This is a genomic window from Streptomyces sp. NPDC001927, from assembly GCF_053594455.1.
In genome coordinates this window covers 1-230,686 of sequence record NZ_JBSFEN010000015.1, presented here as the reverse complement: position 1 = coordinate 230,686, position 230,686 = coordinate 1, and the positions used below count along the sequence as shown (strand labels likewise).

Sequence of the window (230,686 nt, the reverse complement as noted above, 5' to 3'; positions counted from 1 at the left end):
GCTGGGCCTGGAGGGCGGCGTTCTCGGCGAGGGCCTGCTCCAGGCGGGCGTTGGTACGGGCGAGTTCGGTGATGGTGGCGGCCCGCTCGACGGCCTTCTCGGCCTCCTTCGTACCGAGGTGGGAGAAGACCACGGCGAGGAAGGCGTTGAGCGCGAACAGCCCGCCGAAGGCGACCCAGACGACGAGCGAGGTCGGCGGGAGTCCGCCGGCCTGGGCCCCGGCCATGATGACGGCGGTGACGAGGAGCCCGGCCCGGACGAGCCTGCGGGGCAGCAGGTGGGGGCCGTCGAAGTAGCCGATGGAGGCGTGGACGGCGAAGAAGGGGTTGAGCCAGGTGAGCGCGAAGGCGAGGGCGGTACGGACGGTGAAGTAGGCGGTGGACGCCGGTCCCGGGGCGTCCAGGACGATGGGCGGTCCGTCCGCCGGATCCGCCTCCGACTCGGGGCGCGCGGGGGCGGCGCGGCGGTGGAGGTCCCAGCCGATCTGGAGGACGAGCGCGGCGGCGGCCAGGGCCGCGGCGGCGAACGCCTCCGTACGGCTCATGTCGATCGCGTCGGCCGCCGTCGCGGCGAGGACCACCGCGATGGCGAGCAGACCGTACGGACCCCAGCGGAAGAACTGGCGCCACCGTTCCTCGACCGTCGTGGCCATCACCCTCGCGTCCCCTCCGTCATTCCCAGCGGAACCAGCGCGCCGCCGTCGCGGTGAGGACGACCGTCCACAGCGCCATCACCCCGAGCGCGACCCACGCGGTCCCACCGCCCGTCGTCGCGGTGTCGAGGGCCTGCGAGGCGGCGCCGGACGGCGTGAACTGCACGACGGTCCGGAGCATATCGGGCAGCACCTGCACCGGAACCCAGACGCCGGCCGTGAACATCGTCGGGAAGAACACGGCCGAACCGACGGCGTAGGCGATGTTCTGCGTACGGGAGACGGCACAGATCGCGGCTCCGAGGGCCAGGCCGCCGGCGACGGCGAGCACGAGCGCGAGGGCGTACGGGGCGAGGTCCTGCGGCAGCCGGACTGCGAAGGCGAGGCGGCCGACGACGATGACGAGGACGGCGGAGACGAGCGACGCGACCCCGTGCACCACGATCTGGGCGGTCAGGAGCGCTGCCGGGCGGACGGGGGTGGTCGACATCCGGCGCAGGATGCCGCGTTCGCGGTGTCCTGTGAGGACGGGCGGCATGGCCTGGATGCCGGCCATGATCACGGCGAAGAGGACACAGACGGGGACGTAGAGGTCGATGACGCGGCGGCCGCCGAGGTCGGCGGAGACCTCGCGGAAGGACGGGATCAGACCGAGGATCACGAGGAGGACGGTCGGCGAGGCCATCACCCAGAACAGGGCGCCGGGTTCCCGGGTGAAGAGACGGACCTCGGTCTTCAGGACCATGGTGGTGGCGGTGCTCATCGCTGGTCGGCTCCCGTCAGGTCGAGGTAGGCGTCGTCGAGGGTGGCGTCGACGACCCGGAGTTGGCGGGCGGTGACGCCCCGCCGGGCGAGGAGGGCGACGAAGGCGTCGACGGTCGCGTCGGTGCCCTCGACGACGGTCCGTCCGTCCCGGGTCTCCACGGCGGCCGCCGCCGGCAGGGCGCGCAGTTCGGCGGGGTCCAGCGGGGTGCCGGCCGCGAAGGAGATGACCTTGGCGGCGGTGGAGCGGCCGATCAGCCCGTCGGGGGTGTCGAGCGCGGCGAGCCGGCCCTTGTCGATGACGGCGATCCGGTCGCAGAGGCGCTGGGCCTCCTCCATGAAGTGGGTGACGAGCAGGACGGTCACGCCGGAGGCCCGGACATCCTCGATGAGCGCCCAGGTGTCGCGCCGGGCGCGCGGGTCGAGCCCGGTGGTGAGCTCGTCGAGGACGACGGCGCGCGGGTCGCCGATCAGGGCGAGCGCGATGAAGAGCCGCTGCTTCTGCCCGCCGGACAGCTTCCCGAACCGGTTGCCCAGCTGCCCTTCGAGCCCCAGGCGCTCGACGAGCCCGCGCCAGTCGGCGGGCCGTTCGTAGAAGGAGGCGTACAGCTCCAGGGCCTCGCGGACGGTGATCTTCGCCTGGAGTTCGCTCTCCTGGAGCTGGACGCCGAGTATGCGGGTGACGTCGGCGTGGTGGGCGACGGGGTCGAGCCCGCCGACCCGCACGGTCCCGGCGTCCGGGGTCCGCAGCCCCTCGACGCACTCCACGGTCGTGGTCTTGCCGGCGCCGTTGGGGCCGAGGATCCCGAAGATCTCCCCCTCCTCGACCGCGAAGGAGACTCCGTCGACGACGACCTTGTCGCCGTAGGCCTTGCGCAGGCCCTGCACTTCGATCATTGGCATGGCTCAAGGCTGGCGCGAGCGGCCTCGCGGCGACATCGGCCATCGCGCTCGACCCGCGATCAACCGATCGGTTGACCGGCGGTACGACCAGCGGGCGTCCGGTGCGACCGCCGGGTGGCCGGAAAACCACATGAGCGGTGTCAGTGGTGAACCGTAGGCTCGCTCGTGATGCCCGGAGAAGATGCAGTCACCAAGAAGTCCGCCGTACGGAACCTGCTGCGCCTGTGGCCGTACGTGCGCCCGGTCCAGGGGCGGTTGGTCACGGCCGCCGTGGTCGCGATCGTCGCCTCGTGTCTGTCGCTCGTCTTTCCGCTCGTCCTGAAGTGGATGGTGGACGGGCCCGTCGCCGCGGGGGACCCCGGCGGGGTGTGGCTCGGCGCGCTGTATCTGCTGCTGCTCGGAATCCTGGAGGCCGTGCTCTTCGGGTTCCGGCGGTGGCTGGTGGCGCGGCCGCTCGCCGGGGTCGAGGCGCGGATGCGGGAGGATCTGTACGGACGGCTGCAGCGGCTGCCGATCGCCTTCCACGACCGGTGGGCCTCGGGCCAGCTGCTCTCGCGCGGCACGACCGATCTGATGCTGCTCCGGATGTTCCTGGCCTTCCCGCTGACCTTCCTCGTCGTCAACGGCGTGACGATCCTGGCCGGTTTCGTGCTGCTGCTCGCCCAGGACTGGTCGCTCGGGCTCCTGCTGCTGACCCCCGTGATCCCGCTGGTGGTCCTCTGCTCGCTCTTCGAGACGAAGTACTCGCTCGTCGCGCGCCGCGCCCAGGACCAGGTCGGCGACCTGACGACGGTGGTCGAGGAGAGCGTCCTCGGCATCCGGATCGTCAAGGGCTTCGGGCGCCACCGCAGCCAGGCCCAGGCTTTCGGCGCGCTCGCCGAGCGGCTGCGCGGCACGGAGCTGGTCAAGGCGCGGCTGCTCGCCGGGATCTGGGCGCTCATCACGATCATCCCCGAGCTGGCGATCGGCGCCGCGCTGGTGCTCGGCACCGTCCAGGTGGCCGACGGGCAGCTGTCGGCGGGCACGCTCGTCGCCTTCCTGTCGACCGCGCTCGCGCTGCGCTGGCCGGTGGAGTCGATCGGCTTCCTGCTCGCGATGAGCCAGGAGGCGGCGACGGCGACGGAACGGTACTTCGAGGTGATGGACGCGCCGGAGGAGACGCCGGGGCCGGGCACCGCCGTGCCGGGGGCCCTGGACGGGGTCCGGTTCGAGAACGTCACCTTCCGCTACCCGGACGCGCCGCCGGACGCCCCTCCCGTGCTCGACCGCGTCGACCTCCACATCCGGCCGGGCGAGACCCTCGCGCTCGTCGGCGCGACCGGTTCCGGCAAGACGACGCTCACCGCGCTCGTGCCGCGCCTGCACGAGGCGACCGGCGGGCGGATCCTGCTGGACGGCGAGGACATCGCGCTCATGGAGCGCGAACGGCTGCGCGGGCTCGTCGCGGTGGCCTTCGAGGAGCCGACCCTCTTCTCGGCGAGCGTCGGCGCGAACGTGCTGATGGGCGGGACGGCTTCCGGTACGGACTCCGGTGAGGCCTCCGATACGGGAGAGGCCGGCGAACCAGAGCTGTGGCGGGCGCTCGCCGTGGCCCAGGCGGACGGCTTCGTCGCCGCGCTGCCCGAGGGCGCGGACACCCAGGTCGGCGAGCAGGGGCTGAGCCTCTCCGGCGGCCAGCGCCAGCGACTCGCCCTGGCCCGCGCGGTCGTCGGCCGGCCCCGCTTCCTCGTCCTCGACGACCCGCTCTCCGCGCTCGACGTCCACACGGAGGCCCTGGTGGAGGCCGCCCTCCGCGAGGTCCTGCGCGACACGACGGCCCTGGTCGTGGCCCACCGGCCGTCGACGGTCCTGCTCGCGGACCGGGTGGCGCTCCTGTCGGAGGGCCGGGTCGCGGCGGTGGGCACCCACCACGAACTGCTCCGGAGCAACGCCGAGTACGCCTGGCTGATGTCGGGCGAGGGGGCTGAGACACGATGACGGACGCGAAGAAGGCGCCGGGCACGGACGCGCCCGCCGCCGGCGGCGACCCCTTCGACCGGGACGACCTGCCGACCGCTCCCGGCGCCACCGGGGCCCTGCTGCGGTCGCTGCTCTCCGCGCACCGGGCGCGGGTGACGGTCGCCGCGCTCCTGCTGCTGCTCCAGCAGGCGGCCCTGCAGGCGGGGCCGTTGCTCGTCGCGTACGCCATCGACCGGGGCGTGCCGGCCTTCCGGGACGGGGACTACGGGCCGGTCGTGGCCGTCGCCGTCGGGTACGTGATCTGTGCCCTGGCCGGCGGGCTCCTCCAATACGCCTTCCTGCGCCGCGCCGCGCGCGTCAACCAGGACGTGCTGCTCGATCTGCGCGGGCGGATCTTCCGGCACGCGCAGGTGCTGAGCGTCGACTTCCACGAGCGGTACACCTCGGGCCGGCTCATCTCCCGGTCCACCACCGACGTGGAGTCGCTGCGCGAGCTGCTCGCCGAGGGGCTCCAGGAGCTGATCGGGGTCGTCCTCGCGTTCGTGTACATCTCGGTGATGCTGCTCTGGCTGGACCTGGGCATCGGCGCGGTCGCGGTCGCCTCCTTCGTACCGCTGTATCTGCTGGTACGGCTCTACCAGCGGCGGGCGGCCGTCGTCTTCGCCGAGCGGTCGACCGCCATCGCGGGCGTCATCGTGAAGTTCGCGGAGACGATGAACGGGATCCGTCCGGTGCGGGCGTTCCGCCGGGAGCGGGCCAACGACGCCGAGTTCGCCGGGCTCAACCAGCGGCACGAGCGCTCCAACGGCGACGCGCTCCTGGAGATGGCCCGCTATGTCGTCGGCTCCCGGCTCATCGCGAACACGGCCGTGGCGGGCATGTGCCTGTGGGGCGCGTACCGGGTCGCGGGCGGCACGCTGGAGCTGGGTGTGCTCGCGGCGGCGGTGCTGTTCATGCGGCGCCTCTACGACCCGATCGACCGCCTCGGCATGTTCCTCAACTCGTACCAGTCGGCGGCCGCTTCCCTCGGCAAGATCGCGGGGCTGCTCGCGCAGGAGCCCGGTGTCCCGGAGGCCGTCGCGCCGAAGGAGCTGCCGGCGAGCGGGGGCGGGCGCCCCGGCCGCGAGGTCGTCTTCGACGGGGTGAGCTTCGCGTACCGGACCGGTGGCGAGGTGCTCCCCCGCTTCGACCTGACGATCCCGGCGGGGCAGACGGTCGCGGTGGTGGGCTCCACGGGCGCGGGCAAGTCGACGCTCGCCAAGCTGCTCGCCCGGTTCTACGACCCGACGCAAGGCCGGGTGCTGCTCGACGGCGTCGATGTCCGCGAGCTGTCGACGCCCGAACTGCGGCGGGGCGTGGTGATGGTGACCCAGGAGGCGTTCCTGTTCTCCGGGACGGTCGCCGAGAACATCGCGATCGGGCGGCCGGACGCGAGCCGCGAGGAGATCGAGCGGGCGGCGAAGGCGATCGGCGCGCACGACTTCATCGCGGGCCTCCCGGACGGCTACGACACGGACGTACGGAAGCGGGGCGGCCGGATCTCGGCGGGCCAGCGGCAGTTGGTGGCCTTCGCCCGCGCCCTGCTCGCGGACCCGGCGGTGCTGATCCTGGACGAGGCGACCAGCTCGCTCGACGTGCCGGGGGAACGGGCGGTGCAGCGAGCCATGGACACGGTGCTCGCGGGCCGCACGGCCGTCGTGATCGCCCACCGCCTCTCGACGGTCGAGATCGCGGACCGCGTCCTGGTGATGGAGGCGGGCCGGATCGTGGAGGACGGCACACCCGACGAACTCAGCGACGGCGAGGGTCGGTTCGCGGGGCTGCACCGGGCATGGCGGGACAGCCTGGTGGGGTGAGACGCCCCGGACGACTGACGGACCGTCACCCCGACCCGCCGGGGCAAGGGGGCGGAACGAGCCACGCCGCTACGGGATCTCCGGGCGTGGCGCGAATCGTCCGTCGGGCGGTCCGGGCGAGGGTGCGGGTCCGTTCTCAACCCGTGGACGCCTTACGAATTCGGGCCGCGGCGAACACCGCACGACCACGCCCCCATGATCGATGAAACGTCCGGTTAACGAACGTCGGGTTTCGGGCTCCGGACGATTTCCGGCCAAGTTGTTGACGCGCTCCTGACAGATTGCCGTCACGGCTGCCACTCTCTCCCCGACTCGTATGAGAGTTCGCGCTCCACAGCTCTGTTTGCACCGCCCGGACGACCCACCCAGCCGTCCGGTACCCCCCTCGCAAAAGGAGTCTGCGTGAGATCCACGCCCAGCCGTCGCGCCACCGCGACCGGCGCTCTGATCGCCGCCGCCGCCATGATCGCGGTCGGCGTCCAGTCCGGTTCCGCCACCGCCGACGACCCCGGCTTCCCTGTCGGCCCCAAGGCGCAGGCCGCGGGCCAGGCCAACCCCGGCAAGCTGCCGGCCGACCTGTCCCCCGCCCAGCGCACCGCGCTGATACGCGCGGCCGACGCGGACAAGGCGGCCACCGCCAAGTCCCTCGGGCTCGGCGCCCAGGAGAAGCTCGTCGTCCGTGACGTGGTCCAGGACCGCGACGGCACGACCCACACGCGCTACGAGCGCACGTACGCCGGACTCCCGGTCCTCGGTGGCGACCTGGTCGTCCAGGAGACCAAGGCCGGCGTCACGCAGGGCGTCACCAAGGCTTCCCGCGCCGAGCTGAAGAACGTCGACACGACCGCCGACGTCGCCCCGGCCGCCGCCGAGAAGCAGGCCGTCGCCGAGGCCAAGGCGGAGGGCTCCAAGGAGACCGCCGCCGACCGCGCCCCGCGCAAGGTCGTCTGGATGGCGCAGGGTTCGCCCGTCCTCGCGTACGAGACCGTCGTCGGCGGCCTCCAGCACGACGGCACGCCGAACGAGCTGCACGTCGTCACCGACGCCACCACCGGCAAGAAGCTGTACGAGTGGCAGGCCGTCCACACCGGCACCGGCAACACCCAGTACAGCGGCCAGGTGACCCTCGGCACCGCGCCGTCGTACACGCTGACCGACACCGGGCGCGGCAACCACAAGACGTACAACCTCAACCGCGGCACGTCCGGCACCGGGACGCTCTTCTCGGGCGCCGACGACATCTGGGGCGACGGCACCCCGCAGAACGCGGAGACCGCGGGCGCGGACGCGCACTTCGGCGCCGGGGTCACGTGGGACTACTTCAAGAACGTGCACGGCCGCTCCGGCATCCGCGGTGACGGCGTCGGCGCGTACTCCCGCGTCCACTACGGCAACGCGTACGTCAACGCCTTCTGGCAGGACTCCTGCTTCTGCATGACGTACGGCGACGGCGCGGGCAACACCAAGCCGCTCACCTCGATCGACGTGGCCGCGCACGAGATGTCGCACGGTGTCACCTCCAACACCGCCGGCCTGGTCTACAGCGGTGAGTCCGGCGGTCTGAACGAGGCCACCTCCGACATCTTCGCGGCGGCGGTCGAGTTCTACGCCAACAACGCCTCGGACAAGGGCGACTACCTCGTCGGCGAGAAGATCGACATCCGCGGCAACGGCACCCCGCTGCGGTACATGGACAAGCCGAGCAAGGACGGCTCGTCCAAGGACGCCTGGTACTCGGGCATCGGCGGCATCGACGTCCACTACTCCTCGGGCCCTGCGAACCACTGGTACTACCTGCTCTCCGAGGGCAGCGGCGCGAAGACCATCAACGGCGTCAACTACGACTCGCCGACCTCGGACGGCCTGCCCGTCACCGGCATCGGCCGGGACAAGGCCTCGCTGATCTGGTTCAAGGCCCTCACCACGAAGTTCAGCTCCAACACGAACTACGCGGGTGCCCGTACGGGTACGGTCGCGGTCGCCACCGAGCTGTACGGCGCCGGCAGCCCCGAGGTCCTGGCCGTCGAGCACGCCTGGGCCGGCATCAACGTGGGCTCGCGCCCCGGCGGCGGCAACCCCGGCGGCAAGGTCTTCGAGAACGCGGCCGACGTGTCCATCCCGGACAACGGCGCCGCGGTGACCTCCACGGTCAACGTCACGGGCGTCACCGGCAACGCGCCGGCCGCGCTCAAGGTGGACGTGGACATCGTCCACACCTACCGCGGTGACCTGATCGTGGACCTCGTCGCCCCCGACGGCTCGGTCTACAACCTGCACAACCGGACCGGCGGCAGCGCCGACAACATCGTGCAGGCCTACACCGTGAACGCCTCCTCGGAGGTCGCCAACGGCGCCTGGAAGCTCCGCGTCCAGGACCGGGCCGCGATCGACACCGGCTACATCAACAGCGTCAAGCTCACCTTCCCGTAACGGCCGCCGCAGCGGCTCGCGCAGCGCGAAGTGAGTGACGGAAGCCCCGGGGGCCGTGCCTCCGGGGCTTCCCCGCGTCTGCGTAGGGTGGCACACATGATCAGGGTGCTGCTCGCGGACGACGAGACGATGATCCGGGCCGGGGTGAAGGCGATCCTCGCCGCCGACCCGGGGATCGAGGTGGTCGCGGAGGCGGGTGACGGCCGGGAGGCCGTCGAGCTCGCGCGGCGCCATCTGCCGGACGTGGTCCTGCTCGACATCCGGATGCCCCGGCTCGACGGGCTCGGGGCGGCGGAGGAGCTGCGCAGGACGGTGCCGGACGCGGCGGTCGTGATGCTCACGACGTTCTCGGAGGACGAGTACATCGCCCGGGCCCTCGGCTCGGGCGCCGCCGGCTTCCTGCTCAAGTCCGGTGACCCGAGGGAGCTGCTCGCGGGGGTACGGGCGGTGGCCGCCGGGGCCGCGTTCCTCTCCCCCGAGGTCACCCGGCGGGTCATCGCCCACCTACCGACCGGCCGGCTCTCCCGGGCGGCGGAGGCGCGCGAGCGCCTCGACCCGCTGACGGCCCGGGAGCGCGAGGTGGTGGCCCTGGTCGGCGCGGGCCTCTCGAACGCCGAGATCGCGGCCCGCCTGTACGTCGTCGAGGGCACCGTGAAGGCCCACGTGAGCGCGGTCCTGTCCCGCCTCGGCCTGAAGAACCGGGTCCAGCTGGCGATCCTGGCGTACGAGGCGGGGCTTGTGGAGGCGGGCGGCTCGGGGGGCTGAGGGGCGCCCTCACTTTCGTCGGGGGCGCCCGGGCCTCGCCGTCCGGCAAGCTGGGCCGATGCGCCGTGAACGACTCCGGGACCTGTTGCTCGATCTGGGCCTCTGGGGGCTGCTCGCCACCCCCGTGCTGCTGCGGCTCGACCCGAACGACGGCGGCTCCTGGGGGCAGGTCGTCGTGGGGATCGTCGTGCTCGGCGTGGCCGTGGCGTGCTGCCGGGCGCTGCCGCTGGTCTCGCTGGGCCTCGCGGTCGGGCTGAGCCTGGCCACGTCACCGGAGCTGTTCACCCCGGCGTACGCGCTCGCGCTCGTCGTCTTCGGCTACCTCGCGGGCCGACGCCAGCAGCGGCCCACCTGGGCCGCGCCGGCCCTGTTCGCGACGGTCGCCGCGCTCGGCTTCGCGCTCGTGCCGCTCTCGGACGGGAACGTCTCCCAGGGCTTCACCGTCGTTCTCGTCCTGGCGCTCGCGATCGTCGCGCCCTGGCTGACGGGCCGGTACGTGCGCCAGTACGCCCGGCTCGTCCGGGCCGGCTGGGAGCTGGCCGCCCGCATGGAGCGCGAGCAGGAGGCCGTCGCGGACCGGGAGCGGCTGCGCGAACGGTCGCGGATCGCGGGCGACATGCACGACTCGCTCGGTCACGACCTCGCCCTGATCGCCCTGCGCGCCGCCGCGCTCGAGGTCGATCCGGCGCTCGGCGCGCGGCAGCAGGCGGCGGCCGGGGAGTTGCGGGTGGCCGCCGCCGACGCTACGGCCCGGCTGCGGGACATCATCGGGGTGCTGCGCGAGCCGGGGGCGCCGACCACCCCCGTCGGGGAGACGGTCGAGGAGGTCGTGGAGCGGGCCCGCGCGTCCGGTCTCGGGGTGGAGCTGACGCGGCGCGGTCCGGACGGCGCGACCCCGCCGATGGTCGACCGCGCGGTCCACCGCCTGGTGGTGGAGTCCCTCACGAACGCGGCCAAGCACGCCCCCGGAGCCCCGGTCCGGGTCGTCCTGGAGCGCACGGCGGACACCGTCACGGTCGCCGTCTCGAACGGGGCGGCCGACGGCGGCCCCGCCGCCTCGGGCGGCACCGGGCTCGTCGGGCTCGACGAGCGGGTGCGGCTCGCCGGTGGGCGGTTGAGCCATGGGGCGCGGGCGGACGGCGGGTTCGTCGTACGGGCGGTGCTGCCCCTGGAGCCGGGGAAGGCCACGCCCGTACCCGTCGCCGCGCCCACGTCCGTACGGGAACGGGAACAGGCGCGGCGGGAGGTGCGGCGCGGGCTGGCGCGGGCGATCTGGATCCCGCTCGCGCTTGTCGCCGCGCTCGGTGTCGTCATGCTGGCCTTCGGCCTGTGGACGCAGTCCCGGTCCTTCCTGGACCGGGACGACTACGCCGGCCTCCGCGTCGGCGCACCGCTCGCCGCCGACTCCGAGGAACTCCCGCCGCATCCCCTGGACGGGCCGCCCGCCGGCGCCCCGCCCGAGCCGCCCGGCATGGACGCCTGCCTGTACTACCGGGCGACGATGACGGCCTCGGTGCCCGTCTACCGGCTCTGTCTGGTCGACGGGCGCCTCGCCGACAAGGCGATCGTGGGGTGAGCCCGCGTCAGCTCGGGTTCCCCGCGTGGGTGAGGGTCTCCCAGGAGACGAAGTAGTTGTCGGTGCCGGAGGGCCGGTGGGACTCGGTGTAGGTCTTGGTGTTGGTCATCCCGATCCCCATGCGGCCGTTCAGCGCGTTGTACCCCATCTCCGTCACCCGTCCGAGGCCCGGCTTCACCGTGCCGCCGCAGAGCCAGGACGGGACGGCCGTGCCGTTCTCGTACTTGGTGTGGAAGCCCAGCGCGTGCCGCAGCCGCTCGGAGACCTGGGGGTAGAGGTCGGCGCCCTGGATCCGGCTGGTCTCGGCGGTGTGGACGGCGGCGGCGAGGCCCCAGCCGGTGTGGCCGAAGTCCCGGCAGGTCTCCTGGGAGATGCCGTCGGCGAAGGTGGACTGGCCCTGCCAGTACTTCACGATCTCGTCGCGGGTGTCGATGGAGCTCTTCGGCGGCGGCTTCGGCGTGGAGCCGTCCGAGGCCAGGTAGATGTAGGCGGGGACCCGGCCGAGGTAGGTCTTGACGGCCTTGTCGTAGGCCGCGCGGTCCTCCAGGTGGACCGCGATGCCGATCGCGGCCTCGGTCATGATGAGTTCCCAGTTGCCGTTCTTGGTCGCGGCGCCGTTGATGACCTCGGGCAGGTAGACGTTCCGCAGCATCGTCGCGAAGCGGCCCGAGTTGGCCCAGCTGCCGGTGTACGTGTGCTTGATGATCTCGGCGGCCCGGGGCCAGGAGGAGCCCGCCCAGCCGGTCTGGAGCGGGGCGTTGGAGTTGGTGTGGTCGGTGATCACGGCCGACCAGGCGTCCATGATCGCGATCGCCTTTTGGGCGTGCCGGTCGTCCCGGGTGATGTACCAGGCCAGCGCCTGCGTGTACGCGGCGACCGCGTCCTGCCGCTCGTCCGTGCAGCCGTTGTTCGGGTTCGAGGACGAGCCGCACTCGACGATCGCGCGGGGCTTGGGCGCCCGGCTGAGGGAGGCGTACGGGCTCGCCATCATCTGGTCGTACGCGGCCTTCCAGGGCTGCGCGCCCGCCTGCACCTTCGCGCGGACGAAGTCGAGTTGGGGGCGGGAGACGACGACGCCGGGGTGGGTGAAGGCCGCCGGGGCGGCGGCCTTCACCGGAGCGGGCGCGGGCACGGCTTCCGCCTGGGGCGGGCCGGCGACGGCCGTCGACGTGACCGTGACGGCGACGGCCGCCGTGAGGGCGAGGACCAGGGCTCTGAGGCGCATGTGGGGGGTGCCTTTCGTTCCTGTATGTGAACGCCGGGCGGAGGATTGAACTCCGCGTCGAGCGTGGAACTTAAGGGCACCCCATGAACACGTCAAGACCTTGGTTCAGACCACAGGCCGACAGCTCACCTCAGGAGCACACCCGCCCCCTCCCCCGTGCACTCCGTCGGCAGGGTCACCAGGCCCAGCTCCGCCGCCGACGCGAGCAGCGGGTGGGCCGGAAGCACCCGGACCGTGCAGCCGAAACAGCCCGTACGGTCCAGGACCAGCGAGCCCTCGTAGAGCTGCCTGCCCTCCAGGTCGGGGCCGCCCACCGGCTTCAGGACGCAGATCCGGGTCTCCACCAGCGCGTCGTCCGGGGTGACCCGGCCGGCCACCGCCTGCACCTCGACGTCCTCCGGGCCCAGTTCACCGAGCGCCACCCGGACCCGTACCGCCGTCGTCGCGCCCAGCTCCGCGTCGGCCAGGTCCTCGTCGAGCTCGCCGACCTCGATGTGGTCGAGGGCGACCTTCGGCCAGCCGCCCCGCGCCCGGGACTTCCACGCCGCGAGCTCCCGCGCGGCCGCCGGGGCGAGCGCGCGGTGGGCCAGGGCCGCCGGGGCGTACAGCTTCTCGACGTACTCGCGCACCATGCGGTCGGCGAGCACCTTCGGGCCGAGGTCCCGCAGCGTCCTGCGGACCATCTCCGTCCAGCGGACCGGCACCCCGTCCGGGCCCCGGTCGTAGAAGCGGGGCGCGACCCGGCGCTCGATCAGCTCGTAGAGCGCGGCCGCCTCCAGGTCGTCGCGGCGCTCCTCGTCGGTCGCCGCCGCCCCGTCGGCCGTGGGGATCGCCCAGCCGAAGTCGGGCTCGAACCACTCGTCCCACCAGCCGTCCAGGACCGAGAGGTTGAGGCAGCCGTTGAGGGCGGCCTTCATCCCGCTGGTGCCGCAGGCCTCCAGCGGGCGCAGCGGGTTGTTGAGCCAGACGTCGCAGCCGGGGTAGAGCTTGCGGGCCATGGCCATGCCGTAGTCGGGCAGGAAGACGATCCGGTGCCGCACCCGGGGGTCGTCGGCGAACCGCACCAGCTCCTGCACGAGCCGCTTCCCGCCGTGGTCGGCCGGGTGCGCCTTGCCCGCCACCACGAGCTGCACGGGCCGCTCGGGGTGGAGCAGCAGCGCCCGCAGCCGGTCGGGGTCGCGCAGCATCAGCGTGAGCCGCTTGTACGAGGGGACCCGGCGGGCGAATCCGATGGTGAGCACGTCCGGGTCGAGGACGGAGTCGGTCCAGCCCAGTTCGGCGGCGCCGGCCCCGCGCTGCCGCCAGGAGCCGCGGACCCGTTCCCGTACCTCGGTCACGAGCTGTTCGCGCAGGGTCCTGCGCAGCTCCCACAGCTCCCGGTCGTCCGCCCCCTCGGCGCGCCGGCCGACCTCGGGCGCGGTCCAGGTCGGGGCGTGGACGCCGTTGGTGATGGAGCCGATCGGCACCTCCTCCGGGTCGAAGCCCGGCCACAGGCCGCCGAACATCGCCCGGCTGACGGAGCCGTGGAGGGTGGAGACACCGTTGGCCCGCTGGGCGAGCCGCAGGCCCATGGCGGCCATGTTGAAGAGCCCGGGTTCGCCGCCGAGCGGGGTCTCGTCGCCGAGCGCGAGGATCCGCCCGACGTCGACACCCGGCAGCTCGCCGTCCTCGCCGAGGTGGCGGGCGACGAGGCTCCGCTCGAAGCGGTCGATGCCGGCGGGGACGGGGGTGTGGGTGGTGAACACCGTCCCGGCGCGGACGGTCTCCAGGGCCGCGTCGAAGTCCAGGCCGGCCCCGGCGAGTTCGCGGATGCGTTCGAGGCCGAGGAAGCCCGCGTGGCCCTCGTTGGAGTGGAAGACCTCGGGCGCCGGGGTGCCGGTGAGCCGGCAGTAGGTGCGGACGGCGCGGACGCCGCCGATGCCGAGCAGCATCTCCTGGAGCAGCCGGTGCTCGCTGCCGCCGCCGTACAGCCGGTCGGTGACCTCGCGTTCGGCGGGCGCGTTCCCCTCGACGTCGGAGTCGAGCATGAGCAGCGGTACGCGGCCGACCTGCGCGGTCCAGATGTGGGCGTGCAGGCCCCGGCCGCCGGGCAGCGCGAGGGTGACCCGGGCGGGGGTGCCGTCGCTCTCGCGGAGCAGGGTGACGGGCAGCTCGCCGGGGTCGAGGACGGGGTAGTGCTCCTGCTGCCAGCCCTCGCGGGAGAGCGACTGGCGGAAGTAGCCGTGCCGGTAGAGCAGACCGACGCCGACGAGCGGGACGCCGAGGTCGCTGGCGGCCTTGAGGTGGTCGCCGGCGAGGATGCCGAGGCCGCCGGAGTACTGGGGCAGGGCGGCCGCGACCCCGAACTCGGGCGAGAAGTACGCGACGCTCGCGGGCAGCCGCGCACCCTGCCCCTGCTGCTCCTGGTACCAGCGGGGGGCGCGCAGATAGTGGTCGAGGTCCTCGGCCGCGGCGCGCAGCCGGGCCAGGAACTCCTGGTCGTCGGCGAGCGCGGCGAGCCGGGCGGCGGAGACGGAGCCGAGCAGCCGGACCGGGTCGAGGTCGTCGGCGCTGCGTTCGCCCGCGCGGCCGGCCTGGTCGGCGTGGTCGGGGTCGACGGAGCGGAAGAGTTCCCTGGTGGAGTCGTGCCACGACCAGCGCAGGTTCCGCGCCAGGTCGGTGAGGGGTCGAAGGGAGTCGGGGAGGACGGGACGCACGGTGAATCGACGGATTGCCTTCACGCGTTCCACCTTCGCAGGCGAGTACGGAGCGGAGCCGACGCACCACGCTGTGCAGCCGGTCTGTGCATCCACCGAAGGTAGGCCAACCCGGCCTCCCGGGCCACGGCGCGCGGGGGTGGTGCCGTGGCCCGGGAGGGGCGTCAGCGCGGCGCGCCCACCGGAAGGACCGGTCCGCCGGGCTTCACCTCGTAGGGCGAGCCCAGGTTGACGGTGGTCGGCTCGGCGGCGCCGGTGGCGGCGTAGCGCTCGGCGATGTCGGCCAGTTCGGCGGCGGGGATCACCTGGTGGATGTCGGTGAAGCCGTGCGGGGCCCGCTGGTGCGCCAGGTCGATGACGACCTCGGGGCCGAGCCGCCGGCCCGCGCGCTGGAGCTCGGTCGTGACGGGCCTGCGGGCCGCCTCGTAGGCGGCGAGGGCCTCGGCGGGGTCGCGGTGGAGCGCGAGGGCGTGCGCGAGGGCGCGCGCGTCGAGGATGGACTGCGAGGCGCCGTTGGAGCCGATCGGGTACATGGCGTGGGCCGCGTCGCCGATGAGGGTGGTCCGACCGTGGGTCCACCGGGCCAGCGGCTCGCGGTCGACCATGGGGTACTCGTGGGCGGCGGTGGCGGCCCGGAGCACCTCGGGGACGCTGACGCCGCCGAACTCCCAGCCCTCGTAATGGTGCAGGAACGTTTCGACAGGGACCGGTCGGTTCCAGTCGCCGAGGTACCGGTCGTCCGCCTGGTCCGCGGGCCGGGCGAGCGCCCAGTTGACGAGGACCTCGCGGAAGGGGCCCGAGGGCCCGCTCATCGGGTAGACGACGGCCTTCTGCCGGTCGTCGCCCGCGATGAGCATGAAGGTGCCGACGGACCGGGCGGGCATCCGCGAGACGCCCCGCCAGATCAGCGTCCCGTTCCACGGCGGGGCGCCCTCGGCGGGGTTGAGCGCCGCCCGGACCGCGGAGCGGATGCCGTCGGCGCCGACGAGGACGTCCGGTTCGAGGGAGGCCCGGCCCCGGACGGCGCCGTCGCGGTGGACCAGCTGGATGCGGGGGCGGCCGTCGGGCAGCGGCTCCACGCCGGTCACCCGGACGCCGGTCACCAGGGCGGCGGCGCCGAGCCGTTCCCGCACCGCGTCGGCCAGGACCTGCTGGAGGTGGGCGCGGTGGACGGAGAGCTGGGGCCAGCGGTAGCCGGCGCCGAGGCCGCGGGGCTCGCGGGAGATCAGGCCGCCCGAGCGGTGGTAGTAGCGCAGTTCGCGGGTGCGCAGCGCGCCTGCTTCGAGGCGGGGCAGCAGACCGAGGGCGTCCAGCTCGCGGACGGCGGGCGGCATCAGGTTGAGGCCCGCGCCGACGGGACGGCTCTCGCGGACGGACTCAACGACGGTGACGCGGTCGAATCCGGCGGCGTGCAGGGCGAGGGCCGCGGTGAGCCCGGCGATGCCGCCTCCCGCGACGACGACGTGGAGCAGCGGGGGTGGGAGGGTCATCGGATTCCCCCTCGCTGCGCGGCGGCATGGGCGCCGTGTCCTGGCGTCCCCAACGCGCCCTGCGCCGCGCGCCGTACCAGCGTGTCGTTGTCCCGGGTCAGGTCGAGTATCGAGCGCAGCAGGGCGACGGGCGCGCCGCCGCTGCCCTCCTCGTACAGCCGGACGTCCTCCGCGTAGGCCTTGCGGGCGATGCCGATGTGGCGGGCGCGGAAGGTCTTGAGGATCTTCAGGACCCGGCCGAGCGCGAGGGCGGAGGCGGCCAGGTGCGGGGGCAGCCGGTGGCCGCTCTCCCAGCTGACGGCGGCCGAGAGCTTGCTGACGGCGGACACCCCGCCGGCGTGCCGGGCGTGGAAGGCGCGCCAGGACGGCAGGCTGTACTGGACGGACTCGGCGAGGAACGCGTCGTAGGCCGGGTCGGAGCGGTCGCACTGCCAGAGCGTCAGGTCGACCAGCCAGAGCGGGACCTGGGCCGCGGCGGGGCCGAGGTAGGCACGCCCGTCGATCTCGACCTCCTCGAAGTACGGCCGCAGGGTCAGCGCGAAGTACTCGGGGCTGACGTGGGCGACGGTGAAGTCGATGGCGTCGACGATCGACTGGACGTGGTGGGCGGTGCGGTCGAGCGCGACCGCGAAGCCGGGGTCGTACGGTTCGAGCTCGGCGAGCCGCGCGCAGCTGTCGAGGGCGGAGACGAGGCCGGGAAACGCCATCCGGACCGCGTCCTGGAGCCGGGCCTCCATGGGGTCGCCGGTGTACATGCGCTGGCGCGGGCCGAGCGGGTTCCACGTCGTGTAGTGGTGGACGGTGTCGCGCGGCACCATGTCCGTGCGCCGGCCGAGGAGTTCGAGGATCGGAAGAACCTCGGGCACGGCGTCCACGGGCTGTATGCCGTGGCGTTTCAGGGAGCCGAGCAGGAGGCCGAGGTCGCGCATGGCCGCGAGGGCGTCGATCACGCTCCACTGGGCGGCCAGTTCGCGCTCCGGGACGAGGGCCCGCAGGGCGACGGTCAGCGCGGCCGCGTCGCCGCGCTCGTTCATCCCCGGCACCGCCGCCAGCAGTGCGTCGGCGCCCAGCGGGTCGGCGGCGCGTATGTCGGCTATGCGGTAACGCGGATCGCCGCGTTCCTCGAGCCGTGGCGCGACAAGGTCGTACAGGGCCAACGGAATGCCCCCTCTGTTTCGGGGCTCGTTCGCCTCCGGGCGCCTCGCGCGGACGTCGTCGGTCGCTCGCGCGCGGGCCCCTCGTTCCTCGGGACCTGCGCGCGGTCTTCCGGTGCGACGACCGCGGCGCCCTTCGGCTCACTCGCCGGGTCTACGTGGTCACCGTGCTCACCGTGGTTCGGTCACGCGTCCCTGGCGTGGCGGCGCCGGGGTCGGCGTGGGCAGGCGCAAGCGTAGGGAGATCACCGCGGCGACGGCGGCGAAGGCCCCGCCGACGAGCAGAGCGGCCCGGAAGCCGTCGGTCTGGGCGGCCGCGGTGGCCGAATCGGTACGGGTGGTGGCGACGGCCACGAGGACGGCGAGGCCGAGCACCGAACCGAACTGCTGGGCGGTGTTGACGAGTCCGGAGGCGAGCCCGGTCTCCTCGGGGGCCGCGTCGGCGGTGGCGGCCACGTTGGTGGTCACCATGACCAGCGGCAGGGCCGCGCCGAGGAGCAGGCTGGGCGCGAGGACGGTGGTGAGGAACGTGCCGTCGGAGCGGAGCGCGAGGGCGAGCCACCCGGTTCCGGCGCTGAGCAGCACGAATCCGAGGGTCATGGTCCGGGTCAGGCCGAGCCGGAAGATGAGCCGGCCGGCCTGCGGGGCGACCGCGACGACGACCAGGGAGAGCGGCAGCAGACCGAGGCCGCCGCCGAGGGGCGCGTACCCGAGGACGCTCTGCAGATAGAGGCTCACCAGGAAGAACATCGGGAAGAGCGTCATCTGGGCGAGGGCGCTGAGGACGTTGGCGAGCCGGAGCGCGGGGCGGGCGAGGACCGCGGGCGGCACGAGGGGCCGGCGGGTCCGGGTCTCGACGACCGCGAACACGGCGAGGAGCAGCAGTCCGGCGCCGCCCGAGCCGAGGGTCTGCGCGGAGACCCAGCCCTGCCCGGCGGCGCCGACGAGGGCGTACGCGACGAGGGCGAGCCCGGCGGTGACGGTGAGCGCGCCGGCGAGGTCGAAGCGGTCGCCGTCCTCGGGCGGTGTCGTACGGCCTTCCAGGAGCCGCAGCACGAGGGCGCCGAGGAGCAGCGCGGCGAGAACGTTGAGCCAGAGGGTGGAGCGCCAGCCGAGGAGGTCGGTGAGGACACCGCCGAGCACGGTGCCGAGGACACCGCCCAGGCCGCCCATCGCGGCGAAGGCGGCGAGCGCCTTGTGCCGCGCGGGCCCGTCGGGGAAGAGGACGAGCAGCAGGGCGAAGGCGGCGGCCGCGGCGAACGCGGCCCCGACGCCCTGCGCGGCCCGGGCGGCGACCAGGACACCCGCGTGCGGCGCGAGGCCGCCGAGCGCCGAGGCGGCGGCGAGCATGCCGAGCCCGGCGAGGAAGACCCTGCGGTGGCCGAGCAGGTCGGCGGCGCGGCCGCCGAGCAGCAACAGGCCGCCGAAGGCGATCAGATACGCGTTGGCCACCCAGGACAGGTCGGCGGAGCCCGCCCCGAGGTCCTCACCTATGGAGGGCAGCGCGACGTTGACGATCGCGGTGTCGAGGATCAGCAGGAGCTGGGTGGCGGCGAGCAGCGGGAGGGCGCCCCGGGGGACGCGGTCGGCGAGGTCGAGAGGGGCGCCCTTCACCGGGGTCACTTCTTCGTGCCCAGGTCGTACCCGTCCAGGCAGGTGCGTGCCAGGCTCTCGCAGGCGTCGGCGGCGCCCGCCCAGGTCTGCATGGTGAGGTAGACGTGCGGGGCGCCCTGGTAGAAGCGCTCGTACTGCTCGTGGCGGCCCGCGAACTCCGAACCGAGCGCGTCCCAGGCCAGCTTGAGGAGCTTGAGCCGGTCCTCGGCCGGGTCGCCGGGGGTACGGACGTACCGCTGGATCAGCGGCCCGAGCTCGGGATGGAGCAACTCGCGCCCACTGGCCGGGGTCTGCAGCAGGGCACCACCGGCGAGCAGCTTGATGTCGGCAACGGCCCGCGGATAGATCTCCCCGGCCATGATCCGCTGCGCGAAGGAGATCTCCTGCCCCGGCCGCACCCCGCCGCGCCCACCGGAGACCGGCTCCCAGGACGCCTCCGCGCCGAGGACGAACGCCTTGGCCTGGGCGACCATGCCGAGCAGCCGCCCGATGGCCTGCGTGACCTGCGGAATGCCTTCGGTCCCATTCGACCGGGCGAGGAGGATGGCGAGACCGGTGAGGAACTCCAGCTTGGTCCAGAAGCGGGTCGAGGACTGGTGCGTGAAGTGCAGATAGGCGGGCGTCTGCCACCAGATGGCTCCGGTCGCGGCCACGTCCCGGTAGGTCAGCACGCGCTCCCATGGCACGAACACGTCCTCGCAGATGAGCAGCGCGTCGTTCTCGTCGTACCGCGAGGAGAGCGGCGCGTCGAAGACGGACCGGGCGTTGCCTTCGTACGAGGTACGGGAGACGAGCTTGAGACCGGGTGTGTCGACGGCCACGGAGAAGGTCACGGCCCGTTCGACGGCCTCGGCCGGAAGCGGCTCGATGGTCCCCACGAGGATCTCGTCGGCGAAGACGGCCCCGGTGCCGATGGTCTTGGCCCCCCGCACCACGATCCCGCCGTCGCGCTCCTCGACGACCCGCACGCCCTCGCTGGCGGGGTCGGTGATGGTGAAGGCGCCGTACAACCCGCCCTCGGCGAGCCGCCGATGATAGGCGAGCGCGTGCTCGGAGCCGTCGAAGCCCTCGGTGGTGAAGACCTCGGGCGCGGCGGCGAACCCGGCGGCACCGGAGGCCATGTAGTCGGGGGTCCGGCCGAGGAAGCCGTAACTCGCCTCCGCCCACACCTTGTACGCGAGACGCCGGGCGACGAGATCCTCGTAGGAGCGGGGCACGGCGTACGCGCGGTGCACCCCACCGGAGAGGAGCGTCTCACCGTGCGCCGAGTCGTGGGCGAGGTCGAAGAGCCCGGCGAAGGAGGCCGCGGTGGCCCGGAAGGCGGGGTGCGCGGTGACGTCCTTGATCCGCTCCCCGTCGAGCCAGATCTCGCGCCCGTCGCGCAGCGCCTCCAGATACTCCTGCCCGGACCTCGTCACGGTGGTATCGCCTCTCCTCGTACGTCACGGCTGACTGCCGGTCCCGAGCCTTCACGGCCCGGCACGCACGAGGCAATGAACGTCCGTCCAGCGGTCCTTAAGAACCGGCCAGCCTCCGTGCGTTCACGCGGCATTTGTACGGATCAGGCGGCGTGGCACATGCCCGCCCGATACTCCCCCGGTGTCATCCCGAACCATTTCCTGAACGCCAAGTGGAATCCGACCGCGCTCTGGTAGCCGACCCGGGAGGGGACGGCGGACTGCGGGAGGGAGGTCTCGGAGAGCAGGCGGGCGGCCTCCTGCATGCGGCGCGAGGTGAGGTGGCGGGCCGGTGACTCGCCGACGAGTTCGCGGAAGGCGGCCGTGAACGCCGAGCGGGACATGCCGACCTCGCGGGCGAGCGAGTCGATGGTCCACGGCTGGGCGAACCGGGTGGCGATCATCACCACCGCCTGGCTGATCCCGGGATGCCGGAGCAGCGGCAGCGAGGTCGGGTTGTCGGCGAGGTCGCGCAGGAGCGGGCGGAGCGCGAGGACGAGGGCCATCTCGAAGGCACGCAGCGTGATGAGCCGGTCCCCGGGGCCGACCGGGCGGTCCGGGGCGGCGAGCAGCCGCAGGGTGTCCCGGAGCAGCGGCTCGCGGTCGACCTGGGCGCCGTCCAGGACGAGCGCCCAAGGCAGCGAGGTGTAGAGCCCGCTGGCCGCGCTGGCGTCGTAGTGGAGTCCGGCGCACAGCAGCCGGCTCACCGGTCCTGTGCCGTCGATGCGGATCTCGCCCGAGGTGCCCGGCTTGCGTTCGGGCAGGACGGCCCTGAGCGGCACGCCCTGCCGGTCGGGCCGGTCGGAGAGCCGGTGGGCGCTGCCGGTGGGGAAGACGATCAGGTCGCCCGCGTTCAGCTCCAGCGGCGGGTGGCCGTCGCCGGTGATCCAGCAGCCCCCCTCGACGATGTAGTGGAGCACGGCACAGCTCTGCTCGGCGTCCCCCTCGATGGCCCAGGGTGCGCGGACGTGCCAGCGGCTGTCGAAGACGCCGGTCAGCCGCAGCGGTTTGAGCAGTTCGCTCAGGAGGTCCTCGGCCTCGTCTTCCTCACGCCGGTCGTCACGGTCGGTTGCCACGGTGTCCATGGACGATCCTTCAACTTCCGCCCCGGTTTGTTAATTGAACGGTGTGAGCCGCCGCCGCCAGCCTGAGAGAAGACGTCACGGCAGCCACCACACCCTACCGAAGGGCCTCTACGACACATGTCCAGTCAGATACCGATGCGGGTAGCGGTCGTGGGAGCGACCGGTTTCCAGGGCGGCGCGATCGCGCGGCTGCTCGTCGAGCGGCACCACCGGGTGCGGACGCTCACCCGGCGCCCCTCGGGCGACCGGCCGCCGCTGCCGGGCGCCCTGTTCGTGCCGGGCGACCTGGCCAGACCCGCGGACGTGCGGCGGCTGTTCGAGGGGACGACGCACGGGGTGGTGACGCTGCCGCTGGTGTACGAGCCCGAGCGGATCCGCGCCTACGCCCGGAACGTGGCCCACGCGGCCCTCGCGGCCGGCACCGTGCGTCTGGTCCTGAACGCCAACACCCGGGTCCCGCAGGGCCCGACGTCGGTGGCCGCGTTCGAGACGCGGCGGATCGCCGAGGAGGAGCTGCGCGCCAGCGGCGTCCCGCTGGTCGTCGTACGGCCGCCGGTCTATCTGGACAACCTGTTCTCGCCGTGGAACGGACCGGCCCTGGTGGACGAGGGCGTCCTCGCCTACCCGCTGCCCGCGTCCACGCCGACGGCCTGGCTCTCCCACCGGGACCTGGCGGAGGCGGTGCACGCGGCGCTGACCGGCGAGGGACTGGAGGGCCGTACGTTCGACATCGGCGGGGACCGGTCGCTGACGGGCGACGAGCTGGCGGCCGCGTTCAGCCGCGGCCTCGGCCGCACGGTGCGGTACACGCAGCTGGCGCCGGAGGTGTTCGAGCGCGGGCTCGGCCGGCTGCTCGGCCCGGAGACCGCGGCGGGCGTCGCGGGGATCTACCACTACATGGCGACGGGCGCCGACCCGCTGCTGCTCGCCGCCGACGACGGGGTCTCGGCGGAGGTGCTCGGGGTGCGGGCGGCCCCGGTGGAGGAGTGGGTGACGCGTCAGCCGTGGCAGGTGTGGTCCGGCGACGCGGAGGAGCAGTCGCCCTCGGCCCAGGGCTGAAGATCAGGAACACGCTCCACGACCGGCCTCGTCCCTCAGGGACGGGGCCGGTTTCCCGTGTCGGGGCGCTTGCCCGCGCGACTACGCCCGAGTAGTTAACAAAGCGCCGGATTGCCCACCCGAAGTGGGTGGAAGGCTCCCCCGGTACAACCCCGTGTCACCCGTGCACGAACCCTCGCACGAAGCCCCGCACGAACCCCTGGACAAAGCCCGTACGTACACCCCGTGTCACCCCGTAGAAACCCCCGTACGTACACCCCGTAGACCCGCCATCCGAGTGAACGCGGACAGGAGCGGCCATGCCCGCAACCCGCCAGCCGTCGACGGAGCTACAAAGAGCGCACCACCACCCGCACCCCCGTACCCCCTCAGGTGATGCTGTGAATCCGCTCATGGGACGCATTCCCGTACTCGACGTCCGCCCCCTGGTCGACTGCGGCCGCCGGCCCGCGAAGGCGGTGGCCGGGGAGACCTTCGAGGTCACCGCCACCGTCTTCCGCGAGGGCCACGACGCCGTCGCCGCCAATGTCGTGCTGCGCGGCCCCTCCGGCCGTCCCGGCCCCTGGCTCCCGATGCGTGAACTGGCCCCCGGCACCGACCGGTGGGGCGCCGAGGTCACGCCGGACGCCGAGGGGCTCTGGACGTACACGGTCGAGGCGTGGAGCGACCCGCTGGCGACCTGGCGACACGCCGCGAAGATCAAGATCCCGGCCGGGATCGACTCCGAGCTCGTCCTCGCCGAGGGCGCGGAGCTGCACGAGCGCGCCGCGAAGGGCGTCCCGAAGAAGGGCGGCGGCCGGGAGGCCGTGCTCGCGGCCGCCGACGCGCTCCGCGACGGCGCCCGGCCCGCCGCCGCCCGGCTCGCGGCGGCGCTCGCCCCGCAGGTCACCGGGGCGCTCGACCGGCACCCGCTGCGCGAACTGGTCAGCTCCTCGCCCGCGTTGCCGCTCCGCGTGGAGCGCGAGCGGGCGCTGTACGGCTCCTGGTACGAGTTCTTCCCGCGCTCGGAGGGCGTGAAGAAGGTACGGGGCAGGACGGTGGCCGGGACGTTCCGTACCGCGGCCGAGCGGCTGCCGGCGATCGCCGCGATGGGCTTCGACGTCGTCTACCTCCCGCCGATCCACCCCATCGGCACCACGCACCGCAAGGGCCCCAACAACGCCCTCGCGGCGAGCCCGAGCGATGTCGGCGTGCCGTGGGCGATCGGCTCCCCGGAGGGCGGGCACGACGCCGTCCACCCGGATCTGGGCACGATCGAGGACTTCGACGCCTTCGTGGCGCGCGCCCGCGAACTGCGCCTGGAGATCGCGCTCGACTTCGCGCTCCAGTGCTCGCCCGACCACCCGTGGGTGGAGAAGCACCCGGAGTGGTTCCACCACCGCGCGGACGGCTCGATCGCGTACGCGGAGAACCCGCCGAAGAAGTACCAGGACATCTACCCCATCGCCTTCGACCAGGACATGAAGGGGATCGTCGCCGAGACCGTCCGGGTACTGCGGCACTGGATGGACCACGGCGTACGGATTTTCCGGGTGGACAACCCGCACACCAAGCCGGTGGTGTTCTGGGAGCGCGTGATCGGCGAGATCAACGGCACCGACCCGGACGTGATCTTCCTGGCGGAGGCGTTCACCCGGCCCGCGATGATGCGCACGCTCGGCGCGATCGGCTTCCAGCAGTCGTACACGTACTTCACCTGGCGCAACACCAAGGCCGAGCTGACCGAGTACGCGACCGAGCTGTCCGGCGAAGCGGCCGCGTCCATGCGGCCGAACTTCTTCGTGAACACCCCGGACATCCTGCACGCCTACCTCCAGGAGGGCGGCCGGCCGGCCTTCGAGGTGCGGGCGGTGCTCGCCGCCACCCTCTCGCCGACCTGGGGCGTGTACGCCGGCTACGAGCTGTGCGAGGGCACCGCGCTGCGCACCGGCAGCGAGGAGTACCTGGATTCGGAGAAGTACCAACTCCGGCCCCGAGACTGGGAGTCGGCGGAGCGTGCGGGCGCCTCGATCGCGCCCCTGATCACCACGCTCAACCGGGTGAGGCGTCGCCACCCGGCCCTGCGCCGGCTGCGGAACGTGCACTTCCACACGACCGACAACGAGGCGGTGATCGCGTACAGCAAGCGCTCGGGGTCGAACACCGTTCTGGTGGTCGCCAACCTCGATCCGCACCACACCCAGGAGGCCACGGTCTCGTTGGACATGCCGGAACTCGGCCTCGACTGGCACGAGACCGTACCGGTGCGCGACGAGCTCACCGGTGAGACCTATCACTGGGGCAGGGCCAACTATGTGCGCCTCGAGCCGGGCGTCACGCCCGCGCACGTCTTCGCTCTGCGACCGTCCCCGTCGACCGGAGGGTCACCCACACCATGACTGTCAACGAACCCGTCCCCGACACCTTCGAGGACACGCCCGCCAAGGACCGTGACCCGGACTGGTTCAAGAGGGCCGTCTTCTACGAAGTACTCGTGCGGTCCTTCCAGGACAGCAACGGGGACGGCGTAGGCGACCTCAAGGGCATCACCTCCCGCCTGGACTACCTGCAGTGGCTGGGCGTCGACTGCCTCTGGCTGCCGCCGTTCTTCAAGTCCCCGCTGCGGGACGGTGGCTACGACGTCGCCGACTACACGTCCGTGCTGCCGGAGTTCGGCGATCTCGCCGACTTCGTGGAGTTCGTCGACGCGGCGCACCAGCGCGGCATGCGCGTGATCATCGACTTCGTCATGAACCACACGAGCGACGCGCATCCGTGGTTCCAGGAGTCGCGCGCCCATCCCGACGGGCCGTACGGCGACTACTACGTCTGGGCCGACGACGACAAGCAGTTCCAGGACGCCCGGATCATCTTCGTCGACACGGAGACCTCGAACTGGACCTTCGATCCGGTGCGCAAGCAGTACTACTGGCACCGGTTCTTCTCGCACCAGCCGGACCTCAACTACGAGAACCCGGCGGTGCAGGAGGAGATCCTCTCGGCGCTGAAGTTCTGGCTGGACCTCGGCATCGACGGCTTCCGGCTCGACGCGGTGCCGTACCTGTACCAGCAGGAGGGGACCAACTGCGAGAACCTCCCGGCCACCCACACCTTCCTGAAGCGGGTCCGCAAGGAGATCGACGACCACTACCCGGACACGGTGCTGCTCGCCGAGGCGAACCAGTGGCCCGAGGACGTGGTCGACTACTTCGGGGACTTCCCCTCGGGCGGCGACGAGTGCCACATGGCGTTCCACTTCCCGGTGATGCCGCGCATCTTCATGGCGGTACGGCGGGAGTCGCGCACCCCGGTCTCGGAGATCCTGGCGAAGACCCCGGCGATCCCGGACGGCTGCCAGTGGGGCATCTTCCTGCGCAACCACGACGAGCTGACGCTCGAGATGGTCACGGACGAAGAGCGCGACTACATGTACGCGGAGTACGCCAAGGATCCCCGGATGCGGGCGAACATCGGCATCCGGCGGCGGCTCGCCCCGCTGCTCGACAACGACCGCAAGCAGATGGAGCTGTTCACCGCGCTGCTCTTCTCGCTGCCCGGTTCGCCGGTGCTGTACTACGGCGACGAGATCGGGATGGGCGACAACATCTGGCTCGGCGACCGTGACGGGGTGCGGACCCCGATGCAGTGGACGCCGGACCGGAACGCGGGCTTCTCGTCCTGCGATCCGGGGCGGCTGACGCTGCCGGCCATCATGGACCCGGTCCACGGCTTCCAGGTGACCAACGTGGAGTCGGGGATGGCCTCGCCGTCCTCGCTGCTGCACTGGACGAAGCGGATGATCGAGATCCGTAAGCAGAACGTGGCCTTCGGGCTCGGCTCGTACACGGAACTGCCGTCCTCCAACCCGGCGGTGCTCGCCTTCCTCCGGGAGTCCGGCGACGACCTGGTGCTCTGCGTGAACAACTTCTCGCGGTTCGCGCAGCCGACGGAGCTGGATCTGCGGCAGTTCGACGGGATGAGCCCGGTGGAGCTGATCGGGCAGGTGCGGTTCCCGGCGATCGGGCAGTGGCCGTACCTGCTGACCCTGGCCGGTCACGGCTTCTACTGGTTCCGCCTGAAGAAGAGCCGGTTGGCGACTTCCTGACACATCGTCAGCCAACTGCCCGGGGTGGAGCGGGTTTCCCCCGCGCCACCCTGGGCACTGTGTCCCACACACAGTCGATTCAGGTCCATACGGGCCTTCTTGTCGGGCCCATACGGATCTTCCCCATCCGACACGTCCCGCACATCCGGACAGCCGAAGCCGCCATCCGGGACACTCTGCGCATTTGAACTCGATTCACGCGAACTCGAATCTGCGCCCCCCGGGGAAAGGACGCGATGCCATGCCGGAGACCGCATCCACCACCCGGGCCCCGGCCGCCCTCCTTCCGTCACTCGCTCCCCTGCTCCATGAATGGCTGCCCCGGCAGCGCTGGTTCGCGGGCAAGGGCCGCCGGGTCACCGGATTCACCCTGGAGGCGGCCACGGAGCTGCTGCCGCTGGACGGCACGGGACCCGGACTGCTGCATCTCCTCGTCCGGGTGGAGCAACCCGGCCGACCGACCGGCACACCGGCGGACTGCTACCAACTCCTCCTGGGCGTACGCACCCAACTGCCACCGCGCCTGGCCCCCGCCCTGATCGGGCGGATCCGGCAGGGCCCGCTGGCGGGCCGGGCGGTCTACGAAGGGCTGCGGGACCCGCGGCTCGCCGGGCTGCTCTACGAACGGCTGCGTACGCCCGGCCGGATCGGCCCGCTCACGTTCCAGGGCACGGCCGAACTGCCCGCGTCGCTCGCGCCCCGGGTCCTGGACGCGGAGCAGTCCAACTCCTCGCTCGTGTACGGCGATACGTACATCCTGAAGATCTTCCGCCGGGTCAGCCCCGGGGTGAACCCGGACCTGGAGCTGCCGCTCGCGCTCGCCCGCGCGGGGTGCGCGCGGGTACCGGCGCCGGTGGCCTGGTTCGAGTCGGGCGCGAGCACGCTCGGCGTCCTCCAGCCGTACCTGCGGGACTCGCGCGACGGCTGGCGGCTCGCGCTCGACGCCCTGGCGGAGGGCCGCGAATTCACCACGGAGGCGCACGCGCTGGGCCGTGCGACAGCGGAGGTGCACCTGGCCCTGGCGACGGCACTTCCCACGGAGGCGCTGCTCCGCCCCCAGACGGAACACCTGGCCGCCGAGATGGACCAACGCCTCCACGCGGCCGCGCAGGCGGTGCCGGCGCTGCTGCCGCACGTACCGGGGCTCCGGTCGGTCTTCGCGGCGGCGGGCGAGGGCTCCGGGCACCTCCAGCGGATCCACGGAGACCTCCACCTGGGCCAGACGCTCCGGGCGGCGGACGGCGGCTGGTCGGTGATCGACTTCGAGGGCGAGCCGGCGAAGCCGCTCGCCGAGCGCTGCCGCCCGCAGCCGGCGGTCCGCGACGTCGCGGGCATGCTCCGCTCCTTCGACTACGCGGCCCGCACGCACCGCCCCTGGTCGCCCGAGTGGGCGGCGCGCTGCCGCGCGGCGTACTGCACGGGCTACGCCGAGACCTCGGGCACGGACCCCCGCGAGGACCCGGCACTGCTGCGCGCCTACGAGACGGACAAGGCGGTCTACGAGGTCCTCTACGAAGCCCGCCACCGCCCGGACTGGCTCCCGGTCCCGATGGCCGCGATCGAACGCCTGGCGGGCGGGGAGTGAGCACCGCCCCCTACGCGACGGAACGGCGCCCTCGCGGGCGCCTCCGCCCCGTACCCCCGCCCGCCCGGCGCCGCCCACCCGGCGCGCACGCGTGCGCGGAGCCCGTTCGGCGGAGTGTCCTGTGCGGGACTCGCGCCGTTGCGGTTGCGTGGGAACCGGCGCGATTTTCCTCAGCCCCACACCTACCGATCCCCTTGCAGGAGGCATCCCCGTGACCGCCCGATCCGCTCGCAAGACGGCAGCGCCCCCGGCCAAGACGCCCGCTCCCCGGGCCGCCCAGGAGGCGGTACGGAAGGCGCCGCCGCTCGACCCCGGGGACCGCGCGCGACTGCTCGCCGGGGAGCACCACGATCCGCACGCCCACCTCGGCGCGCACGCCGTCCGCGGTGGCGTCGCGATCCGGGTCCTGCGCCCGTACGCCCGTGAGGTCGCCGTTCTCGCCAAGGGCAAGCGCGTCACCCTGCACGACGACGGCGACGGCTTCTTCTCCGGGCTGCTGCCCCTGCTGCGCAAGATCCCGCCGTACGAGCTCCGGGTCCGCTACGACGGCGACGAGCAGCCCGTGGAGGACCCGTACCGCTTCCTGCCCGCCCTCGGCGACCTCGACCTCCACCTCATCGGCGAGGGCCGGCACGAGGAGCTGTGGAAGGCGCTCGGCGCCCGCCCGATGGTCCACCAGGGTGTCTCCGGCACCCGGTTCACGGTCTGGGCCCCCAACGCCCGGGGCGTCCGCGTCACCGGCGACTTCACGCACTGGGACGGCACGGCCCTGCCGATGCGCTCGCTGGGCGCCACCGGCGTCTGGGAGCTGTTCGTGCCCGGGATCGGCGAGGGCGCGGTCTACAAGTTCGACATCGCCCGCCCCGACGGCTCCCACACGCTGCGCGCCGACCCGATGGCCCGCCGCGCCGAGTGCCCCCCGAACACCGCGTCCGTCGTCACGGACTCGTACCACGAGTGGGACGACGCCGCGTGGATGGCGAGCCGTGGAGACCGCCCCCACCACGAGGCACCGCTCTCCGTCTACGAGCTGCATCTCCCGTCCTGGCGGCCGGGCCTGACGTACCGGCAGCTCGCCGAGCAGCTCCCCGCCTACGTCTGCGATCTCGGCTTCACGCACGTGGAGTTCATGGCCGTCGCCGAGCACCCCTTCAGCGGCTCCTGGGGCTACCAGGTCACCGGCTACTACGCGCCGACCTCCCGCCTCGGCACCCCCGACGACTTCAAGTACCTCGTCGACGCCCTGCACGGCGCCGGGATCGGGGTCCTGATGGACTGGGTGCCCGCGCACTTCCCGCGCGACGACTGGGCGCTCGCCGAGTTCGACGGCCGGCCGCTGTACGAGCACGAGGACCCGCGCCGCTCGGCCCACCCGGACTGGGGCACGCTGGAGTTCGACTACGGCCGCAAGGAGGTACGGAACTTCCTCGTCGCCAACGCGGTGTACTGGTGCGAGGAGTTCCACATCGACGGCCTGCGCGTGGACGCCGTCGCCTCGATGCTCTACCTCGACTACTCGCGCGAGCACGGCGAGTGGCTGCCGAACGAGTTCGGCGGCCGGGAGAACCTGGACGCGGTCGCCTTCCTCCAGGAGATGAACGCGACGGTCTACCGCCGCTGCCCCGGCGTCGTCACCTTCGCCGAGGAGTCGACGGCCTGGGACGGCGTGACCCGGGCGACCGACCAGGTCGGCCCCGGCGGCTTCGGCGGGCTCGGCTTCGGCATGAAGTGGAACATGGGCTGGATGCACGACTCCCTCGGCTACGTCTCGAAGGAGCCGGTGCACCGCAAGTACCACCACAACGAGATGACGTTCTCGATGGTGTACGCGTACAGCGAGAACTACATCCTGCCGATCTCCCACGACGAGGTCGTGCACGGCAAGCAGGCGCTGGTCTCGAAGATGCCCGGCGACTGGTGGCAGCGGCGCGCCAACCACCGCGCCTACCTCGGCTTCATGTGGTCCCACCCGGGCAAGCAACTCCTCTTCATGGGACAGGAGTTCGCCCAGGGCGCGGAGTGGTCGGCCGAGCACGGTCCCGAGTGGTGGCTGATGGACGAGACGTACCACTCGGCCGGTGACCACCGGGGCGTACGGGACCTGGTGCGCGACCTGAACACGGTGTACGGAGCGACCCCGGCGCTCTGGGAGCGGGACACCGCCCCCGAGGGCTTCCAGTGGGTGGTCGGCGACGCGGCCGAGGACAACGTCTTCGCCTTCCTCCGCTACGACGCCGAGGGTTCCCCGCTGCTCGCGGTCTGCAACTTCTCGCCGGTCGTACGGCACGACTTCCGGCTCGGCGTCCCGGACGCGTTCGCGGCCTGGGCGGAGGTCCTGAACACGGACGACGCGCGGTACGGCGGCGGTGGCGTGGCGAACACCGACCCGGTGAAGACCGAGTCGGTGCCCTCCCACGGCCGTGCGGCGAGCGTACGGATGACACTGCCGCCGCTGGCGACGGTGTGGCTGAGGCCCGCGTGACGCCCGGGCCGGGTGACGCTCAGGCCTGGTTGATGATCCCCAGGCGCTGAGTCGCCCGGGTCAGCGCCACGTACAGGTCGTTGATGCCGTGCGTGGCGCCGGCCCGGATGCCGTCCGGGTCGACGACCAGGACCGTGTCGAACTCCAGGCCCTTGGCCTGCCGCGGGTCGAGGACGACCACCGGCCGGGTCAGGTCCGGGTCGGGCCCGTGGGAGGCCTCCGGGAGCGCGGCGGTGAGCGCCGGGTGGAGGTCCGCCGGGGCGATCACGGCGAGGCGGGCGTCGTCGCGCGCCTCGGCGGCGACCGCGTCGGCGGCCTCCTTCACCGGGTCCTCGACGACGCGCCGCCAGGGCTCGACGCCCGTGGAGCGGACCGAGCGGGGCGGCTCGAAGCCCGGGTCGGCCTCGCGCCGGACGTCGGCGGCGACCGCCATGATCTCGGCGGGGGTGCGGTAGTTGACGCCGAGCCGTACGAGTTCCCAGCGGTCCTGCACGTACGGCGCGAGGATCTCCTCCCAGGAGCCGACGCCCGCCGCGTCACCGGTCTGCGCCGGGTCACCGACGAGGGTCATGGAGCGGGTCGGGCTGCGGCGCATGAGCAGCCGCCAGGTCATCGCGGAGAGTTCCTGCGCCTCGTCGACGATGATGTGACCGAAGGCCCAGGTGCGGTCGGCGGCGGCGCGTTCGGCGGCGCTGCGGTGGTCGGCCTCCTCGTGCCGCTCGGCGAACCGCTCGGCGTCGATGATGTCGTGCGCCGAGAGGACCTCGGCGGCGTCCTTGTCCAGCTCCTCCTTGTCCTCGAACTCGTAGGTCCGCGAGGCGTAACTGACGTCGAGGACGCCCTGCGCGTACTGGATCCGCTTGTCCCGCTCGGCCTCCTCGGCGGCGCGGGCGGCGGAGTCGTCCACGCCGAGCAGCTCGGCGGCCTCGTCGAGGAGCGGAACGTCGGAGGGGGTCCAGGGGCCGTCCTCCCGCCGGATCGCGTCCGCGTCCTCGTCGCCGGCGAGGTGGGTCGGCTCGGCGAGGTAGTCGGCGAGGAAGCCCTCGGGGGTGAGGGCGGGCCAGAGGGTCTCGATGGCGGCGTGGACCTCGGGGTTGGCGGCGATGCCCTTGGCGAGCAGGGCGATGTCGTCGGGGCCGAGGAAGTTGGGGCCGCCGTAGGGGTCGGCACCGATGCGGTCGGCGAGCTGGGCGGCGAGCGCGTCGAGGATGTTGAAGACGAAGTAGGGCCGGGCCAGGTTGTGCGGGAGGGCGGTCTCGCGGGCCTTGTGGCGCGCCTCCAGGGCCATGTCCCAGTCGATGACGAGGTCGCCGTCGTCGTGCCGGACGATCAGCGGCGCACCGCGCTCGGGGACCTGCTGCCGGTCCCGTACGGCGGCGGCGAGCGCGTCGGCCATCGTGGCGGCGCCCTTGACGGCGGCGGCGCGCGGGGTGTCCGTACCGGTGGCGCGGACGCCGGGGAACAGCTCGGCGGGAGTGGCGAGCAGAACGCCGGTCTCGCCGAGGGAGGGCAGGACGTTGCCGATGTAGCCGAGGAAGGCGGGGTTGGGGCCGACGATGAGGACGGCGCGCTTGGCGAGCTGCTCGCGGTGGGCGTAGAGGAGGTACGCGGCGCGGTGCAGGGCCACGGCGGTCTTGCCGGTGCCGGGGCCGCCCTCGACGACGAGGACGCCGCGGTGCGGGGAGCGGATGATGCGGTCCTGCTCGGCCTGGATGGTCTGCACGATGTCGTGCATGCGTCCGGTGCGGGCGGCGTCGAGCGCGGCGAGGAGGACCTCGTCGGCATCCCGGTTCTCGTGCCCGGTGCGGGTCGCGTCGGCGAGGTCGAGGACCTCGTCGTGGAGGGCGGTCACCTCGCGGCCGTGGGTGGTGATGTGCCGGCGGCGGCTGAGGCCCATCGGCTCGTACCCGGTGGCGAGGTAGAAGGGCCGCGCGACCTCGGCGCGCCAGTCGACGACGAGGGGCGTGCGGTTCGGGTCGTCCTCGCGGATACCGATGCGCCCGATGTGATGGTCGCGCCCGTCCCGGAACACGAGCCGCCCGAAGCAGAGCCCGGTCTCCCCCGCGTCGAGCGCGGCGAGCACCCCGGTCTGCTCGGCCACCAGCACGTCCCGCTCCAGACGCCCCTGGTTGCCGACCCAGGGCGCCTTCAGCGCGCTGCCGACGGCGGCCTCGGCGCGGTCCCTCAGAGCGTCGAGTCGTGCGTAGAGCTGTGTGATGAATTGCTGCTCTTTCCGAAATTCCTCGGTTGACAATTCGACTCCCGGCGCGATACAGTGCTTTTAGTGAACTTCTCCGTGCTTTCCCTGTGCGTGAACACGGAACTTCAAAATATACGCGATACATAACCCCGACTGTCAATTCTAGTCGGGGTATTTTTGTGCGCCATGGCGAGCGAAATTGCCGTGCGGCGGGGGAACGGTTCGGCTACCGTCGACGGTATGAAGCGTGGAGCGGTCATGACGACGACGCCGGAGAGTGTCCCGGCGCGCTGACCGCTGTTCTCACGTCACGAAGCCCCGGGGCCGAGCGCCCCGGGGCTTCGTCGTTCCTCCCTCGGTGGCAGCTCGCCCCACCCCACCGGAGGAGAAGCGAGATGGAGCACGATCACCGCAGGCTGGGCCGCGAGCTGGAGCTGTTCGGGACCGACCCGCTGATCGGGGCGGGCCTGCCGTACTGGCTGCCCGACGGGGCGGCCGTACGGCACGCGTTGGAGGAGTACGTCCGCGAGGTCGAGCGGCGCGCCGGGTACCGGCACGTGTACTCGCCCGTCCTCGGCAAGCGCGAGCTGTACGAGATCTCCGGGCACTGGGCGCACTACAGCGACGACATGTTCCCGCCCATGGAGCTCGGCGGCGAGCAGGTCGTCCTGCGGCCCAGCCTCTGCCCGCACCACGCGGTCATCTACCGCTCCCGCGCCCACAGCTACCGCGAACTCCCGCTGCGCATGGCCGAACTCGGCCCCATGTACCGCTCCGAACTCTCGGGCGTCCTGGGCGGGTTGACCCGGGTCCGGGCCATCCAGCTCAACGACGCGCACATCTTCTGCACCCTGGACCAGGTCCGGGACGAGACCGCCGGCGCGCTCGAGCTGATCCGGCGGGCGTACGAGGCGATGGGCATCGAGCCCGCGCGGTACCGGCTCTCGCTGCCCGGGCCCGGCGGCAAGTACGTGGACGCGCCGGAGCTGTGGCGGCGGTCGGTCGCCCTCCTGTCGGAGGTCCTCGACGCGTCGGGGCTGCCGTACGAGTCCGCCGAGGGCGAGGCCGCGTTCTACGGCCCGAAGATCGACGTCCAGGTCGCGGACGGCGCGGGGCGGGAGTCGACCCTGTCGACCGTACAGATCGACTTCCACCAGCCGGAACGCTTCGACCTGAGCTACATCGGCGCCGACGGCGCGAAGCACCGGCCGGTCATGGTCCACCGGAGCGTCGTCGGCAGCGTCGAGCGGGCCGTCGCCCACCTCCTCGAAGCGCACGGCGGCGCGTTCCCCGGCTGGCTGGCCCCCGTCCAGCTCGTGGTCCTCCCGGTCGCGGAGTCCGAACGCCCCGCCGCCGAGGCCCTGGCCGCCCGATGCGTCGAGCGCGGGCTGCGGGCGGAGGTGGCGGGCCCGGACCGCGGCACCCTGGGCGCCCGCATCCGGGAGTCCCGCCTCGTCCCGTACCAGGCGGTCATCGGCGCGCGGGAGGCCGTGGGCGGGCAGGTGGCCCTGCGACTGCGCGACGGGCGCAGGCTCGACCCGCTGGCGGCCGACGAGGTCCTGCGACGGATCGAGGCCCTCGTCGGCGCGTACGGCACCGCGCTGTGGGACGACCAGGGGTGATCGGTCAACGATCGATGCCCGTGCCGCGCGTCGGTCCTGGCGCGGGCGGTGGCGGTGTCGTCGGGGTCGCGGGGCCTCGGGGGGCAGGGGGCCGGGTCGGGGTCAGTGTCACGCCGGGCATGAACGCGGCGCCCGGGTTCACCCGTACCGTCGTGTCGCCTTGCTGGAAGGCCTGTGCGGGGGCGGCTCCGGGGACCGGCGGGGCGGCCGGCTTCACGCCGAAGTCGCCCCGGTCGGTGGTGATCAGCCCCGTGGCAAGACCGCGTTCGGCGAGCTTTTCGGCGTTCTCGCGGCCGATGGAGTAGCCGCGGCCCGTGCTGGTGTCCGCGTACAGACTCCTGATGAAGCCCTCGGGCGCCATACGGCCGCCGTACCAGTCGTTCCCGGCGTCGAACTCCTTGCGACCCGTCAGCCAGCGGTCGGCGTTCTGCTCAAGGCACAGCTGCTCGGGGACCTCGACGGACAGCACCACGCGCTTGTCGTAGCCCTCCTGCTGAAGGTCGTTGAGGAGGGTCGCGGTCCAGTCGAAGGCCCGCAGGGACTGGTCGTAGAGCAGGTTGTAGCCCTCGGCGCGAGCCCACTTCTCGATGAGGTTCTGGACATGGCCCGACTCCCTGTGGACCAGGGAGGCCTTCTCCGACGGGGCGAGCGGGCGGCCGTCGGACAACCGGTCGAGAGAGGCGGGCAGTTCCGGGGCGCCGCCGAGCTCGAAGAGCGCCACCTTGAACTCGTCCGGGTCGAGCACGACGTAGTCGTCGAGGTCCACGCCGTGCACACGGCGCAGCTCGTCACCGAGTTCGGAGTCCTGCCTCTCCCACTGCGCCACGTTGCGCTGCGCCCTGCCCTTGCCGGAACCAGGCGCTCCGCCGGTGAAGAGCACGGCATGACCGTCGCGGGGCTTGTCCCTGCACTGCTCCTTGAACCGCTCCATGAGCGCGACATGCAGACCTTTGCGTTGACGAGTCCACGCTCCCGCCTCCATATGGCGGTTCGTCGTGTCGTACTCGCCCGCCATCGTGAGGTCCCCACCAGCGCCCATCCGCTGCTGCAGCTCCTTGTAAAGCTGAGCGTATTCCCCCGTCACGCGCCCATCTCATTTCTATCGATGCCCGAGACCGGACTTCTGAGGACTGGTCAGAACCCACGCCGCTTGAGAACCGGCCGGATGACCTCGATGTCCTCATCTGTCAGTTGGCCGAACGCCCAGGCCTGATTGACCACGCCCAGGTGGTTGTCCTGGTGCGTCGGCGCCATGTGCGTCGGGTCGAACCACTCCTCCTCGAAGTCCCAGGCGCCGATGGTCGCCAGGGCCTCGTCGCGGGGGATCTCGCCCGCCGCGTAACGCTCGATGTACGCACGCAGCGACGGCCTCCTGTCGGTGGGGCCACCCCTCCGCCGGGCCACCTTCGCGAGGATCTCCCCCAAGTCGTCGTTCGACAGCTTGCCGAGCGACCGCGCCTGATTGATCACGGCCATGCTGTTGTCCTGGATCGGCTGCTCGGCGGTGTAGTACCACACCACGTCGAAGTCCCACGCGGCGATGGCCGCCAGGGCCTCGTCGCGGGGGATCTCGCCCGCCGCGTAACGCTCGATGTACGCACGCAGCGACGGCTTCTCGTCGGTCATGACTCCCACCCCGGCCTCTCTGTCCGTCCTCGCCTCGGGCGATCCTGCCAGACCTAGGGCCTGGCCGACGGCAGTACGTCGTCCAGTTCCTGGAGGAGGCGGCGCTTCGGGCGGGCGCCCACCAACGACTTCACGGGTTCGCCGGCGCGGAACACCATCAACGTCGGTGTGGCGAGGACGCCGTAGCGGACCGTCGTCTCCGGGTTGTGGTCCACGTCGATCTGGACGATCTTCAGGCGGTCCCGCTCCTCCGCCGCGATCGTCTGGAGCACCGGCCCCAGCTGGCGGCACGGGCCGCACCAGTCCGCGGTGAACTTCACCAGGACCGGCAGCTCCGCGCCGAGGACCTCGGTGTCGAAGTCCGTGTCGCTCACGTCCGTCACGTGGGTCATTCCGTCAGCCTCCGAGTTCGCATGTGGGTTCCGGGCCGCCCGGCAGTTCCGCCTCGGCCCGCAGCAACTGCGCCGCGACCTGCGCGCGCACCGTCTGGAGCTGGTCCACGAGGGCGTCCAGCTCCGCCAGTTTGCGGCGGTAGACGTCGAGCGAGGCGGGACACGCGTCCCCCGCCGGGTGGCCGGCGCGCAGGCACTCCACGAACGGCCTCGTCTCCTCCAGTTCGAACCCGAAGTCCTGCAGGGTCCTGATCTGGCGGAGGAGGCGCAGGTCGTCCTCGTCGTACGTGCGGTAGCCGTTCTCCGTGCGCCGGGCGGCCAGGAGGCCACGGGACTCGTAGTAGCGCAGAGTCCGCGTGGTCGTTCCGGCCCGCTCGGCCAGCTCGCCGATTCGCATGGGCCCGAACGTACGCCTTGACGTCGGCGTCAAGGCAAGGGCGACGGTTCCCGCGCCCCCGTCAGGCGCGGCGGCTCTTGCGCCAGTCGCCGGCCAGGACCGCCCAGCCCTGCGTGTCGTGGCGGACGCCTTCCCACGGCCACGACTCCCGCTCCACGCCCTCGAGGACCATGCCGAGGCGTTCCGCCACCGCCGCGCTGCGCGCGTTGTCGGCCCGGCAGTGCCACGCGGCGCGGTGCAGGCCCCGGGTGAGGAAGGCCCAGTCGAGCAGGGCGGCGCACGCGGGGGTGATGAGGCCCTGGCCCTCGGCCGCCGGCTCCAGCCAGCAGCCGACCTCGCAGGCGCCGGAGGCCGCGTCGAAGGACGTGAACATGACGCCGCCGACGAGCGTGCCGTCGAGCCAGATGCCGTAGAGGCGGGCGCCGTCGGCGGCCTGCCGCTCGGCGTAGCGGAGGAGGGTCGCCCGGGCGCCGTCGAGGCTGTCGGTGACGAAGGACGCCCCGACCCACGGCCGGATGTGCTCGCGCGCCCGGTCCATGTGGGCGGCGAACTCCTCGGCGTGCCATGTCTCCAGCGGGCGCAGGAGGGCGTTGTCCCGGAGGGGGAGGGAGAACATGGCGGCGACCCCATTCGCATAACAAGTGTTACGGCTATGTACAGTAGCAGCATGCCACGCGCCAAGGGGGACCACGAGGCCCGCCGACTCGAAGTCTCGGAGGCGGTCTGGCGCGTACTCGCCACCCGTGGGTTCGGCGGGCTGACCCTGCGGGCCGTCGCCACCGAGCTGGGCGCGACGACCGGTCTACTGACCCACTACTTCCCCGCCAAGAGCGATCTGGTCGCGCACGCCCTCGACCTGCTCGAACAGCGCACCGACAGCCGCGCCCGGCGCGCCTCGGGGACGGGCCTCGCGGCGGTACGGAACGCCCTGCTCGACATCCTGCCGCTGACCCCCGAGGCGACCGACTCCAACCGGATCTGGGTCTCCTCCTGGGACACCGCGCTCGCCGACGAGGCTCTGCGCGCCGACTACGCCGGCAAGTACGCGCGCGGCCGCGACCGGCTCCGGGACGCCGTCGCCGCGGCCCAGGAGCTCGGCGAGCTGTCCCCCGGCGACCCGGCGCGCATCGCCGCCGGCGCCCTGTCCTTCGCCCTCGGCCTGGTCGTCCAAGCGCTGCTCGACCCGGCGGCCTTCCCGCCCGACCGCCAGGTCGAGCTGCTCGACGACTACGTGGCCGCGCTCGCTCCCTGACCGGCCGGCGGCAGCAGGGGCTTCCGCTCGACCGGGGACGACAGGACGATCGAGGTCGTCGTGCGGCCGAGGGCCGAGGTCTGTTCCAGGATCTCTTCGAGGTGGATGGTGTCGGTGACGGCGACCTTGAGGAACCAGCAGTCCTCGCCGACCACGTGGTGGACCTCGACGATCTCCGGACGGGCGGTCAGCTCCAGCGTCCTGGGGTGTTTGAGGGTGTAGCCGCCGTGCGGGTTCACGCGGATGAAGGCCTGGATGCCGTAGCCGAGCCGGGCCGGGGAGACATGGGCTCCGTAACCGGTGATCGCCCCGCACGCCTCCAGCCTCCGCACCCGCTCGGTGACGGCCGCCGGGCTCAGCCGGACGCGACGGCCCAGCTCGCTGAGCTTGATCCGGCCGTCCTCCTGGACGAGCTCCAGGATCTGCCGGTCGATGGGGTCGAAGGCCGCTACCGAGGTTTCGTTGGCGGCGGGACGCAGATGCCGTGGTTCCTTCGGTGCGGCGGCCGTGACTCCCATGCTTCCCCCTTCATCTGACGAGCGCCCAACGTAACACTTGTCGTATGGACATTCTGATCATCGGCGGGAACCGCTATTTCGGAAAGCGGCTGACAGCCCGTCTGCTGAATTCCGGGCATTCCGTCAGCATCCTCAATCGGGGGTCTTCCGGTGCGGTGGAGGGGGTTTCTCATATCGTCGCCGACCGGAATGACGAAGGCGCCCTGGAACGCGCGCTCGGCGCGCGGACCTTCGATGTCGTCGTCGACCAGGTCTGCTACACCCCGCGCCAGGCCGCCCTCGCCCGGCGGGTTTTCGGGCCGCGCACACGGCGCTATGTGATGACGTCGACGGTCGAGGTGTACGAGTACGAGGACTCCACCGCGCCCGTACGGGAGGAGGCCGTCGACCCGCGGACCGTCACCGTCGATCCCGACCTCTCCTGGGAGGACCCGGAGTTCCTCGACGCGCACTACGGAGAGGGGAAGCGGCAGGCGGAGGCGGTCTTCGCGGCCGAGCCCCCCTTCCCGTACACGGCGGTCCGGGTCGCCCATGTGCTCGGCGGCGCGGACGACTTCACGGGGCGGGTCGGCCACTACGCGGACCGGATCCGGGCGGGCGAGCCGATCGCCGTACCGCCGGTGAACCAGCCGGCCACCTATGTGTATGTCGAGGAGATCGCGGAATTCCTGGCGTGGGTGGTGGAGCAGGATTTCACCGGGGCCGTCAACGCCCATTCCCACGGCCCGCTCACCACCGCCGAGATCTGTGCGGAGATCGAGCGGCAGGTGGGCGGACGGACCGTGTTCCGGGAGATCGAGGTCGGCGAGGTGTCGCCGTTCTCCTTCGCCCGCTCGTACGGAATGGACAACTCCCGCGCGACCGCTCTCGGATTCTCGTTCCGGAATTCCGCGGAGTGGCTCGGCCGGGCGCTCTCCGAGACGCTGGGGGCGCGCTGATGCGGTACCGCATGCTCGGAGACGTACGGGTCGGGGCGATCGGACTCGGCGCCATGCCGCTCTCCATCGAGGGGCACCCGGACGAGGCCCGCGCCCTGGCCACCGTCCACGCGGCGCTCGACGCGGGCGTGACGCTGCTCGACACGGCGGACTCCTACCACCCGCCCGGCGGCGAGCCGGGCGCCGGCGAGCTGCTGGTGGCGCGGGCACTGGCCACGTACGGGGGTCGTGGCCGGACCGAGGGCGCCCTGGTGGCGACGAAGGGCGGGCGGGGGCGGACCGCCGACGGCGGCTGGACCGTGGACGGGCGGCCGGAGCACCTGCGGCGGGCGGCCGAGGCGTCGGCGCGGCGGCTCGGCGTCGAGACGATCGGGCTCTACCAGCTCCACAAGCCGGACCCGGCCGTTCCGTACGCGGAATCGCTGGGCGCGCTACGGGAGTTGCTGGACGCGGGCACGATCCGGCTGGCCGGGATCTCGAACGTGGACGGGGAACAGATCCTGCTCGCGCGGGAGATGCTCGGCGAGCGGCTCGTCTCCGTGCAGAACCGGTACTCCCCCGCCGTACGGACCGCCGAGGCCGAGCTGCGGCTCTGCGCGGAGCTGGGGCTCGCGTTCCTGCCGTGGAGCCCGCTGGGCGGGATCTCGCGGAGTTCGCTCGACGGGGCGTCGGACCTGGCGGAGGACCCGGAGTTCGGGGGGTTCCACCGGGTGGCGCGGGCGCGCGGGGTGAGCCCGCAGCGGGTGGCGCTCGCGTGGCTGCTCGCGCGGTCGGAGACGGTGCTTCCGATCCCGGGCGCCAGTCGCCCGGAGACCGTACGGGATTCGGCGGCGGCGGGCGAACTGGTGCTGGATGCACGGGAGTTGGCCGAGCTGGACGCCGACTAGGCGTTCGGTCGGGCTTCAGCGGTTGGACACACCGCACCCATTGACGGGTGGGGTGTGTCCAACTACAAAAGCTTGCTGAGAGCGCTCTCAGGCGCTCGTCCCCCCAGCGGAGGTGTTCTCCCTTGAGCTCCTTGAGCCGCGTCAGACGCACCCCACTCCTCGCCTCGCTCCTCGCCGCCGCCCTCGCCGCGGGCGCCCTCATCGGCCTCGGCGGCGCCGGTACCGCCAACGGCGCCGTACCCCCGGCGCCCGGCTGGTCGCTCCAGTGGAGCGACGACTTCAACGGCCCCGACCGCGCCCTCCCGAACGGCGCCGAGTGGCAGATAGACACCGGTCACGGCTACCCGGGCGGCCCCGGCAACTGGGGCACCGGAGAGATCCAGAACTACACGTCGAGCCCCGACAACGTGCGCCTCGACGGCACCGGGAACCTCCGTATCACCCCGCTCAAGGACGGCGCCGGCAACTGGACCTCGGCCCGCGTCGAGACGAAGCGCGCCGACTTCAAGGCCCCCGCGGGCGGCACCCTGCGCATCGAGGGCCGGATTCAGATGCCGAACGTGACCGGGGCCGAGGCCGCCGGCTACTGGCCCGCCTTCTGGGCGCTCGGCGCGCCCTACCGGGGCAACTACTGGAACTGGCCCGCCATCGGCGAGTTCGACATCATGGAGAACGTCAACGGCATCAACTCGGTCTGGGGCGTGCTGCACTGCGGCGTGAACCCGGGCGGCCCGTGCGGCGAGACCACCGGCATCGGCGCCAGCCGCGTCTGCCCGGGCGCGAGCTGCCAGTCGGCCTTCCACACGTACCGCTTCGAGTGGGACCGCTCGACCTCCCCCAACGCGCTGCGCTGGTACGTGGACGACCAGCTCTTCCACAGCGTCGACGAGAACCGGGTCGGCGCGCAGGCCTGGGCCGACATGACCAGCCACGCGGGCTACTTCCTGCTCCTCAACGTGGCGATGGGCGGCGCCTTCCCGGACGCCCTGGGCGGCCCGACCCCGACCGCCGCGACGGTCTCGGGACGGCCGATGCTCGTCGACTACGTGGCCGTGTGGACGAAGGGCGGCGGTACGACCCCGCCGACGACTCCCCCGACCACCCCGCCGCCCTCGGGCTCCTCGCAGCTGTACCTGCGGACCGGCGCGGGCGCGGGTGACGCCCAGGCGTCCGCCGCGACGGTGACCCTCGCCTCGGCGGGCGGCGCCAACCACGACGGCACCCCGGCCGACCCGCAGGTCTTCACCTCGGGCCCGATCACCCGGACGTACAACGGCGGCGCGACCCAGTTCGACCTGTTCGTGGACGCCGGCTCGGTTGTCGCCAATGGGCAACAGGTGCGCGTGAGTTACGACCGTACGGGCGACGGGAGCTGGGAGCGCGTGGAGACGTACGCGTACTTCGCGACCGATCCGGTACCGGGGTACGAGCACTACACCCAGGCGAGCGGTCTGAAGTCGGCGACCGGCAGCCACGGGAACCTGACGAACGGACGGGTCCGCGTCGAGGTCTGGAACGCGATCGGCAACGGGCCGAGCACCGTCGGCGTGGGCAACCAGTCGGTGGTCCGGATCCCGTTCTCCTGACGGAGCGCGAACGGGAGCACGAAGGGGCACCCCCGGCCGCGTGTGCGGCCGGGGGCGCCCCGTACCCCGGAGCCCGGATCCGGCTCAAGGCCCGGGAGCCGGGGCGGTCTTCGGATCCGATGTCTTGGATCCAATATCCATGATCCTGGATCCAATGCACCGTATCCAAGGCTCTGGACGCGATGCGTCGGATCCGGGATATCGGCCGGAGGGATCGGATCCAATATCCGATATCCAATGGCCGATGCCCGGTGTCCGATCCGGCTCAGACCGTCGCGCGGGTCTTCTGGTCCGGTACCGGTGTGTCCTCGTCCGGCTCGGACGACGCCGGGCCGTGGTCGTCGACCAGGGTCTTCTCGTCGAAGGGGACCCGCCCGGCGAGGACCTCCGCGACGCGCTCCTTGTCGATCTCCTTGGTCCACGTGCCGACGAGGACGGTGGCGACGGCGTTGCCCGCGAAGTTGGTGAGGGCGCGGGCCTCGCTCATGAAGCGGTCGATGCCGACGATCAGGCCGACGCCGTCGACCAGTTCGGGGCGGTGGGACTGCAGGCCGCCCGCGAGGGTCGCCAGGCCGGCGCCGGTGACACCGGCCGCGCCCTTCGACGCGATGATCATGAAGACGAGGAGCGAGATCTGCTCGCCGACCGAGAGCGGGTTGCCCATGGCCTCGGCGACGAAGAGGGAGGCCATCGTCAGGTAGATCGCCGTGCCGTCGAGGTTGAAGGAGTAGCCGGTCGGGACGGTGATGCCGACGACGGGCTTGCTGACGCCCAGGTGCTCCATCTTCGCGATCAGCCGGGGCAGCGCGGACTCGGAGGACGAGGTGGAGAGGATCAGCAGGAACTCGCGGCCCAGGTACTTCAGGAGCGTGAGGATGTTGACGCCGGCGACGATCCGCAGCAGCGCGCCCAGGACCACGAAGACGAACAGGGCACAGGTCACGTAGAAGCCGATCATGATGACCGCGAGCGACTTCAGGGCGTCGATGCCGGTCGCGCCGACGACCGCCGCCATGGCGCCGAACGCGCCGATCGGGGCGACCCACATGATCATGGCAAGGATCCGGAAGACGAGGCGCTGGATGTGCCCGATCCCGCGCAGCACGGGCTCCCCGGCCCGCCCCATGGCCTGCAGCGCGAAGCCCGCGAGGAGGGCGACGAGCAGGGTCTGCAGCACCTCGCCCTCGGTGAAGGCGGAGACGAGGGTGTGCGGGATGATCCCGAGCAGGAAGTCCGCCGTGGACTCGCTCGTCCCGTCGGCCTGCTTGGCGCCCGCCTCGGCCAGCTCCTTGGTGAGGTGGAGGCTGGAGCCGGGCTCCAGGATGTTGCCGACGAGCAGACCGATCGCGAGGGCGACGGTCGACATGACGAGGAAGTACCCGAGCGCGAGCCCGCCGACGGCACCGACCTTCGCGGCCTTGCGGACCGAGCCGACGCCGAGGACGATCGTGCAGAAGATGATCGGGGAGATCATCATCTTGATCAGGTTCACGAAGCCGGTGCCGAGTGGCTTGAGTTCGACGGCGAAGTCCGGCGCCACGAAGCCGACCGTGACGCCCAGGAGCACGGCTCCGATGACGGCGATGTACAGATAATGGGTCCGGTCCCGCTGTGCGGCCACGGGGTCCTCCTCGTGCTGATGGGGGTGTCCACGTCCCGGTGGATCCCCGCGACTATCCATCAGCCTGTGACCCGGGTCACGCTTGCGTTCGTTTCGTTCATGGCCGAACTGTCACACTGGCCCGCATGCGCATACCCCTCCCCCGGCCGCGCAGCCTCGCCGGCCAGCTCTTCGCGATGCAGGTCGTGCTGGTGGCGGCGATCGTGGCCGGCTGCGCGGTCTTCGCGTACGTCACCGATCGCGGCCAGGCCGAGGAGACCGCGCGCCGCCAGTCCACCGCGACCGCGACGGCCGTCGCCGCCTCCCCCACCGTGCCGCAGGCCCTGCGCTCCCCGAACCCCACGGCCGTGCTCCAGCCGTACGCCGAGTCGGTACGGAAGCGGACCGGCGTCGCCTTCGTGGTGATCATGTCCCCGGACGGCACGCGCTGGTCCCACCCGGAGGCGGGCGAGATCGGGCGCGCGTACCTGGGCCACATCGAGCCGGCGCTCCAGGGGCGGACCTTCTCCGAGACGCACATGGGGGTGCTCGGGCGTTCGGTGCGGACGATCACGCCGGTGTACGAGGACGGCAAGGTCGTCGCCCTCGTCAGTTCGGGCATCACCATCGAGAAGATCAGCGAGCAGGTACGGGAGCAGGTCACGGCCCTGCTGGGGATGGCGGGGGCGGCCCTGGCCATCGGCGGAGCCGGTACGTACGTCATCAACGCCCGGCTGCGGCGGCACACGCACGGGATGAACGCGACCGAGCTGAGCCGGATGCACGACTACCACGAGGCGGCGCTGCACGCGGTGAGCGAGGGCCTGGTGATGCTGGACGGGCAGCGCCGGATCGCGCTCATCAACGACGGCGCTCGGGAGCTGCTCGGTCTGGACTCGGAGGTCGTGGGCCGGTCGGCGGCCGATCTCGGGCTTCCGGTTTCGCTCACCAGCGCGCTGCTCGCCTCGGAGCCGCGGGTGGACGAGCTGCACCTGACGGCGGAGCGGGTGCTCGTGGTCAACACCCGGCCGGTGGTCGGCGGGGAGCGCCGGGGTACGGTCGCGACGCTCCGGGACCGTACCGAACTCCAGGCGCTGTCGGGCGAGTTGACCTCCGAGCGGGGGTTCACGCAGGCGCTGCGCTCGCAGGCGCACGAGGCGGCGAACCGGTTGCACACGGTCGTCTCGCTGATCGAGCTCGGCCGGGTGGAGGAGGCCGTCGGCTTCGCGACGGCGGAGCTGGAGCTGGCGCAGGCGCTCACCGACCGGGTCGTGGACGCGGTCGGCGAGCCGGTGCTCGCGGCGCTGCTCCTCGGCAAGGCGGCGCAGGCCAACGAGCGGGGTGTGGAGCTGACCCTCAGCGAGGACAGCCGCATCGACGACGGGCTCCTGCCGCCGGAGATCCCCTCGCGGGACCTGGTGACGATCCTCGGCAACCTGATCGACAACGCGGTGGAGGCGACGAGCGGGACCCCGCACGCGCGGGTCGCGGTCACCGCCCGCACGTACGACGGCGAACTCCTCCTGCGGGTCCGCGACACCGGGCCCGGGATCGAGGAGGGCGACCGGGACGCGGTCTTCGACCGGGGCTGGTCCACCCACGGCCCCGCCCGGGGCCTCGGCCTGGCCCTGGTCCGCCAGGCGGCCACCCGCGCCTCGGGCACGGTGACCCTGACGGACACCCCGGAGGGCGGCGCGGAGTTCACCGTACGGCTGCCCCTGACACCGACCACGGACGCCGGTGCGGGTGCCGGTCCCGCCGCCCGGCCGCCGGCGCCCCGCACCGAACCCGTGCCCGTACCCAAGCCCGCGCTCGAGCCGCAGTCCGCGGAAACCGACCCGGAGGTGTCCACATGACCACGAGCAGCCACGGCGGCCAGGGCATCCGGGTCCTCGTCGTCGAGGACGACCCGGTCGCCGCGGACGCGCACGCGCTGTACGCCGGGCGGGTCGCCGGGTTCACCGTCGTCGGGGTGGCGCACTCCCGGGCCGCCGCCGTGCGGGTCCTCGACCGGACGCCGGTCGACCTCATCCTCCTCGACCTGTACCTCCCCGACGGGCACGGCCTCCACCTGCTCCGCGCGCTGCGCGCGGGCGGGCACTCGGCCGACGTCATCGCGGTGACCTCGGCCCGGGACCTGGCGATCGTGCGCGAGGGGGTGTCCCTCGGGGTCGTCCAGTACGTGCTGAAGCCGTTCACGTTCGCGACCCTGCGGGACCGGCTCTCCCGGTACGCCGAGTTCCGCGCCGCCGCGGGCGAGGCGTCCGGCCAGGACGACGTGGACCGCGCGCTCGCCGCGCTGCGCGCCCCGCAGCCGGTCTCGCTCCCCAAGGGGCTGAGCGCGCCGACCCTGGAGGCCGTGACCCGTACGCTGCGGGACGCGGCCGACGGTCTGACCGCGGCCGAGGCCGCCGCGGCCGTCGGCATCTCCCGGATCACCGCGCGCCGCTACCTGGAACATCTGGTCACGGACGGGCGCGCGGCACGGGCGCCGCAGTACGGTCAGATCGGCCGGCCGGAGCTTCAGTACCGCTGGATCTCGACGATCGTCCGCTGACCGGACTCCTCTCGCCGACTACCGAACCGGTGCGTGATCACTACGGATGGTTACCACCGGGTTCCCATGTTTCTACGACATCCGGCCTTGGGCGAACGCACCGTAGCCAGTGCTCACGTTACGCATCTACCGTGACGGCGTGCACCACACCCCTCCCCCTCCTCCCCCTCCTTTCAACGCGCTCGCCGCGCGCCGCCTCCGTGAGGGTCTCGGCATGGCTCCCGGACATGTCGCCTACGGTCTGCGCGCGCAGTACGGTCTCGCCGTCGTCCCCGAGACGGTCATCGCCTGGGAACGCGGGCGGCTCGCCCCCTCCGCCCAGGAACTCACCGCCCTCGCGGGCGTCCTCTGGTGCGCCCCCGGCGAGCTGATAGCCGACGCCACCACCCTGCGCGAGCACCGGATGGCCCGCGGCCTCTCGACCGACGAACTCGCCCGGCGGGTGGGCCTCGACGGCCCCGGCTACCTCAAGATGGAGGAGTCCGGCCGCTGGCGCGGCAACGAGCGCCAGACCGCCGCCCTCGCCGAGACCCTCGGCCTCGGGCCCCGCGAACTGGTTCAGGTGACCGGCCGGTCCGACGAGCTGGCGACGCTGCTGCGGGACGCGGCGACGACGCGCTGGCAGGCGTACGTCCGGCCGGTCGTGAAGCTGCTGCCGCTGCCCAAGCGCGTCCTGGAGGCCGCGCTCCAGCGACTGCACACCGACTACCACGCCAAGATGGTGGCCACCAGCAGCTGGGGCGCCTCGGGCGCCAGCGGCGACGCGGGCCGCGAGTACCTGGACGGCATCGTGGCCCACTTCTGGGACGCCGTCGGCCCCTGATCCCTAGGGTGGTGGCGTGAGACGACACATACCCTTCGAGAATCTCCACAACGTCCGTGATCTGGGCGGCTATCGGACCGCCGACGGCTCCACCGTCCGCTGGCAGGTCCTCTACCGTGCCGACTCCCTCGCCAAGCTGCGCGGCCCCGACCTGGGCCGCTTCCGCGCCCTGGGCGTGAAGACCGTGATCGACCTGCGCTACCCGTGGGAGATCGAGGCCAAGGGCCGGCTCCCGGAGACCCCGGAGACCGACGGCATCGCCTGGCACAACCTGAGCATCGAGCACCGCCCGTACGACCAGGCGGAGATCGACCCCGACCTCGACCCGTGGCGGTACCTCGCCGACCGGTTCGCCGAAGTCGCGGCCGACGGCGCCGCCGAACTGCGCGAGGCCCTGGAGGTCGTCGCGGCGGCGGACGGTCCGCTCGTCTTCCACTGCGCCTCGGGCAAGGACCGCACGGGTCTGCTCGCCGCGCTGCTGCTCACGCTGCTCGACGTCTCCGACGCGCAGATCCTCGACGACTTCGCCCTCACCGAGCTCGCCACCGCGCGCCTGGTCGCCGACTGGCACGCCGCCCACCCGGGGCGCGAGCTGCGCTGGCCGGGGTACGGGCGCGCACCGGCGGAGATCATGCGGCTCGTCCTCGCGGACCTGCGCGCCACCCACGGGTCGGTGTACGGGTACGTCACCGGGCACGTCGGTCTCGACCCGGCCGTGGTCGAGGCGCTGCGCGCCCGGCTCGTGGAGCCCGCGCCGGTCAGGCCCTAGCGGCGGTCGAAGCTGAAGAGCTGGCCGGCGGCGTCCGCGCGGCAGGGTGCCTGGGCCAGCTTCGCCCACTCGGCGGCCCGGTCGCCGACGACGGTCACGCAGGAGTCGGGGGTCGCCGAGCGGGCGGGGACGATGCGGTAGCCGGTGACGGGGCTGCCGAAGGGGGCCAGGCGGAACGTTTCGACCCGGCTCGTGTCCCCGCACTCGGAGTCCTCGAAGGCGGCGTCCGCGATCTTGCCGCCGGAGGGGATGCCGGAGCAGCCGGGGCCGTAGTCCGGGTGGTCGGAAACGATTCGCCACTCGCCCGAGCCGAGGTCCTTGAGGGAGTAGCGCGGGACGTCGGCGCCCTCGCACGCGCGCTGGTGGATCTGGCCGCTGCGACCGCCGCGCCGCTCGTTCAGGCAGAGGTCCGAGCCGATCACCCGGATCTGGACATCCCCGGCGGCGGGCGCGGTGACGGTCATCGGCCGGTCGCCGCGCCCGCCGTGCTGCCCCGCGCTCCCGCCGTGCCCGTCGTTCCCGTCCCGGACGAGGGCGCCGACCACACTGACGGTGGCGAGGACGAGCCCGGCGACGGCGACGAGGGCGACGAACGTGCGCCGGAGGCGGGACTGCGGGTCGGCGGACTGGTCCTCGGCCTCCGGCTCGATTCCGGGTTCGGGATCGGCTTCCGCCACCTGCGGCCAGGAAGCACCCGCGGCATCCTCCGCCCCACCGTCGGAACCCGCGTACACCCCCCGTACCGCCAGCTCCTTGCGGACGGTCTGCCAGCTCTCCAGCTCTCCGGGCTCCACCCCGCAGGCGCGTACGAAGGTGGTGAGCAGCTCCTCGCGGGGCACGGTCGAGCGGGCCAGCATGTTCGCCACCGTCGAGCGGGGCAGGACCTCGCCGAGCGCCTCCGCGTGGGCCGACAGCTCTCGGTAGGTCAGGCCCGACCAGTCCTTGAGCCGCTGCAGCAGTGCGATGAACGAGGCGGCGTCGGTGGCCTCGCGCGGGTCGGGTGCGCCGCCCGCGCCGGCGGTTCGGCCGGCCGTTCCCTCGGTCATGCGCGCTCCCCGCCCCTCCCCCGGACAGGGTTGGGACATGTCCGGGACAGCCCCAAGCCTTGTTGATCCGGCTGTTCAACTCAAGAGTGGAAATCGGCAATTCCGGTCAGGGGCCGGAATCGCCACGGGGGAATCACGGGGGAACACGGGGGAACGGAAAAGGCCCCGATCGTCCACGGGGGGACGATCGGGGCCCACACATACTCAGGACTTCTTCGGGACCTACGTCCCGGACGGCCGGGTCAGAAGACCGACTCGGCCTCGGACATCCGGGCCGCCGGTACGGTCTTCAGCTGCGTCACGGCCTCGGCCAGCGGCACCATCACGACGTCCGTGCCCCGCAGCGCCGTCATCCGGCCGAACTCGCCCCGGTGGGCGGCCTCCACCGCGTGCCAGCCGAAGCGGGTCGCGAGCACCCGGTCGTACGCCGTCGGCGTCCCGCCGCGCTGGACGTGACCGAGGATGACGGGCCGGGCCTCCTTGCCGAGGCGCTGCTCCAGCTCGACCGCGAGCCGGTTGCCGATGCCCTGGAAGCGCTCGTGGCCGTACTGGTCGATCTCGCCCTTCTGGTACTCCATGGAGCCCTCGGCGGGGTGCGCGCCCTCGGCGACGCAGATGACCGCGAACTTCTTGCCGCGCGCGAACCGCTCCTCGACCATCTTGACCAGGTCGTCGACCTGGAAGGGCCGCTCGGGCAGGCAGATGCCGTGGGCGCCGCCCGCCATGCCGGACTCCAGGGCGATCCAGCCGGCGTGCCGGCCCATCACCTCGACGACCATCACGCGCTGGTGGGACTCGGCGGTGGTCTTGAGGCGGTCTATGGCCTCCGTCGCGACGCCCACGGCGGTGTCGAAGCCGAAGGTGCGGTCGGTGGAGGAGATGTCGTTGTCGATGGTCTTCGGTACGCCGACGACGGGCATTCCGGCGTCGGAGAGCATCCGGGCGGCGGTCAGGGTGCCTTCGCCGCCGATCGGGATGAGGACGTCGATGCCGTACTTCTTCGCCAACTCCGGGGCGGACTCGGCGGCTTCGGCGAGGCGGTTGCGCTCCAGGCGGGCGGAGCCGAGGATGGTGCCGCCGCGGGCGAGGATGCCGCTGACCGCGTTGAGGTCGAGCGGGCGGACATGTCCGTCGAGGAGACCCTTGAACCCGTCCTCGAAGCCGATGACTTCGTCGTCGTGGCCGGTGAGCGCCCGGTGCACGACCGACCGGATCACTGCGTTCAGGCCAGGACAGTCGCCGCCTGCGGTGAGAACTCCGATGCGCATCGTGCTGTGTCTCCTGCTCGGTAGTGGTACATGTGAGCTCTGTCGATTCTCCCACGCCCGGTGTGGCGCCCGCGCTCCCGGCTACTCCGCGTGCCGGTGTTCTGGGGCCTTTCGTCCCCCTTTTCCAGGCCGTTCGTCCGGCCTGCGTCCTATCCACCCCCAGAGGTATTGTCAAGGGGGTATCGCCACCCTATCGGGGTTTTTTGAACACACTCGGTTGACGAGACCGGGCGGACAGGACTGGACAGGAGCCACGGCGTGACGCGCAGCGTGTACGTGACCGGGATCGACCGCGGAGACGGCCGGCAGGTGGTCGAGCTGGGAGTCATGGAACTCCTGACCCGCCAGGTGGACCGGGTGGGGGTGTTCCGGCCCCTGGTCCACGACGGCCCCGACCGTCTGTTCGATCTCCTGCGAGCGCGTTACCGGCTCTCCCAGGACGCCTCGACGGTCTACGGCATGGACTACCACGAGGCCTCGGCGCTCCAGGCCGAGCGGGGCACCGACGAGCTGGTCTCCCGGCTCGTCGACCGCTTCCACGCGGTGGCCCGCGACTACGAGGTCGTCCTCGTCCTCGGTACGGACTTCGCCGCCACCCAGCTCCCCGACGAGCTGGCGCTCAACGCGCGCCTGGCCAACGAGTTCGGCGCCTCGGTGATACCGGTGGTCGGCGGCAAGAACCAGACCGCCGAGTCCGTGCGCGCCGAGGCCCGCAACGCCTTCCGGGCGTACGACGGGCTCGGCTGCGACGTCCTCGCGATGGTCGTCAACCGTGCGGCGAGCGAGGACCGGGAGGCCATCGCCGAGCGGCTCGCCGCCCGGGTCCCCGTGCCCTGCTACGTGCTCCCCGACGAGCCGGCGCTTGCGGCCCCCACGGTCGCCCAGATCACCCACCACCTGGGGGCCTCGGTCGTGCTCGGCGACGACGCGGGCCTGGCGCGCGACGCGCTCGACTTCGTCTTCGGCGGCGCGATGCTGCCGAACTTCCTGAACGCGCTGACCCCGGGCTGCCTCGTGGTCACCCCCGGGGACCGCGCCGACCTGGTCGTGGGCGCGCTCGCGGCGCACTCGGCCGGCACCCCGCCGATCGCCGGTGTGGTGCTCACCCTGAACGAGCGCCCCAGCGAGGAGATCCTGACCCTGGCGGCCCGGCTCGCGCCCGGCACCCCGGTCATCTCCGTCCCGGGCAACAGCTTCCCGACGGCCGCCGAACTCTTCTCCCTCGAAGGGAAGTTGAACGCGGCCACGCCCCGCAAGGCGGAGACGGCGCTCGGTCTCTTCGAGCGGCACGTGGACACCGCCGATCTACTGAAGCGGATCTCGCTGGCCCGCAGCGGCCGGGTGACGCCGATGATGTTCGAGCACGAACTCCTGGAGCAGGCCCGTGCCGACCGCCGCCGCGTGGTCCTCCCCGAGGGCACCGAGGAGCGGGTGCTGCGCGCCGCCGACGTGCTGCTGCGCCGCGACGTCTGCGACCTGACCCTGCTCGGTGACGTCGAGGTCATCCGCAAGAAGGCGGCGGACCTCGGCATCGACCTTTCCTCGCCGGCCACCCAGCTGATCGACCCGCAGACCTCCGAGCTGCGCGACGGCTTCGCCACGAAGTACGCCGAGCTGCGCGCCCACAAGGGCGTGACGGTGGAGCTGGCGTACGACGTCGTCTCGGACGTCAACTACTTCGGCACGCTGATGGTCCAGGAGGGCCTCGCCGACGGCATGGTGTCCGGCTCGGTGCACTCCACGGCCGCGACGATCCGCCCCGCCTTCGAGATCATCAAGACCAAGCCGGACGCCTCGATCGTCTCGTCCGTCTTCTTCATGTGCCTCGCCGACAAGGTGCTCGTGTACGGCGACTGCGCGGTGAACCCGGACCCGGACGCGGTGCAGCTCGCGGACATCGCCGTGCAGTCGGCGGCCACCGCGGCCCGCTTCGGCGTCGAGCCGCGGATCGCGATGCTCTCGTACTCCACCGGCACCTCGGGCTCGGGCGCGGACGTCGACAAGGTCCGTGAGGCGACGAAGCTGGTACGGGAGTCCCACCCGGAGCTGCGGATCGAGGGGCCCATCCAGTACGACGCGGCCGTCGAACCGTCGGTCGCCGCGACCAAGCTGCCGGGCTCCGAGGTGGCCGGTCAGGCGACCGTGCTGATCTTCCCCGACCTCAACACCGGCAACAACACCTACAAGGCCGTGCAGCGCTCGGCGGGCGCCGTGGCGGTCGGCCCGGTCCTGCAGGGTCTGCGCAAGCCGGTGAACGACCTCTCGCGCGGCGCGCTCGTCAGCGACATCGTCAACACGGTCGCCATCACGGCGATCCAGTCCCAGGTCCCCCAGGAGCCCACGGCATGACCTCCCCCACGCGTGTTCTCGTCCTCAACTCCGGTTCCTCGTCGGTGAAGTACCAGCTCCTCGACATGAGCGACAGCTCTCGTCTCGCCCTCGGCCTGGTCGAGCGGATCGGCGAGGAGACCTCCCGGCTCGTCCACACCCCGCTCCAGGGCGACGGGGGCGAGAAGCGCGAGCGGACCGGGCCGATCCCCGACCACGCGGCGGCCCTGAAGGCGGTGGCCGAGGAGCTCGCGGCGGACGGCCTCGGCCTCGACTCCCCCGAACTGGCCGCGATCGGCCACCGGGTGGTCCACGGCGGGCTGCGGTTCTCCGCGCCGACCGTGATCGACGAGGAGGTGCTCGCCGAGATCGAGCGGCTCGTGCCGGTCGCGCCGCTGCACAACCCGGCGAACCTCACCGGCATCCGTACGGCGATGGCGCTCCGCCCGGACCTGCCGCAGGTCGCGGTCTTCGACACCGCGTTCCACACGACGATGCCGGAGTCGGCGGCCCGGTACGCGATCGACGTGGAGACGGCGGACGCGCACCGCATCCGGCGGTACGGCTTCCACGGCACCTCGCACGCCTATGTGTCGCGCGAGACGGCGAAGCTGCTCGGCAAGGAGCCCGAGGAGGTGAACGTGATCGTGCTGCACCTGGGCAACGGGGCCTCCGCCTCGGCCGTCAGGGGCGGGCGGTGCGTGGACACCTCGATGGGCCTCACCCCGCTGGAGGGCCTGGTCATGGGCACCCGCTCGGGCGACGTCGACCCGGCGGTCACCTTCCACCTGAAGCGGGTGGCGGGGATGTCGGCGGACGAGATCGACACGCTCCTCAACAAGAAGTCCGGGCTCGTCGGGCTCTGCGGCGACAACGACATGCGGGAGATCCGGCGCCGGATCGACGAGGGCGACGAGCGGGCGGCGCTCGCCTTCGACATCTACATCCACCGGCTGAAGAAGTACATCGGGGCGTACTACGCGGTGCTCGGCCGGGTGGACGCGGTCGCGTTCACGGCGGGTGTCGGCGAGAACGCGGCCCCGGTGCGGGAAGCTGCGATCGCGGGCCTGGAGGAGCTGGGCCTGGCGGTGGACGCCGACCTCAACGCCGTACGGTCCGACGAGGCCCGGATCATCTCGCCGGCGTACGCGCGGGTGGCGGTCGCCGTGGTGCCGACGGACGAGGAGCTGGAGATCGCGCGCCAGAGCTATGAACTGGTGGCCCCCGAGACGGCTCCGTAGGGGCTCTTCAGGAGACTCCGGAAGTGAACGCCTGAGCGACCCCGCGCCCATTTGTACTTTCCACCAGACGGAATATTCCGCAGTGAAACAAACCGATAGGATCCGCCTCATGCGCCGTTCCAAAATCGTCTGCACGCTGGGCCCCGCCGTCGACTCGTACGAGCAGCTGAAAGCGCTCATCGAGGCCGGTATGAACGTGGCCCGATTCAACATGAGCCACGGGACCCAGGCAGAGCACCAGGAGCGGTACGACCGTCTCCGCAGGGCGGTGGCGGACACCGGCCGCGCCGTGGGTGTGCTCGCCGACCTCCAGGGCCCCAAGATCCGTCTGGAGACCTTCGCGGAGGGTCCCGTCGAGCTGGTGCGCGGTGACGAGTTCACCATCACCACCGACGACGTCCCGGGCGACAAGTCCATCTGCGGCACCACGTACAAGGGCCTGCCGGGTGACGTCTCCAAGGGCGACCAGGTCCTGATCAACGACGGCAACGTCGAGCTGCGGGTCGTCGAGGTCGAGGGCCCGCGGGTGAAGACCGTGGTCATCGAGGGCGGTGTCATCTCCGACCACAAGGGCATCAACCTGCCCGGTGCGGCGGTCAACGTCCCGGCCCTGTCCGAGAAGGACGTCGAGGACCTGCGGTTCGCCCTCCGGATGGGCTGCGACATGGTCGCCCTCTCCTTCGTCCGCAACGCCGACGACGTCAAGGACGTCCACAAGGTGATGGACGAGGAGGGCCGCCGGGTCCCCGTCATCGCCAAGGTGGAGAAGCCGCAGGCGGTCGAGAACATGGCCGACGTCGTCGCCGCGTTCGACGCCGTCATGGTGGCCCGTGGCGACCTCGCGGTGGAGTACCCGCTGGAGAAGGTCCCGATGGTGCAGAAGCGCCTCGTGGAGATGTGCCGCCGCAACGCCAAGCCGGTCATCGTCGCCACCCAGATGATGGAGTCGATGATCACCAACTCGCGCCCCACGCGCGCCGAGGCCTCCGACGTGGCCAACGCGATCCTGGACGGCGCGGACGCGGTCATGCTCTCCGCGGAGTCCTCCGTGGGCGCCTACCCGATCGAGACCGTCAAGACGATGTCGAAGATCGTCGCGGCGGCCGAGGAGGAGCTGCTCGCCAAGGGCCTGCAGCCGCTCGTACCCGGCAAGAAGCCGCGTACGCAGGGCGGTTCGGTGGCCCGCGCGGCCTGCGAGATCGCGGACTTCCTGGGCGGCAAGGCGCTCATCGCCTTCACCCAGTCCGGCGACACCGCGCGCCGGCTCTCCCGCTACCGGACGATCCAGCCGATCCTCGCCTTCACCACGGACGAGTCGACCCGCAACCAGCTCACCCTGAGCTGGGGCGTGGAGTCCTTCCTCGTCCCGTTCGTGGAGACCACGGACGCGATGGTCGACATCGTCGACGCGGAGCTGCTGAAGCTCCAGCGCTACGGTTCGGGCGACACCATGGTCATCACGGCCGGCTCGCCCCCCGGCGTCCCCGGCACCACGAACATGGTCCGGGTGCACCACCTCGGCGGCGCGAAGGCCTGACGCCCACGCGGCACACGGCATGACGAAGGCCCCCGTCCGATCCGGACGGGGGCCTTCGTCATGTGCGGCTCCCGGAGGGTTCTCGCTCGGTCAGCTGGGCTCGACCGTGTTGCGCAGGCCGGGGACCTTGAGGGTGCCGCCGAACTGGCCCGCCTGGATGACCTCCACGTTCGTGAAGAAGGCGAACGGGACGTCGAGCGGCGGCGGGGTCTGCGGGTTGAAGGTGATCGGGATCAGGCCGAAGAGGTTGCCCTTCAGCTGCTCCGTGTACATGGTCACCGTGCCGTTGCGGATGGTCGACGTCGAGCCCTTGTCGGAGCGGACGTGACCCGTGTAGCCCGGCTCGTGCACCGTGAGCTGGTGCAGGTCCTTGATGTCGACCTCGCTCGCGGTGAACTTCAGCGCCTTCTTGATCTTGCCGCTGCCGGTCTTGACCTCGACGATGCCGTGGTACTTCAGCCCCTTCAGCGTGAGCAGGGTGCTCTGCAGCTTCCACGGCTCGTCCGGCAGGAGCGGGATCCCCGGCTCCAGTTCGGCCGCCGCGAGCGCCTTGGGGTCGGGCTCCGGGCACGGGAAGCGCGGCTTGGCGCCGTCGGGTATCGCCTCGTCCTTCTTGGCGTCGAGGCCCTTGGCGTCCTCCGGCAGCTCCTCGACCTTCAGGCCGGCCTCGTCGGCGGCCTTCTCGATGGCGGCCTTGGTCTTGTCGACCGGGCCGTCGGCGGAGTCCGCCCTGCCCGCCGCGGGCGCGGTGGTCGAAGGCTTGGCCGAGGGGGTCGTCGACGGCGTCTCGGGCGCGGGCTTCGCCGGCTTGGTGGCCGTGGCGGAGGGCGTCGGGGTGGCCGACGGCGTGGTGTTCGGCCCGTCGAAGAGGTCCTTGATCTTGTCACCGAGGCCCAGCGGGTCGAGCGGGTTGACGCTCTTCGTCGCCGTCGGGGTGGGCGTCGGGGCAGGGGACTTCTGCTGGGTGGCCTGCTGCTCGGCCGCGGCCGTCGCCGAGGGAGTGGCGGTCGGCTTCGGCGACGCGCTCCCCTCGGAGGTCTCCGGCTTCGGCGACTCGGTCGCACCCGTGCTCGCGCTCGCGCTGGCCGTGGGCTTGGGCGTCTCGGCGGGCTTCGTCGTCTCCTCGGTCACCGGCTCGTCGGAGCGGGTGACGCACGGGCCGGGCGCGAAGGGGATGTCCTTCTCGTCGGCGACGGCGAGCCTGGGCGCCATACCCATGCCCATCAGGACCGCGGTCGGCATGGCGGCAAGGGCCATGGCCTTGCCCGCGGGTCCCTGGATCTTGTTCAGCAGCGACTTGCGCGGTGCCGCGTGCCGCGGACCCCCGCGAGCCAGAGTGGCGCCGTCCGCAGCCGTCGCCGACTGCGCCGACTGTGTTTCGTCACCCCGCACTGTTCCTCCCGCCGTTGGCGTCGATCGTCGATTCGGTCGCCTGCGCACCGGGACCCGCCTGCGGGTCCGGCTCCTCACCGGCGCGCTGCTCCGGGACCGGGGCCTTGCCGAAGTCGACCGTTCCGGTCGGCTCCGTCGCCTCGGTGCCGTGCTGCTGACCGTCGTACTCGTGCTCGCCCGCTACGGCCTCCGTACGCTCGCCGGCCGGCTCGGCCGACGGGCGCTCGCCCTCCTCCACCGGCTTGCCCGGGGCCCACGCCACGGAGAGCCCGCCGCCGACGAGGGCGAGCAGGAAGCCCATGAAGAAGCCACCGAGGTTGGAGACCGGGATGGAGACGAGTGCCAGGACGATCGCCGCGACGCCCGCGAACACCCGGACGATGGGCTGGAACCACATCGTCAGACCGAGCGTCACCAGAAGGACACCGATGATGAGGGCTCCGGCGCCGCCCGTGGTCGCCATCGCGATCGTCATGTTGCCGAGTCGCAGGTCGGCGTACGGGAAGTAGGCGATCGGTACGCCGCCGATCATGGTGAACAGTCCGGCCCAGAAGGGACGGCTGCCCCGCCATTCGCGGAAGCGGCGCACGCTCTGGTTCGGGACTCCGCGGGAAGCAGTGGACTCGGCGCTCATGGAAAACAGCTCCCTGGAAGCGGTGTTGCGTGGAGAAGTGGAGACATGGAGAAGGCGAGAAGGCGGCACTGGGGCCGGGAACGGGCGGGGCCGTACGGAACGGATCGACGGCCCACGCCCGCCGGGCGTCACTGCCGGGTGCGCACCGAGTGACTACTCGGTGAAGCACTCCTTGGTGCCCTTGTGCAGCTTCAGGCTCAGGTTGCTGAGCTTGAAGGTTCCGGCGGTGGTCGCCCACGCCTTCTGCTCCACGTTGGTCAGCGTCGCCGTCTCGGCGCGCTGCGAGAAGCCGTACGGGTTGGCCTTCGTACCCGGCTGGATACCCGGCTTGCCCTCGGACTTCGGGAGCGAACCCGCGGCCACACCGATGTCGATGTTGCCGAACTCGGCGTCGGCCTTCAGCGAGGAGACATCCAGGTAGATGTCCTTCGCGTAGACCGGCTTGTTCTTCTCCGTACCGGCGCGCAGCTCCAGCGAGACGTTGCCGATGAACGGCACGTCCGGCGTCACCACGGACTGGCACATGTTGGTGATCCAGGCCTCGGAGAAGCCCGAGACACCGACGGGCTCCGCGAACGGCTTGCCGTGCAGGTCCTTACCGGACGCCACGCTGCCGTACTGGACGAAGTCCTTGCCGACAAGGCTGTCGGCCTTCACCTTGAACTCCTGGCCGGAGATGCTGAAGGACGCGGCGAGCGCGCCCTGAGCCAGGCCGACACCGATCGCGGCCGTCGCGGCCACACTCGGCACCATGACGACGGCGAACCGCTTCCATCTGGTCCCGCCACGAACCTGGGACTTCATGAGAATCCTCCTTCTCGGACGTACATCTCCGGATGGGCCCAGGGCCCGTCCTGGGATGGGAGAAGTGCTACGTCCTCGGGAAGGAGCGCCGAACACCGGGCGCGCGGAGCGTCCGACTTCACCGGCGATCACCCCCGAGCGACAACCACTGGCCACGCCTTGCGCGCAACCTCTTGGACAGGCCCTGCCCGTGAAAGCAGGAACCCCCCTGTCCGCTCGGTGGGGACCCTCCGCCGCGGACACCCGGATGGTTGCCGGGGTGGTGCGGTATCGGACCGAGCGTCGCCGATCGTGGTCCATTCCGGGCGCCCGCACAAGGGGGTTCGTTACTCGCTAGTAACGGACGGATAACCTCGCCACGACAGCGCGATGCCGCGTGGCCACACAGGGTGCAGCCCGCGGCATCGGCAAAGCGGTAGGAGTATGAGGAAACCCGGACACAATCGCGGGTTCGATTTACTGCAAGTAACAGCGGCCGCGATTACCAAGTTTTGGTAAAGCGCGGCCGCGTCTTGTCGCTGTGTCGCCAAATCGGCGCCCTCCCGCAGGGGAGGGAAAGGGTCAGAACAGCACCCGCGCGAGGGCCTGCCGGGCCGCCGTGACCCGGGGGTCCTCGGGACCGATCACCTCGAAGAGCTCCAGGAGCCGCAGCCGCGCCGCGTCCCGCTCCTCGCCGGCCGTACGCCGCACGGCGTCCACGAGCCGGCCGAAGGCGTCCTCGACATGACCGCCCACCAGATCGAGGTCGGCGGCCGCGATCTGCGCGGCGGAGTCGGCCGGGTTGTCGGCCGCGGTCTTCCGCACCTGCTGCGGGTCCATGTCCTGCACGCGGGCGAGCAGCTCGGCCTGGGCCAGGCCCAGCTTCGCCTCCGGGTGGCCGGGGTCGTCGGCGAGCACGTTCTTGTACGCCTGGACGGCACCGGCCAGGTCACCGGCGTCGAGCGCCGACATGGCCGCTTCGAGCAGCGCGTCGTACGGTCCGGCCGGCACCGGGGCCGGGGCGGCGGCATCGTCGGACTCGGCGTTCGGGTCCACGGCGATACCGGTGAGGCCGAAGCGCTCCTCGCCGACCTGGATCAGCTGGTCCAGGGTCTGGCGGATCTGGGCCTCGGGCGCCGCGCCCTGGAAGAGCGGCAGCGCCTGGCCGGCGACCACCGCGAAAACGGCCGGAATTCCCTGGATGCCGAACTGCTGCATCAGCATCTGGTTGGCGTCGACGTCGATCTTGGCCAGCAGGAAGCGGCCGTTGTACTCGGCGGCGAGCCGCTCCAGGAGGGGGCTGAGCTGCTTGCAGGGCTCGCACCACTCGGCCCAGAAGTCGATGACGACCGGGACCTCGGCCGAGCGCTGCAGGACATCGCGCTCGAAGCCGGCCTCGTCGACATCGATCACCAGGGCAGAGGGGGCGACGGCTGCCGCGCCACCCTGCCGGGCGGCCTCGGCACGCGCCTGCTCCGCCTTCGCCTTGGCCTCACCGGCCGCCTTCACCGCGGCGAGGTCGACGACGCCGCTCATGGACATGTTTCTGGGCTGCATGAGTACATCCTCCCCCTTCCGCGCGCGTAACCGGTACGTCATGGCTGAACCGCGCACCACGCGGTGCACGGCTCTCGTTCTTTCACGTACTGTGCGCGCCGGGTCCCCACCCGGCGCAGGTGGTTGTCGCTCAGGCCGGTCTCAGCCTTTCGCTACGGGTCGTAGCGTAACTGCCCCGGTCGGCCGAGGGGAAGGGCTCCTCGGTGAACTGGCTCACATCGCGGGCCTCTGGCGCAAGACCTACCGGCGGGTATGGTCGACCTCCATGTGCAGCCGTACCAGCCCCCGAACCCGTACCGGACGCCCGCGCAGTGCCGAGGCCGATACGGCGATCCTCGACGCGACCCGGGCCGCGCTGGTCGAACTGGGCTGGTCCAAGCTGACGATGGGCGATGTGGCGAGCCGCGCGGGGGTCGCCAAGACCACCCTCTACCGGCGCTGGGCGAGCAAGAACGAGCTCGTCGTGGACGCCGTCGCCGTCCTCTTCGACGAACTCGAACTCCCCGACCTCGGCTCCCTCCAGGCCGACATCGAGAACGTGGTCCTCCAGTTCGCCGCGCTGCTCCAGCGCCCCGAGACCAAGACCGCGCTGATGGCGGTCGTGGCGGAGTCCACCCGGGACGAGCCGCTGCGCGAGCGCATCCGCACCTCGATCGTCGACCGGCAGAAGCGGCTCGTCCTCGAAGGCCGCCAGCGCGCCCAGGAGCGCGGCGAACTCCCCACCGACCGCGACCCCCGCTCGGTCGACAGCACCGACGACCTGATCTTCGACGTCATCGCCGGCGCGGTGGTCCACCGCGCCCTGGTGAGCGCGGAACCGGTCGACGAGGCCTGGGTCCAGCGCTTCACGGCCCTGCTGATCGGCGGATTGGGCGCGGCGGCGACCACTCCCTTGGAGTGAAGGCCACCCCCTAGGGTGACGGGCGTGACGATCTCACTGAACAGCGCCGTGCGCGCGCTCCTGGACGGCACCAACCCCGCGATCCTGGCCACCGTCCACCCCGACGGTTCCCCGCAGACCTCGGTGGTCTGGGTGGGCAGGGACGGCGACGACCTCCTGATCTCCTCCCAGGCGGGCCGCCGCAAGGTACGGAACATCGAGGCCGACCCCCGGGTCAGCCTGACCCTGTACGACAGCGAGGACCCGCAGCTGTACGCCGAGATACGCGGCACGGCCACGGTCACGGAGGACGCGGGGCGGGCGCTCGCGGTCGCGCTCGACGAGCACTACGAGGGCCCGGGCGCGGGCGACGTCTTCCTCGAACTGCCGCCGGAGGTGGTGCGGGTGGTGATCCGCGTGACGCCGACGAAGGTGGTGGGCACGGCGACGGAGTAGCACGTACGGGCTTACGGGCTTACGGGCTTACGAGAAGGGCCGGTACGGAAGCCCGTACCGGCCCTTCTCCCTGCTCCCGCACGTACGGCTAGAAGCCCGGGGGCTCCGTGTAGATGCCCCACTCGTCGCGGAGGACGTTGCAGATCTCGCCGAGGGTGGCCTCCGCGCGGACCGCGTCGAGCATCGGGGCGATCATGTTCGAGCCGTCCCTGGCCGCCGCCAGCATCGCGTCGAGCGCGGCGCGCACCCGGGCGTCGTCACGGCGGCCCTTGCGCTCGCCGAGGACCCGGACCTGCTCCCACTCGACCTCGTGGCTGACCCGCAGGATCTCCAGGTCGCCGGTGACCGAGCCGTGGTGGACGTTGACGCCGACGACCCGCTTGTCACCCTTCTCCAGGGACTGCTGGTACTGGAAGGCGGACTCGGCGATCTCGCCGGTGAACCAGCCGTCCTCGATGCCGCGCAGGATGCCGGAGGTGATCGGCCCGATCGGGTGCTGACCGTCCGGGTGGGCCCGGCGGCCGCGCTCCTTGATCTGGTCGAAGATCTTCTCGGCGTCGGCCTCGATGCGGTCGGTGAGCTGCTCGATGAACCAGGAGCCGCCGAGCGGGTCGGCCACGTTGGCCACGCCCGTCTCCTCCATCAGCACCTGCTGGGTGCGGAGCGCGATCTCGGCGGCCTGCTCGCTGGGGAGCGCGAGGGTCTCGTCGAGGGCGTTGGTGTGCAGCGAGTTCGTCCCGCCGAGGACGGCGGCTAGCGCCTCGACGGCGGTCCGTACGACGTTGTTGTACGGCTGCTGGGCGGTGAGCGAGACACCGGCGGTCTGGGTGTGGAAGCGGAGCCACTGCGCCTTGTCGGTCTTGGCGCCGTAGACCTCCTTCATCCAGCGGGCCCAGATCCGGCGGGCGGCGCGGAACTTGGCGATCTCCTCGAAGAAGTCGAGGTGCGCGTCGAAGAAGAAGGAGAGACCGGGGGCGAAGACGTCGACGTCCAGGCCGCGGGAGAGGCCGAGCTCCACATAGCCGAAGCCGTCGGCGAGGGTGTACGCGAGCTCCTGCGCGGCCGTCGCTCCGGCCTCGCGGATGTGGTAGCCGGAGACGGAGAGCGGCTTGTAGGCGGGGATGCCCTGGGCGCAGTGCTCCATCAGGTCGCCGATGAGGCGCAGGTGCGGCTCGGGCTGGAAGAGCCACTCCTTCTGGGCGATGTACTCCTTGAAGATGTCGGTCTGGAGCGTCCCGTTGAGGACGGCCGGGTCGACACCCTGGCGCTCGGCGGCGACCAGGTACATGCAGAAGACGGGCACGGCGGGCCCGGAGATGGTCATCGAGGTGGTGACGTCGCCGAGCGGGATGTCCTTGAAGAGGACCTCCATGTCGGCGGCGGAGTCGATGGCGACACCGCAGTGGCCGACCTCGCCGAGCGCCTTCGGGTCGTCGGAGTCGCGGCCCATGAGGGTGGGCATGTCGAAGGCGACCGAGAGCCCGCCGCCGCCGGCGGCCAGGATCATCTTGTACCGCTCGTTGGTCTGCTCGGCGTTGCCGAAGCCGGCGAACTGCCGGATGGTCCAGGTCCGGCCGCGGTAGCCGGTGGCGTGCAGGCCGCGGGTGAAGGGGTACTCGCCGGGCCAGCCGATGCGCTCGAAGCCCTCGTAGGTGTCGCCGGGCCGGGGCCCGTAGACGGGCTCCACGGTGTCGCCGGAGAGCGTGGTGAAGTCGGCGTCGCGCTTGCGGGCCTTGTCGTAGCGGGCCTGCCAGCGTCGGCGGCCTTCCTCGATCGCGTCAGCGTCCATGCTTCGAATTTACTAGGACGTCCTAGTAAATGTCGATGGGAAACCCCCCGCACATCTGTGCGGGGGTGCGGTCCCGGGCTGCGTCAGGCCTTGACGGGCGCCGGCTGCGCGCCGCTGACCAGCGGAAGCGTCTCGCGGACGACCTTGCGCTCGACGAAGAACGCGGCGAAGGGAATCGTCCCGGACAGCAGCACCCACAGGAGCTTGCCGAACGGCCACTTCGCCTTGGAGCCGAGGTCGAAGGCGAAGATCAGGTAGATGATGTAGAGGACGCCGTGGGTCTGGGAGACCGCGAAGGTCACGTCCTCGCCCATGTCGAACCCGTACTTGAAGACCATGCACGTGCAGAGCACGAGCAGCATGACGGCGGTGATGTACGCCATGACGCGGTAACGGGTCAGCACGCTGGATTTCATGCCGTCGAGCGTAACGGCACGTTCCGGGCGATCTTCGGGCGGGGCCGGGTCCTGCCGCGGGGCTCAGACCTCGTCGAAGTCCTCGGCGGAGACGCGCAGCGGGCGGAGCATCGCGAAGATCTCGGCGCACTCCTCGGCGTCATAGACCCCGAGCCCGAAGTCCATGGCCATCAGGTCGCGGGTGGCCGCTTCGACGACCTCGCGCCCCTTCTCGGTGATGGAGGCGAGGGTGCCGCGCCCGTCGTTGGGGTTGGGCCGCTTGTCGACGAGTCCGGACTTCACCAGCCGGTCGACGGTGTTGGTGACCGAGGTCGGGTGGACCATCAGCCGCTCGCCGATCTTGGACATCGGCAGCTCACCGGCCTTGGAGAAGGTGAGCAGGACCAGGGCCTCGTAGCGCGCGAAGGTCAGTCCGTACGGCTTGACGACGGCGTCGACCTCCGCGAGGAGGATCTGGTGGGCGCGCATGATCGAGGTGATCGCGGCCATCGAGGGGACCGGCCCCCAGCGCTTCTGCCAGAGTTCGTCGGCGCGGGCGATGGGATCGAAGGGGAGACTGAGCGGCTTCGGCACGCGTCGACCTTACCCACTGGTCACATGCCGGTCAGCCCCGTCTCGCACTTCGGTCGCCCGCACTTCGAGGACGACGGCGACGAGACAGAGGGTGCCGAGGACACCGGTGGCGGCGACCACGAGGTGGACGGGGAGGAACTCGGCGGCGAGCCCGGCGCCGGCCATGCCGACGCCCTGGGCGGTCATCATCCCGGCGGTCATCAGGGTCATCGCCCTCCCCCGCCGTTCCTCGGGCACGGCGGCGACGAACCAGGCGTCGAGCCCCAGGGTGTACGCGCCGGTGAGCCCGGCGACCGCGAGGGCGAGCCCGGCGAGGGCGGCGCCGGGCTGAACGAGATAGAGCAGATAGGGCAGGACCCCGAAGAGCACGAGCGGGTGGACGAGCCGGGACCGGGTGGCGGGGCCGAGCGCGGACCCGGCGAACAGCTCGCCCGCGATGGTGCCGACGGGCAGGGCGCACATCAGCAGCCCGAGCGCGGCGGTGGAGACACCGGCCTGGTCGGCGTAGGGGGCGGCGAGGGCCTCGGGGACGACCGCGAACAGGGGCGGGACCCAGAACATGAGCATGAGGGCACGGATGCGCCGGTCGCGCAGGAGTGCGAGATTCCCCCCTCCCGCCGCGGTCTTCACGGCCCCCCGGGCGGGCCGCTTGCGCGTCCCGAGCCACAGGAGGAGGGCGGAGGCGAGGAAGGTGGCGGCGGTGATGGCGATCGCTCCGCGCGGGGCGACGACGGTGAGGAGCAGTCCGCCGACGGCGAAGCCGGTGAGCAGCGCGCTCTGGGAGACGATCCGGAGGAGGGAGCGGCCGAGGACGAAGAGGTCGCCCTCGCCGAGGATGTCGGCGAGGGTCGCCATCCGGGTCCCGTTGAAGACCGGCGCGACGGCGGCGACGACGCACCGCAGGACCAGCAGCCCGGCGACGGGGGTGGCGGGCAGAACCATGAGCGCGACGCACGCGGCACAGACGAGATCGCAGACGACGAGGACCCGGCGGGGCGGGTGGCGGTCGGCGACGCCTGCGAGGAGGGTGCCGCCGACGAGGTACGGCAGGAAGCCGAGGGCGAAGGTGAGCGCAGAGAGGAGCGGCGAGCGGGTGAGCTCGTAGACGAGCACGGTGAGCGCGATCTCGCTGACGACGACACCGAGCAGCGAGAGCAGATGCGCGCCGAAGACGACCCGGAACTCGCGTACGGCGAAGACGGCCCGGTAGCCGGGGGTGGGGGCGGATCGCGGTGCCGTCGCAGCCGGGGCGGGCTCACCGCGGGACGCCGAAGGCGTCCGCTCGTCGGGGGCGGTTCTCGTGTCCTCGTTCGACATGAGCGCAGCCTGTCGTGGCCGACCGTCGCCACCTAGACTTTCGGCTCCACCCGAATCTTCTTCCCCCTCTTCCGCCCCCGGAGCGAGCCCCGCCCATGCCGTACCACCTCCACTTCGGCGAGGCCGACCCCCTGCGGATCCGGTTCGCGCTGTCGCCGCTCTGGGAGACGCACTCCGCCGTGCGCGTGCTCGCGCGGCCCCGGCAGCAGGGGTACCACCTGCCGTGGCTGCGGCGGATCCGGGGCGCGGCGGAGGGGCTCGAGCTCGGGCCGCTGCACCTGCTGATGCCCCAGCGCGGGCACAGTCCCGACTTCCTCTACCCGCCGCCGCTGGGCCCCGCCGCCTCCTTCGAGGAGGAGATCACGGCCGTACGGGAGACCGACCCGGCCCTCGCCCGGGCCGACTTCGCGCGGGCGCTCGCCGAGACCCCCGGCGCCGCCGCGAGCGACGAGGGGCGGCGGATGCTGGCCGATCCGGCGGGAGCCGTCGAGCGGCTCGCGGACCTGCTCCAGGCGGCCTGGGAGGCCCTGGTCGCGCCGGACTGGCCCCGGCTGCGGGCGCTCCTGGAGGCGGACGTGGCGTACCACTCGCGCAGGCTCGCGGAGGGCGGGCTGGAACGCCTCCTGGGCGAGCTCCATCCCGGCTTCGACTGGACGTCGGACACGGCCACGCTCACCGTGGCGTACCGGGGCGAACACATCCGCGCCCTCGACGGCCAGGGCCTCGTCCTCGTGCCCTCCGTCTTCACCTGGCCCGACGTGGTGAGCGGCTTCGACCCGCCCTGGCAGCCGACCGTCGCGTACCCCGCGCGTGGGATCGGCGGCCTGTGGACCGAGCCCGCGGGCGACCGGACCCCCGAGGCGCTCGCCCGGCTGCTCGGCCGGGCCCGCGCGGACGTGCTGTGCGCGCTGGACGAGCCGGCCGGCACGACGGCGCTCGCGCACCGCCTGGGCCTGGCCCCGTCCTCCGTGTCGGCGCACCTGTCGGTCCTCCGGGAGGCGGGCCTGCTGACGTCCCGCCGCTACGGCCACCAGGTGCTGTACGAACGCACCCCGATCGGGATGGCCCTGACGGGGTCTCCGGTGTCGCACCCACCCGCCGACTGACCGGGATGTCACGATAAGCCCGTGTTGCCCCGATCCCGCTCCCGTATCCGCCCCACCGCACTCACCGCTCTGGCCGCCGCCCTGCTCCTGACCGGCCTGACCGGTCTCACAGGCTGCAGCGACGGCGACCCGTCCTCCCCCGTCGGCACGCCGTCCGGGCGTGCCGAGTCCGTCGCCCCGGCCGGCGGCTCCCCGTTCTGGGTGGACCCGGACAGCGACGCGGCCCGGCAGGTGCGGCAGTACGAGGAGGAGGGCCGCGCCGAGGACGCGCGGCTGCTCAAGCGGATCGCGGAACGGCCGGTCGCGGAGTGGCCGGCGGGCGACGATCCCGTACCGGACATCGCCAAGGCGGTGCGCGGGGCCGCCGCCGACAGGCGGACCGTGGTGTTCGTCGCGTACAACATCCCGCACCGGGACTGCGGGATGTACTCGGCGGGCGGCTCGCACGACGGCGGGGCGTACCGCACCTGGGTCGACTCCTTCGCCTCCGCGATCGGGGACGCGCCCGCGATCGTCGTCCTGGAGCCGGACGCGGTGCCGCACGTGGTGGACGGCTGCACGCCCGCCCAGTACCACGACGAGCGCTACCAGTTGCTCTCCGAGGCGATCGACCGGCTGAAGCGGCAGCCGAACACCCGGGTCTACCTGGACGCGGGCAACCCGGCGTGGATCGACGACCCGGGCAAGCTGGTGGAGCCCCTGCGCCGCGCCGGGATCGACCGGGCCGACGGGTTCTCCCTCAACGTCTCCAACTTCCAGACCGACGACACCGTGAAGGGCTTCGGCGCCGAGCTCTCCGGCCTGCTCGGCGGTACGCACTTCACCGTCGACACGAGCCGCAACGGCGACGGTCCCCTGCCGGGCAACCGGGAGCAGGCCTGGTGCAACCCGCCGGGCCGTTCCCTCGGCGTTCCCCCGACCGACCGCACGGGCGACGAACTGGTCGACGCCTACCTCTGGGTCAAGCGCCCGGGCGAATCCGACGGCCCCTGCCGCGGCGGCCCTTCGGCCGGCACCTGGTGGCCCGACTACGCCCTGGGCCTGGCCCGCCGCGCGAAGGCCTGATCGACGAGACACCCCCTAGACTCGCCGCCCATGGACGATCTTGTGCGGGGCGGTTTCGATGTGGACGGGCGCAGACTCTCCTACCTCGACTTCGGCGGGCCGGGCCCGGTGCTGATCGCCCTGCACGGGCACTTCAACGAGGGCGCGGACTTCGCTCCGCTGGCCGAGCGCCTTGGCTCCTCGTGGCGCGTGATCGCGCTCGACCAGCGGGGGCACGGCGAGTCCGACCGGGCCGGCGACTACGAGCGCGCCGGCTACGTCGCCGACGTCAGGGCCCTCCTCGACCACCTCGGCCTCGCGCAGGTCGCGCTGCTCGGCCATTCCCTGGGCGGCGCGAACGCCTACCAGTTCGCCGCCCGGCACCCCGACCGTGTCACCGCGCTCGTCGTCGAGGACATCGGAGCGGTCTGCGACATCGACCTGACCTTCACGAGGAAGCTGCCCGAGCGCGCCGCGACCCGCGACGGCCTCGTCGAGGCCCTGGGCGCTGCCGCGCCGTACCTGGAGCGGACCTTCAGGCAGCGACCGGACGGCTGGGGCTTCTCCTTCGACCCGGCCGACACCATCCGGTCCCAGCAGGCACTCACCGGCGACCACTGGCACGACTGGCTGAGCGTCCGCTGCCCGACCCTCCTGATCCGAGGCACCCGCAGCGACGAACTGTCGGCCGCCCACGCCCGCGACATGGCGACGAAGCGATCGATCCCCCTCGTCGAACTCCCCGCGGGCCACGTCGTCCACCACGACCAGCCCGACGCCTTCGCCGACTACGTCCGGCAGTTCCTGGCCTCCCCGGAAGACCGAGCGCGGGCCTGACCCTCACCCCACCTGGATCCACTTCGCCTCGGACGAGATGCCGTCCTGGTCCGTGACGAAGAGCATGTACCAGCCGGGTGGGACCAGGGTGCGGTCGAGGGGGACCTCGACCGTGATCGTGTCCTTCGTCTTCTTCAGGGCCAGCTCCACCGAGCGTTGTTCGACGTCCGTGGTGTGGGTGACCGCGCTCGGGCGCATCAGGCGGGCCTTGGTGATCGTCGCCGCGTCCTTGGTGCGGATCGTCACGCGGCCGTTCTGGTCGAGTTCCTGGGGGCCCTCGCCCAGGACCGGGCGGGCGGTGCCGGCGCGGTGCAGGGAGGGTGGGGTGAAGATCTCGATGCGCTGTTCGAAGCTGCCGAGCTTGGTGTTGGCCTGGTTGCCGTAGAGCGGGTCGGAGCCGAAAGTGGCGACGCGGCCGTCGGGCAGCAGAAGCGCCTCGGAGTGGTAGTTGCGGCCGACCGTCGGCTCGGCGGCGGCCGAGAAGGTGTTGGCGCGGGGGTGGTAGAACTGCGCCTTCAGGATGTCGCTGCCGCCGGCGCCCCGGTATTTCTCCGAGCCGCCGGTGGTGAAGACGGTGTCGTCGGGCATGAGGACGCTGCTGAGGTAGCGGGTGCCCTGGGGGAGCGCCGGTCCGTCCGCGAACGACGGGTTCTCCTTCGAGAGGTCGATGATCGACGTACGGGCCGTGGACTTCGGGGACTCGCCGACCCCGCCGCCGCCGAGCACCATCAGCTTCTGGTCCTGGACGGGCGGCAGCATCAGGGAGGCGGAGGTCTCCAGCTGGTCGGGGTCGGTCAGGCCGCCCAGCTTGGTGAAGGAGTTCTTCTTCAGGTCCCAGAGCCCCGGCTCGCGCCCCTTCTCCGCGGGGCCGTACCCCGCGTTGGAGCCGGTGTAGAGCAGCTTGCCGCCCTTGGTGAGGAAGAGGGCGGGGTAGGTGGGGAAGTAGCGGAAGGGGCCCTTGGTCCACTTCTTGGTCTTGGGGTCGTAGATCTCGTTGTCGCCGGGCACGACGTCGCCGACGTCGTTGAGCCCGGAGACCGCGAGGACCTTGCCGTCCTGGAGGGTGACGAGCGTCGGGTACCAGCGGGCGTCCTTCATCGGGGCGACCGGGATGTACTTCTCCGCCTTCGGGTCGAACTCGTACGCGCCTCTGATGCCCTGGAAGTCCTGCTTCTCCGTCGTGAGCCGCTGCGCCAGACCGTAGACGTTGTCGGCGTCCTCGCCCTTGAGGCCGACGATCTCGTACTGCGCGGCCTGCGTGGTGAGCGCCTGCGCGCCCTCCTTCCTCGCCTCGACGAAGACCCGCGCCTCGGCGGCGGTGACCTTGGTCTTCCAGGGCTTCATCTGGCCGCTCGCGAAGTACGAGACCTCGAAGTCGCGCTTGGCCTTGGGGACCGTGACGTCGAACTTCGACACGTACTCGACCCCCGACGGGGAGCGGAAGACCGTGCCCTTCTTGAGGGTGACCGCCTTGTCGGGGCTCTCGTTCTTGACCCGCATCCCGCCGCCGGCCCGCTTGACCTCGCCCTCGAGGATCTCGTAGCGGGCGGTGCCGCCGGCCACCAGGAGGCGGCCGTCGGCGAGCTGGGTGTGGCCGGAGCAGAAGAAGTCCTCGGGGGTGGGGATCTTCTTGAAGGTGTTCTTCTTCGGGTCCCACAGGATGGTGTCGAAGGTGCCCGAGTCGAAGTTCTTCTGGTCGTTGCCCGAGCCGGCGATGAGCAGCACCTTGCCGGTGTGCAGCAGCGCCGCGTGGATGGCGTTGACGCTGTATCCGGCGGGGACGGAGACGGGCGCCCAGGAGCCGAACCGCTTCTTGTAGCCGGGCTGGGCGATCTTGTACGCGTGGTACTTCTCGCCGACGAACGAGACCGCGGCCGGCGCGTTCAGGGCCGCGAGGACCACGACGGCGCCGCCGCCGAACAGCGTCTTCCTGAATTTCTTCGACGGCCGGTAGGCCATGGCTCAGTTCCCTCCGGTCGTGGTGGGCGCGGGCGCGGTGGCCGTGGGCGGGTGCGGGTGCGCGGTGGCGGCGGCGCGGACCTCGACGGCCTCGTGCTCGGGGGCGAGACGGCGGGCGCGGGTGCGGGCACGGGCTCGGTCCCTGACCCGCCGGCTGCGCCGGTCGCGCAGGACGGTCCACGTCCAGACGGCCACCGGGGCGAGGGAGATGATCAGGGCGAGCACGGCCCAGGTGCGCATGGCCGCGTGGGTGTGCCCGAAGTGGACGGAGGCGAGCAGCGAGGCGACCAGGACCGCCGCCCAGTACAGGTGGACCCGGAAGGTCAGGATCCGGTCGGGGCTGGCCTCGCCGCCCTTGGGAGTGACGACGAAACGGCCCCGGGTGCGCAGCACCGCCGAGCCGAGGGACTTGAGGTAGATCGGCGCGGAGAGCGCGGACATCGCCATGCCGGCCAGGCCGCCGGAGCCCTCGGGCTCGTGGGGCGAGACGTTGTGGCGCCGGTTCCAGAGGTAGAGGCCGATCTGCAGGGCGACCGCGTCGCTCCAGATCATCAGCCAGACCGAGGTGGAGACCTGGGTCCCGGACGCGCCCAGCCAGAGGAAGAGGACGCAGCTGAGGATGCCGAGGAACCAGTTGATCGCCGTCATCGGGTAGTAGACGAGCATGAGCGTGTAGTTGAGGAAGCGGCCCGGCGGCACCCGGAAGGGGGTCTTCCAGTACTGCTTGATCAGCGTCTCGTACGTGCCCCGGGACCAGCGCAGCTGCTGCGTGAAGAAGTCGGTCCAGGAGGCCGGGCCCTCGCCGACGGCGAGCACGTCGGGGGTGTAGACGGAGCGCCAGAAGTGGCCGGTGCCGGGGTTCTTCCTGCGGTGCAGCTCGAAGCCGGTGGCCATGTCCTCGGTGACGGAGTCGTAGAGGCCGCCGACCTGCTTGACGGCGGAGATCCGTACGACGTTGTTGGTGCCGACGAACATGGGCGCCCGGTAGCGGTTGCCGGCCCGCTGGATCAGCGCGTGGAAGAGGAACTGCTGGGACTCGGCGGCCTTGGTGACGGGCGAGGTGTAGTTGCCGTAGACCTGCGGTCCGACGACGAAGGCGATGTCCGGGTCGCGGAAGAAGCCGAGCATCCGCTCCAGGAAGTTGGGGAGCGGTACGTGGTCGGTGTCGACGGAGGCGAAGAAGTCGTACGCGTCCCCGTGCATCGCGAGCCAGGCGTTGTAGTTGCCGTGCTTGGTGCGGGCCTTGTGGACGCCCTTCCTGCGGTTCCACTCGGGTATCCCGGCCCGGGTGAAGTGCTTGACGCCCAGTTCGGCGCAGAGCGCCTTGGCGCGTGCGTCGTCGCCCTCGTCCAGGAGCCAGACGTCGAGCGTGCCCTCGTGCCGGAGGCGTACGGCCCCTTCGAGGGTGCGGCGGACCATGACGAGCGGTTCCTTGCCGGGGACGTACGTGGTGAGGAAGGCGACCCGGGTGCCCTTCTCCGGGTACACGGGTATGGGGTCGCGCGCGACCATCGTGGCGTGCGCGATCGAGGTGACGTTCACCAGCATGAAGAAGCAGATCAGCCCGATCGACACGAGCATCACGGCGTCGAACCTGACGAGCCATCGGTCGCCGCCCTCCCGGACGGTCCAGTGGCTGGGCCAGACGAGGTAGACGAGCAGCAGCGCGGAGAGGACCGGCGCGAGGCCCATGAGGAGGACGGCGCGTATGCGGTGCGGCTCCTTCGAGAGCAGACTCCGGTACCGCACCGTGTAGGCCGCCGTGCCCGGTTCCGTGAGCGGACCGGCGAGTCGGCTGTAGGTGTCGTAGTCGTAGCCTGTCGGCCGCACGGTGCCTCCAGCTGTCGTCGGACAGGTCGATACCCCCACAAAAAGGGAGAAGCATCGGCGTGTCGACTGGAGTAGTCCGAGCGAGTTGTTCTCGCCGCGCGTACGGGTGAGCCCCCGGCCCAAAGGGGTCGGGGGCTCGGCTACGCGGTAGGGCCGGGCAGCTGCCGCTCAGCCGTTCAAGTGACGTTCGACGGTGGCGACTTTGCTGGTCATGCCGTCGGTGACGCCGGGCCGGATGTCGGCCTTCAGGACCAGCGACACCCGGGGAGCGCGCGCCTCGACGGCGGCGACGGCGCGCTTGACGACGTCCATGACCTCGTCCCACTCGCCCTCGATCGAGGTGAACATCGCGTCGGTACGGTTCGGCAGCCCCGACTCCCGTACGACCCGGACGGCGTCGGCCACGTACTCGCCGACCTCCTCGCCGACTCCGAGCGGCGTGACCGAGAACGCGACGATCACGCGGCGTTCACCGTGCCGTCGCGGCGGGCGCGGGAGGCGATGACGGCGTCCGCGGCCTCGCGCTTGAGCTTGCGCTCGGCGAAGAAGCCGCCGAGGGGCAGGACGGAGAGCACGAAGTAGAGGGCGGCGGTCTTGAACTGCCACTTGGTGCGGTTCCAGGCGTCCAGCCAGAACAGCACGTACAGGATGAAGAGGATGCCGTGGATCGCGCCCATCACGGGCACGGCGTTGAACTCGGTGGTGCGCTTGAGCACCGAGCAGACCAGCAGCAGCAGGAAGGAGACGGCCTCCGGAGCGGAGACGAGTCGGAGGCGGTGGAGGGAGGAGGCGGTCTTGATGTCCACGGGAGGGGGTCACCTTCGTTCGATCTTGTGTACGCGATCTTGTGAACGGATGCACAAGGGTGGGCGGGCTCCATTGTGCACGCCGACTTTGCTGACTCTTTATCCGGGGGGCCCGTAATCTCCCTCCGTGGCTACGTTCCGACTCCAAGGCAGCAAAGTGCTCGCCGTCTCCATGACCGGCGACGCCGTCAAGGCGAAAAACGGCTCCATGGTCGCCTACGACGGCCAGATGGCCTTCAAGAAGATGTCCGGCGGCGGTGAGGGCCTGCGCGGCATGGTCACCCGCAGGCTGACCGGCGAACAGATGGAGGTGATGGAGGTGAAGGGCCAGGGGACCTGCTGGTTCGCCGACCGCGCCTCCGAGATCAACCTCGTCTCCCTGCACGGCGACAAGCTCTACGTCGAGGCGAGCAACCTGCTCTGCACCGACGCGGGGCTGCGCACCGGCACGAGCTTCACCGGCATGCGCGGCGGCGCGACCGGCAACGGCCTCTTCACGACCACGGTCGAGGGCACGGGCCAGGCGGCGATCATGTCCGACGGCCCGGCGGTGGTGCTGCGCGTGACCCCGCAGTACCCGCTCTCCGTCGACCCCGGCGCGTACGTCGCCCACCAGGGCAATCTCCAGCAGAGCTTCCAGTCCGGTGTGACGTTCCGCACGCTCCTCGGCGAGGGCGGCGGCGAGGCGTTCCAGATCCGCTTCGAGGGCGACGGGCTCGTGTACGTCCAGCCGAGCGAGCGGAACACGATCGGGGGCGACGTCTGATGCCGTTCCGCGAGATCAATTCCAAGATGGTCGAGGCCCAGGTGATCCCCGGGCAGCGCATGTTCAGCCAACGCGGCGCGATGCTGGCCTACCGCGGCGACGTCACTTTCACGCCGAACATCGCCGGCGGCCAGGGCGGCGTGATGTCGATGCTCGGCCGCCGGGTGGCCGGCGAGGCGACGCCGCTGATGACCGTCGAGGGCAACGGCACGGTGATGTTCGGGCACGGCGGCCACCACATCCAGGTGATCCAGCTGACCGGCGACACCCTGTACGTCGAGGCCGACCGGCTCCTCGCCTTCGACGGCACCCTGCAGCAGGGCACCATGTTCATGGGCTCCCAGGGCGGGGTCATGGGCATGGTGCGCGGCCAGGTGACCGGCCAGGGGCTCTTCACCACCACGCTCAAGGGCCACGGCGCGGTCGCCGTGATGGCGCACGGCGGTGTGATCGAGCTGCCGATCACGCCGGGGCGTGCGGTCCACGTGGACCCGCAGGCGTACGTCGCGCACCACGGCGACGTACGGAACAAGCTCTCGACCGCGCTCGGCTGGCGCGACATGGTCGGGCGCGGCTCGGGCGAGGCGTTCCAGCTGGAGCTGAGCGGCAGTGGCGTGGTGTACGTGCAGGCCTCGGAGGAGAAGCTGTGACCGGTCCCGTCGTGCTCGACCCGCACTCGCTCCCGTCCGACGACAACGTCAATCCGTACACCTTCTGCGTGGAGCTCAAGGGCTCCCAGTGGTTCCTGCAGAAGGGCAAGATGATCGCCTACTACGGGCGGATCGACTTCAACGGCATTGGCCACGGGCGCCTGGACCGGCTGGTCCGTACGTCCTTCCACTCGCCGCTGCACGCGAGCGACTGGGTGGTGGCGGAGGGCAGCGGCAAGATGCTGCTGGCCGACCGGGCCTTCGACGTGAACTCGTTCGACCTGGACGAGGGCAATCTGACGATCCGCTCGGGCAACCTGCTGGCGTACCAGCCGACGCTGGCGCTGAAGCAGTCGATCGTGCCGGGGTTCGTGACGCTGATCGGCACGGGCAAGTTCGTGGCGGCGTCGAACGGCCCGGTGGTCTTCATGGAGCCGCCGATGCGGGTGGACCCGCAGGCGCTGGTCGGCTGGGCGGACTGCCCGTCCCCGTGCCACCACTACGACCACGGCTACATGACGGGCGTGATGGGCGGCGTCCGTGCCCTGACGGGGATCGGCGGCACCTCGGGCGAGGAGCATCAGTTCGAGTTCGTCGGAGCGGGTACGGTACTGCTCCAGTCGACCGAGCTGCTGATGGCCGACCGGGCGATCGGTGAGGTCGGCGGGCAGCCCGGTGTGCCCGGGGCGCACGGTTCCGGCCACGGCGCGCAGGGGCAGGCACCGCGCCTTCCCGGACAGCTCGGGGACCTCCAGCGGCGCTTCGGGCTGTAGCCGGTAGTCTGCGGAGTGTGACGCCCTCGAACATCTGCACCCAGTTCGTCGGGCCCGGGTGCCTGGTGTCACACTCCGTACGCTCACCGACTTCGTCCAGAATTCAACTTCTTAGGTAGAATCCATACATGGAGACCGAGACGGCCACCCCCTGGCTCACCGATGCCGAACAGTGCGCGTGGCGCACGTACCTGGACGTCTTCCGGATGCTGACGTACCAGTTGGAGAAGGACCTCCAGCCCTTCGGCCTGACCATGAACGACTACGAGATCCTGGTGAACCTCTCGGAGTCGGCGGAACGGCGGCTGCGCATGAGCGATCTCGCCACGGCGACGCTGCAGTCCAAGAGCCGGCTCTCGCACCAGATCACCCGCATGGAGAACGCGGGGCTCGTGCGCCGCGTCAACTGCGAGTCCGACCGGCGCGGGCTCTACGCGGTCCTGACCGACGAGGGCATGGAGACCATGCGCAAGGTGGCGCCCCACCACGTGGAGTCCGTGCGCAAGCACTTCATCGACCAGCTCACCCCGGACGCCCTCGGCGACCTCCACGAGTCCCTGAAGCCGGTGGCGGACCAACTCCGAGGCCGCCGCGGCAAGCCGTAGGACCCTGAGAGCCCAGCAACGAGGGGCCCCGGTGCGCGCTGCGCACCGGGGCCCCTCGTTCCTGCTCTGCCTCAGTTGCCGGTGAGGTCGGCCACGAGCTGGTCCGCCGCCGCGTACGGGTCCAGTTCCCCCGCCACGATGCGTTCCGCCAGCGCGTCCAGGCGGCGGTCGCCGTGGAGGTCGCCGATGCGTTCGCGCAGGGCCGTGACCGCGATCGTCTCGACCTCGCGCGCCGAGCGCGCCCGGCGGCGCTCCGCGAGCACGCCGTGCTCCTCCATCCACGCGCGGTGCTTCTCCAGCGCCTCGACGACCTCGTCGATGCCCTCGCCGCGCGCCGCGACCGTCTTGACGATCGGCGGCCGCCAGTCGCCCGGACCGCGCGCCTCGCCCAGACCCAGCATGTGGTTCAGCTCGCGGGCCGTCGCGTCCGCGCCGTCCCGGTCCGCCTTGTTCACCACGTACACGTCGCCGATCTCCAGGATGCCCGCCTTCGCGGCCTGGATCCCGTCGCCCATGCCCGGCGCGAGCAGCACCACCGACGTGTCGGCCTGGGAGGCGATCTCCACCTCCGACTGACCGACACCGACGGTCTCCACGAGGATCACCTCGCAGCCCGCCGCGTCCAGGACGCGGATCGCCTGCGGCGCCGACCAGGCGAGCCCGCCCAGGTGCCCGCGGGTCGCCATCGAGCGGATGTAGACGCCCGGGTCCGAGGCGTGCTCCGACATCCGGACCCGGTCACCGAGCAGCGCTCCCCCACTGAAGGGGGACGAGGGGTCGACCGCCAGCACGCCGACCCGCTTGCCCGCCCGCCGGTACGCGGCGACCAGCGCCGACGTCGAGGTGGACTTGCCCACGCCGGGCGAACCCGTCAGGCCCACCACGTACGCGCCTCCGGTCAGCGGCGCGAGCGCCGCCATCACCTCGCGCAGCTGCGGGGACGCCCCCTCCACGAGCGAGATCAGCCGGGCCACCGCACGCGGCCGGCCCTCCCGTGCCTGGGCTACCAGTTCGGGGACGTCCACCATGTGCCGTAACTCCTTGCTCGACGGGAACTACTTGCCCGGGACGCTGATGATCAGAGCGTCGCCCTGACCACCGCCGCCGCACAGCGCCGCCACGCCGGTACCGCCGCCGCGCCGCTTCAGCTCCAGGGCCAGGTGCAGCACCACACGGGCGCCGGACATGCCGATGGGGTGGCCGAGCGCGATCGCGCCGCCGTTGACGTTCACCTTTTCCGGGGTCACGCCGAGGTCCTTCATTGACTGCACGGCGACCGCCGCGAAGGCCTCGTTGATCTCGATCAGGTCGAGGTCCTCGACGCCCAGGCCCGCCTTGTTCAGGGCGTGCTTGATCGCGTTGGACGGCTGCGACTGCAGCGAGTTGTCCGGGCCCGCCACGTTGCCGTGGGCGCCGATCTCGGCGATCCACTCCAGGCCCAGCTCCTCAGCCTTCGCCTTGCTCATCACGACGACGGCGGCGGCGCCGTCCGAGATCTGCGAGGCGGTGCCGGCCGTGATCGTGCCGTCCTTGGCGAAGGCCGGACGCAGCTTGCCGAGCGACTCGACCGTCGTCTCGGGGCGGATGCCCTCGTCCTTCGAGAAGACGACCGGGTCGCCCTTGCGCTGCGGGATCTCGACCGGGGTGATCTCGGCCTCGAAGATGCCGTTCTTCTGCGCGGCGGCGGCGCGCTGGTGCGACAGCGCGCCGATCTCGTCCTGCTCGGTGCGCTGGAGGCCCAGGCGGGTGTTGTGCTTCTCGGTCGACTCGCCCATGGCGATCTTCTCGAAGGGGTCGGTCAGACCGTCGTACGCCATCGCGTCGAGCATCTCGATCGCACCGTACTTGTAGCCCTCGCGGGACTTCGGGAGGAGGTGCGGGGCGTTGGTCATCGACTCCTGGCCGCCGGCGACGACGATGTCGAACTCGCCCGCGCGGATCAGCTGGTCGGCGAGCGCGATGGCGTCCAGGCCGGACAGGCAGACCTTGTTGATGGTCAGCGCCGGGACGTTCATGGGGATGCCGGCCTTGACGGCGGCTTGGCGCGCGGGGATCTGGCCGGCGCCCGCCTGGAGCACCTGCCCCATGATCACGTACTGCACCTGGTCGCCGCCGATGCCGGCCCGGTCGAGCGCCGCCTTGATGGCGAAGCCGCCCAGATCGGCACCGGAGAAGGAGGAGAGGGAGCCGAGCAGTCGGCCCATGGGCGTGCGGGCGCCCGCGACGATCACTGAGGTGGTACCGGTCGTTCCAGACATGAGGCACGGCCCCTTGGGATGAGGAGTGAACGAGGGTTTACCTTCAATGTACTGAGCCGTCACGCACACGGTCACCGGCCAGTCGGTGTGACGGCGCGCACGTTGCGTAACCACCTCCGTGGCGCTGCACTGGAGGAATGCTGACGCGAATCGACCACATCGGGATCGCCTGCTTCGACCTCGACAAGACCGTCGAGTTCTACCGTGCGACCTACGGTTTCGAGGTGTTCCACTCCGAGGTCAACGAGGAGCAGGGCGTCCGCGAGGCCATGCTCAAGATCAACGACACCTCCGACGGCGGCGCCTCGTACCTCCAGCTCCTGGAGCCCACCCGGGAGGACTCCGCGGTGGGCAAATGGCTGGCCAAGAACGGCGAGGGCGTGCACCACATCGCCTTCGGCACCGCCGATGTCGACGGGGACGCCGAGGACATCCGCTCCAAGGGCGTCCGGGTCCTCTACGACCAGCCCAGGATCGGCTCCATGGGCTCCCGCATCACCTTCCTCCACCCCAAGGACTGCCACGGCGTACTGACCGAACTGGTCACGTCCGCCGACCCCTCCTCGGCCGAGCACTGACCTCCGGATTCCTGGGCCGGTAGAGTGGGCGACTCCGGGCCGGGGCCGGTCGGGGCCGCATGCCATGCGGCGTCGAAGTCGGGGTATCCGATCTGCCACGATTCCCGGGGGCCCGTTCTCCGGGGAACGGTGCTCGTTGGAGTGTGCGACCAGGGTTGGGGTCTCCCCTGCTCGAACGCGTTGAGAGCTCGGGGAAGGATGGGACCGCGCAGTGCGGGGCTACGAACGCCAGGAGAGCCACCGAGCTGAAGACGACCATCTCTCGCGGTTCGAAGCCGAGATGGACCGGCTGAAGACCGAGCGGGAGAAGGCCGTCCAGCACGCCGAGGACCTCGGTTACCAGGTCGAGGTGTTGCGCGCCAAGCTCCACGAGGCGCGCCGCACCATCGCGTCCCGGCCCGCGTACGACAGCGCGGACATCGGCTACCAGGCCGAACAGATGCTGCGCAACGCGCAGATCCAGGCCGAGCAGCTGCGCCAGGACGCCGAGCGCGAGCTGCGCGACGCCCGCGCCCAGACCCAGCGCATCCTGCAGGAGCACGCCGAGCACCAGGCCCGGCTCCAGGCCGAGCTGCACGCCGAGGCCGTCCAGCGCCGGCAGCGCCTCGACCAGGAGCTCGCCGAGCGCCGCCAGACCGTCGAGGCGCACGTCAACGAGAACGTCGCCTGGGCCGAACAACTGCGCGCCCGTACGGAGTCGCAGGCCCGCCGCCTCATGGAGGAGTCCCGCGCCGAGGCCGAGCAGTCGCTCGCCGGCGCCCGCGCCGAGGCCACCCGGCTCGCCGAGGAGACCCGCCACCGGGTGGGCAGCGAGGCCGAGGCGGCCCGTGCCGAGGCCGAAGCGATTCTGCTGCGCGCCCGCAAGGACGCCGAGCGGCTCCTCAACGCCGCGTCCACGCAGGCCCACGAGGCCACCAGCCACGCCGAGCAGCTGCGCTCCTCCACCTCGGCCGAGACCGAGCAGGCCCGTCAGCAGGCCACCGAGCTGTCCCGCGCCGCCGAGCAGCGGATGCACGAGGCCGAGGACCGGCTCCGCGAGGCCCGCGCCGAGGCCGAGAAGGCGCTCACCGAGGCCAAGGAGGCGGCGGCCAAGCAGCTGTCGTCCGCGGAGTCCGTCAACGAGCAGCGCACGCGTACGGCGAAGGCCGAGATCGCCCGGCTCGTCTCCGAGGCGACCAAGGAGGCCGAGACCCTCAAGGGGGCGGCCGAGGAGAAGCTCCGCGAGGCCACCGCCGAGGCGGAGAAGCTGCTCTCGGAGGCCTCCGACAAGGCCCGTACGGTCGCGGCCGAGGACTCCGCCGCCGCGCTCGCCAAGGCCGCGCGGACCGCCGAGGAGGTCCTGACCAAGGCGTCCGAGGACGCCCAGGAGACCACCCGCAAGGCCTCCGAAGAGGCTGAGCGGATCCGCCGCGAGGCCGAGACCGAGGCCGACCGGACCCGGACGCAGGCCGAGGAGCAGGCCGACGAGCTGCTCGGGTCCGCCAAGGACGACACCAAGGAGTACCGCGCCAAGACCGTCGAGCTCCAGGAGGAGGCGCGCCGGCTGCGCGGCGAGGCCGAGGGGCTGCGCGCCGAGGCGATCGCCGAGGGCGAGAAGATCCGCGGCGAGGCCCGCCGCGAGGCCGTCGGCCAGATCGAGGAGTCGGCCGGCGCCGCCGAGGAGCTGCTGACCAAGGCCCGTACGGACGCCGAGGAGTTGCGCGCGAGCGCGGGCGCCGAGGGCGAGCGGGTCCGCGCCGAGGCCATGGAGCGCGCGCAGACGCTGCGTACGCAGGCCGAGGAGACCCTCGAGCGCACGCGCGCCGAGGCCGAGCGGATGCGGACGGAGGCCGAGGAGCAGGCCGAGGGCGTCAAGGAGGCGGCCGAGCGGGCCGCCGCCGAGCTCCGCGAGGAGGCCGAGCGGGCCGCCGTCGCCCGCCGCGAGGAGGCCGCCGAGGAGCTCACGCGGCTGCACACCGAGGCCGAGACCCGGGTGGAGAGCGCCGAGCAGGCGCTGACCGACGCCCGCGCCGAGAGCGAGCGGCTGCGTCGCGAGGCCGCCGAGGAGACCGAGCGGCTGCGCACCGAGGCCGCCGAGCGGATCCGTACGCTCCAGGCGCAGGCCGAGCAGGAGGCCGAGCGGCTGCGCACCGAGGCGGCGCAGGACGCGTCGACCTCGCGCGCCGAGGCCGAGACCGCCGCCGTAAGGCTGCGGACGGAGGCGTCGACGGAGGCCGAGCGGCTGAAGTCGGAGGCCCAGGAGACCGCCGACCGGGTACGCGCCGAGGCCGCGGCCGCCGCCGAGCGGGTCGCCGCCGAGGCCGCCGAAGCGCTGGCCGCCGCGCAGGAGGAGGCCAACCGGCGGCGCCGGGAGGCCGAGGAGACGCTGGAGTCGGCCCGTTCCGAGGCCGACCGCGAGCGCGAGCACGCCCGCGAGCAGTCCGAGGAGCTTCTGGCCTCCGCCCGCAGGCGGGTGGAGGAGGCGCAGACCGAGGCGCAGCGTCTGGTCGAGGAGGCGGACCGGCGGGCCACGGAGATGGTCTCCGCCGCCGAGCAGACCGCCAAGGAGGTGCGCGACGCCGTCGCCGGCCTGCACGAGCAGGCCGAGGAGGAGATCGCCGGACTGCGCAGCGCGTCCGAGCACGCGGCGGACCGTACCCGTACCGAGGCGCAGGAGGAGGCGGACCGGGTCCGCGCCGACGCGTACGAGGAGCGGGAGCGGGCGACCGAGGACGCCAACCGGGTCCGGGCGCGCGCCCAGGAGGAGACCGAGGCCGCGAAGTCGCTGGCCGAGCGGACGGTCGCGGACGCGCTCGCCGAGTCGGAGAAGCTGCGCGCGGACACCGCCGAGTACGCCCAGCGGGTACGGACGGAGGCGTCGGACGCGCTCGGTTCGGCCGAGCAGGACGCGTCCCGCACCCGTGCCGACGCCCGCGAGGACGCCAACCGGATCCGTTCCGAGGCGGCCGCCGAGTCCGAGCGGCTCACCGCCGAGGCGGAGGAGCTCGTCACGCTCGCCCGCACCGAGGGCGAGCAGATCCTGGACGAGGCCCGCAAGTCGGCCGACAAGCGCCGCGCGGACGCCGCCGAGCAGGCGGACACCCTCATCACGGAGGCCTCGGGCGAGGCCGAGCGGCTCACGATCGAGGCGGAGGCGCTGCGCGCCGAGGCCGAGCAGCTGAAGACGGACGGCGAGGCGCACGCCCAGGCGCTGCGGGTCGCCGCGCTCGCCGACGGCGAGCAGGTCCTCGACGAGGCGCGCAAGGCGGCCGACAAGCGGCGTTCGGACGCCGCCGAGCAGGCCGACGCGATCACCGCCGAGGCGGTGGCGCTGCTGGAGTCGACCGAGCAGGACGCGCAGCGGCTGCGCGCCGAGGCCGTGCAGGTCAAGGAGGCGGGCGAGGCCGAGGCGGAGGCCCTGCGGGCCGCCGCGCGCGCCGACGGCGAGCAGGTCCTCGACGAGGCGCGCAAGGCCGCCGACAAGCGGCGCGCGGACGCCGCCGAGCAGGCGGACTCGCTCATCACGGAGGCCACCAACGAGGCCGAGCGGATCACCGGCGAGGCCGGCGAGGAGGCGGAGCGGCTGCGCGCCGAGGGCGCGGAGAACGTGGGCCAGGCCCAGCAGGCCGCCGAGCGGATCCGGGTGGAGGCCGAGCGGGTCAAGGCGGACGCCGAGGCGGCGGCGGAGCAGATGCGCTCCGAGGCCCGCGACGAGGCCGACCGTACGCTCGACGAGGCGCGCGAGGCCGGTGCCAAGCGCCGCTCGGACGCGGCCGAGCAGGCCGACCAGCTGATGGCGAAGGCCCAGGAGGAGGCGCTGCGCGCCACCACCGAGGCCGAGTCGCAGGCCGACACGATGGTCGGCGCGGCCCGCCAGGAGGCCGACCGGATCGTGGCCGAGGCGACGGTCGAGGGCAACTCCCTGGTGGAGAAGGCCCGTACGGACGCGGACGAGCTCCTGGTGGGCGCGCGCAGCGACGCGACGGCCATAAGGGAGCGGGCGGAGGAGCTGCGGGCCCGTATCGAGGGCGAGATCGAGGAGCTGCACGAGCGGGCGCGGCGCGAGACGGCCGAGCAGATGAAGACGGCCGGCGAGCGGGTCGACAAGCTGGTGAAGGCCGCCGAGGAGCAGCGCGCCGAGGCCGCGGCGAAGGCCAAGGAGCTGGTCTCCGACGCGAGTTCGGAGGCGAGCAAGGTCAGGATCGCCGCGGTGAAGAAGGCCGAGGCGCTCCTGAAGGAGGCCGAGCAGAAGAAGGCCTCGCTGGTCGCGGAGGCGGAGAAGGTGAAGTCGGAGGCCGAGCACGAGGCCGAGACGATGATCTCCGAGGGCAAGCGCGATCTCGATGTACTGGTGCGCCGTCGCGAGGACATCAATGCCGAGATCTCCCGTGTCCAGGACGTCCTCGAAGCGTTGGAGTCTTTCGAGGCGCCGACTGCGGGGGGCAAGTCCGCCGGGGCAAACGGTGAGAAGGCGGGTGTTCCGGCGGGGGCTACACGTTCGAGTGGCAAGTCCTCCGACGGCTAGCCACTCAAAAGGCTGGACATTCTCCAGATCAAACGGGCATCCGCTCGATGACACGCCGCTTCGGCCCCTAGGATTCCCCCTAACACCTCACCGGTCTCATTCGACAGGAACCCCATGAGCGACACTTCCTCCCCCTTCGGCTTCGAGCTCGTGCGGCGTGGTTACGACCGCGGTCAGGTGGATGACCGCATTACCAAGCTCGTCGCCGACCGAGACAGTGCTCTAGGACGCATCACCTCTCTGGAAAAGCGCATCGAGGAGCTCCACCTCGAGACGCAGAACGCCCAGGCCCAGGTCACCGACGCCGAGCCGTCGTACGCCGGGCTCGGCGCGCGTGTCGAGAAGATCCTCCGCCTCGCCGAGGAGGAGGCGAAGGACCTGCGCGAGGAGGCCCGTCGCGCCGCCGAGCAGCACCGCGAGCTTGCCGAGTCGGCCGCCCAGCAGGTGCGCAACGACGCCGAGTCGTTCGCGGCGGAGCGCAAGGCGAAGGCCGAGGACGAGGGCGTTCGGATCGTCGAGAAGGCGCAGGGCGAGGCCAACTCGCTGCGCGGCGAGGCGCAGAAGGACGCGCAGTCCAAGCGCGAGGAGGCGGACGCCCTCTTCGAGGAGACCCGCGCCAAGGCCGCCCAGGCCGCCGCGGACTTCGAGACCAACCTGGCCAAGCGCCGGGAGCAGTCGGAGCGCGACCTGGCCTCGCGTCAGGCGAAGGCCGAGAAGCGTCTCGCCGAGATCGAGCACCGCGCCGAGCAGCTCCGCCTGGAGGCCGAGAAGCTGCGTACGGACGCGGAGCGCCGGGCCCGTCAGACGGTGGAGACCGCGCAGCGCCAGGCCGAGGACATCGTGGCCGACGCGAACGCCAAGGCCGACCGGATCCGCTCGGAATCCGAGCGCGAGCTGGCGGCGCTGACGAACCGCCGCGACTCGATCAACGCCCAGCTGACCAACGTCCGCGAGATGCTGGCCACGCTGACCGGTGCCGCCGTGGCGGCCGCCGGCTCGCCGATCGACGACGAGCCCGCCCCCCGTGGCGTCCCGGCCCAGCAGACCCGCTGAGTCCCGTGAGCGCCCGCTGAGCGCGCGGCGCGCACCCGGTGAAGTGCCCGCTCGGTGACGAGTGGGCGACGCACCTGAAAACCCTCCGTCATTCCGGTGGCGGAGGGTTTTTCGCGCCCGTAGGTTGTACGCATGATCGAGCTCGAGGCCCTGACGAAACGGTTCGGATCGAAGACCGCGGTCGACCATCTCTCCTTCCAGGTGCGTCCCGGCGTGGTGACCGGCTTCCTCGGGCCCAACGGCGCGGGCAAGTCGACGACGATGCGGATGATGCTCGATCTGGACAACCCGACCAGCGGGACCGTCCGGATCGACGGCAAGCACTACCGGGAGCTCCAGGAGCCGCTGAAGTACATCGGGGCGCTGCTCGACGCGAAGGCGATGCACGGTGGCCGGTCGGCGTACAACAATCTGCTCTGCCTCGCGCAGTCGAACCGCATTCCGTCGAGCCGGGTCGGCGAGGTGCTCGACCTGGTCGGTCTGACCTCGGTCGCGAAGAAGAAGTCGAAGGGCTTCTCCCTCGGCATGGGCCAGCGGCTCGGAATCGCCTCTGCGCTGCTCGGTGATCCCGAGATCCTGATGTTCGACGAACCCGTCAATGGTCTGGACCCCGAGGGAATTCACTGGATCCGCAATCTGATGAAGGCGCTCGCGGCCGAGGGCCGGACGATCTTCGTTTCCAGTCATCTGATGAGCGAAATGGCCCTGACGGCCGATCATCTCATCGTGATCGGGCAGGGAAAGCTGCTGGCGGACACGTCGATGGCGGATTTCATCCACCAGAATTCGCGGAGCTACGTACGGCTGCGCTCGCCGCAGCAGGAGCGGCTGCGGGACGTCCTGCACGAGAGCGGCTTCACGCCCGTCGAGGCGGGCAACGGCACGCTGGAGGTGGACAACGCCACCACCGAGAAGCTCGGTGAACTGGCGGCCGAGCACCGGCTCGTCCTGCACGAGCTGAGCGCGCAGCGCGCCTCGCTCGAGGAAGCGTTCATGCAGATGACCGCCGGCGCGGTGGAGTACCACGCGCACGGCACGAACGTACACGCGGCGGACGCGCCGGGCCCCCGCTGGGGCGAGACCACCAAGGGAGCCTGAACGATGGCAGCGGTATCGGCGGTCCTCCAGTCGGAGTGGACCAAGATCCGGACGGTCTCGTCGACGGTCTGGACCCTGGCGAGCGCGCTCCTGGTGACGGTGGCGATGGGCGCGGCCATCTCCGCGGTGGTGAAGGCGACCTACAGCGATCTGAACGAGGCGGAGCAGGCGACCTTCGACCCGACCTTCGTCAGCTTCTCCGGGATGGTGCTCGGGCAGCTGGCGATGGTGGTCTTCGGCGTGCTCGTGGTCGGCACCGAGTACAGCTCGGGGATGATCCGTACCTCGCTCGCGGCCGTCCCGCAGCGGGCGACCTTCCTCTTCTCCAAGATCGCGGTGGCCGGGGCGCTCGCCTTCGGCATCGGCCTGGTGACCAGCTTCCTGTCGTTCTTCCTCGGGCAGGGCCTCCTCGGTGAGTACCGGACGACCCTCGGCGCGGACAACGTGCTGCGCGCCGTGGTCGGCGGCGGGCTCTACATGGGTCTGATCGCGCTCTTCTCGATGGGCGTGGCGACGATGCTGCGCTCCTCGATGCTCTCGCTCGGCATCCTGATGCCCTTCTTCTTCCTGGTCTCGCAGATCCTCGCGGCGGTCCCGAAGGCGAAGGAGGTCGCGCGCTACTTCCCCGACCAGGCCGGCTCCAAGATCATGCAGGTCGTCCCCGACGCCCTGAACACGGAGAAGGCGCCGTACGGACCCTGGGGCGGGCTCGGGATCATGGTGCTCTGGGTGGCGGCCGCGTTGCTGGGCGGCTACCTGGTCATGAAGAAGCGCGACGCCTAGGCCGTCGGGGGGCCTTTGGTCACGATTTCCACTTGGCCGGAACCGTCAACCCCTGGATAAGCTCCTAGCTCATACGGGGGCCCCGGCCGTCGGCCACGGCCCCGACGAGACCTGACCTTTTCGATGGGGCTGGAGAATGATCGAGGCAGTCGGCCTGACGAAGCGCTACGGCGCCAAGACGGCCGTGTACAACCTTTCCTTCCAGGTGAGGCCGGGTACCGTCACCGGCTTCCTCGGCCCCAACGGTTCCGGCAAGTCGACCACGATGCGCATGATCCTGGGGCTCGACCGCCCCACATCGGGTCATGTCACGATCGGCGGCCACCCGTTCCGGCAGCTGCCGAACGCGCCGCGCCAGGTGGGCGCGCTGCTCGACGCGAAGGCCGTGCACGGTGGGCGGAGCGCCCGCAGCCACCTCCTCTCGCTCGCCCAGCTCGCCGGCATCCCGGCGCAGCGGGTCGACGAGGTCCTCGGGGTCGTCGGCCTCCAGGACGTCGCCAAGCGCCGCTCCAAGGGCTTCTCGCTGGGCATGGGGCAGCGCCTCGGCATCGCCGCCGCGCTCCTCGGCGACCCGCAGGTGCTGCTCTTCGACGAGCCGGTCAACGGTCTCGACCCCGAGGGCATCCTCTGGGTCCGTAATCTCATGAAGAAGCTCGCGGCCGAGGGCCGGACCGTCTTCGTCTCCAGCCACCTCATGAGCGAGATGGCGCTGACCGCCGACCACCTGATCGTGATCGGCCGGGGCCAGCTGATGGCCGACATGAGCGTCAAGGACTTCATCTCGGCGAACTCGGCCGACTTCGCCCGGGTCCGCACCCCGCAGGCGGAGCCGCAGCAGCGGGAGAAGCTGACGGCGACGCTGATCGAGGCCGGCGGGCGCGTGATGTCCGAGCCGGACGGCGCGCTGCGGGTGACCGGTCTGGCGCTGCCCCGGATCAGCGACCTGGCGCACGACGCGGACGTCCGGCTCTGGGAGCTCTCCCCGCACCAGGCCTCGCTGGAGGAGGCGTACATGCGGATGACGCAGGGCGCCGTGGACTACCGCTCCACCGACGACCAGCTGGCGCACCTCCAGCAGCCGCAGCCGCACCAGCACGTCCCGCAGCCGCCGGCCCAGCCGGTGGTGCAGGACGTGCCGCAGCAGGGCTGGTACGCGCCGCCACCGCCCGGACAGAACCCGTACGCGACGCAGAGCGAGCCCGCCAAGAACGCCGAGGACGCCCGATGACCGCCCCCGCCCCGCACTCGTACGTCTCCCCCATCCCGGTGCGCCGGGCGCACCTCGGGGACGCGCTCGCCTCGGAGTGGACGAAGATCCGTTCCCTGCGCTCCACGATGTGGACGCTGGGCGTGATGGTGCTGCTGATGCTGGGCATCGGTCTCGCCGTCGCGGCGGTCGTGGCCACCACGGAAGGACCCGACGGGCCGGCGTCGAGCGAGTCGGCGCTCACGCTCGGCTTCTTCGGCGTGCTCCTCGGTTCGATCTGTGTGATCACGCTCGGGGTGCTCACCATCGCCTCCGAGTACGGCACCGGCATGATCCGTACGACCCTGACGGCCTGCCCGACCCGCGGCCGGGTCCTGACGGCCAAGGCGATCGTCTTCTTCCTGCTCGTCTTCACGATCACCACGGTCACGGCGACGGTGGTGGCCGTGGCGCAGGTGGCGATGGTGGAATCCGTGGCCGCGGAGCCCACCTCCGCCGAGTGGCTGCGGGCGACGGTCGGCGTCGGCCTGTTCCTCGCGCTGCTCGGCCTGCTGTCGCTGGCCATCGGCGCGATCATCCGGCACTCGGCGGGCGCGATCACGATCATGATCGGCGTCCTGCTGCTGCCGCTGGTGGCGGCCATGTTCATGTTCTCGGAGTCGCTCGCCAAGGTGCAGCAGTTCCTGCTCGACTACGCGATCCCGAGCCAGCTCATCGCGCTGTACGCCGGCAAGTCGACGACCGGCCAGTCCGGCCCCGCGGGCTGGGACCCGGTCTGGATCATGGCGGTCCTCGTGGCGGCCGTGATGGGCGGCGCGTACGCCCTGCTGAACAGCCGGGACGTCTGAGCCGACAGCCGCTAGTACTTCGGCGCGTTTCGGGACCGCTGCACCCTGGAGGTGCGGCGGTCCTTCGCGTTCCAGCAGGCCTTGTGCCAGTGGCGGCGGTCGTCGACCCCGCCGTACTCCGGCCAGGCCACCACGTGCGGGGCGCCGCCCGGGATCTCCTGGTCGCAGCCGGGGCAGCGGTAGCGCTTGCCAGGGGCGCTGGCGCCGGCCACGTGCCGGACGAACCACTCCTCGCCCTGCCAGGACTCGCTGCGCTGCGCTCCTCCGTACCGGTCGCCGGACTCGGCCTGAGGATCGGGCCTATCGCCGCCCTGGGGGCGGTTGCGACGCGGGGACACCTGATCACCTCACGGGTCCGGGGACACAGAACGTTCTCTCCAGCCTACGGGCCGCGACGGAGTGACCTTCCCACCCGACGGGCCCAGTTAGCGGAAAATCGCAACAACTTCATCAGAGGCCGTGCCTTTGGCACGTGTCAGACGTTGTTGCCAGTGGAGGGGGAGAACCGCGTCGGCCGCAAGGAGGCAGAAGGCGATGCGCGTGGGTACGTTTGTTCTGGCCGCCCAGTTCCCGGGCCAGGGCCAGGGCGAGGCACTGCACCGGGCGGTGCGGACCGCCGAGGTCGCCGAGGAATCGGGGCTCGATTCCGTCTGGCTGGCCGAGCACCACTTCGTCCCGTACGGAGTCTGTCCGTCCGCCGTGACGCTGGCGGCGGTGCTCCTGGGCCGGACCCGCCGGCTCCGGGTCGGTACGGCGGTGAGCGTGCTGCCGACGGTCCATCCGGTCGCCCTGGGCGAGCAGGCCGCCCTGCTCCATCTGACCTCCGGCGGCCGCTTCACGCTCGGTGTGGGCAGGGGCGGGCCGTGGGTCGACCTGGAGGTGTTCGGCGCGGGCCTGAAGGCGTACGAAAAGGGGTTCCCCGAATCCCTCGACCTGCTGCTGCGCTGGCTGACCGAACCCCGGGTCTCCGCCGAGGGAGAACGATTCGCCTTCCGCGAGGTGGCCGTCATCCCCCGCCCCGGCGAGCTGATCGGCGGGGACGCCTCACCCGAGGTGGTGGTCGCCTGCACCTCCCCCAAGAGCGTCGAACTGGCCGCGCGGCGCGGGCTGCCGATGCTGCTCGGGATGCACTGCGGCGACGCGGAGAAGGCCGAGATGGTGGCCGCGTGGGAACGTTTCTCCCGGGACGCGGGCCGCACTCCGGACGAGATCGCGAGGATCGGCGCGAACCATGTCTCGGCGGGCGTCGCCCAGCTCGCCGACGGGACGCGCGAGGCGACCGAGGCGCTGGTGAAGGCGATGCCCGGCTGGCTGAAGCAGGGCCTGGACGCGCATGTGACCGTGGACGGCCGGCACCGCGCGATGCGGGACCCCGTCGCGTACACCGAGTTGCTGTGCGGGCTGCACCCCGTGGGCACGCCACGGCGCGCGGCGGACCGGCTCGCGGCGACCTCGGAGCGCACGGGCATCACGCGCTTCGCGCTGCTCGCCGAGGGCACGGGCGATCTCGCGGCCACCGAGGAGAACGTACGACGGCTCGGCGCCGAGGTGCTCCCCCTGCTGGTCTGAGTCCGTGGGACCGGGTTCATGGTGGTGGGCGGACGGGCTGGGGCTCGTGGCGATGCCGCCGCTCCGCATCTCCCGCATCGTTCGCGTCTCCCGCGATGCGGAGCGGCGGCACCCGCCGTGCCTCAGCAGTCGCGCAGTTCCGGCGACTGGTTGAGCAGCTGACCCCGTACGGAGGTGAAGCGGGCGAGCCGCTCGTCGACCGCGGGGTCGAGCGGGAACACCGCGACGCGGTGGCAGTTCTGGAAGGCGAGGCGTACCCCGAAGTGCCGCTGCAGCGCACCGCGGATGGCATCACTCGCGAGTGCACGCAGCAGCTGACCACGTGCCTGCTCGTTCGGCGGCGGCGTCTGGTTGTCGGCGAACTCGCCGCCGTCGACCTTCAGCTGGGCCACCAGAGAGCTGATCATCTCCCATGCGTAGGGCAGGGAGGTCCGGACGCAGTCGACGAAGTCGGCTTCGTCGACCTCGCCTCGCTCGGCCTGTTCCAACAGCGCCGGTGAGACGTCGAGCGACATGGGTTCTCCTCTCGCGACCCCGACGGGCGGGGTCTTACGGGCAGGGATGAAGGACCCCCGTGCGACACGCTGCGTGCACGGACGGCGACCTCCTGCTTCCACGGTAAGCGCGTCCTTCGGAGCGCACCAGGAGATTGGGAACACAACCGGCCAATAAGTGACCCTCGTCCAGCGGGCGTTAAGAGCCGAATCGCGCGGTAGAGCGTGTGTCTTGTAGCGTTGCCGACCATGCGTCTCGTCATCGCCCGCTGTTCCGTGGACTACGCGGGCCGGCTCACGGCCCACCTGCCCTCCGCTCCCCGTCTGATCCTGGTCAAGGCAGACGGCAGCGTCTCCATCCACGCGGACGACCGGGCGTACAAACCGCTCAACTGGATGTCGCCGCCCTGCACCCTCAAGGAAGGGGTCGACGGGGAGGCCGGCACCTGGACCGTGGTGAACAAAGCGGGCGAGAAACTGATCATCACGATGGAGGAGATCCTCCACGACTCCTCGCACGAACTGGGCGTGGACCCGGGCCTCATCAAGGACGGCGTGGAAGCGCACCTCCAGGAGCTGCTCGCGGACCGCATCGAGACCCTCGGCGACGGCCACACGCTGATCCGCCGCGAGTACCCGACCGCGATCGGCCCGGTGGACATCCTGTGCCGGGACGCCGACGGGGCGACGGTCGCGGTGGAGATCAAGCGGCGCGGCGAGATCGACGGCGTGGAGCAGCTGACCCGCTATCTGGAGCTGCTCAACCGCGACCCGCACCTCGCGCCCGTGAAGGGCGTGTTCGCGGCCCAGGAGATCAAGCCGCAGGCACGGGTGCTGGCGACGGACCGCGGCATCGACTGCGTGGTGCTCGACTACGACGCGCTGCGCGGAATCGAGGACGACAAGCTGCGGCTGTTCTGACCCTTCGTACGGTCATACGCGTACGGCCCCGGGTGCGGTGATCGCACTCGGGGCCGTTCTGTGTTCCGCGGGGCCTTGCCGTCAGGCGGGGTTGCCGGTCGGAGTGGTGTCGCCGGAGGCGGAGTTGCTGGCGGGCGGCTCGGGGTCCGTCGGCTCCGTCGTCGGCGGCGTGGTGGGCGGGGTCGTCGGCGGAGTGGTCGGCGGGGTCGTGGGAGGTGTCGTCGGCGGCTTCGTCGTCCGCGTCGGGCTCGTCGTCGGGCGCGGAGGCGTCGTCGTCGGGACCGGGGAGCCCGTCGGGGGCGCCGTCGTGGTCGGGGCGCCGGACGGCGCGGTGGACGGGCTGCCGGACGTGGTGGGCGTGCCCGGGCTCGTCGAGCCGGACGGGGTGGGCGAGGCGCTGCCCGAGGCGGGGTTCGTCGCGCCGTCGGTCGGCTCGTCGGCGTCCAGGACGGTGTCGCCGGTCTCCTCGTCGGCCGTGCGGTCGGAGGTGACGCGGCCGGTGCCCGGGTCCTCGGGGTCGCCGGAGGTGGCCCCGATGGTCACGACGGTGCCGAGCACGGCGGCCAGGAGCGCTCCCGTGCTGACGGCGACCACGTTGCGCCGGGCCCCGGCGAGGATGCCGGCGCGGCGGCCGCGCTTCTTGCCGTCGTCGCTCGTGAGGGTGTCCGGGCGCGTGATGAGGGTCGGGCCCTCGTCGGCGAAGTCCGGGAAGGACGGGACGGCAGCGGGGGCCTTGGCCATCGGGGAGACCGGGGACGCCTTGGCGGCGGCCGGTCGGGAGGCCGGGAGGGCCGCCCTCGGGATGCCGCGCGGCGGGGAGACGGGCCCCTCGGGGCGCGTGGCGGCCGGCTCGTCGCCGTGCGGCGGGACTCCGGCGCGGTCGGCGACCAGGGCGAGCGCCCGGCGGCCCGCGACCGTGCCGCGCTTGTCGGCGAGGACGCCGCGCATGCCGATCGAGGCCTCCAGCTCGGCGCGGGCCCGCTCCAGGTTCCCGGCGCAGAGCGCGAGGACGCCCAACTCGTGGTGGAAGTACGCCTCTTCGGCGACCTCGCCGGCCAGCCGGGCGGCCTCCTGGCCGCCGCGCAGGACCCGCTCCCAGGCGCCCCAGTGGAGGCCTGCGGCGAAGGCGGGCGCCGCGCTGCGGGCGAGCAGGACGGCGGTGGCGGGGTGTTCGGCGTCCGAGCCGGGGACGAGCGCGGCCAGGGCCGCGAGGACGGCGTCGGCCTCGGCGACGGCGCGGGCGGGCGTGACGGAGGGGTGTCCGGCCCACCAGGCGTAGTGCTGGGCGACGGTGTGGGCGCGGGCGGTGGCGTCCTCGTCGTAGCCGCGGGCGAGGAGCTGGGTGAGGACGCCGGCGGCGAGGCGGTAGCGGGTGCCGACCGGGGAGAGCAGTCCGCAGGCCATGAGCTCGCCGAGGGCGGCGTCCGCGTGGGTGTCGCCGACGAGCGCGGGCAGGTGGGCCTGGTGCGGGACCTCGCCGCCGAGGGCGACGGCGAACCGCAGGGTGTCCTGGGCGGAGCGGCTGAGCCGGGAGGCGAGCAGGGCGGCGGGGGCTGCGCCCTCGCCGAGGCTCGGCAGCGGTATCTCGCGCAGCTCGATGTCGGCGGGGTCCGGCTGGGGCGCGGGGGTCTCGGCGACCGGCCCGAAGGCGTCGTCGAGGGCGCCGAAGGCGTCGAACTCGGAGGGGACGGGCTCCTCCTGGGCGGCCGCCCCGAAGGCGTCGAACTCGGCCGGGGTGACCCGGAGCCGGTCGCGCTGCCGGAGCAGGGCGCCCGCCTGGACGAAGCGCAGCGGCAGGCCCTCGGACTCGAACCAGAGGTCGCCCGCCCAGTTGGCCTCGTCGTCGGTGAGCGGCCGGTCGACGGCGCGCTCCAGGAGTTCGAGGGAGGCGGCGCGGCCGAGGCCTGCGAGCACGACCTCGTCGAGGTGGGCGTCGGCGGAGGGGGCCTGGACGTCGGGGGTCGCGGCGAGCAGGAAGGCGCACTCGGGCGCGGCGGAGAGGAGCTCGTCCAGGGTCGCGCCGCCGAACTCCAGGTCGTCGACGAGGACGACGGCGCCGATGTCGCGGACCAGGTCGAGCAGGCCCGGCCGGTCGGGGCGGTGGTCGGGGGCGTGCTGGACGGTGCCGAGGAGTTCGTACAGCAGCTCGGTCGGGGTCCGGTGGTGGCCGGAGAGGCGGACGACGCCGTCGGGCGCGAGGTCGGCGCAGTCGGCGGCGACCTGGTCGAGGAGGGCGGTGCGGCCGGAGCCGGCGGGGCCGGTGACGCGGACGGAGCGGCCGCGGGCGAGGAGCTGGACGAGGCGCTCGTGCTCCTCCTGCCGTTCGACCAGGGCCAGCCGGGGGGCTGCGGGTCCGGCCGGTACGGGCGGGGTGGCCGCGCGGGCGGCCTCGGCGCGCTCCTGGGCGGTGCGCCGGCGCGAGGGCGCGGGCTGCTCGCCGGGCGGGCAGGCCTCGATCTCGCTGCCGTCGACGGGGTTGACGGTGAGCAGCAGGTCGCCGGAGACGAGGCGGGCGGTGCGGGCGCGGGTGGCCGCGGCGGCCGGTCCACGTTCGCCCGCGGGGCCGCCGCGTCCGTCGCGGACGTCGTCGCCGTCGGTGTCGTGGCCGTAGTCTTCCGGCCCCCGGTTCATCGGGTCCATGGTCAAAGCCCCCAAAAGCGGTGCGTGCGGAAGCCCCTCCGGCCGATCTGCACGCTCGCTGTCGCTTCTGGTCCGGTGCCCGCCGGGTGGGTTCGTCAAATGGGCGGGCGACCGAACCCTAGACCTTCTTCGGGATTCCCGGAACAGCCGGGGTGCTGCCCCGACCAAGACGTCACGGTCCGTCGAGATTGGGGCGGGTCGCCGGTTTCGCACACCAGCTTCACAACCGTGCCCGCCGCCGGATGCTCAGACGCGCGGCAGCGACTCCGCGGCAAGCCCGCCCTCGATGGCGAGGATCCGGTGCAGCCGGGTCGCCACGAGGAGGCGCTGCATCTGGGGTGGCACCCCGCGCAGCACGAGCCGCCGTCCGCAGCGGCCCGCACGCCGGTGTGCGCCCATGATGACCCCGAGTCCGGTGGCGTCCCAGGAGTCGAGACCGGTCAGGTCGAGCACGAGGTCGCCGACTCCGTCGTCGACGGCCGAGTGCAGGACCGTACGGGCGTCCGCCGCGCTACGGACGTCGAGGCGGCCCCCGACGACCAGCTCGACATGGTCGCCCCTGATGTGCATATGCGCTCCCCGGGAGTGCTCCGTCTTTGCAACAACTGACTGCCGTTGGCGCAGAAGCGTTGCGCCTTGTAAGCGAACTGATACCGAATTCACCCGATGGGGTGTGGGCCGAACACCCGTCGGTGATCAGTGCGCGTAGAAGCCCTGCCCGCTCTTGCGGCCGATGTCACCGGCGTCCACCATCCGGCGCATCAGCTCCGGGGGCGCGAACTTCTCGTCCTGCGTCTCCGTGTAGATGTTGGAGGTGGCGTTGACGAGGATGTCGATGCCGGTGAGGTCCGCGGTGGCGAGCGGCCCCATCGCGTGACCGAAGCCCAGCTTGCAGGCGATGTCGATGTCCTCGGCGGAGGCGACGCCCGACTCGTGGAGCTTGGCGGCCTCGACGACGAGCGCGGAAATGAGGCGGGTGGTGACGAAGCCGGCGACGTCGCGGTTGACGACGATGCAGGTCTTGCCGACCGACTCGGCGAACTCCCGCGCGGCGGCGAGGGTGGCGTCGCTGGTCTTGTAGCCGCGGACGAGCTCGCAGAGCTGCATCATCGGGACCGGCGAGAAGAAGTGGGTGCCGACGACGGCCTCCGGCCGCTCCGTGACCGCGGCGATCTTGGTGATCGGGATCGCGGAGGTGTTGGAGGCGAGGACCGCGCCGTCCTTGGCGACCTTGTCGAGGGAGCGGAAGATCTCGTGCTTGACCTCGAGCTTCTCGAAGACGGCCTCCACGACGACATCGGCGTCGGCCACCGCCTCAAGTTCGGTGGTGGCGGTGATCCGGCCGAGGGCGGCCTCGGCGTCCTCCGCGGTCAGCTTGCCCTTGGCGACGAAGCGGTCGTACGACGCCTTGATGCCGTCGGTGCCGCGGGTCAGCGCGGCGTCGGTGACGTCACGCAGCACGACGTCCCAGCCCGCCTGGGCCGAGACCTGCGCGATTCCCGACCCCATGAGACCGGCTCCGATGACAGCGAGCTTCCTGGCCACGTCTTCCACCCCTCAACGCCTGTTCCTGTCTGGCTCTCCCGGCGGAGATTAGCGGTCGGGGAGCGCGAAGTGACCGTGAAGTAACGCGCGTCACGCCCGGTTTGACGGACGTCACACTCACGACAGGCCGGCTACCCCCGTACGGCGTACGTGAGGACGCGTTCGCTCAGCAGCTCCTCGATCTCGTCGAGGAGCACGAGGGCCTCGCGGGAGACCTTCGTCGCCTTGCCGCCGGCGGACATCTCGCGGGTGATGTAGCCGACGACGGTGTTCTCGATCCAGGCGAGCTGGCCGCCGACGAGCAGGGGCAGCGGGTCGTCGTCGGCAGCGCCGGTCTCCTCGCGCAGGGTGGCGACGACGGCGTCGTGGACCTGCTGCTGGAGGTAGAAGAGCCGGGCCTTGAGGGTGGGGGCGTGGTCGATGACGTTCATGAAGGCGTCGAAGCCGTCCATGAGTCCGTACGCGGGTGAGACGGCGCCGATCTGCTGGCGCATCTCGCGCAGGACGGCGTCGGCGGCGGACTCGCCCTTGTCGCGGCCGCGGATCATCCGGGCGACGCGGAGGGTGACGCCTTCCATGCGGTCGAGGAAGAGGTCCTCCTTGGCGGGGAAGTAGTTGTACACCGTGTTGACGGAGACGTCCGCGGCCTCCGCGATCTCCGCGATGGTCACGGTCACGAAGCCGTGCTCCAGGAAGAGCCCGGTCGCGATGTCGGAGATCCGCTGCTTCGTCTGGCGCTTCTTGCGCTCCCTCAGCCCCTCAGCCATGGCGTCATTCTAGGTCGGCCTGAAATTTTGGAGGCGTTGCAAAATTTCAGGGACTCTGTTTTTGTAGTCACCATGCCCATCATCAGTACGGCCGGGCTCGCCCGGACCTTCGAGACCAAGAACGGCCCCGTGGAGGCGGTCCGCGGGATCGACCTCACCGTCCGGCGCGGCGAGATCCTCGGCCTCCTCGGCCCCAACGGCGCGGGCAAGACCACGACCCTGCGCATGCTCACCACGCTGCTCCCGCCCACCGGCGGCGCCGCCACCATCGCCGGCCACGACCTGCTCACCGACCCGGCGTCCGTACGGAGCCGGATCGGGTACGTCGCCCAGTCCGGCGGGGTCGACCCGCAGGAGACCGTGCGCTCCGAACTCGTCATGCAGGGCCGCCTCTACCGGCTCTCCAAGGCGGACGCCGTCGCCCGCGCCGCGGAGCTGGCGGAGGAGCTCGGCCTCACCGAGGTCCTCGACCGCTCCCCCGCCGCGCTCTCGGGTGGTCAGCGCCGCCGCCTCGACATCGCACTCGGCCTCGCCCACCGCCCCGACGTGCTCTTCCTCGACGAGCCGACGACCGGGCTCGACCCCGGCAGCCGCGCCGACCTGTGGGCCCTGGTGCGCCGACTGCGCGACGAGCACGGCACGACCGTCGTGCTCACCACGCACTACCTCGACGAGGCCGACGCCCTCTCCGACCGGCTGGTCGTCGTCGACAAGGGCGTCGTCATCGCCGAGGGCACCCCCGCCGGCCTCAAGGCCGAGCACGGGGTGTCCACCCTCCAGGACGCCTTCCTCGCCCTCACCGGGCGCGGCCCGGCCCCCGTCGACCCGGCCCCCGTGGCCGTCTAGGACCCAGGACTCCCCTTGCTGCTCCACGACACCGCGCTCGTCTTCGGGCGCTACGCCCGCCAGACCCTGCGCTCGAAGTTCCAGATCTTCTTCGGCGCCCTGATGCCGCTGCTGTACCTGCTCTTCTTCGGACCGCTGCTCAGCGATCTGCCGCTCGGCCGCGAGGGCGACTCCTGGCAGATCCTCGTCCCCGGCCTGCTGCTCCAACTCGGCCTGTTCGGCGCCTCGTTCGCCGGGTTCTCGCTCATCATGGAGAAGAACTGGGGCGTGGTGGAGCGGATGCGCGTCACCCCGGTCAGCCGCCTCGCGCTGCTCCTCGGCCGGCTCCTGCGCGACGCCTCGCTCTTCGTCTTCCAGGCCGTGCTGCTGGTCCTCACCGCGCTGGTGATGGGGCTGCGCGCCCCGCTCTTCGGGGTCCTCGTCGGCTTCGTCTTCGTCGCCCTGCTGACCTTCTCCCTCGCCTCGCTCTCGTACGCGCTGGCGATGAAGGTGAACACGCCGACGGAGTTCGGCCCGACGGTCAACGCGCTCACGCTGCCGGCGATGCTGCTGTCCGGGCTCATGCTGCCGATGGCGCTCGCGCCGACCTGGCTGAACGTGCTCTCGCACCTCATGCCGTTCCGCTATCTGGTGGACGCGGTACGGGACGTGTACGTAGGGCAGTACGCGACGGCGACCGTGCTGTACGGCGTCCTGGTGGCCGTCGGGTTCACGCTGGTGTCCGTGACGGTGGGCACACGGACCTTCCTGCGGGCCGGAGCGTAACTACGCTGGACCCATGGTCAATCTGACGCGCATCTACACCCGTACCGGCGACCAGGGCACCACCGCCCTGGGCGACATGAGCCGGACCGCCAAGACCGATCTGCGGATCTCGGCGTACGCCGACGCCAACGAGGCCAATGCCGTCGTCGGTACGGCCATCGCCCTCGGGCAGCTGGACGAGGAGGTCGTGACGGTCCTCGTCCGGGTCCAGAACGACCTGTTCGACGTGGGCGCGGACCTCTCGACGCCGGTGGTCGAGGACCCGAAGTACCCGCCGCTGCGGGTCGAGCAGTCCTACGTCGACAAGCTGGAGGCGGACTGCGACCGCTTCCTGGAGCGACTCGACAAGCTGCGCTCCTTCATCCTGCCGGGCGGCACTCCCGGTGCCGCCCTGCTCCACCAGGCGTGCACGGTGGTCCGCCGCGCGGAGCGCTCCACCTGGGCGGCCATCGAGGTCCACGGCGAGACCATGAACCCCCTGACGGCGACCTACCTCAACCGCCTGTCGGACCTGCTCTTCATCCTGGCCCGGACGGCGAACAAGGACGTCGGCGACGTGCTCTGGGTCCCCGGCGGGGACCGCTAGACACGATCCCGACCACGCCCCTGCCGGGGGTCCGGGGGTTGTCCCCCGGGGAATGCAGCATCCTGGCCCGGACGGCGAACAAGGACGTCGGCGACGTGCTCTGGGTCCCGGGCGGGGACCGCTAGACGCGGTCCCGGTCCCGGCTGGGCAGGGAGGTCTCCGGCTCCTCCTTCGGAGCCTTCCTCGGCCAGATCGCGTAGCTGAGCGCGATCAGACCGTGGATGCCGGCCGCCCGCCAGGCGACGCCGATCCAGCCCTTCAGCGACTGCGTGTCGCCCGCGTCGCCGACGTACCAGATCGCGAGCAGGAGCAGTCCGGACGCGACCGCCGCCGCCGTCACCGAGCCCAGCCAGACCTTGCCCTCGTGGCGGGCGCGCGCCATGCCGTACTGGGGCGGCTTCACCGGCGGCGGCCCGCCGCCGAGGCGGTGGGCGGCGTGGCCGTCGAGCCACTTCACGGTGCGGTGGCCGTGGCCGACGGTGTAGCCGATGTAGACGGCGGCGAGCCCATGGCGCCAGCTCGGCTCGGCCCCGTTCTTGAGGTCGATCGCGGTGACGACGAGCAGCAGGACTTCCAGGAGCGGCTCGCACAGCAGCAGCGCGAGACCCGCCCGAGGCATCTTGAGCAGGTAGCGGGTGGCGAGACCGGCGGCGAGCAGGACCCAGAACCCGACCTCGCAGATCACGATCAGCGTGACGATCACGGCGGTTCTCCTTTTCGTACGTCCCTCTCAGCGTCGCCCGGCTCCGGGCGCGGATCGTCGTCGCCAGTGACGAAGTGCGACTACATCCTTCGACGGAGGGGCGGATCGGCCCGGACGCCGAGGCCCGGGGTCCACCCGCCGTGTTGGATGGGAACGTGAGATTCCCCCGACCGAACCGCATCGATCTGCTCATCGCCTTCGGCGGCCTCGCCATCGGCCTGTTGATGTGGTCCTTCGGACTGCACACCCAGACGGACCGGCTGATCACCGCGCGGTGGGCGACCCTGATCCCGCTCGTCGTCATGGCCTCGATGGCGACCCTGCGCCGCTCGCTGCCGCAGACCGCGCTGATCGTCGGCACGGTCGCGCTCGTGGCGGACCAGTTCACCTACGGCACCCTCGTCACCGCGCTGATGTTCACGGACCTGGTCTACGCGGCCGTCGTGTACGGGCCGCCCTCCGCGGCCCGGCGCGTCCCGTACACGACCGGGCTGATCACGATCGGGGTGACGATCGGCTTCCTCGTCTGGTGGCAGAACGCGGCCGCCCTGGCGGTCGGCCTGATCACCGGCATGGTGTCGTTCCTGCCGGCCGTCACCGGAGCCGTCGTCCGCAACCACCGCCAGGCCGCCGAGGCCGCCCGCCTCCGGGCGGAACAGACCGCGCTGCTCGCCGAGATGGACCGCAGTCAGGCCGTGGTGGCCGAGCGGGCCCGGATGGCGCGGGAGCTGCACGACATGGTGGCCAACCATCTCTCGGCGATCGCGATCCACTCCACGGCCGCGTTGTCGCTCGACGATCCGGGGACCACCCGGCAGGCGCTGACCGTGATCCGGGAGAACAGCGTGGAGGGCCTCGCGGAGATGCGCCGGCTGATCGGGCTGCTCCGGGACAGCAGCGGGGACGTGGAGCCCGCGGCCGCGCCCACCCTGGGCGGCCTGGACGCACTGGTGGCCCAGGCGGCGGTGAACGGGCGGAGCAGCGGGCTGACGTTCACGATCGACGACTCCCGGCCCCAGGACGACGAGGCGCCGCCGGCCCCGGTCGGGCTCGCCGCGTACCGGATCGTGCAGGAGTCGCTGACGAACGCCCTCAAGCACGCGGCGCCGGGCGAGGTACGGGTGGAGCTCGGCCGCCGCCCGGACGGCGCCCTCACGGTGGCCGTGACCAGTGCGCTCGGCGGGCAGCCGGGGCCGCGCGCGCCCGGCTCGGGGGCGGGTCTGGTGGGGATGAAGGAGCGGGTGGCGCTGCTCGACGGGGAGTTCGAGGCCGGGCCGGTGACGGCCGGCACCGGCCGGAAAGAATGGCGGGTGCGGGCAGTCCTGCCCGTCGGGACGAACGACAAGGAGCCGACGGCATGGTACGGGTGATCGTGGCCGAGGATCAGAGCGCGGTCCGGGCAGGACTCGTCCTGATCCTGGGCAGCGCGCCGGACATCGAGGTCGTCGGGGAGGCGGCGGACGGCGAGCGCGCGGTGGAACTGGCGCGCGAGCTGCGGCCCGACCTGGTTCTGATGGACGTGCAGATGCCCCGGATGGACGGGGTGACGGCGACCCGGCACGTGGTCTCCGAGGGGCTCGCCGATGTGCTCGTGCTGACCACCTTCGATCTGGACGAGTACGTCTTCGGGGCGCTGCGGGCCGGGGCCGCGGGCTTCCTGCTGAAGAACACCGAGGCGAAGGACCTGATCGAGGCGGTACGGACGGTGGCGCGCGGCGAGGGCCTGATCGCCCCCGCGGTGACCCGGCGGCTGATCGCCGAGTTCGCGTCCCCGCGCGGCCCGGAGCGTACCCGGGGCGGTGCGGACCCCTCCGTACTGGACGCGCTGACGCCCCGCGAGCGGGAGGTGCTCGGGGCGCTGGCGCAGGGCCTGTCGAACGCGGAGATCGCGACGCGCCTCGACATGGCGGAGGCGACGGTCAAGACCCACGTCTCCAAGGTGCTGGGGAAACTGGAGGTACGGAGCAGGGCTCAAGCGGCTGTTCTTGCACGGGAGTTGGGTGTCTGAACCACCCATTGCCAACGTTGGTCTGGACCTCTTGACGATTGGTCCAGACCTTCCTACGCTCGCGGAGCGCGCGCACCTTCACGGACCACCCCCATCTCTCGTTCGTCCGTCCGCAACTTGAGGAGCACCGTTGAGCACTCAAGCACCGACGCGCAGAACAGGGTTCAGACACCGGGCCGCCGCCGGACTGACCGCCCTGATCCTGCCCCTGGCCGCCATGGTCGGCCTCGCAGCACCCGCAGAGGCCGCGGCCGCGGCCACCGCCACGTACACCAAGGTCCAGGACTGGGGCACCGGCTTCGAGGGCAAGTGGACGGTGAAGAACACCGGAGACACCACGCTCTCCTCCTGGCAGGTCGAGTGGGACTACCCCGCCGGCACCGCCGTCACCTCCGCCTGGGACGCCACCGTCACCAGCTCCGGCACCCACTGGACCGCCAAGAACGTCGGCTGGAACGGCACCCTCGCCCCCGGCGCCTCCATCTCCTTCGGCTTCAACGGCACGGGCTCCGGCGCCCCGAGCGGCTGCAAGGTCAACGGCGGCTCCTGCGACGGGACCACCCAGCCCGGCGACAACGCGCCCTCCGCCCCCGGCACCCCGGTCGCCTCGGACATCACCAACACCTCGGTCAAGCTGACCTGGACCGCCGCGACCGACGACAAGGGCATCAAGAACTACGACGTCAAGCGCGACGGCACCACCGTCGCCACGGTCACCGGACTCACGTACACCAACACCGGTCTGACCGCGGGCACCAACTACAGCTACACGGTCGTCGCCCGCGACACCATCGACCAGACCGGCCCGGCCAGCGCCGCGGCGAGCGTCCGCACCACGGGCGGCGGCGACCCGCCGGTCGGCAACACGGTGAAGCTCGGCTACTTCACCAACTGGGGCGTCTACGGCCGGAACTACCACGTCAAGAACATCGCGACGTCGGGCTCCGCGTCCAAGATCACCCACATCAACTACGCCTTCGGCAACGTCCAGGGCGGCCGGTGCACCATCGGTGACGCCTACGCCGACTACGACAAGGCCTACACCGCCGACCAGTCCGTCGACGGCAAGGCCGACACCTGGGACCAGCCGCTGCGCGGCAACTTCAACCAGCTGCGCAAGCTGAAGGCCCAGTACCCGCACATCAAGGTGCTGTGGTCGTTCGGCGGCTGGACCTGGTCCGGCGGCTTCGGCCAGGCCGTGCAGAACCCGACCGCCTTCGCGCAGTCCTGCTACGACCTGGTGGAGGACCCGCGCTGGGCCGATGTCTTCGACGGCATCGACCTGGACTGGGAGTACCCGAACGCCTGCGGTCTCAGCTGCGACACCAGCGGCCCGGCCTCCTTCAAGAACATGATGCAGGCCATGCGCGCCAAGTTCGGCACCGGCAACCTGGTCACGGCGGCCGTCACGGCCGACGCCTCCTCCGGCGGCAAGATCGACGCCGCCGACTACGCGGGCGCCGCGCAGTACATGAACTGGTTCAACGTGATGACGTACGACTTCTTCGGCGCCTGGGCAGCGCAGGGCCCGACGGCCCCGCACTCCCCGCTCACCTCGTACGCCGGCATCCCGCAGGCGGGCTTCAACTCCGCCGAGGCGATCGCCAAGTTCAAGGCGAAGGGCGTCCCGGCCAACAAGCTGCTGCTCGGCATCGGCTTCTACGGCCGCGGTTGGACCGGCGTCACCCAGTCCGCCCCGGGCGGCTCGGCGACGGGTGCGGCACCCGGCACGTACGAGGCGGGCATCGAGGACTACAAGGTCCTGAAGAACTCCTGCCCGGCCAACGGCACGGTCGCGGGTACGGCGTACGCGCACTGCGGCAACAACTGGTGGAGCTACGACACCCCGGCCACGGTGACGTCCAAGATGAGCTGGGCGAAGAACCAGGGTCTGGGCGGCGCGTTCTTCTGGGAGTTCAGCGGCGACACCAGCAACGGCGAGCTGGTCGGCGCCATCAACAACGGGCTGAACTAGCGGTCTGAGTCGGCCCACGAAAAACGCGGCGGGGACGGTGCAGCACACCGTCCCCGCCGTCGTACGTCCAGGTCACGCCACATTTACTCGCTGGCCGGGAGGCGCCGCCTCCAGCCAGGCGAGGAAGCCGGTGAGAGCGTCCTCGCTCATCGCCAGCTCCAGTCGGACCCCCCGGTGCATACAGCCCTGGATCACGGCGTCGGAGAGGAGCGCGAGCTCCTCCTCGCCCTCCGGCATCCGGCGCTCGAGGACCTCGATGGCCGAGCGCTCCAGGACGCGGCGGGGGCGGGGAGCGTACGAGAAGACCCGGAACCAGGCGATCTCGTCACCGCTGTAGCGGGCGACGCCGTACACCCAGCCCTTGCCGGACGCATCCGGCTCCTCGGGCACGTTCCAGCGCAGGGAGCAGTCGAAGGTGCCGCCGGCACGCTGGATCAGCCTGCGCCGCAAGCCGAAGACGAAGAGCCCGATCACCACCAGTGCGACGACCAGGCCGCTCAGGAGCAGAGCGAGGAACATCTTCACCGACCTCCTCGCTGCGTCCCGTGACCGGCTTCGCCGGCGTAACCGAATACAACCTGCATCTGCATCGCCTCAGCCGCGACACGGTCTGGATAATTCCAGCCGTGCCGCGGCTGAGGGCACAACTCTCGGCGCGGTCCGCTAGCGAACCGCTACCGCGCGCAACCGGACGTCGGCGCGACGCTCGGCGCCGGCGTCCGAATCCGACTTGGCGCGCTCCAGCGCACGCTCGGCGCGCTGGGCGTCGATCTCGTCCGCCAGCTCGGCGATCTCCGCGAGCAGAGACAGCTTGTCGTCGGCGAACGAGATGAATCCACCGTGGACGGCGGCGACGACGGTCGCGCCCTCACTGGTACGGATGGTCACCGGGCCCGACTCCAGCACACCGAGCAGCGGCTGGTGGCCGGGCATGACGCCGATGTCGCCGGAGGTGGTACGCGCGATGACCAGGGTGGCCTCGCCGGACCAGACACTCCGGTCCGCGGCGACCAGCTCGACGTGCAGCTCAGCAGCCAAGGGTGGCTCCTCGGGTCACCACCCGGCGGTACTGCCGGGTGTTGGGGTCAATTCTAATGGGCGTGATGAGAGGGGCGGGACCGGCCCGCCCCTCTCATGAGCACGGGGCTCAGGAGACGCCGAGCTCCTTGGCGTTCTTCTTGAGGTCCTCGAGACCACCACACATGAAGAAGGCCTGCTCCGGGAAGTGGTCGTACTCACCGTCGCAGATCGCGTTGAACGCGGCGATCGACTCGTCGAGCGGAACGTCCGAACCGTCCACACCGGTGAACTGCTTCGCCGCGTGGGTGTTCTGGGACAGGAAGCGCTCGACACGGCGGGCGCGGTGGACAACGAGCTTGTCCTCCTCGCTCAGCTCGTCGATACCGAGAATCGCGATGATGTCCTGGAGGTCCTTGTACTTCTGCAGGATTCCCTTGACGCGCGTGGCGGCGTCGTAGTGGTCCTGCGCGATGTAGCGCGGGTCCAGGATCCGGGACGTGGAGTCCAGCGGGTCCACGGCCGGGTAGATGCCCTTCTCGGAGATCGGACGGGAGAGAACCGTCGTCGCGTCGAGGTGGGCGAAGGTGGTGGCCGGGGCCGGGTCGGTCAGGTCGTCCGCGGGGACGTAGATCGCCTGCATCGAGGTGATCGAGTGACCACGGGTCGACGTGATGCGCTCCTGGAGGAGACCCATCTCGTCGGCCAGGTTCGGCTGGTAACCCACCGCGGAGGGCATACGGCCGAGCAGCGTGGAGACCTCGGAACCGGCCTGGGTGAAGCGGAAGATGTTGTCGATGAAGAACAGCACGTCCTGCTTCTGCACATCGCGGAAGTACTCCGCCATGGTCAGACCGGCCAGCGCGACACGGAGACGCGTGCCCGGGGGCTCGTCCATCTGGCCGAAGACCAGCGCGGTCTTGTCCAGAACGCCGGCCTCTTCCATCTCGACCATGAGGTCGTTGCCCTCACGGGTGCGCTCGCCGACGCCCGCGAAGACCGAAACACCGTCGTGCAGCTTGGCCACACGGACGATCATTTCCTGGATAAGAACGGTCTTGCCGACACCGGCGCCACCGAACAGACCGATCTTTCCACCCTTGACGTACGGGGTGAGAAGGTCGACGACCTTCAGGCCGGTCTCGAACATCTCGGTCTTCGACTCGAGCTGGTCGAACGCCGGGGCCTTGCGGTGGATGGTCCACCGCGGGGCGTCGGCGACGGTGGAGGCGTCGTCGTTCAGCACCTGACCCAGCGTGTTGAACACGCGGCCCTTGGTGACGTCACCGACGGGCACCGTGATGCCGGAGCCGGTGTCCACCACGGGGGCCTGGCGGACCAGGCCGTCGGTGGGCTGCATGGAGATGGTGCGGACGAGGCCGTCACCGAGGTGCTGGGCGACCTCGAGGGTCAGCGTCTTGGTCGCGCCCTCCTCGGCCGGGTCCGGAACCTCGACGTTCAGCGCGTTGTAGATCTCCGGCATCGCGTCGACGGGGAACTCCACGTCGACGACCGGGCCGATGACCCGGGCGACGCGGCCCGTGGCGGCGGCCGTCTCAACAGTGGTCGTCATTACTTGTCACTCCCCGCGGTCGCGTCGGCCAGGGCTGCGGTGCCACCGACGATCTCGCTGATTTCCTGGGTGATTTCGGCCTGGCGGGCCGCGTTGGCAAGTCGGGAGAGGTTGTTGATCAAGTCTCCCGCGTTGTCGGTCGCCGACTTCATCGCGCGGCGCGTGGCGGCGTGCTTGGAGGCAGCCGACTGGAGCAGCGCGTTGTAGATACGGCTCTCGACGTAGCGCGGCAGAAGGGCGTCGAGGACGTCCTCCGCCGACGGCTCGAAGTCGTACAGCGGACGGAGCGTGTCCTGCTCGCCCGCCTCCTTCGCCACCTCGTCGAGGCTGAGGGGCAGCAGCCGGGCCTCGACCGCCGTCTGCGTCATCATCGAGACGAACTCGGTGTAGACGATGTGGAGCTCGTCCACACCACCCTCGGCCGTGTCCTTCTCGATCGCCTCGATCAGCGGAGCCGCGATCTTCTTGGCGTCCGCGTACTCCGGCTGATCCGTGAAACCGGTCCACGAGTCGGCCAGCTTGCGCTCACGGAAGTTGTAGTGCGCGATGCCACGACGGCCGACGACATAGATGTCGACCTCGCGTCCCTCGCTCTCCAGCTTCTTCGTGAGCCGCTCCGCCGCCTTGATCGCGTTGGAGTTGAAGGCGCCGGCCAGACCGCGGTCGCTCGACAGGAGCAGGACCGCGGCGCGGGTCGGGTTCTCCACCTCGGTGGTCAGCGAGTGCTTGTCGTTCGCACCCGTGGCGACCGCGGTGACCGCGCGGGTCAGCTCGATCGCGTACGGGGTCGACGCCTGCACCTTGCGCTGCGCCTTGACGACGCGCGAGGCGGCGATCATCTCCATCGCCTTGGTGATCTTCTTCGTCGCGGTGACGGATTTGATGCGACGCTTGTAGACCCGGAGCTGCGCTCCCATGAGTCAGGTCCCTTCCGTCGTCACTTCGAGACGTTGACGGCAGCGGAAGCGTCGTCGCCCAGCAGCTTCCCGTCAGAGGTCTCGAACTGCTTCTTGAACTCCGAGATGGCGTCGGCCACGGACTGCAGGGTGTCGTCCGACATCTTGCCGCCCTCACGGATGGAGCTCATGAGACCGGAGTGGCTCTGGCGCAGGTACGCCAGCATCTCGGCCTCGAAGCGGCGGATGTCGGCCACCGGGACGTCGTCCATCTTGCCGGTGGTACCGGCCCAGACCGAGACGACCTGGTTCTCCGTGGGCATCGGCTGGTACTGAGCCTGCTTGAGCAGCTCGACCATCCGCTGACCACGCTCCAGCTGCGCCTTCGACGCGGCGTCCAGGTCGGAACCGAAGGCGGCGAACGCCTCCAGCTCACGGAACTGGGCCAGGTCCACACGGAGGCGACCGGAGATCTGCTTCATCGCCTTGTGCTGGGCGGAGCCACCGACACGCGAGACCGAGATACCGACGTTCAGGGCCGGACGCTGGCCGGCGTTGAACAGGTCGGACTCCAGGAAGCACTGGCCGTCGGTGATGGAGATGACGTTGGTCGGGATGAACGCCGAGACGTCGTTGGCCTTCGTCTCGACGATCGGCAGACCGGTCATCGAGCCCGCGCCCATCTCGTCCGAGAGCTTCGCGCAGCGCTCGAGGAGGCGGGAGTGCAGGTAGAAGACGTCACCCGGGTAGGCCTCACGGCCCGGCGGGCGGCGCAGCAGCAGCGACACGGCGCGGTAGGCGTCGGCCTGCTTCGACAGGTCGTCGAAGACGATCAGGACGTGCTTGCCCTGGTACATCCAGTGCTGACCGATGGCGGAGCCGGTGTACGGCGCCAGGTACTTGAAGCCGGCCGGGTCGGACGCCGGGGCGGCGACGATCGTCGTGTACTCGAGCGCACCGGCCTCCTCCAGCGCGCCGCGCACGGACGCGATGGTGGAGCCCTTCTGGCCGACGGCGACGTAGATGCAGCGGACCTGCTTGTTCACGTCGCCCGAGCGCCAGTTGTCACGCTGGTTGATGATCGTGTCGACGCACAGCGCGGTCTTGCCGGTCTGACGGTCGCCGATGATCAGCTGACGCTGGCCGCGGCCGACCGGGGTCATCGCGTCGACGGCCTTGTAGCCGGTCTCCATCGGCTCGTGGACCGACTTGCGCTGCATGACGCCGGGCGCCTGCAGCTCGAGGGCGCGGCGGCCCTCCGTCGCGATCTCGCCGAGGCCGTCGATCGGGTTGCCGAGCGGGTCGACAACGCGGCCGAGGTAGCCCTCGCCGACACCGACCGAGAGAACCTCACCGGTGCGCTGCACCGGCTGGCCCTCCTCGATGCCGCTGAACTCGCCGAGGACGATCGCACCGATCTCGCGCTCCTCGAGGTTGAGGGCGAGACCGAGGGTGCCGTCCTCGAACTTCAGCAGCTCGTTCGCCATGGCCGAGGGAAGACCCTCCACCTTGGCGATGCCGTCGCCGGCCAGGCTGACCGTTCCGACCTCCTCGCGCGAGGCCGCGTCCGGCTGGTACGACTGGACGAAGTTCTCCAGCGCGTCCCGGATCTCCTCCGGCCGGATCGTGAGCTCCGCCATCTGGGTTCCCTGCTCTCCTTGTTGGGCCCGAAGTTTTCTTGGGGGTCTGGGGGCCGACCCCCAGGAATCTTCTGCTAAGTGCACGGCCCAACCGGGCCGCTGATCATGCTTTTTGTGTGGTGGCAGCTGTCGTCAGCCGGCCAGTCGCCGGGACGCCTCGTCGAGGCGCTCCGCGATGGTCCCGTTGATGACCTCGTCGCCGACCTGCACCGAGATCCCGCCGAGGACCGAGGGGTCCACGTCCAGGTTCAGGTGCATCTGGCGGCCGTACAGCTTGGCCAGAACGGCACCGAGGCGCTGCTTCTGCTGGTCGGACAGCGGCACGGCCGTGGTGACGACGGCGACCATCCGGTCCCGGCGCGCCGCGGCGAGCTTGGAGAGGGACTCCAGTCCCGATTCCAGGCTACGTCCCCGGGGCTGGGTGACGAGACGGATGATCAGGCGCTCGGTGACCACGTTGGCCTTGCCGCCGAGCAGGCTGCGCAGCAGCTCGCTCTTGGCGGCCGTCGTGGCGGCCTTGTCCGTCAGCGCCGAGCGGAGCTCGGTGCTGGAGGAGACGATCCGGCCGAACCGGAACAGCTCGTCCTCGACGTCGTCCAGTGCGCCGGCCTGCTGCGCCGCGGTGAGGTCGGCGGTGTTCGCCAGCTCCTCGGCGGAGTCGACCAGGTCGCGCGACTGCGACCAGCGGGACCGCACCATGCCCGAGACCAGGTCGACGGTCTCGCCGCCCACCTGACCGCCGAGCAGTCGCCCGGCGAGCTCGGCCTTGGCCTCGCCCGCCTGCGCCGGGTCGGTCAGGACCCGACGCAGCGAGACCTCGCGGTCGAGCAGCGCGGTGACGGAGGCCAGCTCGCCCGCGAGCTTCGCCGCGTCGACCGAGGTGTTGTCGGTCAGCGCGTCGAGGGACTCACGTGCGGCGGCCAGTGCCTCACGGCTCGCTCCGTTCATCGGACGGCCTCGGCCTTCTCCTCGAGCTCATCGAGGAAGCGGTCGATCGTGCGGCTCTGGCGGGCGTGGTCCTCGAGGGACTCGCCGACCAGCTTTCCGGCCAGGTCGGTGGCGAGCTTGCCCACGTCCTGGCGCAGCGAGGTCGCCGCGGCCTTGCGGTCGGCCTCGATCTGCGTGTGACCGGCCGCGATGATCTCCTCGCGCTGGCGCTGGCCTTCCGCCTTCATCTCCTGGATGATCGCGGTGCCCTGCTCCGTCGCCTCCTGGCGAAGACGCGCGGCCTCGTGGCGGGCCTCGGCGAGCTGGGCCTTGTACTGCTCCAGCACACTCTGGGCCTCGATCTGGGCCGCATCGGCCGCCTCGATGCCACCTTCGATGGCCGCCCGACGCTCGTCCAGAACCTTGTTGATGTTCGGGAGGAGCTTCTTGGCGAGAAAACCGAAGACGATGACGAAAGCGATCAGGCCGATGACGAGCTCGTCAAGATGCGGGATCAGAGGAGGCTGGGGCTCCTCCGCCGCCGCAAGAAGCAGAGCGTTCACATCAGTGCCTTCCGTAAAAAGGTGTGGGCTGTCGGTCCGGCTTACTGGTAGACGAAGCCCATGACGATGCCGATGAGGGCGAGCGCCTCACAGAAGGCGAAGCCCATGATCTGGTTGGTGCGGATCAGACCGGCGGCCTCGGGCTGGCGGGCGAGGGCCTGCGTACCGTTACCGAAGATGATGCCGACGCCGACGCCGGGGCCGATCGCGGCGAGGCCGTAACCGATCGAGGCGACGTTGCCGACGACGTTGGTCTTGGCGCTGCCACCTTCGGCGGCGAGGTTGATCATGTCGAGAGCAGCGGACATGCCGTTACTTCCTTCTCTTTCAATGACCCGATGGGGGTTGGCCACCGGACGACTGATGGATTGGGGGGTGCAGCTGAGCCCCTTGCGGGACGGGTGTCACTCAGTGGTGCTCGGCGAGCGCGCCCTGGATGTAGCTGCAGGCCAGGAGGACGAAGACGTACGCCTGGACGGCCTGGATGAAGAGCTCGAAGGCCGTCATCACGAGGACCATCACGAACGAGGCGCCGGCGTAGACGAAGCCCAGGCCGTTCATGAGGTACCAGGTGGCCAGCGAGAACATCACGATCAGCAGGTGACCGGCGAACATGTTCGCGAACAGTCGGACCGCGTGCGTGAAGGGCCGGATGATCAGGTTCGAGAAGAACTCGAGGACGACGACCATCGGGAGGATCGCACCGAGGGACTTGTCGTAGCCGACGATGTTCTTCCAGCCGCCGACGAAGCCGTGCTTCTTGAACGTCAGCGAGATCCACATGACGTACACGATCAGCGCGAGACCGGCCGGGAAGGCGATCAGCGAGGTGACCGGGAACTGGGCGAGCGGAATGATCGACCAGAGGTTCATGATCCAGACGAAGAAGAACAACGACACCATGAAGGGGACGTACTTCTCGCCGTCCTTCTTGCCGATGATCTCGTAGACGATGCCGCGGCGGACGAAGTCGTAACCGGCCTCGCCGACCATCTGCATCTTGCCGGGGATCAGCTTGGGCTTGTTGAAGGCGGCCCAGAAGAACCCGACGACCACGATGGAGCCGAGGACGGCGAGCAGCATCGGCTTGGTGATCTCGATGCCGCCCACCGTGGCGATGGGCTCGTACATGAACGTGTGCAGGCCCGGCGCCGGGAAGCCGCATCCACTGAAGATGTGGCAATCCGGGTCGAAGGCAAGCGTCTGGTCAGCACTCACCGCGGGCTCCTTCAGCGTGGCGCATAGGTACGGCAACCTCGTTGTGTCGGCGCGGCACGCAGCCGCGGGTCGGCACTGGACTGGTCTTACGGATAAGGGGGCGGCGGTTCGGCGTCGAGCCTCGCGCTGGGACAGGCGTCAGCTCGGATGCCCGCGCCCGCAGTGCCGCAGTTGGCACCGGACGATAGCAGGAAGCCGAACGCGCCTTTATCCCGGCCCTACCCCTCACTGCGACGACCCCTGCTTCTTGGGGTCGTCGATGTACATGATCTTGGCCTTCATGTACGCACGTGCCTGCGCGGCGATCCAGACGAGGGTCGACGCGAGCAGCGTGAAGGCGAAGGCCTTGAAGTCGAAGAACGTCGTGTTCTTGAGCATCAGCATCAGCACGAAGAGCAGCAGCAGCTGGGTCGTGTAGAGCAGGAGACCCATCGCCTGGAACAGGTGCGGGTACGACTTGGCCGTCCGCTGGAGCACGACGAGACCGATCCCCATGAAGGCGATCACGACCGCGCAGCCGATCACGGCGCCGATCGCGCCCTTTCCGCCGGCGACCACGCCGCTGATGACCGCGGCGATAACGCCGGTGGCTGCAGCGGGAATGGCAGCTGACAGAAGGATGCGTGCGTCGCTGGACGGCATGGCGGTGTCTCCGCTGTTACTGGTGGGGGCGATGGTGTCGTCAGGGACGAGCGTAAGCCCGGTCCGAGGTGTGTCTCGGGGCCAACGGACCGTCGCACTACGGTCTTTCGGCGCTGTCGCCGGGTCTCGTGAACCGTATCACAAACTATTTGAATAGGTCTTTACCCTCAAGGTGTGCTGACTGTCACACATGAGAGTTACTGCGCGCGTGTGTGCAGGACACGAGGTGGTCTTGTCTGGTATTGCGAGCCGATGCGGCTTTCGTCAACTCGGCGTTCCGGCCTTCCGCCGGTCGGTGAAGCGCGAACGGTGGCCGATGGCGGTGGCTCCGTTGACCCCCGCCGGCACGGGGACGCGCTCCTCGACCGGCTCGGCGGGATCGGAGGGTCCGTCCACCGAGGTGGCGGCAGAGGCGGAGGTCCCCGGCAGGAGGGTCTTCCGGCGGCGGTAGCGCGGCGGGACGAAGGACTCCGCCCAGCGGGGCGCTCGCGGCGTGAAGCGCGGCAGCAGGAGCAGCACCAGACCGATCGCGCTGAGGAAGACCACGACGAGCACGATCCACATCGACGTCGAGTGCACCGAGTACGCCAGCGTCCCGAACGCGATCAGCGCCGACCAGAAGTACATGATCAGGACGGCCCGGCTGTGCGAGTGCCCGATCTCCAGGAGCCGGTGGTGCAGGTGCCCGCGGTCCGCCGCGAACGGCGACTGGCCGTTCCAGGTGCGGCGCAGGATCGCCAGGACCAGGTCCGCCATCGGGATCGCGATGATCGTCAGCGGCAGCAGCAGCGGGATGAAGACCGGCAGCGCGGCGTGGGTGGCCTCACGCCCCGAGCCCTCGAAGATCTTCAGCACGTCCGCGTCGACCTGGCCGGTGATCGAGATGGCCGAGGCGGCCAGGATCAGACCGATCAGCATCGAGCCGGAGTCGCCCATGAAGATTCTCGCCGGATGCATGTTGTGCGGCAGGAACCCCAGGCACATGCCCATGAGGATGGCGGCGAACAGCGTCGCGGGGGAAGCGGCCTCGATGCCGTAGCCGTACCAGAGCCGGTACGCGTACAGGAAGAACGCGGCGGCCGCGATGCAGACCATGCCGGCGGCGAGGCCGTCCAGGCCGTCGACGAAGTTGACCGCGTTGATGGTGAGGACCACGAGCGCCACGGTCAGCAGCGTGCCCTGGCCCTTGGTGAGCGCGACCACGCCGACACCGGGGATCGGCAGCCACAGGATCGTCAGACCCTGGATCACCATCACACCGGCCGAGATCATCTGCGCGCCCAGCTTGATCAGCGCGTCCAGCTCGAACTTGTCGTCCAGGACACCGATCAGCCAGATCAGCGCGGCGCCCGAGAGCAGCGCGCGGGGCTCGTTGGAGAGCTCGAAGACGCTGTTGAGGTTCTGCAGATGGTCCGCGACCAGGAGGCCCGTGCACAGGCCGAAGAACATGGCGATGCCACCGAGCCGCGGAGTCGGTTCTCGGTGTACGTCGCGGGCACGGATCTCCGGCATCGCCCCGGTCGCGATGGCGAACTTCCGCACCGGACCGGTCAGCAGATAGGTCACCGCGGCCGTGACACAGAGCGTCAGCAGGTAATCACGCACGGGCTGCCCCACAGGAATCGCTGGCCATCTCAGCCCCACACCCTAGCCGTGCTGTCCATGTGCTTGAGGACATACGGGCCGCCCGGATGGTTGCGGTCCGGCTTCTTCAGCGGCCGTACGGGGGAAATCGCCCGGCAAGATCACGTACTTCCGCGCGTACCCGGGCCGTCTCCTCGACGTCATCCCGTAGCGCGATCGTGAAGAGCGCGGCGATCCGCGCCATCTGCGCGGGACCCATTCCCTGGGTGGTCACGGCGGCGGTGCCGAGCCGGATGCCGCGCCCGTCCCCGTACGGCAGGGCGCAGGTGTCCAGGACCATCCCGGCGGCCGCGAGCCGGGTCCGCGCGGTGCGGCCGTCGATGCCGAGAGGAGCCGGATCGGCGGTGATCAGGTGGGTGTCGGTGCCGCCCGTGGTGACCGCGAAGCCCTCGGCGGCGAGCGCGTCGGCGAGGACGCGGGCGTGCGCGACCACCCGATGGGCGTACGTGCTGAAGGCCGGCGTCGCCGCCTCGCCGAACGCGACGGCCTTGGCGGCGATGGTGTGCATCTGGGCGCCGCCCTGGGTGAACGGGAAGACCGCCCGGTCGACGCGGCCCGCGAGGTCCGCGCCGCAGAGGATCATCCCGCCGCGCGGTCCGCGCAGCACCTTGTGCGTGGTGGCGCAGACCACATCGGCGTACGGGACGGGGTTCGGGGCCGCTCCCCCGGCGACGAGGCCGATGGGGTGCGCGGCGTCGGCGATCAGATAGGCGCCCACCTCGTCGGCGATCTCGCGGAAGACCGCGTAGTCGAGGTGGCGGGGGTAGGAGATCGAGCCGCACACGATCGCCTTCGGGCGGTGGTGCCGGGCGAGGGCGGCGACCTGCTCGTAGTCGACGAGTCCGGTCTCGGCGTCGACGCCGTACGGCACGAAGTCGAACCAGCGGCCGGAGAAGTTGGCGGGCGAGCCGTGCGTGAGGTGGCCGCCGTGGGCGAGGCCCATGGCCAGGACGGTGTCCCCGGGCCGCAGGAGCGCCGCGTACGCGGCCAGGACGGCCGAGGAACCGGAATGGGCCTGCACGTTCGCGTGCTCGGCTCCGAAGAGCGCGGTGGCCCGCTCCACGGCGATCCGCTCGGCGGCGTCGGCGAACTCGCAGCCGCCGTGGTGGCGGGCGCCGGGATAGCCCTCGGCGTACTTGTTGGCGAGCGGGGAGCCGAGCGCGGCCAGGACGGCGGACGAGGTGAAGTTCTCGGCGGCGATCAGCTGCAGGCTGTCGCTCTGCCGGCGCGCCTCGCCGAGCAGCACGTCGGCGATCTCCGGGTCCTGCCGGCGCAGGACGTCGAGTTCCGATTCGGGTGGAGCGGTGACCGGCATCTGTGGCTCCCGGCGCGAGGGGCGGGCCTTCAGCTCCAATGTAGGCGCGCGGGAAGCGGTTTGCCTGATGTTCATCCGCGCCCTGAGCCGTCTGGCCGTAGGGCGCTCCGCCCTCAACGGCGCGCGGGGACTCCCGTCAGGGCCGTCACGACGGGGTCGAGGGCGGTGTTGATCTCCTCGCCGATCGAGCGGAAGAACGTGATGGGGGCGCCGTACGGGTCGTTGACCTCGTCGGCCTCCGCGTTGGGGGCCAGGAGCCACCCGCGTAGAGCCGCCGCGGCGCGGACCAGCGCACGCGCGCGTTCCACCATGCCCTCGCCCAGCGGGTCCGGAAGCGTCGCGGGGTCTATGGCCCGCACGAGCCGGGTGAACTCCTTCAGGGTGAAGGTGCGCAGGCCCGCCGAGTGGCCCATCGAGATGACCTGCGCCCGGTGGTCGCGGGTCGCCGTCAGGACCAGGTCCGCGCGGATGACGTGCTCGTCGAGGAGCTCGCGGCCGACGAAGCCGCTGTAGTCCGCGCCGAAGTCGGCGAGGACCAGCTCCGCGTTGGCCTCCATCGGGGCGCCCTCGTGCCCCCAGGTGCCCGCGCTCTCCACGATCAGGCCGCCGCCCCGGGGGTCGCCCAGGCGGTCGCTCAGGGCATGGCGAGTCAGCCGCTCGGTGATCGGCGAGCGGCAGACGTTGCCGGTGCTGACGTGGAGGATGCGGAAGGAACTGCTCTCGTGCCCCGCTATGCCACGCCCCTCAGGGGCGGTCAATTGGCCACCTCGAGGTCGGGTACGACCTTCCGGAGCTCCTCCGGGGAGAGCGCGCCCTCACGCAGCAGGACCGGCACCTTGCCGGTGACGTCCACGATCGAGGACGGCACGATGCCGGGCGTCGGGCCGCCGTCGAGGTACACGGAGACGGAGTCGCCGAGCATGCCCTGGGCCGCGTCGCAGTCCTCCGGCGACGGGTGACCGGTCAGGTTGGCGGAGGAGACCGCCATCGGGCCGACCTCGGTCAGCAGCTCGATCGCGACCGGGTGCAGCGGCATCCGGATCGCCACCGTGCCCCGGGTGTCGCCGAGGTCCCACTGGAGCGAGGGCTGGTGCTTGGCGACCAGCGTGAGCGCGCCCGGCCAGAACGCGTCGACGAGCTCCCAGGCCTGCTCGGAGAAGTCCGTGACGAGCCCGTGCAGCGTGTTCGGGGAGCCGATGAGGACGGGCGTGGGCATGTTGCGGCCCCGGCCCTTGGCGTCGAGCAGGTCCGCGACCGCCTCCGCGCTGAAGGCGTCCGCACCGATCCCGTAGACGGTGTCGGTGGGCAGCACGACCAGCTCGCCGCGGCGCACGGCGGACGCGGCCTCGCGCAGACCGGTCACACGGTCGGTCGCCTCGTTGCAGTCGTATCGCCGAGCCATCAGCGGGCCTCCTCGTACACAGGGTTGGTCAGGGCAGCGGCGCGGATCACGGCATCGCCTTGCGGGCGGTCGCGAAGCGCGGTCGTTTGTTCAGGTCCGGGTGGTCGGCGGCGTCCGACCAGCCGGCCTCCTCGTTGAAGATCCACGGCACCTGACCGCCCTGGGTGTCCGCGTGCTCGATCACGACGAGGCCGCCCGGGCGCAGGAGGCGGTGCGCGGTGCGCTCGATGCCACGGATGGTGTCGAGGCCGTCCTCGCCGGAGAAGAGCGCCATCTCCGGGTCGTGGTCGCGTGCCTCGGGCGCGACGTACTCCCACTCGGTGAGCGGGATGTACGGCGGGTTGGAGATGACCAGGTCGACCTGGCCGTCGAGCTCCGGGAGCGCGCTCAGCGCGTCGCCCTGGTGGACGGTGACCCGCGAGCCCTCCGCGTTCTTGCGGGTCCACACCAGCGCGTCGTCGGAGAGCTCGACCGCGTGCACGCGCGAGCGCGGCACCTCCTGCGCCATGGCGAGCGCGATCGCGCCCGAGCCGGTGCACAGGTCGACGATCAGCGGCTCGACGACGTCCATGGCCCGTACGGCGTCTATGGCCCAGCCGACCACGGACTCCGTCTCGGGCCGGGGCACGAAGACGCCCGGACCGACCTGGAGCTCCAGGTAGCGGAAGAACGCCCGCCCGGTGATGTGCTGGAGCGGCTCGCGGGCCTCGCGGCGGGCCACCGCCTCCCAGTAGCGGGCGTCGAAGTCCGCGTCCTTGACGTTGTGCAGCTCCCCCCGCTTGACGCCGTGCACGAACGCGGCGAGCTCCTCCGCGTCGAAACGCGGCGAGGGAACGCCGGCGTCGGCCAGCCGCTGGGTGGCCTGGGCCACCTCGGCAAGCAGCAGGTTCACGCTGGTCCTCCGTGGTACGGGGTGGGGCTACGGGGAACTTACGCCGCGGCGAGCTTGGCCGCCGAGTCGGCGTCGACACAGGCCTGGATCATCGCGTCCAGGTCGCCGTCGAGCACCTGGTCCAAGTTGTACGCCTTGAATCCGACGCGGTGGTCCGAGATCCGGTTTTCCGGGAAGTTGTACGTCCGGATCTTCTCGGACCGGTCGACGGTACGGACCTGGCTGCGACGGGCGTCGGCGGCCTTGGACTCGGCCTCCTCCTGCGCGGCGGCGAGCAGCCTGGACCGCAGGATACGCATCGCCTGCTCCTTGTTCTGGAGCTGGCTCTTCTCGTTCTGGCAGGAGGCGACGATGCCGGTCGGCAGGTGCGTGATGCGGACCGCGGAGTCGGTCGTGTTGACGGACTGGCCGCCGGGGCCCGAGGACCGGTACACGTCGATACGGAGGTCGTTGGCGTGGATCTCGACGTCGATCTCCTCGGCCTCGGGCGTCACGAGGACACCGGCGGCGGAGGTGTGGATCCGGCCGGCCGACTCGGTGGCGGGCACGCGCTGCACGCGGTGCACCCCGCCCTCGTACTTCAGCCGCGCCCAGACGCCCTGACCGGGCTCGGTCGCGCCGTTGCCGCCCTTGGTCTTCACGGCGACCTGGACGTCCTTGTAGCCGCCGAGCTCGGACTCGGTGGAGTCGATGATCTCGGTCTTCCAGCCGACCCGCTCGGCGTAGCGCAGGTACATCCGGAGCAGGTCGCCGGCGAACAGGGCGGACTCGTCGCCGCCCGCGCCGGCCTTGATCTCCAGGATGACGTCCTTGTCGTCGCTGGGGTCGCGCGGGACGAGCAGCAGCCGCAGCTTGTCGGTCAGCTCCTCGCGCTGCTTCTCCAGCTCCTTGACCTCGGCCGCGAAGTCGGGGTCGTCGTGCATCAGCTCGCGGGCGGTCTCGATGTCGTCACCGTTCTGCTTCCACGAACGGTAGACGGCGACGATCGGGGTCAGCTCGGCGTAACGCTTGTTCAGCTTGCGCGCGTTGGCCTGGTCCGAGTGGACCGAAGGGTCAGCGAGCTTCTTCTCGAGATCGGCGTGCTCGCCGATCAGTTCCTCGACCGCCTCGAACATCGATGGCTCCTGGTTTTCGTACGAAAGGACTGCGGGGACGGCAAAGCGCCGGTCCGGTGCTCCCGGCGGGAGCGACCAAGGACCGGCGCAGTGACGTGCTACTTCTTGGCCGCAGCCTTGCCGAAGCGGGCCTCGAAGCGGGCGACGCGGCCGCCGGTGTCGAGGATCTTCTGCTTGCCCGTGTAGAACGGGTGGCACTCGGAGCAGACCTCGGCACGGATGGTGCCCTCGGTCAGGGTGCTACGGGTGGTGAACGACGCGCCACAGGTGCAGCTGACCTGGGTCTCGACGTACTCGGGGTGGATCTCGCGCTTCAAGGTGTCTCCTAGTTTCGGGAGGGCGCCCGGGTCGCTGTGCGGGATGCACCTGCGTGAACCGGGGCCGACGTACCAGTCTGCCAGGACCGGCCGTATCTCCCAAAACCGGGTCCTTGGTGAAACTATTCCGGAACTGTTCCGGGCTGTTTCACCAGGCCGTCGGCCTTGCCCGTGGCGGTGTCCTTCGTCGCCGACGCGGGGATGGGCTTGTCGGCCTTGAGCGCCTGCCAGACCTGCCGGGACTGGGCTTCCAGGGGGATGACCCGGTTCAGGTCGGCGGGGTCGTACTCGACCGGCATGGTGACCATGTGGACGTCGTCGGCGCCGAGCCCGGCGAGCCCCTGGGCGAAGCCCATCAGCTCGTTGACCGAGTCGAGCTCGGAGTCGGGGGTGATGGCCTTGGTGGCGGTGTCGGCGATGTCGAGGAGCTTCTTCGGGTTCGAGAAGACACCGACGTCCTTGACCTGGTCGATGAAGGCCTTCATGAAGGCCTGCTGGAGCTGGATGCGGCCGAGGTCGCTGCCGTCGCCGACGCTCTTGCGGGTACGGACCAGGCCGAGGGACTGCTCGCCGTTCAGGGTGTGCGTGCCCGGGGCGAGGTTCAGATGGCTCTTGGAGTCCTTGATGGCCTCGGTGGTGGTGATCTCGACGCCGCCGAGCTTGTCGACCAGCTTCTTGAAGCCGGTGAAGTCGACCTCGATGTAGTGGTCCATGCGGATGCCGGACATCGACTCGACGGTCTTCACGGCGCAGGCCGGCCCGCCGACCTCGTACGCGGTGTTGAACATGGCCCGCTTGGAGCCGGCGACGCGGGTGCCCCGCTCGTCGACGCACGCGGGGCGGTCGATCAGGGTGTCGCGGGGGATGGAGACGACGCTGGCCTTCTTGTGGCCCTCGTAGACGTGCACGACCATCGCCGTGTCGGAGCGGGCGCCGCCCTCGTCCTTGCCGTACGCGCCGTTGTCGCCGGAGCGGGAGTCGGAGCCGAGGACCAGGATGTCCATGGAGCCGTTGTCGACGTTCTTGGGGCGGTCGGTGCCGAGCTTGGCGTTGATGTCGACGCCCTGGAGGTTGCCGTCGAGCTTGAAGTACACGTAACCGAGTCCGGAGCCGCCGACCACGACGATCGCGGCGGCGCTCCAGGCGGCGACGGTCAGCGCGCGGCGGCCCTTGGCGGGCTGCTTGCGACGCCGGCCGTTGGGCCGTATTCGTCCGCTCTTGCTCTGCTCGGTCATTTCCTACCTCAGGTCCTAGTTTCACCTTCTGTGACGGACATGCGCCCGGAAGGGTCGCACGGGAACCTGTGAGGTTTCGCAGAGCGACGGCCCGCAACGCACCGCGCCCACCGTGCGGGGCACGGTGGGCGCGGTCGTCGATCCAGGTCACGGCGGGGTTACGGCCCTCGGGCCGGTCCCCCGTCGTGTGACGGAGGTCATGCCTCAGTCGTTGTTCCCGCCAGGCGTCGTCTTCTGGATCTGGAGCAGGAACTCGCCGTTCGACTTCGTCTGCTTGAGCTTGTCGAGCAGCAGCTCGATCGCCTGCTGCTGGTCGAGCGCGTGCAGCACGCGACGCAGCTTCCAGGTGACGGCCAGCTCGTCGCTGCCGAGCAGGATCTCTTCCTTACGCGTACCCGAGGCGTCGACGTCGACGGCCGGGAAGATGCGCTTGTCGGCGAGCTTCCGGTCGAGCTTGAGCTCCATGTTGCCGGTGCCCTTGAACTCCTCGAAGATCACCTCGTCCATGCGCGAGCCGGTGTCGACCAGCGCGGTGGCCAGGATGGTCAGCGAGCCGCCGTCCTCGATGTTGCGCGCGGCACCGAAGAAGCGCTTCGGCGGGTAGAGCGCGGTCGAGTCGACACCACCGGACAGGATGCGGCCGGAGGCCGGGGCGGCGAGGTTGTACGCACGTCCCAGACGGGTGATCGAGTCGAGCAGGACGACCACGTCGTGACCCAGCTCCACGAGGCGCTTGGCGCGCTCGATGGCCAGCTCGGCGACCGTGGTGTGGTCCTCGGCCGGGCGGTCGAAGGTCGAGGAGATGACCTCGCCCTTGACCGACCGCTGCATGTCGGTGACCTCTTCCGGACGCTCGTCGACCAGGACGACCATCAGGTGGCACTCGGGGTTGTTGTGGGTGATCGCGTTGGCGATCGCCTGCATGATCATGGTCTTGCCGGTCTTCGGCGGGGCCACGATCAGGCCTCGCTGGCCCTTGCCGATCGGCGACACGAGGTCGATGATCCGCGTGGTCAGCACGCCCGGGTCGGTCTCCAGACGGAGCCGGTCCTGCGGGTAGAGCGGGGTCAGCTTGTTGAACTCGGGGCGGCCCCGGCCGGAGTCGGCGGCCATGCCGTTCGAGGAGTCCAGGCGCACCAGCGCGTTGAACTTCTCGCGGCGCTCGCCCTCCTTCGGCTGACGCACGGCGCCGGTGACGTGGTCACCCTTGCGCAGGCCGTTCTTGCGGACCTGGGCGAGGGAGACGTACACGTCGTTCGGGCCGGGCAGGTAGCCGGAGGTCCGGATGAACGCGTAGTTGTCGAGGATGTCCAGGATGCCCGCGACGGGGATCAGGACGTCGTCGTCGGAGACCTGCGGCTCGCCGGTCTGGAACTCGTCACGGCCACGACGGCCACGACGGTCGCGGTAGCGGCCGCGACGGCCACGACGGCCGCCCTCGTCGTCGAAGTCGTCCTGCGGGCCGCTCTGCTGACCCTGCTGGCCGCCCTGACGCTGCTGGCGCTGGCCGCCCTGGCCACCGCCCTGCTGCTCGTCGGCCTTGCCCCCGCGGTCACGGCGGTCGCGCTGGCGGTCGCCGCGCTCGCCACGGTCACGGCGCTCGCCACGCTCGCCGCGGTCGCGGCGGCCGCGGCCCTCGGCGGTGTCGGCGGCGGTCTCGGCCTTGGCCTCGGCGGACGCGTCCGTACGGGACTCGGTTCGGGAGTCCGTCCGGGTGTCGACCTTGGTCTCGGTCTTGACGGCCTGCGCGGACTCGGCCCTGGCCTCGCCCTCGGGGCTGCCGGCGGGCGCGGTGGCCCGACGACGGCGGCGCTCGCCGGCCGGCTGGTCCTCGGAGGCAGGCTGGCCCGGGATGTCGATCTGCTGCTGGGCGACGGCCTTCTCGGCCTTCTCCGCCTTGGGGGCAGCGGTCTCGTCGGCGCTCTCGGCCGTACGGGCCTTGGAGGTGGCGCGGCGCTTCGGCTTGGTCTCAGCCGTGTCGGCGGCGGCCTTGGCGGGGGCGGAAGAACCGCCACCGGCCTGCGCCTCCTTGATGACCTCGATCAGCTGGCTCTTGCGCATCCGCGCGGTGCCCCTGATGCCGAGGCCGGACGCGACCTGCTGCAGCTCGGCCAGGACCATGCCCTCAAGGCCGGTGCCGGAGCGGCGGCGCCGTGCGGTGGTGCCAGTGGCAGCACCTGCGGCGGGCGCGGAATTGTCGACCGTGTTGTCGGCAGTCACGCCCATCAGATCGGTGGTGTCGCTCACGAAGGGTCCTTCCCTGGAGCGGACGTCGGCCATCTGGCTCGGCGACCGGTTGTGCTGTCCGACAACGGTCCTGGCTTGTGGACCGTGTCGGGGCGGTGGTCCCGCCGGGTACGGCGGAAGAGAAAAAACGTGCTGGGTCCGGCCCGAGGTCCCCTAGCTCGGCCCTCACACAGGTTGAGCGAGGGGTGTCGTGCCGGTTCCGGAGCGTGCTCGAAACTGCTCAGGCGGGCTGCTCAGGCAGTTGGGGAGGCTCCCGGAAGAATCGGTGGTCCCTGACAGGGACACTCAGCACCGCGCCACAAAGGCGCCGGGTGCTGACTTGAGGTTAACACTACCGGCTCCAACAAACATTCCCCCTCTCCATCACCGGCAACCACGTGTCCCTAGGGAGCGAGCGGCAGGACACTCGCTCCGGACACATCGAGGTCGAGCCGGTTCGCGGCCCATCCCTCGCCCGCCAGCCGGGCGACCTTGTCGGCCGACCCGTGTTCGGCCAGCGCGAGCACCGTGGGGCCCGCGCCGGAGATGACCGCGGGGACTCCGTCCGCCCGCAGCCGGTTCACAAGGGCGATGCTCTCCGGCATCGCGGGGGCCCGGTACTCCTGGTGCAGCCGGTCCTCGGTGGCCGAGAGCAGCAGCTCGGGGCGGCGGGTGAGCGCCTCGACGAGGAGCGCGGCGCGGCCGGCGTTGGCCGCGGCGTCGACGTGCGGGACGGTGCGCGGCAGCAGGCCACGCGCGGTCTCGGTCAGTACGGGCTTTCCGGGGACGAAAACCACCGGAACGATGGAATCCGAGGGATCCATCCTGATCGCCCGCGCGGCACCGGACTCGGTCCAGGCGAGCGTGAAGCCGCCGAGCAGACAGGCGGCGACGTTGTCGGGGTGTCCCTCGATCTCGGTGGCGAGTTCGAGGAGGGCCGCCTCGTCGAGGCGGCTGTCGCCGCCTATGGTCACGGCGCGGGCGGCGACGATGCCGGCGCAGATGGCGGCGGAGGAGGAGCCGAGGCCGCGGCCGTGCGGGATGCGGTTGGCACAGACGACCTCGAGGCCGCGCGGCTGTCCGCCGAGCAGGTCGAAGGCGGTACGCAGGGAGCGTACGAGCAGGTGGCTCTCGTCGCGCGGGAGCGTGTCGGCGCCTTCGCCGGCGATGTCGATGTGCAGCCCGGAGTCGGCGACCCGGACGACGACGTCGTCGTAGAGACCCAGCGACAGGCCGAAGGCGTCGAAGCCGGGGCCGAGGTTGGCGCTGGTGGCGGGAACGCGCACCCGTACGGCGGCGGCGCGGAAGGCGGGACCGGCCATCGCTCGATGACTCTCCTTGACTTGCGACAACGGGTTTTCAAGAGAAGTACACGGAAACCCGGGGGCCGCTTCTGCCTCGGGGGGCGACAACGGCAACGACACCGCGCATATGCAACGGGGCGGGTTCGGTACAGCCTATCGAAGGAAGGTTCTGTGGCGACATAGGGCGCACAGGAGGCGCACGATGCGTGTCGCAAGCCTTCCTGTGCGCCTATGTACGTTCCTGATCGGGTTTGCCTCTCCGGGACTCCCGGAGAGGCGTTTCCCGCCAGACTTCAGGGACTTACAGCGTTCTTACGCGAGGCCCGCGCGCGGTGCGCGCAGGGTTACGCGAGGCCGAGGCGCTCGGCTGCCGCGGCGGCGTCGACCGGGACGGTGACCGGCTGGGGCGCGCCGGCGACGGCCCAGTCGGGGTCCTTCAGGCCGTTGCCGGTCACGGTGCAGACGATCCGCTGGCCCGGGTCGACCTTGCCCTGCTCGGCGGCCTTCAGCAGACCGGCGACGGACGCGGCGGAGGCGGGCTCGACGAAGACGCCCTCCTGCGAGGCCAACAGCCGGTAGGCGCGCAGGATCTCACGGTCCGTCACCTCGTCGATGAAGCCGCCGGACTCGTCGCGCGCGGCGATCGCGTACTCCCACGAGGCGGGGTTGCCGATCCGGATCGCGGTGGCGATCGTCGACGGGTCCTTGACGACCTCACCGCGCACGAGCGGCGCGGAGCCGGAGGCCTGGAAGCCCCACATGCGCGGGCGGTGGGTGGCGAGGCCGTCGGTGGCGTACTCGCGGTACCCCTTCCAGTACGCCGTGATGTTGCCGGCGTTGCCCACGGGCAGGACGTGGATGTCGGGGGCGTCGCCCAGCATGTCCACGATCTCGAAGGCGGCGGTCTTCTGCCCCTCGATACGGACCGGGTTGACGGAATTGACCAGCGCGACCGGGTAGTTGTCCGACAGCGCGCGGGCCAGGTCGAGGCAGTCGTCGAAGTTGCCGTCGACCTGGAGGATCTTCGCGCCGTGCACGAGGGCCTGGCCCATCTTGCCGAGCGCGATCTTGCCCTGCGGCACGAGGACGGCGGACACCATGCCGGCGCGTACCGCGTAAGCCGCCGCGGACGCCGAGGTGTTGCCGGTGGAGGCGCAGATGACGGCCTGCGCGCCCTCCTCCTTGGCCTTCGAGATGGCCATGGTCATGCCGCGGTCCTTGAAGGAACCGGTGGGGTTGGCGCCCTCGACCTTGAGGTGCACCTCGCAGCCCGTGCGCTCGGAGAGGACCTGAGCGGGAACGAGCGGCGTACCGCCCTCACGGAGCGTGACGACCGGCGTCGTGTCCGTGACCGGAAGACGGTCCCGGTACTCCTCGATGATGCCGCGCCACTGGTGGGTGCCCTTGCTGGTCATGGGTCCTTACTCCCCTTCAACACGCATGATGCTGGCGACACCGCGCACGGTGTCGAGCTTGCGCAGCGCCTCGACCGTCCCCGAGAGGGCGGCGTCGGCGGCGCGATGGGTGACGACGACGAGGGAGGCCTCGCCGTCCTTGCCCTGCTGACGGACGGTGTCGATGGACACGCCGTGCTCGGCGAAGACCGTCGCGACCTGGGCGAGGACACCCGGCTTGTCGGCCACGTCGAGGCTGATGTGGTACCGCGTCACCACGTCGCCCATGGGGCTCACGGGCAGCTGGGTGTACGCGGACTCCCCGGGGCCGGTGGCCCCGTCGAGCTTGTTGCGGCACACGGCGACCAGGTCGCCGAGGACGGCCGAGGCGGTCGGAGCGCCGCCGGCGCCGGGGCCGTAGAACATGAGCCGCCCGGCGGCCTCGGCCTCGACGAAGACCGCGTTGTAGGCCTCGCGGACCGAGGCGAGCGGGTGGCTCAGCGGGATCATCGCCGGGTGCACGCGCGCGGTGACGGACTCGCCGTCGGCGGCCCGCTCGCAGATCGCGAGCAGCTTGATGGTGCAGCCCATCTGCTTGGCGGAGGCGAAGTCGGCGGCGGTGACCTCGGTCATGCCCTCGCGGTAGACGTCGTCGAGCCGCACGCGCGTGTGGAAGGCGATTCCGGCGAGGATGGCGGCCTTGGCGGCGGCGTCGAAGCCCTCGACGTCGGCGGTGGGGTCGGCCTCGGCGTACCCGAGGGCGGTGGCCTCGTCGAGCGCCTCGCTGTAGCCGGCCCCCGACGTGTCCATCTTGTCGAGGATGAAGTTGGTCGTGCCGTTGACGATGCCCATGACGCGGTTGATCTTGTCGCCGGCGAGGGACTCTCGCAGCGGCCGGATCAGCGGGATGGCGCCGGCGACGGCGGCCTCGTAGTACAGGTCCTCGCCGTGCTCCTCGGCGGAGGCGTACAGGCTCGCGCCGTCCTGGGCGAGGAGCGCCTTGTTGGCCGAGACGACGGAGGCGCCGTGCTCGAAGGCGGTGGTGATCAGCGTGCGGGCGGGCTCGACACCGCCGATGACCTCGACGACGACGTCGATGTCGCCCCGTTTGACCAGGGCGGTGGCGTCGGTGGTGATCAGCTCGGCGGGGATGCCGGCCCGGACCTTGTCGGGGCGGCGGACCGCGACGCCGGCGAGCTCGACCGGGGCGCCGATGCGCGCGGCGAGGTCGTCGGCGTGCGTCGTCATGATGCGCGCCACCTCTGAGCCGACCACTCCACAGCCCAGCAGCGCCACCTTCAGCGGACGCGTACGCATCATCCGACCTCGTTTCCTTCGTACTACTTCGTATCTCTACGGTTGGACCAGTCTCACTCACCGGACGAGGGTTTCTGCCCCTCGTCCGGATCCTGAGACAGTTATTTCATCATCCGACGTCGAGGCGCAGGAGATCTTCCTCCGTCTCACGCCGAACGATCACGCGCGCCTCGCCGTCGCGGACGGCGACGACGGGCGGGCGGAGTGCGTGGTTGTAGTTGCTGGCCATGGACCGGCAGTAGGCGCCGGTGGCCGGCACGGCGAGGAGATCGCCGGGCGCGACGTCGGCGGGCAGGAAGGCGTCCCGTACGAGGATGTCGCCGCTCTCGCAGTGCTTGCCGACGACACGGACGAGCATGGGCTCGGCGTCACTCGTCCGCGAGACGAGGGCGACGCTGTATTCGGCGTCGTACAGCGCGGTACGGATATTGTCCGACATCCCGCCGTCGACGCTCACATACGTCCGCAGCCCCTCGAGCGGCTTGACGGTCCCGACCTCGTACAGCGTGAAGGCGGTGGGCCCGACGATGGCGCGCCCGGGCTCGACGGAGATGCGGGGCGTGGCGAGCCTGGCGGCCTCGCACTCCCTCGTGACGATCTCCTTGAGGGCCTTGGCGATGTCGTGCGGCTCGCGGGGGTCGTCGTCGGAGGTGTAGGCGATGCCGAGGCCGCCGCCGAGGTCGATCTCGGGGAGTTCGACGCCGTGCTCGTCGCGTACCGCGGCGAGGAGCTGGACGACGCGGCGGGCGGAGACCTCGAAGCCGGCCATGTCGAAGATCTGGGACCCGATGTGGGAGTGGATCCCGATGAGCTCGAGCCCGTCGAGGGAGAGCGCACGCCGGACGGCTTCGGCGGCCTGTCCCCCGGCGAGGGCGATGCCGAACTTCTGGTCCTCGTGGGCGGTGGCGATGAACTCGTGGGTGTGCGCCTCGACGCCGACGGTCACCCGGATCTGGACGCGCTGCCGCTTGCCGAGGGCCTGGGCGATGTGGGCGACGCGCACGATCTCCTGGAAGGAGTCGAGCACGATCCGCCCGACACCGACGGAGACGGCACGCTCGATCTCTTCTTCGCTCTTGTTGTTGCCGTGGAAGGCGATGCGCTCGGCGGGCATACCGGCGGAGAGGGCGGTGGACAGCTCACCACCGGAGCACACATCAAGGTTGAGCCCCTCCTCGGTGAGCCACCGGACGACGGCACGGGAGAGGAAGGCCTTGCCGGCGTAGAAGACGTCGGCGTCGGGCCCGAAGGCGTCGGCCCAGGCGCGGCAGCGGGCGCGGAAGTCGGCCTCGTCGAGGAAGTAGGCGGGCGTCCCGAACTCCTCGGCGAGTTCGGTGACGGAGAGCCCGGCCACGGTGACCTGCCCTCGCTCGTCACGACTGACGGTCCGCGCCCACACCTTGGGGTCGAGGACGTTGAGGTCGGCTGCCGGGGCGCTGTAGTGCCCTTCGGGGAGGACGTCGGCGTGGCGGGGCCCGGCGGGGTGGGCGGAACGGCTCATGTCTGCATCTTTCAAATCTGGTCGGGTGCGCTGATGCCGAGCAGGGAGAGGCCACCGGCGAGCACCACCCCGGCGGCTTCGGCGAGCGCGAGCCGGGAGCGGTGGGCGGCCGAGGGTTTCTCGTCGCCGAGGGGCAGGACGGTGTGCTGGAAGTCGAGCAGCGCGTCGGCGACGACTTCGAGATGCCGGGCGACCCGATCGGGGGCGCGATGGCGGGCAGCGGCCGCGAGAACGGCGGGGTGGTCGCCGAGAACGCGGGGGAGGCTGCCGTCGATGCTGCTGTGCCCGGCCTCACTGTGAAACCCGAGCTGCTCGGCGTTCCTGGTCAGGGCGCGGGCACGGGAGTGGGCGTACTGGACGCGGAAGAGGGGGTTGTCCTCGTGCTGCCGGAGCAGCTCGTGACCGACCCGGGCGTGGTCATGCGCGGCGACGGAAAGAAGCCCCCACCGGGCGGCGTCGACACCGAGGGTGTGGACGAGCTCGCGGGGGCTTCGTCGGTGCACGGGAAGGGGAGCGATGTCGGTGGGCAGATGCCCCCGGGCTCCTTGGGCTTCAGGCGCTACCCCGAGGAGGGCCCAGTCGGGATCGACGTCGTCCTCGCAGGCGATACGGACGAGGTACCCCTGGGAGAGGAGGATCCGCCGTACGGCGTCGGCGGTGACGGCGGCCCGGACGTCGGCACGGTGGACGGGCTGTGCGACCTGCCCGCTGGGCGCGAGGTGCCCGTACCGGGAACGGCGACTGAGGATCTCCCGTACAAGGTCCTGCTGGGCGTTGGCGTCGAGGCTGAAGTTGAGGAAGCCGGGCCCGGTGATCTCGACGGCGGCGATGCCGGGGCTCCGGTGGAGCCGGTCGCGGAGGATCGCGGCGACATCGAGGGGCGGGCGCTGGGCGGCGCGGGCGAGGGTGAGCGCGACGTTGCTGGCGTAGTCGCCACGCCCCCCGGGCCGGGGCCGCTCGACGGTGACGCGCTGGGGGACCTCCACGTGGAGCACACCGTCGTCGACCGCACGGCGCACGGCGTGCAGCACGGTGAGGGAGAGGTCCGCGGGGGTCACGGGACAAGCGTATGGGAGAAGGGGGGTCGGAACGCGAACCGGTTTCGCGATGCGGTCACCGGCACCGCCGGGGAGCGCTGCGACCGGCCGACTACAGGCGACGCACACCGCCCCACTAGGGACAGCTACTACCGGCCCGCCCGACGCCATGACGGCCACCGTCGGGGTGGTGGTCGGGACGGTTGTCACGACGATCGTCGTCATGGGCGTCGCCGGGGGGTCTTCCGTCGCCGCACCTGCTGTCACCGTGCAGGCCGCCGCTGAGCCGGGCGTCGCCGTGCCGACCGTCGCCGAGTCTCCCGTCGACGTGTCGACCGTCGCCCGGTCTACCCTCGCCCGGTCTGCCTTCCCCGTGCCTGCCCTCGACCGGTCTTCCCTCTCCCGGTCTGCCCTCGCCGTGTCTTCCCTCGACCCCCGACGGCCCCTCCTGTCCGCCACGCCGCTGTCCGGGCTCCCGCCCGTCGCGGTGCATGAGCTTGCGTACGACGCGTACGAGCTCGGCGGGTTCGAAGGGCTTGGCGAGGAAGGCGTCGACGCCGACGGCGACACCGCTGTCCATCTCGTACTGGGTGCAGGCGCTGACGATGGCGACCGGCAGATGACTGGTACGCGGATCGGACCGCAGTCTCTCGGCGGTGCGCAACCCGTCCAACCGGGGCATGACGACGTCGAGGGTGACGACATCAGGCTGCACCTGATGCACGACATCCAGACACTCGGCACCATCGGCCGCGGTCACGACCTCGAAGCCCTCAAGCTCGAGATTGACCCTGATCAACTGCCGGATCACCCGGTTGTCATCGACAACGAGCACCCGACCGGACATGCCTGACACACGACGAGAGTAGGTCGCCGCGAGTGGCTGCGTCCGGGTTTTGCCCACTTCCGACCCGTGAGGGGGAACGGGGGGTCGGTGACTCGACGGAAATACCTGTTCACAGGCACGGCTCGGATGCTGGTAGGGTTCTACCCGTCGCCGCCGAACGCGGCGGACGCCCCCGTAGCTCAGGGGATAGAGCAACGGCCTCCGGAGCCGTGTGCGCAGGTTCGAATCCTGCCGGGGGCACAGAAGCCGGACCAGCGTGATCAACCCGCTGACCAGCACATGTGCCAGCAGAAGAGGGCGGGAGTCAGTCTCACTGACTCCCGCCCTCTCTCGTTGCCTCTCACTGCCCGCGACACGCCCCCGACACACCCTGCGCAGCCATCAGGGTCCTCGGCCTCACGGGAGGACCGTTTGTGTACGGCAGCACGTGTCGCGCGTCAAAGCAGAAGCTGTGCTCAAGACAGGCATGCCCGGGCAACGAGCAGCTAGCGCTTCGACCTCTCTCTCTTACTCGCTGAGTTCTCCTCTGAGATCGACTCCCTAGCAGACGCTGCCCTGCCGGCCGAAGCCTTCTTTGCGGCTGTCTTGCCTTCTGCAACCTTCTTTGCAGCCTTCTTGCTGGCCGCAGCCTTCTTGCCCGTCGTCGCCTTCTTGCTGGCCGCAGCCTTCTTGCCCGTCGCAGCCTTCTTCGCGGAAGCCCCTCTGCGGCTAGCGAGACGTTCGGACCACTCGGGTTCAGCCTGCTTCACAGTGCGTACTTCGTCGGCGACCTCATCGCCAGCGATAACAGCAAGAACTGCGTCGAGGGCTTCTTCTGCAGATCGACGGCCGCCGAGGCGTTCAGAGACAGCTACCACCAACTCCGAACGCCACGAATTTAGATCAGCCACCGAGAAGACGTTGACTGTCTTCCACGGGGGTACGTCGTCATCGTCTTCTGATTCCTTCTCAGGACCAACCACCTGTCAGCTCCCCGATCGTGGGCGAACAGTCAATGCGGCCACTGCGATCAGGAGCACTTCGGCCCCGAGAGCAATCAAGCCCCACGACCTGTTCCGAGAGGCTAGCGCTGCGGCCACGACCAACAGAACTTCGACACCTAGTACAACTACACCCCAACGGAAGTACCTGGACTTACGCCGGATCGCTTCGTCGTTACTAACCAGCAATGGCTGCAGTTGACCGAGCACAATTCCGCGATACAGCTTTCGAGAGTCAGTTTCTTCTTCTCGTGCCATGAGCACGCCAGCGGGGTCGGGGCCAACGGTCCAATCCTTAACTGGCCAGAGAACCGCAAGGGCCAGAGCCAACACAATCGTCAGCGTAACCATCAACGCGATCAAGTACCCGACCGGCGGGGACTTCTCCTTCACAATGAAGCCGATATTGGACACAAAAGCGCCAATGAGCGCTGCCACGGTGAAAATTCCCGTCGCGCGGGTGCGATAATTACCGAGCGTCGCATCTTGCTGCGACGCCAGCTTGATCGCGACGTCGTAGGCAGTCTTCAACTTCAACTCGGAGGCAGTCTTGGCGGCTTCACGCGCAGCCGCGATTCTCGCCTCAATGCTGCCGTCTGGTTGATTGGGGGTTGCCCCGACTACCATCTCCGCCCCCTTGTGCACAGAATCTGAGGTTCACTCAACTCACGCTTAAGGGGATGGAACCAAGGCGCCCCCTCCTATCGACGAACCGACATCCGCCCATGGGCTGAATGACAGTCACCTTCACGACTACGAGTGAACTCTTACGGGGCGAGGAAGGTGGCCCTGGCCGCGACGCCGTTCTCTCATGACTCGATCCAAGAACGAGGGCGGTCCAGGATCACCTGAACCGCCCTCGCAACCGGATGTCGACGCTATACCCCGTCGCCCCCTCCCTCCAGCAAGCTCGCGATTTTCACGTTGGCGACCTCCTCATGACCGTCGATACAACCGTGGTAACGGCGGTGAATCACCTCGGGGGAATTCCCGACCCGGCGGGCCACCTCAGCAATGGGCACCCCCGCGTTCAGCCAGCGCGTTATACAGGCGTGCCGCAGGTCGTATGGACGCCCGGCGAGCGGCGAGTCGACCCGTTCGGGCGGCAAGGCATACCACCGCGCATCCTCCCAGACTCGCCAGTACGTGGATGAGCCGACCACTGCCCCACGCTCGTTTCCGAAGACGCGGCCCTCCTTCGCCGCCCCGAACTCTCCCAGGTGAGCTCGGAGGATCGTGACTAGCACAGGCGTTGGAAGCCGGGGCACTTCCGGCGGATCCGCAGAAGCGGGTTCTCCGGGAGATCCCCAATCGCAACGGCATGTTCGAGAGCCGCATTCAGCGCCCGTCGGCGGCGTTTGTACGTGTCGCCCGCCGCTGGTGTGCCGTCCAGCTTGTAGCTGACGCGGTACACAACGCCCTCGAGCACCTCGGCAATCGCCATGTCGCCGAGCGGGCGGTCGGCCGTGGTGATCCAGTCATACGCGGCCTTGAGTTCGGCCGGCGGCTCCTCCCCCTCGTTCGCCGACACGACTCCCCACCGGAAGGCCAGCCGAAGGGACTCACCATCAGGCACTCCGTCCCCACGCTTGACCATGGCGAGCGTCACAGCCGCCAGTCCGTCCGCCATACCCTCACGAGACTTGGCAGCGCTCGTGCGCCATCGCCCGGCTACGTACTTCCGGCAGAACTCGAACCACCGCAAGGGTGGTTCGACGTCCGCTGTCTCGGCGTCGGCCGCGGCTCGCACCTCGGACTCAGGGAGCCCCGATTCGACCTCGAACGCCTCTCCGCGCCGGTTCATGGCTTGCCACAGTTCGGACCGTCGGCTCTCTGCGAGAGCCGACGTGGTGAACGTGTCGCCGTGGACCCGCCCTACGACCACCACCGGAGGCGCCACGGACGGGACTTACGCCCGGTCTTGGACACCTTCCACAGCTTGACGTCGAAGGAGTAGCCCGGCCGGGCCGACCCGCGAGGGCGCCCGGCCTGGGTGTCGTTCTCCGTGCTCACGCAACGTCCTCCCGCTCCGCAAGCCAACGCTCGTACTCCGACCGCCGGATCCGCACGTCACCGTTCGGCAGCTTGATCGAGCGGGGCCCCTTCCCGAGCTGACGCCATCGGTAGAACGTGGCCGGGGCGACCCTCAGATCAGCGATGACCTCCTTGATGGTCATCTTCTCGTCTCGTGTGCGGGCGCTCATGTGGCCATCCCTTCAGCTTCGTCCTGTTCCGGACAGCCCGGACAGGTCGAATTTCGACTGTCCGGGGTGTTCGGGCTGGTCAGAGGGGTCAACCGGACAGTCGGACAGCTCGGACACGTCTGGGGTGCCCTGTGTTCGGCTCTGGGTGTCCGGGTAGTACCGGCCGCCGGCGTCCTTAGTGATGGACGCGTCGGCGATCTGCTCGCCGAGCGTCTCCAAGCCGCAGGGCCGGGGGCAGTCGATGTGCTGGTAGCGAGAAAGCGGGCGACCCCCCACGCGGCCAATCCGGCGCCGCTCTCCTGGTGGGCGAGGACCCGGGTGAGACCGCGCTGCAGGCCGGTCCGGACGTAGCTCTCTGTGCGGCGGCAGCCGGTGGCCACGCTCCGGTCCCAACGATGCGCGCCAGAGATGAAGAGTCCAACACGTGTCCGGGGTGGGTGGCCTCTTCCCTCACGGTGAGCGCGAGGACGGCTGGCGGCAGCTCCGCCATCCTGCCAGTGCCGGGCCCGAACCAGCAGGCGTAGGCCATGCGGGACTTGATGTCGAAGCCCGGCCGTACGTGGACGGTCATTCACTCAGGTGTCCGGGGTGCAGAGGGTAGAACCCAAGATCCTCGTGATCGCGGGCTTCCCGGATGCTTGCCAGAACACCGTGTTCGTCTCGCGTGAGCGCCGTGTGCGCGCCCGGGATCCGCGTCGCTATCACTGCGGCCCAGGGGCTCCGGCACGTGCGGCGTCAGGCTGCTAACCAGCGATCAGGCCCTAAACCTGCCCCTATGATGTGACGCAGGACACGCGACCTGGAGGGGATCCCCGTGCCAGCGGACGAGAAGCAGCAGGACGAGTCGGCGTTCGAGGCCGAGGTCCTGCGTATATCCCGGGCGCTCTTCGCTCCGGAGAACGAGTTTCAGGGTTCCACTTACATCGGCACCGCCGAACGTGACGGCGTCTTCGTAGGGCCGGACTCGGTCACGATTGTCGAGTGCACGGTCTCCCGCCGAAAGGACAAGGCAGAGAAGGACGGTAAGAAGCTCCGGGAGGCATGTCTGGCCATGGCTCGCCAGCACCCGTTCAAGTCCGTCAAAGGCTTCTTTGTCACCAGCGACGAACCCACCGCCGATCAACGCACGGTCATCAAGGGGTTTGGCCCGCCCCTCATCGCGTGCAGCTTCGCCCAGCTTCGAAGCCAGCTCGTCGACTCTTTGCGGTACCTGGAGCTGCGTGCGCCCTACCCCTTCGGCAGCGCGCGTGAGCCGAGCAGCGGCGACTACAGCGACCTCAAGCCTTACGTGGCGGTCGACCCTGTTGAAAGCGGGACCAGCGAACCGTTCTCGGTCGATCGCGTGGCCCAGCAGGTGGCGGACGGCAGGTCCGTCCTCCTGTATGGCGACTACGGCGCCGGCAAAAGCATGTTTCTCCGCGAGCTGTATCAGCGTTTGGCCAAGACCCACCGCAAGAACGCGTTTCGGCCCTTCCCAATCCTTCTCAACCTGCGCGATCACCAGGGCCAGGTCCTGCCCGTTGAGGCTCTGGAGCGCCACGCCCGCGCTATTGGATTCCCCACGCCATCCCAGTTGGTCCGCGCATGGCGCTCGGGCGACGTGACGCTCATCCTGGACGGCTTCGACGAGATCGCGACGCCCGGGTGGATCGGAAAAACGTCCACGATGCGCGACATCCGCCGCCGGTCTGTGGAACTTGTACGCCGGTTCTGCGACGAGTCGCGCTCCTCAACGTCGGTCGTCCTTGCGGGGCGAGCCCATTTCTTCGACAGCGAGCGCGAGATGCGCATCGCGCTGGGCGCCCGTGACAGCTCCCTCTTCCTTATGGCAGGGGAACCGACGGAGGAGCAGGCGAAGAAGATCCTTAACGCCTACGGATGGCACGACGCGCTCCCGGACTGGCTGCCCTCGCGTCCCCTCCTCCTGAGCTACCTGGGCTCGTCGAGCGCGCTCCACGGATCCATCGAGGGGACGTTTGGCCGCTCGGCTGGTGAAGGCTGGCACATGATGCTGGACCGCATCGCCGAGCGCGAGGCCAGCATGGAGGTGGGGGTTGATGGGTTCACCGTCCGGAAGGTACTGGAACGGCTCGCTACCCAGGCGCGGCGCACCAGCGACGGCATGGGGCCCATCTCACAAGACGAGCTAACGTCCGTCTTCCAGTCGGTGTGCGGTTACGCCCCAGATGAGGGCTCCTACCAACTTTTGCAACGGCTTCCCGGCCTCGGGGCTATGGACAGCGTCGACGGTTCACGGCGCTTCGTTGACGTCTCCCTCGCAGACGCTGCTCGAGCAGGCGATGTTGTGGCCTGCGTCCTCGACCCAAACACGGAAAGCCCGCTGTTGGAGCTAACCGGCAGCGTCGCCTGCCTGGACGAGGTCGGCATCGACGTTGCCGCCGTGCGGCTTGAGGGGCAAGGCGCCGCGAGTTCGGGGGGCTCCTACTCGTCCGCCACCGCTTTCCAACGTCGTGGAGTCTCGGACGCCGTCATCGCGGACATTATCCGGGTTGCCACGCGGCTCTGGCCCGAGGATGTGTCCCACACGTCGATCTCCCTGCATGAGATCGAGCTTCGCAGCTTTTCGCTGACCGCAGATGCCAAGAGCTATGACTGGCTGAGCTTTCAGGATTGTGTGATCCAGGAATTGGACCTCACCGACCATAGCGGATACGCGCTCCCGCACTTTCAGAACTGCCTCATCGGACAGATGACAGGAGTAGCCGGGTGGTCGGCACTCCAGGAAGATCGCTTCGTCGACTGCGAAGTGGCACAGTTCGACGCTCAGATGTCGACGGCCAAGGGCATTCTCGCCCTGAAGACGACACCCATGAACAAGGTCCTACTCACGATATTGAAGAAGATCTACGCTCAACGCGGCACGGGGCGAAAAGAGTCCGCACTCCCTCGTGGCCTGGATACCAAGCACCGGGAGCTCGTCCCGGAGGCAATTCAAAGGCTCACCGGGGCGGGGCTCATCACGTCCGCCCGGTCCAACGGCACTCGGATTTACCTCCCGGTTCGAGGCATGGCGAGCCGGGTCCGGCGGATCCTCCAGGCCCCTCAGTCGAGCACAGACAGCGTCCTGGACTAGGCGGCAGGAGGAGCCTCCTCTTACTGAGGCGCTGCGACTCTCGGATGTTGCAGCGCCTCAGCAAGGATGCCAACCAATCGGCGGGAAGGTGAGCGGTGCGTGTCCAACTGCGCGACATCGCAGGCAAACACTCACGGACGTCCACGGACTTCCATCGCAGGTCAGCCGCGCATCGCGACCGGATCGCACTGACGTCCGAATACTTCGGAATGAACAGGTCCAACGCGAATAGCCAGTGATGCCCCGGCACTTCAGGGGTGCCCAATGGCGGCGAGGCTGGATGACACCACCGCCAGGTGGTGCGAGGTCGCCCAGGCTCGCCACTGCGTTCCTCCACCAGCCTTGGACCTCTGACGATTCGCGCATTCCTTCAGCCGGGCGTCCCCCCAGGACGTTCGTGCGCCTGTGGCCGGCCAATGAGGGGAGTCGACCAGGTCGGCGCTCAGAACGAAGAAGTCGTCGTTGCCGGAACGGACTCGCGGATAGACGAACACTTGCCAGGCATCCGGAGTCGTGTAGCGCATGTTGGGGTCCGGCGTCCCCCTGGACCTCACAGGCATCCGGGGATGCGTCACGCCGAAGTCTCCGAAGTCCGGGGGCTTCCCGCGGTATCCGTGGAGGACGCGTCGCCACAGCTGCGCGTCTCGCCGGGCCACCGGCGTTGCCTGGCCTCTGGGGAAGCCGGTCAGGTTGACCGGAAAGGCGCCGGCAGCAACGCACTCGTGGCGCCAGCGCCATCGGGCGAGGGCTTTCAAGGCGTCGAGTGCGCAGTCGGCGAGCCGATCCCTTGCCGCCTCCGAATCCACAGGACCGGCATCGATCAGGAGGTCGACCTCTTCCGGTTCAAGGCGTAACGCCTTGAGGAGCCTGCGGATTTGGGCGTGATCGGGAAGCCACTGAGGCGAGTCGACGGCGACAGAGACCCGCAAACAGGCGCCACGCTGATGCTCCACCGTCGCCCGCGCCGCCTCAGCCAGAACGCCTCTTTCGTCTGTGTGCCGAACGACCGGACACATGGCCACGCCACGGAGGTGGAGGGACTCGCTGAGGCGGGCCAAGGGGCCACCGACATCGCCCTCGAAGACTCGTGCTGTTGGTAAAGATCCGCTGTCAACGGTTAGGACCATGCCCTGAGGCACCGCATCCATCGCACGGTCGCAGAAGGTCTCGAGAACGTCCCGAACGTCTGGGTCGGGGACCAGCTCCATGACAGGGCGGATGCATGAGCGGACCGCTGGCGTGACGTGCCCGAGTGCCGAGAACTCCCCCGCTTTGCCCTTGAGTATCGGAACGTAAGCCAACGGCTTCCCCCAGCGCACTCAGCACCAAGCCAATGGATGTGCTCACTCAAACCCGAGTGTGACGAGAACCTCTAATCTCGGATAGGGGCACAAACCAGCCGCAAGTCTCATTCTTGACCCTCTGGGCCAGCTCAAGCCACGTACCTGGAATACGGACTGAAGCGACAGAACGTGTGAGCAGCCTGCGAGCAGCGCGGCGATCAAGGGATCCGTTGGCGTTTACGCAGGTAGACAGCACAATCGGACGCGCCTCGGTCATGCCCTCCCGGAGCCGTGTGCGCAGGTTCGAATCCTGCCGGGGGCACTTCGCAGGAATTGCCTGAAGACCCCGCCACCAGCGCTGACGCTGAGGACGGGGTCATTTGCGTTGCGCAAAGGTGTGGCCTCGAAGCGGCCGGATGGCGGGGTCCGTGGACTATTCGTGGACAGGATCTCGGGGCACCGATGCGGGTCAGTCCCGGGGAAGACGAAGGCCGTGGGAAAGGTCCAGGGGCCATGGATGCGTTGGTTGTTCACCCTCGGATCTCGCGTACAAGGACGTTGTCCTCGTCGTTGAGATCTTGCTCGAACGGGAGCCCGAAGGAGTTCAGGAGGCGAGCCAACTCGTCGAGCCGCGTTGGGTCGACGACACCGTTGAGCAAGACCTTCGAACCGTCGATCGGATCGATCTCCACCTGGCACCAGCTGGTCTCCAGCTCGTAGCCGTTCCAGGACGACGAGTGGGAGCTCCAGCCGGCTCCGACGAAGCGGGCGGCCACAGCCGAGGCGTCGCGGCAGCCATGCAGGACGCCGCACACGTTGTTGCCCACCTCTACCCACTCGCGATCAAGCGTTGAGCCTTCATCGGACATGTCCACGTCGGGAGTATTCACCAACTCGCCAACGACGATCACTCGTACCCCCGCTATACGTCCTCGATGCGGCGATTCGCCACTTCCTGGCGACCGTCGAGGCACTCGGCATACCGACTGAGCAGCACCTCCACGCTGTTGCCGACTCCCACGCAGGAAGGCGTTCCGCACGCTAGAGACCTCGCGGCCGCTTTGAGGCGTGGAGGGCGCCGAGGCGGCGCCGGCCGGCGTTGGGGGCCCTGCCTGCCAAGCGCGCTGACGCTCCAGCCATGAGCACCCCTACAAGCGCCCCGGCCGTGTTGAAGGGGACGTCGTCGACGTCAACGACGCGGCCGGCGTTCATGGCGAGTTGGACCAGTTCGATGCCCACGCTCAGAGAGCAGCAGCCGATCAGGACTCGCAGTCCGGAGGTCCTCTCCGCGGCTGTGTACCAGAACACGGCGAGCGGCACGAACATCGCCTTTCCGTTGCTTGCGGGCACAGGTGGGGCCACGTGGCCGCGTCCTTCCCGGGCGGCCACAAGCAGGGCGGCGCCTGCATCGACAGGGGGCGGACGCGGTCGAGGTGTCGTGGCTGGCGGGGCGTTCTGTGGTTCGAGTTGATCCCAACAAGTTGGGGAGTTGGGATGAATTTGTCGCGGTGGCCGAGGGCGTTCGCCACCATGTGTGTATGGATGATGACTGGAAGCGACGGCGGCTCGAGCGGGTTCGCGAGGAGCTGGTTCGTGGTGGGGATCCTGTTGCTTGGGTGCGGGAGGCCGATGGGGTGGAGGCTTCGTTGCGGTTTCCGCATCTTGCGTTGCGGGGGCCGCTGTTCGGGGTGGCGGTCGAGCGGGAGCACGGGTGGGAGGTGGTCCGGGAAGTGGGGGCCGGGATGCCGCAGGAGGCGCGGGACAGTCTGAACTCGTTGCTGTGGTTCCGGGCCAAGGACGACACCGACGACCGGGACGTGCGGCGGGATCTCCTCGCGGCCGTGGCGATCCTGGAGCAGGAGCCCGTCGACGAGATCGTGGTCCTCGGGGAGCGGTACCGGATCGTGCGTGCCGACGAGTTCGCCCGGAGCGGGGAGACCGGGCTCGAGCCGCCCCGCGCGACCGATCCCGACGCCGCCGAGCCCGTGTGGGACCACCGGAGCGCTCCACCCTCGCCCGACCTGGGGTTCCTGCTCGCCCCCGAGCGCGCGGACGGGCTCACCCAGGAAGCCCTCAAGCTGGGGTTGCGTGACTTCTCGTACGCCGGCAAGCGGTTCCCCGACGACGTACGGGACGAGTCGCTGCGGGCCGTGGACACCCATCCCGACATCGTCCTGCTGCCCGTCGGGTTCGGCGTCGCCGAGCGGCGCGGTGCCGGGTGGCGGCCCGTCGGCGTCCTGCAGGCGACTCCGCATGAAGCACGGCGCACGCTCTACTCGGGCCTGACCGAACTCTGGGCCATGATCTACGAGTTCGGCGAACGGAAGGCCGAGCGCTACCGGCTGGTCGGAGAAGAGTTCCGCGCCGCCGGGCGCGCCAACGAGGCGCGCATCGACGACCGGCTCTTCCGGATCTGCCGCATCGAGCGGCTCGTACGGTGCGGAGAGGACGGGCCCGAGCCTCCCCGCCCCTCCGACATCGACCAGTACGGGCCCATGAAGATGCATCCGACCATGGATCTGGATGGGGTTCTTCATCCTGAGAGGTGAGAGTCCCCTCTCAGCTGCGCTTGAAGAACTCGACCTCCGCCACTGCTATGTGGCGGCCCTCCGACACGCCCGCCGCTTCCCTGATCACCAGCTGGACCGCCACCACATCGCTGTAGCCCGTCTGGAACGTCTGCGGGCCCGGTTTGTCCGCGAGAGTGATCGTCTTTGTTTTCGTCGTTCCGTCCGCGGCCGTTACCACCAGATCCGCGCGGATCGGGCGAGCCTGGTTGCGGTGCGCTTCCGCCTTCTTCGAGACACCCGTGTGGACCACCACGTCCACCATCCGGAACGGGGTGCGGAACTCGAACGACAGCGCGTCGTCGACCTTCGGTGCGCCCCAGTACGTGTTGCTCAGGCCGTCCGTCGCCAGCGTCGCCCCGTGCTTCGGGACCGACGCCGTCGCCTCGGTCGACGCGGGCGTGATCGGGACCGCCTTGCCCAGCTTGTCCCGTACGTCCTCGTACAGCCAACGGCCCGCCGGGATCAGGAAGTAGCCACCCACGACGACGCCGACCAGGACCAGTGCCATCACCGAGCGGCGTACCCACACGCCCGATCCCGAACGTGCCCTGCGGCGGAACGGCCACACCGTCCGCCACCACGGCAGCGGCACCACCCGCGCCGTCGGACGCAGCGGCGCCGCGCAGCGGCGGCAGAAGCGGCGGTCCGTCGCGTTCGGTGTGCCGCACTGCGGGCAGGGCGGGCCCTGCTGTGTCTCCGACGCCGACTGTCGTACCTTCGGGCGTTGCGCTATCGGCTTCGCCGGTTTTACCGCCCCCACCGCGCCCGCCGGGGGTTCCTCCCGCAGTGCGGGGACGGGCCTGCGCGCCGGGATGGGAGGGGGCGTGGGGCTGGGGGTGGCAGCGGGGGTGGGGGTGGAGGTGGGGAGCGTGGGGCTGTGCGTGGGGCGGGGTGGGATCGGTGGGCGCTGGGGCGTCGGCCTTCTCGGGCGGCGCTCCTCCTCCTGCTCCTCCTCCGCCTGATCCTGTCCTGCGGAGTCCGACTGAATGTCCACCGGGAGCCCCGGCATCTGCGTCGGGATCTCCACCGGGAGTTCCGACTGAAAACTCCTCAGGAGGCCTCGGAAGAAGCCTGCCTGAGGTTCCGCCGGGATGTCCGCCGGGAGGCCTGCCGGTAGACCCGTCGGGAGGCCTCCCGGGAGGTCCGGGAGCGCGGCTGCCAGCGGTGAGGACTCTGACTGCTCGTCCTCCTCCTCCCTCGTCCTCCGGCGGTCCCGGTCCCGTCCCCGATCCCGGTACTCGTTTCGATCCCGGTACTCGTTTCGGTCCCGGTACTCGTTTCGGTCCTCGTCTCTGTCCTCGTCCCGGTCCCGGTCCCGATCCCGGTACTCGTCCCGGTCCCGATCCCCGTCCCCGTCCCCGTCCTCCTCCTCGTCCCAGTCCTGGTACCGGTCCCGTTCCCTGTCACCCTGGTCGCGGGCCTGTTTCCGTTCCCTCTCCTCATCCCTCGACCAGCCCACATAACCCCCGCAGTTCCCGCAGAAGTCGTCCGTGTCGCCGTTCGCCGTGCCGCAGTCCGGGCAGACGCGCATGTCAGTTGCCTCCCTCGGCCGGCTCGCCCGACTCGGCCGTCACGATCTCCACTCGGCACGTGAGGTGGACCGGGCAGGACGCCTGGACCACGTCCAGGACCTGGCGGGGGTCCACCGGGCCCCTGACGCGGACCAGGAGTTCGCCCGTGGGGGCCGGGGGCAGGGGGGTGTTCGGGGTCGTCGACCACGTCGCTCCGCCGCCGTCGACGATCTCGGCCTCCACGCCCAGGCAGAGGCGCAGGCGCTCCTCCAGGCCGCGGCGGGTGCCGCGGCGGCGGTGGAGCTCCATCGCCCGGGCCACGACTGTTCTGCTCAGTTCCTCCGGCCGGTTCTCGTCCAGGTCCACGCCCAGCCAGGTCGCCAGCCACTGGAGGAAGTCCGGGGGCGTGAGCGCCGGGTCGAAGTACGCCGGGAGGTTGTCCAGGGTGGAGAAGACCGGGGCCAGGACCGTGTCCAGGCCCGCCGTGAAGCGCTGCGCCAGGTCGTCGTCCGCATACAGGGCCGGGAGCAGGGTGCCGATCGGGTGCGGGCTCGGCAGGCCGGGGATCGCGGCTCTGGTCATGCTCCGCCGCCCAGGTCCCCGGGGGTCACGACCACCTGGTGCTGGTACGAGAAGACCAGGGCGTTGCGGGCGACGTCGATGCGCTCCACCGGGGAGCCCCTGCGTCCCGTCACCGGGTCCGCCGGGAACAGGCGGACCTCCTCCACCAGGGCGTTCTGGGCCGCCCGTTGGAGGACCGCGAAGACCTCGCCGTACTGGACCGGGCGGCCGAACGGCCAGCCCCTGCCGTCCGCTCCGCCGTGCAGCGGGTTCAGGTGCCGGAAGAGTGCGTCGAGCGCGGCCTCCCGTACGCGGTCCACGTCCTGGGGCTCGGCGACGAGGCGCGCGACGACGGTGACGCCCTGGTACGCGGGCGGTTCCACCACCAGGCGCGTACCGACCAGGCGGCGCTCGTCCAGGCGGGTCGTGATCGCCGACATGACCTGGTCCGAGGGGATCAGCTGCTCGAAGCGGAGGCGGTCGTCGCCCTCGTCCGCCACCGCGTCCGGCACGACCAGCACCCGTACCGCGCCGCCCTCCCCCGCCACGGCCGGCAGGCAGCGGACCCGCTTCACCGAGGGGGCTGCCTCGCGGGCGATGAACTCGTAGTCCTGGGCGGTGACCGCACGGTCCCGTATCCGCAGCACCTGCGGGGCGCGCACCTTGGCGTTGTCGACGCTCTCGCCGTCCACCCCGCCGCGTGCCGCCTCCCGGTTCTCGACCCGGTCGATGTACGGGACGGAGCTGCGCAGCACCGAGATCGCGCCGCGCGCCACGTTGCCGGCGGCGCCGCCGCCCGTGCGGTAGCGCGGGACCCGTACCTGGGCGCCCTGGTCGGGGACCGCGCCGTAGGTGCGCAGCGTGCCGTCGGGCTCCCGCAGCGCGGGCGGGAAGGCGAACTCGCCGGTCGTGGCGTCCACGACCACGTGGTGGTCGGTGGGGGTCGAGTCGCCGAAGTGGTCGACCGGGGTCCAGGTCTGCCAGCCGTCCGCCGAGGAAACCTCCACGACCGGCGGCTCGCCGTCCAGGAGCAACGGCGTGCGGGGCAGCCGGAACCGCTGTCCCGCCACGCCCTCGGAGGTGCCCAGCATCGTGTCGTGCACGACCTCCGCGTGCTCGACCGTCATCGTGCCGCCGACGGTGAACACCTCCGCCTCACGGACGGTCGGCGACTCGGAGTAGAACGGCTGACCCTCCTCGGGCGCGACCACCCGACAGCGCAGCCAGCCGGCGCGGGTGCCCGCGAGCACCGACGCCGTGTGGCTCGCCGGTACGAACACGATGATCTCGCCCGGCCGGTTGAGGCCGCCCGTGGTGTCCGAGTCGGTCTCGCACAGCACCCATCGCGCGCCGTCCCAGGCCTCCCACACCAGGGGCGGCTGCCTCGGGTCGACACCGACGCCCTCGACACGGCTGTCCAGCTGGACGGTGACGATGCAGCGCGGGACCGCGGTCGGCAGGCCGAACAGCATGGCGTCCCCCGGGGCCGGAGCGGCCTGGAAGCAGCGGATGTCCCGGCCCTCGGCGAGGGCGTTCGTACGGTCGGTCTGCTCGCCGCCCGCGGGGGCGGTGACCAGGCGGATCAGGGAGCTGGGCAGGATCGGCAGGTCCGCGGTGGTGCCGAAGACCACCTCGTCCTCCTCCGTCCCGCCGTCTTCGGTCGTCACCTCGGTGCCCGCCGGCAACGTCACGGTGTCGGGCTGGGGCGCGGACAGCCAGAAGTCGACCTCCGCGGTGGCCGCCGTCGGCGGGAAGAGCTTCATGCCCAACAGGTCCAGGAAGGCGAGGTAGTTCTTGTCCGGGACCCTGTTCAGCCGGTAGAGCAGCTGGTCGACCATGTACGCGAAGGTCTCGATCAGCGTGACTCCGGGGTCCGACACGTTGTGGTCGGTCCACTCCGGCGTCCGCTGCTGGACGTACCGCTTCGCCTCGTCGACCAGCTGCTGGAACCGCCGGTCGTCCAGGTGGGGTGAGGGCAGCGCCATCAGCGCACTCCCGTCTCGTCGGAGCCCTCGGTGGAGGGGATGGAGTAGAACGGGAAGACCAGGTTCCGCAGGTCGTTGGTGGACCGGATCGTGTACCGGACGTCGATGTAGAAGACGCCCTCGTCCACGGCGTCGAACGCGACGACCACGTCGTCGACCTCGATCCGCGGCTCCCACCGCTCCAGCGCCGTCCGCACCTCGTGAGCGATCTGGCCGGCCGTCTCGTCGTCGCCCGGCTCGAACACGTAGTCGTGGACCCCGCAGCCGAACTCGGGGCGCATCGGTCGCTCGCCCGGAGCCGTACCGAGGACGAGGCGGATGGCCTCCTCGATCTCCCGGTCGCGCTCCACCATCCCGATACCGCCGGTGGGGCTCACCCTGAGGGGGAAGCCCCAACCGCGGCCTATGAAGCGGTCGCTCACAGCGGCCCCCCGATGATGACGTTCGGCGCGCCCGCCATGATCTGCGCTCCGCACGTCGTCTGGTCCATCGCGCAGGCGGCGGGCAGTCCACCGATCAGTACGCGGCGGGTGGCGGCCCGCGGGCTCGGCATGACCAGGTTGGTGAGGGCCAGGTACGCATGCGGCCCGCAGGCGTTCACGCTTCCGGTCACCGCGGCCGGCTTGCCACCGATCAACACGGTGGCGAGCCTGGCGGCGAGGGGCGCGGCCGGCGGGACGGCGACGACACCACCGTGGGCCGTCGGGTCTCCTACGCGCGCTGCGGGAGGCATTCGGTTACTCCTTGCTGACGAGGCAGTCGAGGCGGTTCAGGGGGGTGGGGAGCCCGGTGGGCGGATCAGTTGATGTTGATCATCCCCGCCTTGAACGTGGCAGTGGTCCCGCCGCTGACCAAGAGCCCGGTCTTGGCGTCGATCTTCATCGCGGCCTTGGAGTCGATGTTCACCGCGGTGTTTGCGCTGATGTTCATCACGGTCTTGGCGTTGATGTTCACCGTGCCGCCGGTCAGGTCGAGCGTGCCCGTCGGCCCCGCGTCCACCGTGATCCCCCTCGGGGTCAGCGTCATCGACGTCAGCGGCCTTCTGCCGGTCGGGTCGTAGACGGTGACGCCGATCTCGCTACGGCGTTCGTCGAGCTGCACCTCCAGCCGCCCGCGGCCGGTGGCGAAGCGCAGCCCGGACACGCCGGTCCTGGTGTCGAGCAGTTCGAGGCGGTGGCCCGAGCGGGACACCAGGGAGCGGCGCTGGACCTTGCCGGTCGCCTTCTCGATGAGCGGTACGTCGTGCTTCGACGGGATGTCGACGCCGTTGTAGAGGCCGCCGATCACGTACGGGCTGTCCAGCAGCCCCTGTTCGAACCCGACGAGGACCTCGTCGTTGACCTCGGGGCTGAAGACCCCGCCGCCGCCCTTGCCGCCCCACTGGACGGTCCGTACCCAGTCCGTCTCGTACTTTTCGTCGAGCCAGGGAAACTTCAGCTTCACCCAGCCACGCTGCTGACGGCCCACCTCACGCACGTTGGTGACCACGCCGATGGCGAGACCCGGCATCCTCCCGGAGCGTGCGGGCGCTGGGGCGCCCGAGGCGAGGCCGAGGAGGGAGCGGTCGGGCGAGGCGCTGACCACGACCGTCGTACGGTATCCGCCCGACGGCTCCAGGACGTGGTGGACGGCGGTGGCCGTGTACCTGCCGGAGAAGTCCTTGCCCACGTTGCCGAGGGTGACCGGAGTGCCCGCGCGGAGCTTGGGGTTCCCCTCGACGACCGCCTCGAACTCGCCGAACCCGGCGCTCACCGACTCTGCCAGGGCCGCGGACACGGCCTTCGCGGTACCCATCGCACGGTACGGGGTGTCAGCGACGTTGATCAGCGCCTTCTTGCCGAACACGGCCGCCTTCGACGGGGCGAGCCCCGGGACGACGGTCTTGCTCTTGACGGCGGCCGTGACCCCCACCAGCGGCTTCTTGGTGTTGACGTTCCAGCCCCGCACCTTCACATTGCTCGCCCCGTCGGCGGCCGTCAGGACGGCACGGAGGGCGTACAGGTTGTCGCCGTACTCCAGGACCAGCGGGTTCACACTCGCCCGCGTGGACACGGCCGGCGCGGACGAGGCGGGCTTCGGCTTCACGAACTGGAGCGTGTCCTTCTCGTCGACCCGCACCTGGGCACCGCTCTCCGCCGCCAGGTACTGGAGGAACTCCCAGTCGGAGATGTTGGGTTGGGAGATCAGCTTGTGCACGCCCGGTGCGGCCTGGACCTTGCCGACGAGCAGTCCGGCGCCCTGGGCGACCTGCTTGACGATTCTCGCAATCGTCATGTTGCGGAACGCGACGACTTTGCGGCCCCGCTGGAGGCGGTGCGCCTTGGAGTGCGCGCGGATCACCGTGAACGAGCCCGTGTCGTCGGTGTCCAGCTCCAGCGCCGTCACCTCGCCCGTGAAGAGCCGCACATTGGTCTGCCCGGCCAGGGAGGTCGCGACCGAGACCGTCAGCTTCGTGCCGATGGTGATCCCGGTCTCGGCGAGCATTTTGTGGTCCGGGTCGCGGTACGTCACCAGGGCGGTGTCCGGCAGTCCGACGTTCTCGTCGACCACGCAGCTGACCAACTGCTTGATCCAGGGGTCCGGCAGCTTCTTCGGGGCCATGACGATCGGGTCGGCCGCGAACGACCGGGCGCCTCGCTCCGCGCTCATTCTCCCTCCTCAGGGGTCTCGTCCTCGTTGCTGGGCACGACGAGTTCCGTGCCGGGCACGAGCACCATGGGGTCGTCGACGTCGTTGGCCTCGGCGATGACCCGCCAGGCGGTGGCGTCGCCGTACTCGCGCCAGGCGAGCAGCGGCAGGCTGTCACCGGCGACGACACGGTGCGTACGGCGCGCGTCCCGCGAGCCCGACGTCGGGTTCTGGCCCGCCGGATCGACGCTCGCCTCCTCGATGGAGAGCGAGCAGGTGGCGCGCAGCGGCTTCCCGTCGACGTCGAAGAGGCTGTAGCTGACGGAGAAGTTGGAGAGGACGCCGTCGAAGGAGGTCGTCTTCGACTTGCCCCACTCGAACCGCACCCAGGGGCTGGCCGGCGTCTTGCGGGCCAGGCTCGCCTTCGTGGGCACGAGGGCGATCATGATCTGCTGCACGGCCTTCTCGACGGAGTTGTCGTGCTTGGCGGTCCCGTCGAGGAAGACCTCCAGGGAGAGCGAGCGCGGGCCGCTGCCGACGAACTCGGGCAGGGCCGACTGCCCGGCCATCCGGGAGGGCGTACGCCGCCACTCGGTGGTCTTGCTCATCGACAGGGTCGACGGGTTGAACTGCAGCTTGACGCGGGCGAGGGTGGCGCCCGGCTTGGCGCCGACCTTCGCGGGCGGCTCTTTGATCGTCAGTTGGGCTTGGGTGCGGTTGGCGCGGCCACGTGCCATCGGGTACGTACCTCCTCTCGTCGGGTGGGGTCGCCGGGGTCAGGACGGGCGCAGGCCCTCGTGGGCGATCTCCAGGGTCTCGGTCGCCACCTGGGAGTTGGCCGGATCGAAGGACGGGCCCTGCCAGCGGACCGGGACGATGCCCATCACCTGCCAGCCCACGATGGGGGTGAGATCGGGCTTGAGCGCGACGATCTCGCCGTCCTTGGGCTCGACCCGCTGGATGATCTCGTCGAGCCAGCGCGCGATCTTGGCGCTGTCGGCGGTCACCGGGCGGGTCAGGGTGATGTTGGACCAGGTGATGCGGCCGGGGAGCTGCCAGGTGAACCCGTTGTTGCCGCCCTCCGCGTACTGCTCCATCTCCACCTGGGCCCCGAGACCGGAGCAGGTGTGGAAGGCGCCCAGGTCGTTGCCGCCGATCGCGAGCCGGAAGAACACGCTCGTGGCGACGATGCTGTCCGTCATCTTTCCTTCTCCTTGCCCGGTGGGCGCGTTCTGTGTTCGTTCGGGGTGGCGGGTCCGGCTGGTCCGGCTGGTCTGTCGGGGGTGCTGCTCGTGCCTGGTGCGGGCTCGGGTCAGCGGCGGTTGTCGTGGGGGCGGCCGGTACGTTCCCGGCCGCGGCGCATCTCGTTCCGGAGCAGCCGGGACACCGGGTCGATCAGCGCCCTCGCGAGCTCGTCGAGCTCCTTGCCGCGGGGGACGCTCGGGCCGGTCTGCGTGCCGGTGGAGGTCGACGTGGACTTCGAGGTGGACGTCGAAGTGGACGACGAGGTCGAGGTGGACGTGGAGGAAGTCGAGGTGCCGGTCGACGTGCCGGTCGAGGTGGACTTGGGCGAAACGTCGCGGGCGACCGGGATCACGGGGACGCCGCTCAGCCCCGCCTCGGCCATCCGCTGAACGGCCTTGGCCTGGAGCTGCCGGCTCGCCGCCGGTGCCCGCACGACGGGCGTCGCGGGCGGCTCGGCCACGGCCCCGGCACCCCTCGTGTACGTCAATGGCTGGGCGGCCTGGCGCTGTACGGGGGCGGGGCGGGGCGACGACGGGGTGGCCGGGTCGAGGCGTACGACGGGTCGGGCGGGGGTGGTGGTCGGGGTGGGCTTCGGTGCCGGTTCCCGGTGGGGCGCGGGGTGGGCCGGGTGGGCCGCTCGTTGGACCGGGTGGGCCGTCGGGGCGGTCGGCGAGCCGGCGTGCCCGCGCGGGCGGGCGGCGGCGCGCTGGACGGACGGCTCCCGCGCGGGAGCCGGCTCCGTCGGCGGCTCGGGTGCGGGGTCCCTGCGCCACGTGGCCGCGACCACGGGGCGGGAGGGGGCCGCGGCCGCCGAGGGAGCGGGCGCCGACGTGGAGAAGCCCTCGGCGGCGCGCGTACTGATGACCAGTGGCCGGTCGGGGAGCAGTCGGCGGGAGCGCTGAACGAAGGGGGCGACGGGGGTGGACCGGTTCGCCTTCGCGCGGTCGGCGGTCCGCTCGGCGGGGGCCGCCTTTCGTGCGACGGTCGGTCCGGACGGCGGGCTGCCGACCTGACCGGTCGTCGGCCGGGCCTCCGCGCCGGACGGCTTCTCCACCGCACGGGACACGGTCAGCGGCTCCGGTCGGGGTTGCGACGGGTCGGCGAGCGGGACTGCCGGCGAATTCGGCGCGGTGGACGCGTCCGAACGGCCCTCCGACGCCCCGAGGATGGGGGCGCTGTCCGAGCTGCTCGGCTTCTCGACCGCACGCGACACCGGGACCAGCGGCTCGGGCCGCGGCGCCGACGGGTCGGCGAGCGGGACCGCCGGGGTGGGCGCCGGGGTGGACGCGCCGGAACGGCCTTCCGGCGCCCCGAGGAGCGGGGCACTGTCCGGGCTGCTCGTCTTCTCGACCGCTCGGGACACGATCAGCGATTCAGGCCGGGGCTCCGCCGGGTCGGCGAGCGGGACGACCGGAGTGGACGCAGACGAAGCGGCGTCCGATGCGGGCGCCCTCTGCACCGCGGGGGCAGCCGAAGTCGGCCCGCTCGAGGGGGTCTTCGGCGCTCCGGGGGTCGGGCCGGTCGTCGCCGGTCGTACGAGAGCGTCCGGGCGCGAGGCCGGCTCGCTCGGGGGCGTGACGGCCGCCGGGCCTGACGGGCCTTCCACAGCACGGGACACCGGAACCACCGGAGGCACGGCCGGACCACCCGAGGGCGTGACGGCAGGGCCTTCCGCCGTGCGGGGCACCCGGACCACCGGGGTGTCGGCCGCCCCGGGCCGGGGCGATGTCGGGGTGTTCGTGCGGGTGGTCTCAGGGTTCGGGAGCGTGCGGCGCTGGATCGGTGACCCGCCGCCCAGCAGGGAGGCCGTCGGGGGGAGTTCGCGGAGCGGCGCCCCAAGGCCGGAGCGGGCCGGGCGGGGCGACGGCGTCGAAGTCGGGGGCGGCGTAGGGGCCGAGGTCGGCGTCGGGGTCGGGGTCGACGGGGCTTCGGGTTCGGCCATGCGGCGCATGACCGGCAACGCCGGGGAGTCGCTCGGCGCAGTGGGCATCGGCACGCTCGGAGTCGGGGGCGTCGTGCCACCGTCGATCCTCCGTGCCGTGGCGGGCAGTTCACCGATCGGTGCGCCCAGGCCTGGGCGGGTCGCGGTGCGCGGGGACAGGTCCGCCGGGGCGGACGGGGCCGGCTCCTGCCGTACGTCGTTGGTCGCCCGGTCGGCGGCCGTGGCCGGTGCGCGCGGCGGAACCGCGGCGAGCACACGCGGTGCCATCGCCGGGCGCCTGGCCACGACCAACGGGGCGCCGACCGGGCGCGGCCGGACAGGGGAACCCGGCCGGGTCCGCCGGGGGGCGGCGGACGTCTCGGGGGTCCGGGGTGCCGGACCGGTGGTGCTCGGGTCGTTCGTACCGGAGGGCTGAGGCGCCCTGCCCACAACGGGCAGCGCGGCAGAGCCGCTCGCGTCGGGGCCGCTCGCTGCGGAGCCGTGAGCTTCGGGGCCGTGAGCTTCGGGGCGCGGGGTCTCCCCCGGCGTACCGGAATCCGCGATCCGGCGGGACAGCACCGGGGCCTCGCCCAGTACGGGTGCGGTCGTCACCGGGCCGGTCCCGTCCGCCGGCGCCGACGGTGCGGCCGCGCGCTGGATCGGGTGCTCCGACCCAGCGTCCGTCCCCTGGGCGGCCGACGTCGTACGCCGGGACACCACGAGCGGGTCCGAAGCCTCGGGCCCCGAGGCCGCCCCAGGTACCGCCGCCCTCTGAATCGGGTGCTCCAGAACCGGGTTGGCCCCTTCGGGGGCCGACGTCGTACGCCGGGACACCACCAGCGGGTCCGAGGCCACCGGCCCCGAGCCACCCTCAGGTACCGCCGCGCGCTGGATCGAGTGCCCCGACCCCGCCCCCGACCCCGCCCCCGCTACCGCCGCCCTCTGGATCGGGCGCTCCGGACCCAGGCCGGCCCCCAGTTCCTGGCCCTCCGGCTCCGGCTCGCCGCCCACCGCGCGGAGCAGCAGCGGGCCGCCGCCCGCGTACGGGGTCGGGCGCGAGGGTGTGGTCGGGCGGGCGACGCCGTGGATCAGGCCCGCGGGCGCGGACGGCAGGAGGCCGTGGCCCAGGTCCTTCGTGAGCGTGGGGTTCTGCCAGGAGGCGAGGCCCGAGCGGAACCGGAGGCCGTCGCTCACGCCCACGGTCGAGCGCGCGATGGTGAGCGGCGCCGGGGCCACCTCGCGCCAGCCGCCGTCCCAGTCCGGCAGTCCTGCCGGGACCTCGGGCGAGGCCGAGGCGGAGGCGGAGGCGGGCTCCCGTACGGAGCCGTCCGTCGGAGTCGACGCCGAAGCCGACGCGCTGCCGCCGCCCCTCCGCAACCTGTCCCAGAAGCCCATGCCCTCACCTCACCCGCCTTCGTTCACCCGTGTGTTGATCCGCGCTATCTCCCGCACCCACTGCTGCCGTTCGGCGTGGGTGAGGTCGAGGATGTCCTCGCGCTGCCAGTGGAAGTGGTAGGCGACGTACGCGATCTCCTCCCGCAACCGGGGAAGGGCGTACGTCACGATTCCCCCAGGCGCCCGCCGGAGAGGTCCACCTCGAAGGGGTTGTGGCAGTGCGGGCAGGTCACCGCCGCGTGCGTGTGCCCCTCGCTGTTGATCCGCCGGTAGAAGTCCTGGAGGAAGGCGACGTCCGTCGCGTACATGCGCTCCACGACGCCGGCGTGGATGTCGGTGATCGTGCCCAGGCTGGTGATCACCTGGCTGAGCAGGACCACGCTCAGGTACGCGGGGTTCTCCTTCACCCGCAGGTCGATCTGCGGGCGCAGCTCGTCCCGGGCGGTGGCGAGGCGCATGGAGCCCGTGCGGTGGACCGTGCCCTCGTCGTCGACGTAACCGCGCGGCAGCTCGAAGGTGAACTCGTTCTGGAGCTGCTCGCGTTGCCGCGCCGCCGGCGGGGCCGCCGGGGCCGGGGCGGCCGCCTGTTCGGCGGCCGCCGCGCGCTCGGCGGACGCGGCGGCTTCGAGGAGATCCTCGATGCCGCCGGAGGTGACCGTCCTGCGCCTCATTCGATCACGATCTCCTCGAAGGTGATGGTCACCGTCTCGGTGGCGGCGCTGGACTCGCCGGCCTTGAGCGAGGGGCCTTCCCACTTGCTCGCCCAGCCCTGCATGAGCTGGATGCGGCGCACGGTCTCGCCCGCGGCGTCCTTGACCTCGATCGTGAGGTTCTGCCGGGCCGAGTCGACCTGGCCGTTCTCCAGCGTCTCCTTGACCCACTTGGTGAACTCGGTGCTCTTGTCCATGCCGCGGGTGATGGTCACCTCGCCGGCCTGGCGTGCGCCCGGCTGCTTCTTGATGAGCAGCTTGCCGTCGGGGGTCACCTGACGGACCTCGACCACGTCCTCCTCGTAGGACAGGCCGCTGATCTCCTGGATCGACTCGACCATGTAGCCGCCCAGCTGGACCCCGAAGATATGGGTGGAAAGAGCGTCGCCCTCTGCCATTGCTGTCTTCACCTTTTCCTGTTACCCGTTGACGAGTTACTCGTGGACTTACTCGTTGACGAGGCTGGTGCTGTCGGAGTACTGCGAGAGCCGGAAGATCACGAACTCGGCGGGCTTGACCGGCGCGACACCGATCTCGCAGATCACCTGGCCGAGGTCGACCGACTCCGGCGGGTTGTTGTCGCGGTCGCACTTGACGTAGAACGCCTCCGCCGGGGTGCTCCCGAAGAGCGAGCCGCGACGCCATTCCTCGCTGAGGAAGGCGGTGACGTTCCGTCGGATGCTCGACCAGAGCCGCTCGTCGTTCGGCTCGAAGACCACCCACTGGGTGCCCAGGAGGATGGACTCCTCCAGGTAGTTGAAGAGCCGGCGGACGTTGAGGTAGCGCCAGGCCGGGTCCGAGGAGAGGGTGCGCGCACCCCAGATGCGGATGCCGCGGCCGGGGAAGGCGCGTACGCAGTTGACGCCGATCGGGTTGAGCAGGTCCTGCTCCCCCTTGCTGAGGCGGATCTCCAGGTCGACCGCGCCGCGGATGACCTCGTTGGCCGGGGCCTTGTGCACCCCGCGCTCGCCGTCGCTGCGCGCCCAGACGCCCGCGACGTGGCCGCTGGGCGGGACGGTGGTGTTGCGGCCCGTGGCCGGGTCGAAGACCGAGATCCAGGGGTAGTACAGGGTGGCGTAGCGGGAGTCGTAGCCCGCCTCGTCCTGGCGCCAGGTACGGATGGCCTGCGCGTTCATGTTCGGCGGGGAGTCCAGGACCGCGACCCGGTCGCCCATCTGCTCGCAGTGCGAGATGACGGCGAGCTGGACGGTACGCAGGCCCTCGGCGTCGATCTCGCCGCGCTGGTGGGCGCTCATCAGGTCCGGTACGGCGACCATGGTGATCTCGTCGATGGCCTCGAGGCCGCCGAAGCCGGTGCGGGCGGCGGAGTCTCCGACGTACTCGTTCGGGTCGAGCCGCGCGACGCCGCCGGGGGCGGCGGTGGTGGCCGGGGTCGCGACGGGGGCGGCCGGCAGGGCGACGGTCTGCGCCTCGGGGCGGGTCTGGGTGGCGCCGGGCTGCTCGGCGACCTCGATGAGCTTCGAGCCGCGCACCTGGTTGAGCAGGTAGCCCTTGACGTTCTTGCGGACGGAGGCGTCGTACGTCTCCACCACCTTGTCGCCCTGGCGGACCAGCAGCTTGAAGCGGTCCTCCGGCGGGTTCTCGCCGTCGGCGGCGGCGATCTCGACGGAGACGTCCGGGCCGGAGCCGGTGCGGGCCGAGATCAGGAAGCCGCCGAGCGCGGTGGGCGCGGGGGCCTGGATCGCGGCGGGCTTGCCGCCGTCGGCCTGGTCGGCCGCCGGGCCGCCGACGCGGACGACGTACGCCGTGCCGCCGCCGTTGGCGAAGTAGCCGTAGACGGAGTGGGCGAGGTAGGTGCCCTCCGTGAAGCCACCGAACGTCTGGACGTACTGGTCCCAGTTGGTGACCAGCGTCGGACGGTGGAAGGGCCCCTGCTCCGCGAACCCGACGAAGGCGGCAACCGCGGTGCCCACGCCTTCGATCGGCCGTGCACCGGACTGCACCTCCTCCACGTACACGCCCGGGGTCAGGTACGACGGCATACTCGCTCCTTCAAGTGGCCACTGGGGTCACCACCGAGTCTCGCTGCCGCGATGTGCCTGGTCATAGGCCCTGGAGTCCCGCCGAAGGGGCAATGGTGCTGCCTGAACGGGCAGCTGGGGCGGGGCAACCCGGCACTTCGGATTCGCGTCGGCGGGGCACCGGAGCGCCGCCGACCGGAGGCGTCCCCGGAGGCGTCCCCGGAGCGCCGCCCGCCGCCTACCGTCTCGGCTGACCCGCGGCGGCCGTCCGCTCGTTCTTCATCCACGGGCCGAACTCGCTCTCCAGGACCAGGCGTCCGAGCTTGCGGTACTCCTGGAGGACCGCGGAGACGAGCTGTCCCATCCCGAGCGGGCCGCCCGCTTCGGCCGCGAGGTAGGCCGCGGTGACCGCGCAGGCGCGGATCGAGCCGCCCGCGAGCTCGAAGCGGTCGGCGCAGAACCGCAGGTCGAGGTCTTCGTCCCGGGGCAGTGCGGGGCCGAGGCAGCGGTCCCACAGGGCGAGGCGCTGGCGCGCGTCGGGCATGGGGAAGTCGGCGATCACGTCGATGCGGCGGGTGAACGCCTCGTCCAGGTTGGCCCGGAGGTTGGTGGTGAGGACCGCGATCCCGTCGAAGGACTCCATCCGCTGGAGGAGGTACGCCGATTCGAGGTTGGCGTTTTTGTCGTGCGCGTCCTTCACCTCGGAGCGCTTGCCGAAGATCGCGTCCGCCTCGTCGAAGAGCAGGACGCCGTTGACCTCCGACGCCTCGGCGAAGATGCGCTCCAGGTTCTTCTCCGTCTCGCCGATGTACTTGTCGACGACGGTGGAGAGGTCCACCACGTAGAGCTCCATGCCGAGTTCGGCGGCGACGACCTCCGCCGACATCGTCTTGCCCGTGCCGGACTCGCCCGCGAAGAGGGCGATCACGCCGCGGCCGCGGCCGCCGCCGGGGCGCATCCGCCACTGGCCGAGGACCTGGTCGCGGTGGTGGGCGCGCAGGGCGAGTTCGCCGAGCTGGCGGCGGGTGGGCGGGGGCAGCACGAGGTCGTCCCAGCCGACGGCGGGTTCGATGCGGCGGGCCAGGCGTTCGAGCCCCGCGCCGTTCTGTCCGCGTACGGCGGCCCGCAGGTCCCCCGTGTCGAGGGGGCGGCGTTCGGCCGCCGCCGCGCGGACGGCGACCGTGGCGGCCTTGCGCACCTGCTCGGCGTCGAGGCGGTACGAGACGACGGCCGGGCCCAGTTCGTCGTCGCCGGGCACGGTGACGGGCGCGTCGACCGTCTCGACCGCCGCGTCGAGCGCCTGGCGCCACCGGGTGACCGTGCGGCCGGTGGTGGGCGGGCCGACGGTGAAGGGGACGGGGCTCTGGCGGGACCACAGGGGGTCCCAGTTCTTCGTCCCGTAGGTGATCAGCGGGACGCCGCTGGTCGTGGCGCACAGTTCGCGCAACCACCGGGCCCGCTCCGGGCGTTCGGGTTCGAGCGCCTCGATCGGGCCGACGACGATGCCGCCGCCGCACAGCCGGGCCTCGGTCGCGAGGAGGTGCGGCACCCGGGCGATCTCGGCGTCGGTGGTGAGTGCCGCGACGTCGAGGACCAGGGCCCGGCGGCCTGCGGCCGTGAGCGCCTCGACGGCGACCCGGCCGGCGTCGCCGCCCCTGGCCCGCACGTGGACCGGGCCGCCGCCGGTGAGGGCGGCCTCCGCGACGCGCGGCACGGGCTGCTCGTACGGCCCGGGGCCGCCGTGGTCCGTGGAGACGAGACCGGCGAGCCGGGCGTCGGGCTCGTCGTCGCCGAGCAGATGGGCGGCGACCCGGTCGGGGACCCGGAGGGTCCGGGAGAGGAACGGGCGGTCGGGCTCGGTGATGTCCAGGAGCCCGCCCCTGACGAGGGGCGCGGTGGCGGAGAACCGGAACCGTGCCGGGCCCGCGACGGGCTGACCGCACAGGTCGAGGGCGAGGCCGATCGTCGGGCGCCGCCGGGTGAGGTCGTCGTTGAGGTACCCGTACAGCGCCTCGAAGCGGGCGTCGATGTCGGGCGCGAGGGCGACGAGCAGCAACTCCTCGTCCAGCGGGAGGAGTCCGAAGGCCTCGGCGAGCCGCCGCAGCCGCGAGCCGTCGGGGCCCTCCGGCGCGTCCGGGAGACCTCCGGCGGGTCCCGGGTGGAAGGCGGCCGGGGCGCGCAGGATGCGCTCGGCCCCTTCCGGGGTGAGGTACTGGCCCCGGTAGGGGTCGTCGGGGGTGGGGTCGGTCGCGTGGCGCGCCGCGACCGCGTCGCGCACCCGCAGCTCGACCCGGGCCAGCCGCTCCCAGAGGTGGGCGAGCCCGGCCGGGTCCTCCTGCGCCTCGGGGGACATGTCCACGTACGTCCGTACGTCGTCCTTGATCACCGCACCGGCCCCCGGTGGCGGCGGGTCGGCGCCGGCATCTCGCGCGCGGCGGCGAAGCCCCGCTCGCCCGGGTCGCCCGCGCCGTCGTAGCGCAGGCGGCGGCCCGTGCCGGAGTCCTCCGGGGCGTCGTCGCCCGCGGCCGGGCCGACCCGTACCTCCAGGCCCTCGGTGACCGGCGGCGCGGCGTCGATGCGCTCGCCCGCCAGCGGGGCGAGGACCCTGAGGTCGATCGCGGCCTTCAGCTCGCCGCCGAGGGCCGACCACACGTCTCCGGCCGAGCGGCCCTGCTGGGCGCCGCCCGCCACCTCCAGGGGGACGGCGAGGCCCAGTTCGGCCAGGGTGCCGGTGCGCAGCCGGCCGGGCAGGACGTCCAGCCGTGCCATGCAGCGCAGCACCTCGGAGAGCAGCCGGTGTTCGTCCTGCGGCCGGTTGGTCCAGGCCGTGACCAGGTAGGTCAGATCGAACCATCGGGGCGGGGTGCGGTAGGCGACGATCCGGCCGTTGTCGTCGTACTCCTCCAGCCTGCCGGTCCGCCGCCGTTCGATGTCCTCCTTGATGTCGTAGAGGAAGACGCTGATGGTCGGGGCGTTGCGGCGGGCCGCCCATTCCCGGGTGGGCGGGTCGAAGACCAGGTCGACGCCGCTGTCGGTCAGGCCGGACTCGGTGAGGAGCATGCGCAGCCCCTCGTCGACTTCGTGGATCACCGGCGGGCCACCTCGTCGGGCGGGGCGACGTTGCCGGTGACGACCAGGAAGTCGGTGGTGACCGGGGAGAATCCGGCGCCCTTGGCGGTGATGACGCGCGGCCCGGTCTGGTCCTTGGCGAGGATCAGGAGCTGGGCGATGAACGTGCCGTCGGCCTTCGGGACGGTGGGGACGGCGGCGGCGGTGATGCCGGGCTTCCAGGTCAGCGTGACGGGGGTGCCGGGCGGGAAGTCCTTGCCGCGGACGGAGGTCACGAAGCCGGGCTTGCCGATGGCGGGGACGGCCACGATCTTCGGCTGGAGGATCCTGATCCGCTGCCGGTCGGTGTTGTCGCGCGGGTCGGCGTCGGTGCCGGAGGTGGTGAGCCGGCCGGTGGCGGTGGACGTCAGCGCCTTGTTCGGGGACAGCACGATCGTGACGACGGTGGACGCGCCGGGGGCGAGGTCACCGAGGGCGCACACGTTCTTCACGCACCCGGCCGGGGCCTTTCCGGCGGGGATGCCGGGCGGCAGGCCGAGGCGCAGGGTCAGTCCGGTGGCGAGGGCCTCGCGGCCGTTGCGGACGGTGTACGTGAGGACCACCTTGCCGCCGACGTACCCCGGTTCGGGCTGGGCGGTGATGGTGAGCGCGGGGCCGGCCTTCGGCGCGGGCGGCGGCGGGGTGGGCTTCGGCGGGGTCGGGGTGGGTGTCGTCGGCGTCGGGGTCGGCGTCGGCGGCTCGGGGGCCTGCTCCACGGGGACGAGGGTCGAGCTGGTGTTGTCGGTCGGGCTGCGGTCGATGACCGCTCCGGTGACGGACCAGTCGACGACCCGGTCGCCGGGGGTCACGCCGGTCAGCCGCACGGTGACGGTGACGCTCTCGCCGGGGGTGAGGACGCCGAGTTCGCACTGCGGGGACCCGGGCTCGCACCGTCCCTTCGACGGGGTCAGCTCGTCGATACGGACGCCCGGGGGCGCGACGGCCGTGAAGACGGTGCCGGGCGAGGCGGACGGGCCCTGGTTGGTGACGGTCACGGTGACCGTGCCGGTCTCGCCCTCGGTCACCGGGTCGGCGGTGGGCGGCGCGGTCACGGTCAGGTCGACGGACTGCTGGTACGCGGGCTCCTTCTGGCGGCCCGCGAGGGCGCCGGTCAGGGACGTGACGGCGCCGGTGGCGATCTCGACGGTGGACAGGGCCTCCGGCGAGTTGGCCGCGAGCTCCCGGCGGGAGCTGAACACGAGCCGGCTCGCGTCCGGCGACCAGGCCACGTCACGCGCCTGGAAGGGGCCGGTGGCGGAGGTGTCGGGGACGTCCCGGCGGCAGCCGTCCGGGTCGCCGGAGCGGCCGGTCGGCAGGAGGACCTGGCAGCCGCCCGAGGTCAGGTCGGTCATCAGGACGCTGTTGCGCTGGTTGACCCGACCGCCGCCGTCCTTGCGGTTGAAGGCGAGGCGCTTGCCGTCGGGCGAGAACGCGGGGCTGTCGTCGATGACCTGGCAGGTGCCCGGGCAGAGTTCGGTGCTCAGGTTCCGCTGCCGGTCGAGGGCGTCCGCGGGCACGGTCCAGATGTGCTTGTTGCCGCCCGCGCCGTCGACGACGGCGTTACGGGTGAAGGCGAGGGTCTTGCCGTCCGAGGACCAGGTCGGCTGGGCGTCTCCGCCGGTCTGGCCGGCGGGCGGGCGCACCTGGCCGACGAGCGCGCCGGTCCTGGCGTCGGCGACGAGGATGCGGCTGGGGCCCGAGGCCGAGCCGACGCCGCCGGGCGAGGTGCGGGCGAAGGCGAGGAACCTGCCGTCGGGCGAGAGGGCCGGGTCGGTGTCCCAGTCCTTGTCGCCGCGGCCGGCGAGCGGCACGACGGTGGGGTTCTTCCCGTCGGCGTCGGTCAGCCAGATCTGCTCGATCCGGCCGGTCTCGGGGTCGCCCGAGAAGCGGGAGACGATGATCCGCCGACCGTCCGGGGTGTAGCTCTGCCGCTCGGTCCACGGGTCGTACTTGCCGGGCGGGTTGAAGAGCGGGTCGACGGCCGGGTCGGTGTTGGTCCTGGCGGTGGGATCCTCCCGGAGGATCTTGACGCCGAGGTCGCGGGGGTCGGAGCCGTCGGGCCGTACGTCCTGGAGGTACGCGTGGATGCGGGCCTCGGCGGTGGTGCGGGTGACGAGGACGGTGCCGCCGTTCTGCGGGCCGAGCCAGGTCGGCGAGTCGACGACCCGGTCCTCGTAGAGGAGGCTCTGGGCGGTCTCCGTGGAGTGGGCGACGGCCCGGTAGACGGTCTCGTACGGGTTGGTGCAGCCGCAGGGCCCGTTGATGCTGAGGAAGAGGATGGTGTCGCCGTCGGGCTGCCAGGCGGCCTGGCGGGTGTTCCAGCCGGCCTGTTCGCCGGAGAGCAGCGGGCCGTCGGCGCCCGGTCCCGAGGTGACCCGCAGGCGGGGGCCGCTCGGGTCGGTGCCGGGCGCGGCGGTGTGCGTGTAGGCGACGAGGTCGCGGTTGACGGTGTCGTCGACGGGGTTCCAGGCGGGGTCGTCGGCGGTCCCGGCGGGCGCGTCGCTGATCCTCTCGTACGCGCCGCCGTCCAGGGCCCGGCGGTAGATCTGCTTGCCGCGCAGGGGGTCGGCGTCGCTGACGTACGCGATCCTGGCGCCCTCGGGCGAGACGGTGGGCGCGGTCTCGTTCCTGCGGGGCGAGTCGGTGAGGCGGCGCTCGCCGGTTCCGTCCGTCGCCACGATCCACAGGTCGCGCTGGGTACCGCCGATGCCGGGTTCGGCGGAGTCGAACACCACGAACCGGCCGTCCGGGGTGAGTTCGGGGTTGGCCGCGTCGCGCTCCGAGGTCAGCTTGCGGATGCCCCCGCCGGCGGCCCGCAGGTACACCTGGGGGCGCGTGCCGTCGCGCAGGCTGGTGAAGACGACCTGGTCGCCGCGGGCGTAGGCCTCGGTGTCGTAGTGCGCCGGGCCGGGGCCGAGCAGCGGGTCGGCGGTGGCCGGGTTGCCCGTCACGCGCCCGATGGAGCGGTGCTCGGTGCCCGCGTAGACGATGCGGCCGGTGTCGGCCGCGGCCGCCGCCGCGCGGACGGGCGCGGCGGCGGGGGTGGCGGCCTGCGGTGAACTCACCGCGAGGAGGGGCACGATCACCGTCACGGCGACGGCCAGTCTGCCCACCCTGGTACGGCCCGCGGGGCCTGGGGTGCCGGTCACGTCCACCTCGCAGTATGAGAACAGTTCACCGTGGTCGAGCGTCACAGCCCCGGGCGGGTCGCGACAGGCCGCGAGGTCCCGCACCGGGGGAAACGTCCGCTGCTCTTTCGGGCACCCAGGGGCTGTCCTGCGGACCCCGAGGCGGTCATATGAGTCCGTGCCGCATCGCGTAGCCCACCGCGTGGGCGCGGTTGCGCAGGTTCAGCCGGGTGGTGACCTCGTGCAGCACGTTCTTGACGGTCCGTTCGGAGTACGAGGTCTTCTGCGCGATCTCCACGGTGTCGAAGCCCTCGGACACCAGGCGGAGCATGTCGGCCTCGCGGGTCGTGAGGGTGGAGAGGGTCAGGCCGCGCGGGTCGAGCACGGTCCGCTGCAGGCTGCTGACATGGGCCAGGAGCTTGCCGAGCAGGTCGCCGGGGAGCACGCCCTCGCCCTTCGCGAGCGCGGTGACCAGGTGGACGAGCCGGTCCTGATCGGCCTCGGAGCGGCGCAGTACGGCGGCGACCGAGCATTCGATCATCGTCTGCAGCGCCCCCGCCTCGAACCGGCCGACGACCAGACCGGTGCTGGTGGCGGTGTTGCGCTGGAGGCGGCGCAGCAGTTGCACGGTCGAGTCGTCGACCGTGTCGACCACCACCAGGGTCGCCCTCGCCTTGTCGGCTTCGGCCTCGGGCAGCAGCTCGACCTCGGGCCGCCGCCGCAGTTGCTCGATGATTCCGGCCTGCAGGATCAGGTCCTCGGCGTAGACCGAGACGGAGACCCTGGAATCGCACTGCTCACTGTTCATGATGTGTTCCCACCGTTTCTCGTCGTCCGCCGACCGGTACTCGGTCGGCCGGCGGCTGGTTCAGATGTGGCGCGCGTCCGCGCGCCGTTGGTCCGTGGGGGCAGTCGCGCTGCCCGGTCGTTGGCCCTCACGCCCCTGTGAGAAGGGCCTGTTGGCGGCCTAGGTTCCCGGCGTGACCACTTCTGCCGAACTCGATATGCCGACCGTGACGGTCTCGCCCGGCGGCGAGGCGACGACCACCCTGAACGTCCGCAACGACAGCGACATCGTCGAGGCGTACACGTTCACGGTGGTCGGCGAATGCGCCGCCTGGACCACCGTCGAACCGGCCCGCGTCTCGCTGTATCCCGGCACGTCGGAGACGGTGACGGTCAGGCTCGCTCCGCCGCGCTCCCCCGACGTCCGCGCCGGGGAGAAGCCGCTCGGTGTGCGCGTCCTGCCCGTGGAGCACCCCGAGAACGTGGTGGTCCCGGAGACGACGGTGCGCGTGGAGGCGTTCCGGGAGATCCAGCAGGAGCTGAAGCCCCGTCGCCGGCGCGGCTGGCGTGGCGGCCGGTACCAGGTCGCCCTGCGCAACCAGGGCAACACCCCCGTGTCGCTGGTGCTCGCCGGCCGGCAGGCCGGGGAGGAGCTGAGCCTCAAGGCCACCCCGCAGCAGCGGCGCCTGGAACCGGGCGAGACCGCGGAGGTCGGCCTGAAGGCCCGGGTCCGCTCGCTGATCTGGTTCGGCGAGCCGGTGCACTGGCCCTTCGAGATCGAGGCCGCCGACGCCGTGACGGAGGCCGGTGATTCGCCGAAGACCGACGGTGACCCGGGCGAGGTGCACGCGCCTCCGGCCGATCGACCCACCGTCGTGGAGGGCGAGTTCGTCCAGCTGCCGATCCTGCCGAAGTGGCTGCTGATCCTGCTGGCGATCCTGATGGCGCTGCTGGTCGCCTGGTTCGCGCTGGTCCGGCCGGCGGTGCGCAGCGCCGCGAAGGAGGCCGCGACCGCCGCGCAGAAGGAGGAGACCGCCAGGCAGCAGGAGGCCGAGAAGGCCAAGCCCAAGCCGACCCCGGCCCCCGGTGGGGAGCAGGGTTCCGGTGGGCAGGGCGACGGCGGTGGCTCCGGCGGCACCGGTGGTACGGGCTCGGGCTCGGGTGGCGGTCAGCAGAGTTCGGCCACCATCGACATCAAGACAGGCGCGGGCGCCAAGAAGGTGGGCACGTACCAGGTGCCGGCCGGCAAGGTCTTCGGGATCACCGACGTCGTGGTGGCGAACTTCCAGGGCGACGAGGGCATCATCACGTTCTCGTTCGGAGAGCGGAAGATCACCACGATCGCGCTCGAGACGTTCCGCAACCAGGACTACCACTGGGTCACCCCCATCGAAATCCCCGAGAACGCGACCGTCACCGCCGAAGTGACCTGCGCGAAGCCGGGTACGCCGGCCACCGGGAAGCAGGCATCGGACTGCCACGAGGTCCTGAACGTCAGCGGTGTGCTCCGCGACCTTCGCCCGTAGAAACGGAAGCGAGGGAAGTTTTGTTCGAGGTTCGGGCGACGAAAAGGCCTGGACCTTGGACTCGACCGGAAACCGTCGCTCGGATCGGTCCTCCGGTGGGCGCAACGGAGATCGTCGTGGCGCGATCTCGTCGGTGGCCACGGCACGTGCGTCCTGCTTCCCTGGTCGGATCGGGGCCAGCAGCGTAGGCAGGGCGCAGTGCCGAAAAAGTGACGTCCCTCGGGAAGTCCCGTACGTCATCGGCCGGTTCCGGTGCGTCATCGGCCACCGCCGGGAACGTCGTCGACGGATTCGGGCGCCGCGAGGCGCGCGAGCCGGTCGCGCACCTGCCGGGCGTCGGGGTGCCCCAAGTGCATGAAGAGCTCGGCGGCTTCGCGCCAGGCCGCCGTGGCGGCCACCGGGTCCCCGGCGCCCTCGTGGCTGTCGCCGATGTGCGTGAGGGTGTCGGCCTGGAGGCTGAGGTCGCCGACGGCGCGGTAGAGGGCGAGCGCCTTGTCGTAGGCGGCGAGGGCCTCGGGGAACTCGCCGCGGTGGTGCCGGGCGTAGCCGACGCTGTCCCAGGCGGCCGCCTCGCCGTTGCGGTTCCCGTTCTCCCGGTGCAGGAGCACGGCCTTCCCGCAGTCGTCCAGGGCCTGTTCGTAGGCGCCGGTGAGGATGTGGGTCCAGCCGATCTCGTTGAGCACGGCCGCCGCGCCCGTGCGGTGTCCGGAGCTGTCGTAGAGCGCGGACGCCAGCCGGTAGTGCTCCAGCGCCCGCGTGTGGTGCCGCAGGCCGTTGCTGAGGAACGCCAGGCTGCGGTGCGCGGTCGCCTGGCCGTGCGGGTCGCTCGCGTCGGCGAAGCGGTCGAGGGCCCGGGTCAGCGTCTCGTGGGACTCCGCGTTCCGGCCGAGCCGGTGGTACGCGAACCCCAGCGCGCGCAGCGCGTACGCCTCGCCCGTGGTGTCGCCGTCCCGTCGCGCGGCGCTCAACGCCAGCTCCTGGATGCCGCGTTGTTCGTCCCAGCGGCCTGCCCGGTCGAGGAAGAGCTCCAGGGTGGCGGCGAGCCGCCAGCAGAGCCCGTCCCCCGCGCCGCCGTCCAGGGCGGCCCCCTCCACGGCGGCCAGCAGCACCTGGCGCTGCCGGTGCAGCCACTGGGCCGCCTGCCGCTCCCCGGTCAGCGCCTCCGGCACGACGCCCTCGCCCGGCGGCCGCACGGGAACGCGGTCGCGGTACGGGGCGAGCAGGGCGTCGGCCGCGTGGGCGGTGTGCAGATAGTGCTCGAACAGGCGGCGCCGGGCCCGGACCCGTATCCCCTCGTCGTCGCGGTCGAAGCTCAGCTCCCGCGCGAAGGCCCGCAGCAGCTCGTGGCAGGAGAAGCGGCCCGGCGCGTCCTCCGTCAGCAGGCCGCTGTCGAGGAGTTCACCGAGCAGGCGGCGCGCGTCCCCGGCCGGCACCCCGGCCAGGCTCGCGGCGGTGGCCACGGAGAGCTCGGGGCCCGAGTGCGCGCCGCCGATCAGCCGGAACAGCTGCTTGGCGGCCTGGCTGAGGCCGCGGCAGGACCAGGAGAAGACGCTACGCGCGTCGACCTGGGCGTCGCTGCTGGTGAAGGCGTCCAAGCTGCCCCGGGCGGCGCGCAGTTCGTCGGCGACCGTCTCCAGGGCGAACCGGGGGTTGAGCAGGGCGCGGGCGGCCACGATGGCGAGGGCGAGCGGCAGGTGTCCGCACAGCTCGACGATGGCCTCGGCGGCCGCGGGCTCGGCGGCGATCCGCTCCGCGCCGAGGCGCCGGGTCAGGAACTCGACGCCCTCGGCGAGGGAGAGCCCCTCCAGGCCGATGAAGCGCACGGTGTGGGTGACGACGAGCCCGTCGAGGCGGTGCCGGCTCGTGATGAGCGTCAGCGAGCCGGGGGCGCCCGGAAGCAGCGGCCGCACCTGCTCGGAGTCGCGGGCGTTGTCGAGCAGGATCAGGAGCCTGCGGGGGGCCAGCAGGCTGCGGTAGAAGGCCGGGAGGGCCTCGGGGTCGTCGGGCACCCGCTGGGGCGGGACCCCGAGCGCGGAGACGACCTCGCGCATGACGTCGGGGGCGGCCAGCGGCTCCATCGTCGGGTGGAAGCCGCGGAGGTTCACGAAGAGCTGGCCGTCGGGGAAGCGGTGCGCCACCTCGTGGGCCCAGTGGACGGCGAGCGTGGTCTTGCCGACGCCGGCCATGCCGCTGATCGCGGCGACGGCGGGGGCGGTCTTCCCGGGATCGGTCTCGGGGCGCGCGTCCAGCAGCCCGCCGGAGAGCGCCAGTTCGGCCCGCCTCCCGGCGAAGGTGGCGATGTCGGAGGGAAGTTGAGCGGGGAGAAGTTGGGGAGCGGGCCGGTCGGCCGTCGCTTCGGGGTCCTGCTCCCCGGCGGCCGGGACGGGCACGGGCGCGGGTACGGGGACGGTCACAGGGACCGCCTGTCTGAGGACGCGTTCGTGCGCCGCGCGGAGCTCGGGGCCCGGGTCGACGCCGAGCTCCCCGACGAGCCGCGCGCGGACCGACTCGTGGACGGCCAGGGCCTCGGCCTGCCGGCCGAGCGCGGCGAGCACGGTGACGAGCCGGGCGTGCAGGGCCTCGTCGAACGGGTAGTGGTGGACCGCCTGGTGGAGCAGGGCGAGGACCCGCTCGCCGTGGGCGTGGTCCGTCACCAGGGCCGCGTCGGCGGCCTCCTTCACGGTGGCCAGGTACTCCTGGTTGAGCGCGGTGAAGAGCGGGTGCGCGGCGACCCTCGGGGCAAGGCCGGTCCCGGCGGGGCCGCCCCACATCCCGAGCGCGTCGACGAGGAGGTCCACGCTCCGCGCGCCGTCCCCGGCCGCCGTGGCCCGGCGGGCGTCCTCGCGCAGGGACCGGAAGTGCAGCAGGTCGAGCTCGCCGGGGCCGACCGGCAGCCGGTAGCCGCCCGCGCCCCGGAGCAGGCGCCTGGCGTCCGCCCGGCTGGGCAGCTCGGGCTCCAGGAGCCTGCGGAGCGCGCCGACATGGCGGTGGACCACGTTGACGGCGCTGCCCGGCGGCTCCTCCCACAGGGCGTCGATCACCTCCTGCGGGGTCAGGAGCTGTCCGGCCCTCGCCAACAGCAGAGCCAGCAGGGCCTGTTGTTTCGGGGGCCCCAGGGTCAGCTCGGTGTCCCCCCGCCATACCCGCACCGGCCCCAGGATCCGGTAGTGCATGCTGTCGCCTCACCTCTCGGCGGTGCCGACGGCTCGTGACCCCACCGCGCACCGATCGCGCCCGGTGGTCGTCTCGGGCCGCTGAAAACGCTCTCACACACCGGCGTTCGCACCGGTGTTCGTACACGCTATGCGGCGGAGCAGGGTGATCCGCAAGCTGGGAGCCTCGGCGTTTCCGTCACGTAATCTTTGGCGATCCGGCCAACCGGGAGCAGACGGGACAACGCATGGCAACACTTCTCTACGTCACCGACCTCGGCTATCAGGCGCGCGGGCGCCGGTACTGCGACGAGGACATCTGGCTCTCGGGGCGGCTGCGCGAGGAGTTCACGGTCGCGCTCTGCCATCCGCTGGACGCGGCCGGGCTCATGGACCGCTTCGACGCGGTGGTCGTCCGCAACAGCGGGCCCGTCCTGCACTACCAGGAGGCGTACGACGCGTTCACGCGCGCGGCCCGCGCGAGCGGGGTGCGGGTGTTCAACTCCCTCACCGGCAAGGGAGACATGGCCGGAAAGGACTACCTCCTGCGGCTGTCGAGGGAGGGATTTCCGGTCATTCCGACGGCGGGCCGCCGCGACGAGTTCGACCGGCTCCCGGAGGCCGCGGAGTACGTCGTGAAGCCGCTGCTCGGGGCGGACTCGGTGGGCCTGCGGTTCGTGGACCGGGACCGGCTCGGGGAGGTGGACCCGGCCGGGATGCTCGTACAGCCGCGCATCCCGTTCACGTACGAGGTCTCCTTCTACTTCGTCGGGCCGGCCTTCCAGTACGCGCTGTACGCGCCCGATCCGGAGGCCCGCTGGGTCCTTCAGCGGTACGAACCGACCGCCGCCGACCTGGAGTTCGCGCAGCGGTTCGTGGACTGGAACGACCTGGCGCACGGGATCCAGCGGGTGGATGCCTGCCGGGCGCCGGACGGGGAGCTGCTGCTCGTGGAGCTGGAGGACCTCAATCCGTACCTCTCGCTCGACCTGACCGGCGAGGCCGAGCGGGAGGCCTTCGTCGCGGCGATGAAGGCCTCCCTGCGGGAGCTGGTCACGTCCTAGCCGGGAAGGAGAGGCGGCCGCCGCTCAGGCCGAGCGCTTGCGCGGCGCCGCCTTCTTGGCGGGCGTCGAGGCCTTCTTCGCGGCGGCCTTCTCCGTGGTCTTGGCCGTGGTCTTCTTCGCGGTGGACTTCGCCGTCGGCTTGGCGGTGGACTTCGCGGTGGACTTCTTCGCCGTGGACTTGCGGGCCGGGGCGGCCGTCTTCTTGGCCGCCGTCTTCGCCGTGGACTTCCGCGCCCCCGTCTCCTTCGGGGTGCGCGGCGCGCTCTTGCGGGGCGCCAGCTCGGTGACGTCGGCGACGCCGCCGCTCTCGCCGCGCGCCTCCTTCGCCGCCCGGACGCTGTTCTCCAGGGCCGCCATCAGGTCGATGACCTGGCCGCCGCCCTCCGCCTCGGGCTCCGGTGGCGCGACCGCCGCGCCGCCCTCCGCCTTGGCGGCGATCATCCGCTCGACCGCCTCCCGGTAGTCGTCGTGCAGGGTGCTGATGTCGACCTCGCCGAGCGTGGCCATCAGGGCGTCCGCCAGGTCGAGTTCGGCGTCCCGCACCTGGACCGGGGTCTCCGGGGCCACCCCCTCGGGCGCCCGGATCTCGTCCGGCCAGAGCAGCCCGTGCATGGCGATCACGTCGTCCACGACCCGGAGCATCCCGAGCCGCTCCCGCCCGCGCAGCGCGTACTTGGCGACCGCCACCTTCTCGCTCCGCTTCAGCGCCTCGCGCAGCAGGATGTACGGCTTGGCGGCCGGCACCCCGCTCGCGGAGAGGTAGTACGCGGCGTCCATCTGGAGCGGGTCGATCTCCCCGGCCGGCACGAAGGCCACGATCTCGATCGTCTTGGCCGTCGGCAGCGGCAGCGCCGCCAGGTCCTCGTCCGTGATCGGGATCATGGTCCCGTCGGACTCCTCGTAGGCCTTGCCGATCTCCGCCTGCGAGACCTCCTCGCCGTCCAGCTCGCACACCTTGCGGTAGCGGATGCGGCCGCCGTCGGCCGCGTGGATCTGGCGGAAGGACACGGACCGGCTCTCGGTGGCGTTGACCAGCTTGATCGGGATGCTGACCAGGCCGAAGGAAATGGCGCCGTTCCATATGGATCGCACGTTTCATCCCTTTCGCACGACACTTCCGGATTCGTGGGATTCTCATCGTATGACGCCGATCACGGAGGTGGAGGGGCGTCGCCTCCCGCTGAGCAATCTGGACAAGGTCCTCCACCCGGCCACCGGCACCACCAAGGGCGAGCTGCTGCACTACTACGCGACCGTGGGGGCCGCGATCCTGCCCCATCTGCGCGACCGCCCGGTGTCCTTCCTGCGCTATCCGGACGGCCCGGAAGGGCAGCTCTTCTTCACCAAGAACCCGCCGCCCGGCACGCCCGCCTGGGTGAAGACCACCCCGGTCCCCCGCTCCGACGAGCCGCGCGCCCGGCAGGTCATGATCCAGGACCTCGCCTCGCTGATGTGGGCGGCGAACCTGGTCGTGGAGTTCCACACCCCGCAGTGGCGGGCCGACTCCCCCGCCGTCGCCGACCGCCTCGTCCTCGACCTCGACCCGGGGCCGCCCGCGACCGTCGTGGAGTGCTGCCGGGTCGCCCTCTGGCTGCGCGAGCGGCTCGCGTCGGACGGCCTGGAGGCCTTCGCCAAGACCTCCGGCGCCAAGGGGCTGCACCTGCTCGTGCCGCTGGAGCCGACGCCGTCCGACGCGGTCTCGGCGTACGCGAAGGAGCTGGCCGTGCGGGCCGAGGCGGACCACCCGGCGCTCGTCGTCCACCGGATGGCGAAGGCCCTGCGGCCCGGCAAGATCTTCGTCGACTTCAGCCAGAACGCGGCCGCCAAGACCACCGCGACCCCCTACACCCTGCGCGCCCGCCCGCTGCCGGCCGTCTCCGCCCCCGTGACCTGGGAGGAGGTCGAGGCGTGCGACGCGCCCGAACGGCTCGTGCTTCTGATGGACGACATCGCGCCACGTCTGGAGCGCTACGGGGAGCTGCTCGCCCCGCTCCTCGACCCGGACCGGGCCGGGGCCCTGCCATGACCCCGGCGCCCGCGACCGGCCCCGTCCTGCGGCCGCCCGTCGACGTGATGCGCCCCCGCCCGGCCGACGAGATCCCGGCACAGGGGAGCACGCCCGGGGGGTTCCAGTACTCCCTCAAGCTGGACGGATTCCGCGCCCTAGCCTTCGTCCTGGAGGAGCGCAGGGTCGTCCTCCAGTCGCGCTCGCACCGGGACCTCGCCCCGGAGTTCCCCGAGATCGCGGCGCACCTGGGCGAGGCGCTGCCGGCCGGGCTCGTCCTGGACGGGGAGCTGTGCGCGTACCGGGACGGGCGGCTGAGCTTCACCGATCTGCTCCGCTCGCCCGGCGACCGCAGGCGGTCGGGCGTCCCGGTCTCGTACATCGCCTTCGACGTCCTCGCCGTCCCCGGCCGGGACGTCCGGCCCCTGCCGCTCGCCGAGCGCTGGCGGCTGCTCGGGACGGCCCTGGAGGAGATCGACCCGCCCGTGCAGCGGGTCCTCGCGACGGTGGACGAGGAGACCGCGCGGGACTGGTTCCGCGAGCTGCGGGCGGTGGGCGTCGAGGGGGTCGTGGCGAAGGCGCTGCGCTCGCCGTACCGGGCGGGCGAGACGTGGTCCTGGCGGAAGGTCCGGCACGCGGACACCCTCGACGGCCTGCTCCTCGGCCTGGTCGGCCCGGTGGACCGGCCCCGGGCGCTGGTCGTCCGCCTCCCCGACGACCGTACGGTGACGACCTCGCCCAAGCTCACTCCGACGCAGGCCCGCGAGGTCGGGGCGCTCGCGGCGGGGCGGCTCGGGGCGGCCGTGGTCGACCCGGAGCACGGTCCCGTGACGCCGCTCGCGGAGCCGCTTCCGGTGGAGCTGCGGCAGCTGTCCGGGCGGCAGGAGACCGCCCGCTTCGTACGCGTACGGTCCGACGGATAGCCGTTGCCGCGGGCAACTCCGGGGGCCGTCGCCGCGGATGGCGCGATTCGAGCGGCCCGAGGGCGCTTCCGAGACCGCGTCCGGTCAGCGGGTCCTGGTTCACGGTGCGGTGGTGCACACTTGCGTCCTGGTACAGCTCACGGGGAAGGCGGCGGCCGCATGCTGACGGGGATCGAGGAGGTCGACTGGGCCTCATTGGGGCATGCTTACGGCCCTGCCGACGATGTACCGGGGATGCTGCGCGGACTCGCCGCGTCCGACCCCTCCGAACGGGAACTGGCCCTCGACGGGATGTACGGCGCGGTCCACCACCAGGGCGACGTGTACGACTCGACGCTCGCCTGCATCCCCTTCCTGCTCGAACTCGTCGCCGATCCCAAGGTCCAGGACCGGGGCGGCATCGTGGAGTTGCTCACCAGCATCGGCGGGATCGATCTGAGCGGCGAGGAGGAACTGGACGAACTCGACGCGGACGACGAGGAGTTCATCCCCGCCGCGAACTACGCCATGGCGGCGGCCGCCGTCGCGGCGGGCGCCGACGTCTTCCTCGGCCTTGTCGGCGACCCGGACCCCGAGGTCCGGCTCGCGGCGCCGTGCGCGCTCGCCTCGCTCCACCCGGACCCGGCCCGTGTGCTGACCCTGCTGCGGGAGCGACTGACGGTCGAGCGCGACACGGAGGTGCGGCTCGCCCTGGTGGAGGCCGTGGGGCGGATCGCCCGGCGACACGAGTCGCTGCGGGAGGAGACCGTCGACTGGCTGGGCTGGCTGACCCGCGCGGCCCAGGCGCCCGGGCTTCGGCTCGCGGCCCTCGCCCAGGTGGCCCGGTGCGCGCCGACCGAGGTCCCGGACGACGTGGTGGAGCGGGTGACGCGGCTCCTGGACGAGGTGCGGACCGCGCCGCCGGAGCCGGACACCCGGCCGGGCGGGTCGGCCGGGCAGGTCCGCGAGCTCTTCGAGGAGCGCTCGACCGGCCGCCCGACCCCGTGGACCGACGAGCTGATGCGGACCCTGCACACCGCGCTCGACGACCGGGTCGAGGAGCGGACCGCGCTGATCCTCGCCCAGCTCCGCAGCCCCGACCGCTGCCAGCGCCTGGACGCGATCTGGCTGTGCGGGGGGCTGATACGGGTCTGGCGCGGCCGGTACGAAGAGGTCGTACGGCTCGTCGGGGAGCAGCTCGCCGACCCCGAGCCGAGGCTGCGCGACGCGGCCACCTCGTTCCTCGAAGGCCTCTTCGAGCTGACCGGACCCGCGACGGACGCCCTCGCGGCCCGGCTCGCCCGCCGCCCCGACAGACCGGAGCGGCCGGAGTGGGCCGAACGCCTCGAAGGCCCGCCCGGTGGGCCGGACGGGCGCGCCAGGGCGCTGCTCGCCCTCGCCCGCTCCGGGGACGCCCGCGCCGTGCCCCCGCTCGCCCGCGCCCTGGTGGAGCCGGACGTACGCCGGGACCTGCTGTACGCCGTGCCCACGCTGGGACCGGCCGCCGCGCCGCTCGCGCCGCTGCTGCGCCGCAGGCTGGCCCGGGTCGATCTGGACGACCGGCTGTACGAGCACGCGGCGCCGCTGCTCTTCGCCCTGGCCTCGGTCCGGGGCGTGCAGGCGGTGCCCGAGGTGCTGCGGGTGCTGCGCGGGGCTCCGCCGAACCGGCGGGACTGGGTGCAGGAGGCGGCGCTCACGGCTCTGGCGGCCTTCGGTCCGGCCGCGCGGGCGGTGATCCCGGACGCGCGCGAGCTCCTGGAGAGCGAGGCGGCGGCGGTCTCGGCGCAGGCGGCGCTCACGCTCTGGTCGGTCGAAGGCGACCGCGAGGCCGTCCTGCCGACCCTCGCCGGCTGGCTGGGCCCCGACGCGCCGGCGCCGGACCGGTGCGCGGCGGCCCGGGCGCTCGGCGTGATCGGCCCGGCGGCGGCGCGCAGCGCGCCGGCCCTGCTCCCCGGCCTCGACTGCCGTGACCTGTGGGTACGGGTGCGCAGCGCGGCGGCCCTGTGGCGGGTGTCCGGGGACGCGGAGGCGGCGCTTCCGGTACTGCTCGACGCCTGGGAGGAGAACCGGCACGCGCGCGTGGACATCGCGGAGTGCCTGGCGGAGATGGGGCCCGCGGCGGGGGAGTCGGCGCGTTGGGTGATCCGCGCGGAGCTGGACCGGCGGCGGCGTCACAACGTGCGCGAGAGCGGTGGACACAGCAGCCATGACGTCCACGAGGACGAGAAGCTGCTGACCTTCTGCCGGGCGGCGCTCGACCGGATGGACCGGTAGGGCGGAGCCCGGGGGCGGCCGTGGCGGCTTCGTCGTGGGGCCTACGGCCCACTGTTACAAGGCCGCAATAGCGGACATTTAGCTTCGAATCCATCAGCTGTCACCGCCGAGGATCCGGAGCCGCCCATGCCGTCCGCGCCGCCCGTGCCACCCCTGCCGTCCGTGCCGTACCAGAGCGAGGCCACCACCCGAGCGCCCCGTCGCGGGCGGCGGCTGCTCGCCGGCTCCGCGCTCGCGCTCGCCCTCGGTGGCGGTCTGCTCGCCTGTTCGACCGTCGCGGGCGCCGCCCCGGGGCCCGTCGCCCCCGACGTCTCCGTGCGGAACGTCACAGCGGCTCCCTCGCGGCACGAGGCCCCGCCGATGACGGCCTCCGAGCCGACGCGGCTCGTCGTCCCGGCGGCGGGCGTGGACACCTCCCCCGTGCTCCGGCTCGGTCTGGACGCCGAGGGCGGCCTCCAGGTGCCCTCCGTCGACGAGGCCGAACAGGCGGGCTGGTACACAGGAGGGGTGACGCCGGGCGAGAAGGGGCCCGCCGTCCTGGTCGCGCACTACGACACGGCGAAGGGCCCGGCGCTCCTCCGCGACGTGGCGAAGGTGCGCACCGGGGACCTGATCCAGGTCGGCCGGGCGGACGGCTCCACAGCCGTCTTCGAGGTCCGCGAGATCCAGCAGGTCGACAAAAAGGACTTCCCTACGAATAAGGTCTATGGGAAGACGGACCGTCCCGAGCTGCGGCTGATCACCTGCGGCGGACCGATCGCGGACGGCCATCGGACCGACAACATCATCCTCTTCGCCGACCTCGTGAAGTGACGGGTCGCGGGGAGCAGACCCACCGAGGAGCAGAGTGAGAAGGCGCGGACTGCCGCTCGTCGCCGCCGTGGCCCTGGCCGTGGCGGCGCCGTTCGTGCTGTCCGGCTGCGGCACCGAGGGCGAGCTGAAGAGCGCCGGGGTCACCCCCACCGCCATCGGCCCCGTCCGTCTCTGGCCCGAGGTGCCGCCGGCCACCGAGCCGCCGCTCGACTACGGCGAGACCGACACCCAGTCCGTCCCCGGCATACGCGTGCCCGACAACGACGTCCGCCGGGTCGACGCCGTCGCGGTCGTCCGGGCCGAGGTGAACGCCCACCCGGACACGTACTCCGGCGCGGACGGCATGTACGAGGAGACGGCCCGGCAGATCGGCCGGTGCACCGCGGAGCCCGCGAAGTGCCCGGTCATGCGGGCGTACTACCGGGATCTGACCGGCAACGGCCGCGACGAGCTGATCGTCGGCATCCGGATGCCCGACCAGCAGATGGGCGTGCGGGTCTACACCGCCGAGAACAACGGGCTCACCCGGATCATGGCCACCGTCGACCAGGTGATCAGCGTGGAGCTGGCCGGCCGCGACCTGATCGTGCGGGCCGCCTCGGCCGGCATCCCGGGGTACGAGTACCGCACGGCCTGGTCCTGGGACGAGCAGCAGCGCGCGATGCTGCCGACCCGGGACGAGATCGTCCGCGTCAAGCCCCGGGGGCCGTCCACCTCGCCGGCGCCCGAGCCCCGGCTCGTCGAGCCCTCCCCGTCCAAGTCGCCGGTCGGCTCCTCGCGCGGGCCCGAGCCCTCGGCCTCCCCCGCGGCCCCGGGCTCGTCCTCCGCGTCCGGCTCCGACGACCCGTTCGTGGAGCCCTCGTGACGGCGCGCCGCGGGCGGCGGCGGCCGCGCCTGCCGGCCTGGACCGCGACGCTGACGTGGAAGTCCGCGGTCTTCATCACCGTCATGTGCTGCGCCCTGGCGGCGCTGCTCGGCGCCCTGGTCCATGTGTCGGTGGCGGGCCAGACCGAGGACGACTTCCGCGAGCGGGCGCTGGCCCGGCTCACCACCGCCTCCCGCGCGTACGAGGCGGGCGACCCGCTCCCCCGGGCCGCCGGGATCGACCCCGAGGGCCTGCCCGAGGAGCTGCGCGCGCTCGCCGTGCGCGGCGAGCGGGGCACGGTGGTCGAGGAGCACGAGGGCCGGCCGACGATGTGGGCGGCGGGACCGGCCGACGGCCGCGCCCTCGCCGTACGGATCGACTACTCCCCCGGCCGGGAGATCATCGAGGGCCTCGACCGGTCGATCCTGGGCTCCTCGGTCCTCGCGATCGGGGCGACGCTCCTCGTGGGCGCCTTCGCGGTCACCCGGGTCACCCGGCGGCTGCACCTGACCGCGCAGGTGGCGCGGCGGATCAGCGCGGGCGACCTCGACGCGCGCGTGGACGACCCGCGCACGAAGGACCCGGCGCGCCCGCAGGACGAGGTGGCCACGGTCTCCGGCGCGCTCGACACGATGGCCTCCTCGCTGCAGCGCAAGCTGCAGACCGAGCAGCGCTTCACGGCGGACGTGGCGCACGAGCTGCGCACCCCGCTGACCGGCCTCTCCGCGGCGGCCGAACTCCTGCCGGAGGGGCGGCCGTCGGAGCTGGTCAGGGACCGGGTCCGGGCGATGCGCTCGCTGACCGAGGACCTCCTGGAGATCTCCCGGCTCGACGCCCGCAACGAGACCGTGGACCTGGCGATGCACGATCTCGCCACGGTCGCCCGGGGCGTGGTGCGGGCGTCCGGCACCGAGACCGAGGTGCGGGTCCTGCGCGAGGCGACGGTCGAGACGGACCGGCGGCGCCTGGAGCGGGTCCTCGGCAACCTCGTCGCCAACGCGCACCGGCACGGCGCCCCGCCGGTCGTCCTGACCGTGGACGGCGCCGTCGTGACCGTACGGGACCACGGTCCTGGATACCCGGAGTACCTGCCGGCGACCGGGCCGCAGCGGTTCCGTACCGAGAGCGGCGGCAAGGGACACGGACTCGGGCTCACGATCGCGGCCGGGCAGGCCGAAGTGATCGGCGCGAAGCTGGTCTTCGCCGACGCCCCGGACGGCGGCGCCCTGGCGCGGCTGACGCTGCCGGAGTACGTACGGCTCGCCGAGCCGGACGAGGATCCGGAGCCCTGACGCCCGTGACGGCACACCGTCACACATAAGGGATATAAGCCATATCGCTTGCTACGTTGCGGTTCATGACCGCAACGACGGCGGACGCTCCCCCGCCCGGGCTACGCATCCCGAAGCGCCGCGGCGTGGAACTCTCCCTCCTCGTCTGCGCCGTCCTCATCTCCGTCCTGGGGTACGTGGACGTCGGCCTGGCCCACAACGGCGCGGTGCCTCCGGACGCGCTGCGCTACGGGGCCGGTCTGGGCGGACTCGCGCTCCTCGCCCATCTCGCCGTACGGTTCCGGGCGCCGTACGCCGATCCGCTGCTGCTGCCGATCGCGGTCCTGCTCAACGGCCTCGGCCTGGTGCTGATCTACCGGCTCGACCTGGAGACCCCGAAGGACCAGGCGGCCTTCGCGCAGCTGGTCTGGTCGGCGCTCGGGGTGGCCCTCTTCGGCGCGGTCGTGGTGCTGCTGCGCGACCACCGGGTGCTCCAGCGGTACGCGTACCTCTCGATGGCCAGCGCCCTGGTCCTGATGCTCGTACCGATCTTCTTCCCGGCGGTCAACGGGGCGAAGATCTGGATCCGGATCGACGGACTCTCCTTCCAGCCGGGCGAGTTCGCCAAGATCCTGCTCGCCGTCTTCTTCGCCGCCTACCTGGCGGCCAACCGCAACGCGCTCGCGTACACAGGCCGCAGGATCTGGCGGCTCCAGCTGCCCACCGGCCGGGTGCTCGGGCCGATCGCGGCGATCTGGCTGCTGAGCGTGGGCGTGCTGATCCTGGAGCGGGACCTCGGCACCTCGCTGCTCTTCTTCGGCCTCTTCGTGATCATGCTGTACGTGGCCACGGGCCGGACCGGCTGGATCGCGGTCGGGCTGCTCCTGGCGGGCGTCGGGGCGTTCGCGGTCGGCTCGGTCGAACCGCATGTGCACAGCCGCGTCGAGGACTGGCTGAGCCCGTACGCCTCGATCGAGGCGGGCGACGGGCCGGGCCAGCTCGCGCAGTCGCTGTTCGCCTTCGCGGCGGGCGGGATGTTCGGCACCGGCCTCGGCCTCGGCCACTCGATCCTGATCGGCTTCGCCGCCAAGTCCGACTTCATCCTGGCGACGGCGGGCGAGGAGCTGGGCCTGGTCGGCCTCACCGCCCTGTTCCTGCTGTACGCGCTGCTCGTCGCACGCGGCTACCGCGCCGGGCTCGCCCTGCGCGACCCCTTCGGGCGGCTGCTCGCGATCGGCCTCGCCTCGATCCTGGCCCTCCAGGTCTTCGTGATCGCCGGCGGGGTGATGGGCCTGATCCCGCTGACCGGCATGGCGATGCCGTTCCTCGCGCAGGGCGGCTCGTCCGTCGTGACCAACTGGATCATCGTGGCGCTCCTCATCCGGGTCAGCGACTCGGCCCGCGCGCCCCGCCCGGAGCTGGTCGAGACCGGGGTCATCGCGCCGATCGTGGAGGACGCCCGGTGATCCCGTACATCCGGCGCGCGGCGGCGCTCTGTCTGGTCCTGCTCGTGGCGCTGCTCGTCAACGCGGCGCGGGTGATGGTCGTGCAGTCCGACTCGCTGGACGAGAACCCGGCCAACCGGCGGGTGGCGATCTCCCGTTGGGGCGAGCCGCGCGGCGAGATCGTGGTCGACGGGCGGCCGGTGACCGGCTCGCGCGACAGCGGCCAGCAGCTGCGCTACGAACGCACCTACAAGCAGGGCCCGTTGTACGCGCCGGTGACCGGCTTCGCCTCGCAGACGTACGGTACGACGTTCGTGGAGCACGCCGAGGACGGCATCCTGGCGGGTACGGACCCGCTGCTCGCGCCGTTCCCGTTCTGGAACGACCTCAGCCGGGGCCGGCAGGCGGGCGGCGACGTGGTGACCACGATCCGGGCGTCCATGCAGCAGGCCGCGTACCGGGGGCTCGGCGGGAAGCGGGGCGCGGTGGCGGCCGTCGAGCCGTCGAGCGGCCGGATCCTGGCGCTCGTCTCCTCCCCCTCGTACGAACCGGGCGAACTGTCCGGTACGGGCGACGGGGTCAAGGGGGCCTGGGCCCGGCTCACCACCTCGCCGAACCAGCCGATGCTGAACCGGGCGATCCGGCAGACGTATCCGCCCGGCTCCACGTTCAAGATCGTGACGGCGGCGGCCGCGCTCGACGCGGGCACGGTGACGGACGTCGAGGCGCCGACGGACACCCCGGACCCGTTCGTCCTGCCGGGGACCCGGCAGGTGCTGCCGAACGCGGCCACCGGCTGCGGCAACGCGTCCCTGGCGTACGCGCTCCAGTGGTCCTGCAACACGGTGATGGCGGGGCTCGGGGTGGACGTGGGGCTCACCGGGATGGTGGAGGCGGTCGAGAAGTTCGGCTTCAACGACGTCGGCCTGACGATCCCGTCCTGGGTGGCCAAGTCCAACTTCGACCGCGCGATGAGCGACGACCAGCTGGCGCTCTCCTCCATCGGCCAGTTCGACACGACGGCGACGCCGCTGCAGATGGCACTGGTGGCGGCGGCGGTCGCCAACAACGGGGAGATCGCCCACCCGTACCTGGTCGAGCGGACGACGACGGCGCGCGGCACGACGGTCGACACGACCGGCCGCCGCAGCTACCGGCAGGCGATGCGCCCCTCGACCGCGACCCAGCTGCAGCGGCTGATGGTCAGGGCGGTCGAGGAGGGCACGGGCAGCAACGCCGCGATCCCGGGGGCCACGGTCGGCGGCAAGACGGGCACGGCCCAGCACGGCCTGGGCAACACCGGCACTCCGTACGCCTGGTTCATCGCCTGGGCCCAGGCCGCGGACGCGGCCCAGCCGGCGGTGGCGGTCGCGGTCGTCGTCGAGGACGCCGAGGCCAGGCGTACGGAGATCAGCGGCGGCGGCAGCGCGGCGCCGATCGCCCGCGCGGTGATGGAGGAGGCGCTGCGCGCCAAGGCCAACCGCTAGTCGATCGGGCTTACTTGATCGGCTTCCGCATCTCGGCGCGGACCTTCGCCGTGGTCTCGGCGAGCTCCGCCAGGTCGACGTCGTACGGGTCGGCGGTGGCCGACTCGGTGGTGACGACGGCGACGAAGGAGGCCGTGTTCTCGTCGCCCCAGGCGCACATGGGGAGAGTCGCGGTCCCGGTGGCGTCCTTGGTGGTCGTGACCTGGCAGCTGACGGTCACGTCGTGACCGGCCGGCTTGAAGTCCTTGGGCTTGATCACGAGCGTGCTGCCCTTGTCCTTCGCCGCGCCGGAGAGGATCGAGGCGCGGGTGAGGGCCGGGTTCTTGATCCTGCCGTGGAAGCCGGAGACGACGAGGACGGAGCTCTCCTTGCCCGTGTACTGGGCGATGGCCGCCTTGGGGTCCTTGACCGTGGGGTCGTAGGTGTCCTCGACCTCCTTGCCCTCGGTCTCGGAGGCGTCGTTGGTGAGCGTGAACTGCCCGTCCAGGAGCGTCTTGGGCACGACCAGCTCGTGCGTCGCCTCCGGGAAGTCGCCGGTGACCCCGGCCCCGTCGAGGACGAGCTTGCCCGCGTAGCCGAGGCCGGCCACGACGGCCAGGGAGCCGACGACGATGCCGACGATCAGCCCGGTGCGCTTCTTCTTCGGCGGCGGCCCCATCGGCGGCTGCCCCCAGCCGCCGGCGCCGGGCCCCGGGTACTGCTGGGGGATGCCGGGCTGCTGCGGGTAGCCCTGGTGCGGCGGGCCGTAGGGCCCGGGCTGGGGCATCCCCTGCGGCGGACCGTACGGCCCCGGCTGCTGCGGGGGCGGTACGGGACCGCCGTAGGGGTTGTGCGGCGGCTGGTTCGGCGGTGGCGGCATGCTCATGGCGGGCACGGTACGTCACCGGCGTGAACACCGGGAATCCCGGGTGCCGGTCGTGTCGGGGAGGACCGAGCGGGCGACCTACCCCTCCGCCCCGCCCTGCGCGATCGCCTCCGCGACCTCGGCGACCCGCTCCCGCTCCTCCACCTCGAAGCGTTCGCGGTCGAGGGCCTCCGCGATCTCCTCGTCCTGGCTCATCAGCAGGTCCAGGTTCGAGTCGCCGAGGTCGAAGACGCCCATGTCCAGATAGGTCTTCTGGAGCCGCTCGCCCCACAGGCCGATGTCCTTGACGCACGGGACGATCCGGCTGAAGAGCAGCTTGCGGAAGAGGTGCAGGAACTCGTTCTGCTCGCTGTACTCCTCCGCCTCCTTGCGCCCGATGCCGAAGTTCTCCAGGACCTCGATCCCGCGCAGCCGGTCCCGCATCAGGTAGCAGCCCTCGATCACGAACTCCTCGCGCTCGCGCAGTTCCGCGTCCGACAGCTGCTTGTAGTAGTCGCGCAGCGCCATCCGGCCGAAGGCCACGTGCCGGGCCTCGTCCTGCATCACGTACGCCAGGATCTGCTTGGGCAGCGGCTTGTCGGTGGTGTCGCGGATCATGCCGAAGGCGGCGAGCGCCAGGCCCTCGATGAGGACCTGCATGCCGAGGTAGGGCATGTCCCAGCGGGAGTCGCGCAGGGTGTCGCCGAGCAGGCTCTGGAGGTTGTCGTTGATCGGGTAGAGCATCCCGATCTTCTCGTGCAGGAAGCGGCTGTAGACCTCCGCGTGCCGCGCCTCGTCCATCGTCTGCGTCGCGGAGTAGAACTTGGCGTCGAGGTCGGGGACGGACTCGACGATCCGCGCGGCGCAGACCATCGCGCCCTGCTCGCCGTGGAGGAACTGGCTGAACTGCCAGGAGGCGTAGTGCCGGCGCAGCTCGCCCTTGTCCTTCTCGGTCATCTTCGCCCAGTGGCGGGTGCCGTGGAGGGTCAAGACGTCGTCGGGGGTGCCGAGCGGGTCGTACGGATCGACCTCCAGCTCCCAGGCGATGCGTTTGTTGCCGTCCCACTGCTTGTCCTTGCCCTTCTGGTAGAGGGCGAGGAGGCGTTCCCTTCCGTCGTCGTAGTCCCAGCTGAAGCGGGCCGAACCGGTCGCGGGGACCTGCCAGATGGGGTCCCCGGGGGCTTTCGTGTAGAGGTCGCGCGTCGACACTGACGACTCCTTGCTCTCGACTCGACTGCTCGCCGGACGTGGTCCTCCCGGCAGGCTGACACCTTGGTAGACATCGGGTCAACAAGTCGTGCGCAAGGGATTGACGCACTTGCTGACGAGCAGTCTCATAAAGGCGACCGCCGGTAACTCGACCGCGAGCACAGCGAGGTGTCGTACCGTCATGACCACCCGTACCGAGCTGGACTTCACCCTCCTGCGGGACGCCCTCGGCCCGCTCCGCGACCGTGAGCAGGTCGCGGCGCGACTCCTCGAGTCCTCCCTGAAGCACTCCTTCGACCCGGAGACCGAACTCGACTGGGCCGCGCCCCTCGAGGACGGCAAGTGGTTCTGGCCGCCCGAGCTGGTCTCCCTCTACGACACCCCGATGTGGCGGCGGATGTCCGAGGAGCAGCGGATGGACCTCGCCCGGCACGAGGCCGCCTCGATCGCCTCGCTCGGCATCTGGTTCGAGATCATCCTGATGCAGCTGCTCGTCCGGCACATCTACGACAAGTCCCTGACCAGCGACCATGTGCGGTACGCCCTCACCGAGATCGCCGACGAGTGCCGGCACTCGATGATGTTCGCCCGGATGATCCAGAAGGGCGGCACGCCCGCCTACCCGGTGCCGCGGATCTACCACAACCTGGGCCGCGTCCTGAAGACCGTCTCCACCACCCCCGGCTCCTTCGCCGCCACCCTCCTCGGCGAGGAGATCCTGGACTGGATGCAGCGGCTGACCTTCCCGGACGAGCGGGTCCAGACGCTGGTACGCGGCGTCACCCGCATCCATGTCGTCGAGGAGGCGCGGCACGTCCGGTACGCCCGCGAGGAGCTGCGGCGCCAGATGATCACCGCGCCGCGCTGGGAGCGGGAGTTCACCCGGCTCAGCTGCGGCGAGGCCGCCCGGGTCTTCTCCACCTGCTTCATCAACCCCCAGGTGTACGACAACGTGGGCCTGGACCGCCGCCAGGCCGTCGCCCAGGTCCGGGCGAGCGGCCACCGCCGAGAGGTCATGCAGTCCGGCGCCAAGCGGCTCACGGACTTCCTGGACGACATCGGCGTGCTCCGGGGCCCGGGGCGCCGCCTCTGGAAGGCCTCCGGACTACTGGCCTGAGACCGGCACCCCTCCTTGTCACCACGCGGAGCTACCCTGCGAGGCATGACCAGTGCCGCCTCGCCCGCGTACCGCCGGCTCAGCGTCGAGGAGCGCCGGGGGCAGCTCCTCGCCGCCGCCCTGACGCTCTTCGCGCACCGCGCGCCCGACGAGGTCTCCCTCGACGACGTCGCCGAGGCGGCGGGCGTCTCGCGGCCGCTGGTCTACCGCTACTTCCCCGGCGGCAAGCAGCAGCTGTACGAGGCGGCCCTGCGCTCCTCCGCCGACGCGCTGGAGCGCTGCTTCGCCGAGCCGCCGTCCGGGCCGCCCACCGAGCGGCTCGGCCGGGTCCTCGACCGGTACCTGGCCTTCGTGGACGGGCACGACGCCGGCTTCAGCGCCCTCCTCCAGGGCGGCAGCGTCGCCGAGACCTCCCGGACCACGGCGATCGTGGACGAGGTCCGGCGGGCCGCGGCGGAGCAGATCCTCGTCCACCTGGGGGTGGACCAGCCGGGACCCCGGATGCGGATGATGGTCCGCACCTGGATCGCGGCCGTGGAGGCCGCCTCGCTGATCTGGCTGGACGAGGAGAAGCAGCCACCGGCCCGTGAGCTGCGGGACTGGTTGGTCGACCACCTCGTCGCGCTGCTCGCGGCCACGGCCGCGACCGACGCGGAGACGGCCTCGGTGGTCAAGAAGCTTCTCGCGCAGGAGAGACCCGACGGGCCGGTCGGGACCCTGGCGCGGCGGGTGACACCCGTGGTGAGCGAGGCCGCTCACCTGCTGTGAGGCCGGTGTGTACGAGACTGGTCCTGTGAGAAGCGAGAACACCCCCTTCCGAGGCGGGCCCCTGGACGGCGAGATCCTGCCGATCCTGGTCGGCCCGACCGGGCACCCCCCGAAGTGGTACGACGTGCCCGTACCGGACGCGGACGGCGGCCCGGCCACCGTCCACACCTACCGCCGCGAACCGGCCGGCCACACCAAGCGGCTCGGCCTGCCGCGCGGCTGGATCTACGAGTACGTCCCCGAGGGCCGCGAACCGTTCCGGCCGAAGTGGCCCTGGACCAAGCCGAACGGGTGAGGCCGTTGGGCCGATTCGCCCCTTTGTGAGCTCATCCGACCGCACGCTCCCGCCATCATCGCGGTGGAGGTGATGACGTGTCAGGAAGGCTGCTGCGCACGGTCTGCACGGGGGTGCTCGCCGCGTCGACGGCGCTCGCGGGGGTCCCGACGGCCACGGCGGACGACCCGGTGGACCCCCCGGTGGAGGCACCGGCGACGGTCGAGGGCCAGGAACCGACGGACGGCCCGGCGGGGGACGCCGACGGCACCCCCGTCGACGACGCCGCCGAACTCCCGCCCCCCGGCGGGGACTCCGTCGTCGCGCTCCTCGGCCGGCTCCGGACCCTCTACCGCCAGGCCGAGCAGGCCACCGAGGCCTTCAACGCCACCGACGAGGCCCTGCGCCTCCAGACCGCCGACACCAAGAAGGTCGCCGACGCCCTCGCCCGGGCCCGCGAGCGCCTCGCGCAGGGCCGGAACGCGGCCGGGCGGCTGGCCAGGGAGCAGTACCAGGGGCGGGCCACGACCTCGGCGTTCTCCCCGTACCTGCGGCTGCTCCTCGCCCCCGACCCCCAGCAGGCCCTGGACCAGAGCCACCTGATGGACCGTGCTACCCGCGAACGGGCCGGAACCGTCGCCCGACTCACGGCGGACGAGAAGAAGGCCGGCGAGCTGGCGAGCGCCTCCCGCAAGGCCCTGGACCGGAAACAGAGCCTGGCAGCGCGGCAGAAAAAGCAGCGCGACGACGTCCAGAAGAAGCTCGGGGAGGTCCAGAAGCTGCTCGCCTCACTCCCGGACGACCAGCTCGCCCGGCTGACCGAACTGGAACGGACCCAGACCGCCGGCGCCCAGCGCGAGCTGCTCGACTCCGGCGTCCTGGACGGCGACCGAACCCCGTCACAGCAGGGCGGCGACGCGCTCACGTACGCGGTGCGGCAGATCGGCAAGCCGTACGAGTGGGGCGCCGAGGGACCGGAGTCGTACGACTGCTCCGGGCTGACCTCGCAGGCCTGGGCGAACGCGGGCCGGGAGGTCCCGCGCACGAGCCAGGAGCAGTGGCGCACCCTGCCGAGGGTGGAGCTGCGCGATCTGCGCCCCGGCGACCTGGTGGTCTACTTCCCGGAGGCCACCCATGTGGCGATCTATCTCGGCCACGGCCTGGTCGTCCAGGCCCCCCGCCCGGGCGCCAAGGTCAAGGTCTCCCCGATCGCCGCCAACCCCCTCCTGGGCGCGGTCCGCCCCGATCCGAGCGGGGCGGCCCTCCCGTCGTACACGCCGCCCGAGCTTCCGGCGGGGGCCACGGACGGCTCGGACGAGGGGTACGACCGGGGCGGAGCCTGAGACAGAACGGAGGAAGGCATTCCACTTCCCGGTATCAACTGACGTTGAGAACCGATCAGTTGGGGCTGATACTTATGCGATCATGACAATGATTTCCGGCCACGGGCCGGAACCTTCTTGATTGCAGAGGACCATGAAGTTCAACCCGATCACCCGCGCCCGTCGCGGCCTGCTCGTTCTCGCCGCGTCCCTCGGCCTCGTCTTCGGCGTCGCGGCCGTTCCGGCCCAGGCCGCGGACATCCACTCCGCGGGCACCTTCACGGTCCGCGTGGGCCACTCCAACCAGTGTCTTGAGGTGGCGGACTGGAGCAGGGCGAACGGCGCGGCCGTCCGCCAGTGGCCCTGCACCGGTGGCGCCAACCAGCAGTGGGAAATCCTCTACTACAGCGCCACGCCCGTCGGCGCGTTCTACTACCGGAACGTCAACAGTGGCAAGTGCCTGGAGATCGGCGGCTGGGGACGCAATAACGGTGCGACCGCCAACCAGTGGGACTGCCACTACGGCCTGAACCAGCTGTTCCACAACAGTTCCACTCTCCAGACGGACCCCGAATACGTCTGGGGCAAGTGCCTGGAGATCGCCGACTGGAGCACGCAGCCGGGCGCCCGCGCACGGCTGTGGGACTGCCACGGCGGCGCCAACCAGAGCCTTACCCGGCGGTTCGTGTGACCCCCGGGCGGGCGCCGGGCACCCGCCCGGCGCCCGCCCGCCCTCTCCCCGACCGTCAGGCCCCGGTGACCGACGCCAGGTAGGCCTCGGTCTTCTCCGGCTCGTAGAAGAAGTTCTCGAAGTCGGCCGGGTCGTTGAAGCCGTTCGCGAAGCGGTCGGCGACCGGCTGGAGCTGGCCGGCCGCGCCGATCAGGTTCAGGACGTGCTCCGGGGGGACGCCCAGCATCGCGTTCGTCCACTTGGTGACGTGCTGCGCGGTGTTCCAGTAGCGGTCGAACGTGGACCGCATCCAGTCCTCGTCGAAGGGCTTGTCGCCGTGCTCGACGATCGCGGCGAGGTAGGCGGCCGCGCACTTGGAGGCCGAGTTCGAGCCCTGGCCGGTGATCGGGTCGTTGGCGACGACGACGTCCGCGACGCCGAGCGCCAGGCCCCCGCCGGGGAGGCGGCCGATCGGGTTGCGGACGGTCGGGGCGTAGCGGCCCGCCAGGGTGCCGCCCGCGTCGGTCAGTTCGACCTTGGTGGCCCGCGCGTACTCCCAGGGCGTGAACTTCTCCATCAGCTCCAGCGTGAGCGAAAGGTGCTCCGCCGGGTCCTTGATCCCCTGGAAGACATCGAGCGGACCGCCGGGTATGCCCTCCCAGAAGAGGATGTCGGCACGCCCTGAGGTGGTCAGGGTCGGCATGACGAAGAGCTCGCCGACGCCCGGGACCAGGTTGCAGCGGACCGCGTCGAAGTCGGGGTGCTCGGGGCGGGGGCCGAGGCCGTGGACGTACGCGACGGCCAGGGCGCGCTGCGGCTCGCCGTACGGGGAACGGGCTGCGTCGCGGCCGAACATGGAGACCAGCTCGCCCTTGCCGGCGGAGACGAGCACCAGGTCGTACGTACGGGAGAAGTAGTCCAGGTCGGAGACGGCCGCGCCGTGGATGACGAGCTGGCCGCCGCGCTGGGCGAAGGTCTCCATCCAGCCGGCCATCTTCACGCGCTGGTCCACGGACTGGGCGTGCCCGTCGAGCTTGCCGACCCAGTCGATCACGCGCTGGGACTCCGGGCCCGCGACGGAGACGCCGAGGCCCTCGATGCGCGGAGCCTGGGACTCCCAGAAGTTGATGCCGAGGTCGCGCTCGTGCTGGAGCGCGGTGTCGAACATGCACTGGGTGGACATGACCCGGCCGGACCGGATCTCGTCCGCCGTGCGGTTGGACATGAGGGTGACTTCGTACCCCTGCGACTGCAGTCCGAGGGCGAGCTGGAGACCGGACTGACCGGCTCCGACGATGAGTATCTTCCGCATGGCGGGTGTTCCTAACGACTTACGGCGGCTGACGGATCGATCCGACTATTCGGGGGCGGCTTCGAGCGCGTGCCCGACCATCGCGAGCAGGGTCTCGACGACGCTGTACCGCTTGCGCGCGTCCATGATCACGACGGGTACGTGCGGGGGCACGGTGAGGGCGTCGCGGACGTCCTCGGGCTCGAACCGCTCGGTGCCCTCGAAGTGGTTGACGGCGACGATGTACGGCAGCCCGCAGCTCTCGAAGTAGTCGAGGGCGGGGAAGCAGTCCGTCAGCCGGCGGGTGTCGGCGAGCACGATCGCGCCGATCGCGCCGCGCACCAGGTCGTCCCACATGAACCAGAAGCGCTGCTGGCCGGGGGTGCCGAAGACGTACAGGACGAGGTCCTCGTCCAGGGTGATCCGGCCGAAGTCCATCGCGACGGTCGTCGTCAGCTTGTCGGGCGTCGCCGTGAGGTCGTCGGTGTCCTGACTGGCCTGCGTCATCAGGGCCTCGGTCTGGAGCGGGGTGATCTCCGAGACGGCGCGCACGAAGGTCGTCTTGCCGACGCCGAAGCCGCCCGCGACGACGACCTTGGTGGCTATGGGAGCCCGGGTGTGGTCGAGCTGCCAGTCCTGCGCGCCCTCCTCCGTGCCCGCGTCCCGCGGTGCGGACGGGGCTTCGGGCTGGGCGGGGATTCCGGCGAGGGCCGGGGCAGCGGCTTCAGAGACGGCGGAGTCCACTCAGCACCCTTTCGAGGAGCGCGCGGTCGGGCTGCCCGGTGCCGTGACCGGTCCCGTACACACGGATCTTTCCCTGGTCGGCCAGGTCGCTGAGCAGCACCCGGACGACACCCAACGGCATCTTCAGGAGCGCCGAGATCTCCGCGACGGTACGCATCCGGCGGCAGATCTCGACGATGGCCCGCATCTCGGGCATCAGGCCGCGGGCGGGCCCGCCGTCCGTCAGGACCTTCCGCTCGGGCACGGCTTCGAGGGCCGCGACGAAGGTCTCGACGAGCAGGATGTGGCCGAACCGGGTGCGGCCGCCGGTGAGCGAGTACGGGCGGACGCGCGCGGGGCGGCGCCCGTCCCCTCGTACCGGCAGTCGGTGCGTCGCGGTCACTGGGGGCCCTCCATCGATTTGCGCAGCTCGCTGCGGAGTTCGGGGGTGAGGACGTGTCCGGCGCGGCCGACGAAGAGGGCCATGTGGTACGCGACGACGCTCATGTCGCAGTCCGGTTCCGCGTGCACGCCGAGCAGCGAGCCGTCGCTGATGGACATGACGAAGACGCTGCCCTCCTCCATGGCCACCATCGTCTGCTTGACCCCGCCGCCGTCCATGAGGCGGGCGGCGCCGACGGTGAGGCTGCCGATGCCCGAGACGATCGTGGCGAGGTCGGCGCTGGAGCCGCGCGGCCCGCTCGGGCGGTCCGCCGGTGCGGGCGCGGTGTCCTGCGCCGCCGGGTCGGACGAGAGCAGCAGCAGTCCGTCGGAGGAGACGACGGCGACCGAGCGGACCCCGGGCACCTCCTCGACGAGGTTGCCCAGCAGCCAGTGCAGGTTGCGGGCCTCCGTGCTCAGTCCGAACGTTCCGGTCGCAGGTGTGCCGGTCTCAGATGTTCCGGTCGCGGTCAACCGCGTGCCTCCTCGACTGTGTCCCCCGTCTTCTCCTCGGTACGTGCTTCGATCTCGGCCTCTACGTCCCTACGGCCCTCCTCGGCCCCTCGGTGGAAACCGCCCAGCCGGCGGCGCAGTGCCTCCGGGTCCACGCCACCGGGGCGCGGGGCCGGGGCGGTACCGGCCTGCGGAACGATCTTCGGCGTGCGCTTGGGGAGCCCCTTGTCGGTGACGCGCGGAGCGGCGGCCACCGGCTCGGTCTCCTCCGGGGCGCGCTCGTGCGTGTCGGGCTCGGGGGGCGGGTCGGGCAGCCGCACCTGGAGCGTGGTCTCGGCGACGGAGGGCTGGGCGGCTTCGGGCTCGGGCTCCCGCTCGGGCTCCTGCTCGTGCTCCGGCTCCTGCTCCGGTTCCGACTCCGCGGGGGACGCGTGCTCCGCCGGGGCCTCGGGCTCCGCAGAGGCCTCGGGCTCCGCAGAGGCCTCCTCGACGGGGGTCTCCTGCGCGAGGGACTCCTCCGCCTCCGCCGCCTCGATGGCGCGCTCCGCCGCTTCCACGAGCGGGTCGCGGGTGCGGGACGGCAGGGTGTTGGAGTTGGCCTCGGCGACCGAGCCGGGCAGGTTCAGGGTGGGCGCGCCGCCGCCCATGACCGGGACGGCCGGCGGGCCCGCGGTCGGCGGGGCCGTCGGCAGCAGCGCCTGCGGCAGGACGACGACCGCCGCGATGCCGCCCTGCTTCTGCTCGCGCAGCTGCACCCGGACGCCGTGGCGGGCGGCAAGGAGCGCGGTGACGCGGATGCCGAGCCCCTCCCCCGCGATGTCGGCCGGGTCCGCCTCGGCGAGCCGCGCGTTGAGCTCGGCGAGCCGGGACTCGGTCATGCCGATGCCCTCGTCCTGGACGGAGAGCATGACCTCGCCGCTCTCCAGGAGCCAGCCGGAGAGCTGGACCTGCGCGTCGGGCGGCGAGAACGAGGTCGCGTTCTCCAGGAGTTCGGCGATCAGGTGGGACAGGTCGTCCGCGGCGAAGCCGGCGACCTGGGCGTGCGGCGGCAGGGACTGCAGGGTGACCCGCTCGTACCGCTCGATCTCGCTGACGGCGGCGCGCAGCACGTCCACCAGCGGGACGGGCCCGGGGTGGCCGTGGACGTGCTCGTGTCCTGCGAGGACGAGGAGGTTCTCGCTGTGGCGGCGCATGACGGTCGCCATGTGGTCGAGCTTGAAGAGGGTGGCGAGCCGGTCGGGGTCCTGCTCGCGCTCCTCCAGCTTCTCGATGACGCCGAGCTGCCGCTCCACGAGCCCGAGGCTGCGCAGCGAGAGGTTGACGAAGGTGTGCTGGACCGTGTGCCGGAGCCGGGCGAGCTCGGCGGTGAGGAGGGCGGTCTGGCCCTGGAGTTCGGCGCGCTGGGCGGCCAGCTCGGTGCCGAGCGCCTCGCGGGCGCCCGTCAGGTCGGCGCGCTCGCTGTCGAGGGCCGCGGCCCGCCGGCCGAGGTCGGCCAGCTTGCCGTGGAGGGTGTTGAGGGACCGTACGACCTGGGCGAACTCGTCGTTGCGGCCGGTGAAGCGGACCGGCTCCTCGGTCTCGGGCTCCGGGGCGGCGGCGAGCCGCGCGGCGCCGATGCGCACCACCGCGAGGGGGCGGGTGAGGCTGCGGGCGACGAACGTGGAGATGCCGATGGCGACGAGCAGACAGCCGCCGAGGAAGGCGATGCGCACTTCGAGGGCGGTGACGTCGTCGTCGCGGAGTTCGGCGAGACGGTCCACGCGGGTGGCGGAGAGGGCGGACTCGACGCCGCGCATCTGCTCGATGCGGGCGGAGAGCGCGGACTCCAGCTGCTCGGGGTCGGTCCTGCGCTCGGACTTGGTGAGTTCCGGCTGGTCGGTGAGGCGGGCGAGAAGACCCTCCGCCTTCTTGACGTCCGGACCCGTGACCGTGGCGGCGAGGGAGTTCCGCCCGGTGGAGGCGGCGGACTGGTCGAAGTCGGCGAGCGTGGCCAGTTCGCGGACACGGGCCTGCTGAGCGGCGGCCGTGAGGGCGTTGCGGGTCCTGTCCGCCTCGTCGGCGCCCTCCGCCTTCTTGGGCACGTAGGTGCCGGTGACGGGGTCGTACTCGACACCGTCGGACTCGGGCTGGGGTACGGCGAGGGCGGCGAGGAGCAGGCCGCGGGCGGCCGAGGCCTGTTCGACGGCGCGGCCCAGGGCGGCGGGGGCGCGGGTGGCGTCGGCGGCGCGGGCGGGGGTCTTCTCGGCCAGCTCGTCGGCGAGGGCCTGGAGCTTGGCGATGACGTCCGAGTACGCCTTGTGGGCTTCGAGGGCGGTGCCCTTGCCGGTGAGCGCGGTACGGCGGAGGGAGGGCAGGCCCGCGAGGTCGCGGCGGAGCTCCTCGGAGGCGGCGGGCCGGATCTCGTCGATCTGGCGGTCGACGCGGGTGGAGCGGGTGCTGGTGACCTGCCGCCTCTTGGCGCTGTCGCCCTGCTGCTCGTCGCGGCCCGCGGCGATGTAGGCGACGACCTCGTCGCGCTCGTCGGCGAGGGAGTGGGCGAGGGTGACGGCCTGGCGGTCCAGCTCGGCGAGGGTGACCAGGCGCTGGGAGTCGGTCAGTTCGCCGGAGGCGGTGAGGATCGCGGGCGCGCCGGCGGCGAGCACGGTGACGCCGACGAGGGCGACACCGGCGACGAGCCGGTTGCGGACGCGCTTGGAGCGTCCGACGGGCGCGGGGACGACGGGGGGTGTGGTGCTTCCGGGCATGGGGCTCCCGGGCGTGGTGCTTCCGGGTACGGCGCCGGGGCCCGTGGCGTCGCCCGTGCTCAGCGGGTCACCGGGGGCCTGACTCCGCGTGCCGTTCTTGCTCCGAGGCCGCTTCTTCTGCACCGGTGCTGCTCGCATTCTCGACTCGTCCGCCCATGAAGCAGAGGTGACGACCGGTCACGTAAGTAGAGCGCCCCCACCCCTGGTACGGCTTCCGACCATTCCAGCGCTTCTGGGAAGGGGACGCGCATCGGCCGCTCCGCCACCCGAACGAGTGAACAACACTCCTGAGTTGGCGAACAACTCCACGCGAGACTTCCGCGGGGCCGCACGGAGCGCCGGTTGGATCTTCCGCGCGGGCTTTGGCAGGATGCCCGCCCGCAGCTCGCCGGAGCCTCCGCTTCCGCCTCTCGGGTGCCCCTCGAAGGCTTGGTACAGGCCAGATTCGGCCGTTTGGAGACGCTGTGAAGGTCCGTCGCGGCCTCCGGTCGCCACAGGGGCAGACTGGGCATCATGCGCACCGAGGTCGTCACCCTTCCCGGCAGTCCCGAACGCCCCAACGAGGACTGGTCGGCCACGGCTCTACCCGCGTCCGGCGGGGGCGGGACGGTGGTGGTGCTCGACGGGGTGACGCCGCCGGCCGGTGATGACGGTTGTGTGCACGACGTGCCCTGGTTCACCGCGCGCCTCGGCGGCGCGCTGACCGAACTGTCCGCTTCGCGACGCGATATGACGCTGTCCGAGATTCTGGCGGAGGCAATCCGGCGCACCGCAAACGCCCACCGCGCCACATGTGACCTTTCTCACGTGCGCACACCCCAGGCAACCGTCGCGATGGCGCGCTGGGACGAGGCCCGCGTGGAGCACCTCGTCCTCTCGGACTCCGTCCTGCTCCTGGAGGCGCCGGACGGTGCGGTGCGGGCGGTGCTCGACGACCGTCTCGACCGGATCCCGGACGAGGTCCGCCGTTCGCTCGCGGCGACGGACCGGCTGCGGAACCGGGAGGGCGGCTTCTTCACGGCCGCGGCCGACCCGGACGTGGCACGGCGGGCGGTGACCGGGACGACGCCCCGCGCGGAGGTACGGGCGCTCGCGGCGCTCACGGACGGGGCGTCGCGCTGGGTGGAGCTGTTCGGCGAGGGCGACTGGGCGGACTGCTTCGCCGTCCTCAGGAAGGAGGGCGCGCATGGGCTCCTGACACGGGTCCGCGCGCTGGAGGAGTCGGGCGCCGCCGCGCACCGCTGGAAGGTCCACGACGACGCGACGGCGGTCTACGCGGTGCTGTGAGTCGGCCCACCACCCGCGGGCTCGCCTCAGCTCTCCGCGCGGGCGTTCAGCTGGTGGAGCAGCCGGGCCAGTTCGGCGACCTCGGCGCGGTCCCAGTCGGCGAGCTTGCGGACGTACCGCCCGCGCCGTGCGTCCCGCACCCGGCGGAAGCGGCGCCGCCCCTCCTCCGTGAGCCGGACGAGCGAGGCGCGCCCGTCGGCCGGGTCGGGGTCGCGGGCGACCAGCCCGAGGTCCTCCAGGACGCGCAGCTGGCGGCTCATGGTCGCCTTGCCGACGCCGAAGTAGCCGGCGAGTTCGGTGGCGCGCTGCGGGCCGGTGTCGTCGAGCCGGACGAAGAGTCCGTACGCGGAGGACTCCAGCTCCGGGTGGACCTCGCGGGCCATCTCGCCGGACTGGGCGCGGGCTCGGCGCAGAAAGACCGCCAATTCCCGTTCCAGGGCCAGGAATTCCTGGTCCACACCACTCCCCCCGGTCGCCCCGCCGGTCGGTTCGGCTTCACTCCCCGTACCGCTTCCGTGCACGTCAGCACCCCTCGCGCGCTTTCCGGTCGCTGAAAGTTTCTTTCGTCCGCGGCCATCGCCGCAGCTCTCTCAGTATTTCGTAGGCGTAGACCAACGGCGGCACCCGGGCCCTCTTCCGCCGGGCGGGTCTACGTGCGTAGCGTCGTTGGTGACATGTCCATTCCAGGACTGTCCGACTCGCTCCCCCACCGAGCCTTTCGGAGGCACGCAATGCCCGTGCACAGATCCGGAAAGACCCTCGCCGGCGCCGCGTTCGCGGCCCTGGCCCTGCTCCTGCCCCTCGCCCTCTCCGGCCCCGCCAACGCCGTCGGCGCCGGTACCGACGCCGAGGCCGTTCCCCCACGCGGCTCCGCCCACATGGGCATGGGCGTCCTCGCGCACGACGGCTCGGCCGGCACGCCGGGCTCGCCGCGCGCCGTCCAGACCGAGGGCGTGGACGTCTCCAGCCACCAGGGGAACGTGGCCTGGTCGACCCTGTGGAACAGCGGGGTGAAGTGGGCCTACGTCAAGGCGACGGAGGGCACCTACTACAAGAACCCCTACTTCGCGCAGCAGTACAACGGGTCCTACAACGTGGGCATGATCCGCGGCGCGTACCACTTCGCGACCCCGGACACGACGACGGGCGCGGCCCAGGCCGACTACTTCGTGAACAACGGCGGCGGCTGGTCCAAGGACGGCAGGACGCTGCCGGGCGCCCTCGACATCGAGTGGAACCCGTACGGAGCGACCTGCTACGGCAAGTCGCAGTCGGCCATGGTCGCGTGGATCCGCGACTTCCTGAACCGGTACAAGGCGCGGACGGGCCGTGACGCGGTGATCTACACCGCGACGAGCTGGTGGACGCAGTGCACCGGCAACTACGCGGGCTTCGGCTCGACCAACCCGCTGTGGGTCGCGCGGTACGCGGCGGCGGTGGGCGAACTCCCGGCGGGCTGGGGGTACTACACGATGTGGCAGTACACCTCGACCGGCCCGACGGTCGGCGACCACAACCGCTTCAACGGGGACCTCTCGCGGGTGCAGGCACTGGCCAACGGCTGAGGACGGCCGGGCGAGGCCCTTCAAACACACGGCGGTCTTCCGGGCGCGCGGCGGCGCGTGCGGAAGGCCGCTTCCGGCTTTCTCGTCCCACCCCCTTGCCCATTGGTATGGACCAATGCGAACCTCGGGTGGGCGCGTACGGCCCCTCCCCAACTCCCGTACGCGTGCCGCTCGTTGCTCGTCCCGTCCTCCCCCACGCACGAGAGAGAGCCCCGCATGCCGCCGATCCGCCGCACCGCCGCCGCAGCCGCCACCCTGTCCGCCGCCGCCCTGATCCCGCTGACCCCGTCCACCGCCGCCGCGCACGGCGCGGTCTTCAACCCGGTGAGCCGGGTCGCGGCCTGTTACGCGGAGGGCCCGGAGACGCCGAGGTCGCAGGTGTGCAAGGACCTGGTCGCCGACTCCGGCACCCAGCCGCTCTACGACTGGAACGAGGTCAACATCGCCAACGCCGACGGGCAGCACCAGGTGGTGATCCCGGACGGCAAGCTCTGCTCGGCCAACCGCGAGAAGTACCGGGCGCTCGACTGGGCCCGGACGGACTGGCCGTCGACGGCCGTGTCCGCGGGGTCCTTCGACTTCAAGGTCCGGGTGACCGCGCCACACCAGGGCACGATGACGGTCTACATCACCAAGCAGGGCTTCGACCCGACGAAGCCGCTGAAGTGGTCGGACCTGGACGCGACCCCGGTGGCGACCTACCCCACGGCGCGCACCGCGACGGACGGCCACTACAACTTCACCGGCACCCTGCCCGCCCGCACGGGCCGCCACATCGTCTACAAGGTCTGGCAGCGCAGCGACAGCCCGGAGGCGTTCTACAGCTGCTCGGACGTCACCTTCGGCGGTACGGCGGCGGCTTCGGCGGCCTCCGCCCCGAGCGAGGCGAAGATCGCCGCGGGCGCCGACCGGTCCACGGTGAGCCACGCGGGCCACGGCGGCGACGAGCACGCCCCGGCGCTCTCCTCCGACGCCGCCAAGGGCAGCCCCTCCCCGCTCCCCCTCGCCCTCGGAGGCGCGGCCGCCCTGACGGCGTTCGGCGCGGGCAGCCTGCTCCTGACGCGGCGCCGGAACGCGTCGTCGTAACGGCGGCTAGGCGCTGCGCCCCGTGGTCGAGCCGAAACCGAGCCAGGTGTGGCGGTTGCCCCACCAGCACCAGCCGACCTTCGGGGCGTCGCGCCGCTCGCGGCCGTCGCGCCCGGTGCCGTTGCTGATCCAGATGGCGGGGGTACGGGCGTCGAACGCCCCGTTCGCCTTGCGCAGCCGGGAGCCGATGGTCATGAAGCAGCGGTTGCGCTCCAGCGCCGCCGGCTCCTGGAGCACCCAGTGGATGCCCTCGGTGAGCAGCAGCGGGGTGCGCTCCTCCTTGGTGAGCGCGGGGAGCGCCTCCTCCGGGCTCCAGTTGGACATGTGGTCGCCGCGGTCGATCCCGGCGACCAGGTAGAGCGGCGCGTCGGGCACGTCGATCCCGGTGGGCGCGAAGTCGTCGACGTCGGGCATGTCGACCACGACGAACCCGGCCTTGTCCTCCCGCCGCAGCAGCGGCGCGAGCACGGAGGCGGGCGCCCGGTCGGGGTGCACGGCGAGCAGCACGTCGTCCCGCTCGCCCCCGGCCTCCCGCACGAACTCCCGCACCTCCTCGGCGGATATCCCGGCGTATTCCTGCACCCCGAGCTCTACGAGACGCTCCGCCTGGGCGGCGAGGGGAGGCAGTGGGGGCATGGCGGGTTCTCCTTGGTTCACGGTGTGCGGCGGAGCGGGTGCTTCACAGCAGGTGCTTCACAGCGGGTGGTTCACAGCGGGCTGATCTCCTCGGCGTGGGCGGCGGTGATCTCGCCCAGGTAGATCTCCTGGGCCACCAGGTCGGGGTCCTCGACCTGGACGTCTCCGGTGAAGGAGTTGCCGCCCACGAAGAGGGCGTTGCCCCTGATGATGATCCTCCGCGCCGTGAACGCGTTGCCGTGGTAGACGCCGCCGGTGAGGTCGATCGTTCCCCGGACGCGGAACGTGTTGCCGACGTACAGGTTGTCGTGCTCGGGGTCGACGGGCCCCGCGCCCGTGCCGCCGCCCCGGAAGTGGCCCGCGTGGAAGATGTTCCCGAGGAACATGCTCGCGTTCTCGATGCGGAAGTCCCCGTCGAAGGTCAGCGTCGTCGACTGTGCCCGCGGTGCCGGGGAGCGCCCCTCGCTCCTGTCGCTCTCGTCGTCGGACCGGTCGCTGTCGTTGGCGATGTCGAACACGTTCCCCGCGAACATGTTCCCGCCGTCCACGGTGAAGTTCCCGGCGAAGTTCCTGGTCACCGTCGCGGGCCCGGGGCTCCCCCCGGGCGACGGTCTTCGGCTGGACGGGGCGCTCTCCACTCGTGCCCCGCCACTGAGGCTCTCGACCGAGCAGGTCGACCCCGTGGACCCCGCCGAGCCGGCCGACCCCGACGAGCCCGCGGAACCGCTCCGCCGGCGCTCCCGCTCCACGAGTTCGGTGACCACCGCGTTGCCGAGCGTCCCCTGGAGGGAGCCCGCCAGTTCGGGCGTCAGCCGCCCACCGGGGCTCAGGGCCTCCGCCTCCCTGACGGCCGGCGCGGCACGCCGAGGAAGCTCCTGCTCGTCGTCCGACCCGGTCCGTCGGCGCTTCCTGTCGGCGACCACGGCACCTCCCTCTCACTCGCGTACGGGCATGGTGCGAGCCCGCCCGGCCGCCTTCAAGGGCGACGAGGGCACCCCGTCATGAACCCGGGCTGCCCGAACGCACGCGAACGAGTGGAGCGGGGCGCCCCGCGAAAGGGACGCCCCGCTCCAGATCGGGACTCATGACCTACCGGCTCACGCCGCCGCGCTCACCGACACCGCCGCCGGGGCCAGCGCGATCTCCAGGACCTGGCGGACGTCCGTCACCGGGTGGACCTCCAGCTTCTCCAGGATCTCGGCCGGGACGTCGTCCAGGTCCGCCTCGTTGCGCTTCGGGATCACGACCGTCGTGATGCCCGCCCGGTGCGCCGCCAGCAGCTTCTGCTTCAGGCCGCCGATCGGCAGCACGCGCCCGGTCAGCGACACCTCACCGGTCATCGCCACGTCCGTCCGGACCAGCCGGCCGGAGAGCAGCGAGGCGAGCGCCGTCGTCATCGTGATGCCCGCGCTCGGGCCGTCCTTCGGGACCGCGCCCGCCGGGAAGTGGATGTGCACGCCCCGGTCCTTCAGACCGCTCACGGACAGCTCCAGCTCCGCGCCGTGCGACCGCAGGAAGGAGAGCGCGATCTGCGCCGACTCCTTCATCACGTCGCCCAGCTGGCCCGTCAGGGTCAGCCCCGCCGCGCCCGTCTCCGGGTCGGCGAGCGACGCCTCCACGAAGAGCACGTCACCGCCCGCGCCCGTGACCGCGAGCCCGGTCGCCACGCCCGGTACGGACGTACGGCGCTCGGCCGGGTCCTGCGCGGACTCCGGGATGTGGTGCGGCCGCCCGATGAGACCACGCAGATCGTCCACGCCGACCGCGAACGGCAGCTCGCGGTCGCCCAGTTCGTGCTGGGCCGCGACCTTCCGCAGCAGCCGCGCGATGGACCGCTCCAGGTTCCGTACGCCCGCCTCACGGGTGTACTCGCCCGCCAGCTTCCGCAGCGACGCGTCCTCCAGGACCACCTCGCCGGGTTCCAGGCCCGCCCGCTCCAGCTGCCTCGGCAGCAGGTGGTCGCGGGCGATGACGACCTTCTCGTCCTCGGTGTACCCGTCGAGCCTGACCAGCTCCATCCGGTCGAGCAGCGCCTCCGGGATGGCCTCAAGGACGTTCGCCGTCGCCAGGAACACGACGTCCGAAAGGTCGAGTTCGACCTCCAGGTAGTGGTCGCGGAAGGTGTGGTTCTGCGCCGGGTCCAGGACCTCAAGGAGCGCGGCCGCCGGGTCGCCCCGGTAGTCCGAGCCGACCTTGTCGATCTCGTCGAGCAGGACCACCGGGTTCATCGACCCGGCCTCCTTGATCGCCCGTACGATCCGGCCCGGCAGCGCGCCGACGTACGTACGCCGGTGGCCGCGGATCTCCGCCTCGTCCCGTACGCCGCCGAGGGCGACCCGGACGAACTTCCGCCCCATCGCGTGCGCGACGGACTCGCCGAGGGAGGTCTTGCCGACACCGGGCGGGCCGACCAGGGCCAGGACCGCGCCGCCGCGCCGGCCGCCGACCACGCCGAGACCCCGCTCGGCGCGCCGCTTGCGCACCGCCAGGTACTCGGTGATCCGCTCCTTCACGTCCTCCAGGCCCGCGTGCTCGGCGTCGAGGACGGCCTTGGCGCCCTGGATGTCGTACTGGTCCTCGGTCCGTTCGTTCCAGGGCAGTTCGAGGACGGTGTCGAGCCAGGTGCGGATCCAGGAGCCCTCGGGGGACTGGTCGCTGGACCGTTCCAGCTTCTCGACCTCCTTGAGGGCCGCCTCGCGGACGTTCTCGGGCAGGTCGGCGGCCTCGACGCGGGTCCGGTAGTCGTCGGACTCGTCGCCCTCCGTCTCGCCGTTGAGGTCGCGCAGCTCCTTGCGTACGGCGTCCAGCTGGCGACGCAGCAGGAACTCGCGCTGCTGCTTGTCGACGCCCTCCTGGACGTCCTTGGCGATGGACTCGGCCACGTCCTGCTCGGCGAGGTGCTCGCGGAGCTGGGCGGTGGCGAGCTTGAGTCGGGCGACCGGGTCGGCGGTCTCCAGGAGCGCGACCTTCTGCTCGACGGTGAGGAAGGGCGAGTACCCGGAGTTGTCGGCGAGCGCGGAGACGCCGTCGATCTGCTGGACGCGGTCCACGACCTGCCAGGCGCCGCGCTTGCGCAGCCAGCTGGTGGCGAGCGCCTTGTACTCCTTGACCAGTTCGGTCACGGAGCCGGGCAGCGGGTCGGGCACGGTCTCCTCGACGACGCTGCCCTCGACCCAGAGGGCGGCGCCGGGACCGGTCGTCCCCGCGCCGATCTTCACGCGGCCCAGAGCCCGGATGAGGGCGCCGGGGTCCCCGTCGGACAGCCGGCCGACCTGCTCGACGGTGCCGAGCACACCGGTCCCGGCGTACGTGCCGTCCACCCGGGGCACGAGCAGCACCTTGGGCTTGCCGCTCCCGGAGCGGGCGGCGGCCTGGGCGGCCTCGACCGCGGCGCGTACGTCGGTGTCGGACAGGTCCAGCGGCACCACCATTCCGGGCAGCACGACCTCGTCGTCGAGCGGCAGCACAGGCAGAGTGAGCGGTGAGGACGTCGAAGCCATGATCTCCCCTTCGGCAGTCAAGTTGAGCTATGTGGACTCAATGCACGGCCGCCCGTGGATGTTCCCCGGGGGCCGTTCGCTCTGAGCGATCACTCTGGTGCGGGGAGGAGCGGCGACGCTGTAATGCCTCCATGGACACTGCGACTCTTACCTCCGCCTGGGTGGCGGGCTGGACCGTCTCGCGGGGCACTTCGCCCGCCGTCGTCGAGCCCTGGGGCTGGCGGATCGACGTCGGCCTGCCGACGCACGTCTTCCGGCACGTCCTGCCGGCGCCGGACGCGGTGTCCGTGGGGAAGCTCTGCCAGGAGATCACCGTGCCGGGCGCGTGGCTGAAGATCATGGCCGGTCCCGAGGAGTCGGCCGAGTGGATCACCCCGGGGTGGACGATCCCGGACGACCCCGGCTACATGATGAGCAAGACCCTGGACCTGGGGGCGCGCCCGCCGGCGCCGGAGGGGTACGCGCGGACGACGGAGACCCGGGACGGGGTGATCCGGGTCCGGATCGTGGCCCCGGACGGCACGCTCGCGGCGCGCGGCCAGATGGCCCCGACGGGCGTGACGGCGGTCGCCGACCAGATCGAGACCCACCCCGACCACCGCCGACGCGGCCTCGGCGCCAACGTGATGCGCACCCTGGAGGCGGCGGCAGCCCAGACCGGCGCGACCACGGGCATCCTCTCGGCCACCCGCGACGGCCTGGCCCTCTACGACAGCCTGGACTGGCGCTACGAGTGCCCGCTGACGGGGATCGTGCGGGAGGCGTAGGGCGCGGGGGACGGGGGGCGCGGGCGTACGGGGCGCGGGGGCACGGAGGTGTGCGCCCCCGGTGTGCGCCGGTGCTCCCCGGCGGGCGGCGAAAAGATGGGCGGAATGGCAACCTCCGTACCCCTCCCCCGCGTTCAGAGGTCGTGACGACGAGCTTTCCCGGGTGCGGGCAGTGCACCGAAGACGGAGCCGCGCCCGGAGACGGGGCCGGGTCCGCGGCCGCCGACGGGCCGTCGGGCGGCAGTCCGTACAGCGATGTTCCGTCCGGCGGGGGTCCGTCCGGCGAGGACGACGCGTGCGACGGGCACCTCGTCCACGCCGTCGCCGGTGGCGACAAGGACGCGCTGTCCCGGCTGTTCGCCCGGCACGCGGGCCCTCTCTTCGCCCATCTCCTCAACCGCGGCTTCCCCGCCCAGACCGTCGAGGACGCCGTCCAGGAGACCTTCCTGACGGTGTGGAAGAGCGCCTCCGGCTTCCACGAGGGCAGCGTCCCCGCCTGGCTGCGGCGAATAGCGCACTGCCGCGCCGTCGATCTCGAACGCGCCGCCGGACGTCAGCGGGCCCTCGCCGACCGGGCCCGCGACCACACCCCGGCCTCCGCCGGTACGGCACCCTCCGCCGAGGACTGCCTGCTCGCCTCCTCGCCCCGCTACGCGGCCATAGCCTTCGCGCTCGCCGGGCTCCCCGCCCCGCAGCGCGAGGTCATCGAGCTGCGCTACCTCCAGCACTACAGCGTCCGCGAGACCGCCGAGCGCCTCGCCGTCCCCGAGGGCACGGTCAAGGCCCGCGCCGCCCGGGGCTGCGCCCGGCTGCGCGAGTGGCTCGTGGCCCAGGACGCGGCCGAGGCCGCGGACGGCGTCCCGCGCGCGACCGGCGGAGGAGGTGCCCATGACCGCGACCGGGTCCCCCGCCCCCGCCCGTGACCCCCACTCCCCCACTGACAACCCCAGCAGCGAAAGCAGCCCTCGCATGGCCGAGCTCTCTCCCCCCACGACAGCCACCACTGCCACGACGCCCGAGCCTCCCGTGACGTCCGTGCCTCCCGCCCCCACCCGGCACCTCCCGGCGCACTGGGTCGACGCGTACGCCCGCGGGGAGCTCTCCCGCGAGCTCCTCGGCCACGCCGAGGCCCATCTCGAACGGTGCCGGGCATGCGTCGACGCCGTCGACCTGGCGGTACGCGGCGGGCCGCACGGCCCCCGCCTGGACGCCCTGCACGCGGCCCTGGTCAACCGGATCGGGTGAGGGCATGCTCGGGACCATGGTGACGAAGGTGCGCGCGAGAACGGTGTGGGTCGCTTCGGCGGTACTGGTCCCGTGGCTGGCCGTGTCCGGCTGCGGCGAGCAGGACACCCCGTCGGCACCCACCGTGACACAGCAGGGCTCGCCGGCCGCCACCCCCACGACCGTCCCCGCGCCCCCGGTGCCCACCGGGTCGGACGGCACGGTCAAGAACGACCACGAGCCCGGCCCCCGCGAGGTCCTCGTCGAGGTGAACGTCAACGGCGGCCTGGCCGGGGTCCGCAACCAGCTGATCGTCCACTACGACGGCAGCTACTCCACCCGGTCCGGCACCGAGCCCCCGCGCACCGGCCGCATGACCGCCGCCGAAGTGGCCGAACTGCGCGCGGCGTTGGAGGACCCGGCGTACGCGAAGGTGCCCAACCGCCCGGCGGGAGAGCCGGTGGCGGACGGGTTCCAGTACGTGTTCACGCACCGGTACCGCGTCGTGGTCGCCGGTGAGGGCGAGCGCCCGCCCGCCCTCCAGCGCGTCTTCGAGGCCCTCCCCGACGGCGGCCCGCCGACCGGCCCCTGAGGTCAGGCGGCCGGCAGCCCCTCGCCCGTCACCGACAGGCCCCTGAACTGGCGGTCCAGGAACGCCCGTACCCGCGCGGGCATGTCCATCGCCCCCGGGTCGAGGGCCCATTGGAGCTGGAGGCCGTCCATCACGGCGAGCTGCTCCTGCCCGGCGGCTCGGCAGTCGATGCCCTCGCGCAGCTCCCCGCGTCGCACGGCCGCCTCCATCAGGTCGACGGTGTGGCCGAGCACGCGCGCGTACCGCTCCTTGAAGTAGTCGTGCGCGGGGTGGCCGACGTTGCCGGACTCCCCGGCCAGGACGTTGAACATCCGCACGATGCCGGGGCGCCGGGTGTTGTCCTCGACGAGGGCGACGACGGTCTCCAGATACGCGGCGTACGACTGCGGCTCGTCGGCGAAGAGGCGCTCGACGTCGTGCTGCTCGCTCTGCGCGAGGACCGAGAGCAGGAGGTCCTCCTTGCCGCGGAAGTGGTGCAGCAGCCCGCCCTGGGTGATGCCGCAGTCGTTGGCGATCCGGGCGAGGGAGGAGGCGTGGAAGCCCCACCGCCCGAAGTGTTCGACGGCGGTGTCGAGGATCTTCCGGCGGCGCTCGTCCCCCACCGCATAGCTGCCCCTGCCTGCGCTTTTGCGGGTCGTTGGGCCCTTGTTCTCCGGCATGGGGCCCAGCTTAGGTGGTGACCGGGATGGGGCTTTCGTCCTGTGATCCAGGACACAGAACCAAAACCTAGTACCCACTCGGTTTTCACGCTTAGCCTGAGGGCGCCAAGGCCGACGACGCGGTCGGCCCGAACGACGGAGTCCTCATGGCGCTCACCCACGAACCGGCACGGACCACCGCACCCGATGCGGCTGACGCGGCCGACGCCCCCAAAGCCCCCGGCCGGCTGATCTTCGGTCTCGCCTTCGCCCAACTCGGCCTGATGATCTCCGTGCTGACCCCGGTGATGGTCACCCTCGCCCTGCGGGTCGCGCAGATCGTCCCGGAGGCCGACCGCGGCGCCGCCCTCGGCAAGGTGCTCGCCCTCGGCGCGGTGCTCGCCCTGATCGGCAACCCGGTGTTCGGTGCCCTGTCGGACCGTACGACCGGCCGCTTCGGCCGCCGCAGGCCCTGGCTCGTCGGTGGCATGGCCGTCGGCCTGGCCGGCCTCGCGATCGTCGCCACGGGCGGAAGCATTCCGGCCCTGATGCTCGGCTGGGCCGTCGCGCAGCTCGGCTGCAACGCCGCCATGGCCGCCCTGGTCTCCTGCATCCCCGACCTCGTACCGCGCCGCCAGCAGGCCCGCGTCTCGGGCGTGGTCGGCATGATGACCTCGATCGCGATGGTGCTCGGGACCTTCCTCGCGAACGCCTTCGACACCTCGATGGCGCTCGCCTTCCTCGTCCCGGCGGTCATCGGCCTCGCGTCCGTGCTCCACCTCGCGACCGTGATGACCGACCGCCCCGCGAAGGCGGGCACCTTCGCCCCGTACAGCTTCCGCGAGTTCCTCCGCAGCTTCTGGGTCTCGCCGCGCGAACATCCCGACTTCGCCTGGAACTTCGTCGGCCGCTTCCTCGTCTTCGTCGGCATCTCCTGCGTCACCAGCTACCAGGTCTACTTCCTGATGGACCGACTCGGATACAGCCAGGACGAGGTCTCCGGGAAGCTCTTCACGGGCACGCTCGCGATGGTGGTCGCCGTCATCGCCGGCTCGCTGCTCGGCGGCTTCCTCTCCGACCACTCCGGCCGCCGCAAGCCGTACGTCCTGGCCTCCTCCCTGGTCATCGGCGTCGGCCTGGCGCTCATCGCCGGCGCGCACTCGTTCGGGATGTTCGTCCTGGCCCTCGTGGTCTTCGGCTTCGGCGAGGGGCTCTACCTCTCCGTCGACGTGGCCCTCGCCGCGGCCGTCCTCCCGAACCCCGAGGAGTCCGCCAAGGACATGGGCGTCCTGAACATCGGCAACGCCCTGCCCCAGTCGCTCGTCCCGATCATGGCGCCCGCCCTGCTGGCGATCGGGGGCGGCGGCAACTACGGCGCGCTGTTCCTCTTCGGCGGCGTGGCCTGCGTCCTCGGCGCCCTCGCCGTCCAGTTCATCCGCTCGGTCAAGTAGCCCGGTCGAGCAGCCCGATCCACGCAGCCCGGTCCAGCCGCCGCCCGGCCCCGCACCCCGGTCACGTCACCCCAGGAGACCCGCCATGCACCCGTACCAGGACGCCACCCGACCCGTCGACGAGCGCGTCGAGGACCTGCTCGCCCGGATGACCCTGGAGGAGAAGGCCGGCCAGCTCTTCCACTCCATGCTGATGATGAACGCGGACGGCACCCCGGTCACCGAGACCGACGGCTCGATGCTGCCGTTCACCACGCCGGAGCTGCTCGAGGACCGCCACCTCACCCACTTCAACCTGCTCGGCACCTACGGCGCCCGCGAGATGGCCCTCTGGCACAACGCGGTCCAGGAGATGGCCGCGAACACCCGGCTCGGCATCCCGGTCTCGCTCTCCACCGACCCGCGCCACGCCTTCACCGACAACATCGGCGCCTCCTTCAACGCCGGCGCGTTCTCCGCCTGGCCCGAGGCGCTCGGGCTCGCCGCGATAGCCGACCCCGAACTGGTCTTCCACTTCGCCGACACCGTCCGCCGCGAGTACCTCTCCGTCGGCTTCCGCACCGCCCTCCACCCGCAGATCGACCTCGCCACCGAGCCGCGCTGGGCCCGCCAGACCGGCACCTTCGGCTCGGACGCCAAGCTGACCGGCGAACTCGTCCAGGCGTACGTCCGCGGCCTCCAGGGCGAGGAGCTCGGTCCGGACTCGGTCGCGGCCATGGTCAAGCACTTCCCCGGCGGCGGCCCGCAGAAGGACGGCGAGGACCCGCACTTCCCGCACGGCAAGGAGCAGATCTACCCGGGCGGGATGCGGGAGCACCACCTGGAGCCCTTCAAGGCCGCGATCGCCGCGGGCTGCTCGCAGATGATGCCGTACTACGGCCAGCCGATCGGCACCGACTGGGAGGAGGTCGGCTTCGGCTTCAACAAGGGCGTGGTCACCGGGCTGCTGCGGGAGGAACTGGGCTTCCAGGGGATCGTCTGCACCGACTGGGGGCTGCTCACCGACTCGGTGATCTTCGGCGAGCCGCACGCGGCACGGGCCTGGGGCGTGGAGCACCTGAGCGTCGCGGAGCGGACGGCGAAGGCGCTGGACGCGGGATCGGACCAGTTCGGCGGCGAGCAGTGCCCCGAGGTGATCGTGGAGCTGGTCGAGTCCGGCCGGATCTCCGAGGAGCGTGTCGACGTCTCCGTACGGCGGCTGCTGCGCGAGAAGTTCGTGCTCGGGCTCTTCGACGAGCGCCGGTACGTGGACCCGGAGGAGGCCGCCGAGACGGTCGGCCGCGCCGACTTCAAGGCGGCGGGCGCGGCGGCCCAGCGCCGCTCGCTGACCGTCCTCACGTCCGGCCCGCTGCCGCTGGCCGGACGCCCGAAGCTGTACGTCGAGAACGTAGACGCGGCCGTCGCGGCGGGCTACGGCGACGTCGTCACCGACCCGGCCGAGGCGGACCTCGCCGTGCTGCGGCTGCGCACCCCGTACGAGGAGCGGCCGAACCTCTTCGAGGCCTTCTTCCACTCCGGCTCGCTCGCCTTCGCGGAGCCCGAGCTGAGCCGGATCCTCGCGCTGCTCGGGACCGTCCCCACGGTCGTCTGCGTCAACCTGGAGCGTCCCGCCGTCCTGCCGGAGATCGCCGAGCGGGCGGCGGCCCTGATCGCCGACTTCGGCGCGAGCGACGAGGCCCTCCTCGACGTGGCCTTCGGCCGGGCGAAGGCGGAGGGGCGACTCCCCTTCGAACTGCCCCGCTCGATGGCGGCGGTGGAGGCGGCCCGCCCGGACGTCCCGAACGACACGGTGGATCCGGTCTTCCCGCACGGCCACGGCCTGACCATCTGAGCACGGACCCCGCCACCGAATCTCGCAGATCGGATCCAAGATCCAAAATATTGGATCCGATCCCCTGAACCGCGGGGTACCTGATCGACCCCGCACCCGGTCCGGGGCCGGCCCGTGGGGGGCCCGGCCCCGGACCGTTTTCCGCCCATTCCCATTTGTCCCGGCCCTCCCCGCCCCGCGAGGATGGCCGGGACAGTCGTCTGCCCAGACCGGGAGTGCGCGCACATGTCAAGACCCGTCACCCTCGACCGCCATGAAGGACCGTACGGAGAAGTCGTACTGCGGCGGCGCGGCGAGCATTTGGAGATCATCGCCAACGGCACGTTCCTGATGGACACCTCCGACGGACGTTCGGAGCGACGGCTGATCGACGCGGCCTACCTCGCGCTCGACCCGCCGCCCGGCGGCCCCCTCCCCTCGGTGCTCATCGGCGGTCTCGGCGTCGGCTTCTCCCTCGCCCACGCCGCCGCGGACCCCCGCTGGGGCCGGATCGCGGTGGTCGAGCGCGAGCAGGCGATCATCGACTGGCACCGCGCAGGCCCCCTCGCCGCGATCTCGGGCCCGGCGCTCGCCGATCCGCGGAACGTGATCCTGCACACGGACCTCGTGGCGTACGTCCACGACTCCCCCGACACGTACGACGCGCTCTGCCTGGACATCGACAACGGACCCGACTGGACCGTCACCGAGGACAACCAAGACCTGTACTCCGCCGAGGGGTTGGCGGCCTGCGCGAGGCGCCTGAATCCGGGCGGAATCCTCGCCGTCTGGTCGGCCCGGCCCTCCGCCGATTTCGAAGCGTCCTTGCGGAATGCCGGATTCAACGGGGTACGGACGGAAGAGATCCCCGTTGCCCGGGGCGTCCCTGACGTGGTGCACCTCGCCGTACGGCCTGGATAGCCGGGACGCTGTCAGTGCCTCTAGGCTGCTGGCCGATACCAGCGATGCGAGGCGGGGCGATGGAGCAGACACACACCACTCACCACGGTGCGGCGGCCACTCCGGGCGCCCAGCGGCGAGTGCTGGTCGTCGAGGACGACACGACGATCGTGGATGCGATCTCCGCGCGCCTGCGGGCGGAAGGATTCCTCGTCCAGACGGCGACGGACGGACCCGCGGCGGTCGACGCGGCCGAGGCCTGGCAGCCCGACCTGATGGTCCTCGACGTGATGCTGCCCGGTTTCGACGGCCTGGAGGTCTGCCGCCGCGTCCAGGCGCAGCGCCCGGTGCCGGTCCTGATGCTGACCGCGCGGGACGACGAGACGGACATGCTGGTCGGGCTCGGCGTCGGCGCCGACGACTACATGACCAAGCCGTTCTCCATGCGTGAGCTGGCCGCGCGCGTGCACGTCCTGCTGCGCCGGGTGGAGCGGGCCGCGCTCGCGGCCGTCACCCCGCGGAGCGGGATCCTGCGCCTCGGCGAGCTGGAGATCGACCACGCGCAGCGCCGGGTCCGGGTCCGCAACGACGACGTGCACCTGACGCCGACCGAGTTCGACCTGCTGGTCTGCCTGGCGAACACGCCGCGAGCGGTCCTCTCCCGCGAGCAGCTGCTCGCGGAGGTCTGGGACTGGGCGGACGCCTCCGGTACGCGGACGGTGGACAGCCACATCAAGGCGCTGCGCCGGAAGATCGGGGCCGAGCGGATCCGTACCGTCCACGGCGTCGGGTACGCGTTGGAGACGCCGGCGTCATGAACCGCCGGGGGCGGCGCCCCGAGCGCCCGAGGAGGCGCCGGATCGTGATCTCGATCAAGACCAAGCTGGGCACGCTGGTCGTCGGGGCGGTCCTGCTGACCTCGGGGCTCGCGCTGGTGGCGATACGGACCTCCACGGAGTTCCGGTACATCACGATCTTCGCGATGATCGCGACGCTCTTGATCACCCAATTCGTGGCGCAGTCCCTGACGGCGCCGCTCGACGAGATGAACACGGTGGCCGGATCGATCTCGCGCGGGGACTTCAGCCGACGGGTGCGGGGCGCGGACCGCCGCGACGAGCTGGGCGACCTGGCCTCGACGATCAACCGCATGGCGGACGACCTGGAGTCCGTGGACCGGCACCGCAAGGAGCTGGTCGCCAACGTCTCGCACGAGCTGCGCACCCCCATCGCCGCGCTCCGCGCGGTCCTGGAGAACGTCGTCGACGGGGTCTCCGAGGCCGACCCGGAGACGATGCGTACGGCGCTGAAGCAGACGGAGCGGCTCGGCCGGCTGGTGGAGACCCTGCTGGACCTGTCACGTCTTGACAACGGTGTCGTCACGCTCAAGGCACGCCGCTTCGAGGTCTGGCCGTATCTGTCGGGTGTGCTCCGGGAGGCCAATCTGGCCGCGTCCCAGCGCGGCCTGTCCTCCACGTCCGGCCTGCACAACCGTACGGACGTCCATCTGCACCTCGACGTCTCGCCGCCCGAGCTGACCGCCCACGCGGACGCGGAGCGGCTGCACCAGGTGATGGCGAACCTGATCGACAACGCGGTGAAGCACTCGCCGCCGCACGGCCGGGTGACCGTACGGGCGCGGCGCGGGGACTGGCCGGACTCGCTGGCCCTGGAGGTCGAGGACGAGGGCCCCGGCATCCCGGAGGCGCTGCGGCACACGGTCTTCGAGCGGTTCAACCGGGGACAGGTGCCGGGCAAGGCCGGTCCGGGCAGCGACGGCGGTACCGGTCTGGGGCTCGCGATCGCCCGCTGGGCCGTGGATCTGCACGGCGGCGAGATCGGCGTGGCCGAATCGTCACGTGGCTGCCGAATCCAGGTCACTCTCCCGGGCAGCCTTCCGTCCCGAGGTTGACGTAGGGTCGAACGGGAAGCGCGTCTTCTGCGTGGTCTTTTACAGGACACGATCAGGACGTGGTCAGGGATGCATGCCTCAGGGGCGGCAACCCAGGTCGCTCGTACCCGCGAGTGGGCAGAACCACGCTTGTTTCCCGCCAATCCCTGCCCCGAAACACCTCGTCAAGTGTGACTTACGCGACGTTGGTAGTGCCCGGCCTGCACCTGTCGGCCAGGGAGGCGTAGCCTTTATTTCCGCTGTCCATCACCTTGTGAAGCGGAAGAGGGCGGTTACCGCCGTGTCGTCTCAGTCCCCCAGTTCCCCGAGTACCTCCACCGGCCAAGACGGGCAGGGTAAGAACCCTGCGACCGCCTTCGGCGCCAATGAGTGGCTCGTCGACGAGATCTACCAGCAGTACCTCCAGGACCCGAATTCAGTCGATCGTGCCTGGTGGGACTTCTTCGCCGACTACAAGCCCGGTGCCACGGAGACCCCGGCCTCCGCGCCGCAGGTGAGCCCCGCACAGGCCGCACCTGCCGCGCCCGCCGCTCCGGCCCCGGTCGAGGCCGCCCCCGCCGCGGCCGCCCCGGCTCAGGCTGCCGCTCCGGCCGCCGCCGCCCCGGCCCCCGCGAAGCCCGCCGCCGCCCCGGCTCCGGCCGCCGCGGCCCCGGCGCCGGCGAAGGCCGCTCCGGCCGCCGCGAAGCCCGCCCCCGCCGCTCCCGCGGCCGAGGCGCCCGCGGGCCCCGAGCTGGTCACGCTGCGCGGCCCCGCCGCCGCCGTCGCGAAGAACATGAACGCCTCGCTGGAGGTGCCGACGGCCACGTCCGTCCGCGCCGTCCCGGTGAAGCTGCTCTTCGACAACCGGATCGTGATCAACAACCACCTGAAGCGCGCCCGGGGCGGGAAGATCTCCTTCACGCACCTGATCGGCTACGCGATGGTGCAGGCGATCAAGGCCATGCCGTCGATGAACTACTCCTTCGCGGAGAAGGACGGCAAGCCGACCCTGGTCAAGCCGGACCACGTGAACTTCGGCCTCGCGATCGACCTGGTCAAGCCCAACGGCGACCGCCAGCTCGTCGTCGCGGGCATCAAGAAGGCCGAGACGCTGAACTTCTTCGAGTTCTGGCAGGCCTACGAGGACATCGTCAAGCGCGCCCGTGTCGGCAAGCTCACGATGGAGGACTTCACCGGCGTCACGGTCTCCCTGACCAACCCCGGCGGCCTCGGCACGGTCCACTCGGTCCCCCGCCTGATGCCCGGACAGTCGGTCATCATGGGCGTCGGCTCCATGGACTACCCTGCCGAGTTCCAGGGCACCTCCCAGGACACCCTGAACAAGCTGGGCATCTCCAAGGTCATGACGCTGACCTCGACGTACGACCACCGCGTCATCCAGGGCGCCGCCTCCGGCGAGTTCCTGCGCGTCGTCGCGAACTACCTCCTCGGCGAGGAGGGCTTCTACGACGACATCTTCAAGGCCCTGCGCATCCCCTACGAGCCGGTCCGCTGGCTCAAGGACATCGACGCCTCGCACGACGACGACGTCACCAAGGCCGCGCGCGTCTTCGAGCTGATCCACTCCTACCGGGTCCGCGGCCACGTCATGGCCGACACCGACCCGCTGGAGTACCGCCAGCGCAAGCACCCCGACCTGGACATCACCGAGCACGGACTGACGCTCTGGGACCTGGAGCGCGAGTTCGCGGTCGGTGGGTTCGCGGGCAAGTCGATGATGAAGCTCCGCGACATCCTCGGCGTGCTGCGCGACTCGTACTGCCGCACCACCGGCGTCGAGTTCATGCACATCCAGGACCCGAAGCAGCGCAAGTGGATCCAGGACCGGGTCGAGCGCTCGCACTCCAAGCCGGAGCGCGAGGAGCAGCTGCGGATCCTGCGCCGCCTGAACGCGGCGGAGGCCTTCGAGACCTTCCTGCAGACCAAGTACGTCGGTCAGAAGCGGTTCTCCCTGGAGGGCGGCGAGTCCGTCATCCCGCTGCTCGACGCGGTCATCGACTCCGCCGCCGAGTCCCGCCTGGACGAGGTCGTCATCGGCATGGCCCACCGCGGCCGGCTGAACGTCCTCGCGAACATCGTGGGCAAGTCGTACGCGCAGATCTTCCGCGAGTTCGAGGGCAACCTCGACCCGAAGTCGATGCACGGCTCCGGCGACGTGAAGTACCACCTGGGCGCCGAGGGCACCTTCACCGGCCTGGACGGCGAGCAGATCAAGGTCTCGCTCGCCGCCAACCCCTCGCACCTGGAGGCGGTCGACCCGGTCCTGGAGGGTGTCGTCCGCGCCAAGCAGGACGTCATCAACAAGGGCGGCACGGACTTCACCGTCCTCCCCGTCGCCCTGCACGGTGACGCGGCCTTCGCCGGCCAAGGTGTCGTCGCCGAGACGCTGAACATGTCGCAGCTGCGCGGCTACCGCACCGGCGGCACGGTCCACATCGTCATCAACAACCAGGTCGGCTTCACGGCGGCTCCCGAGTCGTCCCGCTCCTCCATGTACGCCACGGACGTGGCCCGCATGATCGAGGCGCCGATCTTCCACGTGAACGGCGACGACCCGGAGGCCGTGGTCCGCGTCGCGCGGCTCGCCTTCGAGTTCCGCCAGACGTTCAACAAGGACGTCGTGATCGACCTCATCTGCTACCGCCGCCGCGGTCACAACGAGGGCGACAACCCGCAGTTCACCAACCCGCAGATGTACAACCTGATCGACAAGAAGCGTTCGGTGCGCAAGCTGTACACCGAGTCGCTCATCGGTCGCGGCGACATCACGCTGGAAGAGGCGGAGCAGGCGCTCCAGGACTTCCAGGGTCAGCTGGAGAAGGTCTTCGCGGAGGTCCGCGAGGCCACCTCCGCCCCGGCCCCGGCGCACATCCCGGACCCGCAGCCGGAGTTCCCGGTCGCCGTCACCACCGCGGTCTCCCAGGAGGTCGTGAAGCGGATCGCCGAGTCGCAGGTGAACATCCCGGAGCGGATCACGGTCCACCCGCGTCTGATGCCGCAGATGCAGCGCCGCGCGGCCTCCATCGACGACGGCACGATCGACTGGGGCTTCGGCGAGACCCTCGCCATCGGCTCGCTGCTGATGGAGGGCACCCCGGTCCGGCTGTCCGGCCAGGACTCCCGCCGCGGCACCTTCGGTCAGCGGCACGCGGTCCTGGTGGACCAGGAGACCGGCGAGGACTACACCCCGCTGCTCTACCTGGCGGAGGACCAGGCCCACTACAACGTCTACGACTCGCTGCTCAGCGAGTACGCGGCGATGGGCTTCGAGTACGGCTACTCGCTGGCCCGCCCGGACTCCCTGGTCATCTGGGAGGCCCAGTTCGGTGACTTCGTCAACGGCGCGCAGACCGTCGTCGACGAGTTCATCTCCTCGGCCGAGCAGAAGTGGGGCCAGACCTCCGGCGTCACGCTGCTCCTGCCGCACGGCTACGAGGGCCAGGGCCCGGACCACTCGTCCGCGCGCCCGGAGCGCTTCCTCCAGATGTGCGCGCAGGACAACATGACGATCGCCATGCCGACCCTGCCGTCGAACTACTTCCACCTGCTGCGCTGGCAGGTCCACAACCCGCACCACAAGCCGCTGATCGTCTTCACCCCGAAGTCGATGCTGCGTCTGAAGGCCGCGGCGTCGAAGGCGGAGGAGTTCACCACCGGCGGCTTCCGCCCGGTGATCGGCGACTCCACGGTGAACGCGGCCGACGTCCGCAAGGTCGTCTTCTGCGCCGGCAAGGTCTACTACGACCTGGAGGCCGAGCGTCAGAAGCGCGGTGTCACGGACACGGCGATCATCCGTCTGGAGCGCCTGTACCCGCTGCCGGGTGCCGAGCTGCAGGCCGAGATCGCCAAGTACCCGAACGCCGAGAAGTACCTGTGGGCCCAGGAGGAGCCGGCGAACCAGGGTGCCTGGCCGTTCATCGCGCTCAACCTGATCGACCACCTGGACCTGGCGGTCGGCGCCGACATCCCGCACGGCGAGCGCCTGCGCCGGATCTCGCGCCCGCACTCCTCGTCCCCGGCGGTCGGCTCGGCCAAGCGCCACCAGGCCGAGCAGCAGCAGCTGGTCAACGAGGTCTTCGACGCCTGACCCCGCTGTACGGACAGCCCAGAGGCCCGGCTCCCCGCGAGGGGGGCCGGGCCTCCGGCGTTGTCCCGGGCCGGGCCTCAGCCGAGATAGGCCTCGAAGTCCCAGTACGGCCGGTTGCGCTGGCGTGCGGACAGGGTGTGCGGATGCTGGGCGCCGAGCGTCCGCGTCAGTGTGAGCAGGGCGTCCTCCTCGACCTTCCCGGCCTCCTCCACCTCGCGCAGCCCCCGCAGGTCGGCCGCGAGGGCGATCTGGCAGGAGAGCGTGAGCGGGTGGTCGTTGCCGAGGATCGTGCGGGCCCGCCGGAGCGTCTCCCGGCTCAGCTCGGTCGCGTCGCCGACCCGCCCGTTGAAGTTCCGCGCGGCGGCGGCGTTGAGCGCGCAGCCGAGGACCCACGGATGGTCGGCCCCGAGCGAGGCGGTGAGCCCGGCGAGCGCGGACTCCAGCATGGCCATGGCGTCCGCGCGTTCACCGGAGGCCTGCATGACGAGGCCGGTGTTGGCGAGCATCCCGGTGGCGACCGGATGGGCCGGGCCGAGGAGGCTGCGGTAGGCGGCCTCGGCCTCCTGCGTCAGTTCGCGCGCGTGGCTGAGATCGCCGTGTTCGCGCAGGAAGTTGGCGTAGTTGTTGATGAAGGAGAGCGTCAGGTAGTGGGTACGCCCGTGCACCTGCTCGATCTGCTCCAGCAGGCTCGCCATCTGGCTGCCGATGTCCTGCTGCGAGCTGCCCTCGCGGCGCCGGCACAGGGCCAGTTGGGCGCGGGCGGACAGGGTCTGCGGGTGCTGCGCCCCCAGGACCTGGACGTGCAGGCGGACGTTGGCCTCCTGGCGGACCAGCGCGTCGCGGTAGCGGCCGAGCAGCCGCAGGTCGTGGGCGAGCGCGTTTCCGGAGTTGAGCGTGTTCACGTGCCGGGCGCGCAGGACGTTCTCCCGGCGGGCGAGGGTGTCGACGTCGTACTCGTACGCCTCCTGGAAGCGGCCGAGCAGGCGGAGCGCCACTCCGAGGTTGTGGCGGGCGACGAGGGTGACGAACTCGCCCTCGCCGAGGAGGCGTTGGGAGACTTCGAGCACCTCGCGCTGGAGCTCCTCGGCTTCGACGTACTGGCCCAGGTGCCGGAGGTTGGTCGCGATGGCGCTGTCGCAGAAGAGTTCGCCCAGCGCGTTGCGGGGAGTGGCGCGGGTGAGCCGTTCCTTGAGCGCGCGGTCGAGTTCGTGGGCCTCCCGGAACCGGCCGCTGGCGCGCAGGATGTTGCCCTCCTGCGTGGTGAGGTCGAGCATCGGCTGGGCGAGCGGGTCCATGAAGTCGGTCCAGCTCTCCCGGATCCGCTCGGCGAGCCGCGTACCCGCCTTGAACTCGCCGCTGCGGTAGCAGTAGCGCAGACAGTTCAGGACGGCGGTCTGGGTGCGGGGGTTGCGGCTGACGAGGGCGCCCGAGGGTTCCAGGTGCGGGAGCAGTTCGGCGTACTGGGGCCAGTGCCGGCTGTCCATGGGGTCGCCGGGGTCCGCTTCGGCGAGCAGGGTGCGGACGGCCTTGCGGTGGGCCTCTCGGTGGGGGCCGTCGGTGAGCCGGGAGATGATGTCGTGGACGAGCCGGTGCATGTGGACCGACTCCTGGTGCGGCCCCATCTCGGTGCTGAGGGTGCCGCGGCTGTCCCGGGTGAGGACGGAGTAGTTGACCAGGGTGTCCAGGGCGCGGGTCCACGCGGCGAGGTCGGTGGCCATCCAGTGCAGGTCCTCGGGGAGTTCCGCCTGCGGGTAGGAGCGGACGATGCCGAGGGGGATGCGGCCGGCCGCGAAGGAGGCGCAGAGGCTGAGGATCTCGACGGCCTGCGGCTGGGAGCGTCGGAGCCGGTTGATCAGTATCGACCAGGACGTGAGCGAGGCGTTCGGGAAGCCGTCGCCGGTGGAGGGCTCGTCGACGGTGGTGAGGTGTCCCTCGCGGACCATGCGCAGGTACTCGGGGACTTCCATGCGGGACTCGCCGAGCCAGGCGGCCGCCTGGACGAGCGGCAGGGGCACGTCGCCGAATTCGGCCGCGACCTCGTCGGCCTCGACGCCGCTGATGTGCGGGGCCCGGCGCATCAGATAGGCGGTGGACTCGGCCCGGTCGAAGCCCTGGACCTCGAGGACGTCGGTGTGCTCGGCCCATTCGCGGTTGCGGGAGGTGATGAGGACGTGCCCGGGTCCCTGGGGGAGCATCACGTTGATGCCCTCGATGTCGTCCCAGCCGTCGAAGACCACCAGCCAGCGGGAGTGCGGGTCGCCCCGGCGCAGCGCTTCGCGCACGGCGCGGATGCGCTCGCCGGGTTCGCTACCGACGGGCAGGTCGAGCGCGGAGGCCAGTCCGCCGAAGCGGTCGCGCTGGATGTTGCGGTCGTCGGAGTTGACCCACCAGATGACGTCGTAGTCGGGGCTGAAGCGGTGGGCGTACTCGGCGGCGATCTGGGTCTTGCCGATGCCGGACATGCCGAGCAGGGTGCAGGCGGCGTTGCCGCGCTCGGCGTCCATGAGGCGCTGCTGGAGGTCGGTCAGCAGGTCGTCGCGGCCGGTGAAGCGTCGGTTCCGGCGAGGAACCTCTCCCCAGATGTCGGGGGGCGTGTCCGGGTAGCGGGTGGTCGGCAGGGGGATGCGGCGGCCGCCCTGCCGGCGCGGCTCGATGCCGAGTCTGGAGAGCAGACGCGCCTCGGCCTCCTCCTCGCCGACGCCCCAGAGGCTCACGGGTTCGAGGACCGCGGTGGCGGGGAGCAGCGACCGGTTGGTCAGGTTGACGGCGGCGAAGCGTTCGGCGTTGGCGGCGACGAAGCCGCGCAGCACGTCGTTCCACTCGCCCGCCGGGCGCGGGCCGAGTTCGAAGAACCAGTCGTTGAGGACGAGGAGGACCGGTCCCCTGGAGAGCAGCAGGTCCGCGAGGGAGTCCTCCAGGGGTACCTCGCGGGGCGGGTCCCAGCGTTGCAGGGTGGACCGGACGTCGTGCCTCGCGAGGCGCTGCGCGATCCAGGTGGCCCAAGGGCGGTGATAGCCCGGGAAGACGACCAGGACGTGCTCCGGCCCACCTGTTCCTCCTCGGTCCGCCGTCCCGGAGCCGCTCGACCGCCCCTGTTCCGCCATGTGCTTCTCCCTACTCCACTCACGCGCCACGCAGTGTCATGTCCCGTGGGCACAGTGTTACTCAAGGGCGCCTCGGGTCGCGCCGAGGCTCGCATGGTGCCTGTGCATTCGGTGGGCGAACTCCCGCCCCGCGCTTGTCAGTTCATCGGATTCAAGCAGGATCTCCAGCGCTCCGCCCACCTGATCGTGGAAGCGCTCGAACTGCTGCCCGGCACGGGAGCGCCAGGGTGTCGGCAGTCCTCCCCCGCTCGCGGCCCTGCGCCACAGGTCGGTGAGGGCGAGGTGGGCGTAGGCGCCTTGGAGCACGCCCGAGATGGGGCGCGGGTCGGACCGCCAGCCGACCCGGTGCACGGCGCCGTGCGCGGGGTCGTAGAGCGGTACGAGTTCGTGGAGCGCGGCCAGTTTGCCGTGGTGCGCCTCGTGGACGAGGGTCTCGGCCAGCTCCTGGGCCGTGCCGGGGAGCGTGGTCAGCACGGCTCCCGGCGCGGAGCGCAGCGTGGCGCCGATCGGGCCCGAGTCGCCCGCCGCCAGGGGGACGACGATCCGGACGGCCCGGGCGGTCTCGGCGGCCCGGCCGGGGTCCGTACGGGCGAGCAGGGCATGGGCCGCCCGCCATCGCGCGGCCCAGAGGGGGAAGTCGCCGACGGTCCGCTCGGAGGCGCGCCGCGGCGGGTTGCCGACCCCTCCGGGCGGTACGCGGTAGGGGTCGAGGTCGTCGAGGAGGGCGGTGCCCCCGGGCAGGGCGCGCACGGCTTCCCAGCGGCGTCCCGGGCCCACCGCGTGGGTGTGCCGCCCCTTCGTCACCAGGACGGCGCCCCGAACCCGGGCGCCGCCGACGCCGATCAGGGCGGTCCGGCCCCGTACGCGGACGCGGGCCCGCTCGGCGCCCGCCCCCTCGGCGGGCGGACCCGCAGCGGCCGGCCCTTCGGCGGCCGACCCCTCGGCGCCGGTCCCGAGCCGCCCGACGCCGATGAGCGAGAGCGCGCCGCGCGGGGCCGCGACGTAGCGGTCGAGGGGGCAGCCGGCCCGCAGGGCAGCCGTGGCGGCGATGGCCTCCCAGCGCGCCAGGTGCTCCGCGAGCAGGGCAACGGTCGGCGCGGCGAGCGCGGTGGCCAGCCAGGTGCCGGTCGTGGGGTAGTCGAGGACGTCCCGGACGATCGCGGGCCGCTGCCGCTCGATCCTCTCCAGGAGCCGCCAGGCGTCCACGAAGCGCTCGTACGAGGCCGGGTCCAGGTCGTCGTGCCCGCGCTGGACCCTGATCCGCAGGGCCTTGAGGAGCAGCAGGCGCCGGGAGCGCAGGGCGGAGTGGAGCTGCGGCGCCTCCGTGACGGCAGGGCGGGTGCTCGCCAGTTGGGTGAGGACCGCCGGGGAGAGGGGCACGACGCTCACGGCCCGTTCCCCGCTCGGGCCCGCGCCCGGGGAGCACATCTGACCGGAAACGGTCGGTCGGTCGTCAGGGACGGGCCATCAGGGCAGGCCATCGCTGTTCGACGCCCAGGACTCGCCGAGCTCCAAGCACTGCACGAGTACGCGCTCGACCGCGGCGACCAGTTCCGGATGGTCCATGACCCGCAAGGTCCGCAGGTCGACGGCGGTGAGATCGGGCAAGGACGGAGCCTGACCGGCGTCCCGGTCTGCACCGGTCGCCCACTCCTTGTGCTCCGACACCCTCGGCTCCTCCCCACCGACGTCTGTCCCCCACGGTCGTAGCGGCGGAGCGGTTCTTCCCGACGCCAGGAAGACGGAAACCCGTTCGACTCAACTGCGCCCATTCACGCCCCCGTTATCCAGCCGTTCTCCGTATCGCCCGTCAGGCGGCCGCCTACTCGACCGCCTCGCGCCAGGCCCACCACGGCGGCGAGATCCTGTGCCGGTCCTCGACGGAGAGCGGTGCCCGGTACGGGTTCAGAGCCCCGCGTACCTCTGCGAGCAGGCCCCTGGTGCGGTCCACGTCGTTCCAGTCCACCTCCACGACCGCGGCGTCGAGGCGCCGCCACTGCTCGGCGGCCGCCCTCAACGCCGTCTCGGCACGCCCCTTGCGGCCCATCAGGAACAGCACGGCCCCCTGGGCGTGCAGGGCACGGGCGCCGGTGATCGTGCCCGGGGTGGCGCCGTGGGCCGAGCGGGCGTCCTCCCAGGCGCGTTCGTACGCCGTGAGCGCGTCGCCCAGGACGCCGTCCCGGGCCGTCTCGCTCAACTCCAGTCTCACCCGTCCCAGTTGCAGCCACACCTCGGAGCGCAGTCCGATGTCCCGCGTCGTGCGCGCGGCCTGTTCCAGGAGGTGGCGGCTCTCGAAGAGGTCGGGGAGGAAACCGGCCCGGTGGAAGCGCAGGGCCAGCACGGTGCCGATGAGGATGCCTGCGCGGGAGCGCTCCGGGGCGCCGGCCGGGAGGCTGGTGAGGGCCTCGCGCAGGACGCTCTCGGCGCGGTCCACGGCGGCCTGGTCGGGGGTGGTCGCGGCGCGGCGCATCAGGGACTCGCCCCAGGCCATCAGGGTCCGGCCACGCTGTCCGCTGTCGGCGGGGGCGAGCAGGCTGGCCTCCTCGTACGCGGTGTCGGCGGCCGGCCCGTCGCCGGCCGTGTCGTACAGCCGGGCGCGCGCCGTCGCCCAGCGCAGCCGCAGGGCGACGCGGTCGTCGAGCAGTTCCCCGGCCCGGTCCAGGACGGGCAGGATCTCGGCCGGGGCGGCGCCGGACAGGTGCAGGGCGTCGGCGAGGTCGAGGAGCGCCGCCACGCTCTCCCGGAGGGAAAGCGCCGTGGTGAGCTCGGTCGCCGCCGCCGCGCCGTCGCCGCGCGCGAGTAGCAGCCGCCCCCGGCGCAGGTGCAGCGTGTGGTGGTGGGCCTCGGGCCAGTCCGGTACGTCGCCGAAGAGCGCGTCCAGGGCGTCGTCCAGGTGCCGCCGGTCGGCGGTGTGCCGCCACAACCCGTGGTGCGCGACGGCCTGTTCGAGCCGTGCCTCGGCCCACTCCGCGCCGCCCGGCTCGGCCAGGTCACCGGCCCGCTCCAGTTCGGTCAGGGCGCGGCTCAGGAGCTCCCGGCGGCGCTCGGTGCCCTGGACGGCGGCGGTGCCCGACTCCGCGTACAGCACGCGCCCCAGCAGGATCCCTGCCTCGACGGGGTGGTCGGGCAGCGCGACCTCGGCCTGGCGGCGGGCCCGGACGAGCAGCGAGGAGTCGGACTGGCCGAGCCACTGCTCGAAGAGGCGCCGGGCGGCGGCCAGCGGATCGGGGGTGATCAGGTCGGGGTGGTAGAAGCGGAGCACGCGCGCGGGGATACGGGCGAACAGTTCGGGTTCCGTGCCGACCGGGCCCGTGGGCTCGTCGGTCCCCTCGACCGTGCCGGGCGCCGCCGCCTGGTCCTCGCCGGTGCCGTGACCGGCGAGCCGGGCGGCCGCGAGCGCAGGGAAGTTGCGCATGCCCTGGCCGAAATTGCGCTCCACGTACTCGGAGCAGTGTTTGAGCACGAGCGCGGCCGCGCCCCGGTCCAAGGAGCCGAGAAGGTGCTGCTGCACGCGCGCGGAGTAGCTGAAGCACGGGTACGGAGCAGGGCCAGGCAGTTGTCGCAGGAGCCCGCTGAGCAGGACCTCGGCGAGCTCCATGGGGCCGGTGTCGGGCAGCATCGCGCGCTGGACGAGCTGCATGACGGGCAGGGCGAGCGGGGCGGCCGCGAGATGGACGGCGAGCCGGAGCGCGCCGGGCGAGGCGCCCGCGGTGAACGCCCGCAGCAACTCCTCGTCGCTGCGCGGGGTCCGGGGCGGCGCGGGTGGGGCGGTGGGGGCGGGTGAGGCGGCGGGCGCGGTGGGGGCGGGAGTCGCGGCGGCGGAGATCGGGCCGGATGTCGTCGCCGTGCGGAGCGGCTCGGGGGCGATCAGGGCCGCCCAGCCGCGCACCCCGCCCGAGCCGTGCCCCGCGTGCAGCCGCGCCCAGGAGGCGAAGGCCTCGGGCGTGGGCGTGAGCACGGGCACCGCGCGCGTGTCGGGGGCGGGCGGCTCCCAGGGCTCCTCGTCGGGCTGGAATCCGGTGTGTCCGCCGGGGGACGACGGACGGAGCAACAGCCCCGGCTCCACGGACAGCGCGGTCCGGGGCCAGAGCCGTGGCGGCAGCGGCTGGACGAGGGCGAGCGGGGACTGCCGGGGCCACTGGTGGATCAGCCGCTGGGCCGCGCCGCGCTGCCAGAGCGGGCCGACGCAGTCGCTGACGATCAGGGTGAGACGGCGGCCGGTCGGGTCGTGCAGCTGGTCGCCGGGGCGCAGCCGCGGTCGGCCGTCGGCCCCGGAGGTGGTGGTGACCAGCGGCGCGCCCTCGCCCGTGTCGTACAGCCGGTGCACCTGGACGTCGCGGAAGGCGCCGGACTGCTGGCAGGCCTGGCGGAGTTCCTCGACCATGCGGGTCCAGACGACCATGGCGGGGCCGGTGTCCATGAGCAGCTGGATGTCGGGGCGGCGGCCGGCCGCCGGGCGCATGACGGGCATGAGCATGCCCGCCGCCGCGCTGCGTTCGGCGGTCGCCTCCTCGTCCAGGAGCCCTTCGCCGGGCCGGAGCGGGAAGTGGGCGTAGTGGCGCAGCGGGCGGAGCGCCTTCTGCAGGCCGAGGAGACCGGGCAGCGCGTTGGCGCCGGGCGCGCGGACGGGCAGGGCCCGGCTTCCTCCCGCCGTCCGGACGGCGGTGCCGCCGGCCCCGCCGAGGAACGGCCGGATGTCGACGGTGTCGGTGGCGCGGGCGGGCCGGTCCGGGTCGTCGTCGGAGCCAGTGCCGTCGCCGGGGGCGGCGCCGTCGACGGGCGGTCGGCCGCCGTCGGTTCCGGTGCCCGGGCTCGTACCCGTACCCGTACGCGTACGGGAATGCGCGTCGCCGCCGTCGCCCTGTTCGCCGCCCGTGCCGGTGGCCGAATCTCGTCCCTCCCCCGGGAGTTCGGTGCCGTCCGGGTCCTCCCGGTGGTCCGCCGCCGGGTCGTCCCCCGCGTCGCCCGCCGGGTCCGGGGCAGGCGTCGGGAGCCACTGGGCGAGCCAGACGGCGTCCGCGACCTCCTCGGCCGTGGGCTCCTGGCCCCCGGCCCGCAGTCTGCGGGTGAGCTCTTCCAGATGCATCCGGTGCATCCGGCCATCACCTCGGTTGATCGAGCGGCTGCATGAGCATGTCCGCGATGCGTTCCCGGGTCACCCGCTCGGTGCGCGGGGCGTGCTGGGTCAGGTAGATCGCGTTAAGGAGCTGGTCGGTGGCGATGACCTCGCCGGGCTCGCGGTTCAGGAAGCGGCTGACCAGGCCCTCTTCGCCGGCCGCCGCGTCGGGGCCGAGGTGCGCCTCGATCATGGCGCCGAGCTGCTCCTCGCCCGGCGGCTCCAGCTCCAGGCGGATGCAGCGGCGCAACAGGGCGGCGGGGAAGTCCCGTTCGCCGTTGGAGGTGAGCACGATGAACGGGAACGTGGAGCAGCGGATCCGCCCGCCCTGGACGGGGACCTTCCGGCCGTCGTCCGTGAGGACCTGGACCACGGGCTCCCGGTCGGCGAGCCGCTCCAGCTCCGGGATGGCGAACTCGCCCTCCTCCAAGGCGTTCAGCAGGTCGTTCGGCAGGTCCAGGTCGCTCTTGTCGAGCTCGTCGATGAGCAGGACCCGGGGCTGCTCGGAGGGGAGCAGCGCGGTGCCGAGCGGTCCGAGCCGGATGTACGAGCCGATCCCCGCCGGCGTCGCGGCGGGCACCGTCGACCCGGCCTGGGCGCGCTCCAGCTGCACGTCCTGGAGACGGCCGATGGCGTCGTAGCGGTAGAGCCCGTCCTGGAGGGTCGACCGGGAGACGATCGGCCATCGAAGGACCCGGCCCAGGCCCAGTTCGTGGGCGACGGCGTGGGCGAGCGTGGACTTTCCGGTGCCGGGGTTGCCGGTCACGAGGAGCGGACGGCGCAGGTAGAGGGCCGCGTTGACGGCGTCGGTCTCGGCGGGCCTGGGGTGGTGGTTCTGGACCAGCCGGCGGCGCACGCCGAGGCGCCGGTCGGAGCCGGCCAGGGTGTCGTCGGCGCCGCCCGACGAGAAGTCCCGCCACGGCGGCGGGGCCGGCAACCGCCCTATCTCGTCGTGCGGGTGGCCGGCACCACGGTAGATCCGCCAATCGCTCACGATGAACTCCTCCTGGCTGCTGCGGTGTCGTGGCCCGGCCTTTCGAACGTACCGCCGAACCCCACCCCTCTGCGATGCACGAACCGGACCTTTTGTCCGCGTGGCGGCGGGGTCACCAGTCCTCCTCGCCGATCATCGAAGGGCCCTGGAGCGGGTCTTCGTGCGGAGGGCGGTCCGGGGGGTCGAACAGCACGGCGAGGTTCTCGGCCCAGGCGTGCTCGGAGCGGACGGGGGCGGGCGGATCGTCGCCGCCCACGGCCGGGTCGAGGGAGGGGTCCGGATCCAGGCCTGAGGTCAGGGCGGGATCGGCGTCCAGGTCCGCGTACGTGTCCCTGTCCGCATCCAGGTCCGGATCCATGTCCAGGTCCGGATCCGGGTCCATGTCCAGATACAGGTCCTCGTCCGCGAACACCCGCCTGCGCAGGGAGATGACCGGTCCGTGCAGGCCCTCGGCCCCGGCCGCTTCGGCGATCAGCAGGCCGGCCCGCTCGTGGAACTCGGCGCAGGTCGTGCGGTCGTGTTCATGGGCGCCGTGGCGCCACAGGGCGATGGGGTGGCCTGCGGCGAGCGCGGCGGCCATGGCCTTGAGTCCGTCACCGCTGCTCACGGGGCCGCAGTACACCGGAACCGAGCCGTCCGCGGCCTCCGAGAGCCGTACCCAGGCCTGGCGGGGCGACTCGCGGCGGATCCGGTGCGCGGCGTGGACGTCCCGCGCCGCCGCGAGCGTGTCGGCGCGCAGCGGTACCGCTCGGAGCGGTCCGAGGCCGGACGTGCGCCACCGTCTGCGCCACTCGGGCGCCGGCGGGCGCCCGGCGCGGCCGCGGTCCCGGATGACGACGATCCGGCGGTGGCCGAGGGGTAACGAGCGTTCGTCGAAGAACTCGTCGTCGGGCGAGAGGCGCCAGGTGTCCAGGGGCTCGTCGAAGAGTTCGCGCGGCAACAGCGCCTCGACGGCCGCCAGATGCTCGCCCCGGTCGCCGCGGGCCAGCGCCTCCGCGAGCGGCTCCCGCAGGGTGTCCCGGAGCCGTTCGCGCTCGACGCCCTCGTCGTCCCCGTACAGCGGGGTGATGGTGTGGCCGTCGAAGAGCAGCTTCACCCGCCAGGGGAACTTCCGGCCGTAGGGCGGGGGGTCGATCTCGACGAGGACGTCGGCGCGGGCCCCGGGCTCGCGGGCCGAACGGCCACCGGTGGGGCGGCCGTTCGCGAGGACGGCGGCGATGGCCTTGCGGGTGCGGAGCGGCGTCTCGGTGGCGGCGTCGGTGACCCAGGCGGCCAGGTCCGCGACGGCGGCGCCCTCGCCGTGCCGCTCCCTGACGTGCCGGGCGACCTTGGCCGCGTACACGAGCACGGCGTTCGGGCCGATGTCGGTGGCGGACTCCTGGTTCGGTTCGTGGAGTTCGTGGAGGAGTCCGACGCCCTCGCGCCAGGTCTGCGGGGCGACTTCGAGCACCGGGCGCAGGTCGTGGCCGACGGTCTGCCGCCGGGCCTCGTCGACGAGGTGCAGCACGTCTCCGGGTCCGGTCGGCGGGTGCAGCTCGGCGAGCCGGCCGTACAGATGGATGCGGCGCCCGGGGTCGAGGCCCGGGGCGCCGGGTGGACGGTGCCGGAGCTGCGCCCTGGTCCAGTCGCCGTCCTCGTTGTCGAGCGAGCGGAAGCGGGCGAGGTGGTACCGGTCGTGGTCCCGCATGACCTCGGAGAGCACCTCGCCGCCGCGCTCGCGGTGGAGTCTGCGCAGGGAGGTGATGGGGACGGCGGCGCCCTCGTCCGCGCCGCGCCCCTTGTTGAGGCCGATGACGACCGCGCGGTTCAGGTCGACGACCGGGCCGCCGGAGAGCCCCTCCACGGGCTGGGTGCCGCTCAGCAGGAGGGCCTCGCCGTCGACGCCGTGGACCCTGCCGACGGCGTCGCGGATCGCGAGCCGGCCGGTCACCCGTGACCAGCCGTACAGCGCGACCGGGATGGGGTCGGCGATGACGGGCGGGCGCTCACTGAGCCGTACGCAGCTGGCGTCCTGGGCGTCGGGGACGCGGACGAGCGCGAGGTCCGGGAAGTCCCAGCGGTCCAGCACCTGTTCGGGCTCGGCGGGGCGCGGGCTCGCGAGGACGACCTCGCCGGTCGTCACTCCGCCGTCCCGGACGATGCCGACGGCCCGTTTTCCTCTCCACACCTCGCTCCCCCCTTTGGCCACGACGTGGGCACAGGTCAGCACCCAGCCGGGGGCGATGAAGAAGCCGGTGCCCCAGTACCGGTCGCCGTGCGGGTCATACCCGTCACCGGGGGCCGCGATGCGTACGAGCGCGGGGCGCACGAGGGATTCGAAGGCGCTCATACGGCGCCGTCGGCCGCCGGCCGCTGCGGCGCCCCCGCATCGGGCGCCGGCGCGGGACCGGGGACGGGGGCGGGCGCGCGTACGGAGCCGGGTGCGAGGGCCGGCTCGGCCACCGAATCGGCTGCCTCGTCGGCCGCGGTCGCCGGGCCCGGTTCGGTCCAGGTGAGGGAGACCGCGATCGAGGCCGTGCCGCCGCCCTCGGCGAGGACGCTGATCACCTTCCCCGCCTGCGCGGTGAGTTCGATGCCGAAGCTGACGGAGACCTCGACCGGCGCCTGCGGGTCGAGCCCGCCCCGCAGCGAGCCGACGACCCCGCGCACGACGTCGGTGAGCCCCTCCGTCATGGAGAGGACCCGGTCGCCGATGCCGGTGTCCGTGAAGCCGCCGCCCCGGCGTAGTTCCTCGGGCTCGCTGACGCGGGCCCAGACGGGCGTGCCGTCGTCCAGTCGAATCCGAGCGATCCCGTGCGTCACAGCGGCCCCCCGCTCCCCGAAACGATGATGAAGAAGGCTAGTCCCTGCCGCTGACAAGCGCGATAGGCCGCGCGGAGCACGGCCTATCCTGATCGCATGTACTTCACTGACCGTGGCATCGAGGAACTGGAAAAGAGGCGCGGCACGGAGGAGGTGTCCTTCGAGTGGCTCGCCGAGCAGCTGCGTACGTTCGTCGATCTCAACCCCGACTTCGAGGTGCCCGTCGAGCGCCTCGCGACCTGGCTGGCCCGCCTCGACGACGAGGACGAGGACGACGAGTAGCCCGTACGTCTCCGGTGACCCCCTTCGGGGGTCACGGACCGCGCAGCCGGTCGTACACGAGCCCCAGCGCGCCGTGGACGACGAGCAGCGCCCCGGCCGCCGTCCAGCCTCCGCTGCGGCGGCCGATGCCCCAGGCGAGCAGCGGCAGTCCCGCCCCCAGTTGCGCCGCGCCGAGCAGCCGGGCCCGGGGGCCGCGCAGATACGGGCCGAAGGGGCCGCCCTCCACCGCGTCGAGCTCGGCGCGCACGGCGTCGCGCCAGCCGGACCATTCGAGCTGTTCCGCCCCCTGGGCCAGGGCGACCGAGCGGAGCCGGTCGGCGCTCTCGCCGGGGGTGAGGCCGGTGGGCAGGGCGAGTCCCACGCGCGCGAGGACGGCGGCCAGACCGACGAGCCGGGCGTGCGCGTCGGCGTCGGTGTCGGGCCGGGTGAGCGGCTCCAGGGCCTGGACGTCGAGGACGGGGTCGAGGGCGAGCCGGGCCGCGAAGGTGCGCATGGCCTCGTCCTCGCCGACCGGGGTGCCGTCCGCCAGCCAGGTGTAGCCGACGGTGCGGCGGAAGCCCGCGGCGAGGGTGAAGCCCGCCCGGTCCGCGTCCCACCAGAGCGCGAGGACCGGCCAGGTGGCGGCGGAGACGGCCAGCGCGGTGGCCCAGCCGGTGACGACCCGCTCGACGGGCTCGCCGCCGTGGAGCCAGGGCTTCCCCTCCGGGACGACGACGCTCCATTCGGTGCCGGCCGGGGCGAGGAGCAGTTGTTCGCGCAGCAGCTGGGCCGGTGGGCGGACCGCCGCGGGCTCGGCGCGGCAGAGCAGCAGCGCCCCGGCGGGACGAGCGTCGGGGCTCGATCCGGATGTCGCGTTCATGAGGCCTTACGCTAGGCCAATTTGTCCCGTTACGAGAGTGAATGCCTGCTCGCGCCCTCACGGAAACGGGGGTTGACTTCCCCGTACCGCGATATATCGTGTCTATCGAGAGACGCGATATGTTGCGTCACCGAACGGGAGGTCAGCACGATGACAGAGTGGTCCGTGGCCGAGCCGACGAAACTCACGCTGACCGACCCCGTCACCTGCCTCCGGGTCCGTGTCGTCAACGGCACGGTGAACGTGGTGGGCACCGACGAGCGCGCCGCCCGCCTGGAGATCGCCGAGATCAAGGGCCCGCCGCTCACCGTGACGCAGGAGGGCTCGACCCTGACCGTCTCCTACGACGACCTGCACTGGCAGGGCTTCCTCAAGTGGTTCGACCCCATGGGGCTCCGCCGCCGGGCCGTCGTCTCGGTGGCCGTCCCGGCCGGCTCGGACGTCGAGGTGGGCGTGGTCGGCGCCGGTGCGGTGATCTCCGGGATCAAGGGGCGTACGGACGTCCAGGGCGTCACCGGCGACACCACTCTCGTCGGGCTCTCCGGACCGGTCCACGCGGAGAGCGTCTCCGGCTCCTTCGAGGCCCACACGGTCACGGGCGCGCTGCGGGTCAACACCGTGACCGGCGACCTGACCGTGATCGACGGCTCGGGCGCCTCCGTGAAGGCCGACACGGTCAGCGGAGACCTGGTGATCGACCTGGACGCCGGCGAACCGGCCGGGCCTCCCGCCGACATCCGCCTGACCAGCGTCTCCGGCGAGATCGCGCTCAGGATCCCGCACCCCTCGGACACCGAGGTCGAGGCAAGCACCACGAGCGGCTCCGTCTCCAACGCCTTCGAGGACCTCCGGGTGGGCGGGCAGTGGGGCACGAAGAGCATCACCGGCACGCTCGGCGACGGCCGCGGCAAGCTCAAGGCCACGACGGTGTCCGGCTCGATCGCCCTCCTGCGCCGCCCGGAGGCGGTGGGCGCCGACGACCCCGACGGCTCCGAAGCCACCGACAGCTCCGCCGACGCCGGCGCCGTACCCTCACCCTCCGCCACGCCCTCGTCCTCGCCCTCCGGAAAGGTGCTGTGACATGCCGCCCGTCTTCGCCCACGGCCGCCTGCGTCTCTACCTGCTCAAGCTCCTCGACGAGGCGCCCCGCCACGGCTACGAGGTGATCCGGCTCCTGGAGGAGCGGTTCCAGGGGCTCTACGCACCGTCGGCCGGCACGGTCTACCCCCGGCTCGCCAAGCTGGAGGCCGAGGGTCTGGTCACGCACGCCACCGAGGGCGGCCGCAAGGTGTACTCGATCACCGACGCGGGCCGCGCCGAGCTGGCCGGCCGCGTCGGCGAACTGGACGACCTGGAGCGGGAGATTCGCGAGTCGGTCTCCGAGCTCGCCGCCGAGATCCGCGACGACGTGCGCGGGGCGGCGGGCAAGCTGCGCAGCGAGATGCGCGCGGCGGCGAGCGAGAGCCGGCAGAAGGGCTCCTCGTTCTCCGACGCCAAGGAGGAGCTGCGGCGCGCGAAGCAGGAGTGGCGGGAGCAGACCCGCCAGGCCCGCGAAGAAGCCCAGTCGGCGCGCCGGCAGGCCAAGGAGTTCCAGCGGATCGCCCAGCAGGTCCAGGACCAGGTCCAGGACCACTTCGCGCGCGGCGACTGGCCGAAGGGCGTCTGGGAGGGCATCTCGGACATCACCGCCCAGCTCGGCGGCCTGGTCACGGGCACGACGCACCCCAGGGCCTCGGGTCGCACGGCGGCCCCGGGGAAGGCGGCCCAGGAGGAGACCGCGGCGGGGGCCACCCCGGCAGCCACCCCCAAGGACGCCGTCTCGGAGGAGGCCGGGGCCGTCTCGGAGGAGACCCTCTCCGACTGGGCCCGGACCGTCGAGTCCACCGGCGACCCGGCCCGCGACCTGGACCGGCTCCTCGACCGGTTCCGCGACGACATCCGTGACGCCGCGCGGGACCACGGGGTGACGGCGGCCCAGCTGACCGAGGCCCGCCGCCACCTGTCGACGGCGGCGGACCGCGTCACGTCGCTCCTCCGGCCGGCCCGCAAGGACGCCTAGCGCGGGGCCCGGGTGGCGGTCACCGTCACCCGGGCGCCCGGGGCCGCGAGGACCAGGGCGGAGCCGCCGGACTTGCCCGTGCGGACCACGATCGCCTTCCCCCGGGCCGTCACCTGCCAGGCACCCGGGGGAAGGGAGAGCTCGGTGACCCGTGAGCCCCGGCGGGACGACACGTACTCCAGCCGGTAGACCCCGGCCCCGGAGTCGTACGCGGCGGAGGTGACCGTGCCCGCGACGGCCTCCGCGTAGGGCTCGGCGGTCAGCTCCTTGTTCGTACGGAAGGTCCCGGCGCCGTCCACCGCGCAGTACCCGCCGCCGTAGCACCACACATAGCCGGCCCACCCGCTGCCGTACCGGCCGAGGGAGGCCATCGCCTCGCGGTAGAAGCGGTTCATGTTCGGCAGGGTGTTGTTGAGCGGGCCCCACTCCCCCACGACGACCGGGACCTTGTACTCCTTGGGGTACTGCGTGACGGCCTGTTCGTACGTCTCGATCCAGCGGGCGGCCGGGTCGTAGTCGGCGCCCGCCTCCATGGCGGTGTTGTAGAAGTGCGGGGCGTAGACGACCTTCGGGTCGTCGATCCGGCCGAGACCGGTGGGGACGCCCTCGCCGACGATCGGGGTCGGCTCGACGAAGACCCAGGTGTCCCGGTCCACCGCGCGGACGGCGTCCGCGAGCCGGTTGTACATCGGGGTCAGCTGCTCGCGCTCGATCCGCCGGGCGGCGGTCGGCAGGTCCTCGCCCTCACGCAGCTCGCCCATGGGCTCGTTGATCAGGTCGTAGCCGAGGACGGCCGGGTGGTCCTCGAACCGGTCGGCGAGCAGGCGCCACATCGCGGCCTGGGCGCGGCGCAGGTCCTCGTCCTCGTAGAGATGGGTGAAGGCACGCTGCACGGCCGGCTCGAAGTACTCGGCGAACCAGTCGTCCGGGTGCGGGGTGAAGGGCAGCCCGTCGGTCCTGGTCGCCCAGGCGGGCACGCCCCGGTGGCCGAAGGCGGGACCGAAGACGTCCTGGTGGGCGTCGATGAGGACGCGGACGTCGTGCTTCTCCGCCCAGTCCAGGATGCGTTCGATCTTCCGCAGGTAGTCCTGGCTGTACTGGCCGCGGCGCGGCTCCAGGTCGTCCCAGAAGACGAGCAGCCGGGCGAAGTTGAAGCCCTTGGCGCGCATGTCGCGGAAGTGCCGCTCGGTGATGGCGGAGAGGGCCTTCTCACCGCGGTTGGCCTTGTCCTCGACGTTCCACCCGCGCAGGGTGAGGACGCGCCCGTGGTCATCGGTGAGAGGAGGTAAGCCTGCTTGAGCGGGCGCTCCGCTCGGGGCGAGCAGCGCGGCGACAACGGCGCCTGTGGCAAGGGTCGTTCGCAACATCGGGACCTCCGGCACGAGGGTGTGATCGCGTGCGATCGCGGTGCCGGAGATCCCATCAGCAGATCTGACGATCCATCAAGAGTTGGTCAGGACGATCTTTCCGAAGAGGTCGCCCGAGGCCATCTTCTCGAAGCCCTCGCGCGCGCGGTCCAGCGGCAGCACCTGGTCGATCACCGGCCGGAGGCCCGTGGTGGCGCAGAAGGCGAGCAGGTCCTCCAGCTCGTCCTTGGTGCCCATGGTGGAGCCGACGACCTTGAGCTCAAGGAAGAAGATCCGGGTGAGCTCGGCGTGCGAGGGGCGGTCGCCGCTCGTGGCGCCCGAGATCACCAGGGTGCCGCCGGGGCGCAGCGACTTGACCGAGTGCGACCAGGTGGCGGCGCCGACGGTCTCGATGACGGCGTCCACCCGCTTCGGCAGCCGGGCGCCCGGCTCGTACGCCTCGAGGGCGCCGAGCTCGACGGCCCGCTTCCGCTTGGCCTCGTCGCGGCTGGTGGCGAAGACCCGCAGGCCGGCGGCGGCGCCGAGGGCGATGGCGGCGGTGGCGACCCCGCCGCCGGCGCCCTGGACCAGGACGGAGTCGCCGGGGCGGACGCCCCCGTTGGTGAAGAGCATGCGGTACGCGGTGAGCCAGGCGGTCGGGAGGCAGGCGGCCTCCTCGAAGGAGAGCTCCTTGGGCTTGGGGAGCACGTTCCAGGCGGGCACGGTGACGCGCTCGGCGAAGGTGCCCTGGTACCGCTCGGTCAGGATCGAGCGCGGCTCGTCGGGGCCGACCCCGTGGCCGGACTGGCCGATGACCGAGTGGAGGACGACCTCGTTCCCGTTCTCGTCGATGCCCGCGGCGTCGCAGCCGAGGATCATCGGCAGCCTCTCCTCGGGCAGGCCGACCCCGCGCAGCGACCAGAGGTCGTGGTGGTTGAGCGAGGCGGCCTTGACGGTGACGGTGGTCCACCCGGGACGCACCTCGGGCTCGGGCCGCTCGCCCAGCTCAAGGCCGTTCAGCGGCTGGTCACGGTCGATTCGGGCGGCGTAGGCAGCGAACATGGCCATGAGCGTAGGGTCACCGGGCCTGCGGCGGAACCGCACATCGCTGTGACGCGCGTCCCTGCCGCCCCGGCCACGAGGGGCATGTGGAAGGGCCCCGCCCTGAGACCAGGACGGGGCCCTTCACGGGTGCGCGAGGCGTCAGCGGCGGGCGACGCCCTCGGCGCGGGCGGCGGCGGCGACGGCGTTCGCGACCGCCGGGGCGACGCGCTCGTCGAAGGGCGACGGGATCACGCAGTCGGCGGCGAGCTGGTCACCGACCACGTCCGCGATGGCGTTCGCCGCGGCGATCTTCATGCCCTCGGTGATCCGGGAGGCCCGGACCTGGAGGGCGCCCGCGAAGATGCCGGGGAAGGCGAGCACGTTGTTGATCTGGTTCGGGTAGTCCGAACGGCCGGTCGCCACGACGGCCGCGTACTTGTGCGCGACGTCGGGGTGGACCTCGGGGTTCGGGTTGGCCATGGCGAACACGAACGCGTTCGGCGCCATGGACGCGACCGCGGCCTCCGGGACCGTACCGCCGGAGACGCCGATGAAGACGTCCGCGCCGGCCAGGGCGTCCTCGAGGGAGCCGGTGAGGCCCGCCTTGTTCGTGATCTCGGCGAGCTCGCGCTTGACCGGGTTCAGGTCGTCCCGGTCACGGCTGACGATGCCCTTGCGGTCCGTGACGGCCACGTCACCGAGCCCCGCCTCGAGGAGGAACTTGGCGATGGCGACGCCCGCCGCACCGGCGCCGGAGATGACCGCGCGCAGGTCGCCGAGGCCCCGGTCGGTCAGCTTCGCCGCGTTGCGGAGCGCGGCGAGGGTGACGACGGCGGTGCCGTGCTGGTCGTCGTGGAAGACGGGGATGTCCAGGCGCTCCTGGAGCTTGCGCTCGATCTCGAAGCACCGGGGCGCCGAGATGTCCTCCAGGTTCACGCCACCGAAGGAGGGGGCGAGCCGGACGACGGTCTCCACGATCTCGTCGGTGTCGGTGGTGGCGAGCGCGATCGGCACCGCGTCCACGCCGCCGAACTGCTTGAAGAGGATGGCCTTCCCCTCCATCACCGGAAGCGACGCCTCCGGGCCGATGTCGCCGAGTCCGAGCACCGCCGTACCGTCGGTCACGACCGCGACGACCTGGGACTTCCAGGTGTAGTCGTGGACCAGCTCCGGCTGCTCGGCAATCGCGGTGCACACCTTGGCGACGCCGGGCGTGTACGCGAGGGACAGGTCGTCCTTGTCGCGCAGCGGCACCGTGGCCGAGATGGCCATCTTGCCGCCGCGGTGCAGCGCGAAGGCCGGATCGAAGGGCTCCTGAGCCCCTTCCGTACCGCTCTCGCTGCGAGGATTGACGATCTCCGCTGCCATTGGGTTGACCCCTTAAGTCTTCTTCATTTGAGGGTGGCCACTCCTTCTTGAGGAGGGGTGGGCGGGTCCCGCGGTCGCCGTGTCTGGCAACCGCGCGGGCGCGCCGCACAACGCGCCCTGAGCCCCGGATGAGGGGTGTAAGGATCCTTCTTACCGGACGTACATCACCGTAGACGAGTCCATTGCGGAGCGGTGACGCGGCTCATACGGACGCAAAGGCACCTTGCGCAGAGCAGGCGCGTCGCCTCATGTCCGGAAACGTTCTCGTGTAGACCGGATGGTGGCCTTCGTGTCGTCCGGATGGCGAGATCAACCGGAGATTTTCCGGCTTCGGGGAACATTCCCCGGAAGAGGTCCGGCCAGTGTCCACCGGGCCTCCGGAGTTCGGGGGTCACCCGTTATCCGATTTTGACATGCGTGGCCGTCCGATTGACGCAGTCCGAATGGCAAGATGCGCGTAATCACACGAGGTCGCGACACCCGAAGGTGCGTGCACGCGGCCTATGGCAACGCCTCACACGCCGGAGGAACCCGACCATGACCGCACGCTCCACGCGCCGCACGACCGCCAAGACCCGCACCTCCCGTCTTGCCGCGGTCGCCGCCATCGCGGTCGCCGGCTCCATGCTGCTGACCGCCTGCGGCGACCAGACCAACGGTGGCTCGACCCCCACGGGCGACAAGACCTCCGGCGCCGTCTCCGACGCCCCGCTCTTCGCCAAGCTCCCCGCCGACATCCAGAAGGCCGGCGTCATCAAGGTGGGTACGGACGCCACGTACGCCCCGATGGAGTTCAAGGAGGGCGACAAGATCGTCGGTGTCGACCCCGACATCGCCGCCGCCCTGGGCAAGCAGCTCGGTGTGAAGTTCGAGTTCGCCAGCGGCACGTTCGACACCCTGCTGACCGCGCTCCCGACCGGTCGTACGGACGTCGTGATGTCCTCGATGACCGACACCAAGGCCCGCCAGGAGGGTCTGGACGACAAGGGCCAGAAGGTCGGCACGGGTGTCGACTTCGTCGACTACTTCACGGCCTCCACCGGCATCCTGGTGAAGAAGGGCAACCCGGAGAACATCAAGTCCCTCGACGACCTGTGCGGCAAGAAGCTCGCCGTCCAGCGGGGCACGACGTACGAGCAGGCCGCCAAGGACCAGGCCGAGAAGTGCAAGAAGGACGGCAAGCCCGCCCTCACCTTCGAGTCCTTCCCGACCGACGCCGAGGCCCAGACCCGCGTCAAGGCGGGCGGCGCCGTCGCCGACCTGAACGACTCCCCGGTCGCCGCGTACATCGCGAAGACCGCGGGCGGCGGCAACGACTTCGAGGCCATCGCCAACAAGTCGGACGCCGGCTTCTTCGGCATCGCCGTCGACAAGAAGGACACGCAGCTGCGTGACGCGATCAAGGAAGCCCTCGACGCGATCATCAAGGACGGCACGTACAAGGCTGCGCTGGACAAGTGGAACGCCGGGGACGGCGCGATTCCCGCGGCCCAGATCAACGGCGGCTCCTGATCCCGACGCACCACTGAAGGGCAGTCGTTGTGACTGACAAGCTCGACAAGGTTCCCGACGGGGCGTCGCCCGCCCCGTCGGACCTCCCCCCGGAGGCCATCAAGGCCATCCCGGTGCGCCACTACGGACGTTGGGTCGCCGGCGTCGTCGTGATCGCGCTCCTGGTCCTCCTCGGCTACGCCTTCTCCCAGGGCAATGTCCGCTGGGCGACCGTGCCGGAGAAGCTGTTC

General features: G+C 71.6%; 194 protein-coding genes, 1 tRNA gene and 4 pseudogenes (1 of these 199 cut by a window edge). 83 read left to right on the top strand and 116 right to left on the bottom strand.

The genetic code is table 11. From position 1 onward, the window contains the following. The 3 genes in view from ACWCO8_RS34555 to ACWCO8_RS34545 are tightly spaced (at most 19 nt apart) and all read right to left on the bottom strand, a layout consistent with a single transcriptional unit that may run on beyond the window. Nucleotides 1–652, bottom strand: the beginning of a protein-coding gene (locus ACWCO8_RS34555; protein ID WP_451035519.1) for a sensor histidine kinase. It extends 665 nt beyond the left edge of the window; only the first 652 of its 1,317 coding nucleotides appear in the window; the start codon lies at nt 650–652; its stop codon lies beyond the left edge, outside the window. A 19-nt stretch (nt 653–671) separates the two neighbouring features. Then, the gene (locus ACWCO8_RS34550; RefSeq protein ID WP_451035518.1) at nt 672–1,415 is read right to left on the bottom strand and encodes an ABC transporter permease; all 744 of its coding nucleotides are present in this window, start codon (nt 1,413–1,415) and stop codon (nt 672–674) included. Next, nucleotides 1,412–2,317, bottom strand: a complete 906-nt coding sequence (locus ACWCO8_RS34545) for an ABC transporter ATP-binding protein (RefSeq protein ID WP_451035517.1) — start codon at nt 2,315–2,317, stop codon at nt 1,412–1,414. The genes ACWCO8_RS34550 and ACWCO8_RS34545 overlap by 4 nt, the downstream gene beginning before the upstream one ends. Nucleotides 2,318–2,485: 168 nt before the next feature. On the opposite strand from ACWCO8_RS34545, the gene ACWCO8_RS34540 reads away from it, so the two are divergent. The 5 genes from ACWCO8_RS34540 to ACWCO8_RS34520 all read left to right on the top strand — a co-directional run bounded on the left by ACWCO8_RS34540 (nt 2,486) and on the right by ACWCO8_RS34520 (nt 10,903). Next, nucleotides 2,486–4,294: an ABC transporter ATP-binding protein gene (locus tag ACWCO8_RS34540; RefSeq protein ID WP_451035516.1), complete on the top strand. Its 1,809-nt coding sequence runs from the start codon at nt 2,486–2,488 to the stop codon at nt 4,292–4,294. Continuing rightward, nucleotides 4,291–6,132: an ABC transporter ATP-binding protein gene (locus tag ACWCO8_RS34535; protein WP_362003655.1), complete on the top strand. Its 1,842-nt coding sequence runs from the start codon at nt 4,291–4,293 to the stop codon at nt 6,130–6,132. The genes ACWCO8_RS34540 and ACWCO8_RS34535 overlap by 4 nt, the downstream gene beginning before the upstream one ends. A 402-nt stretch (nt 6,133–6,534) precedes the next feature. Then, entirely contained in the window at nt 6,535–8,562 is a 2,028-nt protein-coding gene (locus ACWCO8_RS34530) for a M4 family metallopeptidase (RefSeq protein ID WP_451035515.1), read from the top strand. 96 nt (nt 8,563–8,658) lie between these two features. Continuing rightward, nucleotides 8,659–9,327, top strand: a complete 669-nt coding sequence (locus ACWCO8_RS34525; RefSeq protein ID WP_451035514.1) for a response regulator — start codon at nt 8,659–8,661, stop codon at nt 9,325–9,327. Between the two features lie 58 nt (nt 9,328–9,385). Continuing rightward, nucleotides 9,386–10,903, top strand: coding sequence for a sensor histidine kinase (locus tag ACWCO8_RS34520; RefSeq protein WP_451035513.1), 1,518 nt, complete (start codon nt 9,386–9,388; stop codon nt 10,901–10,903). 7 nt (nt 10,904–10,910) lie between these two features. On the opposite strand, the gene ACWCO8_RS34515 is transcribed toward ACWCO8_RS34520, so the two are convergent. The 7 genes from ACWCO8_RS34515 to ACWCO8_RS34485 all read right to left on the bottom strand — a co-directional run bounded on the left by ACWCO8_RS34515 (nt 10,911) and on the right by ACWCO8_RS34485 (nt 21,624). After that, nucleotides 10,911–12,128, bottom strand: coding sequence for an alginate lyase family protein (locus ACWCO8_RS34515; RefSeq protein ID WP_451035512.1), 1,218 nt, complete (start codon nt 12,126–12,128; stop codon nt 10,911–10,913). Nucleotides 12,129–12,253: 125 nt separating this feature from the next. After that, complete coding sequence (gene glgP, locus ACWCO8_RS34510; RefSeq protein ID WP_451035511.1) at nt 12,254–14,848, bottom strand: alpha-glucan family phosphorylase; 2,595 nt, start codon at nt 14,846–14,848, stop codon at nt 12,254–12,256. A gap of 140 nt (nt 14,849–14,988) precedes the next feature. Beyond that, a complete protein-coding gene (locus ACWCO8_RS34505) occupies nt 14,989–16,314 on the bottom strand; it encodes an FAD-dependent monooxygenase (protein ID WP_451035510.1) in 1,326 nt (441 codons plus the stop codon). Further along, nucleotides 16,311–17,471, bottom strand: coding sequence for a monodechloroaminopyrrolnitrin synthase PrnB family protein (locus tag ACWCO8_RS34500; RefSeq protein WP_451035509.1), 1,161 nt, complete (start codon nt 17,469–17,471; stop codon nt 16,311–16,313). Before ACWCO8_RS34500 ends, ACWCO8_RS34505 begins: the two co-directional genes overlap by 4 nt. Before the next feature lie 168 nt (nt 17,472–17,639). After that, the gene (locus ACWCO8_RS34495) at nt 17,640–19,082 is read right to left on the bottom strand and encodes an MFS transporter (RefSeq protein WP_451035508.1); all 1,443 of its coding nucleotides are present in this window, start codon (nt 19,080–19,082) and stop codon (nt 17,640–17,642) included. Between the two features lie 5 nt (nt 19,083–19,087). Further along, on the bottom strand, nt 19,088–20,500 hold the full coding sequence (locus ACWCO8_RS34490) for a 4-hydroxyphenylacetate 3-hydroxylase family protein (protein WP_451035507.1): 1,413 nt from the start codon (nt 20,498–20,500) through the stop codon (nt 19,088–19,090). Between the two features lie 143 nt (nt 20,501–20,643). Next, on the bottom strand, nt 20,644–21,624 hold the full coding sequence (locus ACWCO8_RS34485; RefSeq protein ID WP_451035506.1) for an AraC family transcriptional regulator: 981 nt from the start codon (nt 21,622–21,624) through the stop codon (nt 20,644–20,646). 117 nt (nt 21,625–21,741) lie between these two features. On the opposite strand from ACWCO8_RS34485, the gene ACWCO8_RS34480 reads away from it, so the two are divergent. The 5 genes from ACWCO8_RS34480 to glgB all read left to right on the top strand — a co-directional run bounded on the left by ACWCO8_RS34480 (nt 21,742) and on the right by glgB (nt 30,834). After that, the gene (locus tag ACWCO8_RS34480; protein WP_451035505.1) at nt 21,742–22,683 is read left to right on the top strand and encodes an SDR family oxidoreductase; all 942 of its coding nucleotides are present in this window, start codon (nt 21,742–21,744) and stop codon (nt 22,681–22,683) included. Nucleotides 22,684–23,075: 392 nt separating this feature from the next. Then, nucleotides 23,076–25,061: an alpha-1,4-glucan--maltose-1-phosphate maltosyltransferase gene (locus ACWCO8_RS34475; RefSeq protein WP_451035504.1), complete on the top strand. Its 1,986-nt coding sequence runs from the start codon at nt 23,076–23,078 to the stop codon at nt 25,059–25,061. After that, on the top strand, nt 25,058–26,767 hold the full coding sequence (gene treS, locus ACWCO8_RS34470; protein ID WP_451035503.1) for a maltose alpha-D-glucosyltransferase: 1,710 nt from the start codon (nt 25,058–25,060) through the stop codon (nt 26,765–26,767). Before ACWCO8_RS34475 ends, treS begins: the two co-directional genes overlap by 4 nt. Nucleotides 26,768–27,008: 241 nt before the next feature. Beyond that, on the top strand, nt 27,009–28,352 hold the full coding sequence (locus ACWCO8_RS34465) for a maltokinase N-terminal cap-like domain-containing protein (protein WP_362003680.1): 1,344 nt from the start codon (nt 27,009–27,011) through the stop codon (nt 28,350–28,352). A 211-nt stretch (nt 28,353–28,563) separates the two neighbouring features. After that, the gene (gene glgB / locus ACWCO8_RS34460) at nt 28,564–30,834 is read left to right on the top strand and encodes a 1,4-alpha-glucan branching enzyme (protein WP_451035502.1); all 2,271 of its coding nucleotides are present in this window, start codon (nt 28,564–28,566) and stop codon (nt 30,832–30,834) included. A 19-nt stretch (nt 30,835–30,853) separates the two neighbouring features. Here the strand turns inward: glgB and ACWCO8_RS34455 are convergent, their stop codons facing one another. Next, nucleotides 30,854–33,088, bottom strand: coding sequence for a HelD family protein (locus tag ACWCO8_RS34455; RefSeq protein WP_451035501.1), 2,235 nt, complete (start codon nt 33,086–33,088; stop codon nt 30,854–30,856). Nucleotides 33,089–33,141: 53 nt separating this feature from the next. Here ACWCO8_RS34455 and thrS point away from each other — a divergent pair, with 53 nt between their 5' ends. Beyond that, nucleotides 33,142–34,656, top strand: coding sequence for a threonine--tRNA ligase (gene thrS, locus ACWCO8_RS34450; RefSeq protein ID WP_451035500.1), 1,515 nt, complete (start codon nt 33,142–33,144; stop codon nt 34,654–34,656). Nucleotides 34,657–34,660: 4 nt separating this feature from the next. On the opposite strand, the gene ACWCO8_RS34445 is transcribed toward thrS, so the two are convergent. The 5 genes from ACWCO8_RS34445 to ACWCO8_RS34425 form a co-directional block, all read right to left on the bottom strand. After that, nucleotides 34,661–35,740, bottom strand: a complete 1,080-nt coding sequence (locus ACWCO8_RS34445; protein ID WP_451035499.1) for a zeta toxin family protein — start codon at nt 35,738–35,740, stop codon at nt 34,661–34,663. A gap of 50 nt (nt 35,741–35,790) precedes the next feature. Further along, on the bottom strand, nt 35,791–36,282 hold the full coding sequence (locus tag ACWCO8_RS34440) for a hypothetical protein (protein WP_451035498.1): 492 nt from the start codon (nt 36,280–36,282) through the stop codon (nt 35,791–35,793). Between the two features lie 53 nt (nt 36,283–36,335). Next, nucleotides 36,336–36,674 carry a thioredoxin gene (gene trxA / locus ACWCO8_RS34435; RefSeq protein ID WP_451035497.1) on the bottom strand — a complete coding sequence of 113 codons (339 nt, stop codon included), beginning with the start codon at nt 36,672–36,674 and terminating at the stop codon, nt 36,336–36,338. Nucleotides 36,675–36,678: 4 nt separating this feature from the next. Continuing rightward, nucleotides 36,679–37,071: a MerR family transcriptional regulator gene (locus ACWCO8_RS34430; protein ID WP_451035496.1), complete on the bottom strand. Its 393-nt coding sequence runs from the start codon at nt 37,069–37,071 to the stop codon at nt 36,679–36,681. Nucleotides 37,072–37,132: 61 nt separating this feature from the next. Next, nucleotides 37,133–37,687, bottom strand: coding sequence for a GNAT family N-acetyltransferase (locus tag ACWCO8_RS34425; protein ID WP_451035495.1), 555 nt, complete (start codon nt 37,685–37,687; stop codon nt 37,133–37,135). A gap of 51 nt (nt 37,688–37,738) precedes the next feature. Between ACWCO8_RS34425 and ACWCO8_RS34420 the strand changes: the two genes are divergently transcribed. After that, nucleotides 37,739–38,323 carry a TetR/AcrR family transcriptional regulator gene (locus tag ACWCO8_RS34420; protein WP_451035494.1) on the top strand — a complete coding sequence of 195 codons (585 nt, stop codon included), beginning with the start codon at nt 37,739–37,741 and terminating at the stop codon, nt 38,321–38,323. On the opposite strand, the gene ACWCO8_RS34415 is transcribed toward ACWCO8_RS34420, so the two are convergent. After that, the gene (locus ACWCO8_RS34415) at nt 38,299–38,841 is read right to left on the bottom strand and encodes an Lrp/AsnC family transcriptional regulator (protein WP_451035493.1); all 543 of its coding nucleotides are present in this window, start codon (nt 38,839–38,841) and stop codon (nt 38,299–38,301) included. The two genes, ACWCO8_RS34420 and ACWCO8_RS34415, sit on opposite strands and share 25 nt — an antisense overlap. A gap of 44 nt (nt 38,842–38,885) precedes the next feature. On the opposite strand from ACWCO8_RS34415, the gene ACWCO8_RS34410 reads away from it, so the two are divergent. The 3 genes from ACWCO8_RS34410 (at nt 38,886) to ACWCO8_RS34400 (ending at nt 42,252) form a co-directional block, all read left to right on the top strand. After that, nucleotides 38,886–39,779, top strand: a complete 894-nt coding sequence (locus ACWCO8_RS34410) for an NAD-dependent epimerase/dehydratase family protein (RefSeq protein ID WP_451035492.1) — start codon at nt 38,886–38,888, stop codon at nt 39,777–39,779. Continuing rightward, on the top strand, nt 39,779–40,666 hold the full coding sequence (locus ACWCO8_RS34405) for an aldo/keto reductase (protein ID WP_451035491.1): 888 nt from the start codon (nt 39,779–39,781) through the stop codon (nt 40,664–40,666). The genes ACWCO8_RS34410 and ACWCO8_RS34405 overlap by 1 nt, the downstream gene beginning before the upstream one ends. 122 nt (nt 40,667–40,788) lie before the next feature. Next, entirely contained in the window at nt 40,789–42,252 is a 1,464-nt protein-coding gene (locus ACWCO8_RS34400; protein WP_451035490.1) for a glycoside hydrolase family 16 protein, read from the top strand. A 265-nt stretch (nt 42,253–42,517) separates the two neighbouring features. Here ACWCO8_RS34400 and ACWCO8_RS34395 read toward each other — a convergent pair whose 3' ends face one another. Further along, the gene (locus ACWCO8_RS34395) at nt 42,518–43,933 is read right to left on the bottom strand and encodes a cation:dicarboxylate symporter family transporter (RefSeq protein ID WP_451035489.1); all 1,416 of its coding nucleotides are present in this window, start codon (nt 43,931–43,933) and stop codon (nt 42,518–42,520) included. Between the two features lie 65 nt (nt 43,934–43,998). Here ACWCO8_RS34395 and ACWCO8_RS34390 point away from each other — a divergent pair, with 65 nt between their 5' ends. From ACWCO8_RS34390 to ACWCO8_RS34375, 4 genes are all read left to right on the top strand, one after another. Then, on the top strand, nt 43,999–45,708 hold the full coding sequence (locus tag ACWCO8_RS34390) for a sensor histidine kinase (protein ID WP_451035488.1): 1,710 nt from the start codon (nt 43,999–44,001) through the stop codon (nt 45,706–45,708). Next, entirely contained in the window at nt 45,705–46,409 is a 705-nt protein-coding gene (locus ACWCO8_RS34385; protein ID WP_451035487.1) for a response regulator, read from the top strand. The genes ACWCO8_RS34390 and ACWCO8_RS34385 overlap by 4 nt, the downstream gene beginning before the upstream one ends. A gap of 214 nt (nt 46,410–46,623) precedes the next feature. Continuing rightward, nucleotides 46,624–47,232: a helix-turn-helix domain-containing protein gene (locus tag ACWCO8_RS34380; RefSeq protein WP_362003709.1), complete on the top strand. Its 609-nt coding sequence runs from the start codon at nt 46,624–46,626 to the stop codon at nt 47,230–47,232. A 16-nt stretch (nt 47,233–47,248) separates the two neighbouring features. Beyond that, entirely contained in the window at nt 47,249–48,001 is a 753-nt protein-coding gene (locus ACWCO8_RS34375) for a tyrosine-protein phosphatase (protein ID WP_451035486.1), read from the top strand. Here ACWCO8_RS34375 and ACWCO8_RS34370 read toward each other — a convergent pair. Together ACWCO8_RS34370 and ACWCO8_RS34365 are read right to left on the bottom strand one after the other, a co-directional pair. Beyond that, nucleotides 47,998–49,047 carry an RICIN domain-containing protein gene (locus ACWCO8_RS34370; protein WP_451035485.1) on the bottom strand — a complete coding sequence of 350 codons (1,050 nt, stop codon included), beginning with the start codon at nt 49,045–49,047 and terminating at the stop codon, nt 47,998–48,000. The genes ACWCO8_RS34375 and ACWCO8_RS34370 overlap by 4 nt on opposite strands. Nucleotides 49,048–49,289: 242 nt before the next feature. Then, nucleotides 49,290–50,315 carry an ATP-dependent 6-phosphofructokinase gene (locus ACWCO8_RS34365; protein ID WP_362003715.1) on the bottom strand — a complete coding sequence of 342 codons (1,026 nt, stop codon included), beginning with the start codon at nt 50,313–50,315 and terminating at the stop codon, nt 49,290–49,292. A 258-nt stretch (nt 50,316–50,573) separates the two neighbouring features. On the opposite strand from ACWCO8_RS34365, the gene pta reads away from it, so the two are divergent. From pta to pyk, 3 genes are all read left to right on the top strand, one after another. Continuing rightward, nucleotides 50,574–52,664, top strand: coding sequence for a phosphate acetyltransferase (pta, locus tag ACWCO8_RS34360; RefSeq protein ID WP_362003717.1), 2,091 nt, complete (start codon nt 50,574–50,576; stop codon nt 52,662–52,664). Further along, nucleotides 52,661–53,884 (top strand): acetate kinase, encoded by a 1,224-nt coding sequence (locus ACWCO8_RS34355; RefSeq protein ID WP_362003719.1) that lies wholly within the window; start codon nt 52,661–52,663, stop codon nt 53,882–53,884. The genes pta and ACWCO8_RS34355 overlap by 4 nt, the downstream gene beginning before the upstream one ends. Nucleotides 53,885–53,993: 109 nt before the next feature. Continuing rightward, a complete protein-coding gene (gene pyk, locus ACWCO8_RS34350; RefSeq protein ID WP_451035484.1) occupies nt 53,994–55,421 on the top strand; it encodes a pyruvate kinase in 1,428 nt (475 codons plus the stop codon). Between the two features lie 90 nt (nt 55,422–55,511). On the opposite strand, the gene ACWCO8_RS34345 is transcribed toward pyk, so the two are convergent. The 4 genes from ACWCO8_RS34345 to ACWCO8_RS34330 all read right to left on the bottom strand — a co-directional run bounded on the left by ACWCO8_RS34345 (nt 55,512) and on the right by ACWCO8_RS34330 (nt 59,787). Then, nucleotides 55,512–56,813, bottom strand: a complete 1,302-nt coding sequence (locus ACWCO8_RS34345; protein ID WP_451035483.1) for a hypothetical protein — start codon at nt 56,811–56,813, stop codon at nt 55,512–55,514. Further along, nucleotides 56,803–57,447 (bottom strand): DUF6114 domain-containing protein, encoded by a 645-nt coding sequence (locus tag ACWCO8_RS34340; RefSeq protein WP_362003724.1) that lies wholly within the window; start codon nt 57,445–57,447, stop codon nt 56,803–56,805. The genes ACWCO8_RS34345 and ACWCO8_RS34340 overlap by 11 nt, the downstream gene beginning before the upstream one ends. Before the next feature lie 153 nt (nt 57,448–57,600). Beyond that, nucleotides 57,601–58,251 carry a DUF6230 family protein gene (locus tag ACWCO8_RS34335; RefSeq protein WP_361959488.1) on the bottom strand — a complete coding sequence of 217 codons (651 nt, stop codon included), beginning with the start codon at nt 58,249–58,251 and terminating at the stop codon, nt 57,601–57,603. Nucleotides 58,252–58,812: 561 nt separating this feature from the next. Then, entirely contained in the window at nt 58,813–59,787 is a 975-nt protein-coding gene (locus tag ACWCO8_RS34330) for a tetratricopeptide repeat protein (protein ID WP_451035482.1), read from the bottom strand. A gap of 265 nt (nt 59,788–60,052) precedes the next feature. On the opposite strand from ACWCO8_RS34330, the gene ACWCO8_RS34325 reads away from it, so the two are divergent. Both ACWCO8_RS34325 and ACWCO8_RS34320 read left to right on the top strand, forming a co-directional pair. Continuing rightward, nucleotides 60,053–60,688 carry a TetR/AcrR family transcriptional regulator gene (locus tag ACWCO8_RS34325; RefSeq protein WP_451035481.1) on the top strand — a complete coding sequence of 212 codons (636 nt, stop codon included), beginning with the start codon at nt 60,053–60,055 and terminating at the stop codon, nt 60,686–60,688. Nucleotides 60,689–60,712: 24 nt separating this feature from the next. Beyond that, complete coding sequence (locus ACWCO8_RS34320) at nt 60,713–61,123, top strand: PPOX class F420-dependent oxidoreductase (RefSeq protein ID WP_451035480.1); 411 nt, start codon at nt 60,713–60,715, stop codon at nt 61,121–61,123. 88 nt (nt 61,124–61,211) lie between these two features. Here ACWCO8_RS34320 and ACWCO8_RS34315 read toward each other — a convergent pair whose 3' ends face one another. The 4 genes from ACWCO8_RS34315 to ACWCO8_RS34300 form a co-directional block, all read right to left on the bottom strand. Further along, a complete protein-coding gene (locus ACWCO8_RS34315) occupies nt 61,212–62,912 on the bottom strand; it encodes an acyl-CoA mutase large subunit family protein (protein ID WP_451035479.1) in 1,701 nt (566 codons plus the stop codon). A gap of 83 nt (nt 62,913–62,995) precedes the next feature. Further along, on the bottom strand, nt 62,996–63,328 hold the full coding sequence (locus tag ACWCO8_RS34310) for a DUF3817 domain-containing protein (RefSeq protein ID WP_361434667.1): 333 nt from the start codon (nt 63,326–63,328) through the stop codon (nt 62,996–62,998). A gap of 63 nt (nt 63,329–63,391) precedes the next feature. Then, nucleotides 63,392–63,901, bottom strand: a complete 510-nt coding sequence (locus ACWCO8_RS34305) for a MarR family winged helix-turn-helix transcriptional regulator (protein WP_362003736.1) — start codon at nt 63,899–63,901, stop codon at nt 63,392–63,394. Nucleotides 63,902–63,910: 9 nt separating this feature from the next. After that, a complete protein-coding gene (locus ACWCO8_RS34300; RefSeq protein WP_451035478.1) occupies nt 63,911–65,218 on the bottom strand; it encodes an MFS transporter in 1,308 nt (435 codons plus the stop codon). A 95-nt stretch (nt 65,219–65,313) separates the two neighbouring features. On the opposite strand from ACWCO8_RS34300, the gene ACWCO8_RS34295 reads away from it, so the two are divergent. The 3 genes from ACWCO8_RS34295 to ACWCO8_RS34285 are packed head-to-tail and all read left to right on the top strand — an operon-like array spanning nt 65,314 to nt 68,205. Continuing rightward, a complete protein-coding gene (locus ACWCO8_RS34295) occupies nt 65,314–66,324 on the top strand; it encodes a DUF5937 family protein (RefSeq protein ID WP_451035477.1) in 1,011 nt (336 codons plus the stop codon). Between the two features lie 21 nt (nt 66,325–66,345). Next, nucleotides 66,346–67,389 (top strand): glycoside hydrolase family 6 protein, encoded by a 1,044-nt coding sequence (locus tag ACWCO8_RS34290; protein WP_451035476.1) that lies wholly within the window; start codon nt 66,346–66,348, stop codon nt 67,387–67,389. A 30-nt stretch (nt 67,390–67,419) separates the two neighbouring features. After that, a complete protein-coding gene (locus ACWCO8_RS34285) occupies nt 67,420–68,205 on the top strand; it encodes an alpha/beta fold hydrolase (protein WP_451035475.1) in 786 nt (261 codons plus the stop codon). Between the two features lie 3 nt (nt 68,206–68,208). Here ACWCO8_RS34285 and ACWCO8_RS34280 read toward each other — a convergent pair whose 3' ends face one another. The 4 genes and pseudogenes from ACWCO8_RS34280 to ACWCO8_RS34265 all read right to left on the bottom strand — a co-directional run bounded on the left by ACWCO8_RS34280 (nt 68,209) and on the right by ACWCO8_RS34265 (nt 72,800). Further along, nucleotides 68,209–70,164: a galactose oxidase-like domain-containing protein gene (locus ACWCO8_RS34280; RefSeq protein WP_451035474.1), complete on the bottom strand. Its 1,956-nt coding sequence runs from the start codon at nt 70,162–70,164 to the stop codon at nt 68,209–68,211. Nucleotides 70,165–70,167: 3 nt separating this feature from the next. Then, nucleotides 70,168–72,033 (bottom strand): annotated as a pseudogene (locus ACWCO8_RS34275) (glycosyltransferase family 2 protein). Between the two features lie 129 nt (nt 72,034–72,162). Then, complete coding sequence (locus tag ACWCO8_RS34270; protein ID WP_362003749.1) at nt 72,163–72,456, bottom strand: MTH1187 family thiamine-binding protein; 294 nt, start codon at nt 72,454–72,456, stop codon at nt 72,163–72,165. Further along, nucleotides 72,453–72,800, bottom strand: a complete 348-nt coding sequence (locus ACWCO8_RS34265) for a DUF3817 domain-containing protein (protein ID WP_384508187.1) — start codon at nt 72,798–72,800, stop codon at nt 72,453–72,455. Before ACWCO8_RS34265 ends, ACWCO8_RS34270 begins: the two co-directional genes overlap by 4 nt. Nucleotides 72,801–72,927: 127 nt before the next feature. Between ACWCO8_RS34265 and ACWCO8_RS34260 the strand changes: the two genes are divergently transcribed. The 4 genes from ACWCO8_RS34260 (at nt 72,928) to ACWCO8_RS34245 (ending at nt 75,594) form a co-directional block, all read left to right on the top strand. Then, complete coding sequence (locus ACWCO8_RS34260) at nt 72,928–73,566, top strand: AIM24 family protein (RefSeq protein ID WP_362003753.1); 639 nt, start codon at nt 72,928–72,930, stop codon at nt 73,564–73,566. After that, nucleotides 73,566–74,216: an AIM24 family protein gene (locus ACWCO8_RS34255; protein WP_362003754.1), complete on the top strand. Its 651-nt coding sequence runs from the start codon at nt 73,566–73,568 to the stop codon at nt 74,214–74,216. The genes ACWCO8_RS34260 and ACWCO8_RS34255 overlap by 1 nt, the downstream gene beginning before the upstream one ends. Beyond that, nucleotides 74,213–74,989 (top strand): AIM24 family protein, encoded by a 777-nt coding sequence (locus ACWCO8_RS34250; protein WP_362003756.1) that lies wholly within the window; start codon nt 74,213–74,215, stop codon nt 74,987–74,989. Before ACWCO8_RS34255 ends, ACWCO8_RS34250 begins: the two co-directional genes overlap by 4 nt. Before the next feature lie 128 nt (nt 74,990–75,117). Next, on the top strand, nt 75,118–75,594 hold the full coding sequence (locus ACWCO8_RS34245; RefSeq protein WP_362003758.1) for a MarR family winged helix-turn-helix transcriptional regulator: 477 nt from the start codon (nt 75,118–75,120) through the stop codon (nt 75,592–75,594). 71 nt (nt 75,595–75,665) lie between these two features. On the opposite strand, the gene meaB is transcribed toward ACWCO8_RS34245, so the two are convergent. Further along, nucleotides 75,666–76,622 carry a methylmalonyl Co-A mutase-associated GTPase MeaB gene (gene meaB / locus ACWCO8_RS34240; RefSeq protein ID WP_362003760.1) on the bottom strand — a complete coding sequence of 319 codons (957 nt, stop codon included), beginning with the start codon at nt 76,620–76,622 and terminating at the stop codon, nt 75,666–75,668. A 27-nt stretch (nt 76,623–76,649) separates the two neighbouring features. Next, a complete protein-coding gene (locus tag ACWCO8_RS34235) occupies nt 76,650–77,852 on the bottom strand; it encodes an acetyl-CoA C-acetyltransferase (protein WP_451035473.1) in 1,203 nt (400 codons plus the stop codon). 137 nt (nt 77,853–77,989) lie between these two features. Between ACWCO8_RS34235 and mce the strand changes: the two genes are divergently transcribed. The 7 genes from mce to ACWCO8_RS34200 all read left to right on the top strand — a co-directional run bounded on the left by mce (nt 77,990) and on the right by ACWCO8_RS34200 (nt 87,923). Further along, nucleotides 77,990–78,430 (top strand): methylmalonyl-CoA epimerase, encoded by a 441-nt coding sequence (gene mce, locus ACWCO8_RS34230; protein WP_362003762.1) that lies wholly within the window; start codon nt 77,990–77,992, stop codon nt 78,428–78,430. Nucleotides 78,431–78,641: 211 nt separating this feature from the next. Further along, complete coding sequence (scy, locus tag ACWCO8_RS34225) at nt 78,642–82,934, top strand: polarized growth protein Scy (protein ID WP_451035472.1); 4,293 nt, start codon at nt 78,642–78,644, stop codon at nt 82,932–82,934. A 114-nt stretch (nt 82,935–83,048) separates the two neighbouring features. After that, nucleotides 83,049–83,987 carry a coiled-coil domain-containing protein gene (locus ACWCO8_RS34220; protein WP_362003766.1) on the top strand — a complete coding sequence of 313 codons (939 nt, stop codon included), beginning with the start codon at nt 83,049–83,051 and terminating at the stop codon, nt 83,985–83,987. 132 nt (nt 83,988–84,119) lie between these two features. Beyond that, nucleotides 84,120–85,085, top strand: a complete 966-nt coding sequence (locus ACWCO8_RS34215; protein ID WP_362003767.1) for an ABC transporter ATP-binding protein — start codon at nt 84,120–84,122, stop codon at nt 85,083–85,085. A gap of 3 nt (nt 85,086–85,088) precedes the next feature. Further along, a complete protein-coding gene (locus tag ACWCO8_RS34210) occupies nt 85,089–85,868 on the top strand; it encodes an ABC transporter permease (RefSeq protein ID WP_362003769.1) in 780 nt (259 codons plus the stop codon). Nucleotides 85,869–86,004: 136 nt separating this feature from the next. After that, on the top strand, nt 86,005–87,096 hold the full coding sequence (locus ACWCO8_RS34205) for an ATP-binding cassette domain-containing protein (protein WP_451035471.1): 1,092 nt from the start codon (nt 86,005–86,007) through the stop codon (nt 87,094–87,096). Beyond that, nucleotides 87,093–87,923 (top strand): ABC transporter permease, encoded by an 831-nt coding sequence (locus ACWCO8_RS34200; RefSeq protein ID WP_451035470.1) that lies wholly within the window; start codon nt 87,093–87,095, stop codon nt 87,921–87,923. Before ACWCO8_RS34205 ends, ACWCO8_RS34200 begins: the two co-directional genes overlap by 4 nt. Nucleotides 87,924–87,934: 11 nt before the next feature. Here the strand turns inward: ACWCO8_RS34200 and ACWCO8_RS34195 are convergent, their stop codons facing one another. After that, nucleotides 87,935–88,261, bottom strand: a complete 327-nt coding sequence (locus ACWCO8_RS34195; RefSeq protein ID WP_362003775.1) for an ATP/GTP-binding protein — start codon at nt 88,259–88,261, stop codon at nt 87,935–87,937. Between the two features lie 196 nt (nt 88,262–88,457). On the opposite strand from ACWCO8_RS34195, the gene ACWCO8_RS34190 reads away from it, so the two are divergent. Then, nucleotides 88,458–89,492: an LLM class flavin-dependent oxidoreductase gene (locus ACWCO8_RS34190; protein WP_451035469.1), complete on the top strand. Its 1,035-nt coding sequence runs from the start codon at nt 88,458–88,460 to the stop codon at nt 89,490–89,492. A gap of 122 nt (nt 89,493–89,614) precedes the next feature. Here ACWCO8_RS34190 and ACWCO8_RS34185 read toward each other — a convergent pair whose 3' ends face one another. Beyond that, entirely contained in the window at nt 89,615–90,007 is a 393-nt protein-coding gene (locus ACWCO8_RS34185; protein ID WP_017236120.1) for an SCO5389 family protein, read from the bottom strand. 228 nt (nt 90,008–90,235) lie between these two features. Here ACWCO8_RS34185 and nucS point away from each other — a divergent pair, with 228 nt between their 5' ends. Continuing rightward, nucleotides 90,236–90,907, top strand: coding sequence for an endonuclease NucS (nucS, locus tag ACWCO8_RS34180; protein ID WP_451035468.1), 672 nt, complete (start codon nt 90,236–90,238; stop codon nt 90,905–90,907). Between the two features lie 81 nt (nt 90,908–90,988). On the opposite strand, the gene ACWCO8_RS34175 is transcribed toward nucS, so the two are convergent. The 4 genes from ACWCO8_RS34175 to ACWCO8_RS34160 all read right to left on the bottom strand — a co-directional run bounded on the left by ACWCO8_RS34175 (nt 90,989) and on the right by ACWCO8_RS34160 (nt 95,859). Beyond that, nucleotides 90,989–93,547, bottom strand: coding sequence for an ATP-binding protein (locus tag ACWCO8_RS34175; RefSeq protein WP_451035467.1), 2,559 nt, complete (start codon nt 93,545–93,547; stop codon nt 90,989–90,991). Nucleotides 93,548–93,793: 246 nt separating this feature from the next. Continuing rightward, a complete protein-coding gene (locus ACWCO8_RS34170) occupies nt 93,794–94,117 on the bottom strand; it encodes an STAS domain-containing protein (protein WP_024761898.1) in 324 nt (107 codons plus the stop codon). A 126-nt stretch (nt 94,118–94,243) separates the two neighbouring features. Then, nucleotides 94,244–95,092: a 3-hydroxyacyl-CoA dehydrogenase family protein gene (locus ACWCO8_RS34165; protein ID WP_451035466.1), complete on the bottom strand. Its 849-nt coding sequence runs from the start codon at nt 95,090–95,092 to the stop codon at nt 94,244–94,246. 131 nt (nt 95,093–95,223) lie between these two features. Continuing rightward, nucleotides 95,224–95,859 carry a TetR/AcrR family transcriptional regulator gene (locus tag ACWCO8_RS34160; protein WP_362003785.1) on the bottom strand — a complete coding sequence of 212 codons (636 nt, stop codon included), beginning with the start codon at nt 95,857–95,859 and terminating at the stop codon, nt 95,224–95,226. 72 nt (nt 95,860–95,931) lie between these two features. Between ACWCO8_RS34160 and ACWCO8_RS34155 the strand changes: the two genes are divergently transcribed. The 4 genes and pseudogenes from ACWCO8_RS34155 to ACWCO8_RS34140 all read left to right on the top strand — a co-directional run. Then, entirely contained in the window at nt 95,932–96,705 is a 774-nt protein-coding gene (locus tag ACWCO8_RS34155; RefSeq protein ID WP_451035465.1) for an ABC transporter ATP-binding protein, read from the top strand. 15 nt (nt 96,706–96,720) lie between these two features. Then, complete coding sequence (locus ACWCO8_RS34150) at nt 96,721–97,470, top strand: ABC transporter permease (protein WP_362003789.1); 750 nt, start codon at nt 96,721–96,723, stop codon at nt 97,468–97,470. Between the two features lie 13 nt (nt 97,471–97,483). Next, the gene (locus ACWCO8_RS34145; protein ID WP_362003790.1) at nt 97,484–98,056 is read left to right on the top strand and encodes a cob(I)yrinic acid a,c-diamide adenosyltransferase; all 573 of its coding nucleotides are present in this window, start codon (nt 97,484–97,486) and stop codon (nt 98,054–98,056) included. A gap of 59 nt (nt 98,057–98,115) precedes the next feature. Then, nucleotides 98,116–98,181: pseudogene (locus ACWCO8_RS34140) on the top strand (cob(I)yrinic acid a,c-diamide adenosyltransferase); the annotation flags it as partial. Here the strand turns inward: ACWCO8_RS34140 and ACWCO8_RS34135 are convergent. Further along, on the bottom strand, nt 98,178–98,759 hold the full coding sequence (locus ACWCO8_RS34135; protein WP_451035464.1) for a hypothetical protein: 582 nt from the start codon (nt 98,757–98,759) through the stop codon (nt 98,178–98,180). The pseudogene ACWCO8_RS34140 and the gene ACWCO8_RS34135 sit on opposite strands and share 4 nt — an antisense overlap. Nucleotides 98,760–98,914: 155 nt before the next feature. Here ACWCO8_RS34135 and ACWCO8_RS34130 point away from each other — a divergent pair, with 155 nt between their 5' ends. The 3 genes from ACWCO8_RS34130 (at nt 98,915) to ACWCO8_RS34120 (ending at nt 102,742) form a co-directional block, all read left to right on the top strand. Then, nucleotides 98,915–100,129, top strand: a complete 1,215-nt coding sequence (locus tag ACWCO8_RS34130; RefSeq protein WP_451035463.1) for a sensor histidine kinase — start codon at nt 98,915–98,917, stop codon at nt 100,127–100,129. Further along, nucleotides 100,117–100,767 (top strand): response regulator, encoded by a 651-nt coding sequence (locus ACWCO8_RS34125; RefSeq protein WP_451035462.1) that lies wholly within the window; start codon nt 100,117–100,119, stop codon nt 100,765–100,767. Before ACWCO8_RS34130 ends, ACWCO8_RS34125 begins: the two co-directional genes overlap by 13 nt. Before the next feature lie 130 nt (nt 100,768–100,897). Next, a complete protein-coding gene (locus ACWCO8_RS34120) occupies nt 100,898–102,742 on the top strand; it encodes a glycosyl hydrolase family 18 protein (protein ID WP_451035461.1) in 1,845 nt (614 codons plus the stop codon). A 72-nt stretch (nt 102,743–102,814) separates the two neighbouring features. On the opposite strand, the gene ACWCO8_RS34115 is transcribed toward ACWCO8_RS34120, so the two are convergent. The 25 genes and pseudogenes from ACWCO8_RS34115 to ACWCO8_RS33995 form a co-directional block, all read right to left on the bottom strand. Further along, a complete protein-coding gene (locus ACWCO8_RS34115) occupies nt 102,815–103,261 on the bottom strand; it encodes a DUF2550 domain-containing protein (protein WP_451035460.1) in 447 nt (148 codons plus the stop codon). A 144-nt stretch (nt 103,262–103,405) separates the two neighbouring features. After that, nucleotides 103,406–103,780 (bottom strand): F0F1 ATP synthase subunit epsilon, encoded by a 375-nt coding sequence (locus ACWCO8_RS34110; protein ID WP_362003799.1) that lies wholly within the window; start codon nt 103,778–103,780, stop codon nt 103,406–103,408. Between the two features lie 109 nt (nt 103,781–103,889). Further along, entirely contained in the window at nt 103,890–105,332 is a 1,443-nt protein-coding gene (gene atpD / locus ACWCO8_RS34105; protein ID WP_451035459.1) for a F0F1 ATP synthase subunit beta, read from the bottom strand. Further along, nucleotides 105,332–106,249: a F0F1 ATP synthase subunit gamma gene (locus tag ACWCO8_RS34100; RefSeq protein WP_451035458.1), complete on the bottom strand. Its 918-nt coding sequence runs from the start codon at nt 106,247–106,249 to the stop codon at nt 105,332–105,334. Before ACWCO8_RS34100 ends, atpD begins: the two co-directional genes overlap by 1 nt. A 20-nt stretch (nt 106,250–106,269) precedes the next feature. Beyond that, nucleotides 106,270–107,868 (bottom strand): F0F1 ATP synthase subunit alpha, encoded by a 1,599-nt coding sequence (gene atpA / locus ACWCO8_RS34095; RefSeq protein WP_362003804.1) that lies wholly within the window; start codon nt 107,866–107,868, stop codon nt 106,270–106,272. 132 nt (nt 107,869–108,000) lie between these two features. Then, nucleotides 108,001–108,816 carry a F0F1 ATP synthase subunit delta gene (locus tag ACWCO8_RS34090; RefSeq protein ID WP_362003805.1) on the bottom strand — a complete coding sequence of 272 codons (816 nt, stop codon included), beginning with the start codon at nt 108,814–108,816 and terminating at the stop codon, nt 108,001–108,003. After that, nucleotides 108,813–109,358, bottom strand: a complete 546-nt coding sequence (locus tag ACWCO8_RS34085; RefSeq protein WP_362003807.1) for a F0F1 ATP synthase subunit B — start codon at nt 109,356–109,358, stop codon at nt 108,813–108,815. Before ACWCO8_RS34085 ends, ACWCO8_RS34090 begins: the two co-directional genes overlap by 4 nt. 41 nt (nt 109,359–109,399) lie before the next feature. Further along, a complete protein-coding gene (gene atpE, locus ACWCO8_RS34080) occupies nt 109,400–109,666 on the bottom strand; it encodes an ATP synthase F0 subunit C (protein WP_024761915.1) in 267 nt (88 codons plus the stop codon). 100 nt (nt 109,667–109,766) lie between these two features. Next, a complete protein-coding gene (gene atpB / locus ACWCO8_RS34075; protein WP_362003809.1) occupies nt 109,767–110,576 on the bottom strand; it encodes a F0F1 ATP synthase subunit A in 810 nt (269 codons plus the stop codon). Nucleotides 110,577–110,801: 225 nt separating this feature from the next. Then, nucleotides 110,802–111,218, bottom strand: coding sequence for a hypothetical protein (locus ACWCO8_RS34070; protein ID WP_451035457.1), 417 nt, complete (start codon nt 111,216–111,218; stop codon nt 110,802–110,804). Nucleotides 111,219–111,482: 264 nt separating this feature from the next. Further along, the gene (locus tag ACWCO8_RS34065) at nt 111,483–112,823 is read right to left on the bottom strand and encodes an MraY family glycosyltransferase (RefSeq protein ID WP_451035456.1); all 1,341 of its coding nucleotides are present in this window, start codon (nt 112,821–112,823) and stop codon (nt 111,483–111,485) included. A gap of 106 nt (nt 112,824–112,929) precedes the next feature. Next, on the bottom strand, nt 112,930–114,177 hold the full coding sequence (locus ACWCO8_RS34060; RefSeq protein ID WP_451035455.1) for a serine hydroxymethyltransferase: 1,248 nt from the start codon (nt 114,175–114,177) through the stop codon (nt 112,930–112,932). Nucleotides 114,178–114,290: 113 nt separating this feature from the next. After that, nucleotides 114,291–114,935, bottom strand: coding sequence for an arsenate reductase/protein-tyrosine-phosphatase family protein (locus tag ACWCO8_RS34055; RefSeq protein ID WP_362003817.1), 645 nt, complete (start codon nt 114,933–114,935; stop codon nt 114,291–114,293). After that, on the bottom strand, nt 114,932–115,579 hold the full coding sequence (locus ACWCO8_RS34050; RefSeq protein WP_362003819.1) for an L-threonylcarbamoyladenylate synthase: 648 nt from the start codon (nt 115,577–115,579) through the stop codon (nt 114,932–114,934). The genes ACWCO8_RS34055 and ACWCO8_RS34050 overlap by 4 nt, the downstream gene beginning before the upstream one ends. A gap of 46 nt (nt 115,580–115,625) precedes the next feature. Next, nucleotides 115,626–116,471, bottom strand: coding sequence for a peptide chain release factor N(5)-glutamine methyltransferase (prmC, locus tag ACWCO8_RS34045; RefSeq protein WP_451035454.1), 846 nt, complete (start codon nt 116,469–116,471; stop codon nt 115,626–115,628). 38 nt (nt 116,472–116,509) lie between these two features. Then, the gene (prfA, locus tag ACWCO8_RS34040; protein ID WP_362003823.1) at nt 116,510–117,586 is read right to left on the bottom strand and encodes a peptide chain release factor 1; all 1,077 of its coding nucleotides are present in this window, start codon (nt 117,584–117,586) and stop codon (nt 116,510–116,512) included. 98 nt (nt 117,587–117,684) lie between these two features. Then, nucleotides 117,685–117,903, bottom strand: coding sequence for a 50S ribosomal protein L31 (gene rpmE, locus ACWCO8_RS34035; protein WP_046909139.1), 219 nt, complete (start codon nt 117,901–117,903; stop codon nt 117,685–117,687). 122 nt (nt 117,904–118,025) lie between these two features. After that, the gene (locus ACWCO8_RS34030) at nt 118,026–119,138 is read right to left on the bottom strand and encodes an LCP family protein (RefSeq protein WP_451035453.1); all 1,113 of its coding nucleotides are present in this window, start codon (nt 119,136–119,138) and stop codon (nt 118,026–118,028) included. 204 nt (nt 119,139–119,342) lie between these two features. Further along, nucleotides 119,343–121,385: a transcription termination factor Rho gene (gene rho, locus ACWCO8_RS34025; RefSeq protein WP_451035452.1), complete on the bottom strand. Its 2,043-nt coding sequence runs from the start codon at nt 121,383–121,385 to the stop codon at nt 119,343–119,345. Nucleotides 121,386–121,768: 383 nt separating this feature from the next. After that, nucleotides 121,769–122,686 (bottom strand): homoserine kinase, encoded by a 918-nt coding sequence (thrB, locus tag ACWCO8_RS34020; protein WP_362003829.1) that lies wholly within the window; start codon nt 122,684–122,686, stop codon nt 121,769–121,771. 326 nt (nt 122,687–123,012) lie between these two features. Then, nucleotides 123,013–124,083 (bottom strand): threonine synthase, encoded by a 1,071-nt coding sequence (thrC, locus tag ACWCO8_RS34015; protein ID WP_362003831.1) that lies wholly within the window; start codon nt 124,081–124,083, stop codon nt 123,013–123,015. Between the two features lie 6 nt (nt 124,084–124,089). Then, entirely contained in the window at nt 124,090–125,382 is a 1,293-nt protein-coding gene (locus tag ACWCO8_RS34010; RefSeq protein WP_362419388.1) for a homoserine dehydrogenase, read from the bottom strand. A gap of 106 nt (nt 125,383–125,488) precedes the next feature. Next, nucleotides 125,489–126,880: a diaminopimelate decarboxylase gene (lysA, locus tag ACWCO8_RS34005; RefSeq protein ID WP_451035451.1), complete on the bottom strand. Its 1,392-nt coding sequence runs from the start codon at nt 126,878–126,880 to the stop codon at nt 125,489–125,491. Between the two features lie 11 nt (nt 126,881–126,891). Continuing rightward, complete coding sequence (nrtL, locus tag ACWCO8_RS34000) at nt 126,892–127,938, bottom strand: ArgS-related anticodon-binding protein NrtL (protein ID WP_451035450.1); 1,047 nt, start codon at nt 127,936–127,938, stop codon at nt 126,892–126,894. Nucleotides 127,939–128,308: 370 nt separating this feature from the next. Then, nucleotides 128,309–128,764, bottom strand: a pseudogene (locus ACWCO8_RS33995) (response regulator); the annotation flags it as partial. A gap of 168 nt (nt 128,765–128,932) precedes the next feature. Here ACWCO8_RS33995 and ACWCO8_RS33990 point away from each other — a divergent pair. After that, nucleotides 128,933–129,004, top strand: a tRNA-Arg gene (locus ACWCO8_RS33990). Between the two features lie 245 nt (nt 129,005–129,249). Here ACWCO8_RS33990 and ACWCO8_RS33985 read toward each other — a convergent pair. The 5 genes from ACWCO8_RS33985 to ACWCO8_RS33965 all read right to left on the bottom strand — a co-directional run bounded on the left by ACWCO8_RS33985 (nt 129,250) and on the right by ACWCO8_RS33965 (nt 131,948). Beyond that, on the bottom strand, nt 129,250–129,726 hold the full coding sequence (locus tag ACWCO8_RS33985; protein ID WP_451035449.1) for a hypothetical protein: 477 nt from the start codon (nt 129,724–129,726) through the stop codon (nt 129,250–129,252). A gap of 3 nt (nt 129,727–129,729) precedes the next feature. Then, nucleotides 129,730–130,371 carry a hypothetical protein gene (locus ACWCO8_RS33980; RefSeq protein ID WP_451035448.1) on the bottom strand — a complete coding sequence of 214 codons (642 nt, stop codon included), beginning with the start codon at nt 130,369–130,371 and terminating at the stop codon, nt 129,730–129,732. Nucleotides 130,372–130,984: 613 nt separating this feature from the next. Beyond that, complete coding sequence (locus tag ACWCO8_RS33975) at nt 130,985–131,548, bottom strand: hypothetical protein (protein WP_451035447.1); 564 nt, start codon at nt 131,546–131,548, stop codon at nt 130,985–130,987. Between the two features lie 71 nt (nt 131,549–131,619). Then, a complete protein-coding gene (locus tag ACWCO8_RS33970) occupies nt 131,620–131,757 on the bottom strand; it encodes a hypothetical protein (protein ID WP_451035446.1) in 138 nt (45 codons plus the stop codon). Next, nucleotides 131,754–131,948: a helix-turn-helix transcriptional regulator gene (locus tag ACWCO8_RS33965; RefSeq protein ID WP_451035445.1), complete on the bottom strand. Its 195-nt coding sequence runs from the start codon at nt 131,946–131,948 to the stop codon at nt 131,754–131,756. The genes ACWCO8_RS33970 and ACWCO8_RS33965 overlap by 4 nt, the downstream gene beginning before the upstream one ends. Before the next feature lie 814 nt (nt 131,949–132,762). Between ACWCO8_RS33965 and ACWCO8_RS33960 the strand changes: the two genes are divergently transcribed. Continuing rightward, nucleotides 132,763–135,042, top strand: a complete 2,280-nt coding sequence (locus ACWCO8_RS33960) for an NACHT domain-containing protein (protein WP_451035444.1) — start codon at nt 132,763–132,765, stop codon at nt 135,040–135,042. A 251-nt stretch (nt 135,043–135,293) separates the two neighbouring features. Here ACWCO8_RS33960 and ACWCO8_RS33955 read toward each other — a convergent pair whose 3' ends face one another. From ACWCO8_RS33955 to ACWCO8_RS33945, 3 genes are all read right to left on the bottom strand, one after another. Then, complete coding sequence (locus ACWCO8_RS33955) at nt 135,294–136,361, bottom strand: beta family protein (RefSeq protein ID WP_451035443.1); 1,068 nt, start codon at nt 136,359–136,361, stop codon at nt 135,294–135,296. Nucleotides 136,362–136,855: 494 nt separating this feature from the next. Next, nucleotides 136,856–137,200, bottom strand: a complete 345-nt coding sequence (locus ACWCO8_RS33950) for a hypothetical protein (RefSeq protein WP_451035442.1) — start codon at nt 137,198–137,200, stop codon at nt 136,856–136,858. A 166-nt stretch (nt 137,201–137,366) separates the two neighbouring features. Continuing rightward, nucleotides 137,367–137,651: a VanZ family protein gene (locus ACWCO8_RS33945; RefSeq protein WP_451035441.1), complete on the bottom strand. Its 285-nt coding sequence runs from the start codon at nt 137,649–137,651 to the stop codon at nt 137,367–137,369. A 212-nt stretch (nt 137,652–137,863) separates the two neighbouring features. Between ACWCO8_RS33945 and ACWCO8_RS33940 the strand changes: the two genes are divergently transcribed. Beyond that, entirely contained in the window at nt 137,864–138,874 is a 1,011-nt protein-coding gene (locus ACWCO8_RS33940; protein ID WP_451035440.1) for a DUF5954 family protein, read from the top strand. Nucleotides 138,875–138,884: 10 nt separating this feature from the next. Here the strand turns inward: ACWCO8_RS33940 and ACWCO8_RS33935 are convergent, their stop codons facing one another. The 17 genes from ACWCO8_RS33935 to ACWCO8_RS33855 form a co-directional block, all read right to left on the bottom strand. Beyond that, a complete protein-coding gene (locus tag ACWCO8_RS33935) occupies nt 138,885–140,426 on the bottom strand; it encodes an NADase-type glycan-binding domain-containing protein (RefSeq protein WP_451035439.1) in 1,542 nt (513 codons plus the stop codon). Nucleotide 140,427: 1 nt separating this feature from the next. After that, nucleotides 140,428–140,988, bottom strand: coding sequence for a phage tail protein (locus ACWCO8_RS33930; RefSeq protein ID WP_451035438.1), 561 nt, complete (start codon nt 140,986–140,988; stop codon nt 140,428–140,430). Then, nucleotides 140,985–142,952, bottom strand: coding sequence for a putative baseplate assembly protein (locus ACWCO8_RS33925; RefSeq protein WP_451035437.1), 1,968 nt, complete (start codon nt 142,950–142,952; stop codon nt 140,985–140,987). The genes ACWCO8_RS33930 and ACWCO8_RS33925 overlap by 4 nt, the downstream gene beginning before the upstream one ends. Further along, on the bottom strand, nt 142,952–143,374 hold the full coding sequence (locus ACWCO8_RS33920; protein WP_451035436.1) for a GPW/gp25 family protein: 423 nt from the start codon (nt 143,372–143,374) through the stop codon (nt 142,952–142,954). The genes ACWCO8_RS33925 and ACWCO8_RS33920 overlap by 1 nt, the downstream gene beginning before the upstream one ends. Then, complete coding sequence (locus tag ACWCO8_RS33915) at nt 143,371–143,685, bottom strand: PAAR domain-containing protein (protein WP_451035435.1); 315 nt, start codon at nt 143,683–143,685, stop codon at nt 143,371–143,373. The genes ACWCO8_RS33920 and ACWCO8_RS33915 overlap by 4 nt, the downstream gene beginning before the upstream one ends. A gap of 65 nt (nt 143,686–143,750) precedes the next feature. After that, complete coding sequence (locus tag ACWCO8_RS33910) at nt 143,751–145,601, bottom strand: VgrG-related protein (RefSeq protein WP_451035434.1); 1,851 nt, start codon at nt 145,599–145,601, stop codon at nt 143,751–143,753. Next, complete coding sequence (locus tag ACWCO8_RS33905) at nt 145,598–146,317, bottom strand: CIS tube protein (protein ID WP_451035433.1); 720 nt, start codon at nt 146,315–146,317, stop codon at nt 145,598–145,600. Before ACWCO8_RS33905 ends, ACWCO8_RS33910 begins: the two co-directional genes overlap by 4 nt. Nucleotides 146,318–146,356: 39 nt before the next feature. After that, on the bottom strand, nt 146,357–146,782 hold the full coding sequence (locus ACWCO8_RS33900; protein WP_362003854.1) for a phage tail protein: 426 nt from the start codon (nt 146,780–146,782) through the stop codon (nt 146,357–146,359). A gap of 110 nt (nt 146,783–146,892) precedes the next feature. Beyond that, a complete protein-coding gene (locus ACWCO8_RS33895; protein ID WP_451035432.1) occupies nt 146,893–150,141 on the bottom strand; it encodes a hypothetical protein in 3,249 nt (1,082 codons plus the stop codon). A 9-nt stretch (nt 150,142–150,150) separates the two neighbouring features. Continuing rightward, on the bottom strand, nt 150,151–150,309 hold the full coding sequence (locus ACWCO8_RS33890; RefSeq protein WP_018492281.1) for a DUF6760 family protein: 159 nt from the start codon (nt 150,307–150,309) through the stop codon (nt 150,151–150,153). Continuing rightward, entirely contained in the window at nt 150,306–150,812 is a 507-nt protein-coding gene (locus ACWCO8_RS33885; protein ID WP_451035431.1) for a hypothetical protein, read from the bottom strand. The genes ACWCO8_RS33890 and ACWCO8_RS33885 overlap by 4 nt, the downstream gene beginning before the upstream one ends. Next, nucleotides 150,809–151,249, bottom strand: coding sequence for a phage tail protein (locus ACWCO8_RS33880; protein ID WP_362003859.1), 441 nt, complete (start codon nt 151,247–151,249; stop codon nt 150,809–150,811). The genes ACWCO8_RS33885 and ACWCO8_RS33880 overlap by 4 nt, the downstream gene beginning before the upstream one ends. A gap of 48 nt (nt 151,250–151,297) precedes the next feature. Beyond that, complete coding sequence (locus ACWCO8_RS33875; RefSeq protein ID WP_451035430.1) at nt 151,298–152,854, bottom strand: phage tail sheath subtilisin-like domain-containing protein; 1,557 nt, start codon at nt 152,852–152,854, stop codon at nt 151,298–151,300. Nucleotides 152,855–153,071: 217 nt separating this feature from the next. Then, entirely contained in the window at nt 153,072–155,186 is a 2,115-nt protein-coding gene (locus tag ACWCO8_RS33870) for an ATP-binding protein (RefSeq protein ID WP_451035538.1), read from the bottom strand. A gap of 29 nt (nt 155,187–155,215) precedes the next feature. After that, a complete protein-coding gene (locus tag ACWCO8_RS33865) occupies nt 155,216–155,923 on the bottom strand; it encodes a DUF4255 domain-containing protein (RefSeq protein WP_451035429.1) in 708 nt (235 codons plus the stop codon). Next, entirely contained in the window at nt 155,920–159,090 is a 3,171-nt protein-coding gene (locus ACWCO8_RS33860; RefSeq protein WP_451035428.1) for a hypothetical protein, read from the bottom strand. Before ACWCO8_RS33860 ends, ACWCO8_RS33865 begins: the two co-directional genes overlap by 4 nt. Before the next feature lie 145 nt (nt 159,091–159,235). Further along, the gene (locus tag ACWCO8_RS33855; RefSeq protein ID WP_451035427.1) at nt 159,236–159,877 is read right to left on the bottom strand and encodes a response regulator transcription factor; all 642 of its coding nucleotides are present in this window, start codon (nt 159,875–159,877) and stop codon (nt 159,236–159,238) included. 196 nt (nt 159,878–160,073) lie between these two features. Here ACWCO8_RS33855 and ACWCO8_RS33850 point away from each other — a divergent pair, with 196 nt between their 5' ends. Beyond that, nucleotides 160,074–161,381 carry a COG1470 family protein gene (locus ACWCO8_RS33850; protein WP_451035537.1) on the top strand — a complete coding sequence of 436 codons (1,308 nt, stop codon included), beginning with the start codon at nt 160,074–160,076 and terminating at the stop codon, nt 161,379–161,381. A gap of 257 nt (nt 161,382–161,638) precedes the next feature. On the opposite strand, the gene ACWCO8_RS33845 is transcribed toward ACWCO8_RS33850, so the two are convergent. After that, nucleotides 161,639–164,554: an AfsR/SARP family transcriptional regulator gene (locus ACWCO8_RS33845; RefSeq protein WP_451035426.1), complete on the bottom strand. Its 2,916-nt coding sequence runs from the start codon at nt 164,552–164,554 to the stop codon at nt 161,639–161,641. Between the two features lie 227 nt (nt 164,555–164,781). Here ACWCO8_RS33845 and ACWCO8_RS33840 point away from each other — a divergent pair, with 227 nt between their 5' ends. Next, nucleotides 164,782–165,597: a hypothetical protein gene (locus ACWCO8_RS33840; protein WP_451035425.1), complete on the top strand. Its 816-nt coding sequence runs from the start codon at nt 164,782–164,784 to the stop codon at nt 165,595–165,597. A 24-nt stretch (nt 165,598–165,621) separates the two neighbouring features. On the opposite strand, the gene ku is transcribed toward ACWCO8_RS33840, so the two are convergent. Beyond that, entirely contained in the window at nt 165,622–166,689 is a 1,068-nt protein-coding gene (ku, locus tag ACWCO8_RS33835) for a non-homologous end joining protein Ku (protein WP_451035424.1), read from the bottom strand. Between the two features lie 49 nt (nt 166,690–166,738). On the opposite strand from ku, the gene ligD reads away from it, so the two are divergent. The 8 genes from ligD (at nt 166,739) to ACWCO8_RS33795 (ending at nt 176,659) form a co-directional block, all read left to right on the top strand. After that, nucleotides 166,739–167,623: a non-homologous end-joining DNA ligase gene (gene ligD / locus ACWCO8_RS33830; RefSeq protein WP_451035423.1), complete on the top strand. Its 885-nt coding sequence runs from the start codon at nt 166,739–166,741 to the stop codon at nt 167,621–167,623. Further along, a complete protein-coding gene (locus ACWCO8_RS33825; protein ID WP_451035422.1) occupies nt 167,620–168,525 on the top strand; it encodes an ATP-dependent DNA ligase in 906 nt (301 codons plus the stop codon). Before ligD ends, ACWCO8_RS33825 begins: the two co-directional genes overlap by 4 nt. A gap of 159 nt (nt 168,526–168,684) precedes the next feature. Beyond that, on the top strand, nt 168,685–170,778 hold the full coding sequence (locus ACWCO8_RS33820) for a HEAT repeat domain-containing protein (protein WP_451035421.1): 2,094 nt from the start codon (nt 168,685–168,687) through the stop codon (nt 170,776–170,778). A gap of 126 nt (nt 170,779–170,904) precedes the next feature. Next, on the top strand, nt 170,905–171,591 hold the full coding sequence (locus tag ACWCO8_RS33815; RefSeq protein WP_451035420.1) for a class F sortase: 687 nt from the start codon (nt 170,905–170,907) through the stop codon (nt 171,589–171,591). A 34-nt stretch (nt 171,592–171,625) separates the two neighbouring features. Further along, nucleotides 171,626–172,456, top strand: a complete 831-nt coding sequence (locus ACWCO8_RS33810; RefSeq protein WP_451035419.1) for a hypothetical protein — start codon at nt 171,626–171,628, stop codon at nt 172,454–172,456. Beyond that, nucleotides 172,453–173,748, top strand: a complete 1,296-nt coding sequence (locus tag ACWCO8_RS33805; protein ID WP_451035418.1) for an ATP-binding protein — start codon at nt 172,453–172,455, stop codon at nt 173,746–173,748. Before ACWCO8_RS33810 ends, ACWCO8_RS33805 begins: the two co-directional genes overlap by 4 nt. 65 nt (nt 173,749–173,813) lie before the next feature. Next, nucleotides 173,814–175,193 carry an FtsW/RodA/SpoVE family cell cycle protein gene (locus ACWCO8_RS33800; protein WP_451035417.1) on the top strand — a complete coding sequence of 460 codons (1,380 nt, stop codon included), beginning with the start codon at nt 173,814–173,816 and terminating at the stop codon, nt 175,191–175,193. Next, the gene (locus ACWCO8_RS33795; RefSeq protein ID WP_451035416.1) at nt 175,190–176,659 is read left to right on the top strand and encodes a penicillin-binding transpeptidase domain-containing protein; all 1,470 of its coding nucleotides are present in this window, start codon (nt 175,190–175,192) and stop codon (nt 176,657–176,659) included. The genes ACWCO8_RS33800 and ACWCO8_RS33795 overlap by 4 nt, the downstream gene beginning before the upstream one ends. A gap of 10 nt (nt 176,660–176,669) precedes the next feature. On the opposite strand, the gene ACWCO8_RS33790 is transcribed toward ACWCO8_RS33795, so the two are convergent. Both ACWCO8_RS33790 and ACWCO8_RS33785 read right to left on the bottom strand, forming a co-directional pair. Next, nucleotides 176,670–177,524: a hypothetical protein gene (locus tag ACWCO8_RS33790; protein ID WP_451035415.1), complete on the bottom strand. Its 855-nt coding sequence runs from the start codon at nt 177,522–177,524 to the stop codon at nt 176,670–176,672. 78 nt (nt 177,525–177,602) lie between these two features. After that, the gene (locus ACWCO8_RS33785) at nt 177,603–178,712 is read right to left on the bottom strand and encodes a ferritin-like domain-containing protein (protein ID WP_451035414.1); all 1,110 of its coding nucleotides are present in this window, start codon (nt 178,710–178,712) and stop codon (nt 177,603–177,605) included. A gap of 181 nt (nt 178,713–178,893) precedes the next feature. Between ACWCO8_RS33785 and ACWCO8_RS33780 the strand changes: the two genes are divergently transcribed. The 5 genes from ACWCO8_RS33780 (at nt 178,894) to ACWCO8_RS33760 (ending at nt 182,884) form a co-directional block, all read left to right on the top strand. Continuing rightward, nucleotides 178,894–179,829 carry an AurF N-oxygenase family protein gene (locus ACWCO8_RS33780; RefSeq protein ID WP_451035413.1) on the top strand — a complete coding sequence of 312 codons (936 nt, stop codon included), beginning with the start codon at nt 178,894–178,896 and terminating at the stop codon, nt 179,827–179,829. Between the two features lie 45 nt (nt 179,830–179,874). Further along, nucleotides 179,875–180,597 carry a TetR/AcrR family transcriptional regulator gene (locus ACWCO8_RS33775; RefSeq protein WP_451035412.1) on the top strand — a complete coding sequence of 241 codons (723 nt, stop codon included), beginning with the start codon at nt 179,875–179,877 and terminating at the stop codon, nt 180,595–180,597. Nucleotides 180,598–180,622: 25 nt separating this feature from the next. Next, complete coding sequence (locus tag ACWCO8_RS33770) at nt 180,623–180,892, top strand: hypothetical protein (RefSeq protein WP_362003895.1); 270 nt, start codon at nt 180,623–180,625, stop codon at nt 180,890–180,892. 77 nt (nt 180,893–180,969) lie between these two features. Then, nucleotides 180,970–182,214 (top strand): NlpC/P60 family protein, encoded by a 1,245-nt coding sequence (locus ACWCO8_RS33765; RefSeq protein ID WP_451035411.1) that lies wholly within the window; start codon nt 180,970–180,972, stop codon nt 182,212–182,214. A 133-nt stretch (nt 182,215–182,347) separates the two neighbouring features. Beyond that, a complete protein-coding gene (locus tag ACWCO8_RS33760; protein WP_451035410.1) occupies nt 182,348–182,884 on the top strand; it encodes an RICIN domain-containing protein in 537 nt (178 codons plus the stop codon). A 55-nt stretch (nt 182,885–182,939) separates the two neighbouring features. On the opposite strand, the gene ACWCO8_RS33755 is transcribed toward ACWCO8_RS33760, so the two are convergent. The 5 genes from ACWCO8_RS33755 to ACWCO8_RS33735 are packed head-to-tail and all read right to left on the bottom strand — an operon-like array spanning nt 182,940 to nt 188,638. Further along, nucleotides 182,940–184,175 (bottom strand): styrene monooxygenase/indole monooxygenase family protein, encoded by a 1,236-nt coding sequence (locus tag ACWCO8_RS33755; protein WP_451035409.1) that lies wholly within the window; start codon nt 184,173–184,175, stop codon nt 182,940–182,942. Nucleotides 184,176–184,220: 45 nt separating this feature from the next. Then, on the bottom strand, nt 184,221–184,898 hold the full coding sequence (locus ACWCO8_RS33750; protein WP_362003904.1) for a GTP-binding protein: 678 nt from the start codon (nt 184,896–184,898) through the stop codon (nt 184,221–184,223). Continuing rightward, the gene (locus ACWCO8_RS33745; protein ID WP_362003906.1) at nt 184,879–185,280 is read right to left on the bottom strand and encodes a DUF742 domain-containing protein; all 402 of its coding nucleotides are present in this window, start codon (nt 185,278–185,280) and stop codon (nt 184,879–184,881) included. Before ACWCO8_RS33745 ends, ACWCO8_RS33750 begins: the two co-directional genes overlap by 20 nt. Then, the gene (locus tag ACWCO8_RS33740) at nt 185,277–185,792 is read right to left on the bottom strand and encodes a roadblock/LC7 domain-containing protein (RefSeq protein WP_362003909.1); all 516 of its coding nucleotides are present in this window, start codon (nt 185,790–185,792) and stop codon (nt 185,277–185,279) included. Before ACWCO8_RS33740 ends, ACWCO8_RS33745 begins: the two co-directional genes overlap by 4 nt. Next, nucleotides 185,789–188,638 (bottom strand): sensor histidine kinase, encoded by a 2,850-nt coding sequence (locus ACWCO8_RS33735; protein WP_451035536.1) that lies wholly within the window; start codon nt 188,636–188,638, stop codon nt 185,789–185,791. Before ACWCO8_RS33735 ends, ACWCO8_RS33740 begins: the two co-directional genes overlap by 4 nt. A 390-nt stretch (nt 188,639–189,028) precedes the next feature. On the opposite strand from ACWCO8_RS33735, the gene ACWCO8_RS33730 reads away from it, so the two are divergent. Continuing rightward, on the top strand, nt 189,029–189,802 hold the full coding sequence (locus ACWCO8_RS33730; RefSeq protein ID WP_451035408.1) for a hypothetical protein: 774 nt from the start codon (nt 189,029–189,031) through the stop codon (nt 189,800–189,802). Between the two features lie 26 nt (nt 189,803–189,828). Here the strand turns inward: ACWCO8_RS33730 and ACWCO8_RS33725 are convergent, their stop codons facing one another. Next, nucleotides 189,829–190,323: a MarR family winged helix-turn-helix transcriptional regulator gene (locus ACWCO8_RS33725; RefSeq protein WP_362003917.1), complete on the bottom strand. Its 495-nt coding sequence runs from the start codon at nt 190,321–190,323 to the stop codon at nt 189,829–189,831. Between the two features lie 210 nt (nt 190,324–190,533). Between ACWCO8_RS33725 and ACWCO8_RS33720 the strand changes: the two genes are divergently transcribed. Together ACWCO8_RS33720 and ACWCO8_RS33715 are read left to right on the top strand one after the other, a co-directional pair. Next, the gene (locus ACWCO8_RS33720; RefSeq protein ID WP_451035407.1) at nt 190,534–191,367 is read left to right on the top strand and encodes a lysozyme; all 834 of its coding nucleotides are present in this window, start codon (nt 190,534–190,536) and stop codon (nt 191,365–191,367) included. A 216-nt stretch (nt 191,368–191,583) separates the two neighbouring features. After that, nucleotides 191,584–192,453, top strand: coding sequence for a lytic polysaccharide monooxygenase auxiliary activity family 9 protein (locus ACWCO8_RS33715; RefSeq protein ID WP_451035406.1), 870 nt, complete (start codon nt 191,584–191,586; stop codon nt 192,451–192,453). A gap of 6 nt (nt 192,454–192,459) precedes the next feature. Here ACWCO8_RS33715 and ACWCO8_RS33710 read toward each other — a convergent pair whose 3' ends face one another. The 3 genes from ACWCO8_RS33710 to lon all read right to left on the bottom strand — a co-directional run bounded on the left by ACWCO8_RS33710 (nt 192,460) and on the right by lon (nt 196,589). Next, a complete protein-coding gene (locus ACWCO8_RS33710; protein ID WP_451035405.1) occupies nt 192,460–193,089 on the bottom strand; it encodes a DUF5701 family protein in 630 nt (209 codons plus the stop codon). A 71-nt stretch (nt 193,090–193,160) separates the two neighbouring features. Further along, nucleotides 193,161–194,012 carry a hypothetical protein gene (locus ACWCO8_RS33705; RefSeq protein ID WP_451035404.1) on the bottom strand — a complete coding sequence of 284 codons (852 nt, stop codon included), beginning with the start codon at nt 194,010–194,012 and terminating at the stop codon, nt 193,161–193,163. A 174-nt stretch (nt 194,013–194,186) separates the two neighbouring features. Further along, complete coding sequence (gene lon / locus ACWCO8_RS33700; RefSeq protein ID WP_451035403.1) at nt 194,187–196,589, bottom strand: endopeptidase La; 2,403 nt, start codon at nt 196,587–196,589, stop codon at nt 194,187–194,189. A gap of 131 nt (nt 196,590–196,720) precedes the next feature. Between lon and ACWCO8_RS33695 the strand changes: the two genes are divergently transcribed. The 4 genes from ACWCO8_RS33695 to ACWCO8_RS33680 all read left to right on the top strand — a co-directional run bounded on the left by ACWCO8_RS33695 (nt 196,721) and on the right by ACWCO8_RS33680 (nt 199,172). Continuing rightward, the gene (locus ACWCO8_RS33695; protein ID WP_362003932.1) at nt 196,721–197,356 is read left to right on the top strand and encodes a GNAT family N-acetyltransferase; all 636 of its coding nucleotides are present in this window, start codon (nt 196,721–196,723) and stop codon (nt 197,354–197,356) included. 143 nt (nt 197,357–197,499) lie between these two features. Then, nucleotides 197,500–198,279, top strand: coding sequence for an RNA polymerase sigma factor (locus ACWCO8_RS33690; RefSeq protein ID WP_451035402.1), 780 nt, complete (start codon nt 197,500–197,502; stop codon nt 198,277–198,279). Between the two features lie 112 nt (nt 198,280–198,391). Next, nucleotides 198,392–198,601, top strand: a complete 210-nt coding sequence (locus ACWCO8_RS33685; RefSeq protein WP_451035401.1) for a hypothetical protein — start codon at nt 198,392–198,394, stop codon at nt 198,599–198,601. Between the two features lie 16 nt (nt 198,602–198,617). After that, on the top strand, nt 198,618–199,172 hold the full coding sequence (locus ACWCO8_RS33680; protein ID WP_451035400.1) for a hypothetical protein: 555 nt from the start codon (nt 198,618–198,620) through the stop codon (nt 199,170–199,172). Between the two features lie 2 nt (nt 199,173–199,174). Here the strand turns inward: ACWCO8_RS33680 and ACWCO8_RS33675 are convergent, their stop codons facing one another. Beyond that, entirely contained in the window at nt 199,175–199,831 is a 657-nt protein-coding gene (locus ACWCO8_RS33675) for a TetR/AcrR family transcriptional regulator (protein WP_451035399.1), read from the bottom strand. 146 nt (nt 199,832–199,977) lie between these two features. On the opposite strand from ACWCO8_RS33675, the gene ACWCO8_RS33670 reads away from it, so the two are divergent. The 6 genes from ACWCO8_RS33670 to ACWCO8_RS33645 all read left to right on the top strand — a co-directional run bounded on the left by ACWCO8_RS33670 (nt 199,978) and on the right by ACWCO8_RS33645 (nt 209,970). Then, nucleotides 199,978–201,261, top strand: coding sequence for an MFS transporter (locus ACWCO8_RS33670; protein WP_451035398.1), 1,284 nt, complete (start codon nt 199,978–199,980; stop codon nt 201,259–201,261). 85 nt (nt 201,262–201,346) lie between these two features. Further along, nucleotides 201,347–203,092 (top strand): glycoside hydrolase family 3 protein, encoded by a 1,746-nt coding sequence (locus tag ACWCO8_RS33665; protein ID WP_451035397.1) that lies wholly within the window; start codon nt 201,347–201,349, stop codon nt 203,090–203,092. Nucleotides 203,093–203,317: 225 nt separating this feature from the next. Continuing rightward, nucleotides 203,318–203,992, top strand: coding sequence for a spermidine synthase (locus ACWCO8_RS33660; protein WP_451035396.1), 675 nt, complete (start codon nt 203,318–203,320; stop codon nt 203,990–203,992). A 59-nt stretch (nt 203,993–204,051) separates the two neighbouring features. Beyond that, nucleotides 204,052–204,789 (top strand): response regulator transcription factor, encoded by a 738-nt coding sequence (locus ACWCO8_RS33655; protein WP_315891128.1) that lies wholly within the window; start codon nt 204,052–204,054, stop codon nt 204,787–204,789. Beyond that, complete coding sequence (locus ACWCO8_RS33650) at nt 204,786–205,883, top strand: HAMP domain-containing sensor histidine kinase (RefSeq protein ID WP_362003950.1); 1,098 nt, start codon at nt 204,786–204,788, stop codon at nt 205,881–205,883. The genes ACWCO8_RS33655 and ACWCO8_RS33650 overlap by 4 nt, the downstream gene beginning before the upstream one ends. A gap of 280 nt (nt 205,884–206,163) precedes the next feature. Further along, entirely contained in the window at nt 206,164–209,970 is a 3,807-nt protein-coding gene (locus ACWCO8_RS33645) for a multifunctional oxoglutarate decarboxylase/oxoglutarate dehydrogenase thiamine pyrophosphate-binding subunit/dihydrolipoyllysine-residue succinyltransferase subunit (protein ID WP_451035395.1), read from the top strand. A gap of 77 nt (nt 209,971–210,047) precedes the next feature. On the opposite strand, the gene fxsT is transcribed toward ACWCO8_RS33645, so the two are convergent. The 7 genes from fxsT to ACWCO8_RS33610 form a co-directional block, all read right to left on the bottom strand. Then, the gene (gene fxsT / locus ACWCO8_RS33640; protein ID WP_451035394.1) at nt 210,048–213,074 is read right to left on the bottom strand and encodes an FxSxx-COOH system tetratricopeptide repeat protein; all 3,027 of its coding nucleotides are present in this window, start codon (nt 213,072–213,074) and stop codon (nt 210,048–210,050) included. Nucleotides 213,075–213,131: 57 nt separating this feature from the next. Beyond that, nucleotides 213,132–214,463 (bottom strand): aKG-HExxH-type peptide beta-hydroxylase, encoded by a 1,332-nt coding sequence (locus ACWCO8_RS33635; RefSeq protein ID WP_451035393.1) that lies wholly within the window; start codon nt 214,461–214,463, stop codon nt 213,132–213,134. A gap of 78 nt (nt 214,464–214,541) precedes the next feature. Then, entirely contained in the window at nt 214,542–214,742 is a 201-nt protein-coding gene (locus ACWCO8_RS33630; protein WP_451035392.1) for a hypothetical protein, read from the bottom strand. A gap of 154 nt (nt 214,743–214,896) precedes the next feature. After that, on the bottom strand, nt 214,897–218,169 hold the full coding sequence (locus ACWCO8_RS33625; RefSeq protein WP_451035391.1) for an SAV_2336 N-terminal domain-related protein: 3,273 nt from the start codon (nt 218,167–218,169) through the stop codon (nt 214,897–214,899). A gap of 7 nt (nt 218,170–218,176) precedes the next feature. After that, nucleotides 218,177–219,184, bottom strand: coding sequence for an AAA family ATPase (locus ACWCO8_RS33620; protein ID WP_451035390.1), 1,008 nt, complete (start codon nt 219,182–219,184; stop codon nt 218,177–218,179). A gap of 112 nt (nt 219,185–219,296) precedes the next feature. Further along, nucleotides 219,297–221,513 carry a VMAP-C domain-containing protein gene (locus ACWCO8_RS33615; RefSeq protein ID WP_451035389.1) on the bottom strand — a complete coding sequence of 739 codons (2,217 nt, stop codon included), beginning with the start codon at nt 221,511–221,513 and terminating at the stop codon, nt 219,297–219,299. Further along, nucleotides 221,510–221,986 carry a CU044_2847 family protein gene (locus ACWCO8_RS33610; protein WP_451035388.1) on the bottom strand — a complete coding sequence of 159 codons (477 nt, stop codon included), beginning with the start codon at nt 221,984–221,986 and terminating at the stop codon, nt 221,510–221,512. The genes ACWCO8_RS33615 and ACWCO8_RS33610 overlap by 4 nt, the downstream gene beginning before the upstream one ends. A 96-nt stretch (nt 221,987–222,082) precedes the next feature. Between ACWCO8_RS33610 and ACWCO8_RS33605 the strand changes: the two genes are divergently transcribed. Continuing rightward, nucleotides 222,083–222,268, top strand: a complete 186-nt coding sequence (locus ACWCO8_RS33605; protein ID WP_362003971.1) for a DUF6104 family protein — start codon at nt 222,083–222,085, stop codon at nt 222,266–222,268. Nucleotides 222,269–222,299: 31 nt separating this feature from the next. Here ACWCO8_RS33605 and ACWCO8_RS33600 read toward each other — a convergent pair whose 3' ends face one another. Then, nucleotides 222,300–223,127 carry a hypothetical protein gene (locus ACWCO8_RS33600; RefSeq protein ID WP_451035387.1) on the bottom strand — a complete coding sequence of 276 codons (828 nt, stop codon included), beginning with the start codon at nt 223,125–223,127 and terminating at the stop codon, nt 222,300–222,302. Nucleotides 223,128–223,277: 150 nt separating this feature from the next. Between ACWCO8_RS33600 and ACWCO8_RS33595 the strand changes: the two genes are divergently transcribed. After that, entirely contained in the window at nt 223,278–224,207 is a 930-nt protein-coding gene (locus ACWCO8_RS33595) for a DUF4097 family beta strand repeat-containing protein (protein WP_451035386.1), read from the top strand. 1 nt (nt 224,208) lies between these two features. Further along, nucleotides 224,209–225,186 (top strand): helix-turn-helix transcriptional regulator, encoded by a 978-nt coding sequence (locus ACWCO8_RS33590; protein ID WP_451035385.1) that lies wholly within the window; start codon nt 224,209–224,211, stop codon nt 225,184–225,186. Here the strand turns inward: ACWCO8_RS33590 and ACWCO8_RS33585 are convergent. From ACWCO8_RS33585 to ACWCO8_RS33575, 3 genes are all read right to left on the bottom strand, one after another. Then, nucleotides 225,183–226,553, bottom strand: a complete 1,371-nt coding sequence (locus tag ACWCO8_RS33585; RefSeq protein WP_451035384.1) for a cellulase family glycosylhydrolase — start codon at nt 226,551–226,553, stop codon at nt 225,183–225,185. The genes ACWCO8_RS33590 and ACWCO8_RS33585 overlap by 4 nt on opposite strands. A 75-nt stretch (nt 226,554–226,628) precedes the next feature. Beyond that, a complete protein-coding gene (locus tag ACWCO8_RS33580) occupies nt 226,629–227,594 on the bottom strand; it encodes a zinc-binding dehydrogenase (RefSeq protein ID WP_362003985.1) in 966 nt (321 codons plus the stop codon). Nucleotides 227,595–227,735: 141 nt separating this feature from the next. After that, the gene (locus ACWCO8_RS33575; RefSeq protein WP_362003986.1) at nt 227,736–228,944 is read right to left on the bottom strand and encodes an NAD(P)-dependent malic enzyme; all 1,209 of its coding nucleotides are present in this window, start codon (nt 228,942–228,944) and stop codon (nt 227,736–227,738) included. Nucleotides 228,945–229,481: 537 nt separating this feature from the next. On the opposite strand from ACWCO8_RS33575, the gene ACWCO8_RS33570 reads away from it, so the two are divergent. Both ACWCO8_RS33570 and ACWCO8_RS33565 read left to right on the top strand, forming a co-directional pair. Next, on the top strand, nt 229,482–230,456 hold the full coding sequence (locus ACWCO8_RS33570) for an ABC transporter substrate-binding protein (protein WP_362003989.1): 975 nt from the start codon (nt 229,482–229,484) through the stop codon (nt 230,454–230,456). A gap of 29 nt (nt 230,457–230,485) precedes the next feature. Then, nucleotides 230,486–230,686 (top strand): annotated as a pseudogene (locus tag ACWCO8_RS33565) (amino acid ABC transporter permease); the annotation flags it as partial.

Coding starts and splice junctions, on each gene's coding strand:
- ACWCO8_RS34145 (WP_362003790.1), top strand. CDS start 97,484: ATGGTCAATCTGACGCGCATCTACACCCGTACCGGCGACCAGGGCACC.
- ACWCO8_RS33710 (WP_451035405.1), bottom strand. CDS start 193,089: ATGCCCCCACTGCCTCCCCTCGCCGCCCAGGCGGAGCGTCTCGTAGAG.
- ACWCO8_RS33570 (WP_362003989.1), top strand. CDS start 229,482: ATGACCGCACGCTCCACGCGCCGCACGACCGCCAAGACCCGCACCTCC.
- ACWCO8_RS33590 (WP_451035385.1), top strand. CDS start 224,209: ATGCCGCCCGTCTTCGCCCACGGCCGCCTGCGTCTCTACCTGCTCAAG.
- ACWCO8_RS34420 (WP_451035494.1), top strand. CDS start 37,739: ATGCCACGCGCCAAGGGGGACCACGAGGCCCGCCGACTCGAAGTCTCG.
- ACWCO8_RS34030 (WP_451035453.1), bottom strand. CDS start 119,138: ATGACCGAGCAGAGCAAGAGCGGACGAATACGGCCCAACGGCCGGCGT.
- treS (WP_451035503.1), top strand. CDS start 25,058: ATGACTGTCAACGAACCCGTCCCCGACACCTTCGAGGACACGCCCGCC.
- ACWCO8_RS33675 (WP_451035399.1), bottom strand. CDS start 199,831: ATGCCGGAGAACAAGGGCCCAACGACCCGCAAAAGCGCAGGCAGGGGC.
- ACWCO8_RS33650 (WP_362003950.1), top strand. CDS start 204,786: ATGAACCGCCGGGGGCGGCGCCCCGAGCGCCCGAGGAGGCGCCGGATC.
- fxsT (WP_451035394.1), bottom strand. CDS start 213,074: ATGGCGGAACAGGGGCGGTCGAGCGGCTCCGGGACGGCGGACCGAGGA.
- ACWCO8_RS33715 (WP_451035406.1), top strand. CDS start 191,584: ATGCCGCCGATCCGCCGCACCGCCGCCGCAGCCGCCACCCTGTCCGCC.
- ACWCO8_RS33800 (WP_451035417.1), top strand. CDS start 173,814: ATGACCGCAACGACGGCGGACGCTCCCCCGCCCGGGCTACGCATCCCG.
- ACWCO8_RS33905 (WP_451035433.1), bottom strand. CDS start 146,317: ATGGCACGTGGCCGCGCCAACCGCACCCAAGCCCAACTGACGATCAAA.
- ACWCO8_RS34325 (WP_451035481.1), top strand. CDS start 60,053: ATGTGCAGCCGTACCAGCCCCCGAACCCGTACCGGACGCCCGCGCAGT.
- mce (WP_362003762.1), top strand. CDS start 77,990: ATGCTGACGCGAATCGACCACATCGGGATCGCCTGCTTCGACCTCGAC.
- trxA (WP_451035497.1), bottom strand. CDS start 36,674: ATGACCCACGTGACGGACGTGAGCGACACGGACTTCGACACCGAGGTC.
- ACWCO8_RS34050 (WP_362003819.1), bottom strand. CDS start 115,579: ATGGCTCGGCGATACGACTGCAACGAGGCGACCGACCGTGTGACCGGT.
- thrB (WP_362003829.1), bottom strand. CDS start 122,686: ATGGCCGGTCCCGCCTTCCGCGCCGCCGCCGTACGGGTGCGCGTTCCC.
- meaB (WP_362003760.1), bottom strand. CDS start 76,622: ATGGTGGACGTCCCCGAACTGGTAGCCCAGGCACGGGAGGGCCGGCCG.
- nucS (WP_451035468.1), top strand. CDS start 90,236: ATGCGTCTCGTCATCGCCCGCTGTTCCGTGGACTACGCGGGCCGGCTC.
- ACWCO8_RS33585 (WP_451035384.1), bottom strand. CDS start 226,553: ATGTTGCGAACGACCCTTGCCACAGGCGCCGTTGTCGCCGCGCTGCTC.
- ACWCO8_RS33925 (WP_451035437.1), bottom strand. CDS start 142,952: ATGGCGCTGCCCTCACCCCACCTGGACGACCGGCGGTTCCAGCAGCTG.
- ACWCO8_RS33665 (WP_451035397.1), top strand. CDS start 201,347: ATGCACCCGTACCAGGACGCCACCCGACCCGTCGACGAGCGCGTCGAG.
- ACWCO8_RS33980 (WP_451035448.1), bottom strand. CDS start 130,371: ATGGTAGTCGGGGCAACCCCCAATCAACCAGACGGCAGCATTGAGGCG.
- atpE (WP_024761915.1), bottom strand. CDS start 109,666: ATGTCCGCTGCTCTCGACATGATCAACCTCGCCGCCGAAGGTGGCAGC.
- ACWCO8_RS34155 (WP_451035465.1), top strand. CDS start 95,932: ATGCCCATCATCAGTACGGCCGGGCTCGCCCGGACCTTCGAGACCAAG.
- ACWCO8_RS34475 (WP_451035504.1), top strand. CDS start 23,076: ATGGGACGCATTCCCGTACTCGACGTCCGCCCCCTGGTCGACTGCGGC.
- ACWCO8_RS33655 (WP_315891128.1), top strand. CDS start 204,052: ATGGAGCAGACACACACCACTCACCACGGTGCGGCGGCCACTCCGGGC.
- ACWCO8_RS34090 (WP_362003805.1), bottom strand. CDS start 108,816: ATGAACGGAGCGAGCCGTGAGGCACTGGCCGCCGCACGTGAGTCCCTC.
- ACWCO8_RS34200 (WP_451035470.1), top strand. CDS start 87,093: ATGACCGCCCCCGCCCCGCACTCGTACGTCTCCCCCATCCCGGTGCGC.
- atpD (WP_451035459.1), bottom strand. CDS start 105,332: ATGACGACCACTGTTGAGACGGCCGCCGCCACGGGCCGCGTCGCCCGG.
- ACWCO8_RS34335 (WP_361959488.1), bottom strand. CDS start 58,251: ATGAAGTCCCAGGTTCGTGGCGGGACCAGATGGAAGCGGTTCGCCGTC.
- lon (WP_451035403.1), bottom strand. CDS start 196,589: ATGGCTTCGACGTCCTCACCGCTCACTCTGCCTGTGCTGCCGCTCGAC.
- ACWCO8_RS34160 (WP_362003785.1), bottom strand. CDS start 95,859: ATGGCTGAGGGGCTGAGGGAGCGCAAGAAGCGCCAGACGAAGCAGCGG.
- ACWCO8_RS34520 (WP_451035513.1), top strand. CDS start 9,386: ATGCGCCGTGAACGACTCCGGGACCTGTTGCTCGATCTGGGCCTCTGG.
- ACWCO8_RS34410 (WP_451035492.1), top strand. CDS start 38,886: ATGGACATTCTGATCATCGGCGGGAACCGCTATTTCGGAAAGCGGCTG.
- ACWCO8_RS33975 (WP_451035447.1), bottom strand. CDS start 131,548: ATGAACCGGCGCGGAGAGGCGTTCGAGGTCGAATCGGGGCTCCCTGAG.
- ACWCO8_RS33780 (WP_451035413.1), top strand. CDS start 178,894: ATGACCACCCGTACCGAGCTGGACTTCACCCTCCTGCGGGACGCCCTC.
- ACWCO8_RS33625 (WP_451035391.1), bottom strand. CDS start 218,169: ATGCACCGGATGCATCTGGAAGAGCTCACCCGCAGACTGCGGGCCGGG.
- ACWCO8_RS33875 (WP_451035430.1), bottom strand. CDS start 152,854: ATGCCGTCGTACCTGACCCCGGGCGTGTACGTGGAGGAGGTGCAGTCC.
- ACWCO8_RS34425 (WP_451035495.1), bottom strand. CDS start 37,687: ATGTTCTCCCTCCCCCTCCGGGACAACGCCCTCCTGCGCCCGCTGGAG.
- ACWCO8_RS34190 (WP_451035469.1), top strand. CDS start 88,458: ATGCGCGTGGGTACGTTTGTTCTGGCCGCCCAGTTCCCGGGCCAGGGC.
- ACWCO8_RS33895 (WP_451035432.1), bottom strand. CDS start 150,141: ATGGGCTTCTGGGACAGGTTGCGGAGGGGCGGCGGCAGCGCGTCGGCT.
- ACWCO8_RS34515 (WP_451035512.1), bottom strand. CDS start 12,128: ATGCGCCTCAGAGCCCTGGTCCTCGCCCTCACGGCGGCCGTCGCCGTC.
- ACWCO8_RS34245 (WP_362003758.1), top strand. CDS start 75,118: ATGGAGACCGAGACGGCCACCCCCTGGCTCACCGATGCCGAACAGTGC.
- ACWCO8_RS33775 (WP_451035412.1), top strand. CDS start 179,875: ATGACCAGTGCCGCCTCGCCCGCGTACCGCCGGCTCAGCGTCGAGGAG.
- ACWCO8_RS33695 (WP_362003932.1), top strand. CDS start 196,721: ATGGACACTGCGACTCTTACCTCCGCCTGGGTGGCGGGCTGGACCGTC.
- ACWCO8_RS34380 (WP_362003709.1), top strand. CDS start 46,624: ATGGCTCCCGGACATGTCGCCTACGGTCTGCGCGCGCAGTACGGTCTC.
- ACWCO8_RS34365 (WP_362003715.1), bottom strand. CDS start 50,315: ATGCGCATCGGAGTTCTCACCGCAGGCGGCGACTGTCCTGGCCTGAAC.
- ACWCO8_RS34315 (WP_451035479.1), bottom strand. CDS start 62,912: ATGGACGCTGACGCGATCGAGGAAGGCCGCCGACGCTGGCAGGCCCGC.
- ACWCO8_RS33815 (WP_451035420.1), top strand. CDS start 170,905: ATGCCGTCCGCGCCGCCCGTGCCACCCCTGCCGTCCGTGCCGTACCAG.
- ACWCO8_RS34010 (WP_362419388.1), bottom strand. CDS start 125,382: ATGATGCGTACGCGTCCGCTGAAGGTGGCGCTGCTGGGCTGTGGAGTG.
- ACWCO8_RS34115 (WP_451035460.1), bottom strand. CDS start 103,261: ATGTTCCTCGCTCTGCTCCTGAGCGGCCTGGTCGTCGCACTGGTGGTG.
- ACWCO8_RS34485 (WP_451035506.1), bottom strand. CDS start 21,624: ATGGACACCGTGGCAACCGACCGTGACGACCGGCGTGAGGAAGACGAG.
- ACWCO8_RS33755 (WP_451035409.1), bottom strand. CDS start 184,175: ATGCGGAAGATACTCATCGTCGGAGCCGGTCAGTCCGGTCTCCAGCTC.
- ACWCO8_RS34545 (WP_451035517.1), bottom strand. CDS start 2,317: ATGCCAATGATCGAAGTGCAGGGCCTGCGCAAGGCCTACGGCGACAAG.
- ACWCO8_RS34505 (WP_451035510.1), bottom strand. CDS start 16,314: ATGACCCTCCCACCCCCGCTGCTCCACGTCGTCGTCGCGGGAGGCGGC.
- ACWCO8_RS33850 (WP_451035537.1), top strand. CDS start 160,074: ATGCCGACCGTGACGGTCTCGCCCGGCGGCGAGGCGACGACCACCCTG.
- ACWCO8_RS33615 (WP_451035389.1), bottom strand. CDS start 221,513: ATGAGCGCCTTCGAATCCCTCGTGCGCCCCGCGCTCGTACGCATCGCG.
- ACWCO8_RS33670 (WP_451035398.1), top strand. CDS start 199,978: ATGGCGCTCACCCACGAACCGGCACGGACCACCGCACCCGATGCGGCT.
- ACWCO8_RS33720 (WP_451035407.1), top strand. CDS start 190,534: ATGCCCGTGCACAGATCCGGAAAGACCCTCGCCGGCGCCGCGTTCGCG.
- ACWCO8_RS34465 (WP_362003680.1), top strand. CDS start 27,009: ATGCCGGAGACCGCATCCACCACCCGGGCCCCGGCCGCCCTCCTTCCG.
- ACWCO8_RS33885 (WP_451035431.1), bottom strand. CDS start 150,812: ATGAGGCGCAGGACGGTCACCTCCGGCGGCATCGAGGATCTCCTCGAA.
- ACWCO8_RS34390 (WP_451035488.1), top strand. CDS start 43,999: ATGCGCATACCCCTCCCCCGGCCGCGCAGCCTCGCCGGCCAGCTCTTC.
- ACWCO8_RS34125 (WP_451035462.1), top strand. CDS start 100,117: ATGGTACGGGTGATCGTGGCCGAGGATCAGAGCGCGGTCCGGGCAGGA.
- ACWCO8_RS34540 (WP_451035516.1), top strand. CDS start 2,486: ATGCCCGGAGAAGATGCAGTCACCAAGAAGTCCGCCGTACGGAACCTG.
- ACWCO8_RS34060 (WP_451035455.1), bottom strand. CDS start 114,177: ATGCCGGTCACCGCTCCACCCGAATCGGAACTCGACGTCCTGCGCCGG.
- ACWCO8_RS34430 (WP_451035496.1), bottom strand. CDS start 37,071: ATGCGAATCGGCGAGCTGGCCGAGCGGGCCGGAACGACCACGCGGACT.
- ACWCO8_RS33790 (WP_451035415.1), bottom strand. CDS start 177,524: ATGAGCATGCCGCCACCGCCGAACCAGCCGCCGCACAACCCCTACGGC.
- ACWCO8_RS34210 (WP_362003769.1), top strand. CDS start 85,089: ATGGCAGCGGTATCGGCGGTCCTCCAGTCGGAGTGGACCAAGATCCGG.
- ACWCO8_RS33855 (WP_451035427.1), bottom strand. CDS start 159,877: ATGAACAGTGAGCAGTGCGATTCCAGGGTCTCCGTCTCGGTCTACGCC.
- ACWCO8_RS34385 (WP_451035487.1), top strand. CDS start 45,705: ATGACCACGAGCAGCCACGGCGGCCAGGGCATCCGGGTCCTCGTCGTC.
- ACWCO8_RS34480 (WP_451035505.1), top strand. CDS start 21,742: ATGTCCAGTCAGATACCGATGCGGGTAGCGGTCGTGGGAGCGACCGGT.
- ACWCO8_RS34295 (WP_451035477.1), top strand. CDS start 65,314: ATGCCGTACCACCTCCACTTCGGCGAGGCCGACCCCCTGCGGATCCGG.
- ACWCO8_RS34170 (WP_024761898.1), bottom strand. CDS start 94,117: ATGCACATCAGGGGCGACCATGTCGAGCTGGTCGTCGGGGGCCGCCTC.
- ACWCO8_RS33965 (WP_451035445.1), bottom strand. CDS start 131,948: ATGAGCGCCCGCACACGAGACGAGAAGATGACCATCAAGGAGGTCATC.
- atpA (WP_362003804.1), bottom strand. CDS start 107,868: ATGGCGGAGCTCACGATCCGGCCGGAGGAGATCCGGGACGCGCTGGAG.
- ACWCO8_RS34415 (WP_451035493.1), bottom strand. CDS start 38,841: ATGGGAGTCACGGCCGCCGCACCGAAGGAACCACGGCATCTGCGTCCC.
- ACWCO8_RS33760 (WP_451035410.1), top strand. CDS start 182,348: ATGAAGTTCAACCCGATCACCCGCGCCCGTCGCGGCCTGCTCGTTCTC.
- ACWCO8_RS34370 (WP_451035485.1), bottom strand. CDS start 49,047: ATGACCGAGGGAACGGCCGGCCGAACCGCCGGCGCGGGCGGCGCACCC.
- ACWCO8_RS33595 (WP_451035386.1), top strand. CDS start 223,278: ATGACAGAGTGGTCCGTGGCCGAGCCGACGAAACTCACGCTGACCGAC.
- ACWCO8_RS33945 (WP_451035441.1), bottom strand. CDS start 137,651: ATGTTCGTGCCGCTCGCCGTGTTCTGGTACACAGCCGCGGAGAGGACC.
- ACWCO8_RS33600 (WP_451035387.1), bottom strand. CDS start 223,127: ATGAACGCGACATCCGGATCGAGCCCCGACGCTCGTCCCGCCGGGGCG.
- ACWCO8_RS34070 (WP_451035457.1), bottom strand. CDS start 111,218: ATGCCGTCCAGCGACGCACGCATCCTTCTGTCAGCTGCCATTCCCGCT.
- ACWCO8_RS34405 (WP_451035491.1), top strand. CDS start 39,779: ATGCGGTACCGCATGCTCGGAGACGTACGGGTCGGGGCGATCGGACTC.
- ACWCO8_RS33660 (WP_451035396.1), top strand. CDS start 203,318: ATGTCAAGACCCGTCACCCTCGACCGCCATGAAGGACCGTACGGAGAA.
- ACWCO8_RS33880 (WP_362003859.1), bottom strand. CDS start 151,249: ATGGCAGAGGGCGACGCTCTTTCCACCCATATCTTCGGGGTCCAGCTG.
- ACWCO8_RS33605 (WP_362003971.1), top strand. CDS start 222,083: ATGTACTTCACTGACCGTGGCATCGAGGAACTGGAAAAGAGGCGCGGC.
- ACWCO8_RS34340 (WP_362003724.1), bottom strand. CDS start 57,447: ATGAGCGCCGAGTCCACTGCTTCCCGCGGAGTCCCGAACCAGAGCGTG.
- thrC (WP_362003831.1), bottom strand. CDS start 124,083: ATGACCAGCAAGGGCACCCACCAGTGGCGCGGCATCATCGAGGAGTAC.
- ACWCO8_RS34215 (WP_362003767.1), top strand. CDS start 84,120: ATGATCGAGCTCGAGGCCCTGACGAAACGGTTCGGATCGAAGACCGCG.
- ACWCO8_RS34255 (WP_362003754.1), top strand. CDS start 73,566: ATGCCGTTCCGCGAGATCAATTCCAAGATGGTCGAGGCCCAGGTGATC.
- ACWCO8_RS34235 (WP_451035473.1), bottom strand. CDS start 77,852: ATGTCTGGAACGACCGGTACCACCTCAGTGATCGTCGCGGGCGCCCGC.
- ACWCO8_RS33575 (WP_362003986.1), bottom strand. CDS start 228,944: ATGGCAGCGGAGATCGTCAATCCTCGCAGCGAGAGCGGTACGGAAGGG.
- ACWCO8_RS34100 (WP_451035458.1), bottom strand. CDS start 106,249: ATGGGAGCGCAGCTCCGGGTCTACAAGCGTCGCATCAAATCCGTCACC.
- ACWCO8_RS34185 (WP_017236120.1), bottom strand. CDS start 90,007: ATGTCGCTCGACGTCTCACCGGCGCTGTTGGAACAGGCCGAGCGAGGC.
- ACWCO8_RS34220 (WP_362003766.1), top strand. CDS start 83,049: ATGAGCGACACTTCCTCCCCCTTCGGCTTCGAGCTCGTGCGGCGTGGT.
- ACWCO8_RS34285 (WP_451035475.1), top strand. CDS start 67,420: ATGGACGATCTTGTGCGGGGCGGTTTCGATGTGGACGGGCGCAGACTC.
- ACWCO8_RS33940 (WP_451035440.1), top strand. CDS start 137,864: ATGGATGATGACTGGAAGCGACGGCGGCTCGAGCGGGTTCGCGAGGAG.
- lysA (WP_451035451.1), bottom strand. CDS start 126,880: ATGAGCCGTTCCGCCCACCCCGCCGGGCCCCGCCACGCCGACGTCCTC.
- ACWCO8_RS34330 (WP_451035482.1), bottom strand. CDS start 59,787: ATGCAGCCCAGAAACATGTCCATGAGCGGCGTCGTCGACCTCGCCGCG.
- ACWCO8_RS34395 (WP_451035489.1), bottom strand. CDS start 43,933: ATGGATAGTCGCGGGGATCCACCGGGACGTGGACACCCCCATCAGCAC.
- ACWCO8_RS33825 (WP_451035422.1), top strand. CDS start 167,620: ATGACCCCGGCGCCCGCGACCGGCCCCGTCCTGCGGCCGCCCGTCGAC.
- ACWCO8_RS34550 (WP_451035518.1), bottom strand. CDS start 1,415: ATGAGCACCGCCACCACCATGGTCCTGAAGACCGAGGTCCGTCTCTTC.
- ACWCO8_RS33580 (WP_362003985.1), bottom strand. CDS start 227,594: ATGTTCGCTGCCTACGCCGCCCGAATCGACCGTGACCAGCCGCTGAAC.
- ligD (WP_451035423.1), top strand. CDS start 166,739: ATGACGCCGATCACGGAGGTGGAGGGGCGTCGCCTCCCGCTGAGCAAT.
- ACWCO8_RS34525 (WP_451035514.1), top strand. CDS start 8,659: ATGATCAGGGTGCTGCTCGCGGACGACGAGACGATGATCCGGGCCGGG.
- ACWCO8_RS33935 (WP_451035439.1), bottom strand. CDS start 140,426: ATGCGCGTCTGCCCGGACTGCGGCACGGCGAACGGCGACACGGACGAC.
- ACWCO8_RS33680 (WP_451035400.1), top strand. CDS start 198,618: ATGGTGACGAAGGTGCGCGCGAGAACGGTGTGGGTCGCTTCGGCGGTA.
- prfA (WP_362003823.1), bottom strand. CDS start 117,586: ATGTTCGAGGCGGTCGAGGAACTGATCGGCGAGCACGCCGATCTCGAG.
- ACWCO8_RS34300 (WP_451035478.1), bottom strand. CDS start 65,218: ATGTCGAACGAGGACACGAGAACCGCCCCCGACGAGCGGACGCCTTCG.
- ACWCO8_RS33840 (WP_451035425.1), top strand. CDS start 164,782: ATGGCAACACTTCTCTACGTCACCGACCTCGGCTATCAGGCGCGCGGG.
- ACWCO8_RS34440 (WP_451035498.1), bottom strand. CDS start 36,282: ATGACCGACGAGAAGCCGTCGCTGCGTGCGTACATCGAGCGTTACGCG.
- ACWCO8_RS34535 (WP_362003655.1), top strand. CDS start 4,291: ATGACGGACGCGAAGAAGGCGCCGGGCACGGACGCGCCCGCCGCCGGC.
- ACWCO8_RS33900 (WP_362003854.1), bottom strand. CDS start 146,782: ATGACGGACAGCATCGTCGCCACGAGCGTGTTCTTCCGGCTCGCGATC.
- ACWCO8_RS33845 (WP_451035426.1), bottom strand. CDS start 164,554: ATGCACTACCGGATCCTGGGGCCGGTGCGGGTATGGCGGGGGGACACC.
- pyk (WP_451035484.1), top strand. CDS start 53,994: ATGCGCCGTTCCAAAATCGTCTGCACGCTGGGCCCCGCCGTCGACTCG.
- ACWCO8_RS34175 (WP_451035467.1), bottom strand. CDS start 93,547: ATGGACCCGATGAACCGGGGGCCGGAAGACTACGGCCACGACACCGAC.
- ACWCO8_RS34355 (WP_362003719.1), top strand. CDS start 52,661: ATGACCTCCCCCACGCGTGTTCTCGTCCTCAACTCCGGTTCCTCGTCG.
- ACWCO8_RS33730 (WP_451035408.1), top strand. CDS start 189,029: ATGCGCACCGAGGTCGTCACCCTTCCCGGCAGTCCCGAACGCCCCAAC.
- ACWCO8_RS34280 (WP_451035474.1), bottom strand. CDS start 70,164: ATGGCCTACCGGCCGTCGAAGAAATTCAGGAAGACGCTGTTCGGCGGC.
- ACWCO8_RS33915 (WP_451035435.1), bottom strand. CDS start 143,685: ATGCCTCCCGCAGCGCGCGTAGGAGACCCGACGGCCCACGGTGGTGTC.
- ACWCO8_RS34205 (WP_451035471.1), top strand. CDS start 86,005: ATGATCGAGGCAGTCGGCCTGACGAAGCGCTACGGCGCCAAGACGGCC.
- ACWCO8_RS33930 (WP_451035438.1), bottom strand. CDS start 140,988: ATGACCAGAGCCGCGATCCCCGGCCTGCCGAGCCCGCACCCGATCGGC.
- ACWCO8_RS33820 (WP_451035421.1), top strand. CDS start 168,685: ATGCTGACGGGGATCGAGGAGGTCGACTGGGCCTCATTGGGGCATGCT.
- ACWCO8_RS33870 (WP_451035538.1), bottom strand. CDS start 155,186: ATGTCCCCCGAGGCGCAGGAGGACCCGGCCGGGCTCGCCCACCTCTGG.
- ACWCO8_RS34310 (WP_361434667.1), bottom strand. CDS start 63,328: ATGAAATCCAGCGTGCTGACCCGTTACCGCGTCATGGCGTACATCACC.
- ACWCO8_RS33910 (WP_451035434.1), bottom strand. CDS start 145,601: ATGAGCGCGGAGCGAGGCGCCCGGTCGTTCGCGGCCGACCCGATCGTC.